This window comes from Vibrio diazotrophicus (assembly GCF_038452265.1).
GTDB lineage: Bacteria > Pseudomonadota > Gammaproteobacteria > Enterobacterales > Vibrionaceae > Vibrio > Vibrio diazotrophicus.
In genome coordinates this window covers 978,907-1,209,592 of the sequence record NZ_CP151843.1, presented here as the reverse complement: position 1 = coordinate 1,209,592, position 230,686 = coordinate 978,907, and the positions used below count along the sequence as shown (strand labels likewise).

Here is a 230,686-nt window from a genome sequence, read left to right as displayed (position 1 = left end):
GCTAGTCATTGTTAATGCTGTAATAAAAAGGGCGGTTTTAATTGCTTTCATGTTGTTTACCTTTACGATTTGTTTTCAATGACTGCATTATTCTATATCGCCTCTGACTATCCCCTTTCAGGAATATGACAATTTTGTCATAAAGATCTATCCCCTCACGAGGCAGTTTTTTTGTCTTAAATGAAGAATGACTTTTCTCCCTGCTGATCAAGGAGAAAAGTCATGTGGAGAGGAGTTAGGGCTCTGAGTGATAACTAGTTCAGAGACACTTCAACATCGGAATGAATTTGGCAGGAGCAGGCGAGTACGAATCCTTCGGCTATTTCCTGTTCCGTTAAAGTTTCGCTGCTGGTGCGTGTGAAATCACCATTGGTGACTTTGCATTTGCAAGAACCACAAATACCGCTGCGACAAGCCGCAATGACAGGCACTTTGGCACTTTCTAACGCATCAATAAGCAGGCTTCCTGTAACGATTTTAGTCTCGGTACCAAACGACGGTACAAACACGGTGGCATGCGCCAATGCCGCAGCTTTACTCTTGGTGTCTTCAACCTCTGGTTGCGTTGATTCAGCAGGCGTAAAGCTTTCTTGATAGAACAACGTCATATCCATGCCCAACGCCGCTAAGTTCTCTTTCATCGCTTGCATGAAGCCCACTGGGCCACACAAAAACGCCGTGCGAGAAGCGATATCCGGGCAGTAATTGGCAAGCGCCGCTTGGGTTAGACGTCCTTCCAAGTAATCCGTGTTGGTTGCATCCTCCAGCATAATGTCGAGCTTGAAACGAGGGTGCTGCTGCTCCATTTGCTGTAGTTCAGCATGATAAATTAACTGCTCTGCACAGGTTGCTGCATGAATGAAATGTATCTCTGTGCGATCTTGGCTGTCTGCTAACAGTGTTTTCGCCATCGACATAACTGGTGTTATGCCGCAACCCGCACTGAGCAACAAAATCTTATCGGTATGGGGCTGCTCAATGTGAAATTGTCCAGCGGGTGGCAGTACCTGTAATGATTGACCCACTTGTAAATAGTCATTGAGATAATTCGATACTTTACCGCCAGCAACTCTTTTCACGGTAAATTGCATTTCGGTCTGGTTTGACAGTGAGCTGAGAGAATACGCGCGGTACTCAGTGTTGCCATCAATCTCTACCCCTAAAGTCACAAATTGCCCTGCAATAAAACTAAAGGTTTTGTCTTGCTCTTCGCTGGTTAAGGTAAAACTGATGCAATCCGGCGTTTCCTGCCATCTGCTTTTACAGATTAAGCGTGCAGCGTCTTGGCTCGGCCATTGAAATTGTTCCATAGTCGTCTCTTCAATAAGCACAGGTGGGCGATACCCACCTGTCATTAAACACATTTACGCAGCGGCTTTTTCGCCAAGGATTTGCGCAAGATCTTGTTCAACAGTCGAGATGGCTCTTAGGTCGAATTTGTCCTGAATAATGGCCATTAAGTTGTCTGTAAGGAATGCTGGTTGAGTTGGGCCGGTGTAAATACCTTTCACACCCAAAGCGAGTAGGGTAAGTAAAACTACAATCGCCTTTTGTTCGAACCAAGATAATACCAGTGTCAGTGGTAGGTCATTGACACCACAGTCAAATTCTTCTGCCAACGCTAATGCTAACTGAATCGCTGAGTAGGAGTCGTTACATTGACCGACATCGAGAAGACGAGGAATACCGTTAATTTCACCGTGTTGCTCTTTGTTAAAACGGAACTTACCGCAAGCGAGAGTCAGGATCAGGCTGTCTTCTGGCGTTTGTTTGGTAAATTCGTTGTAGTAGTTGCGCTCTGCTTTGTCGCCATCACAACCGCCTACCAAGAAAAAGTGACTGATATTACCCTGCTTAACTTGATCAATCACAGCCGGTGCCGCTTCCATTAAGGCATTACGACCGAAGCCGACAGTGATCATCTGTTCAATTTCATCATGCTGGAATCCGTCCTGAGCTAATGCACATTCGATCACTGTTGAGAAATCATCACCTTCTAAATGAGATACGCCCGGCCAGCCGACAATGCTGCGAGTGAATAGGCGATCGGCGTATTGACCGACTTCTGGATTCAGTAAGCAGTTTGATGTCATCACAATTGCACCCGGGAAGTTAGCAAACTCTTTTTGCTGGTTCTGCCAAGCGCTACCGTAGTTACCCGCTAAATGAGGATACTTGTTTAATTCTGGGTAACCATGAGCAGGTAACATTTCACCATTGGTGTAGACGTTAATGCCTTTGCCTTCAGTTTGTTGCAGGATTTTTTCTAAGTCATGCAGATCATGTCCAGACACAAGAATGCACTTGCCTTTCTTTGTTTTTACGTTGACTTGCGTTGGCGCAGGGTGACCGAAAGTTTCCGTTTCGCCTTTATCTAATAGGGCCATGATCTTGTAGTTCATTAGGCCAATTTGCATTGAGCAGTTAAGCAGTGCATTGAGATCTTGTGGTTCTGTACCTAACCAAGACATGATTTGATGATATTCAGTGTGGATCTCTACATCACTTTGTCCTAAAACACGGGCGTGTTCTAAGTAGGCAGCTGCGCCTTTTAAGCCGTACAAGCAGAGTAAACGTAAACCCATCACATCAGGGTCAACAGTTTCATGGCCACGGTTTACTGCGGCTAAAGGTGCAAACTTTAACAGTGCTTCACGATCCGTTGGAAGTTCAAACTGAGCCGCTGGGGAAAGCTCAGGAATTGATTTGTCAGCTAACGTTGCGGCGGCTCTGACTCGCTGTTCTAAACTTTGTTTGTATTGATAAGCTTGGTTTGCGAACTCAACGATGCGCTTTTCATCAAAGTTTACGTTAGTCAGTGTTGCAAAGAAGGCTTTCGGTGCCCACTCGTCGATTTCAGTGTCGATAATTTGATATTCACGGCCAAGTTGAGCCCAGAATGAAACGCCTTGTAGCGTATAAACTAAAATATCTTGTAGATCAGAAACATCACTTGTTTTTCCACACATACCTTGCGAATACGCGCAACCTTTTGCGATAGGGGTTTGAATGGTTTGTTCACATTGAATACAGAACATAGTTGGGGCTCCAGTGATAAGTATTAAAATTGGCCGCTTAACGCGAAGGGTGCGCTAAGCGGCCTTTAAATTTCATCGCTGGTATTGCAGAGAGTATGCCAGTTTTTATCTTATTGATTTTATGAGAATTTTTATTTTGTGAACAAAATTGTTGTTGTTATAAATACATCGCATGTTGTTTTTAATACAACGAGTAACATTTATTTGGAAGATTCACAGGTTTGTACGCCCAGTTTTTTACCCATTTTGAACAAGTTACCTCGGTCCATCTGTAAAAAAGCCGCCGCCTGAGACCAAACACCGTTGTTCAGTTGTAGTGCATGTTCAATAAGCTGCTTTTGAAACGCTTCTACTGCTTCACGCATGGGTATTGAAGAGTTGGGAAGTTGAGGCGAAGTATTGCTCTTCGTCTTTCCATTTGCGGTTTGTTCAGACAAGTCAAAATCGTTCATAAAATGGAGGGGTTCAATCAACTCTGACTGCGTTCTCATAGCGTGTAAGCCAGCACGCATTAAGGTGTGTTCCAGCTCCCTGACGTTACCTAACCAAGACTGTTTTTCTAATAATTGCAGTGCTTTAGGGTGAATGTGCAGTGTTTTCAGGTGGAACTGGCGGCGAATGTTATCCAGTATGTATCCCACTAAAACCGGAATGTCTCCTTCACGAGAGCGTAAGGGAGGCACCTGAATAGGAAATACATTTAAACGGTGGAAAAGGTCGGAGCGGAAACGCCCTTCAGCCACTTCTTGAGCGAGGTCTCGATTGGTTGCCGCGATGACACGAACATCTACGATGTGGTTTTTATCTGCGCCCACTCGTTGTACTTCACCTTGCTGAATAACACGCAGCAGTTTGGCCTGTAATAGTAACGGCAGTTCACCGATTTCATCGAGGAAAATGGTGCCACCATCGGCCAGTTCAAATTTACCCGCACGCGAAGTATTGGCACCGGTAAACGCGCCTTTTACATGTCCGAATAGTTCACTTTCAGCAATGGATTCGGGTAACGCCGCGCAGTTTACATAAACCATAGGCTTGTCACTGCGTAGGCTCTGCGCGTGAACTTGGTGAGCAACCACTTCCTTGCCCGTACCCGTTTCGCCGCTAATCAAAACCGCGTAATTTGAGTGTGCGACCATCTCAATGTTGGCTCTGAGTCGCTTAATCTGGGGGCTAACGCCAACCAGTTTTCCGCCTTTGCTTCTCGCTTCGTCAATCAGCAATTGATTCACGGAATGTTGCTGACGATTGGCTTTATTCAATGCTTCAAACAGACTGATATTGCGAATGATCCCCGCAGCAAGCGCTGCAAAGGTCTCAATGGTTTTGTCTGGAATACTGTTGAAAGCACCGGGTTTTGCCGCATCCAGCGTTAGCGCGCCAACCAAAGTATCGCCCACGTATAAGCTGCAACCCATGCAAGAGTGAACATCAATACTGTGGTGGATATCTTCACTCAGTAAGCCGTCAAAAGGGTCTGGAAGGCTTGAATTCTCAGGGAAACGCACCGGCTTACGGTTGGCTAAGATCATAGCCAAACGCGGATGGACATCAGGCAGAAATCGGCGTCCGAATACCTCAGATGACAAACCGCTGATGGCAATCGGTACTAAGTGCTTTTCGTTGTCGAGTGTAAATAGAGCGCTGGCATCACAGGGAAGTAGTTGTTGCAGGGCATCAATCAATTTTTGGTAGTGCTGAGTGGAAGGCTCTCCCATATTCAGCTCTACCGCAATGTTCAACAGTACTTGTTCTATGGATGGTTTGATGACATGTGTGTCCATTTGGGCTTCTACGTTAAGACAAAAATGAACTGATGATGTATTTATTACAACGCAGTTGTCAAGCGCTTAAAATGTAAGTTATTAAAAATCAATAAGTTAAAGTTGGCTTGATTCGTGCAATAGCTATTACTTCGTTATTTAGATGTATTGTTAGGAATCGCGCGTTTATGCTCAACATCACCGATAAGAGTGCAGAAGATAAAATCATCCCCGTTCTGCGCTTAGGCTTCAGACCTTTCTTTTTATTTGGCAGTGTATATTCAGTTATCGCGATTGGCATTTGGGTATATGCCTTTCAACACGGTCAACCCGCTCAGTTAAGAGTTCCCGCTTTGTGGTGGCACGTTCATGAAATGTTTTTTGGCTTTGCCATGGCGATTGTGGCTGGTTTCTTACTAACCGCCGTTCAGAACTGGACAGGTGTGAATGGCACCAAAGACAAATGGTTAGGCGTGCTTGTTACACTATGGATACTGCCGAGAGTGCTGCTTTGGACAGACGTTCCGCTTTGGCTAACCTCTTCCATTGAAGCGCTATTTCTCGCTTTAGTTGCGTATGAGATTTCATTTCGAGTGGTGAAAGCCAAAGGCTATCGCAATCTGATCTTCTTGCCATTTTTTGTTTTGGCCATTGTGGCGAACTACGCCAGTTACGCAACCATCAAGGGTATGCCTCCTTTCCCTTCAATTGCGGTCTGGCAGGCGATGCTGTGGTGGTTTGTACTGCTTATTTCAATTATGGGCGGGCGAGTGATTCCGTTTTTCACCGCACGTCGATTTAACTTCGAGAAAGCGAACACTTTGCTTTGGTTGGATGCTGCGGCCAATACGCCGTTGGTTATGCTGTTTGCTTTAAGCTTTTTCCCGTTAACCAGTGAACAAGTTAGCCCAGCTATCATGTTATTCGCAGCGGTGATGCAGTTGACTCGTTGGCTACGTTGGAAGCCATGGACAACGCTAAAAGAGCCGTTAGTGTGGTCGTTGCATTTGACTTATGCCTGTATTCCTTCAGGGCTGCTTATCAAAGCGTTAGCGGAATTAAATTGGATTCCTAACGGCCTGTTTGTATCCCACAATATGTTACACGTGATCGCTATCGGAGCGATTGGCGGGCTTATCTTATCGATGATCTCGCGTGTGACTATGGGACATACAGGGCGAATGATTTATCAAGGACCAAATATGTGGCTGGCGTTTGCAGCCATCGTGCTTGCTGCTTTTGTGCGAGGTTTTGGTGTCGCTTTCTGGCCGCAGTACATGTTGCTGATGGTGGATATCGCGGCAGCGCTTTGGATCATCGCATTCACTTTATTCATCCTGAAATTTGGCACCATGCTGTTACGCCCACGAGCTGACGGCCACCCAGGATAACCCCATCAACAGACAAACGTTCATAGCCATTAGTCTTGCTCAACTATTCTTATTTCAATACGACTAATGGCTTGATGCGTTTGTTATTCAACGTTGAGCCCTCAAGTTCTATAACTTGCTTATTATTAATAAATAGATAATTAAAAAGAAATTGCATAGGAAATTTCAAATGAAAGAAAGTCAAAAGTCATTAGTGTTAGCCACCGTTCCTGTTTTACGAGAGAGTGGTGTCGCACTGACTACCTATTTTTATCAACGGATGCTCAAACATAATCCAGAGCTGAAAAACGTCTTCAATCAATCGCATCAAAAAACTGGCAATCAGCCTCAAGCGTTAGCTATGGCTGTGCTCGCATATGCTGAAAACATTAATGATCCTTCCGTATTATTGTCGGTTGTTGAGCGTATCGCGCACAAACACACCAGTTTAGGCATTCGAGCTGAGCAGTATGGCATTGTCGGTAAACACCTTTTAGCTTCAATCAAAGAAGTGCTGGGTGATGCTGCAAGCGATGAATTGATCGATGCTTGGGCTGCGGCTTATCAACAGTTGGCCGATCTGTTTATTGATGTGGAATCTAAGCTCTATCAGGCGTCTGTAGAAAAGGCGCAAGGCTGGACAGGTTGGCGTCCGTTCCGTGTTCGCAGCAAAGTAGCAGAAAGTGAAGAAATCACCTCTTTCTATCTTGAGCCGACAGATGGCGGAACACTACCGGTATTCAAACCGGGGCAGTACATCAGCGTTCGCGTGTTCGTCAAAGAAACGGGGCTGTATCAGCCTCGTCAGTACAGTTTGTCTCAAGCTCCCAATGAGGAGACATTGCGAATCTCAATCAAAAAAGAGTCTGCGGCAGACCACAAACCTGCTGGGCTTGTGTCTAACCATATGCACGGTGAAATCCAACAGGGTGATGTGATTGAAGTCTCTGCGCCGTATGGCGAATTTGTACTGAATGAACAGAGCGAGCGTCCAATCGTGCTGCTAAGTGGCGGTGTGGGTATTACGCCTATGATGGCAATGAGCAGCTATCTGAATAAGAAAGATGCTTTAGGCTCAGTGCATTTCATTCACAGTGCTCGCAACCCTCAAGTTCATGCATTTAAGTCGGTCACTGATGAGTTTGCTGAAAAAGGGATGAAGGTGAACTATTTCTATGATCACGGAGCCAATCAGGACAACGGCGTACAACAAGCTCCGGTTGAGTTAGCACAAGTTCTGCCTCAAGACGTTACTCAAGCAGATTACTATTTGTGTGGGCCAATGGCATTCATGTCTCATTACATGACGCAGCTTCGTCAACTCGGTGTACCAGAGACTCAAATATACGCAGAAGCGTTTGGCTCTGGTGGCGTAGCCTAAAATAAAAAATCCCCTAAGCTGTTGAGCTTGGGGGATTTCCAACCGATGACAATACAGAATGTAAACGTGTCTATTTAAGTTCTTCCTCAATGTCGGCGTTGACAATCACGATGTCATCATGGTCGCCGTCAATTTCATCGTCTTGGTAATTGCTGTCGTCCTCTTCGCTCTCTTCTTCTGCTTCAAACGAAGGTGTCATTTCTTCCTGAACGCTTTCCACATCAACACGAGGGTCAAGTGCTACCGCAAGAGGGGAAGACACTAAGTCACCTGTTGCCATAATGTAGTCTTCCGATACGTATACTTCGGCCTTTTTCTGACGAGAGTTAATGTATTGCAAACGGAAAAACATCACCAAGGTACACACAGCCATGAAACCATAAAGCATGTTATTGCCAAACCACTGCATGATGGTGGAAGCAATTAATGGCCCGATAGAGGCACCAAGACCGAATGTCAGCAAAATAGTGGCGGACAACCCCACTCGCTCACCTTGTTCAACACGCGAGTTTGCTAGAGCGGTTGCCAGAGGATACAAGGTGAACCCCAAAATACCGAATAGGAAAGCCATCACCAGAGATAAATGATCCTGATGTGGCAGAACCGCGATAGCCGCAGTTAAGCCGCCGAGCAATACACAGTTAATTCGGATTAGGCTGCTACGGGAAATCATGTCTGAGAGCTTACCCATAGGCCATTGAGCCAACAAACCCGCCATGATGGTGGTGGTCATGTAGGTGGCGACTTGATCTGGATGCATACCAAGGTTACTTGCGTAAGCAGGAGCAAGACCATAGAAAGAACCGACAATCATGCCGCCAATCGCTACTGTGGTCAGTGCCTGAGGCGCTTTTTTCCAGTAGTAAGTAATTTGCAGCGGCGCAGGAACCAATGGATCGGGGTGAATTCGTTTGGTCAACGCAATTGGCACAATACACAACGCAAAACAAATGGCGATAAGCAGCAAAGGCTCTAAGCCTAGATCTGGGTAGAAGCTTATCGCGCCTTGGCCGAGAATCAAACCCAAGTAAGAAACAATCATATAGCTCGCAAATACTGCGCCACGTTGATTGTTATCTGCCTGTTCATTGAGCCAGCTTTCCAACACCATGTACTGACACATCATCCCGACACCGACGATCAGTCTGAGGATAATCCAGATTGATAAGTCGTCCACCAATGCGTGACCAAGTGCGGACGCCGTGACTATGCCTGCACTCGCGACAAAGGCTCGAATGTGGCCGACCTGAGCAACCAATCGGTGCCCGATTTTAGAACCTGCAACTAGCCCTGCGTAATACGCAGACATCATGGCCCCAATCCATAATTCAGGGACCTGCATTGCTGAAAGTCTGAGACCTAAATAGGTTGTGAGTAAGCCACTCGCCAAAACGGTGAGAAGTGTTGTGCCATATAGTGCTGTGAAAGTACGTAGCGGGTTTGTCATTAAAAATCCCTAAGGTGCCTACCTGCGTTGAGTTGAGTCGATTATTAGAATTTATGGAGGAAAAAGAGCATCTAGTTCTAAAGAGTCTAACGGTTATCCAACTGTTATTAAATAAGCAATTTTCTGATTTTATTTTCCTGAGTAATTAAATTGTCAGTAAAAAGTCATTGAATTTCTGCCCATTTCTCAATGTTGGAAATCAGTATTTATTTAAGTTCAAACTTTGCTATGAGCGGTAGATGATGCTGACGTTGCAAGAGTTGGAGATCAAGATGATTACTGCGCGTAGTTTCAACATTAATAGCACCACGCTTAAATTTAATAACGACGAATATCCGCTGGCACAAATAAAACGTTCCAGAGTGAAAACGAATACGCTAAAAGATCATGCTGTCAGACTGATTATATTTGGCTTGATTGCTTCCAGTGTGGTTTGGATTGTAACTCCCAATTACTTCGGTATTTACGCAGGGCCGTTTTCGATTTTTGCGGGAATGGTTTTGGCTCTGTTATCGGTGAGGAAATACGAACTGCAAGTGGAGTTTGAGCATTCTGATGAAACAGGTTTGCAGTGGATTTCGATTGCCAAAACCAACAAACAAAGCGTCAAACTGATCTTCGAAGCACAAGCAGAAAAGATTCAACAAACCGTTCGTTAGCGACTGGAGCATTAGTTATAGAATTATTCCTGACAGTTTAAGAGCTTGGCGTTTGTATTCTATGCACAGTTCCAAGCTTACTCATCTTATAGGTACAAGGGCTTACCTGTTGTTCCCCCCAATTTAATAGCATTCATTAATCAGTTGATGTAACAACTGAATCAACGGGCTATGCCGTTTAGTCTGCAAGCAGTAGAACGAGTAAGCCACGTCAAAACTCACACCTTTGGGATAAGGGATAACAGAGAAGTTATCATCCAGATAGCGAGTGGGGCACTGTATTGCAGTACGCGAATTTGCAGCGATACTCAGCGCTGAAGCCAGTTTGTCTACCCGCACGCAATAAGTGATGTCCTGTTTGTGCTCTTTCGGCAGTATGTCTTCAAATCGATAGCTGAATTCATTCCAGCCCGGAACATCAATAAACACAAAAGGAAGCTGTTTGGTTTCTTGCCATTGCGTTATGCCAAATTGTTTGTGAACGGCGGTAACAATTTGGTCCACTTTTAACGTCTTCTGATAGAAGTCTTTGGAATAGCTGTCGTTTTGTAAGTGCACACCACAATCAATATTTCCTTGAAGCAAATTCTCTAGGCTTTCCTGTTTCCAAGTAACAAAGTTGAATTTTGCTTTGGGGAAATGCTTCATTAATTTGGGGTAGAGGTGAGAAACAATATGGTCATATTCCGCATCGGCAATCGCGATAGTAATTAAGTCCTGATAAAGATGTGGCTGAAACTCAATCGGTTTATTGACCACGTTCACTAGCTGAAAATACGCTGATTCCAAATCGTCGTAGATTTCATCTAAATAATGAGTCGCTTCGAAGCCATTTTGCGTCTTAATAAATAGACTATCTGAAAATTCGCTTCGCAGTTTGGACAGATCTTTGCTCACTGCGCTTTCAGACTTACCCAAAACTTTTGCGACTGTCCGCATGCTTCGATGTTTCTTTAATAATATCAGCGTATTAATTAGGTTGAGGTTTACCTTGTTTTCCATTTTGTCACACCAAGTATTCCATGCATGATTAATTTTCACAGTCTACACTAATTTCATAATTTTTATGTAGATGAGTACGGCTATGGCAACGGAATCGGCTAATTTTAGTTATATAGAATCTCCAAAGTTACAACTCCCAAAGCTAGATAATGATGTCTACCGCTTTCATGCGGTTTCTAAACCTTCGGCGTCTCGCTGCAACTTAGACTGCAGCTATTGCTTTTACTTACATAAAGAATCGCTTTTAGAGCAACCGTCGCATGCTGGTATGAGTGATGAGGCTTTGGCGTTATACATTAAGCAGTATATTGAAGCGCAAACTGGTGATGAGGTTGTGTTTACTTGGCAAGGTGGTGAACCCACTCTAATGGGGTTGCCATTTTTTGAAAAAGTGATTGCGCTTCAAAATCAGTTTAAAAAGCCTGATCAAACCATACTCAATGATCTGCAAACCAATGGCATTTTGCTCAATGACACTTGGTGTCAATTTCTCAAACAGCATCAATTTTTAGTGGGTATCTCTATTGATGGTCCAAAACATCTGCACGATATCCACCGAGTCAATAGAGCTGGAAAATCGTCATTTGATAAGGTTATGGCGGCGATCGAACTAATTAAAAAATACCAAATTCCTTTCAATGCTCTGTGTGTTGTTAACCAAGATAACGGAGCTTTTCCTCTGGAAGTTTATCGTTTTCTGCGTGATGAAGTGCAGCCGCAAGTTATTCAGTTTATTCCCTGTGTTGAACCCAAAGATTTCACCGTTACTGCTCCCAATAAATGGCAGTCAAAAGATCTCATCCAAATTGGTAATAAGAGCCTTGCACCACAGGATGAAACTAGCTACCTCACGGCATGGTCAGTCGGTGCGAGTCAATGGGGCGTATTCTTGACCACGATTTGGGACGAATGGTTCAAGCAAGATTTCGGACGAGTGTTCGTTGACCAATTTGAAAATGTTATCTCACAAATGTTCGGCTTTGGTGCACAGAAATGTGTGTCAGCTGAGTTCTGCGGAAAGGCGGTAGCCATTGAACACAATGGTGACGTCTACTCCTGTGACCATTTTGTCTATCCCGAATATAAGCTCGGCAACATCGCTGAGACTCATATTGGCGATCTTGTGTTTTCAAACAAACAGCAAGCTTTTGGTAAATCGAAAACATCGGATTTGCCTTCGGATTGTCGCCAGTGTTTCTTCCTCTCTTTGTGTTTTGGTGAATGTCCCAAAAATCGTTTTACCAAGACAGCGCAAGGAGAATCTGGACTCAATTATTTATGCCCTGGTCTAAAAAAATTCTACGCCAAAGTAGTGAATAGCCAGATTTCTCTCCAACAACGTCTAAGTGCCTAAGGAAACTTAATGAAAACAAAAATAAAGCCGATAGTGGCGATAACGAGTTTGTTGATTTCATCAGCAAGCTACGCTGCGCCTGCACATACTATCGATAGAACCGTCTTACCTATTCAGCAAACCGCGGAGTTTAACGGCAAGATAGGCAAAACGTACGATCAATCTAAGTCTGATTATCCTCAACCGATCAAAGCTCCGGAAGGTGCGCCGAACGTAGTGGTCATCATGTTGGATGATTTAGGTTTTGGACAAGCCGGACGCTTTGGTGGCTTAATTCCAACACCTAACATCGACAAATTAGCTGCACGCGGTGTGACCTATAATAACTTCCACACAACGGGGATCAGTTCTCCAACTCGTGCCGCGTTGCTGACGGGACGTAACCATCACCAAGTCGGTTTCGGAACCATCACTGAGCTTTCAACAGGTTTCCCTGCATACAGCACAATTTGGCCTAAGTCAGTAGCCAGCATTGCAGAAGTTTTAAAAGACAATGGCTATAGCACCAGTGCATACGGTAAGTGGCACAACACGCCTGACTGGGAAACTTCACCCGCAGGTCCATTTGAGCAGTGGCCAACGGGGTTGGGATTCCAGCACTTCTATGGTTTCCATGGCGGTGAGACCAGTCAGTGGGAGCCGCAACTATTTAACGATACAACGCCAGTTGAACTAACAAAGAAACCGTCTGATGGCTATCAGTTGAATGAAGATTTAGTCGATAACGCTATTCACTGGATTGACCAACAGAAATCGATCAACCCAGACAAACCTTATTTCACCTATTTCGCTCCGGGTGCAGTTCATGCTCCGTTACACGCGCCTAAAGAGTGGATAGCGAAGTTCAAAGGCAAGTTTGATATGGGCTGGGATAAATACCGTGAAGAGGTATTTGCTCGTCAGAAAAAAATGGGAATCATCCCTAAAGACACTAAGCTGACACCACGACCAAAAGAGATCGAGTCATGGGATAGCTTGAGTGCAGATCAGAAACGACTTTATGCTCGCCATATGGAAGTGTTCGCAGGCTTCCTTGCATACACTGATTATGAAGTTGGTCGCTTGATCGACAAAATCGAAAGTATGCCAGATGCTGATAACACCATGATTATGTACATTGTGGGCGACAACGGTGCGAGTGCCGAAGGTACGCCAACGGGTACAACTAACAACGTAATGACACAAAATGGTGTGCCAGATACTGTCGAATCTCAGCTTAAATATATTGACGAGTTGGGTAACGAGAAGCATGAAAACCACTACCCTGTGGGTTGGGCATGGGCTGGTTCAACACCTTTCCAATGGATGAAACGCGTACCTTCTCATTTCGGTGGTACACGTAACGGTTTAATCGTTTCTTGGCCTGCAAAAATCAAGAACACTGGCGCGATTCAAAGTCAGTTCCACCATGTGGTGGACATCACGCCAACAATTCTTGAAGCTGCAAAAATCCCAGCGCCGAAATCAGTAAATGGTGTAGAGCAAAAACCAATGGCTGGTACCAGCATGGTTTATTCGTTCAACAATCCACAAGAGAAGTCACATCGTACGGTTCAGTATTTTGAAACTGGTGGCCACCGCGCTATCTATAAAGATGGTTGGATTGCTGCATCATTCCACGGTGTGCCTTGGCAGCTAAGTGGTTCGGTCGGATTTAAAAACTCGACCAGGGAGCTTTACAATGTCGCGGAAGATTTCTCTGAGGCGAATGACCTAGCGAAACAGATGCCTAACAAGTTGAAACAGATGATCAAAGAGTTCGACCATCAAGCTGAGATCAATGAAGTGTATCCTTTGGATGACCGATTTGCAGAACGTGTGTCTAACTCTGAACGCCCTTCTTTGACTAAGGGTAAAACAAAGTTCAGCTATACAGCGAGTGCAAATCGTATTCCTGAAGGTTCTGCTCCGGATGTATACCAACGCGATCACCGCATTGATGCCTACGTAAATGTAGCAAAAGGTCAGAAAGCGGATGGTGTATTACTGGCTATGGGCGGAAGCTCTGCGGGTCTGTCATTCTATACTGACAATGGCAAGCTAGTGTACGGCTATAACTTCTTTGGTAAAGGTTACTACACCATCGAGTCTAGCTCTTCGATTCCTACTGGCGATGTAAAACTTTCTGCAGTTTACAAACAAGAGCCGTTCCGCTTCCTGAAAGACTTCAATGGTGGCACAGTCGAACTGTACATCAATGATAAGAAAGTGGGTGAAGGCAAAGTAGAAAAAGTGGTTCCAGCTCGTTTTTCTGCTACTGAAACACTGGATATCGGTGTTGATTTAGGTGCTCCTGTTATGCCTGTTTACACTGAAAAAGCACCGTTCAAGTTTAGCGGTACTATCAAGAAAGTGGATATGGAAATTGCTCCTACGCAGCCCATAATCCAATAAATACAGAAACCAAAATGCCAACCTTAACCGTTGGCATTTTTTTTATAAAAACGTTGAGACTCCACTTTATAAACTTGCCTTACATGCCAGTAAGTGCCATTTTTAGATATGCATTTTTTTGCATTCATTGTGTGTGTTTTCATTGATTAACAAATAATCGGGGGATTATTGAATGAACACCCGGAAGTTAACCCAAATTGCAGTTGCCATGGCGGCTGGCTGCATTACTCCTTTATTTCTCGTTTCAACCGCTGCAGCTCAAATATCTGAAAAAGACGTTCCTAAGAATCCATTAAAAGAAGCTTATTTTGGTGAACAACATGTCCACACAGGTGTTTCTATGGATGCTTTTATTGCGGGAAACAGACTCACACCTGATGACGCTTATCGCTTTGCTCAAGGCGAAGAGATCATGGTTAACGGTAGCATGCATAAAATTAAGCGCCCGTTGGACTTTGTTGCGGTGACTGACCACTCCGAATTTATGGGTGAAGCTTTCAGCCTCATGAACAAAGGTGCTCCGGGTTATGACAACAAGGTCGCTGTCGCTTTTCGTGAAGCGCCTGATCTTGAAACCGCATTACAACTTTACGGCAAATATGTTCTCGCTCCTTTAGCTGGCGGTGGAGACCCTCACCCTGAGTTCTTCCAAGGTATTGAAGCGATCAAATCCACATGGAAGAAAAACTTCGAAGCGACAGAGAAGAATTATAAGCCGGGCAAATTTACCACTATTCATGCTTATGAGTGGACTTCTGCTCCCGGCGGTTCAAACCAGCACCGAAATGTGTTTTTCCGTGATACCAATGTACCGGACATGCCCTTCTCCTCAAACGATGGTGCCGATCCGGAAATGCTTTGGGCGTGGATGCAAACCCAGCGAGATGAAGGTAAAAAAGTATTTGCTATTCCTCATAACTCCAATGAATCAAAAGGGTTATTGTTCGCAGAAGCAAGTCTAACTGGCGTACCGATTAACAAAGAATATGCGAAAACGCGCGCCAGCATGGAACCTCTAATCGAAATGATGCAGGTGAAAGGCAACTCCGAAGTGGTGCCGAATTTCTGGCCGAACGATGAGTTTGCGGACTTTGAAAATGCGACTTCAATCCAAAAATTCAATGGCCGTGGCTATGTGAAAGAAAACTTTGTTCGTTATGGGTTAGGGCGAGGCATTAAGTACAATTCTGAGCTGGGAATCAACCCATTCAAATACGGCTTTGTTGGTGGTACAGACAGCCATAACGGTACACCAAGTAATGTTGAGGAAGACAACTACACCGTGGGTAGCCATGGTTATGCAGATCGAAACGCTGAAGTTCGTTCGAAATCGATGCTCGAAGGGGAGATGTTGATTGCGGACTCTAATCCGGGTTCGTTAACCGCCGTTTGGGCGGAATCGAATACCCGAAGCGCTATCTGGGATTCAATGTTAGCCAAAGAAACCTACGCCACAAGTGGCCCAAGAATGAAGGTGCGTTTCTTTGCCGGTCAAGGTTTTGCCAGCAAATATGACAGCTATGAGACGATGGTTGCTGATGGCTACAAAAAAGGTGTGCCTATGGGTGGTGATTACAAAGGCAAAAAAGCACCGCAGTTTCTTGTTTGGGCGATGAAAGACCCAATTGGACCTAACCTAGATCGCATTCAGATTATCAAGGGTTGGTATGAAAATGGTGAAATGAAAGACACCATTTATAACGTGGCTGCTTCTGGCAAACGTTTGAAAAAAGATGGTTCGGTAACGCCAATTGACGCTCCAATTAACCTCAAAACTGGTGAATTCAACGCCAAAAAAGGTGATCCGGAGCTGATGACTGTATGGACTGACCCGAACTGGGATCCTAAACAGGAAGCATTTTACTACGTACGGGTGTTGCAACTGCCAACTGCACGCTGGACTTTATATGATGAGCTACGTTCAGGTGTGAAATATCCTGACGATGTTAAACGAGAGATTGTTGAACGCGCGTGGGCTTCACCAATTTGGTATGAGGCAAAGTAACAGCAGTATGATTAAAAAAATGATTAGAGAGCCGCTGGTTCACTTTGTTGTATTGGGTGGATTACTGTTCTCAGCTTGGTCTTGGGTTAATCCTTCTGATTCAGCAGAGAACGATCAGAACACCATTGTTATTGATCAAAGCCGTCTCGACCACTTAGAGACACTTTGGAAGGCACAGTGGAAGCGAGATCCCGCGCCAGAAGATGTGGCGGCGATTATTGATCGCCATTTGCGCCAAGAAGTCTTTTATCGTGAAGCATTACGTATGGGGCTAGATCAAGACGATGACATTATTCGCACTCGTTTAGCTCAGAAAATGGAGGCCGTTGCGAGTGATTTAAGCACTTTGATGAAGCCGCCGACTGAGGATGATCTCAAAGCGTTTTATAAGCAACGTTCAGATCTTTTTACTTTGCCTTCAGCGTTAGCGTTTGAACAAGTGCTGTATCTACCTTCTGAAGCGAATAAACAGCAGATGGACAGTACGTTGGTCAAACTGAATGCTGGTGGTGAAATACCACAAGATAGGTTGAGAAAACTGGGTGTTCCCGCTGAATGGCAGCTTACTTCTGTGCGGGCGTTAGATAACGCATTTGGTGGTGAATTCTCTGCATCTCTAATGGAGCAGCCTGTCGGTGAATGGGTGGGTCCTATCCATTCTAGGCTAGGATTTCATTTAGTGAAAGTGAATGAGAATGAGCCTTCACATGTCGCGCCCTATGAGGAGATAAAAGAATATGTAGCGCAGCAATATCAATACTACGCCGTAATTGATGCTCAAAAAAATATGTTTCAGGAGTTGTTGAATAAGTATCAGGTTCAAATCAGCGCTAACAATGTTCCTGAGCAAGTAATGCAGGAGTATGGCCAGCCATGATTTTACGCATGATGCTTAAATTTTTGGTTTGCTTTGCCTTGTATATTCCATTTGCACACGCGCATGAGATTCGCCCTGCTTATTTGCAAATTGATGAACAGAGCGCAAACCAATATGAGCTACTTTGGAAGGTTCCAACCAACAATGGTATGGTACAGAACATACGTCCGGTTTTTGATGCGGGATTTACGTTGACACCGATGCCCGGCGAAAACGTCATTAATGGTTTTGTTCTGTTTCGCTATCGTTTAACAGGGGAGACAAGCCTTGCTGGTTCTACGATTAGCATCGAAAACCTTAACCGCACTGCGATGGACGCGCTGGTTAACATCTCATTACTTGACGGTTCGCACTACAGTTTGTTGTTAAAGCCTCGCGAGAACTCAGCAGAAATACCAAAAGCAGAGACAGGTTGGCAGTTGGTTTTCTCTTACACTCGTTTAGGTGTGGAGCACATACTTGCAGGCTGGGATCATTTAGCATTTGTTGCGGCATTAATGTTGATTGTCAGTGGTTGGCCGATGTTGTTTAAAACCATTACGGCTTTTACTGTTGCACATTCGATTACTCTGGGACTTGCCACATTAAACTATGTATCTCTCCCGCCTCCACCTGTTGAAGCTTTGATCGCGTTGAGTATTGTTTTAATTGCTGCGGAAGCTATTCATCTCCGTAAGGGGAAACAGACACTGGCGAGTCGTTGGCCGTGGATTCTGGCTTTTACTTTTGGCTTGTTGCATGGCTTTGGTTTTGCTGGTGCGCTGAAAGAGATCGGCCTGCCACAGAGCGATATTCCATTAGCATTACTGTTTTTCAATGTTGGTGTTGAGATGGGACAGTTGTTGTTTATTGGAGCGTTGTTGTCTTTGATTGCGATTTATCGACGATTCCGAGACTTGCCACAAAGAGCGCCTGTGTTTACCGCTTATTGCATCGGAACACTAGCAACATTTTGGCTAATTGAACGTCTGGATATCATGTTTATCAGTGGGTAATCGGCTGAACAAGCAACTTATATAAACGTATTAAAAAACATAGGGCTGCATGATGCAGCCCTTCTTTTGTTCACAAGATCAATCGCTTATAAGATGTATAACTCAGAAGACGAAGCTAAACACCTTCTTTCACTATCAATCTGTTCTTATTGTCTCGGTTTGCCAACACTTGCTGGTAGTGATCGATGTTACCCATGGTTTTTGCCATACGGTCATACAGCACAACATTGACCGTCGCAGCAAGGTTCATGCAGCCCGTAGTCGGAACATAGACCACATGATGGGCTTTATCGACCACCTCTTGCGGCAACGAGCCGTCTTCTGGACCGAACACGTATATCGCTTTATCTGGGTGAGTGAAGTGAGGGAGTGGGACGGCGCCAAGCGCCAGCTCAACACATACGATCTCGACATCATCAGCAAGCGCTGAAGTGAGATCTTCCATCTCCACCAATCCAATTCGCTCATGGGCATGTTTGGTATCGGTTTGGAACTTTGCAGCTCGGTTATAGCGTGTTCCGTTGTAACGAACTTGAGTTGCGTTGTAGCAACCTGCTGCGCGCAATACCGCGCCTACATTGGTTGGGTTCTTAGGATTATGCAGTCCAATAATGGCTGTCGACTCTGTTGTCATTACTGTCTTTCTACTTCTGATTTCTTAAGGTGAGAGTTTACAACTCACGAGTTGGTCGAATTATGGCTCTAAATGGTCAGAAGTACTATTGCTGGTTGATGGTTTTCTTATAAATAAAATTGATTGCTTTCAGAGAAAGTGCGATGGTCGGTTTCATTGATTAGTGATGAGTTGCATATTAAATTTTTACTATTAAAAGGGAAAATGAGAAATGAACAAAGTAATCGTACTGGTGTTGTCTTTTATGTTTGTAGGTTTTGCGCATGCGTATACTGATTCACAAATAGAAACAGCAGAAAAATTGTTAGTCACGATGAAAGTAGATGAACAAATGTTGGGTGGATTTGAAAGCATGCTTCCTATCGTCAATCAACTGGCTGACAATCTACGACTCAATGACGAAGAAACGGTTGAATTGAAGAACATTTATCGCGATTGGTTTAATAATGATTTAGACAGAGAAGGTCTCAAAAGACAGATTGCCGTTGTATATGCACAAACGTTTACTGTCGATGAAATGGAAGATGTTATTCGTTTCTTTGAAAGCCCAACAGGAAAAAAACTGGTGGAGAAATCGCCATCGTTGACGCAGAAAGGCGCTCAGTTGGGTATGAACGAAGCGCAAAATAAACAGCACTTATTGCTGGAAAAGCTGACGCCTTTCATTGAAAAACATCAAGCGAAATAGTCTAGTTAGTCATCAACAGAACGACATGGAGACAATATGAAGTCATTAGGAAAACTGTTCTTTTTCTGCGGAAAAATGGGTGCAGGTAAATCAACCTATTCCAAAGTTGTCGCTGCTGAAAACAGTGCGGTACTTGTCTCCGAGGACGAATGGTTATCTGCTCATTATCCTAATCAAATTCAAACCTTTGATGACTACATTCAGTTTTCCACGTCAATTAAACCCTTCATTAAGAGCCATATTCAAAGCATTTTGAAAGCAGGGACGAACGTGGTGATGGATTTTCCAGCCAACACAGCCCGACAACGACAATGGTTGAGTTCTATGTGCTCAGAATTAGGATGTGAGCATGAACTGGTTTACTTGGATCTCTCTGACAGTCAGTGTTTGTCTCAAATAGCAAAGCGACGAATAGAGCAACCAGAGAGAGCACAGTTCGATACAGAGGCGGTATTTCATCATGTGACTCAGTATTTCGAACCCCCAACCAGCGATGAGAATTTGAATATCGTGCGAGTGGAAAGAAGCTAATTTAATCGCGTTTTTAATGGACTATTACGGGAGCAAAAATGCAGCTAGCAAAAGCATTTCAATACAAACAATGGGCAAACGCTGAGTTACTAGCGTTAGGTGAGCAGCAGTTTGACAAACTACCGCAAGATGACGCGATTTTCTTTGTCCGAATTCTCAACCATACCACTGTGGTCGATAGCCTTTTTATCAGTCGGATTCTGGGGGAGCCAGAGAAATACAGTGCTGATAATACCGTTGAAACACCTACGATCGCAGAACTTCGTCAGACAATGGAGCAGAATGATTCATGGCTAGTGAATTTCGCTCAGTCGCTGACGCCTGAAGAGCTTGAGAGAAGTGTCGTATTTAAATTTGTTGATGGTGACTTAGGAACACTGACGGTGGAAGAAATTCTTTTGCACTTGCTAACACACGGCAGTAATCACAGAGGTATGGCTTCCAGAACATTGGCAGCGAACGGTCTTGAGCGTCCGAAAGATACCTTCACTCGTTACCTGCATCAGGCCGAACCTTCACGCAGACAAAGCGAGTTTCAGTTCTAACTATCACACATCTAAAGGTTGAAGATGGTTCTGTCTTCAGCCGATAGAGAATCGAAACGGCACCGAGTCGGAAAGCTGATCTACTTTGCGGACAAATCATAACACTCTGAGTAACTGGCGCACTCTTCGCAACTTGGTGAGCGGCACACATAGTCGCCTCCGTTTTCACACAATTGGCGATACAAGAAGCGTTTCCAGCGCATGTTGTTGACGTTTTTGGCATGAAGTGACGGGAAGTAGTCTCGAAACAGAGCCGTTAGGCGAGGACGTTCCGGCATGCCTAAATCTCGCCATAAATGTTGGCTGCCCAAACAAGCACTGGCTAAGACGGTGACCATTTCGCTGCCAAAAGTAACGTCTGGATTAATCGACTCAACCAACAGCCTTTCAAGTTCTTCCAACTCACCGATCCGCATATTCATCAGCTCTAATCGTAGCCGGAGTTTCTCTTCCGCCTCTCGTGAAAGAGGAAGGGATTCTAAGCCCATGGCTAACAATAGAGCGTCGTATCCGTTCTGGTTTAAACCCATGTAGAGAGGCAGGGCGGTTTCACCCCGTTTATAGCTCTCTAGTATTGGCTGCCAATAGTCTTGAATGACGTTATCCATCATGCGTTGCCTCTCTAGTCTCTTAGATAGACTGACTACGTTAGCTATCAGCGATACTTTGCTGCTGTGACAGTTGACTTGCAACGATAGCAGGCATCAAGCTGCCTATCGGATTCAGCGGATTTCTAGATCTATCAAGAATCGCTTCCTCCACAGGGCAGATGCTTGCGCATTGGGGATTGTCGTAATGCGCAGAGCATTCATCACAGCGTTTAGGATGGATATGGAACTGATTGGCGAGCTCCGCATCTGGGTAGACGGCTTGATTTGGACACACCACCATACATGCATGGCAACCGACACATTTATTGCTGATGACAAAGCTCATAGTCCACCTCCTTGCTTTGGTTCGCGATAAGATCTTTCGCAATACTGTCCAGGCTTGCTGCGACAGACTGAAAAGCAAAATCGACATTGGGTTGAACGCCGAGTTTTTCTAACTCTCGCCATGGAGTGATCCCCATTCTGGCACTCAGTACCATTTGGCTGTCAGCGATGGACTGAATCAGAGCTTGTTTATCGATATCACCACCATCATCGCAGTCATCTTTGCCATTACAGTACAACTCAACATGACGCGTTTCCTGATAGAGAAACTGCTGTGATTCCTCACTGAACAGGTAAATTTCAAAACGTGTCGCATGACCAAAATGAAGTTGAATGTGCTCACTGCCGCTACCATCACTGGCAATTGCGACACGGAATGTATTCTTGGTTGAATGTTTGCTTGTACTCGCCTGAACGTTCTCATTCGATTGTGAAGCGCTAGAGCATGGTGATTCACCGTTGCCTAACATGCCGACGGCATCCGCTCGGCACTGTTGGCAGTGAGTCATTTGTGGCATGTGCCCGCCGCATTGCTCTCGGGCAAGTGCGACTTCTTCTTCGGTTGGCCCCCGTTGACCACTCAGACCAAAATAGGTGCCGTGACTTGGGTCTGAAATCAAAGGCATGATGTTGTGCAGCAGCGCGCCACGTTTTTTGACTTCTTCAGAGACCTCCGCCACATGTTGGTCATTGATACCGGGTATCAGTACCGTATTCACTTTCACTAACATGCCCGCTAGAGCAGCCATCTCAAGACCAAGCAGCTGCCTTTCGATTAAGGTTTGCGCTGCTTCTTTGCCGCGTAAGCGTTGATGATTGAAATAGATCCAAGGGTAGATTTTCTCACCCACTTCAGGGTCGACGGTGTTTATGGTGATAGTGAGATGGTGAACGCCCACTTCTGCCAGTTGCTCAACATGATCGGCCAATGCCAAACCATTGGTTGAAATACACAACTGAACATCAGGCTGAGCTTGTTTCAATAAACGAAGCGTAGCGAAGGTCGCTTTGGGGTTGGCTAATGCATCACCCGGCCCCGCAATTCCCGCCACGGTTAAATTTGGCGCACGCTTTTTAATTGCGTTGAATTGTCGTAGCGCACTACTGCTGTCCATCACTCTTGAAACGACTCCGGGACGGGACTCGTTGCTACAGTCGTATTTGCGGTTGCAGTAGTTACATTGAATATTGCAGGCAGGCGCGACAGGCAGATGCATCCGAGCATACTGGTGCGCTTCTTTGGAGTAACAAGGGTGCTGCTGAATTTTTTCTTGTACCTGTTTGGTGAAGAAATGGTGCACCTTATCTTGGGTTGAATGTTGCGGCCCGACAGCGCGAGAATGACTTTCCATGTCTACCTCTTGTTTACTGCTGAAATCAAACGATAGGGTTGTTCTGCAAGCTTCGTTCCGGTGTAAAAATTCAATTATTCAATAGGTTAGAAGATTGTTAGTTAAGGTTTGTCTGCCACAATGTCTGAAAGCAGACAAACCTTCCCAGTTGTTGTTTGCTCTGCTCGCTAAATTTGCTTCATTTCGATGTTCATAATCTGAATGCGATAGGCGATTTGACGCGGAGTCATATTCAGCAGCCTTGCAGCCTTTGCTTTTACCCATCCTGAGCGCTCAAGTGCATCAATCACCATGTCTCTCTCATCTCCCGTTGGCACCTCTTGGGATGAATGAGGATAGTCCGGCATGGATGCTCCGTTCATCGGCGAGGAATGTGCAGCCGTATGATGAGTGGATGGATTATGGTTATGAACGGGATGGTGAAGCGTTGGCTGAGCAGGCGCTTGGAAAACTGGCTGAGACTTGTTGAGAGAAATCAATTCTGGGCCAATAACCCCTGATTCACACAGCACCGACGCTCGCTCTAATGTATTTTCCAGCTCACGCACGTTACCCGGCCAATGATGAGACATCATCAGACGAATCGCTTCATCGCTCAGTGTCAGCTTACGTTGCTGAGCTTTACTCAGGTTTTGCATCATGTGCTCGGCCAATTCTGGGATGTCTTGCAAACGCTCTCGTAGTGGTGGCAAATACATAGGCATAACGTTAAGGCGATAGTAGAGATCCTCACGGAAATTGCCTTGCGCCACCTCCTGTTCAAGGTAGCGGTTGGTTGCCGCTATGATTCGAACGTTAACCGAAATGGTTGATGTTCCACCTACGCGTTCAAACTCTTTCTCCTGCAACACTCGTAACAATTTCGCCTGAAAAGCCGGACTGGTTTCGCCAATTTCATCAAGAAAAATGGTGCCGCTGTCCGCCATTTCAAAGCGTCCTTTGCGTTGTTTCACCGCGCCGGTAAATGCGCCTTTTTCGTGTCCAAACAGCTCAGATTCAAGCAAGTTATCTGGCAAAGCTGCACAGTTCAGTTTCACAAACGGTAAGTTGGCTCTTGGCGAGTTGTAGTGAATGGCATTGGCAACTAGCTCTTTACCTGTGCCGGATTCACCACGAATAAGTACGGTAGAATCCCAGCGCGAGACCAGCCTGATCTGTTCAAAGATCTGACGCATGGATTTGGTGTGCCCAACCAGATTGCGGAAGCTGTAGTTGTTGCGAACCTTGCGTCGTAAGTTGTCGCGCTCATCCACCAATTGTTGTTGGTGAGTTTCTACCTTGTATGCCAGTTGAACGTTCTTGGCGATCAAGTTGGCAATCATGTTTAGGAAGTTGGTTTGTAAGGTAATCACGCCTTCAATAAACTTTAACGGTTGGGCTGACAATGCACCGATTACTTTGCCATTGGCGTCTTTCAAAGGGACGCAGATAAACGGTTTTTCGTAGTCATACAGTGCCAGCTTGTCCGCAAAGCGTTGGTCGCTACCAAGATTATGCAGCACGATAGAGCTGCCTTGGCGCAGAACTTCGCCCACCAATCCTTCGCCGATTTTATAAGACACCTGCTTGTGCTGCGCTGCCGAATTCGGTTGCGGAGAGTGAACCGATTTAATCAGCAGTATGTCTCGTGTACTGTCGAGAATGGTCAGCATACCGCACTGCAAAGCGCACTCATCGTGAAGCACTTGCAGGATTTTATCGGAAGATTCCACATAGTTGAGGCTGGTATTCAGCACACTGGATATCTTGTACATGGCCGCCAGTAACTGACGCTCCAAGTTCAATAAAGTCATTTCGTCTGTCATAGTCGATCACCATTGGCTGATGGGAAAAGTAAGACAGATGTGTGCGCCACGTAAGCGCTCACTATTGCTGACATTAATTGTGGCTGAGTGTTCATTGAGAACCTGCTGCACAATGGAAAGCCCGATACCTCGGCAGCCAGTTTGGTGTTTTGGTTTGGTGCTGAAGAACGGTTGGAAAATTTTGAGTCGTTGCGACTCTTCAATACCAATACCGCTGTCTTCGACAATCACCTTAATTTCACCGTCACTTTCGTAAGTGCAGATGATGATGGTTCGGTCGCTAGTTTTCGCCGCCTGAATCGCATCAATTGAATTATCAATCAACTGTTTCAATGCCAGAATCAAGCGATGTGACATACCGTTAATGGTTGAAAGACGAGGCGCCAGTATCAGTTCCAAATTAGACGATGACTTGAGCAGTTCATCGGTGCTGATATCACTGACATCACGAATTACCTGATTGAGATTAACCGGCTGAAACGCTTCGCTGGTTCGTTCAGGAATCGCCAGTTTGATGTCTTGCATTGCATCTAATGCGGTATCCATCGCCTCATCCATTGCCACTAAGCCTGGGCAGGCGGGGTTGGTGCGTTTAAGAATACGCACCGCAGATTCAATCATATTGAATGGACCTTGCAATTGATGCAGCGTACCCATCAGAGCTTCTTGCATGGCATGCACGTATTTGTTATCGCGCGCCATCAGTTTCATGGCGTTAATGCGGCGCTCTTCCACCAGTTGTTTTTCACGGGTTCTTTCTGAAATTGCGATAACGGTATAGTCGTCATCTTCAGGTAGGAAGTAGGAATCCACACTGCTGGCTGCTACTGGTGTTTTCACCAAAGCGTACTCAAACCAACGTTCACGAACTGGTTCATTGGATTCGATATAAACCCCTTTATAGCGGTTGTCTTTTTTACCAAGGAAATCTGCGACTGAGTCATGCCCGTAATCGTTGAGCAAACTGTTGAGCAGTGCATCAATCGGAGACTGCCCAATGCTCTTTTCAATATTACTGAACTTCTGATTACTAAACAGAACACGGTGTGAGCTATCAACAAGTGCGATGGCGATAGGTGCAGCGTTAAGCACTGCCTGAAACATCGCAAACTGGTTTTTTTGCTCGGTTATAAGTTGGTGACGTTCGGTAATGTCTTTATGAATCGCGTAGTAACAGACTTCACCTTGGGGATGCGACAGACGCGAGATTGAGATTTCTGCTATATACGCTTCACCGCTTTTCTTACGGTTAACCAACTGTCCTTGCCAGTGATTCCCTTCCGATATGGTTTTCCATAAGTTTTCGTACACGCTTCTTGGTGTGGCTTTGTAAGACAGAAGAGAAGAGTTTCTGCCGATGAGCTCACTAAAACTGTAGCCTGTGATGTCTGAGAATGTTTGGTTCACAAAAAGAATAGTGCCTTTGTGGTCGGTGATGCTAATCGCGACTGGCGCATGCGAGACGATTTGTTCAAATGCCTGATAATCGAAAATAGGCGGAGTTGCGCCTTCTAAGAGTGTGTCTACTTGTCCCATAAGTGCCATCCTTTGCTCTGTTTGGTCCTTCGTCATAGGCAACAATGCATTTCTTATTCCATATAAAAAGCATGGGAATGGTTGGGGTCAGCTAACATCTCCTTGTTTGATTTAAGACAAACGAAAGAGAAATTTTGAACTTTGTCATCTTCCTGACAAAGCAAAAATTGGCTTAAAAAGAGCGCTTAATCGCGCGTTAACATCTGTATTTTCAGGGCTATGCGAATCAATTTAGTGCAAAAAAGACGGCTGGCATAACGTATGCACCAAGCTAGGGAAAGGCCAATTGACCCTAGTAGAAAAGGAATGAAGTTATGTCTGAAGGATTGATTATTTTGCTCAGTGCCGCGTTCGTGAACAACGTGGTATTGGCTAAGTTTCTCGGTCTGTGTCCGTTCATGGGGGTATCGAGCAAGATCAGTAGCGCTGTGGGAATGGGGGTAGCGACCACATTCGTACTCACCATCGCGACTGTCTCAACTTGGCTGCTGGAGTTCTATATTTTGCGCCCTCTAGGGCTCGAATTCATGCGTATTATCGCGTTCATTCTTGTCATCGCTGCTGTGGTTCAGTTTACCGAGTTGTACGTAAAGAAAAGTTTCCCCGCGCTGTATCAGGCTTTGGGGGTTTATCTTCCGCTAATCACCACTAACTGCGCTGTATTCGGTGTTGCGCTGCTCGCAGTTCAGGATGATCTCTCTTTTATCGATACCTTGATGTTCAGTGTCGGTTCGGCAGCGGGTTTCTTAATTGTGATTACTTTGTTCGCAGGGTTACGTAGCCAACTGGTACTCAGCCGTGTTCCCGCTGCATTCAAGGGTACACCCATCGCATTTATTACCGCAGGGTTTCTATCGATGGCTTTTATGGGCTTTTCAGGAATGGCTTAGGTCTGACCCAAGCTTAAGTAGCTGTTGAGCGAGGTAAAGGTCAAAGAAGGTAGCGGTCAAGGAGGACTGTCGATGTTAATCATAGCTTTAGTGTTTTTTGTCTGTCTGGGGGCTTTACTGGGTATCGCACTCGGTTATGCAGCCATTTTGTTTCGAGTAGAGAGCAATCCACTGGTTGACCAAATTGAAGCTATTTTACCCGGAGGTCAATGTGGGCAATGTGGTGAAGCGGGTTGCCGACAAGCGGCTGAAAAAATGGTGGCAGGTGAACTCAATCCGAATGCGTGTCCTCCGGGTGGATCGAATTTGGCAGTGTCAGTTGCTGAAATGTTGGGTGTATCTATTGATGTCGCTGATCAAGACAAGCCGCTAGTGGCGTACATCGCAGAAAGCCAGTGCACTGGGTGTAACCGCTGCTATAAAGCATGCCCATTTGATGCCATTGTCGGTGCTCCAAAGCAACTGCATACCGTTATCAAGGATGTGTGTACCGGATGTCAGTTATGTCAGAAAGCCTGTTCTCAAGGCTGCTTATCTATGGTTGAAGTTCAGCCAGATGCAGCGAGTTGGTATTGGCCAAAACCAACATTACCGGTCGCGGTGTAGGAGTAGATTATGTTGAGTTTAAGCGGCCATCCGTTTCGTGGTGGGATTCATCCAAAAGCTTATAAAGAGTTAACCAGTGATAAGAAAATTGATACTGGCTTCTGGCCTCGTAATGTTTTCTTGCCTTTACAATTACGCAATGGCGCACGTTTAAAATCGCTGGTGGCTGCGGGTGAACACGTCTATCGCGGTCAGAAAATTGCAGTCGGGCATACCGATATGGTGGCTCCGGTTCATTCGCCAGTGAATGGTATTGTGACAGCGATTACTGAGCATTTGACTACCCATCCTGCCAAAGTGAAGTGCGATACCATCATCATTCGTGCAAATGAAGATCGCCAATGGGGAAAACCCGCATCCAGTGGCAGTATCACTAACCTCGACCCCGAAACAATTATCGAGCGAGTAAAAGAAGCGGGGATTGTTGGTTTGGGTGGTGCAGGTTTCCCAACCGCCGCCAAATTGATGTTTGCACACAAAGCGAATGTGGAGACGCTCATTATTAACGGTGGCGAGTGCGAGCCCTATCTTACTTGTGATGATCTCACTATGCAGTCGTATCCAGCTGAGATCATTGCTGGCATAAAGTTAATGATGACCGCAAGCGGTGCGAAAAAAGCCATCGTTGGTATTGAAGACAACAAGCGCGATGCTTTTGATGAGATGTTCCATGCGGCGAATGCCGAACCGGATGTCGAGATCCGTCTGGTGCCAAGTGTTTACCCAATGGGTTCAGAAAAGCACATGATCAAAACCCTTACTGGTCATGAAGTGCCAGCGGGTGGATTATCGACTCAAATCGGCATTCTGGTTAACAACATTGCGACCGCTCGTGCTGTGTATCATGCGGTGCGTTTTGAACGACCTTTGGTTTCGCGCATCGTGACGGTCTCGGGCAAAGGAATTGGTCAGCCATGCAACATAGATATACCTATCGGCACACCCGTCAATGATGTGATCAACTATTGTGGCGGGTTAAGTGACAGTACCGAACGCTTGATCTTTGGTGGACCGATGATGGGGCAAGTGATCCCGTCACTTCAGGCCGCAATAGATAAAACAGTCGGCGGCATTCTCGCTCTAACAGAAGATGAAGTGATCGATGAATACAAACATCAGGAGTGTATTCGTTGTGGTCAATGTGTTCGTGCATGTCCGATGAATCTAATGCCGTTTCAGATGGCCGCGTACACACGAGTCTCTGATTTCAAACGCACTCAAGAACTTGGTGTACAAAACTGTTTGTCTTGTGGTGCGTGCAGCTATGTTTGCCCATCTTCCATTCCTTTAGTGCAGTATTTTATGCACGCCAAAGGAGTGATTAATTCTAACGCTCAGCAAGAGAGAAAATCAGCGCAAGTGAAAGCGCTCAATGAAGCTCGTAAGCAACGCTTAGAGCAAGAGGCGCTCGTTGTTGTTGCTGCGAAATCGGCACCACGTCCGTCACGGCCAGCACGCACGGTTGCATCTTGTGAAAGCTCAAACACAGCAAAAGCTGATAAACCCTCAAGACCAGTGAGACCAACCAGAGTGGCTCGTAATCAAGTGGCTGACACGGTTAAAGATACTGTACAGACAACTTCAGAGAAGCCCGTTCGCCCAGCACGACCAACCAGACCTCAACGACAAGCGAAGGAGGAGCAAGCATGATTAAGTATGACGCTGCGATAGGGCCATTTGCCCACAATGCGAACTCCAGCTCTCGCATCATGTACACCGTGATTTTGACCTTGCTGCCAGCCTGCATTTTTGGCTTCTTTCAGTTTGGTTTAAACAGCGTAGTGCTAATGCTGGCAACTTGTTTAGCTGCTGTAGTTGCTGAGTGGCTATGCTTGATGGCGATGAAAAAGAACCCAATTGCATGTATGGACGGGTCGGCGTTACTTACGGGCATGTTATTGACGATGAGTTTGCCACCCACTTTTCCGGTCATGCTTGGGGTATTTGGTGCTGTTTTTGCTATCGCTTTGGGTAAACATATCTATGGTGGATTAGGGCAAAACCTTTTCAATCCAGCGATGTTAGCCCGCGTGATGTTGTTGGTCTGTTTCCCTGTGGAAATGACGCTTTGGGCAGACCCAACTCCCATTGATTTAAGCCATAACTTGGTTTCAGTACCCGATGCTTGGTTTCATTTTGATGGTGTCACTTCCGCGACCGCTCTGAGTACCGAGCGTACCGAACCGATTGTATTTATTGATCTATTGCTGGGTAAGCAATCAGGCAGCTTCGGTGAAACTAACGCACTGTTTATCTTGCTTGGCGGTTTGTATCTGCTCTATCGCCGCATTATTCATTGGGCAATTCCAACCAGTTTTATGCTAGGGCTGGGCGCACCTGCACTGGTGGCGCATTTTATCTCTCCAGAGAGCTACCTTCCGTTTTGGATTCAATGGACCAGTGGTGGCGCTATGCTCGGCGCGTTCTATATCGCGACCGATCTCGTTACATCACCAACCAGTGTTCGAGGTCAGATGCTGTATGGATTGGGTTGCGGATTCTTAGTCTGGTTAATTCGAACATTTGGTAGCTATCCCGAGGGTGTGGCGTTTGCAGTATTGATGATGAATGCTGCCAGTCCGCTCATTGATTACTACATGCGTCCGAATGTGTTTGGTCGTCGTCCTGCGGTGGAGAAATCGTCATGATGGAGCAGATTGAAAAATGGAAAGAACAGGTTGGCTACCAAGCAGGTTTGCTTGCGGTGACATGCGGTCTGGCTGCCATATTTTTGGTGCTGACTCAGTGGATTACCCAGCCTTTGATTGAACAGCGTATCGCAGAAGATCAGAATGCGCTTCTGAGCGAAGTACTGGCGGGTCAGGATTATAGCAACGATGTGTTTGCCAGCGGAAAAGTCATTGAGTATCAAGGTTCACAGTTTGATTTATTTGCGGTTGAGAACAGCCAACACGAAGTGATCAGTTGGGTTATTCGTGGCGTGCAAGATGGTTACAGCGGTCCTATTAGTTATTTGGTAGGGACTACACCACAAGGCGAAATTCTCGGAGTTCGGATTATCAGCCACAGTGAAACGCCGGGGTTGGGTGACAAAATCGAATTAGCGAAAAGCTCATGGATTTTGAGTTTTGCAAAACGTTCACTAGAAAGCACTCCGCTTTGGGCCGTGAAAAAAGATGGAGGTGACTTTGATCAGTTCAGTGGCGCGACTATTACTCCACGCAGTGTAGTGGAGGGTGTCCATAAAGCGCTACTCGCGTTAGCACAAGAGCAGGAGGCAAACCATGAGTGATTGTTCTTCAAGCAATAAGTCAAATGGTGAGTACAAAAATATCATTCAGCAAGGGCTTTGGAGTAACAACATTATCCTCAGTCAGTCGTTAGCTTTATGTCCACTGCTGGCGGTTACCAGCAGTGCAACCAACGGTTTAGGTTTGGGGCTGGCGACTATGGTGGTGATGGTGCTCTCGAATGCTCTCAATTCCCTAGCAAAAGGTGTGATAAGTAAAGCGGTTCGGATCCCCGTGAACGTTATCATCATCGCGACTCTTGTGACTGTTATCGATGCTTTACTTAACGCCTATCTGCATCCACTGCATAAAGTGCTGGGGCTTTTTATTCCACTCATCGTAACCAACTGCGCAATTTTAGGACGGGTTGAGTCCTATGCCAGCCGTTCTCCCTTAGTGCCTTCCATTATTGACGGCGTGTTCATGGGTTTAGGTTTTACTTGGGTGCTGACCGTACTTGGCGGTATTCGGGAAGTAGTTGGTAGCGGCACTTTGTTTAGTAATGCGAGCTTGTTACTCGGCAAGAGTTTTTCGTTTTTGGAAACCACTGTGATTGCTGATTATCACGGCTTGTTGCTGGTCATCCTGCCACCCGGAGGCTTTCTCGCACTGGGCTTGGTTCTGGCTTTGAAGCAGAAACTGCTTGCGGTTTTAGAAAGCAATCGCCTTGAGAAACTGGATATGCAAGGAGAGCAAGGATGAAAGTAAGCGTTGTGTATGCCTTGCCAACCGAGCAAGTGTGGCTTCCCGTGACTGTGGATGAACAGGCGACCGTTTTAACTGCCATTCATGGTTCGAAGATTTTAGAAATGTATCCGACCATTGAACTCGACAGCCAGAAGGTTGGCATATTTGGCAAGATCACCACTCTCGATGCACCGTTGAAAAATGGTGATCGAGTAGAAATTTATCGTCCTCTGATATGGAAACCCGAGGACGACGATGACGACGACGATTGATGTCGGCTTTGTGACAATTTGTCGTTTGTACGTTTCACGATGTTTATAACCTATTGAATTTAATAGACCCAACTTAGGAACGGCGATTGCACTACAGATAAAGGTCAATCGATGTCACTGAAACGATGTAGGAATGGTCAGGACATATTTTTCAAAGGAGTGATGTATGGCTAAAGTAGGCATTTTTTTTGGTACCGATACAGGTAGCACTCGCAAAATGGCGAAGCTGATTCAAAAGCAACTGGGTGATGAAATTGCGGATAAACCAAAGAACATCAACCGAGTCGATGTGGAAGAGTTCACTAGCTACGAATGTTTGATTCTCGGTACGCCGACATTAGGGCAGGGGCAGCTTCCTGGCTTGTCAGTGGATTGCCAAGAGGAGAGCTGGGAAGAATTTCTTCCTAACTTTTCCGATATGGATCTAACAGGCAAGAAAGTTGCGTTATATGGCTTAGGTGATCAAGTGAGCTACAGCAATGAGTTCGTCGATGCTCTTGGTGAGCTTTATGATTATGTGGCGAACTGCGGCGCAGAGATGGTTGGATTCTGGCCAACGGAAGGTTACGAGTTCAATGCGTCAAATGCTGTGGATGGTGATGACTTTGTGGGCTTGGTGCTGGACAAAGACAACCAAGCGAGCCTAACAGAGCAGCGTATCGCAGGCTGGGTAGAGCAAATTAGTGCCGAAATGAACCTCTGATACTTTTGGGTAGCAATGAAAATGACCGATATTGAACACAAACACGCATAAACCCATCCTTGGGGCTCCAATTTGCCTTCCATGGCAAATAGGGTTTGTTTATCAATATCGGTCAAATCTCTAATTCAACGATAAATGTAATAAGTAATACCAGTTTCTTAACGGTGGCTGGTGCGTTCCCACATTACGCAGACTTACAGGCAGTCAGGATGTTTAGCTCTTAGTCTTTGATTGAGCATTTAAACAAGAAAGCAGCCACCGTTAAGTTTTTTTATTGTCTCTTCGTGTTAGAATCCGCGGCTCAATTTAGAGTGGCTTAGAGCAGAGGTTCAAAAGCTGTTCTATCTTTTTCGTAAATTAATCTTTTCAGAGTCGATTCATGTCATTTGCAAAACTAGGATTGAGTGAAGCACTGTCAAAAGCAGTGACGGATCTTGGTTATCAGAAACCTACATCTATTCAAACCAAAGCCATTCCAGTGATTTTGCAAGGGCAGGATTTGATCGCCGCTGCACAAACGGGTACGGGTAAAACCGCCAGTTTTGTGCTGCCAATATTGGAAAAGTTACAACGCGGAAAAACACAGAAGAAAAAACGTGTTCGTGCACTGATTCTTGTACCGACTCGTGAGTTGGCAATTCAGGTTGCAGACAAGGTAAAAGAATACGGTCAGTTTACTGAGCTCACTTCGCTTGCGATGTACGGAGGCGTAGACGAAAAGGCGCAAAAGCAGGCGTTGATTGATGGCGTAGATGTGCTGGTGGCGACACCGGGACGTCTGCTCGATATGTATGGTCAACGCGCAGTGTATTTCGAAGAGATCGAAATGCTGGTGCTGGATGAAGCTGACCGTATGTTAGACATGGGCTTTATCGAGTCTATTAACAAGATCATTGACCGTGTGCCAAGAGATGCACAAAGTTTACTCTTTTCGGCCACGCTGTCTCATAAGGTTCGTGATTTAGCGAAAACGGTGGTTAACGATCCGTATGAAATTTCAATTGCGGCGAATCAGGCTTCGAAGTCGAACATTGAACAGTGGTTGATTACCGTCGATAAAGACATGAAATCAGCACTACTCAGCCATCTGATTAAAGAAAATCAGTGGGATCAGGCTTTGATCTTCATCGAGACAAAACACGGTGCGGCGAAGCTAGTATCACAGCTAGAAAAGCGTGAAATTGCCGCTGAAGCGTTCCACAGTGGTCGTAGTCAGGAAGTGCGTACGCGCTTACTGGAAGATTTCAAAAACGGCAAGATTAAGTACCTCGTAGCGACGGGTGTGGCTGCGCGCGGTATCGATATTGAAGAGCTTTCTCGCGTGGTGAACTATGACTTACCATTCCCAGCAGACGAGTACGTTCACCGCATTGGTCGTACTGGTCGTGCAAACGCAAGTGGTGAAGCGATTTCCTTTGTATCGAAAGATAACTTCAAGAACCTTTGCATGATTGAGAGCCGTTTAGGTCACTTGATTGAGCGTCGTGAAGTGGAGGGATTCCAACCTCGTAAACCTGTCCCTATTTCTATTCTGAACTATGTGCCAAAGCACAAGCGCCAGAAGGAAGAGCAAGAGAACCAAGATCAGTAATCTTGTTGACGAAAAATGAAAAATGAAAAACGAAAAAGCGAGCTTGTTAGCTCGCTTTTGTGTTTCTTGGACTTGAGTTTATCAACTCAGAAGTTCGCTTACTAGCAAGCTTCCAGCTCACCGTTGCGCCACGGTTCAATAACGACTTTGATGTGGTCGTTTGGTTGGAGTAACGAATCAAACGCCGCTGGTGTGCCGTCTAAACCGACTTTGCCCGTCAGCATTAAGCGCCAGTCAATTTTCTCATCAACAATGTTTTGCAGAGACTGTGCAAACTCTTCTGGTGAGTAGTAGTAAGAGCACTTGATGTCCATCTCTTTCACGGTAGCGTAAGCAAAATTCACTTCTGTCGGTGTGGTGTGAATACCTGTGATGATGAGCTGCGCTTTTGCGGGAGCACGCATAATGAAGTTGTTGATGAGCTTATGTACGCCAACACATTCAATGATGATGACCTTGTTGTTACCTGCCAGTTCAGCAGCGACTGCCACTTCATCTTCTTTCGCTGGGTTTGCAAAAACGGTAGCACCAAATTTGAGTGCGATCTCTTTCTTGCTCTCTTGCAGATCAGAAGCGACGATGTGTTTCACGCCCTTCAGTTTTAAAGCAGCAATCGCGGCTAAACCGATAGGACCACAGCCTGCAACTAAAGCCACATCGTTTTCACCTATGTCTGCGCGGTTTACCGCATGAAGACCAACAGCTAAAGGTTCGCTGATAGCGGCGGCTTCTGAAGGTAGCTGCTCAGGAATTGGCAGCAGAAGCATTTCGTCAACAATGAAGTACTCAGAGTAAGCACCATGAACCCCCGGTGTTACACCTACGCCCACACCGCCTTGGCTTAATAGAACAGGAACACTGGTGACACGAGTGCCTACTTCAAGAGTTTTGTTGGTTTCAGGGCCGAAAGCGACGATTTCAGCTGCGAATTCGTGACCAAGCAATACTTCAGATTCGTCGTTTGCCTGCTCATCTAGAATTCCCAGTTTTTTATAAATATTCATCACGTCTTTAGTGTGGCGTGCAATGTGCAAATCTGACCCACAGATACCGCATGCCAAGCTTTTTACAAGCACTTGTCCAGGACCAGGAACAGGCATGTCGATCTCTTTTACAGTGAGCTTGCCGTTGAGCATAGCGATTGACTTCATTTGGCTCATGTTCTTCTCTTCCTCGTGAGTTAACTTTAAATACCCGCCCTACTCGGAGTTGCAGGAGACCGCGTCTAATCTCGTGACAGACTCCGAGTAGATAGGGTGAGTCAGCTTTAAATAATGGTTATATGCTGATTGTTTGTTGTGGAGTCTTTAAAATTATGTTGCAGAGGTTAATTGAAGGTATTTTTGTCGTCATGACGATTTGCGATGAAGGCATGATGGAATGCGACATCATTTGATAGCTATCACCAGTATGACAGTGACGAAAGACCAAACAAAAAGCCAGCGGTAAACTACGGCTGGCTATAGAGGAAGATTTGGTGTGTGAAAAATAAAAGGTTTTTGAATCAGCTATTTTCTGCCGCGACAGACGCCGGTTTGGATTTCACTCTGAACAATTTTGACCACTTCACTGGCATCATCGGAACCACAATCAGTAAGATGCCAACGGCAGTCAGCCAGTCTGGCACTTCGTCAAACCACATCATTCCAAACCAAGTGACGAACACTAAGCCAGAATATTCCGCCAGTGCAATACGGTTTGCTTCAACCTTCCTATAAGCAATCACAACTAAGGCATGATACGCCAGAACCAATAGGTTAATGATTACTATCCAGCCTAAGTGGGTCCAAGAAATAGCCGACCAACCCGGAATCGCAAGTATTAATGCCAGTGGCAGCGTCATAACGTTTGTCCAGAACAAAGTGCTGACCAAAGGTTGATCCGCTGGCAGACGACGAATCAGGATGTTGCCTAATCCCATTGATAACGCACAGCCCAAACCCGCAATACCTGCCCAGTGAAACTGCTCAGGACGCAGTACCACTAATACGCCGATAAACCCAATAATGGTCGCGATGATCTGCTTTAGTGCGGGTTGTTCACCCAATAGAAACACAGACAGCGGCAGCATCAGTATTGGGCCGACATAGAAAATCGCATTGGCAGTGGCTAGCGGAATGTAGGTAATGGTGATCATCGCACAAGCACTGCCGAGCAGGATGAGCTGTGCACGAGTAAAGGCCACTTTGCAGCGACCTTGCTGGCGTTGTTCTTTGGGCAGCTTCCACCACAACGGTAGTAGAATAATCGTACCAATGAATTGACGAATAAATACGTATTGGAAAGTAGGCACTTCGCCGTTAAGTATTTTTAGTGATACATCGGAAAACGATGCCACCAAGTTTGCGAGAACCAACAATATGATGGATCTCGTAATGGTATTCGACATGAAAGAATTGCCTGCTTATTTAAGGCCACTAGACCTAGGTTTGGAATGCGCTCGGAAGTGTCGCTATTGTAGAGTAATTTTGATAATTGAAAAGCTGTTTTAGAACGAGAAAGATAGAGAACTTCATCGTGTTGAATCGAACCATCCAACACGATGAAAATAGGCTTATTGAAACTATTTAAATTAGAAGCTGTGGCTGAATTGCATCGCAAGCAACAGCGCATCAGAACGCGTGGTTGCTTCGATGCGGGGAACAGAAACGTGTTCTTCCAAATATTCTGTGATTGCTACATCTTCACCTATTAGATAAGTCATACCGAAATCAATGCTGGTATTGGCTGACCAATGATAAGTCGCACCTGTTGATAACCATTGACGGTTTGAATCGGGAATTGAAATCGATGCCAGTTGGTCGACCGGTGTTTTGTCGAACATATATCCGGTGCGTAGTGCCCATTTGTCGGTAGCATACCAAGTTGCACCCAGTGAGTAGTGATAAGAGTCCTGCCATTGGAACTCTTTTAGTGCCACATCATCTGCTTTGAGTGAATCAAATTTAGACCAACTGATCCATTGTACCGAGTAGTGCAGGGCAACTTCTGGCAGTACACGGTGATAGCCGGAAAATTCAGCAATATCAGGCAGCGCTAAATAGAGGTTATCGAATGTCTGGCCGACGTAGTGAATGTCGCCTTGTGCTTGGATTTCAGGGCTGTATTTGTAGCTCAGACCAAAACGGTTGTTGTCATTCACTTCATACATCATGCCGATGTTCGCACCCACACCCACGCCTGATGCTTCAACACTTAATGCGTTGCCTTGCACGCCACTGCATCGTTCGGAGGTGCCTGAGCCGGGCACGGTTGCGCTCAAACACAACTCTAAACCCATGTCTCTATACAGCGTACCGATACCGTAAATCACATCGATACCACCACCAAAACTCAGGTGGTCATTCATTTTGTAAGCCAAGCTGATACCCGCATTCATGCTGGTGACCTTAGTTGTGCCACCAAACACAGCCGCAGCGTAATCCGGTTCAAATTCGATATCTGTACCGAAGTTTGAATAAGCCGAAAGGCCGAGATACCAGTCGTCGCTCAGGCGATGAATGTAATAAATATTAGGTACCGCAGCTTGTTTACCGATACCTTCAACATCATCGACATCGGTGACGGTTGAGGTCGCGTAAGGTGTGACCTCAAGAGATAGACTTGGATTGAGGAAAGTGCCGTTATTAACGGCATGTATATTTCCACCAACTTGCGCTGAATGGTATTGCGCATCTTTGATGGTTGAATCTGGACGAACATAGGTCAAACCCATAGACATAGCGTCGCGTTTAAACAGCGTCATTGCAGCTGCGTTACGACTGAGCACCGAAGCGTTATCACCAATAACGGCATCACCAGCAAAAGCACGGCCAAGACCTGTCGCTGAATGTTCATTGATCTGGAATCCAGCTGCGCCAGCGCTAGCAGAGATCAAGCTGCAGAAGCAAGAGCAGATAGCGATGTTATCAGTGGTGTTTTTTTCATTGGTGTAATACCTCGATAAATTGGAGGCTGGATTTAAGCCAATGAGAGTACAGAAACAGATCAGTCCAGTGGAGTCCTGACACCCTTCTGACGGGGTCTGACTTTGTTTTTACACAAACAGGGTTTTTGCGTAGGAATGGACTGACTTTCGCTAGCCAGCTTTGTTTACCAATGAAATCAAAGAGTGACTCTACAAATTCGACGGATTGTGTAAGAATGCTCCATCGATAGGATCGTCCGATCTTGGCAAAACGTCTCACAATTAGGGTCTTTTAAGGCAGCATGATGGAATATTTAAGTAGTACCACTCTTATTGCTATGTTTTTGATATTTGTTGGTTCGTATGTTCAAACGGCAATAGGATTTGGTTTAGCCATCGTGGCTGCGCCACTTTTATTTTCGGTTTCTCCTGACTACGTGCCTGCACCCATCGTTATTTGTGCGCTGTTTATCTCATTGCTGAATGCCATTAAGTTACGTTCGGACATTTCGATTGGTGGATTGAAAATGGCACTGATTGGCCGTGTGCCGGGTTCTATTGCTGGTGGTATTTTGCTGGTGATGGTATCAAGCGATGTTCTGGCTTTGTGGCTGGGTCTATTGGTGTGGTTTGCGGTATTAGTGAGTTTGCTGCCGTACCGTATTGAACCAACTCCGGGGCGAATGGTTGTTGCTGGTTTCTTCTCTGGCTTCTTTGGTACCAGCAGCTCTATTGGCGGTCCACCAATGGCGTTACTGCTACAACACCAAGAAGCGAATCAGTTACGCGGGAACCTCTCGGCTTTCTTTTTATTTAGTTCAATCATCTCATTGGTTATTCAAGTGCCGGCGGGATACCTCAACATGCATCATGTCATGTTAAGCATTCCTTTGTTACCTGCCGCTTGGCTAGGTTATGCGCTGGCGCGTAAGACAACCCATGCGTTGCCTAAAGAGAAAATTCGTATCGGTGCATTAGCACTTTGTGTGATCAGCGGTACTACCGCAATTTGGCGCAGCTTCATGTAAATGCTTTTGCAGTTCTGTATCTTTCAGGGGAATTCATCTCCTGTTAAGAAAGGTTCGACAATACTCTTTTCAGTAAATCTTATGGGAAAACGCTGATTCATGCGCCAACCGCAAGTCTTTTCTTGCTGGCTCTAGTAGCATTAGCGGTCAGCCTTTAAGGTCTGAGGTTTCTTTTTTATATGGGGCGCTTATTAACGTGTTGCTTCTTCAAGCTGAGTGGTGAAATCGCCCTTAGTCATTATTGGACACAGAAGCTTAGCGAGTAGCGTCTCAAGTCAGAGGTTTTAATGAGAACGATCGGCAATATTATTTGGTTTTTATGTGGCGGTGTCGTGATGGGACTGGCGTGGTGGCTGGTTGGCCTGATTGCGTTTGTCAGTCTGATTGGTATTCCATGGGGACGCGCATGTTTTGTTATCGGCACTTTCTCATTCTTCCCGTTTGGTAAAGAAGCGGTTTATCGCAACGAACTGACGTTCCGAGAAGATGTTGGTACTGGCATCTTAGGCAAGATAGGTAATGTTATTTGGTTCTTTCTTGCAGGTATCTGGTTGGCTATCGGTCACGTACTGTCAGCGGTGGCGTGTTTTGTCACCATCATTGGGATTCCGTTCGCGTTGCAACATCTGAAACTGGCGGTAATTTCACTGGCTCCTATTGGCCAAACGATTGTGCCAAAAGAAGTGGCTTACGGTGCAAGATACGGCGGCCGCCGTTAGTCAGTTCTAGTTTGTTATAGTCAGTTTGGTATCCGATCCGGTCAGTTAATACGCTTTGATACCAAACTGGCGCAATTTCTCAGGCAATACATCATCCAACTGATGGACTTCATCTGCCGAAATTTCAATTAAATTGAATTCATGAGCAGCGTAAAGCTGACGTGTTTTTTCCTGCTGTTTTAAAGAAATCTCTCCGCTATCAGTTCCCCAGTATTGTATGTAGACCTTACCTAAGGGCAGGTAAAAGTCACTCATGACAAGCTCTTCAATAGGCAGAGGACGTTGATATGCGTGCATTACGCCTGCCAGATAAAGCCAGTTATCGATAAGCAGTTCGCCGGTAGAACGTACGTAATGACCGTCTAATGTTCGGTGTTTAGCTTCGAATTTTTGGCGGAAACTGGAATAGGATTTATCCGTTGCATGTGTTTGTGCATCTTGCCCCAGAAACTCGACCACGGACTGACGCAGGTGAGGGTTGTGACGAATAGAGTCATGCCACACCACAAATTTTTGCTGAGACGATTTATCTTCACGCTGTTTCGCGCCAACACGAATGCCTGATGGGGTGGCGATCCAGCCTTCATCTTCTTTTTTTATCCAACCCAGTTCGCTGAATAATTGATTGACCTTCTTAGGATTGAGTTTGAAATACTCACCCACTTGGGTTGCCGTTAAGGTGTTGCCGCCAGTGGCCATTAGGTCGATAAGTAAGTTTTCCGGCCAAACGACAAATTTACCGAATTTTGGATGTTCAACGTATTCTCCACCAAATTTTGCGCCGAGATCGGTAAGCAGCCATTGACCTTCATGGCGACTGAGATAGCCTGACTTGGATAGGTCAGAAAATAGCTGTTTCGCATCGACATTACGCAGTTTCGCTAACGCAGAAGTGGAGAGTTTGTCGGACATAGCAATTCCTTTCAGTAATTTATGCCCATTCAATCAGCTTCAAAGCAAATGCTCAACACCGTTATTCGCTGCTTAGTTGAAACTGTGATTTACAATGTAAATGAGCGAGTTAGCAAGGGAGCGAACAGTGCGGCTAGGATTAACGGCGCTGACAAGAAGTACAGCCTCGGCATGCAGAGCGGGTATGGGGATCTAACCTTCCTCGCTGAACTTTGCAGTAAGCATTTTTCAAAGCACGCCTTGCCGCAAACCAGTCTTCGGGCTTTTGCATGATCAAATAGCCATTAAATATCTTGGTCACCTGTAAGCGGTATTCATCGATAAAACGGCTGTCAAACTCAATCTCAAAATGGTCGAGAGCCTGCTCGATAGAGGTAAAACTCGCGATGGTTTTAAGGATGTCTGGCTGGCTCATAGGTGTAGTCGAGAGGTGAATGTTGAGTCATGGTAAAAGAGTTTGCGTGAACATGCTTTGATATAAGCTAAAACGAATGGCATCAAACTTTTATCTTCCGTATGTTGTTAATCATTCATTTAATCGCTACATAATCTTCAAAATATTCTAAGTTAAGATGAAGAAGTCAGTTCAGCTTTAAGGGTTAAAAATGTCTAAACAAGTAGTAATTCTGCTCCACGGGGTAGGAAGTAATGGTGAAGACTTAAGTACATTAGGGGATTTTTGGCATCCATTGCTGCCAAATACTTTGTTCTTATCACCTAACGCGCCATTCGCTTTTGATCAAGCCAATGTCGGTTATCAATGGTTCAGTCTGATTGGCGTGACAGCGGAAAATCGCCCGCAGCGCATTGTCGAGGCGAGAAGAGCATTTGATAAGACTATTAAAGCTCTGCTTGCTGAAAATAACGTAGATTTCGCCACAGACAAAGTGGTGTTTGTTGGCTTTTCACAAGGCTCAATTATGTCGTTAGATGCGTTGGTGAGTGCGCGATACCCGTTAGCCGGAGTGGTGGCTTTTTCAGGTCGGCTTTCTTCGCCACAACCTTATGCAAAGAATTCGGACACTCCAGTGTTATTGATTCACGGTCAGAGTGACCCTGTCATTCCTTGGACTGAAAGTCAGAACGCGGCAAAGCTGCTTAGCCAGTCAAACTTCAATGTTGAAGAGAGTTATGAGCCAGAGACCGAGCATACGATTTCTTCCGAAGGCGCAATACTCGCAGCTCAGTTCATTCAAAGGTGCTTTGCGTAGTTGCTTTGTTCTTAGCAATACGGTTCTTAGCAATATTGTTCCAAGTAATAAAGCGAGTCAGTAGAAACAAATGCCCCTTATTGGGGGTGATGTCTATCACAAAAGCTGCTACTATTGCCCCAGTTTGAAAAGTTGGCTAATTGCCAACTTTTTTCTTGTTTACTACTTAGGAATTTTACGTGCTAACAACTGCAAACATCACCATGCAATTTGGCGATAAGCCATTATTTGAAAATATCTCGATCAAATTCGGTAATGGCAACCGTTACGGCCTTATTGGGGCGAATGGTTGTGGTAAATCTACATTCATGAAGATCTTAGGTGGTGAACTTGAACCATCTGCAGGCAACGTTTCTGTCGATCCTAACGAGCGTATGGCGAAACTGGGTCAGGATCAGTTCGCGTTCGAAAAATACACCGTTGTTGATACCGTTATCATGGGTCACAAAGAGCTTTGGGCAGTGAAAGAAGAGCGTGACCGCATTTACGCACTTCCTGAAATGACTGATGAAGACGGTATGCGTGTAGGCGACCTAGAAACTGAATTTGCTGAGATGGACGGTTACTCTGCAGAAGCTCGCGCAGGTGAGTTGCTGTTAGGTCTGGGTATTCCAGAAGAGCAACATTTCGGTTTAATGAGTGAGATTGCACCGGGCTTAAAACTTCGTGTGTTATTGGCTCAGGTTCTATTTGCTGAACCAGAAATCATGCTACTAGACGAACCAACCAACAACTTGGACATGCACACTATCGCATGGTTGGAGCAGGTTCTGTTATCACGTAACTGCACAATGATCATCATTTCGCACGACCGTCACTTCCTGAATACTGTGTGTACTCACATGGCGGACTTAGATTACGGTGAACTGCGTCTATTCCACGGTAACTACGACGAATACATGATCGCCGCTGAACAAGCGCGTGATCGTCTGCATGCAGATAACGCGAAGAAGAAAGCTCAAATGGCTGAACTTCAAACCTTCGTAAGCCGCTTCTCTGCAAACGCATCGAAAGCAAAACAAGCGACTTCTCGTCAGAAGCAGTTAGACAAGATCCAACTTGAAGATGTGAAGCCTTCAAGCCGTCAAAACCCGTTTATCCGTTTTGAACAGGAAAAAGAGCTGTTCCGTAACGCGTTAGAAGTGACTGACCTAAAACAAGGCTATGGCGAAAACATCCTGTTCAACGGCGTTAACCTGATGGTTGAAGTGGGTGAGCGCATTGCGATCATCGGTGAGAACGGTATCGGTAAGTCGACACTGCTTAACACGCTAGCGGGCGCTATGGCTCCGATGGATGGTGTGATTAAGTGGTCTGAAAACAACAACATCGGTTTCTATGCTCAGGATCATGCGCACGATTTTGAACAGGATATGAGCCTGCTTGACTGGATGGGTCAATGGAAAAAAGATGGCGACGATGAGCAAACTGTTCGCGGTATCCTAGGTCGTATGCTGTTCTCACAAAATGACATAAAGAAATCGGTAAAAGTGATTTCGGGTGGTGAGCAAGGTCGTATGTTGTTTGGTAAGTTAATCATGCAAAGACCAAACATCATGCTAATGGACGAACCGACCAACCACATGGATATGGAATCGATCGAGTCTTTGAACTTAGCGTTAGAGAACTACAAAGGTACGCTACTGTTCGTTTCCCATGACCGTCAATTCGTATCGTCTATTGCTACGCGTATCATCGAAATTACTAAAGATGGCGTGAACGACTTCCACGGTACTTACGATGAGTACTTGGCGAAGCAAGGCTTAACGGGCTAATTCCTTAAGAATTAGACAGACACAAGCATTATCGAAAGGGGACAGAGGCTTATCTGTCCCCTTTTTTGTCTCTTTTCATCGTTGAGACTGTTTTTACATCGCCGTTTGCGGTAGCATCTCCGGCCTTTTTCAAGTTGGAGGCTTAAGATGTATATCGGTTTTGACTACGGTACCGCGAACTGCTCTGTGGCAAGTATGGATGGCAACGACCCGAAGTTGCACCTATTAGAGAAAGACAGTTTCTACATCCCTTCAACATTAGCCGCTCCTACGCGTGATTCGGTTGCAGAGCATCTGTTTCGTCATCGTGATCTTGCGCCTTTAGATGCGGCAGGGGAGCAACGTCTTCGTCGTGCCATTGCGGCAAACCGCGAAGAAGATATTGATCTTCAGTTTGATGATGTGATGTTTGGCCAGGCTGCGCTTGATCTGTATCTGTCAGATCCACACGAAGTCTATTATGTTAAATCACCAAAATCTTTCCTTGGCGCGATGGGGTTGCGTGAAGCTCAATTGGGTTTCTTCGAAGACTTAGTCTGCGCCATGATGGCGAATATCAAATCACAAGCAGAAAATAGTGCACAGCAAGTGATTACCGATGCGGTAATTGGTCGCCCTGTAAACTTCCAAGGTAGAGGCGGTGAGGCTTCTAACTTACAAGCGGAAACTATTTTGCGTCGCGCTGCTACCCGAGCAGGTTTCCGCAATATTGAATTTCAGTTTGAGCCTGTTGCAGCTGGCTTAGAATATGAAGCGTCACTAACCGAAGACAAAACCGTGTTAGTGGTGGATATCGGTGGTGGTACTACCGACTGTTCGCTGATTAAAATGGGACCGTCTTGGGCTGGCAAAGCTGATCGTACTGATAGCCTGATTGCACATACTGGTCAGCGTATTGGTGGTAACGATCTTGATATTCATATGACGTTTAAGCAACTGATGCATCCTTTCGGTTTTGGCAGCAGAACGCTTTCAGGGCTCGATATGCCACTGACCCAGTTCTGGAATCCGATTGCGATTAACGATGTTAGCGCTCAAGCCAAGTTCTTTGCCAAAGAGAATCTAAAAGATCTCAAGCATCTGCATAAAGAAGCGGCCGAACCTGAAAAGCTGGCGCGGTTACTGTCGGTCTACCACGATACTTTGGGCTACAGCCTAGTGAAGAAAGCAGAAGAAGCGAAAATCGCGCTTTCCGATTCACAGGTGTTCACGGCGCAGCTCAAGGTCTTGTCAGAACTGATTGATGTTGATATTCGCTTAGAAGAAATGATTGAAGCGATTGAAGTGCCAAAAAGCAAAATGGTGGAACTGGTGTCTGAAGCGGTAACACTTGGCGGGACTAAGCCGGATGTGATCTTTATGACTGGTGGTTCAGCTCGTTCACCAATCCTACGTAGCGCAGTAGAACAAGTGCTGCCGAATATACCTGTGGTCAGCGGTAACTACTTTGGTTCGGTTACGGCTGGTCTCGCTCGTTGGGCGAAGGTCTGTTTCGAGTAACAAGTTACTAGGTTTTCTGAGAAATATTGTCATGTTTAGCAGCCTCTATTCGAGGCTGTTTTGTTATTTAATCTTCATGATTGTAATGAGTTACCAATCAGAGCAATCGAAATTCTCTGCTCGTGTTTATGCTATCTGGTTAGTATCATAGCGAAGTCTTATCCCCTAGAAGGAACAGAACTTGATGAGCAAAACCCGCATTCTAATCTCAGACTCCACTAACCCTTGGTTTAATTTAGCCGTCGAAGATACCATTTTTCGGTCTATGCCTTCTGACCAAAGGGTGCTGTTCCTATGGCGCAATGCCGATACTGTGGTAATTGGCCGCGCACAGAACCCGTGGAGGGAGTGTAAGACAGACAGAATGGAGCAAGACGGTGTAAAGCTCGCTCGTCGTCAGACAGGCGGAGGTGCGGTATTTCATGACCTAGGTAATACCAACTTTACTTTTATGGCTGCAAAGCCTGAGTATGACAAAGAAATTTCGACCAATATTGTACTGGCTGCTTTAGCGAAGCTGGGCATTAACGGTGTGGCAAATGGTCGTAACGATTTGGTGATAGAAGACGAAGCTGGAATTAAGAAGTTCTCGGGGTCGGCGTACCGTGAAACCTTAGACAGAGGTTTTCATCACGGCACTTTATTGCTCAGTGCAGATTTAAATCGCCTTGCTGATTACCTCAATCCAGATGAGAAAAAGCTGCAAGCGAAGGGCATTACCTCAGTAAAATCTCGTGTAATAAACCTCAATACGGTTAAGCCAGATATCAATCATGAGCAAGTGTGTGAAGCGATTATCGAAGCGTATTTAGAACATTATGACGAGTCAGTCACCGCTGAATGGATCACGCCAGAAAACTTCCACGATTTACCAACATTCAGTGATAAGTTCGCGGTACAACAAAGCTGGGATTGGAACTTCGGACAAACGCCACCGTTTACTCATCGCTTGGATGAACGTTTTACATGGGGTGGGGTAGATGTGTACTTAGATGTAGAGAAGGGCACTATTCTCGAAGCGAAGATCTTCAGCGATATGCTAGACCCACTGCCGATGGAGCTATTAGCGCAGAAACTGGCGAATTTGAGCTATAACAAAGCAAGCATTGAGCCGTTCATTACCACACTGGCTTTGCAAATGCCTCAATACTCAGAAGTGCTGGATGAGTTTAAACCGTGGTTTATCAATCAGATTGATTAGCGTGTGTGGTTTTAATTCTGAGCAATAAAGATGAAAACCGAGCCTAGCAGCTCGGTTTTTCGTTACTCTTCAGGATAATCTCGGCGTTGGTTGCGTTTATCTTGCTGAACCTGCCAGTGTTCGTTTGGGTCGTAGGCTTCATCACATAAGTCGATGGTGAATCCCATATCCTGAACTTCTTTTAAAGTGAGGTTGTCAGCCAGTTGAGTGACTTGCCCAGCTTTATTTCTTAATTCCATATACCCTCCCGTTGTGCAGTCTAGGAATAGAGTGGCAACGAGTTAAGTATAGGCGATACAGATCTTTTTAGAGCGAACTGTGAATTTTATTATAAAGAGCTTCTGCTAGCTGGTGGCTGGCAAGATTACGCTCGATGACGGATGTTGAAATTGAGCCTTTCTCCACAACGCTTATCCAGTCTTTAATCATGTGTGCAAAGCCTTTGCTTTCTAACATGGGTGTCCAGTCTTTGAGTGACAGTGAGGTTTGTTGGTTGTTCGCCCAGCGAGTACCTGAAACGAAGGAGTCAAACTCATACGCTTCATTGACCAAATGAGCCTGTATACGTTCTCCTGTGATGCCATACTGACGATTCATTGAAGCATGCAATAGTGTTTCGCCATGCTGCCATTGCACATCAATACGGGCCAGTTTATTACCAGACATTTGATGCGTGACATACACATCTTGCAGATCGGCTTTTGCGAACAGGTTTACGCTGTCTAGAGAGTGGATAAAGTCATCGAAAATAAAGGTTCGAATATCGCCCGTTAAGTTGTAGCGATGTTTTTCCCAACGAAGGGCGCGCAAGTTGTCGAGAGTACCCTGATGCAAGCCTGACAAATGTTGATTGAACAGCGGTATATGGCGGCGGTTAAAACCGACATACAGAGGCTGATTGTGCTTTTCTGCTAACTGGTAAAGTGTTTCGCATGCTTGAGCGCTGTCAGCCAATGGTTTATCTACAAATGTCGGGATTCCGTGGCTGAGAAAGAAACTGGCGATTTCAGGATGAATGGCCGTTGCAGCATGGATCATTACGGCATCAACATTAAAGCCAAGTAGCTCTTTGTAATCACGACAGTACGATGAAACGCGGTATTGATTTGCGAGTGTCTTAAGCGCCTGTTCGTTACGAGTACAGAATACGAGTTCGATGTCAGGAATGGATGTGATTACAGGGAGATAGGCCTTTTGCGCGATATCACCTAGGCCAATAATACCGATTTTCATTGCACGTTCTCATTTAACGAATAATGGCCAGAAGGCTAACATGCTGATGAAAAAACGGTAGTGTCATGATTTAAAAGTGGGAATGTGAGGGCATTAACTGTAGACAGTTGTTTAAAAAGGGCTCTCTTTGTTGAGGTCATTGCATATTTCAATGATCGCTAGAGATAAGCCGGATTTAATCATCTGTTGCTGGCGTTGAAGCTGCAGATGGTAAAAGTCTAAGTCGATGTCTAGGTCTGGATCCATTGCGTCAAAAGGAACCATGCCCGACTTTTTCACGAGGTTCAGTTCTTTGATTTGAGCAACGATGTTTGGATCGGTAAAGGTATACTCTGAACCGTCTTTATTCAGTTGGTTACGAATTTTGATAAAGCACTCAATATCATGGTACACATCATCCGCAACAACGCCCAAACCATAAAGCAGTTTGAGTCTGACAGAACGATTTCCTAATGGACCTGTATCGTGCAGTAGTGGGCCTACTACAGATTGAACAGCGAAATTATCTTTACGAAAAATCCTTTCCATCAGATCGTTTATGGCATCACTGAATATCTCTACGGCAGCAATGAAATAACCACGAACGGAAGGAGCATCATTCAATCGTTCTAATATTTCAGTTTCGTTAATTGTGTTTACCATATAATGTTCTAATCGAATTTTGGGCTAGAGGGCTGAACGCCAGCCCTCTAAAGTTGTCGCTTTATATAACGTTCACTCTTTCTTTTAAAGTTGAGCGTATAAAGCTTCAATTTGTTGTATTTCTTTGCTGTTCTCATTCAAACCCGTGTAATGCGCTAGAGTCTTTTTCACGCCCACGTCTTGAAGAGATGCTTGCAGTTCTACTGCTTGCGGGTCACTGTCATTAGTGTATTTCAGTGCAGCCGCTACGCCTTTTAGTAGAGTGCCATTTGCTACGTTGTACTCAATGGTACCGAGCAAAGGTTTAATGAGTCGATCATTTGGCCCCAATTTTCTGATTGGTTGGCGACCAACGCGATCCACTTCGTCAACAAGGTAAGGATTCGCAAAACGTCCTAGAATCTTTTCGATATAGGCTGCGTGTTTTTCTCTTTCAAACCCGTAACGATTAATCAGTACTTCACCGCTCTCTTCCATCGCTTGTTTCACTTCGCTACGAATAGCAGGATCTTCGATGGCTTCACGGATGGTTTTGTGGCCGGCAATGTTACCTAAATAAGCCGTCACACAGTGACCTGTATTCAGGGTAAACAGCTTACGCTCTACAAATGCCATTAGGTTGTCTGTGCATTCCATACCAGGAATGTTAGGGATGTCGCCTTTAAACTGAGTCTCGTCGACAATCCACTCGCTGAATGTTTCTACCGTTACTGCCAGAGGATCGGTTTCTCCGTCTTCTGCTGGCGGAACGATACGGTCTACAGCTGAGTCAACAAAACCAACAAACTGTTCTACTTGTGGCTTCACATCATCTGCTAGAAGCTCAAATACGGCTTCTTTTAGCTGAGTGGTGCCACGTACCATGTTTTCACAGGCAATAATATTTAGAGGCGAAGTCTTACCGCTCTTGACTCTTTTTTCAAGCCCCTGAGCTAATGTTTTTGCAATGATTCTTAAAACTGTAGGTCCAACCGCAGTAGTAATAATATCTGCTTCTTCAATACAGTCGACTACCGCTGGGTCATTAGAATTAATAGCAGTGACACCGGTTACAATCTCTGTAACGCAATCAGCGCCTACTACTTTTACAGGATATTCCTTTCGTTCAATCAGTGCATTTACAACCACCTGATTGACGTCTGTGAATGTAACGTGAATGTTTGCGTCTGCGAGTAACTTACCAATAAAACCGCGGCCAATGTTGCCGGCACCAAAATGCAACGCTTTCATAACATACCTTCCAAAAATTCAAATTTAAAAGAAGGCCAGTCGGGGGGAGACCGGCCTTAAGTTCATCGTGTAGGAGCATGGCTCAAATCGCTAATTAGCCATTTAATATACGAAGAACATCACCAGGGTTAGTTGTGGTCTTCAAACACTCGATGGCTTCTTCGTCATCAAGTGAGTTGGTGATAGCAGTGATAACTTGAATATGTTCATCACCTTGCGCAGCAATACCGATAACCAATTTCGCTACATCATCTTCGTCTTCACCCCACTGAATACCTTCAGGGAATTGGCAAAAGACGATGCCGGTTTTCTTAACGTATTGCTTAGCTTCGATAGTTCCGTGAGGAACGGCGATGGACTCACCCAGATATGTAGACACCAGTTGCTCTCGAGCTAGCATGCCTTCGACATACTCAGGTGCTACATTGCCCAGTCTTACAAGTTGTTCACCAGCAAACTTGATCACTTCTTCTTTGCTCTTCGGAGTTAAGCCCAAGAAGATGTTTTCATTGGATAGCTTTAGTGTTTTGTCTTCACTAGAGTTAGTGTTTGCTGGTGTTTCAGGCTTTTTTAGAGCGCCCTCTTTAGCCGTGGTAAGTTCTGCAACCAAGTTGTCGTACAAAGCGTTATCAAGGAAGTTTGATAGCGAAATGTGCTTAGCATTAGCCGCATGTTTACGTGCACGGTCTGTAAGATCACGGTGAGTGACAACGATATCTACATCGTTTGGAAGGTTGTTAATTGCTAGGTTTGTTACTTCGATATCTAGTTTTGCAGCATCAACTTTCTTACGTAGCAGGCTCGCACCCATCGCACTTGAACCCATACCGGCGTCACAAGCTACGATGATTTTACGAACTGCACTCATGTCGATGTTTGCAGCAACTGGGTTTTGACCTTTAGAAGACGCTTTCATGCCTTGCATTTGGCTAGTTGCTTGCTCTAGAGAATCGTCATCTTCAGTTGTTTGCTTCTGAGTTTTCATCAGTAGTGATGCAACAAAGAATGAAACAGCTGCTGAACAGATTACTGATAGGATAACGCCAGTGAATGCAGATTTTGGTGTCATCAGTAGAACTGCGAAGATAGAACCAGGAGATGCTGGAGATACAAGACCAGAATCGAACAATACGTTAGTGAATACACCAGTCATACCACCAGCAATTACAGCGATGATTAGACGTGGGTTCATAAGTACGTATGGGAAGTAGATCTCGTGAATACCACCTAGGAAGTGGATGATTGAAGCACCAGCCGCTGATTGTTTAGCACTACCTTTACCGAATACCATGTAAGCGATAAGTAGACCAAGACCTGGGCCTGGGTTAGCTTCGATTAAGAAGAAGATTGACTTACCTAGTTCCTCAGACTGCTGAATACCAAGTGGTGAGAAGATACCGTGGTTAATCGCATTGTTCAGGAATAGGATTTTAGCAGGCTCAACAAAAAGTGAAGTAAGAGGTAGTAAACCTGATTCAACTAGAGTGTTTACGCCAGCAGCAAGGCCAGTAGAAAGTACTTTCACTGCAGGACCGATAACCAAGTACGCAATGATTGCGCAGATCATACCGATGATACCAGCAGAGAAGTTGTTCACTAGCATTTCGAAGCCGCTTTTCACTTTACCGTGAACAGCTTGGTCGAATTTCTTGATAGCAACAGCGCCCAGAGGACCTGCAATCATTGCACCCATGAACATTGGAATGTCAGTACCAACGATGACACCCATAGTGGTTACTGCACCAACAACTGCACCACGATCGCCTGCAACCATTTTACCACCGGTATAACCGATAAGTAGCGGTAGCAAGTAAGTGATCATAGGACCGACCATGCTGGATAGTGTTTCATTTGGAATCCAGCCAGTAGGAATGAATAGTGCTGTAATAAAGCCCCAAGCGATAAATGCGCCGATGTTCGGCATTACCATATTAGAAAGGAATCGGCCAAAATTTTGTACCTTGACCTTTGCTTCTGGTGATAACATAAGTTTACCCCGTTCGATGTTCTGATTAGTTTTGTTGTAGTAACGGTTCGCCAAAACCGCTGATTGAATAACACTCAATAAATTTACCACACAATTTCTAGTTGGCTCTGAGAACGGGTTTTTTGTGATCAACCAATCATAATTGATGCCCTTCAAATAAATTCTTTGTGATCTTCTTCATTTTTCTACTATGTAATTTTGCTACAAATTGTTCATTTAATAAATGTCAATAAATATTAAATGATCAACATCTCGTTGTGGGTAAAAAATCATTTTTAAATAAGTAGACTTGTATCACATATTTGCCAAATTAAGGACTTGGTAAGATTTTTAGAGTGATATTAGTCACGCTTGTGTATTTATTTCACACTTTGAAATAAATTGGAAAAATAATTAATGAGATATTTGTAATTTAGATACAGGAATTATGATGTACAAAAAGCAGCCAGATTTGGTTTTTGGGTATTCTCAAGTTGGCAATGAAGCGGATAAGTTTCATGCGGTATTTATGTGCTTTGTTGTATATTTGTGCCCTCATGTTTTTGTTTAAATAGAAAGCAATCAGTTGTAGGTTTGCAGGGGTAACTTAACGCCATGCTCTGATTCGTTTGTGGGTAGAATCTTAATCTTGGGTTTCTCTTATTAGCATAAATGTGCACTAATATGAGTAAACACTAAAGTAAATCAGTCACTTAGTTTCATATCTATTTGCATTTCATGAATGATTAATAACAAGAAAAAGTCGCTAAGAAGTGTGAATTGGAAGCAACTACGGCAACCAAGTGGTTTAGCCAGTTGCATTTCCTTGCTAGAATTCCGCCACTTTCAATATGGACACTAGAATTTGTGAATGAAAGAGAACGTAATAGTTTCCGTTTCGTCTATTAACGGAACACGGCATTTCCATCTCGGGAAGCTCTATCGGTACTGCTTGAAAGGTGTTGGTTATTTGCTTATTGCCAGTGTGCTTGCCACAGGAGCATTTATTTATAAGCTGGTAAACGATGCATATTTTGCGCGCTTAAAGCAGATTGAGTTGGAAAATAAATCATTAACACTGTCTGAGGAAGTTTCTTCCCTTAAAAGTTTGAAAGCCAGTTTAGAGGGAGACTTGCTGGAGCGCGAAGAAAAAATACAGCTTGTTTCAGATAAGCTAGGTGACCTTGAGAAAGTGCTCGGAATGGGAGAGACATCTTCCGAATTGGAGTCTCGTTTAGATACGGCTGCAATTACATCATCGGTCAGGATGGTGATGTTGACTCAAATTCCAAGCGGTTCTCCTGTACAAAAAGGACGAATTTCGTCTAGTTATGGTAAAAGGGTTCATCCAGTTACGGGTAAAACAGCATTCCACAGAGGCCAAGATTTCGCGGTAAATACTGGGACTCCAATTTATGCACCAGCAGATGGTGTTGTGGAAATCACCCGTAGGAGTAATCAAGGCTCGGGTAATTTTCTGCGCTTATTGCATATGCACGGATTCAGCAGTTCATTCTCACATCTACAAAAGTTCGCAGTTAAAAGTGGCGACTTTGTACAAAAGGGTGACTTGATAGCATATTCGGGCAACAGCGGTCTTTCTTCTGGACCACATTTACATTATGAAATTCGATTCGTCGGCCGTTCATTAGATCCCAAGCCTTTTGTTCATTGGGGGATAAATAACTTTGAGACGATATTTAGTGAGGTTAAAGGTATTCGATGGGAATCTTTGGTAAATCAAGTCGAGCTAAGAGTCAGCACTCAGCTACCACTCTCATTGCAAAGGGCTGTTCAATCAACGGAAAATTCCGGGTAGAAAGCAATATGCAAGTGGATGGCACGGTTGAAGGTGAAATTCACGTAGATAAAACTTTAATCATTAGCGAATCAGGTCGTGCTGTTGGTGAAATTTTCGCTAAACACCTTGTGATTAACGGCGAGTTTGAAGGAACTTGCCACGCAGCTAAAATAGAAATCCTTAGACGCGGTAAGGTCACAGGTACCATCTACAGTGACGATTTAAGTATCGAACAGGGTGGCCGCTTCAATGGTGTTACTCATCCTGCAGAAAACAACACTGATAACAAATCAGTGGTTGAACTTGCAGACAAGGTGAAAGAAGTGAAAGCTCAAGAGACTAAAGTTCAAGAGATGAAAGATCACGAACCTAAAGTCGCTGCGAAGAAGTAATGATTTAAAGTCATAAAAAAATCCGCCCAATGAGGCGGATTTTTTTTACAACGGCGAGTAACTATAGTTACTGCTTATTTTTGAGATTTCTTGTGCTCTGCTTTACATACAGCAGCTGTGAACACAACGTCCGTTGAACTGTTTAGCGCAGTTTCAGCAGAATCTTGAATCACACCGATAATGAAGCCAACAGCAACAACTTGCATCGCAACGTCATTTGAAATTCCGAACAGGCCACATGCTAGAGGGATCAGAAGCAGTGAACCACCAGCAACGCCTGATGCACCACAAGCTGATACCGCAGCAACGACACTTAGCAGTACAGCAGTCAATAGATCAACTTCAATGCCTAGCGTGTTTACAGCAGCAAGTGTAAGAACAGTAATCGTGATCGCTGCTCCCGCCATGTTGATGGTTGCACCTAGAGGAATCGATACTGAGTAAGTATCTTCATCCAGATCTAACTTCTCACAAAGAGCCATGTTAACAGGGATGTTTGCTGCGCTTGAACGAGTGAAGAACGCAGTTACACCACTTTCACGCAAACATTGTAGAACTAGTGGGTATGGGTTTTCGCCTGTCTTAACGTATACGATCAATGGGTTAACGATCAGAGCAATAATTGCCATTGCACCTAGTAGAACCGCAAGAAGCTGAGCATAGCCCGCCAATGCGCCGAAACCTGTTGTCGCAAATGTAGACGCCACAAGGCCGAAGATACCGAATGGTGCTAGGCGAATGATGAAGCGAACGATTTGAGAAACACCGTGGCTCAGATCTTCAAACACTGCTTTTGTTGTTGCTGATGCATGATGCAACGCTAAACCTAAACCAACACCCCAAGCCAAAATACCGATGTAGTTCGCTGTCATCAGCGCATTCACAGGGTTATCAACCAGTTTAAATAGAAGGGTGTTCAGTACTTCTGCAATACCTTGTGGAGGGTTTGCACCTTCAGCGCCCGCAACAAGTGTCAAAGTTGTTGGGAAAAGGAAGCTAAGTACAACGGCTGTTAAAGCAGCGGTAAATGTGCCTAGTAGGTATAAAACTACGATAGGACGCATGTATGTGTGTTGGTTTTTCTTTTGATTTGCAATCGACGCGGCTACCAAGATGAAAACAAGTACTGGCGCTACGGCTTTTAGAGCACCGACAAAAAGGTTACCAAGTAAGCCAACACTTTGCGCAGAATCTGGAGAAACAGTCGCCACGATAGCACCTAAAACGATACCAACGAGGATCTGAAGCACCAGATTGCCACGAGCGAAGCGGGCAAAAATATTGTTGCTTTGCATAATTATCCCTGCAATGAATAAATAGTTTGAATTGTAATGTTTACAGCAGTACTTGCTGTAGGGGGGTAATATTAACGTTGCAGGACAATGTGTCTAGGATTTATTTATAGATAGAATAATATTTAACAGAGATGTTGAATTTCGACACATTTTTGATGAAATGTTGCGTATTTGTAGCGCATATATTTTACAAAAATAAAGGGTGAAATATCACCCTTTGCTAATATTCTGGATTAATATCCTTTTTCCCTAGATTGTTTTTCCTTCATCACGCTTTTGACGTGTTTGTGAAAATCTTTCTCTTTGGAACGCCTTTCCGCAATCGATTCACTATTGCGTGCTTGCTCAGCAAGAAGTTTGCGATAGTTACGCAGTCTTCTTTCATCAAGCTCTTCACTTTCTATCGCTTTTAGAACGGCACAACCCGGCTCGCTAATGTGTTTGCAATCGCTAAAGCGGCACTTGTCCGCCAAATTGGCAACGTCTGCAAATACTTCTTCGATGCCTTGTTCACAATCAGAGATTTGAAGCTCTCTCATTCCTGGCGTATCAAGTAACAATGCACCTGAAGGCATAGAAAGCAGTGAACGTGATGTGGTTGTGTGGCGGCCTTTACTATCGTGTTCACGAATACCACTGGTTTCTTGTATGTCACTACCCATCAGCGTATTGACTAAGGTAGATTTACCCACACCAGAAGAACCCATAACGGCTATCGTTTTTCCAACTTTGCACCATGCTTTCAAACTCTGACAGCTTTCGCTGGACAGTGCGTTGATAGATTCCACGTACAGCATTGGATTCAGTGCCTGAACCTGCTGTTTTTTGTCATCCGCATCGTCACATAGATCGGCTTTAGTCAGCACAATAACAGGCTCTACTTGAGCTTCTTTCGCAAGAGCCAGATAGCGTTCTATTCGACTGAGATTAAAGTCTTGATTGAGCGATGAGACGATAAACACGGTATCAACATTAGAAGCGATAAGTTGTTCGTAAGACTTAATACCTGCGGCTTTTCTACTAAAAAGCGACTGGCGGTCTAGCAACTTAACAAACTGGTTCGTTTCGCGGTCGAGCAGTACCCAGTCTCCAACGGTCATTGGAGGCAGTTTTGCGTGAATATCTAAGTGAATTTCGCCGTTCTCTGTCCAACAAATGTAGCCAGTCCGGTGATGTTCACTAATACGCGCGGGAATTGCCGTTTCTAATTCATCCCAGCTTAATTGTTGCTGGTAAACAGGTCGCCATCCTAATTGTGGCAAAGAAAGTGATAAAGTTTCGTTTAAACTCATTTGGTTACCCCAGACACGCGTAGGTACGCTGTCTTATAACGCAATTAAATATGACTAGGGCCGAATAAAGGTGTGACCCCGGTTTAGTTGAACACCGGGCAATTCGAGGGAAAGAAAGAGTTGAAGATTAAGCTTTCTTCTCTGAAGTTGCGCGGTGGGTTTTAAGTACAATCATCAAAATCTCCTAAATATTTCTGGTTTAAATCTATGCAAATAATAGCAGAAGAGGCGGGAATGCCCACCTCTTTTTTATGGTCTTATCAATACAAAAGTTGGACCGCAGCTGCAGTCGCTTTGGTATTAATTATGTTCCATTTTCATGCCACTCATGACCTTTTTAACTGGTGCTTTAAAAGTGAGTTGCTCACCATTTTTGAAGGTGAGTTGAATATCGATTTCTTCATTTTCAGCCAATGGTTTTGGCAGTTTAAATAACATGATGTGGAAGCTACCCGGCTTCAATTCCAGTTTGCCTTTGGCCGGGACTTTTAACTCTGAAACCTGACGCATTTTCATCACATCACCTTCATTGATGACGTCATGCAATTCTACTTTTCCGGCTGCTTGTGTGGTTGCTGAAACAATGTATCGGTCAGTGTCGCTTCGGTTAACAATGTCACCAAATACTGCGCTGGTTACTGCGGTAGGAGGTGTCGCTCTCGCGTAGGGGTTATGAACCATGATGTCCATTTTTGCGTAGGCTAAAGGGCTTGCTAATAAGCTGATGAGTAACAGGGCTTTACCTTTCATTGTTTCATCCTTTTGTTGGTTGAGTGACTTCTTTTATCGCTTCCACTATTGGCGCAGGGTTCTGCGTATGTGGAACTTTTGTTATTAGAGTGCCATCGGGTTTTAAGAAATAAAAATAGGAGCTGTGGTCGAGCGTGTACTTGAGCTCCGAGTTAGGTAATTCGGTTTTACGAAAAATCACGCCGTATCGATTCGCCAACGATGCTGTAATATCCAGAGAGCCAGATAGGCCCTCTATCATTGCATGGAAGTAGTGAGCATAGGTCGCAGAAGACTCTGCATCATCACGCTCTGGATCTAACGAAACAAACATGGGTCTTAGCTGTTTTTTTGTTTCATCATCAATCTGATTTAATGCCCCTGCCAGCATGGCAAGCGAAGTTGGGCAAACGTCCGGACAACGAGTAAAGCCAAAATAGACAATACGGATACGCTTGTCCGACGTATCAAAGATATTCACCGCTTGGTTTTTTTCACCGTACAGTGTTACGTCAGACGCGGATTGCATCTCTTCTTGTTCTAGCGTTTTCTGAGAATCAAAATAGCTTTTGGTACCAAAACCAAGTACGAATGCCATGATTAAAACTAAAGACCAATTTTTACTCATCGTTCCATCCTTAATGCTGGTAGAACCGTTGTTTTACCGTCAGTGAGTTGTCCTACCCATGTCATTGAGTCACTGGTACATACGGGCAATATGATGTCAGATTCAAATTTGCCAGACTCTGTTTTCTTAAGTACGTATTTTACGGTTCCCATGTCCATTTCGACACCTTGTAGTCGCAGCTCAAGCTGCTCAGAATCGCTGTTAGGCCATGAAACCGAGAGACGATTTGCCACCAGAGGATGTACTTTGTCCTGAGCAAGAGTCATTGAGATATTCTGCTGCGAGCAAGGGGTCGTTGACAATACGCAGTATTGAGACAGATCAGTGCTCTTTGTTTCAGATGAGAAGAGCTTAATGATGTCGCTTGCAAAGAAACCAGCAAGAAGTGCGGCAATAATGAAGAGTAGTTTTAACGCTGAACGCATTTTCTTACACATGGTTAGGAAAGGTGTGCGCATCCTAGCATAAACGGAGATTAAGTTTAGGAAAAGTAGGGCAAAATGTGGAAGGGTTCAAGCAAACATTGAGGAGATGAATAGGCGACTGAAGCCGCCTATTAAGGGAATCTGAAACGATTAAACGTCGTGTTTCTCTGCGTATTTTTCTAGTCCCCAAACTAAAGCGATTGCACAGCACATAAAGACAACAGCAATCACTAGCTGCGAAGACTGAGAGGTGATCGCTTCAAACTCAAATGGCGACAAGTTGTGCTGAACCAGTGGCACTTGTTCACCATGAGAGTTAGTGCGCCATGAAATCGTCTCTTTCCACGGCCAGATTTTCGGCAAAGTGCCCAGCATTAAACCCGTGAGGAACATTAAGGTGACTTCACGGAATCGTTTAAGCAGCCAAGAAAGCACGTGAGAGAAACTCAGTAAGCCAATCACACAGCCAGATAAAAACAATAGTAAGACGTCGATTTGTGCGTTTTTCACCGCACCCAATACCGTTGCATACATGCCAATTAGCAGCAAAATGAAACTGCCTGAAATACCCGGCAAGATCATCGCGCAAATAGCGATTGCACCTGCAAAGATGATGTTGATGTTGCTAAGTTCGAGGCTAAGTGGTTTCAAAATCGTAATGCTATAAGCAAAGGCGACACCTAGAGCCAAACATACCCAACGCGATGCGGTTTTGTGCTCCACTTGTTTGAGCATGTGGTATACCGAAACAAGGATTAAACCAAAGAAGAAAGACCAAGTTGGGATAGGGTGAGTGACCAGTGCCCAAGAGATGAGTTTTGCAAAAGTAGCAATACTGGTGAATATTCCTGCAAACAGCGAAATGAGGAAAAAGCCATTAATATACTGGAATGCAGCGGAAAAACCTTCGCGCTTGCAAATGCCGAGTAAGCTTGGATTTATGCGTCGAATACTTTCCAGCAAAGTGTCGTAAATGCCGGTAATGAATGCGATGGTACCACCTGAAACGCCGGGAACAACATCCGCTGCGCCCATCGCCATTCCTTTAATGAAAGTACTAAAGTAGTTCATTTCAAACCTTTAAATGAGAATAGTGACGAGGAGTATAACGAAAAAGGAACGTCCATACTCCTAGGTTTTGGTGAGAACTTGATAAATTTAGGCGTTATGCAATGCGCTCGATGTTCAATGTTAGCTTGGTTCCGTTGAACTTTAACTGACTAAGTAGATTCTTAGCGTTCTTTTGCCCTGCTTCGTCAAACTCCATTCCGTAACGTGCATAGTGGGTGGAACGTTGTAGGTTACAAACTTTACCCGTTAATGGCGCGAAAACTTTGGTGCCACGCTGATCTGCAAATATTTCTATCGAGACCATTTCGCCAACTTGATAAGTTTTGCCTACTGGTGGGGCGATAAATCGACAGCCACACTTTGATAAATCACGGACTTCGCCACTGGCTTTGTGTTCACCACAAATTACTCTTCCTGGCAGATTGACGTCAAAGCGAGGTTCTTTTCTCAGTTGAGTTACTTGCATTGAGCTTGGTATTGACAGCATGGCCAGCGGGATTGGCTCTTGAACGACATGCAATAACTGACTGCGAAAGTGGATCATTGCGCCTTCGCCACGCGAAGATATTGCACGGATATTGATCCAAAAACCTTCTTGAAAATAAAAGCTCATATCACTGGCTGAGATATTTGGAATTTCAGCGAGAAGATAAGTATCAGAGTGAGTACCGATAAATGGTGTTCTACAGATAAACTTTGTGCCGACGGGAGTGGTAATGTTCAGCTTCAATTCGCTACCGTGTTCGACCATTGCAAGAGCATCGGTACTATTGAGGGTGATAACGGATTTAGTCGCTTTCGCGACATTTGTTTTAGTACTTTTAGTCGCTGTTTGCGGCGAGCTCATCCATAATCTCCAACAAGATAATTTATAATTTTTTTTAAGAGTTGAGATTTTATGGTGATGCATTCAGACTTTCAATTCACCAAGCTTATAAATTAAGAATTAATTATCATTTTGGATATAAAAATGGAACATACCGTTATTTACGACAGAGAGAACGAGTGCTTTCGTGTCCACCTTGAAGGTGACCATTACGCGGTTGTGCGCTATCAGTTCTTCGATAAGGCTATGCATATAACGTCAACCAAAGTCCCGCAAGAATTACAGGGAAAAGGCTACGGAAAAATTATGATGGAAAGCGTTTTACCACTGATTGAAACGCAAGGGTTTAAGATTGTGCCCGTTTGCAGTTACGTAAAACACTATTTAGACCGTCATCCGCAATGGCAACATTTACGAGCGTAATTCTAGCGTGACGCTCACAAATGCATGGTCACTGGCGAATTTATCCTGCTCGAAACTTGGGTTGACCAAATGCTGATCCTCAACATGAAAATCAATGACTCGGGCGATATTGCGGTCTGTCTCTAAGCCGAATTCGCTCGACATCAGTATGTAATCCAAAACTTGCCCTGAAGCTCCGGTGTAATGAGTTGGCTGACGCTGAACCTTTCCCGTATGGCAATACAGCTCCCAGCTATCGATAAGATGGTAGGGAAGGAGCGGCAGGTAAGAATCCGGCTGGCGAAAACGGTGAGTCGAACGTAAACAGGCGAACTCTTGGCAATCAAGTCGTTGGTTAAAGTCCCCCATAAGCACCACCGGATGCCCAGTGGTTCGTTTTCTCTCCATAATAGCGTGATGCAATAGTGTTGCCTCGAATCCGCGTTGCACAGTAGAAAGCCAGTTGCCATAGTTTTCTTGTTGCCATGTTTCAAACACGCTCGAACCCTCTTCCTTGTCTTCTAATGTCGGGCGCTGTGATTTAAAGTGAACGATATAGACATCCACTTTCCCTAGCACAGGATGGTTCAACGTAGCTCGAAGCGGTTTACGATAGAAGGTAAAAGCATCATCAGAATTTGGTTTCTTGGCCTCAACGGCCTCTATTTCTGTCAGCTCATAACGTGAAGCAATACCGACTACTGGGTGAGTGTAGATGTAGTCTTGAGAGACCTTTGGCTGGTCTACAACAGCGAAATATGAATAGCCTAGCGGCTTTAACTGAGCCTCCAGCGCCTCTGCACTGAAGATCTCCTGAAACCCGATCACATCCGCATCTAAGGTTAATAATTTCCGTTCTAACCACTGTTGTTTTTTATGCCATTGGTTGAGCTCGTAAATATTATTGAACTCGTAAAATGCGTTAGGGGGAGCGAGATAGTTGAATAAGTTTGCGGTAGCAAAACGGATTTGCATCGATTGCTCCTATTTTTATCAGGATCTGGAGACCCTAGTATTAATAGTTAGGTTACAGCTAAAGCGGTATTGGTTAGACTGATAATATGATAACAAGGATGATAATACTTTTAATGAACACTAAAACTTGGCGTACCCCACAAAACTTCTTAATGGTTATTTCAGCGATTGTTCCGATTGCGTTTGCTAGTTGGATGGCACTGCTCAATAACTTTGTGATTGAAAAAGCGAACTTTGATGGAGCCGATATCGGTTTGTTGCAAAGTGTTCGTGAAGTACCGGGGTTTCTCGCTTTCACTGCTGTTTTTGTGCTGCTTTTTATCCGAGAGCAACGCTTTCTGTTGATCTCCCTTATGATGCTGACGTTAGGTACAGCAATCACGGGGTTGTTTCCTTCTTTGACCGGCTTGTTGCTAACCACTTTGTTGATGTCTACGGGTTTCCATTATTTCGAAACATTAAAGCAGTCATTATCACTGCAGTGGCTCAGTAAAGATGAAGCACCAGAAATGCTCGGTAAGATGATCTCTATAGGCGCACTGGCGTCGCTGCTGACTTACAGCGCATTGTGGATCATGCTTGAGCAATTGCATTTAAGTTATGAATGGGTGTATGGCATTACTGGCGGACTTGCTTTGGCCCTAGTTATTGTCGCTGCCGTTGCATTTCCAGAGTTCAAATCGGCTACACCGCAAAACAAGAAATTGGTTTTACGTAAGCGTTACTGGCTTTACTACGCTTTGACCTTTATGAGTGGGGCTCGCCGCCAGATCTTCACTGTGTTTGCTGGCTTCTTAATGGTTGAGAAGTTCGGTTATACAGCAGCAGACATCACGTTACTTTTCTTGATCAACTACGGTTTTAACTTCTTATTTGCCAAAAAAATTGGTCGTTTTATCGGTGTGGTTGGCGAACGCAAAGCGTTAATTGTTGAGTATGTTGGGTTGATTGGTGTCTTTGTTGGCTATGCTGTGGTGACAGATGCGCACTGGGCTGCGGGACTTTATGTCATAGACCATCTTTTCTTCGCCTTGGCTCTGGCTGTGAAAACCTACTTTCAAAAAATCGCCGATCCAGCCGATATGGCGTCGACAGCCGGTGTGGCATTTACCATCAACCATATTGCAGCCGTCATTATTCCAGTAAGCTTCGGTATGCTATGGCTCATATCGCCAGCGGCGGTGTTCTATATCGGTGCAGGCATGGCGTGTGTATCACTGCTGCTCTCTCTGAATATTCCTAAACAGCCAGAAGAAGGAAATGAAGTACGTCTATTCCGTTGGGCTTGATGTAGTTAAAAACGATACGATGCAAAAATGTTCATTTGTCTCAGTTATGATAAGCATCTTATTGATAAGTTTCTGAATTGATTAGGGTCAAAGTCGCGACGGCTATCCCATGTTAAAAAAGCTGCAAAATATATCGTAATTTTTGAAATTACATTTCAACATGAACGTTAGTGGGCGCTATTTGCATGGAAGTTACTGAAAACAAAGATTACCCAGATCACGTCAGTTTTATTTCTACAACTGATCGTTCTAGTCACATCACTTATGCAAACCAAGTGTTTTGTGACATTGCTGAGTACTCGCAGGAAGAGTTGCTGGGTAATCCTCATAACCTAGTTCGTCATGGAGATATGCCCAAAGCGGCGTTCGGACAACTATGGAGCTACATCCAGGAAGGCAAAAGCTGGATGGGGATAGTTAAAAACAAATGTAAAAGCTCTAAGCATTACTGGGTTTCTGCATTCGTCACACCGATAAAAAACGATAAGGGCGAGATCATTGAGTATCAATCGGTTCGCTCTAAACCCACGGCTGAACAGGTGAAGCGCGCTGATGCGCTTTACAAAGCAATTAACGCGGGCAAAAAAATCTCCCTCACACGTTCTCCTTTAACCAAACTTCTGATGCTGATAAGTGTTCTCGGATTGGCAACCAATCTATATTGGATGTTGCAGCAGCAGACTTGGCTATTGGGTGCGCTTTCCAGTGCATTTCTGTTAGCGCTAATGATCGGAATCGCCCATGTACAGCGCCGATTAAGTCATATGCAGGCATTGGCTAGCGAAGCCTATTCCAATCCTCTGTTAGAAAAGGTGTATACCGGCCGTCGCGACGAGTTTTCCCAAGTGGAACTCGCTCTTATGATGCGCAAGGCTGAGTTAAGAGCTGTTACAGCGCGAAGCGGTGATACTTCTGGTCGTATTTTGAAAGATGCCCAACATGAGTTTGAAACGGCCAAATCGATAGAGCAAAGCTTAACCGCGCAACATGCTGAAACGGAACAAGTCGCATCAGCAGTAGAGGAACTTACATACTCTATTCACGATATCGCCAGTGCGGCTTCGCTGACTTCTCAACTCACTCAGGAAGCTCGTTCTGAATCCATTACTGGCTTAAAGAGCATTAAAGCAACCGTGAGCAAAGTTAATGAGTTGGATAAAGAGCTGCTCAACAGCCAGACTATTTTGAAAACATTGTCTGCCCATACCAAGCAGGTTGAATCGATCCTAGATGTGATCTGTGCGATTTCAGAGCAAACCAATTTACTTGCGTTAAACGCGGCGATTGAAGCTGCACGAGCTGGAGAGTCTGGTCGGGGATTTGCTGTGGTGGCAGACGAAGTTCGTCATTTAGCGATTAAAACCAATGACTCGACAACCGAAATTCATAGCATGATTACAGAACTGCAAGATCTTGCGGCTCAAGGTGTAAACGCCATTCAGCGTGGTTCAGATTTGTCTCAGCAGTGTATTGTAAGCGCAGACGAAACTGGCGGGATGATCAACGATATCACGTCAAAACTGGAGCAGGTATCTGACCGAAGTCAGCAGATAGCGGTTGCAGTAGAGCAGCAGGCGATTGCGACCAAAGAGATCACCGCGAATGCGGTCAATATTAAGACGTTAACGGAAAAAACCGCTCAGTCTTCGGCTGACTCGGTGAACCGTACCAGAGTGTTGGTAGCAAATCTTAAAGAGTTGCAGAGACTCATCAGTCAGTTTGAACGTAACTGATAGATCACCTGTTAGTTTGGTAAGCAGCAAATTGATGACACTCCGTTGTCATCAATTTAGCGTGACTAACTTATATAGGGGTAAGAAGTCGAGGCTAGTTGTTATGATCTTTGATGTCGTATTGGTAATCAACATTGACTAAACCGCGATAAGACGTTTTGTCCGGTTCAACCATAATTGATTCAACTTTCAGTTCGCTGTTGTTGATTTTAACGCTGTCTGGAACAACCAGAGGTTCAACAACACCTAGCTTGAAAGTGAGCTCTTCCGAAGATAACTCTCTCAAATCGTGAATAATTTTGAATCCTGCTTGCTGCGCTTTTTGTTCAGAATTGAACACTTCTGTTTGCAGTGTGGTTTCTGATTGTTTGGTTTGGGTAGCAGCCAATACACTACCGCTTACGACCATCATAGTGATTAATGCGAGCGCTTTTTTCATGTGAATACTCCTTTAACTGTCGTTGTTATGCCCTTCCGACAAAAAGCGACACGGTGTTGATGCTATTCATCTGCCCGTGACAACTTGTTGTTTGGGTATCATGTGCATGTTGAGCACGAAATTATCCTAACAACAGACATGTAAGGAGTCCGTCAACCAATGTCAAACGATAGAAATCTTATCTTCAACTTTCTGACAATCCTGATTTAGTTGCGGTTTTTTCTAACACTGTAAAACTATTGACCAAATTTTGTTCGCATTATTACGTACACAGTAAGGTTTAGTGCGTTATATCTGAGTCGAATACCACCAGAGCACAGAGCAGCAAACCAGATACATGATGGTGATGTAGCGCCAGTTGGCCTTAAGCAAGGCTTTCGCACTGATATCATAGCGAGACTGAATACTGAGTTGGACACCAGAAAAAGGTGAGGCGGTAATGCCTAATGACCAGCCCATCAGCAGAGTCAGCCCAAGCATATTAGGGTCTGCCATAGAAGGCGCAAGTACACTGCCCGCCAGTACCACACTGGTCACTGGGTGCATTCCTGTCATCGCCAAAGCAATCAGTACGGCGACAGTCACACTAGCTTCAATCGGGCCAAAATGTTGCGGTGCTAATTGAATGTTCTTTGCATCTAAAGAGGCAGCAACTCCGGAGGCGAGCATTGCAGCGGCAGCAAACAAAACCACTTCGCCGCTGGAATTGGCAATCCCAGACTCAATATGGTTACGTGCCGCGACAATTGCGTGATAGCCCTTATTAATCAGAAGCCACAAAGCGATAAAGCACAAAGAGGTTAAAGTCACCAGAGAGAGCACGCTAATGTGCGGATAGAACTTATGAGCGGCGATCACAACGGATGCAAGTAAAGCGGGCATCCACAAAGAGTAGATAGAAATTGGGTAGCCCGAAACAGAGTTTGCATCTGCGCGGCGAACAAGTTGCCAGCCGCTTATGGCTAATGCCACTGCGCATACCGGAATACCGTAGCTTACCAAGGTACCAAGTTCTGAGCCGGGAGCACTGGTCAACGCTAAACCCATAGAAGCAAAAAACGGTGACCAGAACGCACAGGCAGCGAAGCCTCGAAGTAACACTAAACCTTGAGTTGTGCTGAGTTTGCTTTGTGTTGCCAGCTTATCGCCGATAATCATAACGGAAGAGATGTTGAGCACAGTGCCAAATAGATGAGCGCCAAGCAGAGTCCGAATCACAGCGCTTTTGCCTTGAGGAAGCGTTTCTCCTGTTTTGACGCTATTGACTGCGAAAATACGAAGAAACCCAACACCGACGATCATCGCCACCACGTTTTGGTTGGCATCTAAGGCTTTTAACAGATAACGTCCATCAAGCCCTTTGAACACTCCGTAGAGCAAGCCAATTGAGCCTACTGCGATGAGCAGGATAATTTGTTTTCTCTGTGTTGGTTTGACGTAGGGCACGAACAGCATGACGACTAGCCAGATAGGAATTCCCGCCCAGTAGCCGCTGAATAGACCTGTGATCTGAGCGACGAGCGAAAGTAATACGCTAAGCATTAACAACCAGCCGCCAGTAGCAGCAACAGAGGGTTTCATAGTTTTAAGTACGCCAAACAAAAAGTGAATGAAATGTAGGGAAGTGGCGATATTTGTTGGAATTATTTTTGTTTATACACAAAACGCTTGAACAAAAAGCTTCAAGCCGTAACGGTATGATTGTTTACATATTACTCATCAATGTTGCGGGTGCAATAGAGATTGTGAATAAAATTTAGGCGCACTAAAAATGGGCGGTTTAACCACGCAGGCAAGTTTGGAAATAGCTCACTTCGTTGGTCGCTAACTTGTACACATTTGCAGGTTTGCCGCCTTTACCTTTGCTCGACGCTGCAATTTTGTTGGCACTGACAATGATGCCAGTATCAATCAAGCGTCGCTTGATGGTCATACGGTTTACTTCAACACCAAACTTGCTGTAGGCATCAATAATGTCTGCTACTAGGAATTCTTTTTCCAATAGGAACAGAACCACAGAGGTATATTCCACCGCCGCTCTAAGCTTTTTCCATGCGTGCTGAATTTGTGCGACGTGGTCAAAAGCCAGTTCCATTTTTTCATCAAGCAAAGGTGGCAAGTCAAACCAATCTGCGCGGCTTTTGTCTGTTCCTGCATTCTCGATTTGCTGAACGTTGGATGGATTGAGAAGCGCATAGTGAGAAATGCTGATACTCCAGCCTTCCGGATCTCGTTTAGGGTTGCCATCTACCAGAGGATCGCTGATGTAATTTGGATAGGTGTGTATCTTTTGGCGACAGATTCTTCGGTGTGCAGAATTGAAATCTTCATCTGCGGGCTCACCACCTTGATTAGTCATATCTTCGTCGTAAACAAACCCGCCCGGCAGCGCCCATTTACCGCAGTCAGGGCGGTTTGGGTTAGAGCGTTTTACGAGTAGGGTCTGAATCCCCGATGGTGCGAGACGAAGGCAAACCATATCAATGGTAACAATCATAATAAGAATCCTGACATTTGGTAGCACCATTCTAGGCAAGTGAATATTGAGGGTCAATGTAAATAACATATCGTGACAAACTAGATTAGAAATTTGAGAAAAGACGGAGGTAATTGCAATAAGTCTCTGTAATTAAAATGAATCAATGCAGACGAGTTCCAGAGCTATAAAACGCTACTTTTTGTGTGGTTTGTAACAAAGTTTGACAAACTAAAAGGGTTGAATTATTGTTCATGGCAAAGTTAGGAACAAAATGTTACTAACGCGAACCACTCCTTGCAGTAAACAGAAGGAAGGCATCATGAGCAATCGCCTATTCTCTCCTCAAATCATCCGCAGCCTATTGGATTTAGATGCCTATAAAATCAATATGATGCAGGCGATTCATTCCAATTATCCTGATGCACAAGTGCGTTATGAACTGATTGTTCGTAGCGATGAAGATGTCAGTGACTTACTGGAAGAAGTTGGTGAAGAAATTGCTCTTCTGTCTTCTTTAAGATTCTCGGATGCCGATATTGCGTATTTAGGCGCTCATTTCCCGCATTTGAAACCGTCGTTCATTCAGTCTTTACGCTATTTCCACTTCCAGCCTGAACGTCAGGTTGAGTTAGACGTGGTTAAACAGGACGGTAAACATCAGCTGCGAATCAGCATTCAAGGTTCTTGGCGTGACACCATCTTGTACGAAACCATAGTGATGGCGATTGTGTCTGAAGTTCGCAACCGTCGCCGTTGGGCGGATGTGCCTGCTGAACTGCCAATGCAAGTGTTTGCCGAGAAAATAGCGTTGCTGAAAGCAGAAATCGCTAAACGCGGCATTACCAATTTCTCACTAACCGAAATGGGGACGCGTCGCCGCTTCTCCGGTCAGGTACAAAGAGATGTGATGGCACATCTGAAAAAAGAAATACCAGAATTGTTATTGGGTACCAGTAACTGCCATTTTGCCCGTGAGTTTCATTTAAAACCGATTGGCACTATCGCCCACGAGTGGTTCATGGGGCATCAAGCATTGGTGAATGTGCGTGATTCTCAGCGCGTGGCTCTTGAGCAATGGCTAAACGCATTTGAAGGCCAGATCGCTATTGCACCAACAGATACACTCACGATTGATGCTTTCATCAGTGACTTCAATATGCATCTAGCCAAAGCCTACAGTGGCGTTAGACACGATTCCGGTTGCCCGTTTAAGTGGGGCGACCGAATGATTGCTCACTATGAGAGCCTTGGTATTGACCCGAAAACGAAGATCTTCATTTTCTCCAATGGATTGAACTTCAATGAAGCGTTGGATCTGTGCGAATATTTTGCAGGTCGAGTTCAGATTTCCTTCGGTATCGGTACGTTTTTGACTAACGATCTCGCAGGTTGGCAAAATGAACAGGGCAAGAGCTACAAGCCGCTTTCTATCGTGATTAAGTTGACAGAGTGCAATGGCAGACCTGTGGCGAAGATCAGTGATGAGCCGGAAAAAGCCATGTGTGAAGACCCGCTGTTTCTCGCCAACCTTAAGCGCAGATTCGATATTGAAGTCGATATCGATGCCTTGATTAAATCGCTCAAGAAACAAAAGCAGACTAAGCATAAGTACATCGTCGCTGCTTAATCCGTCAGTCATACTATTAAATGAGCCTTCTCTGGTTTTTTCACTAGAGAGGGCTTTATTTTTATGTCACGATACCGGTTTCATTCCGCCTCTAAAAAGGATTGCTTTGATATGAATTTCACTCCAGTAAAAACAGCCGTTATTGGTTACGGCTTTTCCGCAAAAACCTTCCATCTTCCATTTATCAAAGCGTTACCAGAATTAGAGTTATCCGCTATCAGCTCCAGTCAACAAGCGAGTGTGGAAGCTGACTGGCCGCAAGCGAAGTGGTTTGCTAATGCGAATGAATTACTAGATAACAGTGATGCTGAGCTGGTGATCATCACCGCGCCAAACGATGTGCATTACTCACTGACAAAACGCGCTCTGGAAAATGGCAAACACGTTATCGTTGAAAAGCCGTTTGTTACTCGAGTGGAAGAGGGTGAAGAGCTGATTGCTCTGGCTGAAGAGAAAGGACTTGTGCTGAGTGTGTTCCACAATCGCCGCTGGGATGGTGATCTTCTTACAGTGAAAAAACTCATTGACGAGGGCCGCCTTGGTGAAGTGAAACTGTTTGAATCTCACTTCGATCGCTACCGTCCGGAAGTTCGTCAACGCTGGAGAGAAATGTCCGCTGACGGCGGCGGTATTCTGTTTGATCTAGCGCCTCATTTGCTGGATCAGGCGCTTATGTTGTTCGGGATGCCACAAGCCATCAATGCACAATGCAGAAACATGCGCCCGGGTTCGACCACTAACGACTACTTTAATCTTATTTTGCATTATCCAGAACGTCTGGTTCACCTGCACGGTAACATGTATAGCCCAGAGCCGAACTTACGATACAAGGTATTAGGCACCTTGGGTAAATATGAAAAATATGGATTAGACCCGCAAGAGCAGTGCCTAAAAGATGGCGTGGAACCCAACGCATCAGGCTGGGCGAAAGAAGAGGAATCTTCGTACGGCAAACTGTATCTGGAAAATGAATCTCACACGATTACAACCGAACACGGCTGCTACGAAATGTACTTTAAGGCTGTTGCATCGGCTATTCGTCTTGGAACAGAAAACCCTGTACCAGCGACGGAAGCACTGAAAAATATCACCTTAATTCAGATGGCGATGGAAAGCAGCGAAACGGGTCAAACGCTAACGGTGAACCTATGAGTTACACCCTAGACAGCTTGATTGAACAGGAACAGCAGCTTGAGTTGGAATATTTCAACCAAGATGTTGCTTGGCAGTTGGGCTCCTGTATTAAAACGCTTGCCGAGAAAAAAGGCGCATCAATATCGATAGAAGTGTTTGGTTTCGGCCAAACCTTATTTCAATATTGCATGATGGGTTCGAGTGCCGATCAGCTGGATTGGATTCGTCGCAAGCGTAATTCAGTGCTGTGTTATGGCAAAAGTACTTACTACTTGTCACTCTACAATGAGGGGAAGAAGCGAGTATTTGAAACTCAGCCACACATTGACCCGAATGAATACTGTGCTCACGGCGGCTCATTCCCAATCCGAATCAAAGGTTCTGGTTTAGTGGGGGCGGTAAAGGCATCTGGGTTGGCTTCGTTGGAAGATCACGAGCTGGTAACCGAAGCAATGAAGCAAGCGCTGGAATCTCAAAAAGCACAATAAATAATGAGAACGACAAGGAGGTCGTGAATTATGTCTCAAACAACGTGGAGTGATTTTAGACGCACGCTGCACCAGTATCCTGAACTCTCAAACCATGAGCATCAAACCGCTCATCGTGTCAAAGATGTGTTTAAGCGTTTCCAGCCGGATGAAACGGTTTCTTCTCTTGGCGGCCATGGGGTTGCTTTCGTCTTTAACGGTTTCAAAAAAGGGCCCACAACCTTAATTCGTTGTGAGTTGGATGCATTACCTATCGAAGAGTGTAATGACTTCGCTCATCGCTCGGTTCATCAGGGCGTGTCGCACAAGTGTGGTCATGATGGACATATGGCAATTGTGACGGCATTAGGTGAAATGCTCTCCGAAAACAAACCGAAATCTGGTCGCGTTATTCTCGCTTTTCAACCAGCAGAAGAGACGGGAGAAGGGGCTATCAATATGGTGAATGACCCTTCGTTTTCCAATTATCTACCGGACTTCGCTTTTGCTTTGCATAATTATCCGGGTCTGGAGTTAGGGCATGTAGCGGTAAAATCCGGTTCTTTTAATTGCGCTTCTCGCGGGATGCTCATTCGCCTCAAAGGGAAAACCTCTCATGCAGCTCATCCTGAGAATGGAGTCAGCCCTGCTTTGGCGATGTGCAGCATTATTGAATCCTTGGCTGCCTTACCTGAAACCCTTACTCAAAGAAGTTGGGTGACCGTTATTCATGCATCTCTTGGCGAAATTGCTTTTGGTACATCACCGGGTGATGCCGTGGTTATGGCGACCCTACGCAGCGAAACCAACGAAGCAATGGAGAGTTTGGTTCATGCCGCAACAGAAATAGCGCAGGAACTGGCCCAGCAACATGGGCTGACGTGGTCGCTGGAATGGCAGGATGTTTTTCAGGCCAGTGTGAACTCGCAACTTGGTGCCGAGCTGGTGGTGAAAGCGTGTCAAAGCACTCAGACACCTTGCCATATTCTTAAGGAACCAATGCGCTGGTCGGAAGATTTCGGACAGTTTACAGCGGTTGCAAAAGAGGGCGCGATGTTTGTGCTCGGCTCAGGCAGTAAAAGCCCACAACTTCATAACCCCGATTACGATTTCCCAGATGAGTTAATACCAGTTGGTAAAGCGGTATTTGCAGATCTTATCGAACAGATTAATGGTTTAAATAGAGCTTAAACCTAAACAATAACGGCATATTAAGATGCCGTTATTGAATTAAACTTATGTAAATTAAGTGTGTTTGTTATTTGATGCCCACTTAATGAGCTCAACGACGAACCGACCACATCCCCAAATGAACCTTTCGTTTCCACTTAACCTATAGAACTAAGTTCTGGCGCGTAGATCTAGTTCGCACTCACCTTTCCTCCACGCCAAAATTCTGCACGTTTACAAAGGCGTGTAGAACCTTAAATGGTAAGGGGTGGAGGGCATTTGAGGAGGTATAGTTTATGGGCACAACTTTGTCTGAAATTAGTATTTCATGCATTACTTAAAGTATAGCAAAGTGCTCATCAGTGACATTTGTTAGCGACTGATGATTAATTTCAACCCTAACCCTCCTATCACTGACCCAGACAAATAATCAATAAATTTTTTAAATCTTAAGTACGCTTGACGAGGACGTGAAGCAGATAAGACTAATGCAACGATTAGATACCATCCTGCATTACTCAAAAATGTGCAGATTGGTACTGCAATATAGAAATACGTAGGTATGTTTTGTGGAAGGAATGTTGTAAATACGCTGGCAAATACGATGGCTGTTTTAGGGTTGCTGAGTTGGATTCCTAAACCTAATAAGTACGAACGAAATAAGGGGATGTCTTGGCATCTTGTGGCATCTATAGTCTGTAACGGAACTCGATCTGATCTCACGATTCCAAATGCCAAAAACAGGAGGTAGTATCCTCCTGCAATTTTAAATATTAAATAGCTTACCGGCATCAGGCTAAAAATCGTTTGTAATCCAAGTAAGGCAGCAACCGATAGAACTAAAGCTCCCGTCCCCATACCTAATGCGGTACAAATTCCATGCCGCCTTGAAAGTGAAATTGCTCGTCTGGCAACAAAAATAAAGCTGGGACCCGGACTCATAGCGCCGAGAGTAATCGCTCCAGTAATTGCCAATATTGGTATGTATGTTTGAAAATCAATATTCATGAGTTTCCTCAATAACTATCTATCAAATAAACCAGAAAATTGGTTCAATGAGCCGCTGATAAAATCAGAAACAACCAGAAACTTAACTTTATGCTTGATACGATTTCGCTAGTTTATCCAAAAATTCGTGTAGCTTTTGGTTCATCTCGTCATAGTCATGATTCATTAGTACTTCAGGTTCATCAACAAAACGATAGTTTGCGGCCTCGCTGAGATCATCATTTTCGATGAGCAACGCTACAACATCTTTAGTCAATTCCATATGACACTGAAAACCAAACACTAAATCGCTATAAGCAACGATTTGTCGAGGACAGCCTTCACTGTACGCAATGATTTTTGCGTCTGGAGTCAGTCCCGGCATATCGTTGTGCCAATGGCCCACTTCCAGAACGGTGCCAAAATGGTCAAACAGTGGATGGGTAACACCGTCTTTAGTTAGCGTGATAGGGAACTTACCGATTTCCCGTTCAGGGCTATGCTCATATTGAGCACCTAATGCTTCACCAATGAGTTGAGATCCCAAACAAATACCAAGTACGACTTTTCCTGCATCAATCGCTTTTGTAATTACCGCCTGTTCACCTTTAGCATCGAAGTGAGCACATTGCTCGATAGTGGTTACGGGATCTTGTGGGCCACCCATGACAATCAGAAAATCGATATCATCTACTTTTTCCGGAAGAGAGTCACCATCATAAACCCGAGAATAAGTCGTGGTGTAACCGCGAGCTTTAGCCCAGGACTCATAAGCGCCCGGAGCTTCAAAATTTTCATGGATGATAAAGTGAATACGCATCTTTTGGCCTTTTACCTTTTTGCTTCTTCTAAAGATTGGCCTACGATGTTATACCAAATCCAAGTGGCGTAATTTATAATAACTGACAATTAATATATATAAGCCGCCAATTATGCAAGCTAACGACTTAATCAGAGATTTTCCGGATAAACAATTTATAACCAAAACAACTACCATGACCTCTGGTTATATTGATGATTTCCATTCACATCCATGGCACCAAATAATCTTTCCACGTCAAGGGTTGTTACAATCAGATATTAGTGATAAAAGTGGAATAGTCCCTCACAATGGTATGCTCTTTATCCCCGCCAATACCATTCATAAATCTGTTGCAATTACCGACACACAATTTTTAGCGATTTACCTCAACCCTAACAAACATGTTCAGTATGGAAGGGAGCCTAAATCCTGTCAGGTAAGCGCCTTCCTCAAAGAGTTGATACTGTTTTTGTTTGAAAGCGATACGCTCTTACAGTCGGAATACAATTTGGCACATTTGTTAACGGTCTTACGAGATCAAATCGAGGCAGCAAACAGTTATGAAATACCACTTCTCATCCCAACGGACAAACGCCTTTTATCTATTTTTCTACAGCTTAAACAGCAACCTGACTTACCGTTTACGTTAAAAGAATGGGCAAAAAAAGTCGGAGCATCTGAGCGCACATTATCCAGATTATGTGCGAAAGAGTTCTCTCAATCATTTTCTCTGTGGCGACAAAATATAAGGCTGGTTTTATCTCTGCCATTATTAAGCTCGAAAATGAGCATACAGGAAATTGCAATGGAGTTGGGGTATGCATCTGATTCATCCTATGTACAGGCTTTTAAAAAGCTGTTTAATCAGACACCAAGAAAATACCGCACTGCAAACCTATAAACGAGTACAGACTCTCTAATACATTGGATTACACTACTACTTTTGGGATTATTTTTAGTAAGTCAGACTCACGCAAATAAGCAATGTTCACCTTGGGCTAGAAATGATAAAGAGGCAAATACTTCTTAAGATTAATTCACCTTATTTGCCAATGTCTTTGTCTTCTTTTTGTCTCGAACCCACAGCACAGAACCATTCGTCTTTTTCATTTCAAAAAGGTCTATTGCTTGAAAAAGGTCACTTAGCTTTTTAAATCCGTAGTTTCTTTGATCAAATGAAGCGTGATTAGATATATGCGTACCTATAGGCCCAAGCATCGCCCACCCGTCATCGTCTCCCACAGCTTCTATGGCTTGTCTTAAGAGATTAATTAGGCGCGTATCGCCTTTGATACTTCTAGTTTGTTTCTGTACTGGTTGTTCTTCCTTTTCATCGTCTAGATATAAGAAACGTGAACAACTATTTACAAATGGTAAAGCGGCTTTACGCTCACCAAAACCGATCACAAATTTTCCATCCGCAAGTGCTCTTGTAACTAATGGAGTAAAATCACAATCAGACGAAACTAAGCATATAACATCAATATCTTTGGTATACAGTATGTCCATCACGTCTATGACTAATGCCATATCTGTTGCGTTTTTTCCTTTTGTAAGATCAAATTGCTGAATGGGCTGAATTGCAAATTCGTGGAGAACTTCTTGCCAAGACTTTAGAGTGGGATTCGTCCAGTTTCCGTATGCTTTCCTTATATTAACTACACCGTATCGCGCTAACTCTGATAGGACCTTATCTATTTTGGGGGCGGGTGCATTATCCGCATCTATAAACAATGCGATTTTCTCTTTTTCTTGCATACAGTTCTCGTACTAAATCGGTGGCATATTCTAGGTTTATAGCATTACAAAAATTTAGGCAATGACGAAGCATGAAAAGTGATACGAGAAACAATGCCAAATTGAAAAGGGGCAGAGACGAGTCAGGACAGAACGCACTGATTCATTACTGGACACCCTTGTACTATGTAGTGCTGCAATATCTATCAAACGAGCATTCTTATAAACTATTTACTGGAAACGATAAGTGTCAATAAATTATCATTCCAAGCTTCTCGTGATACTTATTGAACAACCGACTCTTGGTAAGAGGCATATAATTAGCCCCGAACTCAAGAAAAGGAACACTTCAATGAAAGTAATCAGTACGTCTATATTGGCACTAAGTTTGACAACTTTGGGCTCAGCTCAAGCCTTTGAATTAAATAGTAGTGATATTCAAGAAGGTTATCCTATGGCTAAGACCTTTGAATATAATAGCTGGGGTTGTAGCGGTAATAACCAGTCACCTCAACTAACCTGGAAAGACGCTCCATCAGGTACTAAGAGCTTTGCAATCACAGTTTATGACCCCGATGCACCCACAGGCAGCGGATTTTGGCACTGGGTCGCATTCAACATTCCAACTTCAGTCAACGAACTACCACGAGGCGTAAACATTAAACATCTGGGTGGCATCGAGTCTCGTATAGATTATGGTACCGCTGGCTTTGGTGGTGCCTGTCCTCCTCAAGGGCATGGTATGCACCGTTACCAATTTACTGTGTGGGCATTGCCTACAGAAAAACTAGAACTTAACGAAAACACTCCAGCGGCTGTGGTCGGCTTTACGTTGAACAGTATCGCTTTAGACAAAGCCAAGTTAACCGCTACTTATACACGTTAAACCAAGATAACAATGAGGGGAATGATGAACCAACAATATCAAGTTACGATATTCCGAGCAGAGCAACTTCAAAAGCTCAGGAACGTACGGCTTCATTCCCCAAGCATTATTCAAATTATGACTGGCAGTAAACGTCTATTTTGGAGGGAATCTACTATAGATGTTTCCCATTCTGAATTGTTGTTATGCGAGGCTTCCGAGTCATTGAGTTTTGAGAACCTACCACAAAAGGGAAATTTTCGTTCCAGAGTGTTCAGTTTCTATGGCTTACCGAATGACTCAATAATTGAACTAAGTTGTATTAGTTCCGACTAGATCTGACACTTCAATTTGAAAAGAAGAGAGTTACCCACTTTGATTAAAGGTGCTTAATCACTAATCAAAGACAAAAAGAGGTAACTCTCATGCTTCATACTAGCAATCCAATTATCAAACACAAAGCGGGCCTTCTCAATCTTGCAGAAGAACTCGGTAATGTATCTAGAGCCTGTAAGGTTATGGGGGTATCAAGAGATACTTTCTACCGTTATCAAGAGTTGGTTGAGACGGGGGGTATTGATGCTCTGATTAACCGTAGCCGAAGAGCACCGAATTTGAAGAACCGTGTTGATAGTGAAACTGAGCAAGCCGTTATCAAATACGCCATCGACTTCCCAGCTCATGGACAAGTTAGAACGAGTAATGAATTACGTAAATTGGGAGTGTTTATCTCTCCAAGTGGCGTACGCTCAATCTGGCTTCGCAATGACCTAGAGAACTTCAAGAAACGTCTTATCGCACTGGAGAAACAGGTCGCAGAGAACGGTATTATCCTAACAGACGAGCAAGTTGCGGCTCTTGAGCGTAAGAAGCACGATGATGAGGCTTGTGGTGAGATAGAAACAGCGCATCCAGGTTATCTCGGCTCTCAAGACACATTCTATGTTGGCAACTTGAAAGGTGTTGGTCGCATCTATCAACAAACCTTCGTTGATACCTACAGTAAAGTCGCCTTTGCCAAGCTCTACACAACGAAAACACCAATCACCGCAGCGGATATATTGAATGATAAGGTTCTACCGTTCTTTGAGGCGCATGAACTGCCAATGCTGCGAATCTTGACTGACCGAGGCACTGAATACTGTGGTCGTGTTGAGCAGCACGATTACCAGCTCTACCTAGCCATTAATGATATCGACCACACGAAAACTAAAGCGATGTCACCACAAACAAATGGTATCTGCGAGCGCTTCCACAAGACCATATTGAATGAGTTCTACCAAGTGACATTCAGAAAGAAACTGTATGGTTCTATCGAAGAGTTGCAGAAAGATCTGGACGAATGGATGGACTACTACAACAATCACCGTACTCATCAAGGAAAAATGTGCTGTGGCAGAACGCCGATAGAAACATTAGAGGATGGGAAATCAATCTGGGCTGAAAAGAATCTAGCCCAGATATAATCTGACAGGCACCAAGTCGAAAAGTGGGTAACTGTCAGATCAGGTCTGAATTAGTACAACTAAGTAAAAGTAACGGTGGTACAGAACAGACTCCCATACTAGAAGTTAGTGACGCATTACAAGTTACCCTTAACGCACTTTTCTCATTCAACCAACAAAGTATGAGTCAGGAGACCCAATATTATTGGGTACAGGGGCTTTATCAACAGCTGGCAGAACGTGGCGTATTACATTGTCTGTTTACTGATAACAATACTAAATTTAGTCAGAAATTAAGCCGCTATCTGGCGAAAAATCCAAGTGAGGAGCACTCTTTAGACTCGGTTGCGCAGCACTTTGCTATAAGCCGTTCAACAATGATTAGAAAACTTAAGAAAGAAGACACGCAATATAGAGAAGTGCTAGCAGAAGTCCGATTAAATCATGCATTAAACTTAATGCAAAAAGGTCACAATAACGTCGCAATGCTGGCTCTTTCATGTGGCTATCAATCCGAAGGACGATTTAGCCAACGCTTTAAAGGCAAATTTGGACTAACACCAAGTGACTACATCAAAACCGTCGCTGTTCAATGATTTATTCATGCAGAATGATACATACAGGTCTCATTATCTGACAATCGAAATGCACCTGAAAAATAACTTATTGTGTTTATAACTACTACGGATTATCAGTTTCATATACTTTGTCGCATTACAAAAAATAGGTCAACTGGTACCTACCTCGAAGAAAGGATTAGTCGTAGTCCTATTGCTGTGTTTCCTGCTAGGAATTGATATCCAGCCTCCAAGCTTTTAAGTGCTAGAACATCTACTCTTCTATTTCAGATGAATATTTTAATCCGATAATGTTCATACCATTTTGAGCTAACTGCAACATTGACTCGTTTCGGGGAAGTATTTAGTTAGAACAGAACGGAAAACTGAAAACGCAAACATATCCATTTGGTTTAGCTTACTCACCAATGTATGCGTAGCAAACGCAGTTCCACAAAGTGAATTCTTAGTTGCTGGTGTGTTCAGTTTGTCTTTGTTTTCACTGCACACACAAATGGCCATTTCTCGATAAGGTTTTATGGCCTTCTTTGACGGTGCAGTGATTCAGTTTGCTAGAGGGATAATCAGTTCAATGGTGCTTGGTTCAATTGTGCTTCCTGCATTTCTGATAAGCCACCACCGTTGTGAACATTGATGAAGCCCTGTTTCACAAGAGATTCCATCGCCATGCCCGAGCGGTTTCCACTGCGGCAGTAAACGACAATTGAACGATCTTTGGCGATATCTGCAAAACCAGTTTCAACCGTGTTGAGTGGAATATTAATCGCGTTGTCGAGGTGACCTTGAGCGAACTCTTCAGGGGTTCTAACATCGACAACCAGTGCGCCACTCTCAATCAGTTCCCATGCGGCATCAGCTCGCTGTGATGCCAAAGCTGAACCTGCTGGTAACGCCATTGCGCCGCCTAAAAGTAAACTTAATAGCTTTTTCCACATAACCTTACATCTCCTTGGTGGATATCCTACTGAACTCATTATGAACGCAATTTTCCAAGTTCGACAATAAAAAAGCTGAAGTGTTCATTTCGTTGCTCTGTTACAGATTAGCAATAGATATCTTTGTAAGAATTATCAGAAATAAACTCATTTTTGATGGCTTAACATTAACCTGATTGTGAAGAATGCTAGAGTGTCATTCTTTCGATGCTAGCGTTGACTAAGCCTAATAATTCAATGGGTTTCAACGACGTTTAGCATTAAATCATTCTTACTAATGTTATGAAGTAAAAGCACATGGCTGACGTTGTAAAAAGAAGAGTACATAGTGGTTTTACCTTAATAGAACTTATCGTCGTTATTGTCATTCTAGGACTATTAGCAGTTACCGCCGCTCCTAAATACTTTGGGCTAAGTTCATCTGCTAAAACAAAAGTGTTGCAGGATGCCGAAGGTAGAATCCACTCGTTAAATGAAATGGTTCATGCAAAAGCAATTATCGAAAATGTTGGAGATCTGTCTGGGAATATTTTGATTGAAACTAATCTAGGGCAAATCAATTTATATAATGGTTATCTTGAATCCCACCAATATGATAATGAGAGCGGAAGCCGTATCGACATTTTTAATATGATAGGTCTGGAAGAAGGAGGCTTGCTTCATATTGGCGACGAAGCAGGGGAAGATGGCGTGGAATGGGGATGTACTCGTCGCAGAGCAGGCTTTGGTTTGTTGGGAACCGCAGGCTCGAATAGCGAAACTGGAGACGCTTGTTATGTTGAATATGGAGAAGCCTGTAGCCTTGAAGAGTCCTATTCAGTAGTAGTCAACAGCCTTGGGTGTTGATGCTTAAATATCGACTTGAGTTGTGAGTGGAGAATGCCAACATAACGGCTTAGCCGCTTTATCGGTTCTCCACCAATAAATATTTAACTTGCCGCTTTCAATTCGCTTAATACATCGTGCATTGAGTTGCGAATATATGGGCCGAGTGCCAGTACATCGTCACAAGGTTTAACTAAATCAGGAATTTGATAAGTGATCATGTTCGCAGCCATCGCAGATTTCACACCGTTGTTCGAATCTTCAAAGGCAAGACAATGCTCTGGGGCGATATTTAAGCGCTCAGCCGCGAGCAGATAAATCTCTGGGTCTGGTTTACCGTTCTTCACTTCACAGCCTGTCGCGTAGGTATCGAAGTACTGATCAAGCTCAGCCAAACGCAGTTTTACAGTTGCAACGTCGCGTTGAGTGGAGGTAGCGACAGCGGTAGGAATATTGTTTTCTTTCAGCCATTGCAAAAGTTCAACAACCCCTTCTTTGACAGGAATAGCTTGGTGCTTCACAACTGCGTCATAGCGCTTACGCCATTCTTGATGCAGTACTGGGTAGTCTAAATCAGGGCCGTAACCTTCACGTAAGGTTTGTTCTATTCCCGCCGCGTTTTTGCCAATCACAGACAGGTAAATCTCTCGGTGGAAAGGTACGCCTACTGCGTAGCAGGCTTGTTCGAAGATTTCTAAACAGACTTGCTCGGTATTCAGCAATAGTCCGTCCATATCAAAAATAGCAGCTTTGAATTTCATTATTACAACTTTGAGCTGGTGTGCGGAAGCTCGTTATTCTCCCATATTCTGACTTTGAAGTGAGATTTTTTTTATCGCCTTGAAAGTGTCTGCTTATCTTTTCTTACGTAACGCATTAGGCCGAGAGAGATTTTTTGCGTTGGGTTATCCTTACGCCCCCGTTTTTGGGATCAGCTTCAAACAACATACCGGCTTAAGCCGTCTTGGAAGGTAAAATCGTTGAAATCTGCATCAATTCAGCAATGGGTGCCAGGGTTGCACCAGCTCAAAAATTATGACCGTTCGTGGCTAAAGGATGATGTTCGCGCGGCTGTCTCTGTTGTTGCTGTTGCGTTACCGGTGGCGATTGCCTATGCCCAGTTAACGGGTGTGTCAGCTATTGTGGGCTTGTATTCCTGCATCCTGCCAATGATCGTTTACGCTCTGTTCGGCACATCTCGCCAATTGATCGTTGGGCCTGATGCTGCAACTTGTGCGGTAGTTGCTGCGGTTGTTACGCCATTAGCTGGTGGTGATCCTATTCGTCATATGGAACTGGTCACGGTGATGACGTTAATGACAGGGGGATGGTGTATTTTAGCCAGCCGCTTCAAGTTAGGCATTCTGGCGGATTTCTTATCTCGTCCAATATTGATTGGTCTATTAAATGGTGTGGCGTTGACCATTATCTTTGGTCAGTTGGTGAAGTTTATCGGGATTAAAAATTCTGAGGAATTCTTACTTCAGAATGTGATTGATACGCCTTGGATTATCTTCGATGTGCATTGGCAGACCGTTGCAATAAGTGTTGTGACGGCGGTGATTTATTTTGGCTTTAAGAAGTTTCAGCCTAGCTCTCCTGCCGCAATGATCTCAATTTGTGTTGCGAGTTTATTGGTGTGGTTTTTCCAACTTGATGAACAGGGTGTCAAGGTGATTGGTTCTATCCAAGGCGGATTGCCAACGCTCCACGTTCCAAATATTGAAGTGACAACGTTACGTGAACTGGTGATGCCTGCGCTGAACTTAGCTATGGTGAGTTTTGTGAGTATGATGCTCACCGCCCGTAGCTTTGCGGCCAAGAATGGTTACGAAATCGATGCGGATAAAGAGTTTCAGGCATTGGGTTTGGCGAACTTGGCTTCTGCGTTCTCGCAAGGCTTTGCGATCAGTGGTGCTGATTCTCGTACCGCAGTGAATGATGCCAACGGCGGTAAAAGCCAAATGGTTTCCATTATTGCTGCGCTGTTAGTGGCTGTTATTGCTATCTTCGTTTACGAGCCTTTACGTTATATTCCAATTGCGGCGTTGGGTGTGGTGTTAATCATTGCTGCCACATCATTGGTCGATTTATCGGGGATTTGGCAAATGAGGGTCCGCAATAAAGACGCCTTTTATTTAGCAACGATTACTTTCGTCGGCGTATTGGTGATTGGTGTGATACCGGGAATTACCATGGCGGTGTTGCTGGGTTTAGTGCAGTTCCTGCGAGTGATCATGCGTCCAACCGATGAACTGCTGGGTTTGGATAAAGAAGGAACCGTGCGTGCTTTAGATAGCTCAGACAAAGCTTCGCCGATTCCGGGTTTAACGATCTATCGTTTTAACTCTCCACTCACTTACTTCAACTCGCCTTACTTTAAGCGTCGAGTGCTGGATCATTCGGAAGCGGCAGCCCCAGAAGAGAAGTGTTTTATTATCGACGCGGTGTCTTGTTTTACTCACTTCGATTTAAGCGTTATGGCGACGCTTGCCGATGTGCACAAAATTCTAAAAGGCCGCGGTATCCGATTGGTTGTCGCTGGGCGCAAACCAAGTATGCGTAAGTGGTGTGAGTTAAGTGGTATTCCCGTCGGCGACGGTGGCCTAGTATTACGCGCAGATATGTTCGTGGCGATCAAACTCAGTGGCTGTTATTTCAATGCTGTTGGGGAAGGGCACATCCCTGAAATTCAGAAAGAAGCCGATAGCTCAGTCGAAGATATTCGTGTTGCTCCGAGTGTTGCTTAAAGAAGTTCCAAGTAAAGCTAACCTACCACTTTAGTTTCTCAGTTTTAATGGTCTTCATTCGAGTAAGTTTTTGCCTGAACAGGTTAAAAGTTACTCGAATGAAGGCCATTTTTTTGGCGATAATTTTAATGTATTGAAAGTATTAAACAAAATTCTTGGTACGGACTTTGGTTGTCGTATAGCAAAGCCAATAATAAACAACGTAGTCAATGAGTGATTATTGGTTAGTTTCGCTACTCAATTAAGGTAATCATTGGATGATCAATCGAATTAAATTCGCAGTGTTTTTTTGTTCATTAGTCTTTTTATCGGGATGTGTGAAAGATGATTTCGTCACATATAAACCGAAACTGGGCGATGAAAAAACGTATCAAATAGAGTTAACAAAGCGCCTTGTCTATGAAGGCCGCGATCTAGAGGAAAATCCTGTTTTATTTGAACAACTTAACCAAACTCGGTTTAAGGTTGACGGGATTCGTCCTGAAGCTATAAGTCTTGAGCAGCGTTACGATTATTTTTCTCTCGAAGGGATAGGTGGTTCTTTTAATAGTGTGATTGATGACACTTCGAATCGATATAAAGATATTCGCCAGCTGCTGTTAGAAGGCTTTAATTTGTCATTGGATAGGTCATCTACGGAACGCCCTATTTATTCAGCAAACAATCAAGATCTATGGAATAAGCTGAAAGATGCTGATAAGGAAGATCGAGTACAAGAGTTAGATGTGATGAAGTTTGTACCCATGATAGCGAAAAGCATCCCTGCGAAAGTAGGGGCTCAGGTACCGCTAAACGATTTTTGGGGACAGCCCGCGACATTAAAAGTAGAACTGATTGATGAACACGTGATAACGGCAACCATTGACGCTTTTTCTGACGACAAACAAACGGGTGTGGTGGCTAAGGTCACCATTGATCGCCAAAATGGTTGGGTTCGGAGCTTATCAATGATATCAAAGCAACCTGCACATCTGCCTGACTTGTACAATCCAACTTATGTTTTAACACATGCGCAAATAGCGGTTTCAGAATTATCTCTACAGGACATTCCTTATGCAGATGATGTTTTTCAGGACTCATCTCAGAATGTGGTGTCGGAACCTAAATTTTACGACTATGAAATTTTTGATATAGAGCCAACGGGCAAGTTGGTGGGAAATACCAAAGGTGCCTTTTATTTTGATAAAGATAGGTTGAGGTTGGTTTACCCATCAGTCGTTGAAGGTGGTGAGAATTATTACAGTTATAGTCTGGATAAACTTTATGCGCTGGATAAAAACGGCCAGCGAGACAAGCAAAAGTTTTGGTTAGAGGGCTATTACAGAGAGTGGAAGTCTTGGGAATCTGATGGAATTGTTTCTCTGGATTTTCCCGCCTTGCCTTTAGGTTGGGATGCAGAGAAAAAATTAGATGATTTTCATGCGTTTGAAGGGGAAGTATCTATTCAACACCACCAAAGAGTTAAAGAGGAGGTGGAGTGGGTTTCTGGTCAGAACCGAGTATTGAATGTACAGGGGATTGATGTTCGGATTCTTCCTGTGTCAGATACCTCTGAACACTACTTGATAGTCGCCAAACACAGCGGAGACAGCTGGCTTGCTCCATATGTTGTTGAAACTGGAGGGACGACGAAAAATGCTTATGTGACTTCATTAGATCGAGTACGTTCATTAATCTCAAATGAACTGTATTAGTTCCGACTAGATCTGACACTTCAATTTGAAAAGAAGAGAGTTACCCACTTTGATTAAAGGTGCTTAATCACTAATCAAAGACAAAAAGAGGTAACTCTCATGCTTCATACTAGCAATCCAATTATCAAACACAAAGCGGGCCTTCTCAATCTTGCAGAAGAACTCGGTAATGTATCTAGAGCCTGTAAGGTTATGGGGGTATCAAGAGATACTTTCTACCGTTATCAAGAGTTGGTTGAGACGGGGGGTATTGATGCTCTGATTAACCGTAGCCGAAGAGCACCGAATTTGAAGAACCGTGTTGATAGTGAAACTGAGCAAGCCGTTATCAAATACGCCATCGACTTCCCAGCTCATGGACAAGTTAGAACGAGTAATGAATTACGTAAATTGGGAGTGTTTATCTCTCCAAGTGGCGTACGCTCAATCTGGCTTCGCAATGACCTAGAGAACTTCAAGAAACGTCTTATCGCACTGGAGAAACAGGTCGCAGAGAACGGTATTATCCTAACAGACGAGCAAGTTGCGGCTCTTGAGCGTAAGAAGCACGATGATGAGGCTTGTGGTGAGATAGAAACAGCGCATCCAGGTTATCTCGGCTCTCAAGACACATTCTATGTTGGCAACTTGAAAGGTGTTGGTCGCATCTATCAACAAACCTTCGTTGATACCTACAGTAAAGTCGCCTTTGCCAAGCTCTACACAACGAAAACACCAATCACCGCAGCGGATATATTGAATGATAAGGTTCTACCGTTCTTTGAGGCGCATGAACTGCCAATGCTGCGAATCTTGACTGACCGAGGCACTGAATACTGTGGTCGTGTTGAGCAGCACGATTACCAGCTCTACCTAGCCATTAATGATATCGACCACACGAAAACTAAAGCGATGTCACCACAAACAAATGGTATCTGCGAGCGCTTCCACAAGACCATATTGAATGAGTTCTACCAAGTGACATTCAGAAAGAAACTGTATGGTTCTATCGAAGAGTTGCAGAAAGATCTGGACGAATGGATGGACTACTACAACAATCACCGTACTCATCAAGGAAAAATGTGCTGTGGCAGAACGCCGATAGAAACATTAGAGGATGGGAAATCAATCTGGGCTGAAAAGAATCTAGCCCAGATATAATCTGACAGGCACCAAGTCGAAAAGTGGGTAACTGTCAGATCAGGTCTGAATTAGTACAAATGAACAGTTTGACTCTTTAGATTTCAGTGAAGATTGGAATCATGATTATTCTATCTTCGAAGTGATATTTTCTCAGAAACCCAACAACGTACAGTTTTATATTGACTATACCGACCCAACCAAGAGCATCACGCAGCTAGTCCAATTTGTGGATTATTTTTCTTATCTTGAAGATACAAACAATCCATCATTTGTGGAAACCATCAACGATGCCAATGAACTACCTAAGAGCGAAGAGCCATTCTCTATTGAATCTGCCTTCCCAGTCGTGTCGGATATATATGGGTTAAAGTTTACCCTTCCTCAAGACTGGCAACAAAGCTGTGAGTTAAGGGTCGCAAAAGGGTTTTCAGTTAATAATCATTCAGTCTTGTGGCTTCGCAACGGCAGTCAAAGATCCGAATTTTTCTTGTCAACAGAAGATGGTATACGCCGAAATTTCTATAACAAAGAAGTAACTACAGAACTGATTTGCAACTCTCGACCAGAAGAAACGTATTTCACTCCTCAAACCGTATCTAACAAACCTTGGTTGATTAACGTTGATTCTTTAAATGAGTTGGACCCCAACGTCGATGTTCTCTCTATGACGATTGAAACGTTTGTACAACGTTTCAAGTTCTACAATCGTGACCAAAATTCTTTAGTTGTGTTAAATGCTCAGAAGGAGCTTACAGGTTTTGAAAGCTTCAGTAACAGTGGTGCGCCAGATAGATATAGGGTAAATCCATTTCGTCAGGAGTTACTGAGCAGTATTTTAAGCGATGAGGGATACCTTGTGGTATCAGGTGTTGTTACTTCAGGAAAATTGACTTCTCTGCAACCATTTCAGTACCAGCGGCAGTGGCAGCACTCTTTCCCTGCTTTCCCTTCGGAGCAATAAGCTATGCGTTTAATAACTCTAATTATTATTGCTCTTAGTTTTAGTCCTTTTGCCTACAGCAAGGTTGTCTGGCTTGATGAACAATGGAAGGAAACAAGTAAAGAAACGGCTTCATTTTATATTGAAGTTCCCTTAGAGAGAGATGGTAAGGCTTGGATCGCGGAGATTTACTACAAGGAAAATGATCAACTGCGTTTTAAAACGAAGATTACACAAGATTCCATTTTTCATCCGGAGGCAAATCTAATAGGTGACCACTATTACTATTTTAAAAATGGGGATATTCAGTCGAAAGGTTCTCTTGATGAGAATGGACAGGGGAATGGCAAGGTCGTTGGTTATTTTGAGAATGCTCCTGAGAAAATATGCTCTATCGCATATTTTATAAATGGTGTGAAACATGGCCCAGAACTAAGTTTTTATAGTAAAGGCGGGCTTTCCACAGAAAGCGAATATCGAAACGGAAAGCTTCATGGTTTACAAAAGTTTTATTCCCAACAAGGTGTGCTATCTGAGCAAAGAAGCTATGAAGATGGTCAATTACATGGGCCACAAAAAATCTGGGGTGAAGAAAGTGCCATTCTGGTTTTAGTGGAGCATTACCAATCTGGTAAAAAGCATGGTCAACAAACACGCTATTTCGCCGACGGGACGCTTGCAGAGAGCAAGTTCTATTCACAGGATACCCTTATAGGAAATCGAGAATTATTCTATTCAGACGGCAGACTGAAAGAGCGTGAACGCTATGATGAAAACGGTCGCCGAATGGAAAGAAATTATTTTTATGATCACAATGCTCAAAGAGTCGAACAGATATGGAGTTATACGGATAGAGGGGTTACTGAAGATAAGAGGCGCTACCAAGATGAGCAACTTATACAGCACGAACGCATATTTACGGGAGAAAACACTCTTGCAGGGCAAGTAATCGAAGAAGAGTTTGATCCCCAAGGTACGCTAATTGCTCGCAAAGAAACTCGTAATGGGAAGTTATATGGGGAGCATATCTGGCATGAGAAGATCGACCGTTCTGAGTACCGAATTTCGAATACTGGCTACTATGTCGATGGTTTACAGCATGGAAGGTATCTAAGTAAGGCTCAAGATGGAAGTACCTTGGAACAGGGACAATATTTTATGGGCGAAAAGATTGGACCTTGGCTTTATAGAGCTCCCAATAGTGAACGCACAGTTATCTATGATGAATATGGTAAGAAGCACGGAGAAGAACGAGAGCTGGCTTCGAATGGTACAGTCATCAGTCATGCAACTTATCATCACGGACAGTTAGATGGGTTATATGAGCGGTATGATGATGATCGAACACTGCTTGAATCGGGTATATATAAACTGGGTGTCAAAAATGGAGCATGGTTAGAGCTAGAGACCACGGGGTACAGTAATAATTACGTATCTAAAGGGGAATATCGGCAAGGTAATCGAGTAGGTTTGTGGGTTTCAACAACTAAGAGTGGATATGAAATTGGCCGTAGTAACTATAATGATGAAGGTCAATTACATGGAATTCGTTACCACATGGATCCCAATGGTAGTGGTGCATTAACGAAAGTAGAGCACTATGTGAGTGGCCTAATAGTGGGGAAGCAGTTCCAATATCGTGATGGTAAACTCGCAAAAGTGACGCTCTATGATGAAAATGGACAGAAGCAGAAAGTAATATTTCAGGATCCTGAAGTGAAGGAAGTTTTTGATCTCGAATCGCTACTATTTAATTGTACTAATTCAGACCTGATCTGACAGTTACCCACTTTTCGACTTGGTGCCTGTCAGATTATATCTGGGCTAGATTCTTTTCAGCCCAGATTGATTTCCCATCCTCTAATGTTTCTATCGGCGTTCTGCCACAGCACATTTTTCCTTGATGAGTACGGTGATTGTTGTAGTAGTCCATCCATTCGTCCAGATCTTTCTGCAACTCTTCGATAGAACCATACAGTTTCTTTCTGAATGTCACTTGGTAGAACTCATTCAATATGGTCTTGTGGAAGCGCTCGCAGATACCATTTGTTTGTGGTGACATCGCTTTAGTTTTCGTGTGGTCGATATCATTAATGGCTAGGTAGAGCTGGTAATCGTGCTGCTCAACACGACCACAGTATTCAGTGCCTCGGTCAGTCAAGATTCGCAGCATTGGCAGTTCATGCGCCTCAAAGAACGGTAGAACCTTATCATTCAATATATCCGCTGCGGTGATTGGTGTTTTCGTTGTGTAGAGCTTGGCAAAGGCGACTTTACTGTAGGTATCAACGAAGGTTTGTTGATAGATGCGACCAACACCTTTCAAGTTGCCAACATAGAATGTGTCTTGAGAGCCGAGATAACCTGGATGCGCTGTTTCTATCTCACCACAAGCCTCATCATCGTGCTTCTTACGCTCAAGAGCCGCAACTTGCTCGTCTGTTAGGATAATACCGTTCTCTGCGACCTGTTTCTCCAGTGCGATAAGACGTTTCTTGAAGTTCTCTAGGTCATTGCGAAGCCAGATTGAGCGTACGCCACTTGGAGAGATAAACACTCCCAATTTACGTAATTCATTACTCGTTCTAACTTGTCCATGAGCTGGGAAGTCGATGGCGTATTTGATAACGGCTTGCTCAGTTTCACTATCAACACGGTTCTTCAAATTCGGTGCTCTTCGGCTACGGTTAATCAGAGCATCAATACCCCCCGTCTCAACCAACTCTTGATAACGGTAGAAAGTATCTCTTGATACCCCCATAACCTTACAGGCTCTAGATACATTACCGAGTTCTTCTGCAAGATTGAGAAGGCCCGCTTTGTGTTTGATAATTGGATTGCTAGTATGAAGCATGAGAGTTACCTCTTTTTGTCTTTGATTAGTGATTAAGCACCTTTAATCAAAGTGGGTAACTCTCTTCTTTTCAAATTGAAGTGTCAGATCTAGTCGGAACTAATACAATTTAATTAATACAAGGTTTGCCTATAGAGGTCGCTGACTTACTTCTGTGCTGTCTATGATTACCAGTTTGCAGCGATCGTTATAAGAGAGTTCAAGTTTCGATACAAAAGTAATATTACTTTTTAAGCCTGTCTCAATGACAGGCTTTTTTATTGCATTTTTATTTCAATGTTTATGTGAAGGGTTTGAACAACTTAGGTTATGCTTAATGGAGAAATTAAGTATGTGATGTAAGGAACACAGCAATTGAAACACGTTTCGATCGAACAATGGATGCCCGGTTTTAATCAACTGAAACACTATGAACGTTCATGGTTTAAAGATGACCTCCGAGCCGCATTATCTGTGGTAGCTGTCGCCTTGCCAGTTGCTATTGCTTATGCGCAGTTAACTGGAGTGTCTGCGATTGTTGGTCTGTATTCGTGTGTGCTTCCTATGCTGGTTTATGCCTTGTTCGGAACCTCTCGGCAGTTAATCATTGGTCCTGATGCCGCAACTTGTGCGGTTATTGCTGCGGTGGTTACGCCTTTAGCCGCAGGCGACCCGACTAAACACTGGCAGCTTGTTATGACCATGACGGCGATGACTGGTATCTGGTGTATTTTAGCCAGCCGTTTCAAGCTGGGTGTTCTGGCGGATTTCCTATCAAGACCTATTTTGCTTGGCCTGCTTAACGGTGTGGCGTTGACCATTATTGTCGGTCAGTTTGCGAAGATATTCGGTTTGAAGTTCGAGCAGCGTTATCTGTTGGAACGATTGTATGAAACTCCTTCACTGTTGATGAGTCCTCATTGGCAAACCTTGATGATCAGTACCACGACTGTGGTTGTGTACTTGGCTTCAAAACGCTTTCGACCTCAGTGGCCAGCGGCAATGTTTGCGATTTTCATTACGGGTGTGATGGTTTGGTTGATGAAGTTAGACACCGTTGGTGTACAAGTGGTGGGCGTTATTCAAGGTGGGTTGCCAGCGTTTCAGGCTCCAACATTTGATATTGGTGTTTCCCGTGAACTCGTGGTTCCAGCACTTAACTTAGCGGTAGTAAGCTTCGTGAGTATGATGCTGACCGCACGTAGTTTTGCAGCGAAAAACGGCTATGACATTGATGCAGACAAAGAATTTCAGGCATTGGGACTTGCGAATCTCGCGTCTGCATTTTCACAAGGTTTTGCGATTAGTGGCGCAGATTCTCGCACCGCAGTGAATGATGCAAACGGCGGCAAATCACAACTGGTTTCAGTGATTGCAGCGGCGGTGATTGGCGCAATAGCGATATTCGCGTATCAGCCATTACAGTACATTCCGATTGCTGCACTAGGTGTTGTGCTGATTATTGCGTCAATGTCTTTACTGGATTTAAAAGGGGTTTGGCAACTTCGCAAACGCAATAAAGATGCGTTTTATCTTGCTTCCATTACGCTGGTGTCAGTGCTGGTTATTGGCGTTATTCCCGGTATCACTTTGGCGGTATTGTTGGGCTTGTTTCAGTTCCTTCGCGTGGTCATGCGTCCGAGAGACCAAGTATTAGGTTTGGATAAAAAAGGTACGGTACGTTCGATTGATCCTTCAGGCAAAGCGACAGCGATTCCGGGTTTGATCATTTATCGTTTTAACTCTCCGCTTACCTACTTTAACGCGCCGTACTTTAAGCGCCGATTATTGGAACTTTCAGAAGCTGGTGGCAGTGACGTTGTGTGTGTGGTGGTTGATGCGGTCTCAAGCTTTACTCACTTAGATCTTAGCGTGATGGCGATGCTGGGCGATGTTCAGACGATTCTGAAAAAACGAGGCATTCGCTTAGTGATCGCAGGGCGAAAACGTAGCCTACGTAAATGGTGTGAGTTAACAGGCGTGCCTGTTGGTGACGGTGGGGTAGTGCTTCGTGCCGATCTCTATTTAGCGATTAAGCTTAGCGGCTGTTATCAAGAAGCGGTTCAGGAAGGTCAGGTACCACCGGTGCAGAAAGAAGACGATCCAAACGAGAATACAACCAATGCAACTCCCGAAGTTGCTTAAAGTACAAACCAAAAAAAGAGCCTGTATCTACAGGCTCTTTTCGTATCCGGATGTTGAGATTAAAGCGGTTTAGCAACTTCAATCACTAGCTTGCCGAAGTTCTTACCTTCTAGCAGGCCAATTAGCTGTTCTGGAGCATTTTCCAAACCAACTTCAACTTGTTCACGGTATTTGATCTTACCTTCTGCTACCCATTTATTCATGTCTGCAGCAAACTCGCCGTAACGGTGACCGTAATCATCAAAGATAATAAAGCCTTGAACTTTTAGACGTTTAGTCAGGATCAGACCAGTTAGTTGAGACAAACGGTCTGGACCTTCAGGTAGAGATGTTGCGTTGTATTGAGCAATCAAACCACACACTGGCATACGAGCTTTGGTGTTCAACAGAGGCATAACGGCGTCGAATACTTTACCGCCCACGTTTTCGAAGTACACATCGATACCTTGTGGACAAGCTGCCTTAAGCTGCTCTGCAAAATCTTCCGCTTTATGGTCGATACAAGCGTCCATACCCAGTACTTCAACTGCATAACGACATTTCTCTTCACCACCAGCAATACCAACAACGCGGCAGCCTTTGATTTTACCAATCTGACCAACTGTTGAACCTACTGGACCTGTTGCTGAAGCAACAACAATGGTTTCACCCGCTTGTGGTGCACCGATATCCAAAAGACCCATGTAGGCGGTAAAGCCTGGCATACCAAGAATACCTAACGCCCATGAAGGGTTTGTTGGGTTCGCACCTAGTTTCAATAGGCCTGCGCCATTGGATAGTGAGTATTTCTGCCAACCGGTCGTGTATGAAAGAACCCATTCACCAACCTGGAAATCTGGGTTGTTTGATGCTTCAACCTGACACACAGTGCCACCAATCATGACGTCATTGATTGCTAAAGGTTCAGCATAAGATTCAGCATCACTCATGCGGCCGCGCATGTATGGATCGAGTGATAAGTAGATAGTACGCAGTAGAACTTCGCCTTCTTTTGGTTCTGGTTTAGCAACGGTTTCTAAGCGAAAGTTTTCTGGTGTTGGTGCGCCTACAGGGCGTGATGCCAACACGATACGTTGGTTTGTTGAGTCAGTCATTGAACTTTCCTTTTATATTTCTAGAATAATTAGACCAGTCGTCTAGTGTTCGTTTCAAAAAAACCGCTACGGAAATAGCGGATGAATCTGTTAAATCGGCACAGGTTAGCCGTTGTCGATATCGCTTAGTTGAGCTGTTCACCTTTTAAAACTTGTTCGGTTACTTTTAGTGCCTGAACTAAGCTCGCGTCATCGAGACGAATTTTGTTTATTAAGCTCGCACCAATCCAAAGGTTGTACAGCAACTCTGAAGTTTGGCGGCTATCTTTCACGTTTATTTCTCCGGACTGAATACCTTTTTCAATGTATTCTGCCACGGTACTAATCACGCGGTCTGTGCCTTTATGCAGCGCCAAGCGCATCGGCTCAGATAAATCAGAGACTTCACCTGCGAGTTTCACCACTAAGCATTTACCAGTTTGGCACGCACTGCTGTTTTGTTCCATCCAGTAACGCCAATATTGCATGAGCTTTTCATACTCACTCATATCACTGTTGGCGAACAGGTTTTCGAGCTTCTGCTGGTAATGATTGAAGTAATCTTGCAGCAGCGCTTCTCCAAACTGTTCTTTGGATTTGAAGTAGTGGTAGAAAGAACCTTTCGGTACTTCAGCATTTTTCAATAGCTCAGACAGGCCAACACCGGTAAACCCTTTGCTGGCAACCAGTTCATAGCCAATGTCTAAAATATGCTGTTTGGTGTCGTGTGATTTTTCGTTCATGGGCGGCAATATAATTTAAATTAGACCAGTCGTCTAGTGATTTTTTAAATGAACCTTAAAGTACAAATTTGGCTTACTTGCTCAATGAAATTGAACTTAAAAATCAGGATCGACTTGGAAGTGCATACGCTCTTTTGTGTAGGGATGATCAAAGCTCAGCCTTTCTGCGTGCAGATGAAGGCGCTTATTTTTTCGTCCGTATAGGTCATCGCCGACAATCGCCATATTCAAGCCGTCGGCGTGAGCACAATGCACACGAAGCTGGTGTGTTCGCCCTGTTTTCGGATACAAATAAACCCTGCTTTTGCCTTCATCGCTGCTGATTTTTTGCCAAAAGGTTTCTGCTGGTTTGCCGTGTTCGTAGCAAACCATTTGGCGAGGTCGGTCATCTAAATCACCACGCAGAGGAAGGGTGATTTCACCAGAATCCGCTGTCAGTTCGCCACTTAATATTGCTACGTAGCGCTTTTCAACGCCGCGAGTAATGAACTGCTTTTGCAAACTCTTGTTCGCGCGGCGAGTGAGTGCAAACACCAGTATTCCGGAAGTCGACATATCTAACCGATGCAGTACAAAAGGGCCTTCTACGTCGGTAAACATTGCCTCTAAGCGGGTTAGAACCGAATCTTTGATATTCACTCCGGGTACAGACAAAAACTCAGCGGGTTTGTTGACGACGACAATCGCTTCATCTTGATAGAGGATTTCGATCTCTTTGCCGTCAGCGGGGTTTTCAAGCAACGGATTGTCATCCAGTTCAATACCTTCAAGCATGTGGCCTAATATCGGATGGCACTTGTTGTTACATGCCGGATAATATTTCTTATGTTGGCGAATTTCGGATTTTGGTGAACGACCCCACCAGAATTCCGCCAATGCAATCGGCTTTAGTTGGTGTGCAAAAGCATATTGCAACAGTTTAGGGGCAGCACATTCGCCAGAACCGGCTGGTGGAATAGGGTTCGCCGTGCCTTCAAAGATGTCGACCAGCGATTTTTCATCACCCTGCTGATTTAAAAACTGATATTGCGAGAACAGCTTTTTCTGCAAAGCAGCAGAAAGCTGCTTACGCTTTTCTTTGAGTTCATCGAGCTGATTTTGGTGTTGTTCAAGTTCCGCTTGAAGCTGTGCTAACTCGTTATCCCACTTTTGTTTGAGATGCTTGAGCTGATTCTTTTCAGTGACGCTTTGTTGTGCAAGTTGTTCAAAAATCTCAGTTATCTCATCGTTCGACATGTTTTCAGGCGGTGTTTGACGCAGTAATTTGCGCTGCTTGCGTCCTTCAATCATCACTTGACGATGGGCTTCAATTTCTTGCTCTGCTTGCTTTTGACAAGCTTGAATCGCCTCAGTTAACTGCGCAGATATTGGCGACTCATTCAGCTCTCGAACTTGGCGGTTAATCTCTGCAATTTGATTGGCTTCCAAGCGGAAGAATGTCTCGTCTTCAAAACGATCAAATACTGGCGGCACGAAGTGAGGCTGTTGTAACTTTTCCGCCAGCAGACCAGAAAAAGCGGAGAGGTAACCTAGTTCGCCTTTTTGATTTTGTACCACTAACACGCCAAACATTTTGCCGTGAGAATCGGGTTCATTTTCAGTGAGCCCGAAAGGGTGTGTCCAATCGGTCTGAGTTTCAATATGTTGCTGGAGCTCTTTGGCGGCGATTTCGCTTAGCGGATGAGGTTCATAGCAAAACGGAAAAGTAAAACGCTCCGGTAATGTGTATTCAGAAATGTCAGTCTGAAATGGGGTAAAACAATGATCGGAGTGCTTCATAACGCTGGAACCTCTTTTAGGTCAACAAAACCTAGATAGATATAAGCGCGGAATTTTACTGGGCGCAGAGGGAAAATCCATCATTTTGTTTGTTTACCCATAATCACCAGAACGATGCCACCGAGAATCAGTGCGCTGACAGGGGTCAGGTGCAGGGTAAATGCTTCTCCCACCAGTAGAGTTCCGCCTGCTATGGCAATCACAGGTACAGACAATTGAGCGACGGAAGCCTGCAACATGGACAGATGACTAATCACTCGATACCACAAAATGTAGCCAGCAGCAGAAGCAATACTGCCGGAAATCAAAGCGAGAACGATACCTTTGGAGGAGCTTGAATCTAGGTTCACCATCCACGGTGTCAGTAATACGCAAAGTAGCCCAGCGACCCAAAATCCTTGAGAAATGGCTGAAATAGGGTTGCCGCTGTTGCGGCCGACCAGAGTAAAGACAGCCCATGCTAACCCCGAAAGAATCATCAACAGAGCGGAGAGAATATCGGGTCTGGTGACGCTGGGTGCCATGAGATAAACAAAACCGGATATAGAAACAACTAAACCCACAAGTTCTAATGCGTTGATTCTGTTCCCTTGGAAAAAGTGCGCCGCAAGTAAGCTAAGTTGCACCGTACCAAACAGAAGCAGAGCGCCTGTTCCGGTTGATAGCTCCAAGTAGGCAATAGAAAAACACAATGCATAAGTAAACAGAGCCAATCCAGCTTTGATGGCGAACATCGGCTGGTAGCGCCTCTCTGTCTTTTTCACCATCACACTGTGTAAAACAATCAAAGTAATGGCCCCTGAAACCAGACGAAGGTAAGTAAAGGTGGTGGCATCAATTGTTTGGTCTTGCAACGCTAGGCGACACAAAATGGAGTTTGCTGCGAAAGCAAACATGGTAACGACAGTTAAGAAAACAGGTGACACTATGATTAACCTTCTTGTTATGTTCTGGATAATTTAAGGTTAAACACATGTATACAACAAACTTTAATTTACTTTGATAATCAAACTAACTACACTTTAGAAAATTTGATTATCAAAGTATTTATTATGCAAACTCCAAGTTGTCCTCAAACGCAGACGTTTTCATACACCAACGAAAAAGGTGAAAAACGTACCCTTTATGTTCTGCTACTTACCGTTGTCACCATGGCTGTCGAGATTGTTGCGGGTAGTTTTTATGGATCTATGGCCTTGCTTGCTGACGGCTGGCATATGGGTACACACGCCGCTGCATTTTGTATCACGTTGTTCACTTATCGCTATGCCCGTAAACATGAGAAAACCCGAGCGTACACCTTTGGTACTGGTAAAGTTGGTGTTTTGGGTGGATACACAAGTGCAATCGGCTTAGGTTTGGTGGCGTTAGTAATGGCTGGAGAATCCATTCATCGCTTGTTTAACCCGCTAAGTATTCAGTTTAATGAAGCGATTATTGTTGCTGTCGTAGGTCTTGTGGTAAACGTCGCCAGTATGTTTTTATTGCACGACCATCACGACCATCACGACCATCACGACCATCACGACCATCACGACCATCACGACCATCACGACCATCACGACCATCACGACCATCACGACCATGCTCATGAGCATCATCATGATCACAACCTTACGGCGGCTTACATGCATGTGCTGGCTGATGCGTTAACTTCGTTATTGGCTATCGCGGCTTTGATAGTAGGTAAATATTTAGGTTGGGTGTGGTTAGACCCAATCATGGGTATTGTTGGTGCTCTTGTGATTACTAAGTGGGCAGTAGGTTTAATGAAGCAAACAGCGCCTATTTTGCTTGATGCTCATATCAGCCATGACTATGAAACGAAAGTGCTCGCCAAACTTACTGAAGCAGGCGCAAAAGTAATTGATATTCACGTTTGGAAAGTGAGTGCGAATCATTATTCTGCGGCGATACGAATGTCTGCTGAGTCGAATAAAGATGCACTGTACTTTAGACAGGTGTTGAAAGAGTTTGATAGACTCCACCACCTTACGCTAGAAGTAAACCCGCTTTAAAGGCTATGACATATGCACCAGTTGACCGAGCTTAACAACCTGATTACTGAGTTCTACGACAAGATGTCCTCTTGGGAGATGTCCGTTGTTAAAGAAACAGGGTACTCATTGGCTCAAATTCATACTCTTGAGGTGTTAGGCTCTCACGGTGCAATGCGAATGAAAGAGTTAGCGAATCGACTGAGCATTACAACGGGAACACTAACCGTTCAAGTGGAAAAATTGGTTCAGGCGGGGCTAATAGAACGTCAATCCATCGAAGGGGATCGACGTTCTATTCAGGTTACTTTGACTGAAGAAGGGAAAGAGGTGTTTCAACAACACAACGCTTTGCACATGTCGCTCACTGAAGAGCTCACTCGTCGTTTTAGTGCTGAGCAGCAAAAGAATCTGGCTCAAATGCTGACGCTAATCAATCAAGAGTTCTAACTCTCTCTAACTTCCCGCTCTAAAGCATTGGGACTACGGAAAGCAAGAGTAGTCCTCCCATCGCTCCGTTAAACCAGCGCACATATTTCGGATGATGCATCCATTGACTAAGCTGTTTACCTGCCGCCGTCCAGACACTGACTGAAGGAACATTCACCATCGCAAATACAATTGCAATAATGGCTAAACCAACCCAGCTGGTGGTGTAGTTGTAAACACTCACTGCGGTCAAAGCCATTGACCAGCCTTTCGGATTCACCCACTGAAACATGGCTGCTGAGAGAAAAGTCATTGGTTTATAGGTCGTACTGCTTTGACTTGGCTTACTAAGCACAATTTTGACAGCCAGATAAACTAAATAGCCTAAACACAGCCAGTGCAGTACCTGTTGAATGATAGGGTATTGTTGGAACACGCCAATCAAACCTATACCAACCAAAATGATCATGATGCTAAAGCCAAAAGTGACACCAGCCATATGAGGGATGGTTTTTTTGAAGCCAACATTCGCTCCAGACGTCATCAACATAATGTTGTTGGGACCAGGGGAAAACGTGGATACAAACGCAAACATCACTAAAGGCCACCATTGATATAAATCCATTTTCTCTCCTGCAATTGTTATCAAATGATGGAAAAATTGTAATTGGATGCGAACGCAATTTTGTGCTTATATTTGTGTCTACTGCAATTTAAAAGCAATAAAATTTAGCTATGGATAGATTTGACGAAAGAATATTGTTTGAGCTTCAGGGCGACGGAAGAATCTCAAATGTCGAGCTGGCGGAAAGGGTGGGATTATCGCCTTCGGCTACGTTAAGGCGAGTGCAGGAACTGGAGAGAACCAAAGTGATCAAAGGTTATCGCGCTGTATTGGACAAAAATCAGCTTGAAGTCGGTTTTATTGCCTATGTCTCTATAGGTTTAAATAGCCACACTAAGCAGTCGCAACTCGCATTTGAAGATCATGTTCGTTATGCCAAGGAAGTGGTGGAATGCCATAACATTACAGGCATGAATGAGTATCTGCTGCGCGTGGAAACTAAGGATCTAAATTCGTATAAGCGCTTTCACTCAAATGTCTTGGGTGAAAGTCCACAAGTGAAATCCATCTCGACCATGGTGGTGATGGATTCGCCGAAAGATGAGCGGCAATAGAGATTCGAAAACGTACAATACAAAAAAGGCGACGGAATTTAACCATCGCCTTTGTGTTTATGTTAGAGCTACAAACGGTTTAAACGCGGAAGTGGCTAAGTTGTTCTTTCTGCTGCTCTGCAAGTGCAGACAGTTCTTGGCTTGCTGCCGCTGACTGGGTAATACCAGCAACGTTCTGGCTTACCAATTCATAGATAGTTGCCAAGTTGCGGTTAATATCCGAAGTCACATGGTTTTGTTCTTCAGAAGCTGAGGCAACTTGCGTGTTGATGCCATTCAGTTCCGAAATCGCCAGACTAATATTGTTGAGATATTCACTTACCTGATCGCCCAATGCTTGATTGGTTTCAATCATCTTCAAGCTCATATTCATACTGTCATTTGCAATGCCAGATTTGCTTTGCAGCTCTTCAATGATGAGCTGAATTTCCTGAGTAGATTGCTGAGTACGTGCCGCGAGCATACGGACTTCGTCGGCAACGACAGCAAAGCCACGACCGCTTTCTCCGGCACGCGCCGCTTCAATTGCCGCGTTCAAAGCCAGCAAGTTGGTTTGTTCAGAAATGCCTTCAATCACTTCGATGACCTGACCAATTTGCTCAGACTGTTCTTTCAAACCATTCACAACCAATGCTGCTTCATTAAGCTGGCGAGCCATATCGATACTTGCTTTGTGGCTTTGTTCGAATATCGCCAAGCTCTCTTTTGCTTGCTGATTTGCTTGTTGCGCAGCTTGTTCTGCTTGAGAAGCATTGTCGGTCACACTCTGAGCGGCACTTTCAAGCTGGTTTACCGCTGAAGCCACTTGTTCCACTTCTTGCTTTTCTTGGTCAGAGTTAACACTTGATTGTGTCATCACTGCCGCAAGTTCTGTTGAAGCTGAAGCGACTTCGACACTAATGCGGATTAATGTTTCAACTGTTTGGCGCAGCTGTTTGGTTGTGGCGTTGATGTCTCGAGTTAGCGCACTCACTTCGTTGTTGCCTTCAACTTCAGCTTCAACTAGCAAGTTACCTTTCGCAACTTCACGCATAATCGTTTGTAGACTCTGAATCGGCTTAACGATGATACCCGCTAAAAGCCAACTGCAAAGTGCCGCAAGAATCAACACGGTAACAAATCCAATCATGGAGTTTTGCATTACTGTACCGTGATGATTTTCGGAAGCTCTGACACTTTCCAGCGCAAGGACGTTGAGCCTGCTTGAAAGTGCTTCAATCGCTTTGACCATTTGCGCGCCAGCATCTCTGTACGCGGCAGAGGCCTGCTGATATTTACTGTCAAAGCTTGAATCAAGATTGGTTTGGTTATGCTTAGTTTTAAGCAATGGGATCATGGTGTTAAGAGAGTAATCTACATAGTACTTCATCGCTTTTTGCAGCGAGGTGACTTCTGGCTGTAGACCTTGAACTGTGTTTAGAGATTGAAGAAGCTGAAGGTTCTTTGCTTCGTTCTCTTTTAGTACGGATTGAAGACGTGCGACTTCGTCAGGAGTGAACAAGCTATAGATAGCACTGATGCGCATACTATAGGTGTTGTTAACAATATTAGTGACATCATCTTTGTGCTCAACAAGCTGCTCGGTGGATTGAGTAACATTTTTGAACGCAGTTTTAAGACTTGATGAGCTATATGTAATACCAACAGTCAGAAGAAGCATAGTAACAAGTACAGGCACGACAACCTGTAACTTGATAGACAACCCGGAGATCAGCTTTCGCATGATTTATCCTTATGTAAATAGTAGTAATTATTATTTGATATTTTTGTAACTTAGGGAGTTTATCGATTTAGAGTAATAATTCAATTATCTCTAACTTCAAAATAGTCAAGTTTTGCCTAGTATTTGAGCATTTGTGCTGCCTTTTTGAAGATTGTCTGATTTTTTACTCAGGTGATAACGTTCCCAATTGAAATTTTATTTGAAATGAGAAACTGGGTACATATGTTTTGAGGGCTTTATTTCAATTTGTCATGCAGTTTTCAACGAACTGAAACACAACTGTCACATTTGGATTCTAAAGTGAATCCCGTTCCAGTAAATCAACGGCAAATAAATTAGCCACTTAAGGAAAGAATGTGATGAAAAAGACAGTAATCGGTGCAATCGCTCTTCTAGGCGCCCTAGCAATTAGCCCTGTTTCAGCAAAAGAAACTATCTCAGCAGTGGGTTCTAGCAGCGTAACACCACTGATGGAAGTTTTCTCAGAAACATACATGAAAACAAACTCGGACGTTTTTATTGAAGTACAAGGCCCAGGCTCTTCTGCTGGTATCAAAGCAGCGAAGAATGGCAGTGCAGATATTGGTATGTCTTCTCGTGGACTGAAAGACTCTGAAAAAGAATCAAACCTAGTAGAAGAAGTGATTGCTCGCGATGGTATCGCGGTAGTTGTTCACCCAAGTAACAAAGTGAAAGGCCTAACAGCAGAGCAAGTTTCTGAAATCTACAAAGGCGAAATCACTAACTGGAAACAAGTTGGTGGTGAAGACAAGCCAATCGTAGCGATCACTCGTGATACAGCTTCTGGTACTCGTGGCGCGTTTGAAGAAATCATGGAACTTAAGAAAAAAGTTTCTGGTAAAGAAGTTTCAGCTATTTCTCAGCGTGCGCAAGTTGCGAACGGTAACGGTGGTCTGAAAACTATGGTTGCTTCTAACCCATACTCAATCGGCTACATCTCTCTAGGTACAGTAGACGGTTCTGTTCATGCTCTAGCAATCGACGGTACTCCAGCAACAGTTGAGAACGTTAAAGCTGGTAGCTACAAAGTTGCTCGTCCTTTCCTAGTGCTTTACAAGAAAGGTGCTCCATCTGCATCAACACAAAAGTTCCTAGACTGGATGCTATCGGATGAAGCTCAAAAAATCGTTGCTTCACACCACTACATCTCAGTGAACTAAGATTTAAATATTTAAGCTTTGCTCAGCCCGCCTTGGGCTGGGCTTTTGTATTACATATCGGCGAACTAATGAATGTTAGCTAGCTCGGTAGGTGAGATTGAGAACATCTATGACCATCGCAAATAGTGACAAGCTTATGGATATCGAAAAGACGCAAGCAAAGCGTAAATTGCGTGCACAAAAGCGCGTAGATTGGAAAGAGCGTTTCTTCCACGGTTTGTTTTTGACGAGTGCCGTTATCGGTATCGTTTCTCTAGCTGTTATTGCCTACTTCATCGTTAGAGAGAGTATTCCTGCATTCCAAGAAGTTGGCGTTTCTGGAATCGTTCTTGGCCAAGACTGGTTACCACCGGCGTTATACGGTGTGGCTACCATGATTGTGGCATCGGTTGTTTCTACTTTCGGAGCGGTAATTGTTGGTGTTCCTATCGGTGTGCTGACGGCAATTTTTATCGCAGAGATTGCTCCTAAAAGTGTTGCGGACATCATTCGCCCAGCGGTTGAATTATTGGCGGGTATCCCTTCGGTTGTTTATGGCTTCTTCGGCCTAGTCATTATCGTTCCACTAATCCAGAATATTTTCCAAGTACCGGCGGGTAACACAATCCTAGCTGGGATTATTGTTCTTGGTGTGATGATTCTGCCAACTGTAATCACTGTATCTGAAACGTCGATCCGAGCTGTCCCTCGTGCTTATAAAGAAGGTTCTCTGGCTCTTGGCGCTTCAAACATCTACACCATTTTCAAACTTCTCGTTCCGGCGGCACGTTCAGGCATTATGACTGGTGTGATTCTGGGCATTGGCCGCGCGCTTGGTGAAACCATGGCGATCATCATGGTGATGGGGAACGCGCCAGCAATGCCTGAAGGTATTCTTGACTCAGCGCGTACTTTGACGGCAAACATTGCTATTGAGATGTCTTATGCCAGTGGTGTTCACGCCAACGCGTTGTATGCAACAGGTGTTGTGTTACTTGTGTTTATCATGATGCTTAACGCGGCTCTTCTGTACCTAAACCGTGAGAAAGCGAGGTAACGACTATGAGTTTCGCAAATCAAAAAAGAGCGGATCGCGCAAAACTAAAACAAGCACGTGAATTTAAAGACAACGTTTTAAGAGCGTTTATCTGGCTTGCGGCGGCTTTAACGGTTGGTTTTCTATTCTGGATTATCTGGTACATCCTATCTAACGGTTTAAAACACGTGGATTGGACATTCGTCACGGACGACTACACTCGTACTGGTGATGAACACGGTATTTTCCCGATGATCATCTCAACCATTTATATGGTGGTAGCTTCAATCGCGGTTGCGGCACCGATGGGTATCATGACGGCGATCTATCTTACCGAATATGCCAAAGTCGGCAGTAAGCTGGTGAAGATAATCCGTTTCTGTACCGAATCATTAGCGGGTATTCCATCGATCATCTTTGGTCTGTTTGGTATGACGTTCTTTGTTGTGATTCTTGGTTTAGGATTCTCGATTCTTTCGGGCGCATTAACCCTAAGTATCCTGATTCTGCCAGTGATCATTCGTACCACAGAAGAAGCATTAATGGCGGTACCACAAACGTATCGCGAAGGCTCTTATGGTCTTGGCGCTTCAAAAATTTACACCATCTGGCGTCTCATTTTGCCAAGTGCGATCCCAGGTATTCTAACTTCTGTCATTTTGAGTATTGGCCGCGTTATCGGTGAGTCAGCACCGGTGTTTTTAACCGCAGGTATGGTAGCTCGTGTTCCTGATTCTCTTTTGGATTCAGGTCGAACATTGACGGTTCACCTTTACAAACTGACAACTGAACTATTCACGATTGAAGAGTGGAATCAAGCGTACGGAACAGCCACTGTGCTGATTGTTGTTGTGTTGCTCATCAACATGGTTACCAAGTTAATCGCTAAGCGATTCAACACGGCAACTTACTAATCCGATACGACTGACAGAATTTAAGAGACACGACAATGAACAAATTTAATATTGAAAATCTGGATTTATTCTACGGCGAAAACCAAGCACTGAAATCTATCAACCTGCCAATTCCTACTCGTCAAGTGACGGCGCTGATTGGTCCATCTGGTTGTGGTAAATCAACGCTATTACGCTGCTTGAACCGCATGAACGATCTTATCGAAGGCGTCACCATCAAAGGCAAGCTTGAGATGGATGGTCAGGATATTTATGGCAACGTTGATGTTGCAGATATCCGTATTCGTGTAGGTATGGTTTTCCAAAAGCCGAACCCATTCCCTATGAGCATCTACGAAAACGTGGCGTACGGTCTACGTGCTCAAGGTGTGAAAGATAAGAAACATATTGATGAAGTGGTAGAACGTTCACTGCGTGGTGCAGCGCTTTGGGATGAAGTGAAAGATCGTTTGAAGTCACACGCGTTTGGTTTATCGGGTGGTCAGCAGCAACGTCTATGTATTGCTCGTACTATCGCAATGGAACCGGATGTGATCCTAATGGACGAACCGACGTCAGCTCTTGACCCAATTGCAACACACAAAATTGAAGAGTTGATGGAAGAGTTGAAGAAAAACTACACCATCGTTATCGTTACTCACTCAATGCAGCAAGCGCGTCGTATTTCTGATCGCACCGCATTCTTCCTGATGGGGGAGTTAGTTGAGCATGACGACACGCAGGTGATTTTCAGTCAACCAAAAGATGACAGAACAAAAGGCTACGTGAACGGTGATTTCGGCTAATCGCAACGCATTCACCAAAGAGATGTCTTCACTGACAATACTTACTGGCTAACACTATATAACTATAAAGCGATGGTAACCTTGCCCCTCATAATGAGGGGCCTTTTTTTTGATGCTTCATTACATACATTTTTTGGTCGGCAATGTGAATTAATTGGTTGATGTCGGTAGCATCATTTGGATAGGAGCTGATGCCAATACTGGTATTTAAAGCGCGATATTGATTGTCACCGACAACAAATTTGTGTTCAAAACACTGCTCAATAAGACTTTTCATCCCTTCTAGTTCCAGCGGCTCTACACTGTTAATAATGAGTGCAAACTCATCACCACCCATACGGAAAAGTTCATAATCGAAGGTCGGAATATGAGACAAACGTTTGGTTACTTGTTGTAAAACAGAATCACCAGCCAAATGCCCAAAGTCATCATTGATGGCTTTAAAACCGTTGAGATCCAACAGGAACAGCGAGTAATGACTACTATTAGGTCGATGTGAAATGGAGCGAAACATCGACAATCGGTTGCCGATATCGGTCAGCGGGTCCGTTAACGCTAACAAACGATGGTATTGAGCCTCTTTGTACCAAATGAAACTCACCAACCCGATAGAGAAAAACAATAGCAGAATGAGTGCATATTGAATATTAGTCACATACTCAGCTTGCGCCTTCTGCTCTAAATACATAGGGCTTTGAATTTTGAAGTTATCGTTAATGTATTGAATCACGTCCTGATAAAGAGCTTCGGTTCTCGTTGTGAAGTTAGCGAGTGACTGCTCGTCGTTGACGCTCACCAATAAGGATTCAAGTAGCTTGAAATGGTCAAATGTATTTTTGAAGTAGTGCAGCGTGCCGTCTATTTCTAAGAATTCATCCGCTTCGCTGTTATGCAAAATTAGATCAAAACGGCTCCAAGTAAGCTCATATTTTAGCTTCACATTTACGAGATCTTCTGGGGTATCGAGAGCATGAGGCATGATAGATACCAGCTCTGTAAATTCTTTGGTTAGGTAGAACAAAAACCAAGTCGCTTTATGCTGCTTATAGGTGTAGGAACGAGCTAACTCCTTGGTTGAAGTTAGCGTATAGAGATTAGCGATCATTAAAACAACAGAGACGATCAGTAGCAGCGTCTTTGTACGTTGAATTAATGGATGTAACTGCTTACTTTGAGAGGCTGCAATCATTTGTATTTAATCGATATCTCTTTAAGTTGCCATACCATTTGAGTGTGGTACTCCGGGGTATCTGTCTGCGGATATTTCGACATATCGTAAATAAACCAGAATGGGCCTTTGTCGCGTACTCGCATGGGTTCGCCATTAATAGCGTAAGCCACAATTGGAGTGTAGCGCTTCAAATCATCAATAGAAGTGGTTGAGGAGTAGTCGTTCAAAGCGATAAAGGAAACACTGGCTACATCTTTGGTTTTTAAATAACTCAACAAATCGATCATGGTGAAACCAGTAAAGACTGCGGCGTCAGGGTTGTTTCCCCAAGGAGTGCTAGTGGTAAAACTCACAACAGGTAACTCGCTTTTTAGCTGATGCATCGACAGTACAACTGGTGCTTGATCTGGCAGTCTTACAGTTAAGTCATACGCAGACGCGAAAGTACTAATAAAGAGTAGAGAAGCAGCTAAAATCCGTTTCATTCCATTCATTCACTTTTATATGTTGAGCGCTATTTGTACATAAATCGTCTGCAAAACGATCTATTCAGAATTTTCCTACGAAATTATACGGTGCATATCTAGCCAGTTCTATTTTTTATTAAGACTTATAGTGCTTAAGCTAGGTTGTTTAGGACTAATAACTGGGGTTTTATGCAATGAGGTGAATGAAATTCTGGGGATAGATATGGAGGGAGTTTTATATCATTTCAGCACAAGGGAATAAAAAAGGCTTCAACGAGTGAAGCCTTTTGTTTGCGAGTCTGAAATTAGAAAATCAAATGTGCAACACCAGCGATAACCGGTAGTGTGATTAATGTACGTAGAATGAAGATAACAAACAGTTCTACGAAGTTAACCGGAATACGGCTGCCTAGCATTAGCGCACCGACTTCAGACATGTAAATAAGCTGAGTAACAGACATTGCTGCGATAACAAAGCGAGTCATCTCATTATCAATTGAAGCTGCAAGGATTGCAGGAATGAACATGTCTGCAAAGCCAACCACAATTGTTTGAGATGCTTGAACCGCTTCTGGTACGCCTAATAGCTCTAGGTAAGGAATAAATGGTTGACCCAGAATCGAGAACACAGAGGTGTATTCAGCAATAACAAGAGCAACAGTACCTAGACCCATAACAACTGGAAGTACACCGAATACCATGTCGATAGCGTTACGAATACCTTCGCCAAACACCGACTTGAATGATTTCACTTGGCCAGCTTTCGTTAGTGCAAGCTCCATACCCCAAGAAAAAGACGAGTGACCTGCTGGAATCGCATCTGCATCCGCATCAGGTTTTGAACCATCAATGAAAGTGTTCTTCTTCAAGCTTAATGGTGGCAGGCGAGGAATAATGATCGCCGCAACAAAACCAGCTAAACAGATAGCGCCGTAAAATGGCAGGAATAAATGTTCCAATTCTACCTGAGCAATAACCACTAGACTGAACGTGATAGATACTGCTGAGAAGGTTGTACCGACAACAGCGGCTTCACGTTGAGTGTAGAATTTGTCTTCATATTGCTTACTTGTCAGTAGGATACCTACGCTGCCGTCACCTAACCAAGAAGCCACACAGTCAATTGCACTGCGGCCCGGTAGGTTAAACAGAGGACGCATGATTTTGCTTAGTAGCGCGCCCATCAGTTCTAACAAACCAAAGTTAAGCAGTAGTGGCAGTAGCAGACCGGCAAAAATGAACACAGAGAATAGCGTTGGTAATAAGCTTTCCAGAACTAAACCACCTGTGTCTCCTTCCCAGATAGCTTCAGGACCAACTTTGAAGAAAGTCATGATTACCGCTGCACCGCCAATGACTCGTACAGCTAACCATAACCAAGAAGGGTTAAATAGGTTGTTTAAGAATGGCTTCTCAACAATGAATGCCGGTTTGAAAAGTTTCGTCGCAAAAGAAGCAACCGACATAAATGCAATAATAGTGGTAATAATTGCAACTAAAGAGTCACCAAACAAAGCTTGTACTGATTTTGCTAATACAGCGACAGGAATGGTGAATGAACCGTCATAACTGATCGGTGCCATAAATAGGAACACCCCGATCAGAGAAGGGATCAGGAACATCCATAAACTTCCAGAAGATTTCTGTTCTACTGGAGTATCTAGTGTTTGAGCGTTATCTTGCATTATTTTTCTCGTGTTACTACTAGTCAATTAACACCATGTCCTTGGTATATTAATTCACTAAACATCCGTATTTACTCATTGGCGCGAGAATATCTATTTTTTGAAGCCTAAGCAATACTATTCATCAAAAAAGAGTAAATATTCATTCCTTTGCACTCTGAGAATGGCAAATCATGGTGATTTGTTTCGTTATTGTTACACTGGTGAAGGATTTGTATAAAATCATTTGTGTGCTTAATGTGAAGTTGGGCACAGACTTGTAGATCGAAATGCGGGTCGAAAGAGGTTTGCTTTCTATAAGTTACAGAATTATAAAGAAAAGCTCTTGGTTATTCGACCAAGAGCTAGAATCTAAGGATTGACAAGGGGAGATGTTTGCTTTTTCGCGTTAGGTTGGGTCTGAATTTGTTAATGAATTTTTATCGATGGTATTTAAGCTGATACGTAACGCGTCATCGAATTCTTTATACACATTCTCTTCACCCACAAGTTGAATAATTCCCGCCCTGTCGAGCTTTTGGGTGACACGCGGATTTGCACCTGATATGAGTACCGTGACATTTTTATGATGGAAGTTTTCGATGATTTCTTCGAGAGCTTGCAGTCCGGTAATGTCCATAAACGGTACCCATCTTAAACGGATGATAAGAATCTTCGGAGTTTCCTGAATGCTGGTCATCACACGTTCAAACGTTTCCGCTGCGGCAAAAAAGAACGGTCCATCGAGTGCATAAATAGCCAATTCTCGTGGTAATGCGCTCTTTCCATGACGCTGTAAATCAGGGGTTAATTCTTCAGGTGTTGATGCTTTCACTTCAACGCTTGAAGCCATGCGTTTAACAAAGTGAAGAATAGCAATAATCACACCTATGTTTACAGCCACTACAAGGTCTGCAAAAACAGTCAAGCTAAAGGTAATAAGCAGAATAACCACATCCGCCTTGGGAGCGCGTTTAACCAGTTTAACGAAGTGTGGAATTTCACTCATATTCCAAGCAACGACGAATAAAATCGCGCTAAGTGTTGCCAATGGAATGTTAACTGCCAGTGGCGCTAAAACGAGTAAGATGACAACAAGTGTTAAGGCGTGAATAATGCCGGCTAGTGGGCTATTACCCCCATTGCGAATATTGGTTGCGGTACGGGCAATAGCGCCTGTTGCTGCAATACCACCAAAAATAGGTGCGATGATATTGGCAATGCCTTGGCCCACTAACTCTTGGTTTGAATTGTGTTTAGTGCCCGCCATACCATCGGCAACAACCGCAGAAAGCAAAGATTCAATCGCGCCAAGCATAGCGATAGCAAAGGCAGGACCGATCAACTGAATAATCTGAGAAAAAGAGATATCTGGGACAGAAAGCTCTGGTAAACCTTGAGGAATACCGCCAAAAGCTGAGCCTATGGTACGCACGCCATCAAAGCCGATGACATACTGCAATGTGGTCACCACTACCAGTGCCAGTAAAGGTCCCGGAATGCGTGACAACTTTGGAATTTTAGGCGCTGCAATGACCAATACCAAAGATAATAAGGCTAATAAGGTGGTTGTTAAGTGAAATTGTGGGAACGCGTGGAAAATAGAAATCAGTTTTTGATGAAAATGCGCACCGCTGATCTGAGGCAGACCAAAGAAATCTTGCCATTGACCGACCCAAATGATGACGCCAATACCACTGGTAAAGCCGACGATAACAGGATCTGGGATATAGCGAATGATACTGCCGAGTTTGGTTACACCAAGAACAAGCAGAATGACACCCGCCATCATGGTCGCGATTTGTAATCCACCAACGCCATGCTGAGCAACAATCCCCGCCAAAATAACGATAAATGCGCCAGTAGGACCTGCGATTTGAACTCGCGAGCCGCCAAATATAGAAACAATTAAGCCAGCAATAATTGCGGTATAAATACCTTGTTCAGGTTTCACCCCTGATGCAATCGCGAATGCCATCGCTAAAGGAAGAGCAACCACCCCGACAATCAATCCCGCACTTAAATTGTTTAACCAATGCTTACTTTTGAACAGACCTGCTTTATGGGATTCATAGATGGCAAACATATCAATAGCCTTAAATATGGTGTGGTAATCGAACGGCGTCTGATTCTACGCTCATTTCCTATCCTGTAAAGGTAGGATTCAGATAGATTTTTAGCTGCAAAGTTTCCCTAGATTACAGTCCCTCGCGGGTAAAAATGACACTATAGCAAAGCGATCGTAATGAATTTTTACTAATTGTCTGTTGGCTTAGTACTCTCAAAGTCGGAAGGCTTGAGTTATAGTGTCCGCGCCTTATAAAACATCAAACTATAAACATTATGAAAAAACGTCTTTTACCTATTCCTCTGATTTTGCTCACTCCTATTGTTTTACTCGTTATCGTTGTGGTGGCGGGGGTCTATCGCTTCTCACTTTCTGATCAAGAGATCATGGCGAAATTTCCCACCACAACAATAAAGCAAGACCCGATCGCTCAAGCTGTTTTTGGATTGGACGTACCCAACCCAATCACCGTCCCGGTTCCTGAAACCCCAAGCTTTGCATTTATAGAGTCTTGGGATGAGCAGCAGCGCTGGGTGGTTGGCACTTATGATTCAGGAAGTGAGCGTGGCTCTGTCGCATTGGATACTCAACTAATGCTTAAGTTGGAAGGCTTTGAAGAGCAACATGGTTATCTTTCGGTGATTCGTGTTTCGAATCAGGGCTCAGGCGTATTCAACTATTTAGCCTTATTTAAATATGACTCACTCAGATCTCGAATGGTGATGGTCAGCAGCCAGCTTTTAGGGGATCGTGTCGATGTACAATCGTTGGTACAAAATGGTGGCAACGTAACCGTGACACTTTTAAGCCATGCAAATAATGTGGCTTTTTCTGAGGCAGCAACGGAATCTGTGTCTATACTGTTTTCGATATCGGAGAAATATCAGCTATCTCTATCCAATTAGGAACGCAGTTTCAGCAGGGTAGGTGCATAGTAGGATAATGGCTTAGTGATACTCAGTTGTTTGAGGAAACTTCTTGGCTGAAGTTGAAAGTTTATTTTTGAGTTTCTATCATTTGCCTAGCAGAACACTTTTTGAGCAAAAAATGGAGTTTGACATGATTAATAAGCGTTTCTTTAAGACAAAAGATGAAGTAGAAGTGACATTTGAGCTGGATGCACCTGATGTCGCATCGAATGTCGCTATTGTTGCTGATTTTCTTGATTGGCAGCCACAGCCGATGAAGAAAGTTGCAAAATCCAGTGTGTTTAAGTTTAAAACCCGCCTACCAAAAGATTCTAATTACCAGTTCCGTTATCTTTTAGACGAAGAACTTTGGGTGAATGATCCACAGGCTGATCAATATATTCCCAATGGCTATGGCGAAGATAACTGCATGGTATCCACACACCAATAAATTCGTTTAGATACCATATAGTTAAAAGTAATGTTGATTGGCTACTGAAGGCTAAACTTGCGCTATAAACAGTACTTCTAAAAAGGCACTTTTGTGCCTTTTTACTATTCTTTACTCGCTCAATAATGACTTTTTGTTAAGAAAGCCGTAATCTGTGCCTCTTTTTAAATGATTTACACAGGTAAGGTTGTGCTTTCAAAATCTGTTATTTTGCGATTTTCAGAGCTTTCAAAAAGAAAGAAAGCCTTTGCATTAGGGTTACCTATTGTAGCTGCTGCAGCCATCTTGTTATCGTCAAATCCTGAGTCAAATCAGCGACGTATTGCTTTATCTATCCAAGAATCAGACGTAGTAGAATCGATTTTTGGCGAGTCAAAGCAAGAGAGTTTGCCACTTCCTGATTACGAATATGTAATCAAATCCGGTGATAATTTAAGTAGCATCTTTAATCAGCTTGGTTTTTCCTACCAAGAACTGATGAAGATAATGGAAACCGACTTAAACTATCTGGCACTGGATACATTGAAGCCTGGCAACATACTGCGTTTCTGGTCAGGCGATAACAAACGAACTCTGGCTAAGATGGAGTTAGAGTTTAGTTTGGTTGAGCGAGCGGTTTATTCGCGTGTTGAAGATGGAAGTTTTGAATATAAGGACGTAACTTTACCTAGCCGATGGAAAGAGTTTGCTCTTGTCGGTGAAATTCAGGGTAGTTTTTCACAATCTGCGAACAAGATTGGTTTAGGCAGCGCTGAGATCGACCAAATTGTTGCTTTGTTGAAGGATAAAGTGAATTTTGGCCGAGATTTACGAGCCGGTGACCAGTTTGAAGTGGTGCAATCTCGTCAGTATGTCGGTGAAAAACTGACAGGCAACCGAGAAATTCAAGCGATTAAAATTTACAGCCGTAATAGCGAAGTGTCTGCGTATTTATACAAAGATGGTCAGTATTACGATAAAGATGGCAACAGTCTTCAACGTGCTTTTCAACGTTATCCGACAAAAACACATTGGAGAATGTCATCGGGCTTCGATCCTAATCGTCATCACCCTGTTACTGGACAGTATGCTCCGCACAATGGTACGGATTTCGCGACTCCGATAGGTACACCAATCTTGTCAACCGGTGACGGTGAAGTGATCATGACTCGTAACCACCCGTATGCGGGTAACTATGTTGTGATTAAGCATGACAACACCTATAGCACTCGTTACTTGCATTTAAGCAAGATACTGGTGCGTAAAGGGCAAAAAGTTACTCGCGGTCAACGCATTGGTTTGTCGGGTAAATCAGGGCGTGTAACTGGTCCGCATTTGCACTATGAATTGATCGTTCGTGGTCGTCCGGTTGATGCAATGAAAGCGAATATCCCAATGGCAACTTCGGTGCCGAAAAAAGAGATGTCCGTATTCCTTGCTCGACGTGATCAGCTCGATAAAATTCTCGACTCGAAAGAGAGCATGCTTGCTTCAAATACCAAAGACGTTCCTCAAGAAGGTTAGTCGTTGGTTCATTAATGTTTCAAGAGCCCTATCGTTTGATGGGGCTTTTTTATGTTTTAACTATCTATGTTTTAAAGATGTACGTGAAGATGCTTTGTCTGCCGCTTTACGTATATAATCCGCCGCGTACTTTATTGAGGAGAGATTTTATGCAGCAAAACGAATTTGAAGCTTTAGTAAAAAGCTTATGTGAGAAAGAGAACCTGCCTCAGGCTCTGGAGCTGCTAAAAGCGAGCGAAGATAAAGAGGTTGCGGAAGCGGCTCAGTCGTTAACAGGTCAGTTTGCATTAGCAGAAGTTGATGGTGAACAACGCATCTATCACGTCTTTTTGCAGCAGGATGAACAAGGCGAAGAGCAAGAGTTTGTCGAGCATATTATGAATGAAGGTGACGATGTGATTAAGTTTGTCGCTTGGTTCTTTGATATCCATTTTGATGTTAAACATAAAGATACTTACCAAGCAGCAGGCAAAACCTATCAGCAGCCGAAAAGAAGCTAACTGAGTTTTCGGAGACAGCTATGAATTTCCAATTAGCTTCAGCCTATATGGTGACGGGTGAAATGGTTGTAAAGCAAGTGATGAAAGACACGCTTTACGGAAAAGCTAAAGCGAAGAAGTCATCACGTATAAAGATGTTTGTTAAGAAAATCTGTCAGTAATTAAAAAGCCCTGAGGTTAATAGTCTCAGGGCTTTTGCTTAATCGATTGGAGATGGTTTTAGCCAATCTCTTTGCGATGAATCGGATGAACATTTTCTCCGTTCGATAGGCTTTCTTGATTCAAATCTCGTTGCGCTAACCATGTTTCTAAATCGCTGCATCCACCAATGTAGTTGCCTTCAATCCAAATTTGCGGAACCGTCACGGGCGTTTTTTCTCCGATAATGGCTTTCACCTCGGGAATCATTCTGTACAGCGCCGCACTGTCTTTTACCACATCATGGTACTGGTAATTGATGCCAGATTTGTCCAGCAACTGTTTTGCTTTGGCGCAGTAAGGGCAGGTTTCTTTACCAAACACGATATTGCCCTTCAACGAGTCACGCTTTGTCCATTCTTTAATCGCAGCTTGTACCAGCAGACCTCGGTTTAGGGCTTCTCCTTGGCTCACGACTTGTCCTTCAAGGATAACAATTGGCGCATGCCAAGCTCCGTGCTTCAAAGGTTCCCACCAATGCGATAGCCAGTCTTTCACTTCTAATTCAACAGGAACGTCTGCGAGTTCGTTTTTAAACGTATCGAGAAGTATGTCTTTTGTCAGTGTGCATTCACCGCACGGAATGTTCACTTTAAATGGGCCGAAGCTGCCTGCCCATCGATATAAAGTTATTTTAATTGGCTTTGTCATGGCTGATAGATACCCAGTTAACTTTCGCTTGATCACTTACAACATAAGAACGAACTCAGGCGGTTTTTATTTCAACGTGGCTCTTTTTTGCTTCCCACTGAGTAATGAAGGCGACAGACAAGATGATAATGATTGCCCCAAGCCATAGTCTACCTGGTGGAACCCAACCGAAAACCATCCAACCAGCAAGAACATTCAACGGCAGTTTTGCATGGTCGAAAGGCTGTACGAAGGACGCATCCGATACAGAGTATGCTTTAACTATCGACCACTGAGCTAAGGCTGTCATCGCGCCAGCAGCAATAAGTAATACCCATAACGTACCGCCGACAGGTGTTTGCCATTCAGGAATAGCCAAAAGCAGGTTAAACGGTGTAATCAGCAGCAACAGGTAAACAACCATAGTGGACGGGTTATCGACGGAAGAAAGTTTCTTTACCATCAGTGAATAACATGCCCAGAAAAACGCCGCGCCAACAGGAAGCAGTGTTGCCCAGCTAAAGTCTTCAGCCCACGGTTCAAGAATGATCATTGCGCCGATAAAGCCAGTCAGCGTTGCACCCCAGCGAGCGATTCCTACTTTTTCTTTCAGAATTAAGCCAGAGCCGACGGTGGCAAATAGTGGAGATGTCATCAGCAAAGCAATGCCTTGCCAGATAGGCACAGGGTAGGCGAGTGCCCATAACCATAATTGAATACCGATTACGGCTAGGAAAACACGAAATACGTGCCAACCAAAATGTTGGGTACGTAAAGATCGGCGAATGCCCAGCGTTTTGAGATAGGGAAGGATAACCACAATAGCGACTGCGTATTGAATCAAAGCCACCGTAGTTGAAGTAAGTCCGAACTTGATGGTCGCAATTTGCGTCACGCTGTTCACAACAGCAAAAGCTAACCCCGCTGTTAACATCCAAAAAGCGCCATGGATCGGCTGGTGTTTTCCGTTCATTTGAAATGCTTATACAAAGTAGATAATAGGGTGAATCATACGTTCTATTTACAGTGAAACCAATGTCGATTATCTGTTGAAGCTGTTCAGAATCTTTGAGGTAAGTTACAGATAAAAAAAGACCTCCCAGAAGGAGGTCGAAAGAACATGAAGTGACCAGTGATTTCTGCCTTATCACTGAAAAGAAGCACAAACGCTGCCTGCATTTGTATTTTCTATATAGCATTTACTGTGCCAATAATTATTTTTCTTTATTTACAGCAAGTTATGAAAATGTTGCGTGTTTGTACAATAACGTCATGTGCATCTTCATGGCGCACAACGCTGTGATGTGGTGCAAAAAAAAAAAGACCAAACGAATGTTTGGTCAAAAGGATTTATCTTGGGAGTATTTAAACCAAGCAAACATTGTGAGTGACAAATACATAGAGTATCTGACCCAATTTCTTTGCTGCGTCTAAAGGTAGACGGATTACGTGACGGTTTGATTTCAACTTGTTGTCATTATTGTGACTTGCAAAAAAAAGCTCGCACTTGGCGAGCTTGTTGAATACACATGCAAAAAATTAAGCGATTTTTACGCCATTCGCTGTCAGACCAACTGCGATATTGCCACGAGTTGCGTTTGAGTAAGGACATACTTGGTGAGCCGTTTTCACTAGTTCAACCGCTTGCGCTTCTTCAAGATCTAACTGAACATCTAGGCTAACAGTTAGAGCGAAACCACCCGTTTCGTTAGGACCAATACCCACTTCAGCGGTTACAGGAGCGGATTTAAGCGCTACTTTTGCTTCGCGAGCAACATGAAGAATCGCGTTTGAGAAACATGCTGAGTAGCCTGCTGCAAATAGTTGCTCTGGGTTTGTCGCTGTACCGTTACCGCCCATTTCTTTTGGGTAGCTCAAGTCTACAGACAGTAAACCGTCATCTGTTGAAACTTTACCGTTACGGCCTGCTAGTGCTGTTGCTTTAGTTGTGTAGATAGTCGCCATGTTTATCACCTTAATATATGTTGTGTGCAATCTAATTGTTTGCAATATTAAATCGATCTTTAGGTAGAATGCAAGTATATTGTGCACAATTTATTTTTGAGAGAGAGAAACATGAGTCATTGTGGAACAGGCAAGAATACGGATTCACTTGCTACAGAAGAGCTACTACTGCTTGATAAACAGGTGTGTTTTCCTTTGTATAGCGCAGCCAACGCCGTGATTCGTGCGTATCGACCATTGCTTGATGCTCTCGATCTTACCTATGCGCAATACTTAGTGATGATGGTACTGTGGGAGACAAACGGTATTAACGTAAAAATTCTTGGCGAGCGATTGCACCTCGATTCAGGCACATTGACTCCGCTGTTAAAGCGTCTCGAAAACAAAGGTATTGTGCTGCGCAAACGTGGTCAGTCTGACGAACGTGTGCGAGAGCTTTTCCTAACGGATGAAGGTTTTGCACTAAAGCAAAAAGCATTATCAGTACCCAACGCTATGCTATGTAAGTTTGACCTTGAATTGGATGATCTGATTTCGTTAAAAACACTTTGCGAAAAGGTCATTGCGAAGTTGTCCTGAACTTGGAAAATCGGGTCAAAGATCTTACTTCTAGTAACAGATCCATCAATTTAGTTGTTGAATTGTATGGATAAGATAAAATTTGTGCTCATTCAATGTTCAAGGAAGAAAAATGAACTCGGTTCGATTAGATGAGCAACTGATTTACCCGTCAAAAGTGGTGTGCGTTGGACGTAATTATGTTGAGCATATTAAAGAGTTAAATAATACCATTCCTGATCAAATGGTGGTGTTTAACAAGCCCAACAGCAGCGTAACTTCGATACTGAATTCTTTCCATCAGGAGACTCTGCATTACGAAACAGAGATCTGTTTCATGATTAAAGATGGTCAGTATGCCGCGGTTGGTTTGGGTTTGGACCTCACCAAGCGTGAACAGCAATCTGTATTGAAAAAACAAGGTCTACCTTGGGAACGAGCAAAGGCTTTTGATGGATCAGCAGTGTTCAGCCGTTTTATACCGCTAGAAGGGATTGATATCGCTTCTCTGCATCTGGAGTTGCTGATTAACTGCGTTCGAGTACAGGCGGGTGGTGTTGAACAAATGATGTTCAAACCCGATGTCATTTTGCAGGAATTAAAGTCTTACACCACTTTATTTGATGGTGACATCATCATGACAGGCACTCCACAAGGTGTGGGAGAAGTTCATCGCGGCGATGTTTTCCTAGGTCGTCTAAAAAGCGGTGATACCACACTTATCGAGATTGAATGGCCAGCTGAATAATAGGCAATTTATTCCCTTCTTACCTCTTATCCATATTGGCGATGTGAGAAGGGAAAACAGATTTCGTTTTCCCATTTCTTGTTTATCCCCAAACAACCAAGTTAAGCACCAGAAATACCGCCATACTCACCACTGTAGTGAGCAGTACGTTGTTCGTTTTCCAAGCAATAATGCCAGCTAGAACCGCAGCCCAAAGATAGGGGTTGCTGACGGAGATATTAAGCTGACTGTCGTGCGTAAAAACGATCGGTGCCCAAATTGCCGTTAATACCGCAGGGCTGGAATAGCTGAGCAGTTTCTGTACGCCCGGGCTAAGTCTTAGTGGCAGTCTGGGTTCAAGAAACAAATATCGACTGAGAAACACCAAACAGGTCATGGCTAAGATGGAGAGAATAATCATGCTTTATCTCCCTTTTCTTTGTTACTTGGCGTCTTTTTCGTTAAGGCTAGTTCGCTGAAATATCCCGCTAACATAGCGCCAACGCTGGCATACATTAAGCTGCCGTTTACATTAAAGATTGTCAGACTAACAGACAGTATTAACGCGGTAATCACGGAAATAAGAATCGGAATGCTCTTAACGTTTGGGATAACAATTGCAATAAAAGTCGCTGCAACTGCAAACTCTAAACCAATAGAATTGAGCGACGGAATGTAACTTCCCGCTACAATGCCGACCAAAGTGGCTAAGTTCCAGATTAAATAGAAACTAAAACCAGCCCCCAATGCATACCAGCGGTTAAACTGTTTTTCACTTTGTTGACCGCATAATGCAAAGAGTTCATCAGTAAGCAGAAATCCGAGAATCACACGCCAACGGGTAGGTAGTGGGCTGATTTTCCCTCTCATCGAGACGCTATAAAGAAAGTGCCGCGAAGTGATGAAGAAGGTGGTGATCAGCATGGTCATTAAGCCTGCGCCCGCTTTTATCATCCCTGTTGCGACTAATTGAGCGGAACCCGCAAATAAGATTGCCGACAAAGCTTGGCTTTCAAAGGGGTTAAGCCCAGCTTCAATTGCAAAGGAACCTGCGAGTAAGCCCCAAGGCAGAACCGCGACACTAAGAGGCAGCATGGCAACTGTGCCTTGCCAAAAAAGCCGTGGTTTGGAGTCTACAGTGTGGTGCGGCATCGCCGTACTATTCATAAATCGTCCTTAATATCATGGTTCCCCTTATTTATTTGAGTAAGTTGGGGAACCGTTACAATCCATCTTATTGGTTAATGATCATTCGTCGAACAGAGGTGCTTCTTTTGGCTCAATCATGAGTGTGCGAGTCGGGTAAGCGATATCCGCACCATTTTGATGAATGATATCCATCACTTTCAGCATCACGTCCTGTTTCACTTCGTGATAGCGAACCCAGTTAATGGTTTCTGTGAAGGTATAGATAAAGAAATCGAGGGATGAAGCACCAAATGCGTTGAAATTAACAATCAAGGTTTGTTGCGCATCGATATCTTCGTGGTTTTCTAACATTTCACGAACTTGAGCCACAATCGTTGCCATCTTATCGGCATCTTGATAACGCAAACCTATGGTTTCATAGATGCGGCGGTTCTTCATGCGTGACGGGTTTTCAACAATGATGTTGCTGAATACAGAGTTCGGTACATACAGTGGTCGTTTGTCGAATGTGCGTATGATGGTCATACGCCAACCAATACGCTCAACAGTGCCTTCAATTTCGCGGTCTGGAGAGCGAATCCATTCTCCTACTTTGAAAGGGCGATCGAAGTAAATCATCAACCCGCCAAAGAAATTCGAAAGCAGATCTTTGGCCGCAAGACCGACGATCAAACCACCGACACCACCAAAGGTCAGCAAGCCTCGTAAGCTCACACCCAGCGTTTGCATCACCGTGAGTAAACCTATCGTCAAGATGATGAGACGAGCCACTTTACTCGCGGCTTGTATGGTTGTTTCATCACGACTCTTGTCTTGAAGGAGGTATTGCTCGATATTGATGGCTAAGCGAATCAGAACCCAAATGAAAACAGCTGCCAGCATGAGCTTTTTACTTGTGGCTAACCAACTGAATTTACTTTGAATGTTATCATCCAGCAGCAATCCGAGAGATATGGTTGCAGGCCAGCACCAAATCAAAGTACTGATTGGGGTTTTTAAGGCATGTAGTATTAAGTCGTCCCAGTGAAACTTGGTTTTTTCACTGATATTGGATAGATGGTTATAAACGAATCGCCAAATCACCCAAGCAATTAAACTTGCTAACGTGATGAAAATTACGCTGTTATCCCAGCCTTTGAGGTATTGTGAAGTTTGAAGCTGTGTTAATAAATCGTTCATAACCATCCAAATTTGATGTCATTTTTCTCATCTAAATTAACAGAAAGTGGGTTTGTTCTCTAGATTATGTGAGTTAAGTGGCGAATTATTAAAGGCATTCTATGCTATCTAAAATGTCGTCCAATAGTATTCAACAAGTTTGGTAACGGTTTAATTTGTTTGGTTAGCGCCAATAGCGCAGAGTAACCCTTTGAGTCAGTAAGGCCATAAAATGAAAATTCGTGATAAGCAATTTGCCGTCATCGGCTTAGGGCGTTTTGGTTTATCGGTTTGCCAAGAGTTGGCAGACGCTGGTGCACAAGTGCTGGCTGTTGATGTAAATGAAGACAAAGTCAAAGCTGCAACGCAGTTTGTCACTCAAGCGGTTGTCGCTAACTGTACGCTTGAAGATACCGCGGAAGAGTTAAAGCTCAGTGACTACGACATGGTGATGATTTCAATAGGTGAGGATGTGAATGCATCGATTCTTACCACGCTTGTGATGAAAGAGTCGGGTGTGAAGTCTGTTTGGGTAAAAGCGAACGACAAGTTTCACGCCAAGATTCTGCAAAAAATTGGCGCTGACCACATCATCATGCCCGAGCGCGATATGGGTGTTCGTGTAGCTCGTAAGATGCTGGATAAGCGAGTCTTGGAATTTCAGGAGTTAGGCAGCAATCTTGCCATGACCGAAGTGGTGATTGGTTCTCGCTTGATGGGCAAAACTCTTGGGCAACTGAGTTTATGTCAGAATGATGAGATTCAGGTTCTAGGCTTTAAACGTGGCCCAGAAATCATCAAAAATCCCGACCTTGATAAAGTGATGGAAATAGGGGACATGCTAATTGTCGCTGGCCCTAAAGATGTATTAATGGCTAAGTTGAAATCTTTATGAGTCTATTTCGCAGCGGTGTTTTCTATCCTCTAGATAAAAAACATAATGAAAAGAAAAGTTCTGAGCCAAAGATTATCTTGCTCAGCTTCCTTTGGGTTCTGATACCTTCTGCTATTTTGCTGACTCTCCCTGTTTTTTCTGTTTCCGGTTTAAGCTTTGCCGATGCGCTGTTCACTGCAACTTCGGCGATCAGTGTGACCGGGCTTGGCGTGGTTGATACAGGGCAACACTTTAGCTTAGCGGGCAAAATTCTGTTGATGGCGTTAATGCAAGTTGGTGGGCTGGGGCAGATGACTCTGTCTGCGGTACTTCTGTATCTATTCGGTGTGCGCCTGAGCTTGTATCAACAAGCGCTTGCGAAAGATGCGCTAGGACAAGACCGAGCTATCAACCTACGCAGACTTGTGACCAGAATCATCACATTTGCTTTAATCGCAGAATTTATCGGGTTTGTGATTCTATCGTTTCGCTGGGTTCCCGAGTTAGGGTGGTCAACGGGGCTGTTTTACGCGCTTTTTCATGCTATCTCAGCGTTTAATAACGCCGGTTTCTCATTGTTTTCGGACAGCATGATGGGTTATGTGGGCGATCCTTTAGTGATTATTACTCTTGCCAGTTTATTTATATTTGGCGGGTTGGGATTCACCGTTGTTGGTGATGTCTGGACGAATTGGCGCAAAGGCTTACATAGACTGAGTTTGCATACCAAAATAATGCTCACCGCAACGCCGACCTTGTTGTTTATAGGCACCGTGTTGTTCTGGTTGTTAGAACGGCACAATCCAAACACCATGCAAAATCTGGATTTAGAATCGCAATGGTTAGCGGCTTTTTTCCAGTCTGCAACCGCTCGAACCGCAGGTTTTAACAGTGTCGATTTAGCTCAGTATACGCGCCCGGCTTTGCTGGTGATGATCATTTTGATGCTTATTGGTGCGGGTTCCACATCAACGGGAGGCGGGATTAAAGTCTCGACTTTTGCTGTAGCGTTTGTCGCTACGTGGTCGTTTTTACGTCAGAAGAGACATGTAGTGATGTTCCGACGTACAGTTAATTGGCCAACGGTAACTAAGGCATTAGCGATTATTGTTGTCAGTGGTGCACTACTGACCATTGCTATGTTTCTATTAATGATTACTGAAAAAAATGTCAGCTTTGATCATATCTTGTTTGAAACGATTTCAGCTTTTGCCACCGTTGGGCTTTCAACAGGGTTAACGGCTGAACTTTCTGAAGCAGGTAAATACATTATGGTGGTAGTGATGATCATTGGTCGTATCGGGCCGCTAACATTGGCGTATATGCTTGCGACACCACAGCCAACGCTCTTGAAATATCCGGAAGATACAGTGTTGACTGGTTAGTTCTGATCGAAGTGACTGGTGATTGCGCTGCGTCGCGTTTCCGCTGCACTTTCTGAATCAACGGTATCTTCAAAGCCTTGTTTAATAAAACGTTGGATTGGAGATGCCGGCTGAATTCGCTTTAATTGCGGCGAGTTCTCTGTTCCGGCCAACGCATAAACAGAACGGCCTTTCCCCGTTTCTATCTTGATGTTTTTACCATCATATTCAAAACTTGTGCTGATTAAGCGGTGATTGCGGAACACACCTTGGTCACTCAATGTGAGTACTTCAGTACGATAGCCTGGTGCGTTAATTTCAATCCAAGAGCCATATACTTGGGATGGATTGGTATAAGCTTGGTAGCCAAAGTAAATGAGTGCCCCACACAGCAAAGCTGCGACGCCTAAGGTAGTGGCAAATACTGACTTAAATAATGCTTCTTTTGACATATGATTCTTAGGATCAACCGATCCTTACGACTCCGACTGCTTGTTCATTTTGTAAGTTCATTCTTACGGCTTGCTAAAAGTACCATCAAATAGCATGAGTTTGAAAGTGTGTGAACGGATTTCGCTTTTTCACTATTGTGGTTGGCGTGTATTACAGCACAGACAATAACCAAAAGTCACAACGTGGGTGACCAAGTGTGACACGTGAATGCGAGCTGGGTGACGCGCTTATTTATAATTCAATAAAAATAATCTGGGTATTTTGCGTCTTGAATCAAAACAGGTAATGCGTTAAAACAATACGCTGTCGCTGGATCAAGCATCAATTGATAATTTACAAGGAAGAACGATGATTAAGGAAAACACTTATTTTGAAGGCTCTGTTAAGTCTTTAGGTTTTACGCACGCAGATAAAGATGTCACTGTCGGAGTTATGTTGCCGGGAAGTTACACGTTTAGTACGGGTAACCCAGAATGTATGACAGTGGTAAAAGGCGCTCTCACAATTAAGCGAATTGGTGACAAAGACTGGACCACTTTTGAAAGTGGTGACGCATTTGAAGTGGCGGGCAATGCTTCATTTGAAGTCAAAGTTGACACTGATACTGCTTATCTGTGCGAATACTTATAATCAGAAAAAGCCACACTAGTTAAATCACTAGTGTGGCAAAGCAAAAAGGAATGGGCAGTGGATTATTCTCTTTTTGTTTGGGCGCTCGTTGCTTACAACACAAATTGCGGTAACCAACGAGCCATCGAAAAACCAAAGCAGTCTTTCAAATTGAATCATTAATAGGTTTGGAATAAGCCTGAGTTGTAATCATTAATCGCTTGTTCAATTTCTTGAATTGAGTTCATTACAAATGGGCCATAGTGAACCACAGGTTCATTGATTGGTTCGCCGCTGAAAATCAACACACCACTCGTATCGTTCGCCGTCATAGAAAATGATTCCCCGCTAGACAGTAACGCAAACTCGCCTTGCATTAGAACTCGTTCACCGACTTTAATACTGCCTTTGTAGGCGTAAAGCATAACATTGTGATGCTTAGGTGTTTGCAGTGTAACTGCACTGCCAGCATTTGTTTGCCAATCAGCAACCGTAGCTGGTACACCCGTTCTGGTCAGTGGGCCTTGCAAATCGGTACCATTAGCGGTGATATCACCTGCTAATACTCGCAATAAACCTAATTCTTCATCTCTGAATTCTGTAATGGTTTCAGGTTGGAAATCATGGTATTGCGCTGGTTTCATTTTGTCGCGCGCTGGCTGATTAATCCAAATTTGGAAACCGTGTAAATCGCCATCTTGCATAATAGGCATTTCACTATGGATCACACCTTGTCCTGCTGCCATCCATTGAGCGCCACCCGAGCGAAGCGAACCTACATTACCCATATGATCTTTATGCTCAAAATGGCCTTTTAGCATATAGGTAAGTGTTTCAATTCCGCGATGTGGGTGTGGAGGAAAGCCTCCGACATAATCTTTACGTTGGTCTGATTTAAGCTCATCCACCATTAAAAACGGAGAAAAAGAGGCGTTGTTGAAACCAGCTACGCGTTTGATTTTTACGCCATCACCGTCTGAAGTTGGTTGCGCTGGAATGATTTGGCGGATTTCACGTTGTGTACTCATAATTTTTATACCGTAACTTTATAGGGTAGATGAGGTCGGTCGACCTTTTGTTTCTATGCACGAATTGTAGTAGAGGATTAAACAAAGGATGAGAGGTGTTAGTCGAGGATGTCATTCAATAATTTCGAATGAGTGTTATATGGCCTCGCACTTTTCTAGTCGGTTTCACGTTTGGTCTATACTTTGATTGTAAGTGAAATGAACGAGGAGGTTGCAATGGCAGTTCTTCCTAAACATAACGACCAGAACCCTCGCTACGACCCTGATGACGACCTTACCGTCGATCAGTTACACAGATACACTCGTGCAGCAAATAAAGCACAGAAAAAGCGAGAGGCTATAGAGGAAAGCGAAGCGCCTTCTGTAATTGAAGTCGCTCGCAGAGCGCGTTTTGCTGAACAGAGAAAAGAAGCCAAACCGAAAACGGGTAAAAGAAGCTCGCATCAATATGCGATGTTTATGGTTCTTGTTGCGCTATTGGCGCTGGGGGTTATGTATTTAACTCAGTAGCTCTGTGTATCGGAGTGACTTTTCCATCTGGGTAGTTCAACAGCTGTGTTTGATAGTTACCGACATTTTGGTAGTAGCAATATTGGTTTTTGCCATTGTGTTTGGCGGCATACATTGCTTTGTCAGCACAGCGGGTTAATTCTGAAAGGTTGTCTGCGTCTTGAGGGTAGAGTGCGGCACCCACGCTAATGGTTACATTACTAAGTAATTGTTTATCTTTGTATTTGCTATCAAAAAGATGGCATATCCGATACAGAATGTTATCGAGATCTTTTAGCGATTTCACATCATAAAGCAGTAATACAAACTCATCGCCAGCAAACCTCGCTATGGAGTAATCGACTTTGTGGGTTTCCCTGTCACGTGTACGGACGTTATTCTTGATTCGGTGTGCAAAGTTCTTAAGAATTTTGTCTCCCATTTCATGTCCATAACTGTCATTGATGTGTTTGAAATTATCAATATCCAGAAAAACTAATGCTGTAACTCTCCCGTCTTTGGGGATTTCTGATAGCTTCATTGTTGCCCAATTTTCAAAGCTCCAGCGATTAGCTAGACCTGTTAAATGATCTCGATAGGCGAGTTTTTCAATCCCTTCTAAGTAGAGTGAGGTGATGTAGTTTATGGCTTTGGAATAGAAGTAGGATGAAGTGTTACATACTGCGCACATGGCAATAAGGCTGATGAAAAAACGTTCAGCAGCTAGCATGTCACTGCTTACTAAGACAAGATGGCCGTAAATGGCGATGCCTGCCAATGTGCAGCAGGTACAACTAATGATCAATCCCACTACAAAGGTATTGATGAAGATAATCGCCGCAAGTATCGGATATACCCACAGTAGACGATTTTCTAGTTCTGCCCCATAGACAAAAACCATAAATGCCTGCGTCAACAACACTGAAGTGAGGATAACGTCGGTATATTTAGCGTCCTTTGCAATTAGCAGATAAATCAGATTAGTTGTTGTGACCAATAGACTAGCTACACACAGAAAACCAAAGATAAAGTTATTGTTCGTTAGATGGTGATAACCGTAAAGAGTAAAAACAATCATTGATAAGAGCGAACTTAATAATATTACTTTGTGTTTTCTGACTGAACTTATCTCCGCCATCTCCTTTAACTGATTTCCCATCAGTTTATTCATTATTAGAATCGTCCTAGATGCAAACCAACTCGGTTAAAGTCTAGGAGAAATAAATGGAAGCAAGGCCAAAAGAGTGAAAAATCTTGTGATGGCTTTCACTTTTCTAGCTAAACTTGGTTGTTTTAGCTCATCCTAAAGTTTGGGAAGGTCGCTACTCGCTGTCCAAATCTGTTTTATACATACATGAAATGGACAATAAAAAGTGCTTTGTTGAGCGGCTGAGTATGTGAAAAAAGGCGCAATAACTTGCGCCTTGGGTTGCCAGCTCTAAACCACTGCCTTGGGCGGTGGTGATTTTTATTTTGATACCAACCCGTATGGTAGGCTGGCAAATATTTGCGGCTGTTTTTCGATTGTTGGAATGGCGTTCACCTGTTGCCAGTCAAGTAACATAATAGCCAGCACATTGCGGTGTTCTCCGTAACTCAAATCGAAATCACCGGAAGTGGAAGGAATCATGCCTTGATCGCGATTGATGGCATCTCTGATGTGCTGCCTAGTTTTTTCTACCACTGGGTCATTGTTTAGCCCTGCGAGAAGAAAAGATATCCCAACTTCCGCGATGATATCTTCTTTGGCTTTCAACAAAATCGTATCGATGTTGTTGCGAAAATAATCGTAGATCCATTGATACTCTGCTTCGGGGACAGCATGCTGATAGTACTGTGAATCAGCAAAAATAATGTGTGTCATGCCGTAAAGCTTATTGCCGAACTGTTGATTGGTGAGGTGTTCATCTTCACTGTCCGGGTAGGTATTGCGGAAAGCTTCAATAAACGGCGCTACAACATCCTGCTCACCCAGTTGCTTCAGCCAGTACACCTGATTGGCGAGTTGCGCTGCCCATGCTTTGATCATGCCTTGGTCTGTCGCATACTTGGTAAAGTCGTAACGACGAATAATTTCACGCAGTTTCGCATCTTGTTTGTGTTTTAAGCCATACTCATCAGCGCGAGCCATAGAGCCTAGAAGACCGACACCTAAATAGAGGTATTCAGGATTGTGCTTGGTGACGGTATAGCGCAGTTTTGAGCGTTCATCTGTTTCGTCTAAGTAGCCGGTAAGCTTCTTTTGACTATGCATATAGATCTGTTCCGGAGTGTGAATTTCTTCCGCATAGCGGTTTAACCGACTTGCCACTCTAGCCAGATCACTCCATATCGCCGCTTGGTATTTTTCGTTGGAAGTTTGGCGATACATTCGCAGTGCATAGTGACCTTCCTTAAAAGCGGGCAATGTATAAAGCTGAGTTTCGTAAGTATCTCGAATAACGTCGGCGAAATACTGATAGCTTTTTTCTTCTTGCTGAGTTTGAAGCTGTTTGGTTTCTGTGCAATTGGACAGAGCAGAAAGTAGAAGTAGTGAAGCACCGATACTAAACGCTATGTATTTCTTCCGTAATAACATGATGATTATGAAGTTGAAAAAATGATTGTCGCTAGTATCAATGGTGGCTAACCAATTTGTGTGAGCAATGAGTCAGTTGTATGTGAATTCCTAACGCAGTTTAACGGATATGACGAAAAGTGAGATTAATACGTTCTTCTTTGGGCTTTGCTGTTTTAGGAACGCTGTGCTGCCAGTAGTGTTGAGTTTCACCTGCCATAATCAATAAAGAACCGTGTCCAAGTTCGACTTCGTATTTCTCTTTGGTGGAGAGGTGACGCAAAACAAATCGGCGAGATTCACCCAGGGTAAGTGAGGCAATAACTGGATTGGTGCCCAACTCAGTTTCATTATCCTGATGCCAACCCATAGAGTCTTGTCCATCGCGATATAAATTGGCCAGCACAGAGTTGAAGGTATGTTTAGCGACGGCTTCACAACGAGATTTCAGTTCCAGCAGGGTAGGTGTCCATGGTTGAGGCTGCATAGATAATCCAGAGTAGGTGTAGGATTTGTCTCCGTGCCAAGCCTGTAATCTAGGTTGCAGAACGTGTTTACCGAACAATTGGATCTTCTCCTGCTGCCAATCCAGTTCATTTCTGAGGTTGAGAAAACTTTGGTCTGCCTGTTGTTCCGATAGAAAATTGGGTGCATAAAATAGGCGCGCATTTTGCGGCTCTATCCAATTGTTGTCACTTTCGTTTAAGGGAAACAACGCAAATTCCATAAGTTATATCCATAATATTATTATTAAGATGTACGATTATTTGGCTTGGGATTGGTCAAACAGTATTACATTTAAAAAGCTCGTCGTCGTATCTACGTGCGACATAATAATACTGTAGTTTTAATCACTGCACAGTTGAGGGAACGTTGCATGGGAGCTATCTCAGGCAAGCTATGGATAGTTAGAACGCTACTACTGACTTTTCTTTTGATTTTTGCTGGTTTGATTGAATCTTTCAATGTTAGCCAACGAAATTTCATGAGAGAAGGGCTGTACACTCGAGCTAAAGAAGAGCTGTTGTCGATTCGATTTCGTCTCGAGGCTTCTATTTTGTCCGACATATACGCTACCAATGGCCTACAGGCATTGGTCACATTGCGTCCAGATGCTGATATTGTTGATTGGCCTCAGGTCGCTGCGAGTGTGCTGCGTAAAGGGAAACACGTTCAAGTTGTGGGTTTGGCGCCCAACGATGTCATTAAGTACATTTATCCGTTAGAAGGCAATCAAGCGGCTCTTGGCTTGGATTACAGAACGGTACCGCAACAGTGGGAATCCATAAATAAAGCCAGAGAAATCCAAGATATCTTTATTTCCGGACCGGTGAATCTAGTACAAGGTGGCAAAGCCATCGTAGCTCGCGTTCCAATCTTTACCGACCCGCCAATCAATAGCGAATATTGGGGGGTATGCAGCATTGTTATTAACTGGGATTCACTTTTTTCTGAATCAGGTGTTGAGACTTTCGGCTATTCCTACAATTTTGCTATTCGTGGCATTGATAGTTCTGGAGATCAAGGTGACGTATTCTTTGGTGAATTGAGTACTTTTGATAATGCGTTTGCAACAGAAGTCGTGAACTTTCCCTACGGAAGTTGGGTGATCGCAGCTTCAGAAAAGAGAGATTTCCTTGATCAGCTCCCTTGGTATCAAAGCAATATCATTCGTTTACAAGGTTACCCTTTCTTGCTGATATTGATCATTCTGGCATTCATCATTTATCGCCTTTACACAATTGCAAATGAACGCGCCATGTTTGACGAGCTGACCAAGTTACCAAACCGCCGTTATTTTATGTTCACACTACAACACTTTTTTGAGTTGGCAGAAAAATCGAAAGGGAAGAACAGCTTTGCCATTTTGAACATTGATTTGGATAAATTTAAATCCATCAATGATAAATACGGCCACGATGCGGGAGATAAAGTGCTTATTGCTTGTTCTGAGCGAATACTATCGGCGCTTCGCGCTTCGGATATTGTATCGAGAATGGGGGGAGATGAGTTCTTAATACTCCTACCGCGCATTAATCGGGTTTCAGATTTGGAGCACATCAGCAAGAGCATAGAAAAGGCGATATCTGATTCTCCAGTTATTTACGATAAAACGCTTCTAAACATTCATGCCAGCGTTGGCTATACCCTCTATCAATCCAAATTTGTTGATATTGATGACATGCTCAAAGCGGCCGATGAAGCTATGTATGTTGTCAAGAATAGATTGGTTTAATCATTCGATTCTTACATCAATTTGCGTAACGACTTACATTGCAAATTGCAAATATTCGCATTATGCAATTTCGTTATGATATTGGTTGTAATGAAACGGCGTGTTTTATGTACTAAATGGGTTATTTTTGGTCAAAATAAAGTTGGCACACTATCTGCATTATGTAGTGTGATCCTTTTAAGCCAAGGATCACCTAGCCAACTGACGTTGTTAGTGAATTTATTTTGTTCACACATATCTATAGCCAATCACGGGCATTGTGATTGGCTTTTTTTTATCTGTTTTTTCATGTCGGAAGAAGAGATTTCATATCAAGTCTTCGTCTGAATCAGCGCATTTGGCATAACAGCTGGGTTTTCTAGGACACACAGCACCTCGTGAACAGATTAGCCTCGCATCTCCTTCAATACCTCTCTCAATCCAGTTTATATTGAGGATACGAGCGATAGTTCTTAAATCCTTTTTAATATGTGTTGGAATAATGGTTGTACCGCCTTGGCTGACACAAGAAGACTTCAACTCTTCAGCAATGGAGTTTGCGTCACCGCCCTGTGCCGCGATTGCTGGGTTTAAATCTACTCCGGCACAGAGCACGCGTGTATTTCCTGCGGCGTCTAACACGTTGATTGACTCACAGCAGTAGATTCTTGGTTCGTCACCCACATTGAGGATAGAGATCTGCGCGGAACTCCCTTCTTGAGGCTCGGCTAGACGTCTGAATACTGCCCAGTGCTGACAAGGGTCGTGAACCTTACGCATGTTTCCCCAAGGCAGTGGAATACCATTACCGCGATAAACCGCTTTGAGTTTACCCGGACCATAAGCATCAAAGTAATGCCAGTGTGGGTAGGGAGAAACCACCGTCATGCGGCGCATCGCTACAGAAGGCGACACTCCCGCTTTCTTGTGCACATCGATTTCATAACCATTTCTATCCAGTAGCTGACGAAAAGGGACTTTCGGGCAAAGCAGTGCGCCAGCGAAAAAGCTGGATTCAAAATCACGCCATGCCTGAAGGATATCTTGAGAGTTAAGTTCAGAGCTGGACTGAGAATTAGGCTGCTCTTCCCAACGGTTTGAATGTCCGACCGACAAGACGTTTTTCAGCCCATCTTTGCTGTGCAGCACGTTATGACCGATATACACCGCTAAGTCGTATTTGAGGCGAGTCGGGTATTGTCGCAAGACTTCGTTGAGGTAAATGGTATCTGGTGGCTCAAAAAAAGAGGTAACGAGTTGCTTTGCGCTCACTCCAAGTTCATCAACAACGTCATGAGGTGTTCTCTTCACCCAGCGAATGTTGAGTCCTAAACTTTTGGCGATGTCAAACAGGTCTTCAACCGCTAGATTAAGACGTTTCTGGCCTATCTCTTCTGCGGCTCTTTCTAAATCAGGGAAGTGGTTTTGTAGACTTTCCTGATGAGCTCGAATAAGCAAATGGGCGAACTGTTTGCCAGTTATCCCGGTTTGAGAAAGCATCTCTGGAATCGCAATTTGTAAAATATCGTTGGAAAACAAGAAGCTGGGCTCCAGAGCCATACCACTGATTCCACCTCGATTGCCTTTTTCTGGGGTGATGTCGGTTTGCTCGGGCTCATCATCAAGAAACCAAGCGGGATCTTTTTGGAAAACTTCCGCGATGACTTTCAACATTTCTACACTCGGAACACGCTTTCCCCTTTCAATCATTGAAAGGTAGGAAACCGAAGGCGCGTATTCTGAATTGATGCGAATACAGCGTGCAGAAAGATCTTCCATGGTTAAGTGGTTGCGTTTTCTCAGGTTTCTCACCTTGGTACCCAAAAAGTGAGATTGTCTAACTAAGCTTTTTGACACGGCCATTTTGTAAAATTCACATTGTAAAATTTTTGTTGTGAAATTGTATGTAAAATTGCGCTAGTCTACAAATTAACCCAGTCACAAACTTGAATAAAAATTAAACACAAGTTTGAGAAATATGAACTGGGACTATTTTTGAACAAAGACACCCAGTCGATTGGTTATCGCTAGCGAAAATAGGTAATAGCGTTGCCAAACAGGAAGGGCTTAATCCAATAAGGAAAAGACGATGAATATGCTGACATTTGATAAAACTGAAATTCAAAAACAACATAAACCATTTATCGCTGAAGCAGTGTTCGCCGTCGAAACCGTCAGTGCGCACCAATCACGAGAGAAACAAGTGAAAGCGAAACAGTTGCTTGACCGTTTATTCCCTCTGGAAAGTGGTTCTCACCAAGACGTGACCAGCTACATGATCGATTACAACCATGTACTCGCGTACTTTAAAGATGGCCGCCATAGTGGCTTGAAGCACCCTAAACATTTTGTTGCTTATATCGGCAACAAAGAAAAACCGTGCTCAATATTGTTCCGTGATGGCAGCGGTAGCCATGTAGAAGTGACGCTAGGTTGTCATCGAGGTACGGGTTGTATTGAGCTTGTGGAGATTGAAGATATCCAATTAGAAACATGTACAACGTTTATGCAAACCGACGAGACTTCTATTCCAACTGTAGCGATGCGCCACTGGATTAGTTTGGTAAAAGGTGATGAGCGTGGTAAACCTCAAGCGTGCAGTGAGGATAAAGAATACGTTTCGAAGTGTGGTGAAGAGTACGTATTGAGTTATAGCTTCAGTCTTTAACTCACCCAATCTCACTGTACTCTATCCAACCTGTCTTAAGCTCTGCGAGCACCTCCCGCTGTAACTCGGGAGGTTTTTTTTTGACTTAATGAATGGTTGCCTTTTTAGAAAGGCATGACTCGGTTTCTACCCATTTTTTTCGCTTCATAAAGCTTTCTGTCTGCACGCTCAACCAGTGTTTCAGGCGTGTCCTTGGGCATTTTTTCTGCAACACCAAAAGAGGCGGTAATACTACTTACTTGCTCGCTTGTGCGGCGATCTTTCACGTTGAGCCTTTCAATCGATGTTCGAAGCATTTCAGCGAACTGACGCGCTACGCGCAAAGATTTGTGTGGAACCAGTAACGCGAACTCTTCGCCACCGTAACGATAGGCCGTAATACCACCCTGACAACTGGTTTGCAGCCGTTTTGCAATTGCGCGAATCACAGTATCGCCGAATAGATGACCATATTCATCGTTGAATACTTTGAAATGATCAATATCCAAAAAGATAAGACTGAGTGCCTGCTCAGACTGCATCAATGACGCCAAATCATCATCGAATGCTCGGCGGTTATATAAACCGGAAAGGCTATCAAACAAAGCCGCTTTGTGTACTTGAGCCAACTGTGATTTCAAACGAGAAATCTCTTGGCTAGCGCTGTTTAGCTGTTTATTGAGGAAGCGTGTCGAATGACGAATATCTTCTGATTCATTGACCAATTGACGAATAACGCCCATGACTTCATCAATGGAAAGGTTCTCGTTTTGCATTTTTTCTAAGTTAGAAAAACTTTTATCGATGACTTGCGAAAAAGCGCTCGCATCGGACAAGGTATCATCCATTGAGCTAGAAATTTCATGTACCAGCAATTCGACGTTTTGTCTTAGCTCGTGGATACTCGTTTCTGCTTTTGAAGCGATATAATCTTTATACAGCTGATCACCTGTGGCGGCTGGGCAAAACCCAAAACTCTCCAGAATATAATCCATTTCTTGGTTCAACTCTGGAATCGTATTATCCGCGTAGGTATACCACAAGGCGTAGTTCGATGGCGTCGCAGCGATGCGATGCTTCATCATAAGTGGTACTGCCTTTTTAAGATTAGAAGTGGCTCTTTTAAACTCGTCTTCGTTCATTTCTTAATATAAATAAATGTGTCGAAAGTAATACGCTAAGAGTAGCGGAATTCAACGCTTTGCGCTCCAAAAATAACGCCTATTTGAGCCTTTCCGCATAGAATACTTTAAGTATTTATTACTGAGGCAATGCACTTGTGTGATTGTTCATCAAATAGTTATCAAACAAGATGCAAGGCTCTGTGAATGTTTCTTAACGATTTATTTTTGTAACGCGAGTTGTGTGGCGTGACGTTTTTTCAGTAACACCACGAGTTGAGGCAGCAAAGATACGATAATCATTCCGCCCATAAGACCGTATTGATGAATTGAATACAGTTCATTCATCAGCAATCCACCACAGACAATCCCTGCAATTGGGTTAGCAATACCACCAAAGGTAAAATCGACAATCGACATACGCTGCAACAGCCACACGTACAAACTATAACTAAATGCGGTGTTAAGTAACGTTATCCAGACTAACCCACCAAGATTGGTTGTGGAGAAGGACTGTATTGCATCAACATATGGCTGTGGATGCACGCTCGCGTGAATCAAGGCCACAATCGAGAGTGCTATGCCGCCTATGACGAGTTGCCATGTCAGTACTGTCCACCAGTCAATTTTCCCGCCCAAGGTTTTTGTCAGAGAGGAACCGTAAATAATACATGAGATAGCCGCCAACATGGCGATCAAACCAATGGGGCTTAATGTAATGGATTTCGGGTCAAACAGCAGCCATGCGAGAAACACCAACAATGCGCCGCTAGTTAACTGAATTTTCGATGGCGCACTGCGGTTAAACATCCAATGAAATGCCATAGCAAATACCGGTACTGAGATCATTCCGACACCAGCAATAGCAGAAGGTAGCGTCAATGCCATAACAAATATCAGGCTAAAGAAAGCCGCGATATTTACAAGGCCGATGGTAATCAAAGGCTTCCAGCTTGTTTTAGCTGGAAAAGTTGGGTTTAAGGCAAGCAAAATTAGCCCTGCAGGCAAAGCTCGCAGAGCACCGAGCAGCAGCGGAGGCCAACCTGCTAGGGTGTATTGTGTGACAGCGTATGTGGTTCCCCAAAAGAAAGCGGGAATCATGGCAAATAAAATGTTCATATTAAGTATCTTTATATCAAGATATCAGTGGGAGGAAATCTAAAACAAAAATTAGTTATTGTAAAGTATCTTTACATTGAAGTATTTTAAGGTAATGAAAAAGAGAGAGTTATAAACAATGGATGCAATTGATAGAGCCGTATCCCAGTGGGGTAAAGAGAGGCCGGATCTCAACACGACGCCAATGGCTATGATAGGACGCCTGATGCGCCTGTCTAAGATTCTTGAAGGCCGGATAGCGGAAGTTCACAAGAAATATGATCTGAAAATGGGTGAGTTTGATGTTCTTGCAACTTTACGCAGAGCTGGTGCTCCTTATCGGCTAACACCTTCTGAGTTGCTTAGTTCTATGCTTTTAACATCGGGAGCTATGACAAACCGATTGGATAAGTTGGAAAGTAAAAACCTTATACTTCGCCAGCACAGCCAAGCCGATCGACGTAGCATCGAAGTTGAGCTGACGGAAGATGGTTTGGCTTTGGTTGAAGCGTTGGTCACAGAACATGTAAAGGCTCAGGAAGAACTTGTTGTTGGTCTATCAAAGGCAGAGCAACAACAAATAGGTCAATGTTTGAAGCTGTGGCTTAAAATATTCGAAGATTAAGAAGGAAGGCGAAACCGATGGATGTGCAGCGTTTAGAAGAGTATTTAAACAACCTACCGCAGGCTGAAGCGAGTAATCCTTTCGGGCCGGATCCTTTAGTTTTTAAGATACGCGATAAAATGTTTGCGTATCTTGCCTTCGATACTGAAAAACCGTTCGTTACCTTAAAATGCGAACCTCAAGACGGTGCGTTTCTTACCGACCAGTTTGATGCGATTAAACCGGGTTATCACATGAATAAACGACACTGGATTTCTGTCATTTTGGACGGAGATGTTGAACCTGAAATGATAGAAGATCTGTGTTTGAGATCATTCCGATTGGTCGTGAGTAAGCTGAAAAAATCAGATAGGGAAGCGCTTCAATTATTGATGCCTTAATGTTTCCCGCTTTCTCTTTGACAGATAAAAAATGCAACTCACAGGTTGCATTTTTTATCTGTCTTTAGCATATCGGCGTATTAAGCAGCATATCGGCGTATTAAGCCATTTGAGATTCTAACCGCTTTGCGCCTCGCAACATCGCCTCAATCAGTTCTGTTGCATTAAACTTCTCAAGTGCTTCATGTGCGCCAACCTGATGAGCTCTGTCGACACAAATTTCACTTGATAGTGAAGTGTGCAGAATGATGTAGGCATGGCTTAGTGATTTATCATTTTGTACTTCAAACGCAAGCTCATAGCCATCAAGGCCTGGCATTTCAATATCACTGACGAGTAGGTCGATAGCGTTGTTTTCGTTCGCCATCTTCTTCATAAACTCAGCCGCTTCATTTCCGTTTTTGCACACGTAGTATGGGATGTTAATTCGGTCTAACGCATCCGATAACTGTTTGCGGGCAATCGATGAATCGTCTACAAGTAAAATATTTAGTGCTTTAAGACGTTCACGTTCTACGTCTGTCAGCATTGGTACCTTGGTCGATTCATATTGCGGGTAAATTTTTGAAAGCAGTAATTCGACATCGAGCAACTGAACAATTTTGTCTTCGTAACGTGTAATCCCAGTAACAAAAACATTTTTACCAGCGGTGCTTGGCGCTGACTCAATAGCGCGCCAGTTACAGTCAATGATTTTTTCAATGCTGCGAACCATAAACGCCACGACGGTACGCAAACAATCAGTAACGATTAAATAACTTTTTTCGTACTCGTTTGGGGCAATAGGTCGAAAACCAATCGCAGCAGCCATGTCGATCACTGGTATCGTTAAATTACGAAACGTGACCGTACCTATCACATGGTGATGTGAATAAGGGATCTGAGTCATCGGCATATAGGGCACAATTTCGCGAACTTTTAATGTTCCAATAGCGAACAGCTGCTTTTGCAGGTTCAAAGTGAACATTAACATCCCTTGTGACTGATTTGCCTTACTTATTGTCTTAGCCATAGTGGTACTACTTCAATAACTTTACTGGTAACTATACTAACGCATATTGCCATATCATCAACGGCTGGCATTGATTTAGACGCTTATTTTCTATTTTAGTTTTCAAAAAGTGGGGTGCGTGTCCTATTAGCTTAGGGTAGACTTCGCGCTTTAGAAATGAGGAGAGAATGAAATGGCAAGAACCGCAGCAGCCCTTCACATTTTGGTTAAGCATAAAGAGCAAGCGGAAGATATCATTCAGCAGCTTAAAAAGGGCGCCAAATTTCAGGTGCTGGCAAAGAAGCACTCGTTATGCCCATCAGGTAAAAAAGGTGGAGACCTAGGTGAGTTTCGTCAGGGGCAAATGGTGCCACAGTTTGATAAAGCTTGCTTTCAAGGTGAAATTCTCACCCCTCAGCTAGTAAAAACGAAGTTCGGTTGGCATGTCTTAAAGGTGCTATATCGTACTTAAACAAGCATATGCCATGCATTATCGAGTGAACGAGCCCAGAATATTTTGTGTGATATTCTGGGCTCGTTTTTTTCAGTTGCCGCTTCTAAAGCTAACCTGTTTGCACGCTTAATCCATGTTGGAAAATTTTATTAATAACTAACGGCTTGGATTAAAACTGGTAGTTATATTCAATACGATGATCGCCATCGCCAAAGTTAACCTTCTCATTCCAGTTTGCAAAGTAGCGAATATTAGAACGAGGTGTTAGCTGATAAGAAATGGCAAATTCGTGGGTCAGGATATTGTTGTCTCCAGCAAAGTTACCATTCTTGTAGGTATCCGAACCCGACAGTGTGTGCATATACATTGGGTTGTAGTTGATCCAAATTTTATCGGTTAATGCCACTTTAGAGTACATACCGACGACAGTAAAAGTCCCAGGGATTTCATAACCGTCATCTTCGGTGTTTTGAACCGTCACACCCGCACCTGCAAGAGGGTATAGGTTCAAAAAACCACCAATTTGAGGAAGTGCTTGAAGAATACTGTATGAGGCATTTAACGTTTCACTATCAACGTCATATGTCATGTCTAACTGACGACCTTGACCATTTTTGATGTTTGCTTGGAAGTTGCGTAGGCGGAAAGAGTCAATGCTGTCGTCAACAGCACCATACATAGGTTTGTTGTTATCTCGAAACCTAACATCTCGTCCCCGATGCCTTTAAGCTCAAACACATTCATTGCGGCAACGTTTTCTTTACCAGAATCGTAGGTTTGACCCACTTTAAGGTTTAAACCTTTATCAGTAATACCAACACCACCTTGGGTAAACACCGCGAGTGGGTCTGACATATCTTGGACTTCACTAGCTTGCTCTTCTGCGATAGAGCTGAATGAGGTCATGGTGACAACTAAACTGAGAAGAGAAAGAGGTAGCGCTTTGTTCATAGTTAATGTACTCGATAAATTGGTTTTCAGATAACTAGTAAGCATTGTTTTTGTATAAAGATATAACAACTCGCTTATAGGTTGGATTGGATTTATTAGAACATCATGTTTTATATATTAGCTTAAACGTGGGAGTATTAGATTAGGGATGTTGGGAAAGTTGCTCTTTCCTAATCGGAAAGACTAAAGAAGTAACTTTCTATTAAATGATATTTTGAATTTTCCAATTTGGAATACCTTTTTATATTTAAGCGTACATCGCTCTTTAAACTACTCAAATGCATTCTTAAAAATAAGACAGATAATTAACCTTATGAATTTATTAAATTAATTGTCAGATTCTTATGATTATTAATTTAGGCGGATTTTGTCCCATTGACTTATTCTCTATCAACGTTAGTTTTACATAAGTCAGGGCTATGGTTAGGAGTTTTTATAATGACAGAAAGCAAAAAACTAAACGTACGATTACTTTCTGATGTCTGCATGCAATCACGTTTACTTAAAGATGCGCTGGAATCCAAGCTTCCAATAAAGATAGAAATTTCTCCTTTTTGCGATATGTGGATGCAGGAAAACAATCCTTCATGTCAAGATACTCAGTTAGTCCTTATCGATTATGCTCGACTCGATGATCACGCTCTTTCTGACTATGCTTCTTTCAAGCACTTATGTTGTACGGAAGCTCGAGAAGTTGTACTAAATTGTCCTAGTGAGATTGAAGCCAAAGATTTATTTAAGTGGCAGTGTTTGGCGGGGGTGTTCTACGCTGATGACGACATTGATGTATTAGTTAAGGGAATGGGGAAAATTATAAAAGGCGAAATGTGGTTAACTCGTCGTTTAGCACAAGAATATATTCTGCACTATCGTTCTGGAAACTCAGTTGTTACTTCACAAATGTTTTCAAAATTAACCAAGCGTGAACAGCAAATAATTAAGTTACTTGGTAGTGGAGCATCAAATATTGAGATAGCGGAACAGTTATTTGTTAGTGAAAATACAGTAAAAACACACCTTCACAACGTATTTAAGAAAATTAATGCCAAGAATCGTCTTCAAGCGTTAATTTGGGCAAAAAACAACATTGGAATTGAAGAAGTTAGTCAATAATAAAAACGTTTAATGAATTAAAAATAATCTAATAAAAAAGTTTATATTTTAGAAGGCAGCTAAGCTGCCTTCCATTTCTTAAACCACCATCTATGAAAATGGATTTTTACACTACAGATATCTTATTCTACAAACACTGCCGTTCCGCTCACGGAAACCATTAACATTCCGTTAGTTTTACCAAAGGTTTCATAATCTAAGTCAATTCCGACAACAGCGTTTGCACCAAGCTCTTTTGCGCGAGCTTCAAGTTCGGCTAACGCTATAGTTCGTGCTTTTTGCAATTCGTGTTCGTAGGTCGCAGAGCGCCCACCAACGATATCTCGAATGCCAGCGAACAGGTCTTTAAATATGTTAGCACCAAGAATGGCTTCACCAGCAATAACGCCGCAATAACGAACGATACGCTTGCCTTCTACATTAGGCGTAGTAGTTACGATCATAGGAAGCTCCCAATGAATAATCTTGTGATCTGTTTTTGTTATACCACCTTCAACGTATTAATGCTTAACTATTTGGATTTATCACTTAATAACTTGATTTATAAGTAATAAGTTTAATAATTAATTTTGTTCCTTAAGATTAAGATGTTGATTTGCTGTTGTGGCAAAGGCTGGTTATAACGCTTTCTTTTTCCTCGTAGTGAAAAACTTATGGCGCTAGAACAGTTGTTAGACTCCATTGCCGAAAAAGGTTGGTACGTCTGGGATGATTTTCTACCCCTTGAACAAGTTAAGTTGCTCAAGAACTGTGCTTCAGATGATTGGCAGCGTGCGCGTATTGGTAGAAATGAAGATACTCAAAGAGCCAGTGACATTCGTCGCGACAAAATTCAGTGGCTAGATTCCGACATGGGACAACCCGTACAGGATTACCTAGAGCGAATGGAGTTTATTCGTCGAGAGGTTAATCGGTCTCTATTCCTAGGGCTGTTTGAATATGAGGCTCATTTTGCACAGTATGAAGTTGGCGATTTTTACAAGAAGCATTTGGATGCTTTCCGGGGAAATGAAAGTCGTAAGCTGACAACTGTTTTCTATATGAACGAAGATTGGCGTGATACCAACGGTGGTGAACTGAAAGTTTATGACCTGAACGATCAACCAATTCAAACCATTGCTCCAATCGCTGGTCGGTTAGTTGTGTTTCTTTCAGAGCAATTCCCACATGAAGTACTTCCTGCTCATGCGAAACGTTACAGTATTGCAGGCTGGTTTCGAACTAATGGTGTCAGCGAAAGTCGGTTTGATATTCTCTCCTAAATAAAAAACAGGCATTTGCCTGTTTTTTATTGTCATCCCTAAATCACCGCCTTAGCGGTGGTGATTGTTTTATACAAGCGCCAATTAACTTCGAGTTTGTTTTAGGTACTGAGGTTGCAGTATATACATGCGTTTTACATCTCGGTATTGTCCGTTGATAAAAAATTCTTCGACCAAGTGTCCTTCTTCAATAAAGCCGCACTGTTGATAGAGGTGAAGCGCTTTTTCATTCTCAATCGCCACATGCAAGTAAATTTTGTGAAGATTAAGGATAGTGAATGAGTAATCTAACGCTTTGTTAATTAGCGTATTTGCGTACCCTTTTCCTTGGTGTTCAGGTGTAATAATGATCTGAAATTCAGCACTACGGTGAATGTAGTCAATTTCAATAATTTCAACCAAACCAATCAGGGATTTATTCTCATCTTCAACGACAAAGCGTCTTTCCGCGTTATCGTGAATGTGCTTGTTGTAAAGTTCTTCTAGCTCATCAAAAGACTCATATGGCTCTTCGAACCAATAAGACATGATGTTTCTGTTGTTATTTAAATTATGGATAAATCTAAGATCGCCACGTTCTAGCGCTCGAAGTGATAAATTCTGTTTCATGTTGATGTCTCGTACAGGTGATACGGATTTATATCATTGTTTTATTACAGTTTAATCTTCTACTCTTTGTCAAAACTATCTACCACAATCGCGCCCATGGAGGCGGGCATAGTGATAACGATGATGCGCTTGAACGCTAATATGGGGTTATCGATGATGGGCAATTTGTTCAAGGCAAATAACACCAAACCGACCACTAAAGCAGCAAGCAAATAAGCGATAGCAATGCGAAAAATAAATACAGAGATTCGATGTTTAATATCTCGTTGAAACACGCTTTGATATGCGAATACGCCCAGAAAACACAAAGAAAGGCTCATTAGAAACAGCAAATTGGTCGTTGGCAATGTCGTACCCAGTTGCCAGGCTTCTTCTGAGAAGGAAATGGGAACGGCCAATGCGAAAGCTCCCACACACACTTGACTGGCATCTTCCATATTGAAGCTAAAATTCTTCATTCAAACTCCTTCTGTTTTAATTAACTGTACGCTTTGCCTAGCGTTTGTCCACGGGGATTTTATACAACACTAGGAAATTGCGTAACTTTTGTCATTGTTCTGCCCTGAAAACGTAACGGGTCTGACATATGCACATTAAATACTGTTGTAAATGAATAGCAATAGCGGGCAGTTGAATGAAAGTAACCATATTTGGCACTGGATACGTGGGGTTGGTTCAGGCCGCAGTACTGAGTGGTGCTGGACATAATGTGTGTTGTGTGGATGTTGACGCTGAAAAAATAGACAAACTGCAAAGAGGTGAAATCACCATCTATGAACCAGGCCTAGAGCAACTCGTTAACAACAACATTGCTGGTGGACATCTATGTTTTACCTCTTCTGCAAAAGAAGGCGTTGAGTTTGCGGATGTAATATTTATCGCTGTTGGAACGCCGCAAGACGAAGATGGTTCAGCAGATCTAAGCTATGTATTGGACGTGGCGAAAACAATCGCGACATTTTCTTGCCATAGGAAAATCGTCATCAACAAATCCACTGTCCCCGTTGGTACAGCACAACAAGTGAGCGAAGTATTGAGGGTGACTCGAGGGAATTTAAGTTTACCGCCAATACATTTCTCAGTCGTATCCAATCCTGAATTCCTCAAAGAGGGAAGCGCCGTAACTGACTGTATGCGTCCAGATAGGATTGTGATTGGGCTCGATGAAACGGACAGACATTTCGCAGAAGTGAAAGATCTGATGCGAGAGCTGTATGCACCTTTCAATCGTAACCACGAGAAAATTCTGTTTATGACCGTGAAATCGGCGGAGCTCACCAAGTATGCAGCTAACTGTATGTTAGCGACCAAAATCAGTTTCATGAATGAAATTGCCAACATTGCTGATAAGCTTGGTGCGGACATTGAACAGATACGCAAAGGAATAGGCAGCGATGAAAGAATTGGTTATCACTTCATTTATCCCGGTTGCGGTTATGGTGGTTCTTGCTTTCCCAAAGATGTTCAAGCCCTGATCCGCTCGTCTGAGAAAATAGGTTATGAAAGTGAAATTCTCAAGGCAGTTGAAAACACCAACTATCATCAAAAAAGAAAACTCTTTGAGAAAATCTGTGCCCATTGGGAAGGGGAGGCCAACCTAAAGGGCAAAACGTTTGCACTATGGGGACTGGCTTTTAAGCCTAAAACCGATGATATGCGAGAAGCGCCTAGCCGTGTACTAATGGAAGCTTTGTGGTCTGCTGGAGCGACTGTACAAGCCTATGACCCCAAAGCGATGGAGGAAACTCAGAGGCTTTATTCTTTACGTAACGACCTTCTATTGATGGGAACCAAAGAAGCGACATTAAAAGGTGCAGATGCTTTGATTATTTGTACAGAGTGGCAGAATTTTAAAGCGCCCGACTTCAATTTAATTTATTCAGAGTTGAGTGAGCCTGTAATATTTGATGGGCGAAATCTGTTCGAACCGAGAAGGATGTCGGCGAGGGGATTCACTTATTGGTCTATTGGTAGAGAAGTTGCCCGCCCAGACTAACAAAGGCGGGCATAGATCTGGCTGGTTTAGAGAATCGTTGTGCTCTCTTGCATATAGCGCTTCATTACTGGGCTCTCCATCTGTTTTTTATCGGCTGGTTCCCACAGACCTTTCTGTATGCCGTCAATAATCATATGTATTACAGCGGAGTCGATGGCTGACATTACGGCGATATTGACGGGTTCGTTATTGGTATAACCCGATTCCATTTCGAGTAAGTCTTGGTAAGCGATGTAACGGAAAACACTACCACTTAAAGCGTGAGAAAAAATGGTTTTGCTGGTAGTGACACTAAGTAAGATTTGTCCCGTTCGAACATCGACTGCACGTAAGTTAACGGTCACTTGATCCATGCGATACTCGCCATAAGTAGCAAGTCCGAAATAGCCGATACCGTGACCACCACTTTTCAAGTCGGACTCGTATCCAATAATGCCACCCTCAATGACTAAGTTTGCCGATTTTAACGCAGGTAAGTCGTCTCCAATATTAACCGGGGCTTCATCTTTCTTTTGCGCGGCTCGAATGATTTTCCGTTCTGTAAGTAAGTTCTGTAATCCCTCTCGCTCTAACGGCAAAAACCACTTGGAGTCCAACAATGAAGAGGTCAGCATTGATGTGCCTCCCTGTGGTACCGCAGTTGCAAAGGTACTTGAAGGGTAGTCTTTGTATTGACCTGTTTGGTCGCGAAAATCATACACGGAGACCATAATCTTCCCTTTAGGGAGAGGGAGATTAATAAGGTCTTTGTATATAGCCCCTCTAGGCGCTAGTGTCGGATATTCCTCTGCATCGGGAGTATCCATAAAGTTTGAGCACCCTGTAAGTAAGAGCGCTAGAGTCACTGCTAGGTAAAGTCCTTTTTTCATTTTTTATCTTCCTGAACTACAAACCTGTAACTTCGATTGTGGTGGATTCACCCGTCGATTTATCTATAACGGTGATGGTTAAAAAACCGTCATTGTCGGTGATGGTTAGTGTGTAATCGTCCGTTTCTAGACTTCCCGGTTCTCCACTGGAAATTAATTCACTTAACAGCCGTGATTGTAATGAGGAAAGGAGGGAAGAGACCGATGACGTTCCGTTGCTTGTCCTATCAGGATCTTCGTAATCATTGATTGCTTCTGCTCTGGCAAACAAATGTGAAGTGTTGAGTGGGTTGCCACCAAATGTTGGGTTTATCGGCTTATAAGTCAGTTTGGATGCAAATACAGGTGCAGCCACTAAACTGCAACTGATTAAGCTAAGACTTATTATGAGTGCTTTTTTCAACCTGAAATTTGAATGTTCAGGCTGAGAGCGTTGCTTAGAAACAACCAGAGTTTTCATAATTTTCCCTTGTAAGCATTTATTATATTTCGTCATGTGCGAGATCGAATGTGTCGGAATACATCCGTTGTATTCTCCACTTGGTTAAATAATCCTGTACGGTTCTTACCGCTTTTGCTGCCTGCTCTTTCGACTCCTTCATTTTTGGCGAAAGACTGGTGCGAAAAACAACCTTTTGCGAATGCCAAATTGTCATGATGGTGCCGAACTTGGCTGTCGTTTTTTCGGTTATGGTTAAATTCTCTTTTAGGTTTTCTTCACTCTCGTTGAGCTGTTGTGCGAACTCTGAATAAAACATGCTTCCAATGCGAGTCATTGTTCTGTCTATGATGAGGCCATTGACTTCATCTAAAGAGTCATGATCTCCATCTTCTAATTGTTGCGAGTCTTCTATCGGAGATTGGTCGCCAGCACTTTCCTTTGCATGCAAATAGGAAGCATGCAATGAGAAATACACAAAAAAAATAATCAGAAACGTATTAATTTTAAGCGTCATAGATGACTCTTATAAAAGTGATTAAGACGAATTAATAATAAGAGTTAATTGTCAGTAATTGTATAAACCAAAGTATTAGAATTGCACAAATAAATTAGTATTTTTGTATTTGGTTTTACATAAATATAACAACCAAAAAATTAAAAAATAAATATCAATTTTAATTTAAAGTTGATGGTTTAAAATCATAGGCAGCTCTAACCTAATTAACGAGAACACGGTGTTCTCTAATGAAGGAGGAGTTATGTCCATCCGGAATAATGCCTGCTTCAGTATGCTAGTGATGGGTATCGCTTTGTATTTGGCAATGTCGAACCTAGCTTGGGCGAACAAGGATCTTGGTGGTCAAGCTTATTATCAGTCAGAGAGTAATCATGGAGGCGATGATCGTCACCATGAGAACTTTAACAATAGAAGACATACTCAAGTAGGTAAGTTCGGCTACGGCTTGGACTTAAGTAATTTCAACGAGTTAGATTCTATGCCAACTGACGATAATTATGCTGAAGTCGTCTTGGAAGACTCGATATTAGGAAATGTCTATATCGAGCAGGGTAGTTCTATTGCAGGTAATAAAGCGAAAGTAGTCCAGTCAGACAGCGTAGGGAGTGAGGCTGGGATTTGGCAATATGGTGGGGATAATACTGCTTTAATAACTCAAACGGGTAAGTTTAATAAAGCTTACATTGCTCAGTATGGTTATGGAAATAAAGCTTTGATTAATCAAGCTGGAAATAATAATACTGCAGCAATTATCCAATATGGATATGGAAGTTCTTTGAGTATTAATCAAACGGGTAGTAATAACAAAGCCATTATTGTCGACAACGGAGGTTCTGATTATGGCATTAGTCAAAATGGTAATGACTATGTGGCCATAGTTGGGGGCTATGGTATCAATGTGTATGTTACTCAAAATTAATCGACAACACATTTAGATACTTGTCTATTCAAATGTAACAATATGATATAAAGGAAATTGTCATGAAAACTAAATTGGCATTAATAATTGCAGCAACGTTGGCTTCAGGTAGTGTTCTTGCAAACAACACAGCAGACTTAGATTTATTTATGACTTCAGATTCTGAAGTCACTGTATTCCAAGAGTCTCCTAATGAGGGTAACAAGGCAGACATTAAATCTTACTTTGTAGATGATTCTACTCTGTCTATCTCTCAAGTTGGTGGTGAAAACAAAGCGAGAATTTTAGCTGTAGGTGTAGATTCAGGTAATTTTAGCATCGACCAAACTGGCAACAGCAACAAAGCTCGTATTATGACTGATAACAGTCCATGGGATCATTATTCTTATGATAACGACAACGTTTCTATCGTTCAAAACGGTGATAGTAACAAATCTCAAGTATTGCTTCAGGGTGGTACAGATGACTCAAATGTTGAACTTAGCGTCGAAGGTACACTAAACGAAACTAGTGTTGTTCTGAACAGAGGTGACGGAAGTTCTGTTACAGGTACTGTTGATGGAACAGGCAACATGGCTGACGTATATGTTGAAAATAGTTTCGGCAACAGTGTCGATTTCACACAGACAGGTGACTACAACACTATCGACGTTGATGTTACAGGTTGGAGCCATGGCAACGATATTACTATCGACCAACAAAACGCACATGCAGCCGCTAATGTATCTGTTTACTGGGGTAGCTCAGAAAACACTATCAACATTACTCAAACATATGGCGATGTTGCGAATGTTAATGTAGGTGCTAGCACAAATAACACTGTTACCGTTATTCAATACTAATCGTTGGTTATGTTAGTACGTTATTTAGCGGCGCTTTGCGCCGCTTTTCTAGTCTCATTAAGTGCAATAGCAATGGATAGTTCATCATTGAGTCTTTATGGTGGAGCGCTTCAGTTCGAATGTACTCAGGACGCGCAACGAGTCAAACTTACCGCGAAAACGGGCAAGCAGTTTGCTGCAAAAATTGTAGCGAGTGCGGCTTCGGGCAACAAAATGAGTTATGGATTCTCTAATCGCAGTTCCTTGAATTTAGGCTTTGGCGTTAATGATTTACCCATTCGTTTTGAAGTGATTAGTGAAAGTGAAGGAACTGAATCTTTTACGCTTGAAGCTGGATGCCAACTGAAATCAAATACGTCCTCTTAAGATCTAATCGGCATAATTGAGTTTGCTCACTCGACATGCGTTGTGACCAAGTTGTTCAGATCTTCATTTGTGGATATCCAAATAGCACTATTACATTGGAGAGTCGAGATGAACACACTCGAACAAACATTACAGGGTGTTGGGGCTGGCTTGATAACACTTTCAGTGTTTCTTGAATTCAACGTGTCAGCTCATGCTTTGCAATTAGTCGAACTAATAAAGTCAGTACTGTAATCGTTGCATCTAACCTTACTAGATAATTGTCGGCTGATGATAAGACTGATGATGGGGAAGATTACGCGTTAAGCTTTGTCTATTAATAGGCTTGTTGTTTTAAATATTCGTTAACCAATTCACTCTACATGCCAAATAAAAGCGTCCTCTTAATGAGTAATTAAGAGGACGCTTAATAAGTATGTCTTCAATGCATTTTATGCTTCTGGAAGCTCAACGCCTTTTTCTTTAAACAGACGGCGGCATGCGCGGCCATCACTGTGGAACAGGTGACAACGGTGCGCTGGAATACCAATCGACAGCACATCATCTGTTTCAACATCTAGCGTATCTGGCTGACGATAGATCACATCTGAGTCAGAGCCTTTGAGGTTCATGTAAACCTGAGTTTCATTACCCAGTTTCTCAACCATCATCACTTTACCTTCAATGATAGCGTCACCTTCACTTGCAGTGAGCAAATGTTCTGGGCGAACACCTAAAGACATGCGCTCACCACGGTTTACGGTTGTTCCATCGACAGGAATCCAGAATGTCGTGCCATTAGAAAGTTGCACCATTACTCGGTCTTTCTCTACCGCTTCAATAAATACGCTCATAAAGTTCATTTTTGGTGAGCCGATGAAGCCTGCGACAAAACGGTTTCTAGGGTAGTGGTAGAGCTCAAGAGGTTGACCGACTTGCGATACATATCCCGCATCAAGCACAACAATTTTGTCAGCCATTGTCATTGCTTCTACTTGGTCATGGGTAACATAAATCATGGTGCAACCCAGTTTGCGTTGCAGCTTAGTGATTTCTGAACGCATTTGCACTCGAAGTGCCGCATCTAGGTTTGATAAAGGTTCATCAAGCAGGAATACGTTAGGTTGAGACACCAAAGTACGACCGATGGCAACACGCTGACGTTGACCACCTGACAATGCTTTTGGTTGGCGGTCAAGCAAATGCGTCAACTGTAGAATGTCTGCAGCATGATCGACACGCTTATGAATTTCTTCTTTATCAGCTTTTGCCAGTTTCAAACCAAAAGACATGTTGTCATAAAGGTTTAGGTGAGGGTAAAGAGCGTATGACTGGAACACCATACCCACCCCACGTTTAGAAGGTTCAACATCGTTCATGCGTTGGTCGCCGATGTACAAGTCACCGGATGTGATGTCTTCTAAGCCTGCAATGCAGCGAAGTAACGTCGATTTACCACAACCAGATGGACCTACGAATACAACGAATTCGCCTTCTTGAATGTCCAAATCAACATTCTTAGAAATCACTACATCGCCATAAGCTTTACAAACATTTTTTAACGTGACATTCGACATCTAGCTCGTCCTCGATCAACACTTTTTAATTACTATTGCTCATCATTGTACGACATTGTTTTGTGCAATGAACTACTAGCAATAATAGTAGGAATACATTTAAGTTTATGATTTCTCGACTTTGAGAAGAATCATTTAAGTGGCTAATAATTTGGTGTAATCCCAATTCGCTTTTAGCCTTTATCGGTAAGAAAAGAAAGGGTGATGTATTTTAGTAATATTTGGGTAAACGCTGCTCGAAATCATACATCACCCCTCATAGCCAAAATTAGATACTTATTAATGCAAATATGTGTTCCCCCCGGAACGACGAACTTGCGTCGTATGCACATTTGCTTAAGCAATCTAACCGGCAATGTAAACACCTAATGTTCGGTGCTAATAAAAGACTCTTACCATCCACTTTGGACGTAGTTAGTCTCTAAGATGTGAACCAAGATGACATCCTCCTAATCCATTTTTTTGTGGGGGTAGTAGACAGGGATGAGTAGGAGGAGGGGGAATAGGGCGTAGTTAGATCAAGCTCAAATAATTGATGCTTTTGAAGTTGAGCTCGCTCACAACAAAATACCTTTTTGTGACTTTCGTCTACCACTTGTGACGATGCAGATCACGAAAATAGTCCATAATAGCTAGGGCGTAGTGCGCAGGAGGATGAGTCGTAGTCTGTTTTTTCTGATGATATGTGACGAAATACGGCAAAACCTCTTGGTTAGCTCTACAACATAAATATTAAAAGGATATGAACATGAAAAACGCCCTAAGTACCGTAGCGCTTAGCACATTAGTAGCTCTTGGTTCATTTGGAGCTCACGCTGCAATCGAAGAAGGCCAATTGACTATCTGGATCAACGGAGACAAAGGCTACAATGGATTGGCTGAAGTTGGTAAGAAGTTTGAAGAAGACACGGGTATTAAAGTAACTGTTGCACACCCAGATGCGCTTCAAGATAAGTTCCCTCAAACCGCTTCAACTGGTGACGGTCCTGATATTGTATTTTGGGCGCACGACCGTTTTGGTGGCTATGCTGAAGCAGGTTTGCTAGCAGAAGTGAAACCATCTCAACAAGTTAAAGAAGGCATTATCGATTTCGCTTGGGATGCGGTTAACTACAACGGCAAGCTTATTGGTTACCCAATCGCAGTTGAATCACTATCTCTTATCTACAACAAAGATCTTGTTCCAAATCCACCAAAATCTTGGGAAGAAGTTGCAGAGCTAAATGCTGAGCTTAAGAAACAAGGCAAATCTGCAATCATGTGGAACCTAAAAGAACCGTACTTCACTTGGCCTCTAATGGCAGCTGACGGTGGTTACGCGTTTAAATACACAGCTCAAGGTTACGATGTTAAAGATGCTGGTATCGCAAACAAAGGCGTTTCGGATGCGATGAACTTTGTGAAAGGTCTTGTTGATAAAGGCGTTATTTCTTCTGATATGGATTACTCAGTTTCTGAAGCTGAATTCAACAAAGGCAATACAGCAATGACAATCAATGGTCCTTGGTCATGGGGCAACATTGAGAAATCAGGAATCAACTACGGTGTGACTACTCTGCCTAAATTTAATGGTCACTCATCTAAACCGTTCGTTGGTGTACTAACTGCAGGTATCAGCACTGCATCTCCTAACAAAGACCTAGCAGTAGAATTCCTAGAGAACTACCTACTAACCAACGACGGTCTACGTAAGATGAATGATGACAAGCCACTAGGTGCGGTTGCTTTGAACTCTTTCCAACAAGAATTGGGTAATGACCCTCGCATTGCGGCAACAATGGATAACGCAATGAACGGTGAAATTATGCCAAACATCCCTCAGATGAATGCTTTCTGGGGCGCAGCTAAGAACGCAATCGTCAACATCGTTGATGGTCGTCAAACTGTAGATGCAGCACTTGCAGATGCAGAAAAGCAAATGGTTAAGTAATTTTTTAGCTCTACTTTTGGGGAGGGGGTAACTCCTCCCTACTTTCTCAGTTTATTTCGCTAGCAGGTTGTACTATGCAGTCAGTTCAAGGTTCAGAAGCGATGCCAACACCATCAACACCGTCATCTTCTAATAAGCGTGCACTACTTAAGTGGGCTGCGTTAGGGACTGTTGGTGTGGTCAATGGTTATGCATCCATTCTTATGTATTCGCGCGGTGAGTCTGCCTTTGCGTTACTTACTCTCTTTCTTACCGCATTAGCACTCTATATTTTTGGCAGTAAGAAAACTTACGCCCATCGCTATATCTACCCAGGTGTCGCGGGGATGATTCTGTTCATCCTTTTCCCTTTGGCGTACACCGTTAACTTGGCTTTCACCAACTATAGCGCTAAGAACCAACTCTCTTTAGAACGTGCTCAATCTGTATTGATGGATAGAACGTTCCAGAGCGGTCAAAGCTACTCATTTGACCTATATGAGACCGGCTCAGGTTTTCAAATTACGATTCAAGATGGTGATACTCAATATGTGACGGAAGCATTTTCGTTGAATGCTGCAAGTCGAGAGTTAAACCTTACGCCTGCTGAACAGCCTGTATCAGGTAAAAAAGCACCAATTAAAACCATTATTAGCAATCGCTCTACTTTGAGTGAATTCGACCTCCATTTCCCTGATGGTAATGACATTCGCATGAGCGGCTTACGTAAGTTCGCTGCGGTATTACCGCTTTACAAAATGCACGAAGACGGCGTTACTCTGACTAACCAAGAAACTGGTGAAGTACTGCGTCCAAACATGGATGTCGGTTTCTACCAACCTGTAGATGAGAGTGGCCAGTTTGTTGGCTCAACGGTATCACCAGGTTTTGTTGTCTCTATCGGTACTCATAACTTTGAACGTGTATGGAAAGATGACGGTATTAAAGAACCCTTTATCAGCATCTTTATTTGGACGGTGATTTTCTCTCTATTGACTGTCGTGTTCACTCTGCTTATCGGCCTAGTGCTTGCGAGCGTTGTACAGTGGGAAGCGTTGAAAGGTCGAGCGATTTACCGAGTTCTATTAATTCTTCCATACGCGGTACCTGCTTTCATTTCGATTCTGATTTTTAAAGGTTTGTTTAACCAAAGCTTCGGTGAAATCAATATGGTACTCGAAGCGATGTTTGGTATCAGCCCGTCTTGGTTCTCTGAGCCGTTACTTGCTAAAACCATGGTGTTGATTGTTAACACATGGCTAGGTTTCCCTTACATGATGATCTTATGTATGGGGCTTCTAAAAGCAATACCAGATGATTTATACGAAGCATCGGCAATTGATGGTTCAAACTTTATGAGCAACTTTACTCGTATCACATTGCCTTTGATGATAAAGCCAATGACGCCGCTTCTAATTGCGAGTTTTGCATTCAACTTCAATAACTTTGTGATGATTCAACTGTTAACGCAAGGTGGTCCGAATATGATTGGTACTTCTGAGCCTGCGGGTTATACCGACCTATTGGTAAGTTATACCTACCGTATCGCGTTTGAAGGTGGCGGCGGTCAAGATTTCGGTCTGGCGAGTGCAATCGCAACATTGATCTTCTTGTTAGTAGGTGGTTTAGCACTACTCAACCTTCGTTTCACTAAGCTTGAGCAAGATTAAGGAGTCGCACAATGGCTATGGTTCAAGGTAAAACCTTAAAATACAGAGTGTTGGCGACGCATATTGCGCTGTGTACATTCTTAGCGTTAATCATTTTCCCACTGCTGATGATCGTGGCGATTTCTTTCCGTGAGGGTAACTTTGCAACAGGTAGTTTAATTCCTGAGAATCCGTCTCTTGAGCACTGGAAACTGGCGCTCGGTATCGCGGTAGAAAATGCGGATGGAACAGTAACACCGCCTCCATTCCCTGTTCTAACGTGGTTATGGAACTCAGTTAAAGTTGCAGCAATCAGTTCAGTGTTGATCGTCGCGCTATCTACAACTTCTGCTTATGCATTTGCTCGTATGAAGTTCAAAGGTAAGAGCACTATCTTGAAAGCAATGATGATTTTCCAGATGTTCCCTGCAGTATTGGCGCTGGTGGCTCTATACGCATTGTTTGATAAGTTGGGTCAATACATTCCATTCCTTGGTTTGAACACTCACGGCGGTTTGATTTTCTCTTACTTGGGCGGTATCGCGCTGCATGTTTGGACTATCAAAGGCTACTTTGAAACGATTGACCTTTCATTGGAAGAAGCGGCAGCACTTGACGGCGCAACACCATGGCAAGCATTCCGCCTAGTACTTTTACCGCTTTCCGTACCGATTCTGGCAGTTGTGTTTATTCTCTCATTTATCGGTGTTGTGGGTGAGGTTCCAGTGGCATCTTTGCTACTTTCTGATGTAAACTCATACACACTTGCGGTTGGTATGCAGCAGTATTTGTACCCTCAAAACTACTTATGGGGAGACTTTGCGGCAGCGGCAGTTTTATCTGCTTTACCAATTACTATCGTATTCTTGCTTGCGCAGCGTTGGCTAGTCGGAGGACTAACGGCCGGCGGTGTGAAAGGATAACAACGATAAGGGCGACTGTAAGGTCGCCCATTTTGTGTCTGCTTAACAACTTGGTTTGGCCGCTGATCAGTTAAGTTAGATACATAACTTCTGGCGTTACGCATAGCTGGCTGTTAGCTCAATTCCTTACTGTAAATGACTAACGGTTTTTGTAACCATGACCTGAGCTCTGCTCAGGTTTTTTTATATCTGTGAATGTCAGATCACGATGCGCCTGTTAGGGCGCTGCTGGTAAGAAAGCCTTATAGGCGCATATGAAAAACCTCCGGCTATGCCGGAGGATATTAGTGGTACGAGAACGGGTATCGAGGGACTTATTTGGCAATACTACGCCAGTCGACGATTTTGAAGTTCTGATTCACAGAGTGATATTCCTTATCAACGTTGAAGCCGTCTTGCGCGATAAAAATGCCGTTCGGGTATTGGCTACCGAGTGGCGTCGCGACAGCATGAATACCATCTGTTTCGCTAGCACCATCAACACCGATACTGTCATCACCGATCACAGCAAAGGAATACGCAAATTTACCATTTTGATTGAGGTCAAAGACCGCATAAGAGTGACTGCCTTGGCTTGACGCAATCAAAAGGTTGTCTTGACCGTTTTGGTACAGGCTTAACCCTTCTACATCATCTGTGATTTGCTTACCGTCTATTTTTGCGAGAAGCTTCGCTTCTGTTGAACCGTTTTCTCGTGCATCAAACTGCCATATCGCGTTGTCTTCTTCACCGACATAAAGGGTTTGAGTTTTATCATCAACCACACAACCTTCGGGCTGCGTTGGTACTGATACCCTACGAACCATTTCTCCAGTCGCATAACCGTTGTTCAGAGTGATTTTCCACTGTTCTACGATGCCATTCTTACCGTTAACGTAAACATAAGGTGTGCCTTCTGTGCTTTGCCCCATACATAGGCCATAAACCTCATCGACTTGAGAAACCAGTTCTGGTTCTTCCTGATGTACGTTTTTACCTTTAGCTGGAAGTACTTTAATTGGTTCGTCACCCTCAGTGATCGTGTATAGCGCGATGGTATTGAGTTCTCGGTTCGATGCAGCGGCTAAATCTACGTTATTGCCTTTGCTATCAATCAGATTCTGACGAATATCGATGTTGTTTGGTTTACCAGCTTTCAAGAACTGTACTTCTTCGCCGTTGAGACGATAAGCCATTAAGCCTTTTTTCTTGTTGGTTGCAATAATGAGGCTCTGATCGGGGTTGTTCACGTTGAGCCAAAACGCTGGATCGTCTGCCGCATCACCACTTTTGTTGACAGGTTGAGTTTCAGCGCTCGCTTTAACAATTCGGATCCCCTCAACCTTCATTTCTTTGGGTGGGACTGTGTTTGCAACTTTGTAACCTACAATTTTTGAGAGTTCATCAAAGTTTACAGATTGATACACAGGCTCATCGGCTTCAGTGTTGCCAATCCAAAGCTCGTTTTTACCTACACTGACCAACTTCGCTTCCTCAACACCTTCGATATTGAATGAAGCTAACTGCTTATGAGTTTGTGAATCGAAGAGGAAGAAACCATTACCTTCATCCGCAACAACCAGAGTAGCTTTGCCACCAGCGTGATTGATGATGTCTATGTTTTCGATCTCTTTTAAAGAACCTAGCGGTTCAACAACATTGACCAACTGACGCTCTGTAACGTTTTCAGGGTCGTTGCCATAAGACCAGATACCTAGATCCTGCTCCAAAACGTATAGCTTGCCATTAACATCATCAGATACACAGCCACTTAATTCTCCACCAATTTGCAGTTCACGGACTGGAGAAGCTTTGCCTTCGATATTAAATAGGCTAGTCACCCGATTATCGTCGTACATCAGTTTAAACTGAGCCACTAATCCACTTTCTGAGTAACCAATCACGCTCACCGTGCCCGTGGTTACATTCTTAATTAAACACACACCTTCCGGTTTAAAGCTAAGTGGAATTCGACCGACTTCTTTAAGAGGTTGTGCGCTATTAGCATCGATAGCGTAAAGCGCAATAGCATCACTATCAGGAAGGCCAATAGCAGCGATATCAATACTTTTGCCTGAATCTGATTGCAACTCGTAACGAACATCTACCCCTAATGCGGGTTCAGAATCAATACGCTGAATTTCCATTCCTTTGTCATTATAAACGGCCACACCATCATCTTCTAAGCTCGCAATAAGCAGCGAAGCTGACTTCGACTGCCATACTGCGCTGTCAGCAATATCCTCGTAACTCGTTTGTGTTGAGTTAGCAGCATAGCTGCTGGTTGCTAGTGTCAGCGCTGTTGCGATAACCGAATATTTAAAAACAGACATTACTAATCCTCAATATGAATGAACGTCAGCGAAGTTAAGCGCGAAATATAAAGATTTTGTGACGGGAAACTTTAATCAAATTGAAAATCAATAAGTTACCTTTTGGTTTGAGTGGCTGTGAGCTCATTGGCTGAGACGGAATTTAAGCTTTATCAAGGCATGAAAGCAGTTGAGTTTTGTTATTTCACGAATTTTGGGCTGAAAACAAGAGAATAGGTGAGCTAATTGGACTTTTAATGTCACAAATTCGTCATACATGCTGGGTAAAACTGACGAGGTAAACTAGGGAGAAACTATGAATCGTTGGTTCCAACAACAACTGTGGAAAATTGGTCAATTTACTTATTGTCTTATTCCTCATCGTCACTGGTTATATTTATGGGCTATTGCAACTATCAGCTTATGGTATTTTAACTTTAGCCAGGGTGAGATTAAGGGTTCACAACAGTGGATGTGGCTCGACATTCTCGGTGAAGGTTCAATGACGTTGTTTATCAGCATCTGGCTGGTGGTCATTTTGGCTTGTCGAGAGGCTGGTAGAGTGACACAGTTTTTGGCATTAGGTCTTCTTGGCGTGTACATATCTTGTTTGCAGGATTTGTTAGACGAGTTTTATGAGCTTGGCGATGCAGCGTATTATTGGGATAGCTTGGTTGAATCTCTTCCTATCGGGGTTATCTTTTTAACTATCGGTTGGATGGGCTGGTATCGTGAGCAGAGCCAATTAAGACAATACCTACTGCAACGCAGACACCAGTTTCAGAACAGTTCCAAGCTGCATATGGATAGTTTTCTTCCCCGATTTGATCAATTACAAGCATTTATGAACTCACAGCCGGACGAATTTTTGTCAGGTGAGATTATGGGTTTTATTCTCGATGAGAGTGAAGTGAAGGATGCCGCTCAGCTTAAAGTACTGCGCCGACGTTTTGCCGATTTAATGATGCTCAATTTGCCTGAATCTACCCAGCTTTATCATTTGTCCGGTGAGCATTATGTTTTATTCATGCCTCACCGTGATAGCTTCTCAATCAAATGTGAACGCTTGCTCATGCAACATCTGCGCAGCGCTCAAATTTATTCTGATTCGGGTCTGTTACCCATAACATTCGGTGTGACTTTGACGCGACGCGAGCTTTGTAAAAGCTGTAACAGCAATAATCTCTCTAGCTACATACGTGATCTATTCAATGCTCATCAAAGGACAGAGCGTGCTGCTGAATTGAAGACTCAAAATCAAGAATTACCACTGGGTTGATGGATATGGATGCTCCCAAATGGAAGACTCTGAACTCACCCTTTGTTTCTCCTTGTTCTGGGGCTGCACAATTACACGACTTACAGTGTGCCAATGGAGAACATACAGACATAGTGTTGCGAAAAACTAAGCTGTTTCATTCCGATCTTCTGAAGTTGGATAAACAGATTTCTCCCAAGCAGTATGCCCAATTGTGCTTTAATGCAACCTTAAGCAGTGGTTGTGCTGAGTTAGCGATAAAGCTTGGTCGACAAGTGTTACCCAGTGCGCTCGGACCTTGGGCAAGCGGCCTTATTCACGCACCGGATTTGGGTCGAGCGCTCGATTTTCTTATATCGACAACCTATCGTTGGTCGCCGCTTATTGATATACAGCGGCGCATTGAGAATGGGAAAGCGCATTACTTGGTATACGATGCGTACGGACTTCTAGATGATCCTCTGCTTAAACAGTTTGTTATGTTGTCTACATTTGAGGCTGTTCGTCAAAGTTGCGAATGGTTGGCGGGGAAAAATGTTTGTGCTCACTGGCAGTATACGTTTGAAGGCAGTGGAGAAAAACTGCAATGGGAGGCCTTTTCTTCGTTGGGTGAACTTGCTTTGTTTAATCAACCTTATTCCGCGTTCTCAATCTCTGAAATGTTGTTAGCAACACCACTAAATCAGTCATGCAGTTCTATCTACCACGCTACTCAGAAAAAGGTATTGCACGAAAAATCCAACTCCACAGGTATTGTTGAAATTGTTCGAGTCAAAGTAAACGACTCGATTCAGAATATACCCAGTATGGAAGACATTGCTCGTAGCATGAGTATCAGTACAGCAACATTAAAACGTAACTTAAAGCAGCATAACACCAGCTATCAGAGTATCGTCGATGATTGCAGATCTAAGACAACATACTTCTTACTCAACAACAAAAACATGAGTGAGAAAGAGGTGGCTCAACACCTTAATTTTTATGATGTGAGCAACCTAAGACGAGCCATGAAAAAATGGCTCGTCTTAGGCTAACCACTGGAAGCTGAGTTCTAAACGCGATTATCGCCTGTACTGTATGCAATGATCTGACTTATCTCGCTTAGGCTACGTCCTGACTCTTCACTCCATTGACAGAATGCTTGATTGGAAGCGGTCATTGCACGTTTAGTTGTCTTAGCGCTATCAATGATGCCGGTGTTACGAAGGTACGCTTCAACATCGGTAGACAAGATAAAAGTATCGGCTCCCATCGTACGCAGTGTGTATGGCCCTGTATTGCCACCTAAGCGGTCACCGTGTTTTTTCATGTGCTCCCAAAGACCGGTAATGTTGTCTAGCGGCCAGTTTGCCACCATCTCACTGAAAGAACCGTGTTCGGCTCTAGCTTCATAAATCATACGGGCATTGCGCGGAATCGACATGACTTTGATTAAATGTCGGATGATGCGCGGATCTTGCGCTTTTTCTTCCCACACTTCGTCAGATAGCATCAGCAAAGGCTCAATTTTGAAGCCGAAGAAAAGCTCTTCGAAGTTTGGCCATTTCTTTCTCACTACATCCCAAGAGATGCCAGATTGAAACACTTTCATGCTGAACGCAGATAACCAACGGTCTTCAGGTACTGCTGCAAGTTCTGTTTTACTTAATGGCGTACTAAGCAGTTTTTCTAATTGGTCTTCGCCACCTTTACGATCGACCGCTCGTTGATAAATGGATGAAAATTTCTCGATTGTCATGTTTGAAGACTCTTGTTTAGTTTTAGAAATAAATACTAGCAAAGGGATAACCGTTCGGCACGCGAAAGAAGGATTGGACGTGTTGCGAGTCATTTTTAAAATTTTGAAATCAGACCATAGTTTTGACTATCGATTGGAATACTATCTATGGTAAGCTGGCGCTAAATTGGTATAACAAGTGGTTTAAGAGATTAATATGGAACCGAATATTAAGCTTTATCAAAAAATCGCCAATCACTTTAAAACGGAAATCTTTAATGGCGTTTACAAAGTTGGGGATATGCTTCCTGCTGAACGAGTGATCGCTGAGCAGATGGAAGTGAGTAGAACTGTGATTCGTGAAGCAATGATAATGCTTGAAGTTGAAGGCTACGTTGAGGTGCGTAAAGGCTCGGGTATCCGAGTAATTAACACGCAGGTTGACAACGTAGTACCGGACATCGCGCAGGCGGTGGGCGATTTCGGTTTCATGCTCACTTGTGGTCCGTTTGAACTGCTACAGGCTCGTCAGTTATTTGAAAGCAATATCGCTGAATTTGCCGCGACTCAAGCGACCAAACAAGATCTGGTTGCTCTGATGAAGATTCAAGAACAAGCGAAGCAAGACGATTACTCGCGTGATTCCTACTGGGATATTGAATTTCATATTCAGATGGCCCGCTGTACACAAAACTCAGTCGTGGTACATATTGCGGAGATGTTGTCGAAACATCGTGAAAACAACCCATATTGGAAGAAGCTTCACGAGCACATTGAAGACAATAAGATTCGCAGCTGGTGCAGCGATCACGATGAAATTGTAAAAGCGTTAATCAAGCGAGATGCGGTAGCTGCACGTCAGGCAGCTTGGCAGCACATTGAAAATACTAAGATTATGCTGTTTGATGCTTCCAATGATGATTATGATCGTTTCTTGTTCTCAGAAAGCCCGATTACGACGTCATAGAAGTCGCGTTATTCGACTGTAAACGCAATAAAAGAACTGAAAAACAAAGGCTACCCGAAGGTAGCCTTTGTTTTTCAACACATCTTATTAAAGCGTTACGCCGCTTTTGAATACGGCGATTTCTCGGAACTCATTGATTTCATTGCGCGTCGGCTCACCATTTACGAAGCTGGTGACCTTATTGACAAACTCTTCAAGCAAGGTATCCATTGATGTGCCTTCTACTAGCGTACCGGCATTAAAGTCAATCCAGTGTGGCTTGCGGCGTGCTAAGTCACTATTGGTGGCTAATTTCAATGTAGGTACAGGGCCACCATAAGGTGTACCACGACCAGTACTGAACAGCACCATATGACAACCAGCCATCGCAAGAGCCGAGGTCGCGATAGCATCGTTACCCGGCGCACTCAGTAGGTTTAGACCTGGTTTGGTCAAGCGTTCACCGTATTTCAAGACATCCATTACCTGACTTGAGCCAGCCTTTTGCGTACAACCCAAAGATTTCTCTTCTAAAGTTGAAATGCCACCGGCCTTGTTACCCGGAGATGGATTTTCATAAATAGGCTGTTTGTGATCGATAAAATACTGCTTGAAGTTATTGATCATGGATACCGTCTCGTCGAACACACTCTCGTCGGCGCAGCGGCTCATCAGAATATGCTCTGCACCAAACATCTCTGGTACTTCGGTCAGTACTGTGGTGCCGCCATGGGTGACAAGGTAATCCGAGAAACGGCCAAGCAGAGGGTTAGCAGTGATGCCAGAGAAGCCATCAGATCCGCCACACTCTAAACCAAAACGAACTTCGCTCAGGTTGCCGGCAACTCGCTGGTCTTTAGACATCACTTCATACAGCTTTTTCATCAGCTCAACGCCGTATTCCACTTCATCATCTTGCTTTTGGCAGATCATAAATTGAACACGTTGTTCGTCGTATTCACCGAGTGTATCTTTAAACGCGTTCACTTGGTTGTTTTCACACCCTAATCCCACCACTAAAACACCGCCAGAGTTAGAGTGTTTCACCAAGTTCTGCAGCAGAATCTTAGTGTTGTTGTGGTCGTCCCCAAGTTGTGAGCAGCCATATTGGTGAGTGAACACTTGCACGCCATCGATAGCTGACATGTCGACTTCAGACTCAAACTGCTTTTTCATCATGTTAGCCATAGCGTTTACACAGCCAACGGTTGGGATGATCCAAAGCTCGTTACGAATTCCGACATCACCGTTTGAGCGACGGTAGATATTTACTGGCTTATTTTCCAATGCGCTATGTACGTTTTGGAATTCAGGTTGGTATTGGTATTCGTTTAAATCGCTCAAGTTGGTGCGAATGTTATCCTGATAAACACGGTGGCCTAGCTCTATGGTTTGCAACGCATGTCCGATAGGGCAACCATATTTAATTATCTGGTCATTTTGAGCAAAAGTTTGCAGCGCCACTTTGTGTGCTTGAGGAATATCCTCTTGCAACGTTATTTCCTGCTCATCCACAACTAATGTTGTGCCAGCACTTAAGTCTTTTAGTGCAACGGCAACATTGTCGGCTGGATGTATTTTGATAAGAGAGTTCATGCTATTTCCTTAGCAGCGATTTAACGCTCGTCGCATGCCCACTAGGCAAATTTGTTCGACGTACGCGGTTACGCATTCAGTCAGTCCCGGCACTTGATTGAGGTCTTGTCCCCAGTGCGCAGTGTTACCCAACACGGCTTCAACTAACGCGCCATAGCTTTGCTCACCTGATGACACCTTAGGCCACTCGGAAGCAAAGAAATCTAGCCATGGTTGGTCGTCATTAAGAGGGTAATTTCCGTCCTCACGTTCGCCGCGATAGAAGGTAATTAACGCTGCGAGTGCAAAGCTCATGTGACGAGGTAAATGCTCGGTCTTTTGTTGATACGCGAGTAACTGCGGCAAAATTCGGGTTTTGAATTTTGTCATACCATTAAGCGAAATAGATAACAGCAGGTGCTTGATGTAAGGGTTCTTAAAGCGATACTCCACATCTTGAGCAAAAGTTTGCAGTTCATCTTTTGGCAATGAAAGAGTAGGGATGATCTCAGAGAACATCAGTTCTTTGAGATAAGCTGCCATCTGCTCGTCAGCCATGCTTTCGCCAACCGTATCAATACCAGATTGGAATGCCACTGGTACTAGCGCGGTATGTGCACCGTTAAGAATCGCGACTTTACGCTCTTTATATGGCTTGATGTCATCAACAATCTTAATGTTGAGCGAGTGTTCTGTACTGAGCTGATCCAGACACAGTGCTTGGTTTAACCACTGTGGGCCTTGAATAACAAACAGATAGAAGTTCTCGGCACTGACCATAAAGGTATCTTTGTAGCCTAGCTCCGCTTCCAGCGTGCTCACTTCATCTTTTGGATAGCCAGTAACGATACGGTCTACCAAGGTTGAGCAGAATGTATTTGCGGCTTCTACCCAATGTTTAAATTCAACAGGAAGAGCCCAAGCCTCAATGTAGCGCCCGATAATCTCTTTCAAGCATTCGCCGTTGTAATCGATGAGTTCACAAGGAACAATGATCCAACCTTTGTCTTCATCGGCTTCAAAGTGGTTGTAGCGTTCCCATAGCATACGCGTCAGCTTGGCTGGGTAGCTGCTTGGTGGCAAATCATCAAGCTGATCGCTTTCCACAAATGCAATCCCCGCTTCCGTTGTGTTTGAGAACACAAACTGAATGTCTGGGTTACGAGCAAGTTCAAGAATGGTTTGAAAATCTTGGTAAGCAGACAGCTCTTCGTTCACAGAGTAGATAACACGGGATTGTGAGATCGCTTGGCCTGTTTCATCCAGACCACGAATCAAAGTGGTATACACACCCTGTTGAGTGTTGAGACTTGGCGGAAAATCGGTATCGATTGGACGAATAATGCTAACACCAGCATTGAGATCCGTGTGTTCGTTGAGTTGGTCAATTTGCCAGTCTAAAAATGCGCGTAAAAAATTACCTTCGCCAAATTGAATGATCTTGGTTGGGTAAGAAGGGCCGGGAAAGGTATCTCGGTTTAGCTGTTTCATAAAAGTTACCTATCGATAGGCTGCGGCTGAAACTCGGTGAAGAACATCTTTGTCAGTAGATCTTCACCAATAAGCAACGGCCGCAGAGCGTCAGATTATTTAGCTGTGATACCGAAATAGTTTTTCGCGTTGTAATAACAGATATCGCGAACCATACGGCTAAGTAGTTCGAAGTCCGCAGGTGCTTCACCATCTTCAACCCATTTGCCAATCATTTGGCAAAGGATGCGGCGGAAGTACTCGTGTCGGGTATATGACAAGAAGCTGCGGCTATCGGTTAACATACCCACGAAGCGGCTTAGAAGACCTAATTGTGCAAGCTGGGTCATCTGACGTTCCATACCGTCTTTTTGGTCGTTGAACCACCAACCAGAACCAAATTGGATTTTGCCGGCGATACTGCCGTCCTGGAAGTTGCCACACATGGTTGCCAGAACTTCGTTGTCACGTGGGTTTAGACCGTAAAGAATGGTTTTCGGTAATGCATTGTCACGGTCAAGCGCATCAAGCAGACGTGATAAAGGCAAGGCAACTAAACCATCATGGATAGAGTCAAAACCTACGTCTGGACCAAGAAGCTTGAACATACGCTGATTGTTATTACGCAGAGCGCCAATATGGTATTGCTGAACCCAGCCGCGTTTCGCGTACTGTTCACCTAGGTATACCAATACTGCCGTTTTGAACTGTGCAGTTTCAAATTCGGAAACTGTTCCGCCGCTTAAACGTTTGCTGAGGATCGCATCAAGTTCTTGCTCGGTTGAATCTTCATAGCAGACCGTATCTAGAGCGTGGTCTGATATACAACAGCCGTGGTCTGCAAAGTGTTGTAAACGTTTATCTAAAGCGCAGCACAAATCTGTAAAGCGAGAGATTTCAACATCCGCAGCTTTTGATAATGCCTCTATATAAGCAGGGAAGGTGTCCTGATGAATGTTGAATGCTTTATCTGGACGCCAGCTTGGAAGCATTTGTACTGGGAAGTCTTTGTCGTCTGCCACTTTTTTATGTGCGGCGAGGTCATCGATTGGGTCATCGGTTGTACCCACCATTTCTACATTCATCTTCTGCATGATCGAACGAGCAGAAAACTCAGGTGTTGCTAGCATCTCATTGGTTTCGTTCCACACACGCTCAGCGGTGTCTTCATTTAATACGATGTCTGAGATACCAAACGGACGGCGTAACTCTAGATGAGCCCAGTGATAAATTGGGTTACCAATTGTATAGGGAACTGTACGTGCGAATGCCAAGAACTTCTCTTTATCTGTTGCATCACCCGTACAGAAGCGCTCATCCACACCGTTAATACGCATAGCACGCCATTTATAGTGGTCACCGCGAAGCCAGATATCGGTTAAATTTTGAAATTTGTAATCCTCAGAAACCTGATGTGGCAGCAGGTGGCAGTGGTAGTCGATGATAGGTAAATCGGCTGCTACTTCGTGATATAGGCGTTTAGCGAAATCGCTACGGAGTAAGAAATCCTCCGAAAGAAAAGATGTCATACAAGTTGTCCTTATGTGTTCTACCATTTGTGTGTGATATTAAACTCATAAAAGCCAAATAAACACGATTTAAGTAGAGTTTTGATTGATTTTTGAGCTGAATTAGAGTGATTTTTGTCAAAAGTTTAAAGGTGATCATACTTTAAGTAAAAAAATGAAAGCCCGTTTCGTTTTATGATCTAGACCAATTTTTTATTGTTATACCAAATGTAGGATTACTTCGTTATCGGAACAACCGATGATTAAGTTTACGAATAACGAACTGTGATGATTGCAAGCGACACACGTTGTTCAGGGAAACGTCACCAACGGAATGGGAATGTAATGGATTATTTGTTCTGTCTGGTGGCACAAAAAACTAATTAGAGATTAATTACTATGATAATTAAGTCTATCAACTCATATATTAATAGCTTATTGCGTGTTGTTTTGAGCATGTTTATGACCGTAATGATTGTTGCGGTTGTGTGGCAAGTATTTACTCGCTTTGTCTTACAAGATCCTTCTGCCTTTACAGATGAACTTTCACGCTACTTATTAATTTGGATTGGTGTGTTAGGTGGAGCTTACACCTTCGCAATCAAACGTCATTTAGCGTTGGAACTTTTAGCGCCAAGATTGAGCCACAACGGGCAATTGGTGTTAGGTATCATCATTAACCTAATCATCATTGCTTTCGCTGCTGTCACCTTTATTTATGGCGGAACAGCGCTAGTCACAAACACACTTAAACATGGTCAGATTTCTCCTGGGATCGTGATTGGTGGTCACCACCTGTTGATTGGTTATGTTTATGTTGTTGTACCACTTGCGGGCTACATTATTTCTTACTTCGGTACTGTCGACGTTATTTCTTCAGTTCTTTCGCTTGTTAATAAAGAAGATCGAGTGGCAGCAGAAGGATATTCAAAATGACTCTGATTGATTTACTGTTTTCACAAGACTTTCTAGCGAATGCTCCTGATGCATTTTACGATTTCTTTCCTGCGGTTGTGTTGTTCGGCGTATTAGGCGTTTTACTGATTATTGGTGTGCCTATTGCCTTTGCTATCGGTATTGCAGCACTACTGACCGTTTTCATCGATTTCCCAATTGAACAGGTGACCATTCTTGTTTCGCAGAAGTTAGCCAACGGGTTAGACAACTTCGGTCTGTTAGCACTGCCATTCTTCATAGTGGCTGGTAACTTAATGAACCGAGGTGGTCTTGCTTCTCGTTTGATTAACTTTGCAATGATCTTCGGTGGCCGCTTGCCGGGTTCGTTATCGCATGTAAACGTTATGGCGAACATGTTGTTCGGTTCATTGTCAGGCTCTGCGGCTGCGTCTGCTGCTGCGGTTGGCGGCATCATGAAACCGCTACAAGAGAAACACAAATACCCAATGGATTTCTCAACTGCGGTTAACGTGGCATCTTGTCCGTCTGGCCTACTTATTCCGCCGTCAAACATTCTTATACTGTTTGCGTTGGTAAGTAGCACTTCAGTTCAGTACCTTTTTATTGCTGGTTATATCCCGGGCATCTTAATGGGCCTAAGCGTGATGTTGGGTATCTTCTTACTTGGAAAACGTTACAACATTCCTCGCGAGAAAATTATTTCAACAGAGAAGAAACGCAAAGTTATCTGGGACGCTATCCCAAGCTTAACGCTGGTTATCATCATCATGGGTGGTATCTTGGGCGGTATCTTCACGGCAACTGAAGCATCTGCAATTGCAGTTGTCTACGCTCTAATCCTTGGTTTTGCTTACCGCGAACTGAAAATGAGCGATATGTTCCCAGTGCTTGTGGACAGTGTGATCACCACTTCAATCGTATTGCTGATGGTAGCGACTTCTTCTGCAATGTCATGGGCAATGGCGAACGCCGATATTCCTACTTACATTGCTGAGTTTGTACTTGAAACCTCAACCAATCCAATCATGGTTATTCTTTTGATGAACTTGATTCTGTTGGTGGTAGGCACCTTCATGGACATGACGCCAGCAGTACTGATTTTTACCCCTATTTTCTTACCTATTGCTATCACGCTTGGTATTGACCCTATTCACTTTGGGATCATCTTAGTATTCAACTTATGTATCGGTATCTGTACACCACCAGTCGGCACTGCCTTGTTTGTTGGTTGTAGTGTTACAGGCTCGAAGTTGGGTGCTGTTGTTCCTAAATTGGCACCGCTATTCGTCCTCATGGTTATCACGTTGACGATAGTGACCTTGTTCCCTTCACTTTCATTATGGCTACCGGAACTAGCTGGTTATAAACCTCAATAATTGATAGGACTATAAAATGAAAACAACAAATAAACTTTTACTTGCTTGTACTCTTTCTACACTGATGGCAGGCAACGTTTATGCAGCTACTGTTAAGCTAGCTCATGCGTTACCAACAGAGCACCCAGTTCACGCATCCTTGGATTGGTTTGCAGCTAAAGTGACAAAAGAAACTAAGATGCGTGTAAAAGTGTATCCAAACGGTACTTTAGGTAATGAAACTGAACTACTGCAAATGGTACAAGGTGGCACGATCGGCTTCACTAAAGTGAGTGCGGCGCCACTGACTGCATTCGCGTCAGATTACAAACTACTTTCTCTACCTTACCTATATCGTGATCGCGCACAATATGATGCTGTACTTCAAGGTCCAATTGGTGAGCAAATCCTGATGTCTTCTAAAGACTCTGGCTTTATCGGTCTTGCATTCCTAGATGCAGGTGCGCGTAGCTTCTACACCGACAAACCAATTCGTACTCCAGAAGATTTGAAAGGTCTGAAAATCCGTGTACAAAACTCAGCACTTTCTATTGATACTATCAAAGCGCTAGGCGGTACTCCGGTTCCACTACCATACGGTGAGCTTTATTCTGCATTGCAACAAGGTGTTGTTGATGGTGCGGAGAACAACATTCCGTCTTACTACTCTTCTCGTCACTACGAAGTGAAGAAAACATTCTCTTACGACAAGCACACTATGGTTCCTGACGTACTAGTAGTGTCAACAGGCGTATGGGATAGCCTATCTGCAGAAGACCAAGCGAAAATTCGTGAAATCGCGAAAGAGACAGTTAAGCAGCAAGACACTAACTGGGCAAACTACGTAGAAAAAGCGAAAGCGGAACTGGTTAATCAAAACGTAACGTTTGTTGAAAGTGATATTCCTAAGTTCCAAGAAGCGGTTAAGCCTGTGTATGAAAAATTCCGTAAGGAAAACCCAGACCTAGTACCTCTTCTAGACAAGATTCAATCTATGTAATTAGAGATGTCTCTATAGCGCGGGGAATTCTCCCTGCGCTATGAGTCACTTTCTCACGCAAAATTTCCTACGCAACGAGTTCGTTTTGCGTCTACTAACATCATTTGGTTCGAATAATTATGAGATTAAGTCAAGCTCACTTATCTGCGGCTAATGCCCTAGTTCAGCCCAACGAAAATAACAAGAATGCAAAAGTTGGGATTGTACATTTGGGCTTTGGCGCTTTTCACCGCGCTCATCAGGCACTCATTACAGATGCTGTGATAAAAGAAATTGGCGGTAACTGGAAAATTGTTGGTGTTACTTGGAGCGACGCTGGTTTACAGAAAGAGTTGATCGCACAAGACAGCCTCTATTCGGTCGGTGTCGGATATAACGATCAATTAGATATCAATATTGTTGGCTCTATTGAAACTGTGTTGATGTCAGCTCAGACAGAGCAAGTATTAAGTTATATGTGTGACCCAGAGGTGAAAATTGTCTCGCTGACTGTCACAGAAAAGGGCTATTGCCACAACCCAGCGACGGGTGATTTAGACCTTTCACATCCTCTGATTCAGCATGATTTAGAAAATATTGATACACCAAAATCTGCGATCGGATTTTTGGTCTCAGCTATGCGTTGCCGTTACCTAAAAGGTGTTCAACCGTTTACACCGTTGACCTGTGACAACTTGCCAGAAAACGGTCATGTATTAGAAAAAGTGGTGTTGCAGTTTGCTAAGCAGCTGGATGCAGAGCTGCACCAATGGATTAAAGAGCACATTACTTTCCCTTGTACCATGGTCGACCGCATTGTTCCTCGTACCACAGAAAACGATATTGCTCGTGTTGAGAAAGTTTTAGGTTTAGAAGACAAAGCCAGCGTGATTACCGAACCTTTTTTACAGTGGGTAATTGAAGATAAATTTGTCAATGAACGCCCTGCGTGGGAAAAGACGTCGATCGCCAATGTTCAGGTAACGGACAACGTTGTGCCGTTTGAAGAAATGAAACTGCGTCTGCTTAACGGTACCCATTCAACGATGGCTTATCTTGGTTATTTGTCTGGTTATGAAACCATTGCGGAAACCATTCAAGACCCGAATTTTAAAACCTTTGTTCGCTATCTGATGGACGAAGAAATTACGCCATCGCTAAGCATTGAAGGCATTGACCTCGATAAGTACAAAGACCAATTGATTGAGCGTTACGAGAACAAAGGGCTGCAACACCGAACATGGCAGATTGCAATGGACGGAACGCAGAAGATCCCACAACGTTTCTTACAAACCATTCGCTATTCACTAAACAACGGCATTTCAATCAAAGGCTTATGTCTAGCGTTGGCGGGCTGGATTCGTTATGTCAGCGGTGTGAATGAACAAGGGCAGGAGATTGATGTTCAAGATCCGCTCAAACAGCAGCTTGCTCAAGTTTGGCAGCAAGCTGGCTCAGATTTAGAAAAAGCCTTAGATGGCTTCTTATCTCTTCGCAGTGTCTTTGAACAAGATCTAGCGACTAATCAAACATTTAGAGTAGAGCTGCAATCCGCGTTAGAAACACTGTTTGCAAACGGTGCTAAAGCATCGGTAGCCAGCTTCGTAGCACAGAGGAAATAATAGATGAAAATGACATTCCGTTGGTACGGAGAAGGTAACGATAAAGTTACTCTCGGCAACATTAAACAGATCCCTGGTGTAGAAGGTATCGTCTGGTCACTGCATGATATGGCGGCGGGTGAGCTATGGAGCGAAGAGCGTATCGCGAAAGAAAAAGCGATCATCGAAGCTGCGGGTTTTCATATTGATGTCGTTGAGAGTGTCAACGTTCACGAAGATATCAAACTTGGTTTGCCAACTCGTGACAAATACATTGAGAACTATAAAGAAACACTGCGTCGCCTTGCGAAAGTGGGCGTAAAAGTGGTGTGTTACAACTTTATGCCAGTGTTTGACTGGACTCGTACTGAGCTCTACAAAGAGATGGAAGACGGTTCGAATGCACTTTTCTTCGAGAAGAGCAAAATCGAAAATATCGATCCAATCGAGTTGATTGAAAAACTGTCGACCAACGTTGACGTGACTATGCCGGGTTGGGAGCCAGAGCGCTTAGCTCGTTTGAAGGAAACCTTTAAGCTGTACGAGAACTTCACGGCTGAAGATTTGTGGCGCAACCTACAATACTTCCTTGAACAAGTGATACCAGTGTGTGAAGAAGTGGGGATTAAGATGGGTATTCACCCTGACGATCCTGCATTCCCAATTTTTGGTCTGCCTCGCCTGATCATCAATAAAGAAAACATTGGCCGTTTCCTTAACCTAGTCGATAGCCCTTACAACGGTTTGAGCTTGTGTACTGGTTCATTAGGTTCTGCAAATAACGATATTCCAGACATTATTGATGCCTACCACGATCGCATTCATTTTATGCACATTCGTAACGTTAAACGTTATGACAATGGTGACTTTATTGAAGCGTCGCACCGTGCTTGTGATGGTTCTGTGGATACCGTAAAAGTCGTGCAGACTTTGCATAAATACGGTTACGATGGCTACGTGCGTCCGGATCATGGTCGTCATATTTGGGGCGAAGAAAAATGGGCGCGTCCGGGATACGGGCTTTACGACCGTGCGCTAGGTATTATGTATATTCTTGGTGTGTGGGACAGCGTAGAAAAGAACACGAAACAATCTTAAGAAAAGGAACAGACAGTTATTGAAGTGATGAAATGATTGTCTGTTGTGTAAGTGTGTCATTTCACTCATCGTGAAACACTAGCGGTGAAATGACACCTTGTTTGGGTTATCTGAACTCAAGCAAACCATCAAAACTCTCCATTAGAACCAGCATTTGTATATCAGCGAAGGTTCGTTCTCTCGATTTTTCTCTGTGTCGCTGGGATTAATTCAGAATTAAAAATTTACCCAAGTTTGGCTTAGCAGTAGCACGGTCAGTGATGATACTGAGAATAGTGCAAGGATGCCGCCTAGTTCGCGAATGTTGCTTAGTAACGTTTTTTTGCTATCAAACATGATCTCACCTTTTAAATTGTCAAGTTAACGAGATATTGGTCACACTTTACTCTTCAATATGACATAGATCAATATTGTTTGTGGTTATTTTTAGTCATTTTTGGCGTATCTAGGATTTGTCTTAGTTTTGGTGTAATTAAATTACAATTATAGGTGTGAGCTATGCTAAACAAACAGAAAGCAGCCTGACAGTTTAACTAGCAGGCTGCTTTAAATATCTAACTAAATAAATTGGTTAGCGAGAGTGTCGAGAAAATAACATGCTTTTCACGTAGGCGCGTTTCGTCCAGTGAGTCATAAATATGACCGCACTAATATGAATCGCTACAGCGAACATGGTGAGATTGGCAAATAGCTCGTGAACTTCTTCCACCCATTCTTCTCCCCAAAACATATCCAGTTGAGTTGACCACCCAGATAAGCCTGTAATGATGAGAAGTATCCACATTGTCCATATCATCACTGCGCCAGCAGGATTGTGCCCTTGATGATCATCGGACTTGGTGTGTAAAACCTGTTGTAAATGTGCTACAGCTTGAGACACTGAAGGTTTGAATGCAGATAAACGTGCAGGAGAGCGAGTGAGAAAACCCCATAAGAGCCGAACTGCTACCGCTGCCAGAACGATGTATCCCACCCATTCGTGAGTTTCACTGCCCTCTTCTGTGACAAAGTAGTTGGCGAGAAACATCGCGGCTACCGTCCAGTGTGTGAGACGAACGACAATGTCCCAAACGTAAGGTTTAGTCATCTTGTTCCTCTTTCACTTTACTCATATCCACTGGGTTGAAATAGATTTCAGTTTTTTTGCCTTCAGCGTTATATCCATAAAGCTCGTAACAGCCAGTACTGGTTTTTTTGAACTTCTTAATCTTGTAGCCCATGTCTTGAACTTGTTGTTTAGCTTGGTCAAACGACATCCATTTGGACTCAGGTTCTTTGGTACATACTGGGTCAGAAGCCATTGCCAATGAAGACACTGCCATCAATGTTGCGAGTAAGCCAGAACGGATCATTGTGTTAGTAGTCATGTTCTCTCCTTGAGAATCTCGGTTAACGATCAAAACTAAGTTTGGAGAAGATTTCTTAAGGAATGCTTAAGAATAAATTCGCTCGTATTAACCATGCGCCAAAGGTCGGTTAGATCTCATATCGTTAGAATTTTTATCGCAAATTTTTGTATCAGCTATTCTTAATTTGTTTGCTAACAATGAAGAGGCGTCTATGAGTTGGCTTAGAAACCTAACAATTACAAAAAAACTGATCGGGTTAATCGTCACTTTACTTACTTTGACCTTAATTGTTTCTTCTTATGCAGTAATAAAGATGGAGCGTGTTGCCAAAGAGATAAATGGTATTGCCCATGAAAATTTACCTTTGGTAAAGCTGGCAAGTAATATCACCATTAAACAGTTGGAAGGAGCCGTGTTGTTAGAAAAAGCCTTTCGCTTAGCGGAGATCCCTTCGGGAGAAAACCAGCAATCGATGGCTAAGTTTATCTCCCAAGTCAGGCAATCATCATTGTATTTTGACGAGGAAATCGTCGGTGCTAAGTCACTGCTTATGGAAGCAAAAAACCACGCCATTACCCCCAAGCAGTTAAACCATCTTACTCAATTAACGAGTGATTTGGCCCAGCTCGAAGAACATCATAAAAGCTATGAGAAAACCTTATTTTCTATTTTGGATGCATTGTTAGAGAAACAAGACGATGCGGCAATGGCTTCTACCGTCCATCAATTTGAGCAGACTCAACAATTACTCAACAAAGAATTGGCCGATTTTTTAGTCGGTTTAGAAAATGCGACAGAGAACGCTGTATTAATAACGGAAGAAGAAGAACACGAAGCGTTGATTGGTATGGCGACGCTTTCTGTCGCTTCGATTATTTTTGGCTTAACTGTCGGCATACTATTTAGTCGCAGAATTGTCAGTTCCATGAGTCGGGCGCGAAATGTTGCAGCGAGTATGGCGCAAGGTAACTTTGATCAAGTAATCGAAGTGAAATCGAATGATGAAATTGGTCAACTGATGTCGAGTATGAATGTGATGGCCAATTCATTAAGCAAAATGATTGGGGAAGTAATGAGCCGAACCGATGCAATTGCCGCTACCGTGACACAGCTATCTGCTGTGGCAGAGAGTAATCGGCAGGCAATGCAAGTTCAGCAAGAAAACACCGAACAAGTCGCTTCGGCCATGACTGAAATGGCCGCAACCATCACTGAGGTGGCGAGTAACGCTGACAGTGCTGCATTTGCTACTTCTCGTGCTGAAACTAATGTGAAAGAAGGCTGTTCAACTATTGATATGACACAAGAGCTGTCCGTAATGCTGGTGGAGCAAGCAAGCCAATCGCAGAACATGATTCTTGATTTAAAAAACAGCACGCAAAAGATACAAGAATTTGTGAAAGTCGTAGACGGAATATCGGAGCAGACTAACCTATTAGCTTTGAATGCCGCCATCGAATCTGCGCGAGCAGGGGAGCAAGGACGTGGGTTTGCCGTTGTCGCTGATGAAGTTCGAGCACTTGCATCTCGCAGTCAACAAGCCACGAATGAAATAGGCAACTTGATCGACATGTTAGTTAAGAGCTCAGAACACGCCCACAATGCGATGAATCAAAGTAATGAGAAAGTGCATCAAACTTCCGACTGTATTCAAGAAGCAAGGGATCAACTGAATCATATTGCCACGGCTTTGGCTGAACTTGCTGAATCCAATACTCAAGTCGCTGCTGCGAGTGAAGAACAAGCTGTTACTGCGGATGAAATAAGTCAGAATCTGATTGGAATTAAAGATTCCGGCGATAGGGTACTAGAAAGCACTGAAGAAACGGCAATGGCTAGCGAAGGATTAGCCGTACAGGCTAATGCCTTGCGTACTCTAATGTCTTCCTTCCAAGTAAGAGCGGAGTACGTTTCATAGCAGGCAAATGGGCGTGTATTTAATTCTCATGAATATATGCCTGACTTCGAAGCAGTCGTGTCAGTTATATAGAGGCTGCTTCGAGTCTTATCTATTAGTGGCGATGGTTTATGACTGAATTACATCTGCTCAAACCGAATCAATATGGTTATAGCGCAGGAGAGGAGGAGATTCTTGAACAGATATCATTGCCTCTGAACCATTGCAATGTTCCGTCTAAGTTATTGGCGAGTTTAGGCTATCAGCAAAATCCTATTTTGTTGGAAATTGATGGTTTACATCTCTGGTACCCCGCACTGCATGAGTTGCTTCAAAAGGCTGGTAATTATGAACAAAGAGCCAAGAACTTCATAAACTTCATGTCTCAACACTTTCATCTCTCATGTGTGGATGAAAGTGTGAACGAAAAGACAGCCCCTCCACCAAGGCCAAAACTCAACTATCGCCGGCTAGTTTTAGGCTGGTTGTTTGACTCTGACAATGAACAGGGAGCAGCTTGGCGAAGTTGGGTAGAGTCCAGATTTGGCTTGCTCACCTGTTTTCATAAAGTTTCATTACACGGACCTGATACATCTGAGTATTTAGATTTCAGGAAGGCGTGTTCTCGCGCCACTTATAACACCAATGAGCTCTATGCCCAGCTCGATCTGTTGTATTTCTTTTGCCAGCAAGAACTGCGCTTACGTTATCTAGGAACTGAACACTTAACTTTGTTCCGAGGTTGTCGCGAACAGGCAGAGTACAGAATTAATGGCGAAAATGTGAAACTGTTTAATAACCTGAGTTCGTTCACTACGGACCCTGAAAGTGCCTTGCGTTTCGGTTCAAAAGTGTTTGCTGTGTCTGTTCCTCTCTACAAAATTGTTTACTTCGATTCCGTCCTGCCTTGCAGCCTGCAAGGGGAGCAGGAGTTTATGGTTTTAGGGGGGCTTTACAGAGTGGATAGTCATACTCTCTAGAAGAGGCACGTAATGTGTGAGCTGCTATACAGAATTCCGATCATACTTGGTTAATATATGTACGGTTATCTAAAGTAATATTACTGATTGAAAAATAAAGGATTTGAGTTTCTGATATTTTTGTTAACTGGAGTAATTGTTCTAATGATACAAACCCTAATAAAATAATGTTTTATTAGGTAACGCGTTGTATTTTAAGTAATATACTCCATTCAGAATACGCATGTACGCTCGAAAGTTATTGCGGATTATTGTGAAGTGCTTCAAAATTAACGAATTAGTATTTCTTCTTAGTTAAGAATGAGGTTTTGATGAAAGTTGCGGATATTTTTAAACATCATGCTGAGAACTTAGTTAAGCATAATGAGTTTAAACAATTGATGCCTCCTACAGTGCGTGAGTACTGGGGAGAGTTATTGGATAAAACCAATAGCCGCCAGCTTTTTTCATGGGTGAAGGATTTTCACCAGCCAGCAAATGAAGATGTTCCTGTTGTTGAACCTATCGTATTAAAGCCAGAAGCTCAGGCGGTATATAACCAACTTGAGTCAAAGTTAGGTGAAGTTATTCATACAGGGGATTGGTTATTGGTTGATCAGAACAGAATCAACCAGTTTGGCGCAATTACGGAAGATATGCAGTGGATTCATACGGATCCTGAAAGAGCTGAAGCAGAGTCACCATTTAAAACCACGATCGCACACGGTTTTCTTACATTAGCACTATTGCCTAAATTGACCGATAGCGTTGATGAAGACAAGTTGTTATTTCCGACCGCGAAAATGATGGTGAACATTGGCCTAAACTCAGTGCGTTTCCCTTATCCCATTAAAGTGGATAGCCGTGTAAGAGCGGTAAGCACACTGTCAAAAGTGACGCCAATTAAGAAAGGTTTGGAAATTGAACGTGAAATAAAAGTTGAAATTGAAGGTGTTCGCCGCCCGGGGTGTGTCGTTACATCTGTTATTCAACTCCACTTTTAACGTATTGATTGATATAAAAAAGGAGAGCTACGGCTCTCCTTTTTTGTCATGCTTATTTGTATTTGGCTGTCGGAATATAACCATACTCTTCAATCAGTTTTTTCACTTTGTTTGACTGAATAAATTTGAATAGTTCTTTAGTTTCTTGCTTATCTTTCTCTGGGTAGTGAAGTAGCAAGAATGGACGTGATAACTGGTATTCATGGTTAGCGATGTTTTCTGCGGTTGCTTCTACACCTTCAAACTTAATTGCTTTTATAGAGCGATCAACCGAGCCTGTTGAAATAAAACCAATTGCTTGTGAATTATGGTTTACCAGTGTTTTCACCATACTGTTGCTATTGACCACTAGGTTGTTTGGACTGATGTCTGAAACCAATCTGTCTTTAATCACTTTAGTTAACCCAAGTAGACTTTCGAAACTAAAGCGTGAACCAGAAGATGCTTCGCGCGTTACTACTGCGATTTTTTGATCGTGACCACCCACTTGTTTCCAGTTAGTGATTTTACCTTTGTAGATGTCGTAAAGTTGTTCTCGAGTTAAGTTACCTACTGGGTTTGACTGGTTGACGACAACTGCGAGACCATCAAATGCGATGATGAATGTCTGCAATGACTCTTCTACTTCATCGTTCGTCAAGTAGCGAGAGCTCATTGCTACGTCAGCAACACCTTTCTTTAGCAAAGTAATACCAGCGGTAGAACCCACTCCTTGAACCGCAATATAGGTATCTTTATGGCTAGCATTATATTCTTCTGCAATCACATCCATGATGCGTGCAACAGAAGTCGATCCAGACACGTTGATTTCGCTAGCGTGCGCGAAAGGTGTCACTAAAAAAAGCGAGCAAAGAGTGGCTAGCGCAACTCGAAACATAATGGAACTCCAAGCAAAAATAAGGACAGAACTGTGGAATATCATATTGCGAATAAATGACAGTTTTATGAAAGTGTTTGATAGTACGCATAGAAATGTGGGGGGAATAGCTTTAGTGTGTTGTTGAGTCTGTTTATCTTTTTAAGTTTAGTTGTGTTCGCATTATAAATGTTCTCTTCACAGCAAAAAGTCGCAAAAGGATAAACAGACTCTATTGAGTTATACTGAGTTAACTTTAAGAGACTTGGATTGATTTGCTCTTAATGCTGTATTCGGTCACAAGATAATGGGGTATCCAAGGTCATGACGGTCGTAAACTTGTTACAGCGTCAAATTGAACGCAGGGCAGAACTTGTGTGCCATAGCCGCAATCGCAGTCTTCCTGTGGATTTAGGAAAGTCGAGTTTTGAACCGATAGATAATGGTGTGCAATTCATACAGCAGCACTACAAGCTGGACTCTGTACATAGTGAGTATTCAAGTCCGGTTGCTCGTATCGTTTGGGATGCGGATGCACGCCACTGGGAACTTTATATTCCAACCCGCGAGGATAATAGTGAAATGTGGGTTCCTTACCCGTTTCTCTCCAAAAGCTCTGATTTAACGGCAGTGATGCGTGAAATTGAGAAAGATCCGAAATCCTACTTCTGGTCGTGAGTCGAGCAAATTTTATAAATGAAAAAGGCATTCCAATGGAATGCCTTTTCTGTTTGAAACGAATGCGTTGTCGAAACTGATTATTCTGCTTTCTCTTCCTGGCTTATTTCAGCCTGTTGAGTGTTTTCAGTTTGCGCTTCAGCTTCTTGTTTCGGTTCATCTGCAAATACTTGAGTCGGTTTGGCTACAATACTGCGGTTTTCCTGACTGACTTCTGCCAATACCACTTCAAGCACATCACCAAGACGGTATACCATTTCTTTATCGATAGTGATAATGCCTTGTTCGGCGTTGCATTCTAAACGTTCTTTGTTTGCAAGGATCAATGAAGCGGGAATAAACGCCGCAGCACCGTTTTCAAGTAAACGAACGCGAGCACCTGCGCGGTTAATGTCAAAGATCTCAGCGTTAAACAGGGTTTGCTTACTTGGCTCTTCTGCTAGTGTTCTTGCGTACAGCCAATCAGCAACGTTGCGTTCAGCAATCTTGTGATGTTTGCGGTGCAGTGCAAGTTCTTCACCCACAGTTTCATCCGGCTGCTGTACAGGCTCTTTGTTTAAGATATGAGCCTTCAACATACGGTGGTTAATCATGTCGCCGTACTTACGAATTGGAGAAGTCCAAGTCGCGTAAACCTCTAAGCCCATAGCGTAATGAGGAAGTGGCTGGTTACCAATTTCACTGTAGCTTTGACATTTACGGATGCGGTTATCCAAGTAAGATGTTTCCTGATCGCACAACCAACGACGAAGCGCAGCAAAGCCTTCAAGTGTTGCTAGGCTCTCTGCATCGCACTGAGCACCGTTCGAAGTCATCAGTTCAACTACATCCGCCATCTTGTCGGCTTTAAAGCCTGCGTGGGTGTTAAATACGCCAGTATTAAAGGTCGACTGAAGAATTTTACCTGCACAGATGTTGGCAGTAATCATGGCTTCTTCAACAAGGCGGTTTGCTGTGCGGCGCATATCAGCATGAATAGCTATAACGTCGTTGTCTTCGCTCAGTTCGAAACGGTAATCTGGGCGATCTGGAAATACTACCGCATTATTTTCGCGCCAGTTTGCGCGTGCTTGAGAGAATTCATACAGAGTACGCACAACGTCGGCGATAACATCCGTTGGTTGCCAATCTTGTGATGAGCCGTTTTCCAACCAGTCGGATACGTGATCGTAAACGAGGCGAGCATGAGACTGGATGTTCGCAGCAAAGAAACGAATGTCGTCAGCAATAACGCCATCTTCACTGACTGTTACAGTACAGCAAAGGGCAGGGCGCACTTGATTCTCAATCAGAGAGCATAAATCGTCAGCTAAATCTCGTGGCAACATTGGAATGTTGCGACCTGGCAGGTAAATAGTGAAACCACGCTCACGTGCCACTTTATCCATCTCATCATCTGGAGTTATATAGGCGGTAGGGTCGGCAATCGCAATCGTTAGCTCAAAGTTACCGTTATCCAGTTTTCTTGCGTGTAGCGCATCGTCCATATCTTTGGTTGATGCGCCATCGATGGTCACAAACGGGATATGGGTTAAGTCACAACGCTCAAGTTCAGCATCGTCTTTAAGTTGCCAGTTCTCGATACCTTCAGGTTCACTGTTAGGCAGATCATTCTCTGCCAACGTGACCCACCAAGGTGCGATTTTATCGTTAGAATCTGTAATTTTTTCTGAGATTTCTGCGAGGAAGTTGTCTTCGCCTTTTAAAGGATGGCGAACGAGATGTGCAACAACCCAATCACCTTCTTGGAAGTGTTCCGGATTCAAACCTTTCTTAACTTTTGCTTTTAGCGGCAGTTTTTTCAGTTGTGGATGATCAGGTGCAACGTTGAGTTTGCCTTTGAATAACTTCACTCGGCCAATAAAGCGTGTCAGAGATTGTTCAACAAGTTCTTGTGGTTCTGCAACTTCCCGCTCTTTTTCGGTGCGGATAATGGCAATCACTTTGTCTCCGTGCATACATTTCTTCATGTACGGAGGCGGAATAAAGAAACTGTTTTTACTATCGACTTCTAAGAATCCAAAACCTTTATCGGTGGCTTTAATTACCCCTTCTTTCTTTGGCAGGTTTTCTTGAATTTGTTGCTTTAGTTGAGCAAGTAACGGGTTATCTTGGAACATGTCTTCTATTTCTAGCTTAGTGAATTGCGCACACTATAATCATTACAGGCAATTATTACTACCCAGCGAAGACCTTTCTCAAGCAATTTGATGAATGCTATTTGAGCGTTTGTAGGTGCAAATTGCTTACGAATAAAAGGGTTGGAATCGGGTTTTGATGATTTTTTATCCTTTAAGAGAATAAATTGTGATGAATTTCAATTTTTTCTGGCTTTTTTTATGCTTTTAAGGAATAATCCGCCTCCCTTATATGTCCCTAGTGGCTTGATGCGTTACAAAACTTATCCGTATCTGAACGGAATCAGACAATCGCAGGATTGGTTGGAAATGGTGGAGCACATGGGACCTTGGTTATTTATTATTTTAGTGGGATCCCCATGTCTGAAACTGTGATTCAATTCAGTGACTTAGCACTTAATAGTGCTGTTCTTTCTGCCCTTAACTCAATGGGCTTCGTTTCTCCAACTCCAATCCAAGCTGCTGCTATTCCTTTCCTTTTGGAAGGTCGTGACGCACTAGGTAAAGCGCAAACGGGTACAGGTAAAACTGCTGCATTCTCGTTACCGCTATTAAACAAAATCGATTTATCTCAGCATAAACCTCAAGCAATCATCATGGCTCCAACTCGTGAGCTGGCGATTCAGGTTGCTGCTGAAATTAAAAACTTAGGTCAAAATATCACTGGCCTTAAAGTTCTAGAGATCTACGGTGGTGCATCTATCGTTGATCAAATGCGTTCTCTACGTTCAGGTGCTCACGTTGTTGTTGGTACTCCTGGTCGTGTGAAAGATTTGATCACTCGTGAGCGCCTACACCTAGACGAATGTCATACTTTCGTTCTTGATGAAGCTGACGAAATGTTGAAGATGGGCTTCGTTGACGACGTTACCTGGATCATGGAGCAAGCTCCTGAGTCAGCGCAACGCGTACTGTTCTCTGCAACTATGCCTCCAATGGTTAAAACCATTGTTGACCGCTTCCTACGTGATCCTGCTCGTGTAGACGTTGCTGGTTCAAACCAAACTGTTGCAAAAGTAGAACAACAATTCTGGGTTGTGAAAGGCGTAGAAAAAGACGAAGCAATGGCTCGTCTTCTAGAAACTGAAGAAACTGATGCTTCAATAGTGTTCGTTCGTACTCGTCAAGATACTGAGCGTCTTGCAGACTGGTTAAGCTCTCGTGGCTTCAAGGCAGCTGCACTGCACGGTGATATTCCTCAGTCTCTACGTGAGCGTACTGTAGACCATATCAAACAAGGTGTAATTGACATCCTTGTTGCTACTGACGTGGTTGCACGTGGTCTTGATGTGCCACGAATCACTCACGTATTTAACTACGATATTCCATTCGATGTTGAGTCGTACATTCACCGTATCGGTCGTACAGGTCGTGCTGGCCGTAAAGGTAAAGCAATCCTGTTAGTACGTACTAACCAACTTCGTATGCTTCGCACTATTGAGCGCGTTACTCGTTCATCGATGGAAGAAATTCAACTTCCACACCGTGACAAAGTAGCTGAAGCTCGTCTATCTCTACTTGCTACAGAACTAGAAGCAGAGAAAGAAAGCACGGTACTGGATAAGTTTTCAGAGCTAGTTGAAAAGCTACAAACTTCTCTTGAAATCGACGCGGCAACACTATGTGCAATCTTGTTGAAGCGTCAACAAGGTAAGCGTCCACTGTTCTACACTGGTGAAGATCCAATGATCGCAGCAGTAGAGCGTGATAAGCAACGTCGTCGTGACCGTCGTGATGATCGCGGTGAGCGCGGTGAGCGTAGCGAAGGTGGTCGTCGTGAATTCGGTAGCCGTGACAAAGCTGATTGGGAAACTTACCAACTTCAGGTTGGTCGTGACCAAGGCGTACAAGTTAAAGACATCGTTGGTGCTCTTGCAAACGAATTAGGCCTAACTAAAGGTTCTATCGGTGCGATTAAACTGGCTCAAGGTCATACATTTGTTCAGCTTCCTAAGACTATGTCTTCTGAAGTAACTGGCAAACTACGTAAACTGCGTATCCGTCAAAAAGAAGTGGGCGCTGTAGTGTGTGATTTCGATGATTTCCGCGAATCTCGTGGCCGTCGTGAAGGTGGTAACCGTGATGGCTTCCGTGGCAATCGTGATGGCGCACCTCGCCGTGAAGGTGGTGGTTTCCGTGGTAACCGCGAAGGTGGTAGTCGTGAAGGCGGTGAGCGTCGTTTTGACCGCAACCGTGGTGGCGACAACCGTGGAAACTTCCGTGGTGAACGTGGCCACAGCCGTCGTAGCCAAGAAGCTTAATTGACTGCTGCTAAAGCTTGATTGAGTAAACCCATGGTGAACGCCATGGGTTTCTTTTTTTGGATTGAGTTAAAAAACACAGTCTAATCAGGCTTGAACGCAATGATTGCTTGAGATTTCACCCATATCCGTTAGAATGCTCAGCTCGTGTTAACGATAGTGCATCCGTATTTGCGCTTTGAGTTAATACAGTAAGAAAAAATTTATCGAGTGCTTGTTTTCTATCATTCTGATTTTTAAGCACAATATTTAAACAAGTGTTGCTTGGTGTGCAACACCACTGTAAGGACAATTCATGCCTATTATTACTCTTCCTGACGGTAGCCAACGTCAATTTGATAACCCAATTTCTACAATGGATGTCGCTCTATCTATCGGTCCTGGTCTTGCTAAAGCAACGATTGCAGGTCGCGTTGATGGCGTTCGTGTTGATGCTTGTGATTTGATCGAAAACGATGCAAGTCTTGAAATCATCACGGTTAAAGACGAAGTTGATGGCTTAGAAATTGTTCGTCACTCTTGTGCGCACTTGCTTGGTCATGCTCTTAAGCAGCTATACCCAGAAGCAAAAATGGCCATTGGTCCTACGATCGACAGCGGCTTCTATTACGACATCGATGTAGAACAACCTCTATCTCAAGAAGATTTAGAGAAGATCGAAGCTCGTATGCAAGATTTGGCGAAAACCAAATATCAAGTTGTGAAAAAGAACGTTAGCTGGCAGGAAGCTCGCGATACATTTGAATCTCGTCAAGAACCATACAAGATGGAAATCTTAGATGAGAACGTATCTCGCGATGATCGTCCAGGTCTTTATCACCATGAAGAATACATCGACATGTGTCGTGGTCCACACGTACCGCACATGGGCTTCTGTCAACACTTCAAACTGTTGAACGTTGCAGGCGCATACTGGCGCGGTAACAGCGACAACAAGATGCTACAACGTATCTACGGTACTGCTTTCCACGATAAGAAAGCACTTAAGGCTCACCTAACTCGCCTTGAAGAAGCAGCGAAGCGTGACCACCGTAAATTGGGTAAGCAGCTTGACCTGTTCCACATGCAGCAAGAAGCACCGGGTATGGTGTTCTGGCACCACAATGGTTGGTCAGTATTCCGTGATTTAGAAGTATTCATTCGTCAAAAACTGACTGAATACGGCTATCAAGAAGTGAAAGGTCCACTAATGATGGATCGCGTTCTATGGGAACGTTCTGGTCACTGGGACAAATATGCAGATGCAATGTTCACAACGTCTTCTGAGAACCGTGAATACGCTATTAAACCAATGAACTGTCCTGGTCACGTTCAAATCTTTAACCAAGGTTTGAAATCGTACCGTGATTTGCCATTACGTATGGCTGAGTTCGGTTCATGTCACCGTAACGAACCATCAGGTTCTCTACACGGCATCATGCGTGTTCGTGGCTTCACTCAGGATGATGCTCACATCTTCTGTACTGAAGACCAAATTCAGCAAGAAGTAACATCGTGCATTAAGATGGTATATGACACATACACCACTTTTGGCTTCGATAACATTGCAGTAAAACTTTCTACACGTCCTGAACAGCGTGTAGGTAGCGATGAAATCTGGGATCGCTCTGAAGAAGCACTAAAACTTTCACTTGAAGCTATGGGCATTGCTTATGAGATTCAAGAAGGTGAAGGCGCATTCTACGGTCCGAAAATTGAGTTCACGCTACACGACTGTCTAGATCGCGCGTGGCAGTGTGGTACTGTTCAGCTTGATTTCAACCTACCTTCTCGCCTTGGTGCGACATATGTAGGTGAAAATAATGAGCGTTTAGTACCAGTAATGATTCACCGCGCTATTTTAGGCTCTCTTGAGCGCTTCATCGGTATTCTGATTGAAGAGTATGCTGGTTTCTTCCCAACTTGGTTGGCGCCAGAACAGGCTGTTGTCATGAATATTACTGACAAACAAGCTGATTACGCTCAAGAAGTAGCACAAAAGCTACAAAAAAGTGGCATTAGAGCAAAAGCGGACTTGAGAAATGAGAAGATAGGCTTTAAAATCCGCGAACATACTTTGAAGCGTGTACCGTATATGCTTGTTTGTGGCGACCAGGAAATGGAAGCTGGCGAAATTGCAGTACGTACTCGTAAGGGCAAAGACCTAGGCAAATTTAAGTTGGATGACTTTATTTCATACATCCACGCCGAAGTTGAAAGCCGTAAGCTTAATCTGGAGGAATAAACTATTAAAGGCGGAAGACGTGGCCAAGTTCCGGCCAAGCAGAACCAGCACCGTTTAAACGGTGAAATTCGTGGCGTTCGTGAAGTTCGTTTAACAGGCGCTGATGGTGAATCAGTTGGCGTTGTGTCAATCCAAGAAGCACTAGCTGCTGCCGAAGAAGCTGGTATGGATCTCGTAGAGATCAGCCCTAACGCCGAGCCACCAGTTTGTCGTGTGATGGACTATGGCAAGTTCCTCTTCGAGAAGAGTAAAGCTGCGAAAGAGCAGAAGAAGAAGCAAAAACAGATCCAGATTAAGGAAGTAAAATTCCGTCCTGGGACTGATATCGGAGACTATCAGGTAAAACTACGCAACCTGACCGGTTTCCTTGAAGAAGGCAACAAAGTGAAGGTAACAATTCGCTTCCGTGGCCGAGAAATGGCTCACCAAGAGATCGGTGTTGACGTTCTAAATCGTTTGAAAGAAGACACTGCAGAAATTGCTGTGGTTGAATCTTTCCCAACGAGAATTGAAGGTCGCCAAATGATCATGGTGCTTGCCCCTAAGAAGAAGTAATTAACGGCTTACAAGTAATGAACTTAGCCGCGTCCCTTTCAAGTAAAGGCACATGGCTGGGTTTTATTCGCCCTAATTACGTTGTTTATTAAACTACTACAATGCGGAGTTATTCATCATGCCTAAGATGAAAAACAACAAAGGTGCTGCTAAGCGTTTCAAGAAAACTGCTGGTGGTATTAAATACAAGCACGCGACTAAACGTCACATTCTGACTAAGCGTACTACTAAGAACAAGCGTCAACTACGTCCAAATGCAATCCTTCCTAAATGTGAAGTGGCTGCAGTACTACGTATGTTGCCATACGCTTAATTCTTTTTAGTTTATTTATCGTTTAGTTTAGGAGAAGCATAATGCCTCGCGTAAAACGTGGTGTACAAGCTCGTGCACGTCATAAGAAAGTTCTAAAACAAGCTAAAGGTTACTACGGAGCACGTTCACGTGTTTACCGCGTAGCTTTCCAAGCTGTTACAAAAGCTGGTCAATACGCATACCGTGACCGTCGTACTAAGAAACGTCAATTCCGTCAACTATGGATTGCACGTATCAATGCGGCATCTCGTCAAAATGGTCTATCTTACAGCCGTTTCATCAACGGTCTTAAGAAAGCATCTATCGAGATCGATCGTAAGATCCTTGCGGACATCGCAGTATTCGACAAAGCAGCATTTACTGTTTTAGTTGAAAAAGCGAAAGCTGCTCTTTAATTAGCAGTCAAGTTTTGAAAAAGGAGAGCATTAGCTCTCCTTTTTTTATGCCTGAAATTTGTGCTTGTATAAAATTTTTGTCGTGTTATTAGTATGTTAAATACTAGGTATGGGTTGCTAGTACCTTTATAAAAATGTCGATGAGGAAGAATAATGGAATTTTCATTGAGAAAAGCAGTTGAAACGGATGTCGAATTCCTGCTCGAGCTACGTGAAACCACTATGGGCCAGTACTTAAGAGAAGTTGGTATGCCTGCCGGCAGAGAAGCTTATCTTGAAAGAGTTCATTACGCTTTTGACCAAGCTGAAATTATCGTTATCAATGATGCTCCTGCTGGCTTGTTTAAAGCCCAATTCAACCCAGAAATTAACGAGTGGTATCTGGTTCAGATCCAACTTCATCCCGATTACCAAGGCAAAGGGATTGCACATCGTCTTATTTCAACGCTGATAAATAAAGCCGACTCATCAGGCTCAACGGTTGGTCTAAGTGTCATTAAAACGAATCCGGCACAGCGACTCTATTCGAGACTTGGATTTGAGCGAGTAGGGGAAACGGATTTCGAGTACTTGATGCAATATACCCCCGCCAAAACAGCGTAAAGAATGACTCATATTGACTCTGTGATGCATTTGGCTCACACAAACTAACACTATGGAGAAATGTGTGATTACCATTCGAGACTACCGAGAAGAAGATGCTCCGACGCTTTGGGCTATCCATCACTACACGATCCGAAACATTAACGTCCGTGACTATTCTCAGGCGCAAATTGAAGCATGGGCTCCAGATAATTTTGACCTACATGTGTGGCAGAAGCGTGTGGATGCTTTGAACCCGTTTATTGCGACGATAGATGGTGTCATCGTGGGTTATACAGACTTGCAACTGGATGGATTAATTGACCATTTTTTCTGCCATCATGAGTTTCAGGGCAGAGGGGTTGGCAAGGCTCTGATGAATCATGTCTTTAACGTGGGAAAACAGAAAGATATCAAACGCTTCTATTCTCACGTCAGTATTACCGCTCGCCCATTTTACGAACGTATGGGATTTTCCGTTGCGAAAGAGCAACTGATGGAAGTGCGCGGTCAAAAACTCAAGAACTTCCTAATGATTAAAAACATCGATTAAGAATTAATCTTAGTTATTTCACCCTCTTTTTAGTTGAGTACAGTGAATTATGGAAAGCAGAAGCCAGTTGTTTCTGGAGCAGTACCTAAACTCCTTGCCTGTCGAATTAGCACAGCAATATACCTCTTTTAGTTGTGATTATTTTTGCGCGGATGAGTACAACGCGAATGTCTGTGCAGATTTGATTTTAAAGGGAGAGAAGACCGCATCGTGCAGTATGGATTATTGGTATAGCCACAAAGGTGAAACCAAGCCTGAAACAGGACATCTTCTGGTGGTGACAGACTGGGAAGGTGAGCCCAAATGTATTGTTGAAATAACTTCAGTTGAAAAATGTCGATATAAAGATGTTACTCAAGAATTCGCAGCAGCAGAAGGTGAAGGGGATAAAACTTTGGCTTGGTGGCGTGAAGCTCACTGGCATTTCTTCTCATTGGAATGTGAAGAGTTAGGCATTGAGCCAACTGAAGACATGCTTCTGGTCTTGGAGCGTTTTAAGGTGGTCTATCCTTAAGCTTATCAGGGGGGAGTCACCACCGATCTTGGATATGGGCTAAGTATCTCGTCTGAATAAATATTAAGGAAAGAGTAGTGAAAATAGCCATACTGGATGATTACCAAAATGTGGTTAAAGCTCTGAATTGCTTTACGTTGCTCGCTCATCACGAAGTGACGGTTTTTACGCAGACGTATTCAGAGTCGGAGCTTGCCGCGAAGTTGATCGATGTCGAGGCGATTGTTCTTATTCGTGAACGCACCGTAATCACAGCGTCTCTGCTCAGTCAGCTACCCAATTTGAAGCTGATTAGCCAGACGGGAAAGGTCAGCAATCATATTGACCCTAATATGTGCACCAAGTTCGGTGTTGAAGTCTTAGAAGGGAGAGGTTCTCCTATCGCACCCTCTGAGCTTTGCTGGGCGCTCATAATGGCCGCATCAAGGCACATACCGACCTATACACGCAACTTGCACAATAACGTGTGGCAAAGTTCAGACGGTCTGGGTTTAGGTCGAACTTTAAAAGGTTTGAAACTGGGTATCTGGGGGTATGGCAATATTGGGCAGCGCATTGCTCAGTATGCCAAGGCGTTTGAAATGTCTGTACTGGTATGGGGAAGCGAGAAGTCGCGCCTACTTGCCATTGAGCATGGCTTCGAAGCGGCAGAAACGAAACAAGCATTTTTTGCTGATTCGGATATCGTTTCTCTTCACTTACGACTTAATGATGTCACCCGATTTTGTGTTACCGAGGACGATCTTAAACGGATGAAGCCTGATTCGTTGTTTGTGAACATCAGCCGTGCCGAATTAGTAGTAGATTCAGCTTTGTATAACGAGTTACTAGCCGTTCCGACCAAGCGAGCTGCAGTCGATGTGTTTAATATCGAGCCTGCACTTCCTGACAATGAACCTCTGTTGACTCTGCCTAATGTCACCGCAACTCCGCATTTAGGCTATGTCGAGAAAAACAGCTATGAGCTCTACTTCCGTCTCGCTTTTGAAAACATCCTAAACTTTGTGAGAGATCGAGCTGAAATGAATTAACTAGCCATCGACGCATAGCTACGATCAACATTATTAAAAAGGAACATAATTTGCCTCATTGTATTATTGAGCATGCTGCAACTATTCCAAACGACGAACTGAATCAAAGAGTATTTGCTGGTGCGATGGCATCGAATCTTTTTGCTCCCGATGGCAGTGATATTAAAGTCCGCAGTATTGCGTATGAGCATTATCAAACGGGTTCAAAGCGTGAAGATTTTATTCACGTGACAATACGTATTCTCTCTGGACGAAGTGATGAGAGTAAGATGAAGCTCTCGCATTCTGTGTTAGAGCAGTTAAAGTCTTTATCTCTTTCTGAGGCATCTTTGACGGTAGAGATCGTTGATATAGACAGAGACAGTTATGCCAAGTGTTTAGTGTAACCAGTTATTGAGAACTATCAGGAGGTTTTATGACTGAAGCGAAGACAAAAACGTACAAAGGTTCATGCTTATGTTCGGCGGTGAAATTTGAACTCATCGGAGAGTTTCAGTCGTTTTTCCTCTGTCATTGTTCACGCTGCCAAAAAGATACAGGATCCGCACATGCTGCAAACTTGTTCGCGCCTTCAGCTAAGTTGGTTTGGACGCAGGGAGAAAACGATGTGAAAACGTATCTTCATCCCAACAGCAGACACGCCAAAAGTTTCTGCCGACACTGCGGTTCAGCATTACCTATGGTAGCGGACAGCATAAAGAGTGTCGTCGTTCCCGCTGGCAGTTTAGACGAGGCACCGTCCATATTGCCGACAGCAAAAATATTTGTAGGCAGTTGTGCAAGTTGGTCTAAAGACCTTTCAGACATTCCATCGTTTGAGACTTTCCCTAGTGCTTAATCACACAGAACACACAGTAGGATGTTTATGTCCTTCAATGTACCAGCAAGATCTTGGTTGTCACGAAATTGCCCCATTGTTCATTAAAGCGAAACCTCATTAGAAATTGATACCAGTGAGGTTTTATATATTTTCTTAAGACAATTTCTATAACGCTTCGGAAAACGTTACTAGATGTACGCGAGGTGATGCTGCATTCAAAGCCATTTTATGAATCATCGCATCTGTCGTTGTGCAACAATCTTCAATAATTGAAACTTTATATTTTTCTGCTTTCTTTGATATAGCGGTATGCGTAACGCAATTTTGTGTCATCATCCCGCATATCAGTAAGTCTTCAATATCAAACTTTTCCAGTAATTTATCTAAATGAGTTTGATAAAAGCTATCTGCATGCTGTTTCTGTATGACTTCTGCATTAGGGCACATCGCCATTATTTCTGGGTGGATATTCGCTCCTTCACTACCTTTTTCAAAGAAAGGTGCCATTCCTTTAGGGGCGGAAGATAAGTGTTGGATAAGAAAGACGGGAACATGCTTTTGGTTAGCTTTAGCAATTAATTCTTTAATATTTATCAGTATTTTATCTGTCTTCCATAATGGAAACTTACCTCCTGGGAAGTAATCATTTTGTATGTCAATTACAAGTAATGCAGTTTTGTTCATTTTTGATCTCCTGTTTCTTTAACTTTTGGTTGAAGAAAATTATGAGCGATTTGCTGTACTCTTTTTAGAGGCTAAAATGACATAAAAAAGGTTAAAAACGACAAGTTCGGAGGCAGTTATGACAAAAATATCCGTTGGAATTTGCGAGTATCCTTCAGCGTTGAAGTCTGCGGTTTATGGTCTTGAAGAAATGTTTTTACTTGCGAACCGAGTTTGTAGGGAACAAGGGATGGAGGTTTTATTTGAACCAGTCATTATTCCGCATGATGAGCTTATAGAGGATAGTTTTACAGTTGTTTTGCTACCGCCAGCTTCAATAGATGATTATTACTTAGTCCCTGAAGCCAAACTTATTGAATGGCTTAGAAAGCAGTATTCCCAAGGTGCAGTTCTATCATCTGCTTGCGCGGGGGGATTTATTTTGGCCGCAACTAACTTACTTGGTAAAAGAGAAGTGACAACTCATTGGGCGCTAGCAGAAACATTTACCCGAATGTTTACGGAGATTCCTCTTAACAGCAATAAGATATTGGTCGATCACGGTGACATAATTACGGCAGGCGGGATGATGTCGTGGCTGGATCTCGGGTTTGAGCTGGTCTCTAAATATGCGTCTCCTAGGGTTGTACGCCAACTTGGTAAAACACTTGTTGTCGACACCGCGCAGAGAGAACAGAGCTATTATCAACAGTTCAAACCATCGTTCGCTCATGGTGATTTGGTGATAGTTTCTGTTCAACAAATAATGCATCAGAGTTATACGGAACAGTTGTCGATACAGCAATTAGCAAAGCTGGCAAACCTTACTGAACGTACTATGCAAAGGCGATTCCTAAAGGCCACAGGTTACAACCCAAATCAGTATTTGCAGCGTCTCAGAGTACAGAATGCATGTGACTACCTGGAAAGTACAAAACGTTCATTTGAATGGATAGCTAACCAAGTCGGTTACGAAGATATCAGTGCATGTCGAAAGGTCTTTATCAATATTGTCGGATTAACTCCACGAGAGTTTCGAAAGAGATTTTCCTGATTCAGATTTTCAAGATTCAAACTCATCCTCTTATGGCTGAATTGATTTTGTTCAAATGCTTGCTGCGTGCCCGATTTGGGGTAGTAGCGCCTTAGTGTAATCACCCTAAAACGTTTCGTACCCCTTTTCTTGTTAGCTCTCATAAAAGAGCAATATTTAACTCATTGTTTTGCCGTACATGATCTAATGGATAGGCAAAAGACAAGACTTGCCCCCATCGTTGTAGACTAGCTCTTTGCAAGTCAGACTAAGATTACACCTTGTGAGGGCCGAAGGTTTAGTAAGGGCTCTCATTTCTTAACTCGTTGAGTTTAATTAAGACTTAGAAGTTGACTGTTCTAATCTATTGATGTGTATTTGGGTTATTTCTTCTAATTCGTCGTTAGTGGGGGAGCGGTTTTCAAACACAAATGGTTCTAAAGTTTCAATTGTGTGGACTACATACTTTGAGTTTTCAACGTTTGCGTGCATTAGGAACACTGAGCCCAATACATACTCACCAACTTGCACAACGAAAGGCATTACATTTTGTATGTCGTCAGATACGTCAATCACGTCGTCTGGATGCGGTTCGAGACAAACTCCGTCTGGCTCATTTCTCAAAAATTTAGCTAATACGTTAATGCGCTCTTCGTCTTGTGCTAACTGATCTAGCGATATTAATTTGCTAGGTTCTAAATTGTAGCTTTGGTATATCAGTATCAATGATTCAATTAAGTCATCTTTATTGTCTTGATGGCTAACAGTACAAGTTGCATTGAGTTTTCTATCATCTTCAAGAAAGTGCATTTCCCACAGTTGCTCATTGTCTCTCTGAGATGCGTGAAATACTCTTAAAAAATTAATAGCACCTTGGATTGAAGTTGTCTTATCAGTAGTCAGGTGAGGGGTTACATGAAATTCGCCTTCTTTAACGCTTATTTCTATTGAGAACAGATCTGAACGAAGGAACAAACCAGTATCGTGCGGAGTGATGCAAACCTTATGTACTATATCGGTTAAGAAAGTGATGGCCGGTGAGTATGGTGTAGTTCGGACTTTTAGGTTGCACTGGCCTGATACGTTGGGAGTGATCGTTACTTGTGCATTCTGACTTTCTTCAATGACTACAGCCCCCTCTGATAAATCAAATCGGTTATCTTTAGTTATGCTTTCACTGACATTTATTGGGACAGGTTGGTACCCAAGGTAACTATCTTTTAGATGGTTCTGAATTTCTGATGGCTCAGCCTTAAAAGAAAAGGAGAATCCGGATTCACCGTAACCTGTCGTTTTAATAATGGCTTTTTTATTTTCTTGATATTTGTCCATACCAGACGGGATATGTGTCAGAACTTTGTCCACAAATTCACTGGCATGGGGGCTTTTCAACTTTACGTTTTCATCATAATTGACAGTTATCACTAGCTTGTTTAGTTCTTTGGGAGCCTTTGATATATCATTTTTTCTGACTTTTTTAAGCACCCGATGGATCAGTGACTCATCAATATGAACGAGATAGGCTGATTCTAGATGCGGTAGGGAATCTTCACTGAACTCTAGGAAAAGGATGAAGGCCGGAGAGTTGTAATTAACGAGTCGCTTGAGTGCTGATAACTTGATATCACACTTGCCTCTTTTCCCCTGTGTGGACTTTACTTGTACTTTACATTCCATAGGAGTGCTTTGTAGATCTCTCGGTAAATCAGTCTTCAGGTAGGGGAATTCAAGAAAGCTATCCCATCCATTTACATCTTCATGTGCAGAAGAAGTTATGACAATCCCTACCTCGCGACACCATTTTGCTAACGTATCTTCCCCTAGAGCACCTAGATTGAAATATTTCTCAAATTCCATATAGCCTAAAAAATGATTAACCTTATCGATGACTATTAGTATGCCATGCATAAACCCCGTTTAAATATGTTCAATTTGAAAGAAAGTCCTAACTTACGACATGAGCTAGGGCTTCTTTGAGTACGCACACTACATCAAACTCCATTCGGTGATAGATACCTGTCTGGGTCTTTGCCCCATAGATAAAGCTTAAAGTGTAATGGCATAGTGAATTCGTCCAACTGACTGGAGATTTTGCAATACTCCAGGTAATCCCTAAAAAGCTAATTTAGTAAAGTCACTGACTCAGTTCTGTCCAGAAGTTTGTTCAGCGGATAGGCTTGCACGTGTGATCACCAAGCGATTCTGTCGTACCTTAATTACCAAGCGACTTTGTCATCTGTTTACTACCGATTGAATGCGCATATGGGGGGGAGAACCATTTTTCTGTAAGGTACTTTCCTACAAAAATTTTAGTCTTAATACAACACATCACAAAAATATCAACTTATGGTTGCATTAGGCGTATTAAGAGTGTTTGCTGACACAAAGTATCCCTGTTCTTATTAGGGCTATCACTCTTAGTAAACGAATGATGCCCTAATTGAGCGAATACCACCAACATGTAAATAAGCCTATTTGTTCAATTATTTATCAATCTCGGTTTTGACGTATTAAGGACGGTTTAATTTTGTTGGACAATTGAATTGAGCAAATCTATTACACGTTCAGGTACAAAGCTTCTTAGCTGTTGTTTACATCTTTCAAATGAAAAAGCGATGGCTCCAGCTTGGTAGTTTCTTGCTAGAAGTTCACACTGCACATATAGGTGATCTGGGTTTCTACTAATTTTGAATGCAGTATCTAACGCTTTACTAGCTTTTAATACATCAGTCTTCTCTAGTGAAAGACCATAAACATACCAATAGTTTGGGTTATTGGGAGCGTTTTCGGTTGCTTTTTTTAAGTATTCTAGCGCTGATTTTTCATTACCTTGGCGCAATAAAGACAAGCCAGCACTATATGGTATCATGCTGGATTTAGGTTGGGCTTTCAGTCCTTGTTCTAATATCGCAAACGCTCGACTTTCATTTTGAGTACTACGATAAAGATCAGCTAAATTAACATAGCTATTTTCGTAGTATGGCTCTATTTCAATCGCTTCGTTATACAGTTTTATTGCACGTTCATTTTCACCTAAGCTGCGGTATATGTTTGCCAAATTTGTTCGTCCAAACCCTCTGTCCAAGTTATATTCTTGAATTTTCATGTATTCTTCTAGCGGTTTGTTTAGCTTGCTACGTTGTTGAGAGTCCATTTCACTGTAGTCATGCACTAGAGCGGCTGCGGCTTCAGCACGAATAGAAAGCACTGAATCAACGAGTAAAGGCGATAGTATTCTCCATCTGTCTCTAAATGGGTATCCAGATGAGCCTGCTATTGTTCCCAAACGTATCATTTCATTGTCGCTTTTCACCGATCGGACTAGAGCAAGAGTGGTATTTTGTCCTGTGCTTCCAGCCATACGCTCTAGTGCTGAGCCACGAATAATGTCCTTTAGCGTTGTATCTTGTGCTAAGTATGCAAGAGCTTTATCTGCTCCTTGATGCCCTATCATGTCGGCATAAAATGCCACAGAAAAATGCTGACGATTTCGATATTTTGAGTTTGGAAACCATTTTGCTATTTGCTGATCTGCCCATAGGTTGTTTTTATCCTCATGACACGATGTACACGCATTAGGTGTTTCAATATGCTCACTTAAATCGGGGCGGGGCACATGCCAGCCATGATCTCTGCGCGAATCGACTTGCATATAGATTGTCTCTGGCATATGACAAGTTGTACATTGCGAAGCTTCTGAGCTTTCAGCATGAAAAGTGTGATTGTCTGAAGTGTATTGAGAGGAAATATGGCATTGTAGACAGACTGTCTCCTTAGGCATTTTCAAGTCGGCACTGTGAGGGTCATGACAATTAGTACAAGTTACCCCTTTCTCCGCCATTTCTGATTGCAGGAAAGAGCCATACACATAGTCTTCATCATATATTTGACCGTCTGGGTAATAAAGTTCTGGTGTAATTAAACTTAATCGATATTTATTAAAAAATGACCCTTTAACATGATCGCCAGTTTCATTGAGTTGAGTTCGACGACTGTGGCATTGCGCACAAGTTTTAATTTGATCTGTTTTCGAAATTTCTTTAGGTTGCAAGGTGGAGTGGCCTTGCTGGGTCACCCATTCTGATACGGCATTAGACAGGTCACGCTCAAACCCGTGAAGTTGAGTTCGTAGGTTTAAATCGCTGTTGGCGTTCTCAATAAGAGCAATATGCTTGCTCGCAGGTCCATGGCACGCTTCACAACCTACATTTATTTCCGCCCAGGTCGTCATATAGGTGTTTGTTATTGGGTTATAATTTTTTTTAAGATCGGTGGAATGGCAGTCGGCGCACATGTAGTTCCAATTTTGGCCAGTATTTGTCCAATAAAATTCGTCGCTGTTTGTAGTATCTGGATAGAGATGAAACCAACGCTGCCCGCCCTCGAGTTTAGATCTCGTATCCCAAGCGAATGGTATTAATTGTATTCGGCCATCATTAAACTCGACCATATACTGTTGAAGTGGCTCCCAGCCAAATGTGTAACTGATCTTAAAGTCGTGCCATTGATGATCGGGGCCCTGGATGTTAACCCAGTACTCTTCTCCTTTACGAAAAAAGCGATTTTGTTTTCCATTGTGATGGTAAATCTGATCGTCAAAATTCCCTCGAACAGATTTATCATTAGCATGTTTCATTGCCATGTCATGATGAGAACCTTTCCATGCGTTCGTTTCCTGAATATGGCAGTCGATACAGGCATCTGTACCTACATAGCTTGCAACCGAGATCGGTTTAATCTCTGTGTCAGTCGATGACGATTGGGCGAATGTTGGACAGCTGTTGAGTAATACGGAAATGATAATAAAGATAAAACGTGTCAAATTCGCCCACTGGCACATATATAGTCCTTTATTATTTTTGTTAAACCTAATCAATGTAGACGATAAATTCTATATTATACAAATAATTAGTCTCTTTGATTATTGCTTAGTTATTGTGCTTAACGATAAGCTCAACAGCTAACAGTAAAAAATATGCTGACGCTCACTGTTAGCTTGATTAGAAAAATGATGATTAAACAAGGCGCAAGGTTAGTTACCTAATTGCTGGAAAACTTGATTCCAGTCTTTTTCCATATCGACGAAAAGCCATCCTTTGCTTTTTCCAACTTCAATAGCTTTATCAAGTTTGCCTACAGGTGACTTCCGGTCATAAGCCCACTCTCTGATCTTATCCGTGTGATGAATGATTCCACCAAACCTTGGGCCAGTTCCCGCAGTAGTCCATTCCAGCATCTGTAAGTCACCATCAGAGTTTCCAAACGCCAAGGTAGGGCGCTTACCGATGAAGTTCTGAATTGAGATTGGCTTTACTGTTTTGTCATTAACAAAGTCAATTTCGGGTAGGCGTTGAATTGTTATTTCATTGCCTTCAACTTTATATTCCGCTTTAAGAGTTGTACCAATAATATTTTGCGTCGGAATACCGTAAACTTCAGGAGCCCAGACTCGCATGAACTCCACACCTCCTCCAGAAACAATAAAGATTTGGTATTGGTTGTCTCTCAGGTAATCTAATAATTCGAGCATTGGCTGATAAACCATTTGTGTATAAGGTTTGTTGGTAATAGGGTGCCTAGCCGTTTTCAACCAGTCTTTCACCTCTTGATGAAATTCCTCCGCAGACATTCCAGAATGGGTTTGCATGACGAGTTTCATCAGCCCTTCAAGACCTTGCTTACCTAAGGTTTCTAAGTCTCCTTTTATAGCGGAAGCGTATGGCTCTTCTGTACGCCACTCTGGGTGTTCTGACGACATATCTTTTACTTTATCTATAGCAAAAAATAGTTGTAAGTAGATGGGTTTTTCTGCCCATAAAGTTCCATCATTATCGAATGTCGCGATTCTTTGCTCTATTGGGACAAAGGTTTTAGACCCAGACATTGTTGTATTTGATACGAATTCAATGATAGATTTTTTAGTGTCGGTATCATTCCAAGAAGGGAGCGGGTCTGCTTGTTCTGCGGAGATTGCGTAAAAAGAAATAGCATAGCTTATCAGCAAAATAAGAGCTTTCGATTTTCTAGCCATATTTGTATTCCTATAATCGGTTTTGTAACAACCAAACGAAAGGGCACCAAGTAAGTTAGTGCCCTGTCGTATTGATAACCTTTAAGGTTAGTTTCGAGGAGGTTGTGACATTGACTGAACCACTTTTTCAATACTCAAAGAACTTCCTCGAGTTGCCGGGAACTCTTTAAATGTATCTAGGAACTTTCCTACTAACGCCTGAGCTGGTACAAACATCCACATTTGATCTGCATAAAAATCTTTGATGTACATTCCTGACTCGGGGCTAACTTCAAACGGATCCATTCTAAGATTGATGACTAAAGGCCAGCTTGGTGTTTTTCGGTAAGCTTCATTTATTGCACCTTCCATAATGCTAAAGTGTATTTTCCAATCGTTATAGCGGACTGCATTAAGGTTGCCCCCTGCATCGAAGTAAAATATTTCTTTTCTCGCCCCTTTGTCTGCTTTTCCGGTTAAAAGGTCGAGTTGGTTATAGCCATCCAAGTGAGCTTTGAATGTTTTATTCCCTGCTTTATAGCCAGTCAGTAGTTTCTCTTTAACTTCAGGTTCGCCAACTGCGGCAAGTAAAGTTGGCATCCAATCTTCCTGAGAGAAAATATCATTAATAACTGTTCCCGGTTTGATTTGACCAGGCCAGCGAACCATCATAGGCACTCGAAAGCCGCCTTCCCAGGTGGTGCCTTTTTCACCTTTGAATGGTGTTGTTCCGCCGTCAGGCCAAGTGATTTTCTCTGCACCATTATCAGTACTAAAGATGACAATGGTATTGTCAGCGATACCGAGTTCATCCAGCTTATCAAGCATGGTGCCCACCTGATCGTCTAAGTCCATCATGCCATCTGCGTATATGCCGTAGCCGGACTTACCTTTATATTTTTCGCTTAAGTGAGTCCAAATATGCATACGTGTCGAGTTATGCCAAATGAAAAACGGCTTGTCTTCTTTCACGGCTTTTTCCATGAATGCCAGACTTGCATCCATAAACTCTTCGTCGACATTCTCCATACGTTTGCGAGTCAGAGAACCTGTGTCTTCTATTTTCCCGTCAGCAGTTGATTTTAATACACCTCTTGGTCCAAATTTCTTGCGGAACTCTGGATCATCTGGATAAAACTCAGTTTCAGGCTCTTCTTCAGCGTTTAGGTGATAAAGGTTACCAAAGAACTCATCGAAACCATGATTTGTGGGAAGATGTTCGTCTCGATCGCCCAAGTGGTTTTTACCAAACTGGCCTGACATGTAGCCATAATTTTTCAATAGTTCTGCAATAGTAGGATCTTTAGATTGAATCCCTTCTTTTGCTCCTGGCATACCGATGGTGAGAAGCCCCGTTCGGAATGGATGTTGACCCAAAATAAAAGATGCCCGTCCTGCGGTACAGCTTTGTTGTGCGTAGGCATCTGTAAAAATCGCTCCTTCGTTAGCAATTTTATCGATATTAGGTGTTCTTCCTCCCATCAATCCGTTGTGATATGCGCTTATATTATAAACACCTACATCATCTCCCCAAAACACTAAAATATTTGGTTTATCTGCCGCGTATGTCTTTGAAAATATTAGTATACTAGCTAATACTAATATTTTAATTAAATGGTTTCGCATGAGTCCCTCCGCGAAATTTGAAATTTAATTAATATATAAACGAATTGCTAATCAAGAATAGTTATGGAACAGTATTGTATAGTCTATATCTATCGAACAACCTAGCATTTTTAGGTTAGTTGACTGAATGACAAATGCAATTTTTTATTTTTATTAACTAATAACATGGCTTATTTATGGTGTAGATTGTGTATAGTTTTTGAGAATTACATGAAATAAATATGACGATTTATATGGAGGTTAAATATTTATTGTTTATTTGCTTTGGTGTTTTTTATAACCAATTGTTTTTAAATGGTAAGTTGTTATTTTGGTGTCGATTTTTGTGTGTTTTTTTGAATTGCATTTTGAACGAGAATCACGTTTTGAATAAGGGTTTTATTTGTGATTAATGGTTATTAAGTAGTGAGATTTGATTTATATTTATGTTTTTATTGGGTTTTTGTCTTTCTTCAGTTTTTATTTGTGATATTTTAAGCTAGGATTTTTCCTCAACAAGTATATAGACTAGTGTTACTAATGAGATGTTACGTCTAAAATATCAATTAAATATTTTAAGTGAAAATATTATTCCACAAAATAATTGTGGTTTATTGGTAGGTTCATTATTATTTGTGGCTTTGTTGCTTAAATCGATGGAACTAAATCAAGAAGCGACGATCTGATCGGCTACACCCATCAAACGTCGTAGCCTCATGCCTAAACCTCGTTATAAAACAACTAACAGTACAAGCCTTAATTAACCGTGGTTCTCTGACCTTTTGGATTGATGAGGAAGCGATAGCCGAGTGGAAGTAAAAAAGACAAGGCAAGCGTGGTAGACCTCGCAGATTAAGCAACAAAGCCATTCCCGTATAGAAATGTGCTTGAAACAGTCTATTCATCGTTGTGTCAAAAGATAATGAGAAGATATGTCGCCTTTTAATTCAATGCTTTAGGTGTTTTTGATTAGATATTAGGCATTGTTGTCTATCTGTTATTGAAAATGCCATTCAGAAAAACATGTTCAAATCTTACGCTATTGTCACTGACCAGAGCAGTTGCCTACGGTCGCTAAAAATGGCTAGCAATATTAATAGCTAGGTGTTTGATTTTGAATATGAGGTTCCAACGTGAATAACGATGTAAACGTGAGCAAAGGCATTCTAAGCAGAGCAATCTATCACAACCAATTTATCAGTCATTATCAACCTAAACGTTGTTTCTCAAATGGCTCTATTATTGGATACGAGTCACTAATCCGATGGCATCATCCTGAACACGGTATAGTTAGTCCAGCACATTTCTTAAGCCAAATATATTGGTACAGTCTCCAGGAAAAATTATTTTTTATATCTCTAGAAAATTCTATTAGTGATTATGTGACATATGAATTTTCTGGGACTATGTCTGTTAATGTTGATTATTACTGTCTTCAACGAGAGGGCTTTCATTTAGATGTCGCACAAGTATGCAAAAAGTACGATTTTACGATGGGTAATCTGGTTTTAGAAATTACAGAAGTAGAAGATAGTAATTTATCAAACACAATTGTCAGCAATATAAATGAATTGATTGATTTGGGCGTGAAGTTTTCAATTGATGACTTCGGTATAGGGTATTCTTCTTTGTGGAAGTTGCTTGTAATCCCATTTTCAGAGCTGAAAATAGATCGCAGTTTCATTAGTCGATGTGTTAGCGATTATAGAGCAAATTGCATTGTGAATAATGCTGTTGAGTTGGGCTCAAAATTAAAAATGATTGTGGTGGCAGAAGGTGTTGAAGATAGTGATACATGGTCAACACTGAGAGATATTGGTGTTGATGTCTGCCAAGGTTATTTCACCGGTAAGCCTATGAGACCTAATGAAGTAAATAAACGAATTCATAATATTAACTAAGTAAGAATGTTAACATTACAACTGGAAAATTAATTGTTATCAACTATCGTTATATATTACTCTCGGGAGATATATAACATTGGATTTTTCAGAATACATAAGTTTAATACGCGAAGATATCGGTTGTACCCAGTCCGAGTTACTTGATTTATTACAAAATTATAGCTCTAGCTTTGAGAAGTTGGATTTGACGACGTTGAGCCGGTGGGAAAGAGGTGTGACGAAACCAAAAACCTCTAAACAGATTCTAGTTTGTAGAGCCTTAGGACAATCAATAATTCCATTAATACAACTAGATTCAATGTCAAAAGATAATTCATTTAACTCTTTGAATAAAATGACAAATAGGATTTTAAATCCCTATTCTCATCATGAAGGGCATTATCATATTGAACAATATGAGAGTTTTGATAGTGACAATCAATACTATGCAAGTCTTAATGCGTTTCATCAACTATTTTTAGGATTAGAGTGGTTTGATATCCAGGACTTGTTTATAAAATTTAAGCTGAATTTAAGTCTTGTAGTCGATCAAAGCGACTATTTGATGGGGCATATACTCTATGGGTTGAATGATTGTGGGCTAAGTAATGAAGAATACTCCATGAACAATATCTACAACATGGATTTCTATCCAAAGAGTGAGTTGACTAATAGTAAGAAGCTGTTAAATGTTATAACTATATTCAGTACACATCCTTTAACGAGAATATTAGTTATCCTTGAGTTAATAAAAATCATAGTTGAAAATCCAAACATTACTCACGTTGTTTTGACGATGCAAAATGAACCTATGTATGAATTCTTCTATAGACATATCGAACATGACGTTATTCATAAGAGCGAGTTGTCTCAATTTGACGGTGTTGAGTTGTTTGGTAAAAAATATAGATTTATTCAAATCATGATTTCCGCTGAGGAACTATTGTCTAACTCATTTATTTCTCAGTGGATATTGGATATTGGATATTGAAGATTCAAATGATAACTTGTAACAAAGGAATTAGCATTTTTGCTACAAGCTATCGCTTCTGTCTCATAGCCATTTAGGCCTGTAAAGCTAAGCCTAAATCTTTTGCCTGTAGAAAAGTAATTTTCTTATTGACTAAGTTATGCAAGGTCGTTTCGGTCATTTGTACAACAATAGCTTCATCGGACGGTGGCATAACATGGATATCTATACTGTTAGTAGACTTATATTGAGACCAAAGTTGGCTATCGACAAGATAAATGTAAGTTCCATTAGGGATATCGATAGGCATTTTGGCCATAAGTTGTAACCACCACGTAACTCTTCTTAATCCTTGTCCTCCAGACAAAGAAGGGGGAGAAGTAATGAGATTACTTTTTAATGCTTGCTGTGTTGCAATTGCAACATCTAATGCCCCAGGGTAGCTTTCGGTAAAGGGATTGCTAAACTGTCCATCGTATGAACAAGCCCAACTTAATGGGCTTGTAAATATTAGACTGGCAGCTAGCAGAACAGTCGTTTTCTGCTGCATATTAACCTCGAACTAAGGTGTTACGATATTAAACCAAAAGTTGAATGTATCCAGCATACCAACAAATTGTTTAAACACTTCTTTGTCTCCCGACAATTCAATGTCACCATCGGCAATAGCCTTTTCCAAAGTCACATTACCCAACTGGACATCGTCCAAGACCGATTTGGTTAGCTTCAAGGAAACGTCAGGAGAACCAGATTGCTTACGCGTGTGGTTGAGAACAGAGTGCTCAACATACAATGTGTATTTTTCATCTAAATCAGTGAAATCCAGATTAATTGCGAATTTTTTACCAGCGGCTTTATCCGGCAAAATTCGTACTGCTAAGTAATCGAATAGCATTTCTGGAGGCATATTTCTGATGATATCTGGTGACGCTGTATTTGTACCACCTGCTGATGGTGTGCCATTTCTTAGCTCGTAGGCCCCTTGAAGGTAAACAGAACGCCATGGACCAGATTCAGCTTGATAGCCAAGTTGCTCATAGGCATCCGCTAATAGCTCTTTACCTTTTATACTTTGAGGATTAGCAAAAACAACATGTTTTAGAACTTCAGCAACCCAGCGATATTTACCCGCATCGAAATCTTTCTGAGCCTTTTCAATGATTGCTTTTTCACCTCCCATGTACTCTACATATTCCACAGCTGCATTGGTTGGAGGAAGGTTATTTAGGTCAGAAGGGTTACCGTTATACCAGCCCATGTAGCGTTGGTAGACGGCTCGGCTGTTATGACGTAAGGTTCCATAGTATCCGCGTGAACTCCATGTGTTTTCTATTTCATCTGGGAATTTGATAATTTCAGAGATTTCTTCGCCAGTGTACCCTTGGTTCATTAAGCGAACTGATTGATCGTGGGTATATTTGTACATATCGCGTTGAGTTTTGAAGTAGTCGACAATCTCTTCATTACCCCATTTAGGCCAGTGGTGGCTTTGGAACTTGACTTGAACATCATCTCCCCACATTTCAATGGTTTCTTGTAAGTAGCTGGACCATTTCAATGCATCACGAACTTGCGCACCACGCAAAGTTAAAATGTTATGCATGGTATTCGTGGTGTTTTCAGCCATCCAAAGTGCTTTTTTGTCCGGAAACCAAGTGTTCATTTCGGTTGGTGCTTCTGTACCGGGTGTATACTGGAACACCATTCTGATGCCGTCTATGGTCAACTCGTCACCAGTTTTCTCAATATAGTCGGTTGGTTTTATCAAGGTCGCGACACCAGTAGATGTGGTTTGACCTAAACCGCCATTAACACCACCCATTTCGTTTCGTGGTAACAAAGCTCCATACATGTAGATAGCACGTCGGCCCATTGCATTACCTGCAATGACGTTTTCAGATACAGCATGCTCAGTGAAGCCGTGCGATGCGATAATTTTCACCTTGCCAGCTTTAACGTCTTCCTCGTTAACGATTCCGCGCACACCACCGAAATGGTCGAGATGACTGTGGCTATATACAACGGCAACCACTGGACGCTCGCCTAGCTCGCTATTTATGAATTTGAGAGCTGCGGCTGCGGTTTCTTGAGAGATTAGAGGGTCAAAGACAATCCAGCCAGTATTGCCTTTTATAAAAGTGATGTTACTTAAGTCATAACCACGGATTTGGTAGATACCGTCTGCAACTTCAAACAGTCCGTTTATCATGTTTAATTGAGCATTGCGCCATAAGCTTGGGTTTACACTGTCTGGGGCGTCTTTACCCAATGCAATATACTTTTTATATTGCTCCAGATCCCAAACAACATCACCGTTTTCGTTTTTGATGGTGACCGTATCTTGTTTAGCGATAAGACCACGTTGAGCCTCATCAAAATCTTTGGTGTCGCTGAAAGGAAGTGATTGTTTAACAGCTTTGTTTGCTTCTATGGTTGCTTTTGTCGCGGGCTTTGAATCCGTTGCATTCACACCAGTAGAAACTAACGTTGCTATAATTAACGCAGTAACTGACTTCATGGATATATCCTTAGTAATTATCTATAGATCAAACGTATAGCTATTTTAGTGTAGAACGATAATTTTAATTTTAAAAATATTTGGTGAATATTTTTAACTTGATTCCATAGAGGGTGTTTATTATTGTTTTTAATTGTTTATTAGAGAAGTCTTAACTAAATCATGATTTAATTAAACTAAAAACTAAACAAAGGTTTATATCTATAGAATTGTAGTTAAATTGGTTAAGCTTATGGTAAGTATGATTTTTTTGCCTATCCGTATTTTTTCTACTATTGTTTTATAGTGGTGTAATCTTCTAAAAATATAGTTACTTGAAAACCTTGTCTATCAAATGTCATTATTTTAATTGTGGTTATTTTAATATTGAAATATTGGTTTAATATTATTCTCATTATTTTTGTAAGTGTTTTGTATTTTAATGTCTTGTTTTTTGGATGATTTAGGAATGTCAGATGGAACCGATATTGTATATCCAAGTAGGAAACGTACTTTGGCAAGTGCTCAGCGATGGTTCTTGGAAGGAAGTCTCGACCACTGAGTTTTTGAATCCTAACATAGAAACAGTGGTCATTACCTCACAAGAAATAGGAGAAGGGAATGTCGCTCAAATTACTAGCGATACTATTGAAGTTGACGTTCAAGAAATTTTGTCTCGACTTTCTAGCTCTTCCCAACTCCCAGTAACAACTGATTCCACTCAAAACAATAGTGGCGATGATTCATCAGATAGCGCAAGTTTTTCCATATTTCTTGAAGCAATTCTGCCTGAAACATTGGTGTTTTCGGGTTACGAAACACGTCCTTTTGAAAATGACGTGAATGCCTCTTTTACTCAGCGTCCTTCTCCTCCTGAGCGTCTAAACGAATCTGCGACATTGACGGTAACTATCCTCGATGGTGGGGATGGGTATGAGAATCGGTTCGAAGTTCCCAGCGTAACGATTCGTGGCGACGCCATAGATATCCGAGATAACTGGATTGTTAATATTCAAGTCCTAGACCAAAAGGGTAATTTTGTTACAGCGACAGCAAAAGTACAAAATGAACGATACCAAGTATCTGGAGTGGATCTTTCTTCACTTGCAGAAGGTCCATTAGAGGTTCGAGCCCGAGTGAGTGATGTGTTCGAAACTAACCTATCTGCAACTGATACCACTGTTAAAGACACTTTGGCTGCGATTAGCGCGGGTTTTGATGGTAATGGTGATGAGTATCTCAATCAGTTTGAGATTGATGCCACGACTATAAGGGGTTTTATTGTTCAAGTCGAAGATGGGCAGCCAATAGCGATATCCGTTAAGGATGATGACGGTAATATTTTGAGGTTTAATTCCATTGTCTCTGGTGGGCGCTGGGAAATTGAGAACATTAACCTTGATGATTTTTCAGAAGGTATTCTTACAGTTACGGTAGAAACTGTCGATATAAGTGGTAACCCAGCTGTTGCAACTGGAACAATAGTGAAAGACACCGTTGCGGCTATCAATGCGGATGTTGATGATGGTGGTGACGGGTATCTCAATATAGAAGAAAGAGCTGCCGCTACTTTCTTTGGCTCTGTTGCGAATATTGAGGATGGTCAATCTGTAACCATTACTATCACTGATATTAACGGTGCATTTGTTACTTACTCCGCTGTAGTCAACAGTGGTAATTGGAGAATTGAAAATAAAGACCTCACGTCGTTGGACGACGGACCTATTACAGTCAGTGTTTCTTCAGGTGATATAGCGGGTAACCCTGCGTCAGCATCCGATAGTGCGACAACCATTGATGCTACCTTACCAACGATCGATATAAATACAGACATCTATATAGAAAGTGGTTTGGGTATTGCCAATTTCCGTCAAGGTTTGATTACGGAAATGAGAGGGACGACAAGTGGGGTAGCTGAAGGTCTGTCTGTTACCTTACGGGTTTCTGATGGTACCAATATCTTAACTTTTTCCGGAAATGTTGATGCCTCAGGAAACTGGGTAATAAACGATATCGATATTCAACAACTGAATCAAACCGCGACATGGTTTATTGAAGCGGAAGTTCAGGATGTCGCTGGTAATACGGTTCTTGACACGATGCCTACAATCATTCTGCCTGATTCCGAATCGTTTTCCGAAAATATCATTGGTTTTTACGGCCAACAATCCAGTACTTCAAATATCAATATCGAGAATGGTGAACTTAGCTTTAATGAAGATCAGTCGGTCATTGGATTGATGACGTCGCTCGGACAGACGATAGACCCTGTGGTATCGCCCGATGGACAAACTCTGGTAGGAATCTCATCAGATGGCCGGACAGTGTTTGATGCGAAAATTAACGGCGACGGCACGGTCACTATTACGTTTTACCAAGCCGTTGATCACGACATAAACGATGATGATTTGGTCACGGCTATCATTATTAAAAGTGTACAATCAGATTTAGATGGTACAGAAGAAACAGTTTTAGCACGGCTACCAATTACCATTTATGATTCAGACCCCATCATTCATGATGAGACTTATTCGGTAATTGAAGATCAAACATCGTCAGGCAATGTGCTGGTAAATGATATCGATTTTGATGGCGCGTTATATGTTCGAATTGTTGAGGCTGGCGGAGAACAAAAAACGGTGCCTCACGGAGGTTCAGTCACTTTCTCATTAAGTAAAGGTGAACTAACCGTTTACTCAAATGGCGATTGGGTTTTTGAAGCATCTCGAAATTTAGATAATTCTATTGAACAAGTCGTTACTTTTGACTATGTAGCCGCAGATACCTCTATCGATTATGGTACAGCGACAGCAACGATTACTATTGTTGATGGCCAACCAGGGTACGTGGAAAAAAGCACGGTCAGTGCTGTCGAAGTCAACTTATCTGATACCCACTTATCGGCTATAGGAACAACGAATATTGTTGGTGGCTCAGACAATCCAGATCCAGAATCACTGCAGTTTAATCAAGTATCCTTAGTTCGCCTTCAGGCGCTAGGTTTGACGAGTTCTTTATCCAATGAAGCTTTGAGTTATGAACTGAACGAAACGGGCACTGAAATCATAGCTTCAGTTAATGGTATGACAGTTTTCAGTTTGTCATTGAGTGGTGCTGTTTCTGGTAACAATGTTATTGCTTCGGTAGAGCTGAACCTTCAATACCCAATCGATCAATTTCAAAGTGGTGATCTGGTTGAGTTACCTTTAACTATTAATGCTCGCGACATCGATAACTCTACTTTAATCAGTAACCAGTTCACTTATGTCATTCAAGATGGTGCCAATCAGGCTTTAGTAAACGCGATCGTTGTAGAGGCTGATGAATCCGATTTGACGTCTGGTAGCGTTAGTCATGATGGTAGCTTCAATGTCACTATCGGAAGTGACTATGTTGATGGACTTTATTTTAGTGATGCAAATCAGCCGCAGTTAACAAGTGGTGGTAGTGAGATTTTGTATTCAGTCTCGTTAGATGGAGCTTCAATCATCGGATATATCCTCGATAGTGATGGTATCACTCACATCAACGTGTTTCAGGCTTCCTTATCATCAAGTTTGCCAATCACGAACGATAGTGATGTTACATACACTTTTGAGCTCTATAGGGCTCTGGATCAAAGTGATAGTAGTGCAGTCTCTATTCCACTTGTGGTCATCGCTGAAGATTCAGACTTGGATAAGACACAAATAGAACTGGATATTACCGTAAACGATAATGACAACGGTGATGCCGCTATTACCAATGGCACGGTGGAATTATCTGAAGCTCCTATTGATACCGCAATTACTCCCGCTGGAGTGAGTTCCACAGCAAATGTCTCTGTGACTGTGACTGCTTCATTTGATCCTATTATTTACTTAGGTTTGCTTGTCAGTGATGGCGAAACGGTAGTCGACAGCAATGGTAATGATGTTACTCATAATGGTGAAAATCTAATCTGGCGTGATAACGGTGATGGAACCTATGATGCAGTGCTAAATAGTGGTGTTAAAGTCTTTGAGATAACGCTGCCAAGCGACTTTTATCTTGGTTCTGAGCAGTCAGCACAAGTTGCTGTAACGATTGAGTTGTATCAGCCGATTGATCATCTAGATGGCGATGGAAATGAAATTCTAATTCCTGTCCCTGTATTGACGCGTGATTCCGATGGTACTGAAGTTTCATCTGTTTCTTACATTAATGTTTATGATGGAACCAATCCGCAGTTAAGCGTCAATGATGGACTTACCGTTAATGAGAACGGTTTAGTGGATGATGACCTAGATAGAGGAACTGAACAAAGTTCTCCATCTCTAAGCATCGTTAAAGGTTCAGATGATGTTGCGAATATTACTGTTGATGTTTCGCAATTTAACTCCCAGAACTATAGGACCAGCAGCGGTAGTTTAGTAACAATAGGCTCGGCAGATGCACAAGGTTGGTACTACGCTACGGATGACAGCGACCAAAACGTATTTCGCATTCGCTTCAATTTGGATGGCACGGTAGAGTTTGAACTCTATCAGGCTTTGATGCATCAGGCTCCAAGCGGTGTTTTGTCTGACGAGAATGAGTTACATCTTGATTTTTCTATTACAGCTGTTGACGCAGATGGAGACAGCTCATCCTCCCAAACTTATACGGTTACCGTTATTGATGATGTCCCAGGCTCTGTCGAACAAACCATTGAGTTAACTGAGGGGGATGAATATTCAGGGAATTGGTTTAGCGTTCATAAAAATATTGATGGCGCAGACGGCGCTGTGATTACTCAGCTGGAATATCAAGGTACGGTATATGATACTGGCAGCGCTGAATTTTCTGGCGGCACTTGGACTATTACACTGGTTAACACCAGTGATGGAAACGCTCAATATGCAACGTTAGAGATGTCCCAAGACGGCAGTTTCATTCTTAATACCGAATTGATAGTGAACACACCTATTGGAGGGTTACTTGACGAATTAGTCGTCACCATTGTTGATGCTGATGGTGACCAGTCAAACAGTACTGTTGAGCTTACACTTAAGGATTTTGAAGGTTTTATTCGCACGGTCGGCGTAAGCACCTTAGAGGATAACGGTGAAAATAATGGTGGTTTGCCTAATCCTCTGGAATTGCCGATCCGTGTCTTTGCTGGTGACAGTGATGATAACGAACACGTAGAAGAAATCCGTATTTCTGTTGATTCTTTACAAGGTGGCTCACTGTATCTGGATGGTGTTCTTCTGACCGATGATGATGACGATGGTTATATTAACTTGAGAGATTCAGATGGACAGTTAAAAGGTGTAAGCAATTTTTCGGTTGCCAACGGCATACTAACTTATCAGCCACTTGTGAATGCTTCTAACAACACAATTTCAGTTTCTCTGGCAATTTCTGCGGTAATTTCGTCAGACACCAATCCTCAAGGTGTCATTTTAGATACTGGTAGCACGGTAGACATAGACATTCTCCCTGTGGCTGATGCGCCAGAGTGGAGTGACCAATCAGAGTTTTCGTATGAGACTGTAGAAGATTCGGGAGATGCTACTTTACTTAATATTGTAGCGGATTTGTTTGATATCGATGGCTCTGAAACACTTCACTATGAATTATCCAATATTCCCGATGGCTTGATCATCACATTGAATGGTAGTGCCATCATTGAAGGAAAAAGTTATACACAAGCCCAGCTTAACCAGATGGAAATAACATCGGAGCAGAATGTAGCGGGGCAATTTACATTTGATATTAGAGCGGTATCGACTGAATCAGGAACGGTCTTCGACAGTGAGACAGACCAGACGGCTGACATCACTCATCAGGTTGTTGTTAACGTAAGTCCGGATGCTGACACACCAACTCTATCTGTAAGCAATATTAAGGGGTTAGAAGATCAAGTAATTGATCTTAATGGCTATATTGTCGGGAGTTTAACCGATATTGATGGCTCTGAAACCTTGTGTTTTAGAGTTGAAGTTCAGGATGGATGGACACTCCCTGTTGGGAACGGAATAACACTGGTTGCGACAAATACTTATCTTGTAACCGCGCAGGCGTTAGCAAATTCACAAGCCCTCCTACAACCGAAAGAAGATATCAGTTCGTATACAGAATCTTTGTCGATTACTGTAACGGCCATTTCAACGGAATCAATGATAGATGGTTTAGACCCAATTAATGAAACAGCGGAAAGTGCCCCACAAGTTATTGAGATTCATTTGAAAGGTGTTGTGGATGTCCCTGAAGTCGTCGATGGTGGGCAAGGACATTGGCAGTATGATAACAGCACGCAGATTATCAGTAACGCTTCACCGCTTAATGAAGACAACTTGATACAGCTCGACTTCATTATTAATACCTCCGACGATGACCAATCCGAAGAGATAAACATTCTGCTTTCAGGTATTCCTGAAGGGACTTCACTGGTCGATTCCAATGGCGCTCCTGTCTCGCTGGCTGTGGCGTATATCGATGCAACAAACGGTCCAACCTATCAGATATCTAACTCTCAATTGGCCAATACTTACCTTAAACCTGCGACAGATTTTAGTGGTGAATTGACGCTTAAAGTAACTGTTGTTTCGACTGAACCCGATGGTGATTCAGGCGAATTCTCACTGACTGTAGAAATGAACGTGTCACCTGTTGTGGACCAGCAAGACGGATTGGTAATTCATAGCCAAGGAGTCGAAGACAATGGGATTAAATTGAAGCTTGAACCTGTTGTCGATCAGGATAATGACGGTAGTGAATCATTGACAGGGTATACAATTGTCTCACTTCCCGATGAACTAACTCTTTATTTTGACGATGTAGAAATTAATGCTTCTTCGTTGCCATTTGACCTCTCCACACTTTTAGATGGCACGTCACAGGCGCTTAACGAGTTATTAAACAGCGGCAGATTAACGGTCATTGCTAGTGAAGATTTAAGTGGCGAATTTAACGTTGAAGTCAGCTATCAGGTTACGGATACGTCACCGACGGGAGACGTTGACGTTAAAGAATTATCCGCAACTTTAACCGTTACAGTTGAAGGTAAGGTTGATATCGGTAGTGAAGATGTCGACAAAACCCGCCTCGATGGTGCTGAAGATGTGTTTATTAGCAGTGACGGTTCGCCCGTAGACATCAGCGGTGGGGTCACTTTTACCGAGCTGGATTTGGATGGGTCTGAGTACATCGACTATATCGTTCTCCAATTCTCCGGCGACTACAATTTGGTAGTTTCGCATCCTAATGGCGTATCACAAGATGCGAATGGGAATTGGTTAATTCCAATGGGGGATATTACAAGTGATAGCATTGTGGAAACGGCACAGGATCTGTTGGCGGGTGCCACAATATCGAGCTCTGTTGATACGGAAGTGATAGATGTCACTGCTAAAGCTTATGTTAAAGATGGCAGCGATTCACAATACATTACTGATCAATTTCAGATACAAATAACGGGCAACTCTGGAGATGGAACCGGATGTGCAGACCCCGGTACACCGGGTTCCGTTCAGGGGCAGGATATTCTCGCTCGAGAAGGTGAAGATATTGCTGTCGGCCAGTATCTCAATTCTGATGTCGAGAGTTCACCTGACAATTTGGTTTCTTTCTTTATTCCAAGTGATTCATTACCGGATGGTGTTGAAATAGAGGGTGAGGGAGTAACGCCTGCTTATGATATCTCTGGTAACTTGCTAGGCTATTCAGTGACAGGCACAGGATTAGATTCTATCCGTATCACGGGCGTAGACGAAGACTTTAGTGGTTGTATCAATTTTACCATTGAAGTAACGGAAACTGCGCCGTGTGATGGTGACACCAAAACAACCGCACAAACAATCACAATACAAATCGCGCCTGTGGTTGATGACATCACGATTTCTCCTACAAACGTCGTGGTTCAGGAAGATACGGTATCAACACTTAATCTCGAGTTGATACTAGGCGATAGCATCGCTGATAGCCAAATTATTCGCGGTGAAGGTGAGTCTTCAACCGGTAAAGAAACGGTGAATTGGGTGACTTTATCGGTATCAAATGGGGCAAGTATTAGCGCAGTAGATAACGCGTTAATCACTGATAATGGTGATGGTACATGGACGATTACGGATGTCAGTCGCTTAAACGAAATACAAGTGCTCCCCGCTGAACATTACAGTGGAGAAATTGTGCTAACAGTTGAAGCTAATATCACTGATGAAGTTACAGGCAGCTGTTTAAGTGGTGAGAATGCTGTCGATACTCAGACTAAGGAGACAACGGTAACAATAGTTGTGGAGCCTGTTGTTGATAAAGCCAATCTAGTGTCCGAAGATGTGACGGGGAATGAAGACAACTATATTTATTTAGGAAACTTAAAAGCTTCACTCTTTGACCAAGATGGCTCCGAATCAATGTCACTCATTATCAAAGGTGTACCACAAGGTGCCGTATTGGTGTGGGATAACAATGGAACCTATGAGTTACTGCCGAATAATGGTTCAAATAGTGCCAATGAGACCGAGTGGCAAATCACCCAAGAACAACTCGACAATATTTACCTGCTACCACCATTAGATTTCAGTGGTGATGTAACCTTAACTTTGGAAGCGATTACTCAAGAGCTTGGGACGGATTTATATAACTACACGACCTCTGAATTTACCGTCGGCGTGTTGCCTGTTGGGGATTCAGTAGAGTTAAATCAGGTTTCTGAGTCTATTAGTGGCAGTGAATCTGAAGTTATTCACATTGATTTTGTTGCCTCAAGCTTTGAGACCAACAGCAATGAATATCTGGAAGTGTCGATGATAGTGAATGCGAGCTCCGACCCCTCGGCATTTGATGGGCTTGGTCGCATTAGGATCGGAAATCAGTTTGCACTGTTCAGTCTTGATGCCAACGGAAATGCCGTAGCGACTATTTTGGTCAGAGCAGATGAAGTCAATGGGTTAGATTTCATACCGGGCGACGCATTTGGGCAGATGGATGTCACACTCAGCGTTAGAACCTACGATCAGTCTGTCGTTCAGGGAAATAGTGAGCAAGCGTATGGTGAAGCAGAAACGTCAGACTTAACCATTACTATTACTCCAGAGCCGGATGAGCCAATTTTGACTGCTGAATATAATTCTATTGTGGCGGAAGCTTCAGGTGTTATTGGCTTGGGATTAGATATGAATTTGGTACACCCATCTGATCAGGAAACGGGACAAATCACGATTAGTGGGATACCTCAAGGTTTAGAACTGAGTCACGGCAGTTACCAAAATGGTGTTTACACGGTTGAGCTTAGCGATGTCTCCGATTTGTCTATCATCGGTGGTTATACCGGAGCGGACGATTTTTCTTTAACCGTTATACCCATGGCATCCATTGGTGAACAAACTGCCTCAGGACTTGCTCAAACAATTTTTGTTTCGTTAGTAGAAACAGGTGACTCTACAATATTAGCCAGTTCTGCTGACGATTTACTCATAGGAGGCAGCGGTAATGATAAATTCTATTTCGATACCGATGGGTTAGGTACTACCCTCAACCCTTCATTTGATGTGATCAGCGATTTTCAGATTTCACTGTCTGGTGGTGACAACGATACGATCGACCTTTCTGCGATTATTACCGCAACGGACATCATTCAACTTGATAATAAACTGGATCTCACACAAACCGCAGAAGGGACTATTGTCAATTTGAAACCTGATCAATCGGGCACTCAACAGCAGATCTTATTAGAAAATGTTACTTTTGATGACCTCTATCAAGCAGACGCCAGTGGAGCAAGTGAAGCAGATATATTGCAGAAAATGATAGATGACAATAACTTAATTGTCAGTGGGGTTTCATAATGCAAGTGGATTCCACAATTCAACAAGAGAAGCACACTCAGAATGATCCGTGGTTATCCGTGTTACTGTGGTTGGTTCAGCATTTTGAATTGCGTCATCATCCTTTAAAGTTGATATCCGGTATTCCATTAGAAGATGGAAAGCTTAACAGCGATTTGTTTATCCGTATGGCAGAACGGGCTGATTTAGAACTCACTCTTGTTGAACTTCACTCAGCTAGAAATGCCAGTTTTCCTCTAGTGGTTGCGACTAGGTCACAAGTACCTAGCATTGTTACTGGATACGATACGGAAGGGTTTCATGTCCAATCTTTTAATGATGACCAAATTTGTACGGAACTGCTTAGCGAGCGGGACCTACTTAATCAGTGTAATCAACAGGCATGGCAAGTAAGCGCAAATACGTATACAGATGAACGTGTAGACTCATTGCATCGGAAGAAGACTGAGCACTGGCTATTTTCCGTAGTAAAAGAGATGCGTCCTTGGTATCGGGATTTACTGATTGCTTCATTGATGATCAATGTTCTTGCATTGATCGTTCCTCTTTTTACAATGAATGTTTACGACAGAGTGGTGCCAAATCAGGCCTTTAACACACTATGGGTTCTGGTTGTCGGCATGTCCTTGGTGGTTGTTTTTGATTGGCTGTTACGTAAAGCCCGAGGTATTGTTACTGACAGTGCAGGCAAATACATAGACAACAAACTATCTGCACAACTGTTTTCTAAGGTCATGGGGATGAAACTTGAGCACCGTCCTCAATCAATAGGTGCTTTTGCGAGGCAACTGCAAGATTTTGACAGTGTTCGCGATTTCTTCACCTCCGCATCTCTGGTTGCAGTTGTAGATCTACCATTTACGGCGCTGTTCCTGCTTCTTATTGGTTGGTTAGGTGGAACGATGATGGCTATACCTATCGCTGTCATGTTTTTATTACTGCTATTAAGCAGTGCCATGAAATCCAAAATAGAAAAAACTCATACCGAAACCGCAACGCTATCAACACAAAGGCAGGCACATTTATTTGATTGTTTGTCTTCAATTACTGAACTAAAACAGAATAATGCCACAGGCAACGCACAAAAGCGTTGGGAAAACACTGTCTCAGCTTTGTCTGATTGGCAAAATCTATCGCGTCATTATTCAAATGTTGTGGCCTATTCAATCCAGTCCAGCCAACAGATCATTACTATCGCACTTATTGTTACAGGGGTTTATCGAATCGCGGAAGGTCAGCTTAGCATGGGAGGGTTGATTGCAATCGTGATGCTAAGTGGAAGGGCAGCAAGTGCTGTTAATCATATTGCTATACTGCTACTGCGTTATCAGCAAACGAAAACAGCTGTTGAAGGGCTGAATTCAATTATTGAGCTTCCCCAGGAAACCAATAGAAGTCAGGTTATTACCAATGGTGATTTTCAAGGGGCTTTTCGTCTTGAGGACGTCAGTTTTCAATACTCGAGTAGCCCTGTCGAGTCGGTGAAAAATATTTCCATTAATGTTACGAAAGGGGAAAGAATCGGCATTGTTGGCAATGCTGGTGCGGGTAAATCCACCTTACTTTCATTAATTACTCACCAGCTATCTCCCACACAGGGGACTATCTATTTCGATAATATTGATAGTCACTTGTGGCCTGTTGATCTATTGAGAAGTCATACGGGTTGGGTTGGGCAAAATCCGCAACTTGTTTACGGGTCTATTATTGAAAATATTGTGCTGGGATACAGTGTTGTTGACCAGACAAGATTGCAGAAGGTGATTGAACTTTCTGGATTAAATCATCATATGACTCGTTTGTCTCAGGGTATGGAGACTCAAGTTGGAGAGGGCGGAAGATTCTTGTCCGGTGGACAACGTCAGGCTGTCGCATTAGCTCGGGCATTGTATCGTCAGCCATCCATGTTAGTCATGGATGAACCCACAAATAACTTGGACCGAAATGCAGAAGCTGTACTCTTTAACTCCCTACAAAATATGCCTAAAGATATCACGTTGATCATCAGCTCACATAAGCATTCGTTCTTAGCTCTTTGTCATAGAATTATCGTATTGGATCAGGGGAAAGTGGTTTCAGACGGAACAGCGAAAGACATTTTATCCCAGCAATCAGTTGGCAATTCCTCAAATAGAATCCGAGCGGTATCCATTGTGCGTGAGGGAGGCAAGGGATGAGTAGCGTTCGTTGGAGTAATGCTCATTTAGCTTATCGTTCTAGGAAGTTGATTTGGTTATCAGCCGCATTGATTACAGGGGCTATTTTCTGGGCTGCCTGGGCACAATTGGACGAAGTCATTGTCGGTGAAGGTGAAGTGGTCCCTTCTCTTTCAGTTCAAACGATTCAAAGCCTCGAAGGCGGAATATTAAAACAATTACACGTTAACGCTGGTCAGATAGTAAGGAAAGGAGAAGTCATAGCGATACTTGATGATACTCGCTTCAAATCGTCCTTTTTAGAGTCCAACCAGCAGGTTGACTCATTACTGGCTCAGAAACAGCGATTACAAGTGGAATTAAAGACGGTAAAAGTAAACAACGCTAACTTAAATTGGCAAGAACAGGTTGTCATTGAACCTCAACCATTTGAAGTTGCCGAAACAAGTCACCCCGCTTATTGGAATGCCAAAGCAAATTATGTTGAGAGACTTGATCAGCTTAAATCTGAACTGGAAGAAGCGCAGTTAAGAATTGAGCAGCAGGCACAGGCATACAACGATACGCTCAATACTATCGACACATTACAGAGCAGTTTGAAGATTGTTACCAAAGAGCGAGATATGTTGAAAGACGTGGTCGAGAGCGGAGCGGTTGCAGAAGTTGAACTGTTCAAGCTCAATCGAGATGTCATCAAAGTCAGTGGCGATTTATCGAGTTCAAAAGCGGCAGCACAGAAACAGAAAGCGGCTTATTCTGAATCAGTCGCTGACCGAAGAGGGATCGCTCTGACATTTCGCACAGAAGTTCAGGGGCAACTGAATGAGGTTCTAACTAAGCTAGCGCAGCTTAATGAAAGTCAGCAAGCAATAGCCGATCAATTACAGCGCACTCAGATAATTTCTCCAGTAGATGGAACCGTAAAAGATATTTTTGTACGCACCATTGGGGGCGTTGTGAAGTCCGGCGAGCCCATTATGGAACTTGTTCCATTGAATAGTGAACTGATTGTGGAGGCCCGTATTTCGCCACAAAACATCGCTTTTATCCGGCCGGGGTTAGAAGCTACGGTGAAGCTGTCTGCTTACGATTTCGTTATTTACGGAGGACTTAAAGGAACAGTCAGCTATGTGAGTGCTGATGCTTTAAAAAACGACGAAGGTCATGCTTATTACCGAGCAAATATTACGTTAGAAAGTAATGAACAATTCACCATTATTCCTGGAATGCAAGTAGTGGTCGATATTATGACAGGGGAAAAATCGGTTCTCAGTTATTGGTTAAAACCAATATTGAGAGCGAAAGAGAACGCTTTACGAGAAAGATAATACCAATAAGGACATTTAATGCGTTTTAAAACAATAGTTTTGGGATGTTTGCTGGCTAGTCCCATTGTAAATGCAATGACGCTTGAAGAATCTGTAGCACTTGCTCTGGATAGCTCACCGGACTTACTTGCCAAATATTCCCGTTTCCAATCGATGCGTAAAGACAGCGATGCCGTGGGTGGGAGCTATTTACCTCAAGTAAATCTATATGCCGCTGCTGGTTATGAAGGAACTCGTTATAGCAATGGCAACTATATTGATAGCGAAGATCGGATTCTGGATAGAACCGAACTGGGTATAAAAATCTCACAACTGTTGTTTGATGGTTTTGCTACGACATCGGACATTGAAAGACTTGACTTAGAAGCTGAGGCCGCAAGGCTGAGTTTATTATCTTCTGCCGAAAATATCGCCTTGGAAACTGTGAAGGTTTACGTTGATGTTTTGCACGCCGAAGAACTTTTGGAACTGACAAAGAGAAACCTACGAGAGCATCAGGAAATATACCAGTTAATCTTGGACAAAAAAGAGAAAGGGTTGACCAGTAATTCTGATTTAGCACAGATTGCTTCTCGAGTCGCGACAGCTCAATCGTCACTCATCGCTTCTCAAAACAATCTTAATGATGCAAAGACCAAATACTTGCGTTTAGTTGGTAAAGCACCAAAAGATATCATTGAGCCCGTATTTGATGCCCGTCTAATCCCTCCAAATGTCGACATAGCGAAACAACAGGCGACAGATGGGCATCCGTCTATTAAGTCAGCTATCAATGATTTGAACGCTGCTCGAAAAGAAATTGACCGAGAAAAAGGTGGTTACTATCCCGAGCTAAAACTCGAACTATCCGCTAACAAAACGGACAATGTAGATAACATCGAAGGAATTAATGAAGATGCCAAGATAATGCTGACACTTAACTACGATATTTTTAGTGGATTTACGACTAATTCAAGAGTGGAATCTTCCGCTTGGCGTGCTGAAGAAGCTCGAGCTGTGCGTCTTCAGGCTCAGTTGGATGCAGAAGAAGGTACCCAACTGGCGTGGAATGCCTACGAATTGTTAGAACAGCAGAAAAACATCTTAAAAACTAACGTAGATGCAGCAAAAATTGCAGAGCTCGGTTACATCCAGCAATTTAATGTAGGTCGAAGAAGTCTGCTTGATGTACTGGATGCCAAAGTCGAAACATTCGCAGCTCGACGAAATTATGTGCGAACTAAATACGACCGATTAGTGGCGGCATATCGTTTATTTAACGCGATGGGTACATTGACTTACGCTCTAAGAGTTGAATATCCAGAGGAATGGCAGGAGAAAGGCAATGAGTAAATTCCATTATTTATTTCTGATGTCTCTCTTGCTTCTAGGTTGTGCACAACAACCAGATGTGCGAACCACCCGACATCAGTTGGATGATTTATCCGATCAAGATAAAGATGGCGTGATTAATCAAAGGGATTTGTGCGCGGATACCCCTGAAGGCGTCTTAGTTGATAGTCAGGGATGTGCAGATTGGCATACGACACAAAGTTTAAATGTGGTTAGTTTCTTCTTCGACATGGACAAGTCTGATATTAAGTCTGAGCATCAAACACCATTGAAAGAGTTATTGGAACTTTTGGCGTCCAATCCTGAATCTATAGCTATCCTAATCGGTGATACCAGTCCTGAAGCGACTTTGGACTACAATCGGGAACTTGCAAAGAGACGCACTCACGTAATCAGGGGGTTACTTGTTGAAAATGGAGTTGATCCCCAAAGAATTGAGGAGCAAGAATTTACTCAAATAACGTCGTTGACCTCACAGTTGAAAGAGCGGCATCGCCGAACGATCGCTGTGGTAGAGGTGAGTACTATGAGCGTTAAGCCTTCGTGGACAATCTTTAGCTCTGATACTGTTCTCAACCCAGGATCGGCAGTGGAGGTTCAAGATGAAAATTAAACGTATAAGTTTGTGTCTGTTTGCTTTGATACCCTTTTTTGTCTTCGCTGAAGAGTCGCCCTCCAACGATAAAGCTATTATCGGTGCTGAAAGCTATATCTCCGATTTAGCTAACCAACTGGTGAGTGAGCAGGGTATTGATGCAGAAATATATGGCAGTGAGGATATTCCGGGGGACATGCTTTTGGGGCGATACAAAATTGGCATCACCTCAAAAAAATGGACGGATTTAGAAGTCGCAAAGTTTTACAACCTGAAAGGATACCGTCCTACCCAGCTTTATCTAACTGCTGATGTTGTCGCCATCTTGATCAATCAGGATAACCCGAATACTTCAATGACAGTTGGTCAGATTGGTAAGGTTTTTGGCTGTAATGAAGATATAACTCCGGCTAAATGGCCTCGAGAAATCAAGAGTGCAAGTGAGCAGTATGTCCTTCCATTTGCAGTCTCTGATGAGTTTAACATTCATCAGAGGTTTAGTGATTGGGTGGAATGTTCAAAAGGGACTTACTCTTTAACTCAGTTTGTTGCTGATGAAGATGATTTGCTTGATAAGTTAGGCAGTGAAGCTGCATCCATGGTTTATGTAACCTATAACGATAAGTGGAAAGACAGTAAGATACTTTCTATCATCGACAGATTTGGTGATTTACAAGAGGCGAACATCGAAACCATTTATTCAGGAAGATATCCTCTATCAAGTGTCTACTACATGTACGTAGACTTACCTCCATACCGAAATGAGTTGAGTCAAAGCGAACAACGCGTCTTAGAATTTACGATTACCCCAAGTCATACTGAAACGCTGAATCAGTATGGATTTTTAAGGCTTCCTGAAGAAGCTATTCATCGAAACAAAATAGCATTGAAGTTGGATGAGCCATTAATATCAGGAGGGTACAAATGATAAAGTTCCCATATTTTAATTGATTTACAATTCTCTAAACTAGATAAAGTATTCGCAAGGTATTGCCCTGAGAAAACACATTCCTTAGAAGTGTAATAAAAGGTGAGAGTCCCCTATTTCCCCCTTTCGAGCACCATTTGGTAATGGCATGTTTAGGTGAAACACTATTCAACTGACATGATAAAACATTGTTTTTTTGTTAAATTGGCGACATTTCGAAACGTTCGCATTGTTGTCACATTCTTAGAATTCTTTTTGATGCATTTCTTTTATGTGGAAGTGTGTAAGTCTAACCTTCTTACCGAATGATGGGTTGGAGTCAATCGAGTTAAATGTTGAATAAATTAAATTTAAGAAAATTGATTTTGCTTTTATGCATGTTCAGTGTTGCCATCACGTTACTGAATGCTTTGTATTCGGTGTACCGAGTACAGAGAGCCTTAATACTTAACAATACGATGGAGTCGAACTGGGTCTACGCAGAAAAAATGGCAAGCATGACGGATACTTTCATTAATTCAGCAATGTCACAACTGAATTTCAGTGCTAATAATCTGAGAGATAAGATGGGCAATATTCAAGCATTAGACCGAGAAGTCGACCGTTTGAGATTGCAGACAAACTCTTTTAATTCAGTGGTTATTGTGGATACAGAAAGCACCATCATTGCGATATCGCCAGAGACATTAGCAATGAAAGGCGTGGTCTTAACGCAAGAGCCTGCTCGTCAATCTTTGAATGCCAGAGCGCCTCTCATCACAGACCCTTTTGTATCACCTTCGGGTAATTATATTACCAGCATTTCCCATCCAATTTACGCTGAAACCGGAGACTATCTGGGGTATATCAGTGGTACATTGTATCTTGATAAGGCAAACATCTTAAATACGATTTTAGGTAAACATAGCTATCGTGATGGCTCCTATATGTATGTGGTTGACCGGAACGGGACCATCATTTTCCACCCTGATGAAAGGCGAATTGGACAAGTTATCAAAAATAACGCGGCGATCACTGCCGTTATCAACGGTGAAGATGGGTACGCTGAAATTATCAACTCACAGGGAATTGATATGTTAGCGGGCTATGCCCCTGTTAACAATTCCAGATGGGGTGTGGTGGTACAGAAGCCGAAGAGTAACGCCCTAGAAAGCCTTGATAAACAAATGTATGACGTTATGTTGGAGGGACTACCACTTGGTTTAGTGACGTTGTTGTTGATTTGGGGTTTTTCTGTATTTATTACACGACCGCTAAGACAGCTAGCTAACGCCGTCACTCATGTTGAAAATTATCAATCCACGGTATCAAATTTAACACGAATCAACGCGTGGTATTTTGAAGTTAAGCATTTAAGACGGAGCTTTTTGAATGCCTTTAGTATCGTATCGAATACCATTGATAAGCTACATTCTGACACGTTGACCGATGCCATGACGGGATTACTCAATCGTAGAGGCCTTGATAAAGCGATTGAGCAATTTAGGGAGCAGAATAGGCCATTTTCGTTATTGGCCTTGGACATTGACCATTTTAAGAGGGTCAATGACACCTTCGGTCATGATGTTGGTGACGAGTTAATAATAAATGTGGGTAAAAAAATGACAGTTCAAGCAAGAACCCAAGACATCGTCTGCCGCTCTGGTGGGGAAGAGTTTGTTATTTTCCTTGCTAATACAGATTCCGTGCAAGCCTTTGATGTTGCAGAGCGGATACGTCGTTCTATCGAAGTTTTTGATTTTGAGACTGTTGGTCGTGTGACCATTTCAATTGGTGTTTCTTATTGGCAAGGACAAACGGAATCTGTTCACGAAGCGATAAAACATGCAGACAATGCGTTATATGAAGCTAAGCGTAAAGGCCGAAATCGTACAGAGATGCATGCCTCCCAATGAGAAATAGAGATGTCGTTATCTATAAGTGTTCTGATTCAGCGTGTAATACAGAAATGTTCAAAGTTTCTTAGTCGAAGAATTAAGTCATATTTCTTTTATCATCAATTGGTCTACTTTTGGTTATGTGAATCAGGATATGGTTGGGATACTGAGTTTGCTCATGGATAGGAATTTGCGCCAAGTACTATCTACACCAAGGTAATGGTTTTGTTATAGCATAAATTTCATATTACACTTTGCTATGAAGAAGGTAATTGATACTTTCAATGAGCTTTGTTAAGGAAGCGATACTTGTAAAATGTGTCTGATGAAAGAGTTCAGTATAAAACTTAAAGATTATGATGAGTTAGTAGACAAGTATTCAGAATTATTACTAAGGGAGCTAACAGACGAATTTGGAGATGAAAGCGTTGCGTTATATTTAACGACTTTGTCTTTTGATCATCTCTGGCTGCATTTGAAAAATAATCCAATGCCAAATGACATACTTATATGGTTACATGCAAACGCATAACACATCAATATGGTTAAAGAGTTTAAAGGCCAGTATCCATAAATGGTTATATATCTGCCCAAAAGCACTATGAGAAAAGATAGTATTGCCTTGTTTAGTGGCAGCAGAAGGTACTTTCCATCTATGAGAGTTTAGACTTGATTGTCAGAGATACTGATAAAAAGCTCTGAAACTTTCGAGAAGATATTCGTGGTATTTGATATGTGACGCTTCAATAAAATTTGCATGGGACAAGTTTTCTTTGTTTGCTCTCTCGAGTTCAATCCTAAGTAAATTTATAACCAAGTGGTCGTTTTAAATGCCTTCGTATGGTTGCGGTTTTTGGTACTAGATCGATGTAGGCTAAGAGATGTCATACTGTAACCAATGAAATGTTAAGCATCTTTAGTCGATACCTATCACGTACAAGTTATGTGAAATAGCTTTTCATCATGGTATTCAAAACTTCTAGTTGGTTTTTGTGTTTTCTTCGAGTTACATCTCATAAGTGATCAGCATCAGCGAGTGTAAGGTGTAGCGAACTATGTTCAGTTATGTAGCAAGGCAGCCCATTTTTGACAGAAATTTAGACATTTATGGTTATGAATTACTTTATCGTGATGGACCAAGTAATGCATTTCCGAATGGGATGACCTATGGCATCACCGAACGCCTATTTGTTGAACAGCATTTGACTTATCAAGGGGTATTACTCGATCAAAAATTGGGGTTTGTGAACTTTGATTACGATGATCTAATTAATGAACTGCCGTTAGAGTTCCCAAACGACCAGTATATCGTTGAGGTATTGGAAACCTGTCAGCCTGACGCAGATCTTTTGCATGCTTTACAATCTCTTAAAGCGAATGATTACATTGTTGCACTCGATGACTTCTGTTTTAGTGATAAACGTTGGAGTCCGTTTATTGACGTTGCAGATATCATAAAGTTCGATATACGAGCCTGCCCGTTAAACCAAATTAAACATTTTGCCATTGAGTTGAAACAGCGCAATAAAAAGTTATTAGCAGAAAAAGTTGAAACGTATGAAGAATATGAAGAAGCCAAGGGGTTAGGCTTTGATCTCTTTCAAGGCTATTTTTTCTCTAAACCGCAATTAATCAAACACAATAAACTCGATGAAGTGTTCAAAGCAAACATAGAGCTTCTGCAAGAAATCACTAAGACAGAGTTTTCTGTCGACACCATTGAAAAAATTATCGCTAAGAGTCCATCCCTAACAATTCGATTGTTCAACTATGTCAATAGTCAAGTTTCTGTACGTGCAGAAATCAGTTCAATTAATCAAGCAGTGAGTTATCTAGGTAAAGAAAGGCTCAAGCGATTTTCATCGCATCTGATTATATCTATGTGCCCGAAGAACAAGCCAAAATCATTGTTTCTTAGCTCATTATATCGTGCACATCTTCTTCAAACGTTAGCGTTGGAATTCCATGGAGGAGCTGAAACCGGAAAAGCATATATCACAGGTATGTTGTCGCTTATCGATGCGTTAATGGACATGCAGATGCCCGTGATTCTCTCCAGTTTAAACTTGAACCGAGACATCACTGACGCTATTTTGGAGTACAAAGGTGATCTCGGTGAATTGTTATTATTGGTTAAATCCTTAGAAGAAGGTAATTGGAGCTATGTAGACAAGTTTCAGTCGAACCACAACAAAATTTCGCCGTCAATGTCAAAACGATTTATCAATACGATTGCTTATGTAAATAAGAATTTGGATTGAAGAGGCTGGTATTCCAGTCATGTCAAATGTTCCCGTAACGGACTTGCTTTGCAGTTGTATAAAGATGCAACTACTTTAGAGTTTAAACCGAGTGCTTTTCGGAGCCATCCGAAGCCAAGTTCTCGTCAAATTCTTTGGTATCCCACAACATTTTGGTTTCCAATATTTTTTCAATTGAGTCCTCAAAGGCTTGAACCAATCTTGGGTCAAAATGACTACCAGAACCATCGATGATTTTTTGAATGGCATCTTCAGTTGTCCAAGGCGCTTTGTATACACGCTTCATGGTTAAAGCGTCAAAGACGTCAGCAATCGCGACAATTCTTGCGCATTCGGGAATATCCTCCCCAGCTAGTCCTCTTGGATAACCCGTACCGTCCCATCGTTCGTGATGGTACAACGCAATTTCTGAAGCCATTTGAAAGAGAGGATTTGGACTCATACTGAGTATCTGATGACCAATTTCGGTATGCGTTTTCATGATTACCCACTCTTCAGCGGAGAGTTGTCGCGGAGCTTTTAATATTTCATCGGGTATGCCTATCTTGCCGGTATCGTGCATTGGGGACGCGAGTTCAAGGCGTTGTACGAGTTCTGGATCCCAACCTATCTGCTGTGCAATGATTCGTGCGTAGGCCGACATTCTCCATACATGGACACCTGTATCGGTATCATTGAAATGCCCCGCTACGCCGAGCATGCAAGTCGTAGCATGTTGTGTCTGTTCAAGTTGCTGAAGTTTGACCAATGATAATTGATTTTTAATGCGTCTTTTTACAATAGGAGCCGATACTGGCTTCAATATATAATCAACTGCACCCACATCAAACCCTTTAGCCTCATCTTCAATGTCGCTCATTGCTGTGATGAAAATGACAGGTATGGATTTTGTTTTATCATTGAGATTAAGCAGTTGGCAGACCTGATATCCATCGACATTCGGCATCATGATATCTAAGAGTATTAGGTCAGGAAGATGGTTGATTGCAACGTCTAATGCCTTTTCTCCATTCGTAGCGAAAACGAGCGTGTATTCGTCGCAGAGAATCTGTTTCAGTACATCGAGATTGGTGGGTTCATCATCAACAATGAGTAATTTTTTCTTCATCTATCTATTCCAAGTCGTTGAGTAGATGAGCTTGTAGTTCCTGAACTTTTTCTAAAGCAGCATCAAAATCATATCTGAGAACTTCTTGTTTTATAGGGGACAACATTTTAGCACCCAAATATTGTTCCAGTTCTTTCAAAACAGGTTCAACATCGTCTGGATTGAGCAGTTCAAGAGATTGCTGGAACTGCTCCAAAAGGGCAAAAACGGCAGTTTGGTTATACGTTTTCAATTGCACATCTTGTGGAGATGCAATTTGCAATTTATTGATAGCATTGACTGCTTTTAGCAAAAAGACATCAAGACTCTTCAATTTGTCCGTTAGCTTTGAACGGTTATTGCCTTTGAGTTCGTGGTTGATATGAATACAGCTAGATGCCACATCAAGCAACATCAGATTTCCTGACACGCCTTTTAGTGCATGGGTGAGCAGGTAAGCATCCGTGTCGTTGTTGTCTTTAATCAATTGAGTTAATCGCTTTGTATCATCAGCATGTGTTGAAGCAAATGATTGGAGAGCTTGTGCGTAAGTAAGCGGGTCTCGCCAGTTTCTAAGTGCCGCACTGACATCGGCAACAGACCCGACCACAGAGAAATCGATGGTCGATTCTATCGTCGGTTCAATGGTCATTTTTGTATGACTTTTCCCTTTGTGTGCGGCAACACATTGTTCTATGGTCATCAAAAGATGATTGAAATCGATAGGTTTCGCTTCGATACAGTCCATGCCGGACGCCATGCATTTTTCGTATTCTTCATTAAAGACACTAGCGGTAAGCGCAATAATTGGGATTTTGTCTGATGAATTGATTTCGAGTTGTCGAATATGGCGAGTTGCATCCAGTCCATCCATTACGGGCATCATCACATCCATCAGTATGAGATCGAAAGAATTCTGTTTGAACAAATCGATAGCCTCAATGCCGTTTTTAGCCCAAACGACGGAATGTCCTTGTTGCTCAAGTCTTAACATAACTAAAGTGGCATTCTCTGGTATGTCCTCGGCGACAAGAATGCGAAATACTCTTGGAGAAATGTAATCTGAGAGCTTATCGGACGTAAGTTCGTCGTAGAGACACTCGATATTTTTTTCAGAGACGGGTAATCGGCAGGTAAAGGAAACTTTCGTACCTTTTCCCAATTCACTTCGAACCCAAATTTTTCCAGCCATCATCTCAACAAGTTGTTTACAGATGGTTGTTCCTAAACCTGTACCACCAAAACGCCGGCTAATTGAACTGTCAGCTTGAACAAAAGAGTCGAAGACAACGTTTATCTGCTCTTCTGTCATACCAATCCCCGTATCCGTAATCGAAAATAATAGCTCTTCCTGTTTATCTCCCTTCAAAATATTTATTGAGACAGTTCCTTTCTCTGTGAACTTAATGGCATTTCCGACTAAGTTAACTAGTATCTGTCGTAGGCGATTTGGGTCACCGATGAAGCGTTTAGGCAGTCTAGTGTCATAGTGAATACTGAAGGAGAGTCCTTTCTCTGAAGCTTTGTGATGCAACATCTTCATTGAGTCTGCGACAGCATTGGGTAAGTGGAAACAAACATTGTCTAAGGTGTAGTGCCCACTTTCTAACTTTGATACATCTAAAATATCGTCAATCAAAGAAAGTAACGATTTTGATGAAGAGACAATAATATCCATGTATTCAGAAAGCTGAGGGCTTAGTTCTTTGGACTGTTTAATGATGTCTGAAAAGCCGATAATGGCATTCATCGGCGTACGGATTTCATGGCTCATATTGGCGAGAAAGGCCGATTTTACTTTTGCTGCTTTTTCTGCTGATTCTTTGGCAAGTTTAAGTTCGGCTTCCTTACGCTTTTGCTCAGTAATGTCTCGAATGAATGCGACGAAGAGATGATGACCGTTTTTAAACTCTTGATGACCAATAGCAATAAACGCTGGGAATAGTCTTCCTTGTTTGTTTTTGGCTGTGACTTCTAATCCTTTTTGCCGATCGCTGATCGCTGCATTATTCAATGCGAGTAAACTGTCGGTCTCGCAGTCCCCAGCAAAAAGAGTACTGAAATGACGTCCAACAATATCGTGTTCTTGCCATCCAAAAAGTTCCTGAGCCAGTGGGTTGAAGACCATTATGATGCCATTCTTATCCATGGTAAAAATGCCATTTGCTGCAGTTTCAATGATCGCTTCCACTTCCTTGGTTGCTATGCTCACTAACTCCTCAAGCTTCTCTCTATGGTGGAGAAGTTCTTGCTCTACTGCTTTTTGTTCGGAAATGTCCGTCATGATCCCAACAAACATTTTCTCCTCTCCCATATTCATTTCCCCAACAGATAAATGAATAGGAACTTGTCTACCGTCTTTTCGTCTTGCTAGAACTTCACGTCCAGTACCAATGATTTTGGGTGACCCGCTGCTTAGATAGTTTGATAGGTAGCCATCATGCATAGAGTGATAGGGTTCTGGCATCAGAATATTCACATTCTTACCAACAACGTCTTGTTCTAAATAACCGAGAAAGGTTTCCGCTGACTTGTTGAATGACTTGATGTTCCCTTTAGCATCAATGGTAATGATAGGGTTTACTGCTGTATCTAATACTGCTCGCGAGAATTCTTCACTTCGACTCAGTTCACGTTCGGTTTCTTTCTGTGCACTTAAGTCAAAAATGGAACCAATAAAGAGGCTCGTGGTGTCAATCTTTACGTGATTAACGGTTAACCACATGGGAAATGTGCTCCCATCTTTTCTCATCGCGGGAAGTTCTCTGCCTTGTCCGATAATGTGAGCATTATTATCTACTAGATATCGGTGCAGATAATCGTTGTGATGAGAACGGTAAGGCTCTGGCATAAGAATTGATACATTTTGGTTCATGACTTCATGGAATTTATAACCAAAAATATCTTCCGCAATCGGGTCAAAAGATTTTATAAAGCCTTTTACATCAATTGTTATGCTGCCAACCGAGTTCTTTAGAACTTTACGATTCATAAGCTATTCACTTTCAAGTTCAGTTGCAGCAACTAAGGTTGTATCAAGAAAAAGCCCTAAACCTGTTTGCTGACAACGTATTAGTGATATTGGTTATTATTTACTTACAAGTATAGTGAACAGTAAAGCATGTGCTTGAAGTTTTATATGTGTTATTGAGTATCAGGGTAGGGCTAATGTTACAAATGAGACTAGAGCATGACAAACAAATATGCCCCTTTTTGAGTTTAAACGGATATAAGTACTTTTCTTGTTTTTGACTTTTCAATATAAAAAACTCATGCATAACTGTATTGAACTAAGCTGTGCTGGATTCAAAACATTAACCCTTAGATTTTTTTGTTAAATATTGTTAGCAATTTGTACGGCTTTATGATGTTAAGCTCTAAATAACACCAGATTTAGCAATAAAAATATCGCCATGCTAGCCACTGTTGTAAGCAATACATTTTTAGTTTTCCACGCAAGGATCCCTGCCAGTAAGGACGCCCAAATGTAAGGATTCGTGGTATCCAGCCACAACAATTTTTCATGGGTAAATACAATCGGTGCCCAGATTGCGGTAAGCACTGCTGGTCCAGAATAACTTAAAAAACGTTGTAGGTTAGGGCTTAGACGCAGTGGCAACAAAGGCTCTAGAAACACATAACGGCTCAAGAAAACTAATGCTGTCATTGCAAATATTGATAACATAATCATACACGTACCCCTTGCAACTGTTCTGTAGCATAACCCGCTAGCATCGCGCCGACACTAGCGACCATAAGGCTGCCATCTACATTGATTACTGTTAAGCTAACTGAAAGTAGTATTGCTACCAAGACAGACACAACCATTGGCAAACTCTTTATATTCGGTATCACGATTGCAATAAATGTCGCCGCGACAGCAAATTCCAGCCCTAGTTCGTTCAGTGAAGGGATGTGACTACCAGCAACAATACCAACGAGTGTCGCGAAGTTCCAAATCAGATAGAAACTTAATCCAGCACCGAGCGCGTACCATCGGTTGAAATGTTGCTCTTTCTGTTGGCCGCACAACGCAAACAACTCATCGGTCAACAAAAAACCGAGGATGAGTCGCCAACGAGTTGGCAGTGGACTGATTTTACTACGCATCGACACACTATAGAGAACATGACGAGAGGTAATAAATAGTGTGGTGAGCAACATAGCCATCAGGCCTGTACCTGCTTTAATCATCCCGGTTGCGACAAGTTGCGCTGAACCAGCAAATAAAATTGCTGATAGCGCCTGACTTTCAAACGGATTTAATCCAGCATCAATAGCGAACGAGCCTGCAAGTAGCCCCCAAGGCAAAACAGCCACGCTCAACGGTAGCATGGCAATGGTTCCTTGCCAGAAGGAACGGGATTTTGATTCAGTGTATGAATGCCGTGACAAAACTGTACTACTCATGAAGTCATCCTAGTTGTGAATATTAACGTTATACGAAACACGCTAAATTTAAGGTTTGAAGCTGAAATTAGCTGGAATCATGACATCACAGTGCTGAGGAAAATACTTGTACAAAGTTGCTGCTTAAAAATGGTAGTAGCGACTTAATGTTGAATGTATTGCTTGGGTGTAATTCCCATCGCTTTTTTAAAGTGGCGGTGGAGATGGCTTTGATCGTGAAAGCCGCATTCATGTGCGGTATCGGAAATTGAATGTCCAGCTTTGAGTAGCCTACGAGCATAACGTAGTCGAGCCTGAATTTGGTATGCGTGAGGTGGAAATCCAAATTGTTTCTGAAATGCCCGTACCAAATGAAACGGACTGATACCGGCCAATTTAGCAAGTTCCTCCAATGAGACATCGGCCTGTGGAAAGTCATCGAGAAACTCTTTTACCAAAGTTAACTGCTTCTGGGCTTTGGATATTTCAACTGGCTTAGGCGGAGTTTTACCATGACGTGCCATTAGCTTGACTAAACTAGCGTACACTAGAGTTTCGCGCAGTAGGCGGTTGTCGGATTTTTCTAGAGTAGAAAACACTAGGCGAAATTGATTGGCAAGCTCTGGGTCATTCACCACTGCGTCGGGAAAGTAAGGTGTGCCATAACTGCTATTGCCGAGTTCTCGGCTAATGGTCTGAAACTGATCGGGTAATGGATACATTGCTTTGTAGGCCCAACCGCCTTCTGCTGCTGAATGACCGGTATGCATTTCGTCAGCATTGACCAGAATAATAGTGTCTTGCGGGGCTATGTGATTTGCTCCCGTACGATAAAAACGCTGAGCACCGCGTTCAATTACACCTATAGTGTATCCTTCATGACTGTGACGGGAAAAATTCTGGGTCTCATATTTAGCATCTAGTAGCTCAATTCCACCAAGTTCATCTGCCACTTGAAATTTTGCACTTTCCTTTGATTTGAGGGAGCGTTGTTTGTCCATAATCCACTCTTTGTACGACGGCTGTTTAGTTTACACCTAAATCTGCTTTGTGTTTTGTACAAAATTGCTCACATGACGGAGGATAAATTAATAAACATAATTTGTTTTATTGTTTGGATTATAGTGATTCCTATTGTCGCTGATAAAAAACGAAATCCATTAAATTTGGAATGGACAGCTTACAGACTGGATACCCGTTTTCTTCGGAGGGGTGTTGCTCGGTATCTTTGTAATGCAGAACTGTCCACGGATGTTTCAGTTCACCCTGACCGAATCTCGTCGCGACTGGAACAGTTCTAGTTGATAGCCAGACTCTATGTTGACCAACAACATCGAAGAGGAGGTCAACATGAGAAAGTCATCTTCGGGAAAATGTAGCGGCATTAAAAGCCATTCAAGTTGGAAGAGATTTGGCGAATCAGAACTAGGCTAGAACTTGAAAACGACCTAATGCAGCTTGCACTACTGAACCTAGCCATTGATAGCAAGTTAAGGGCAAGTGTTCTATTAAAACTCCACTTTGAAATCTGTTTCTTTATTGGCATACACAAAGGCCGTTTCGGAAAACCCAACCTGTTGAGCAATGTGTTTTTTTTTTGCGCGACGCTAAGAGTGGGTGGTCCTAAAACAACTCCAGCAGGGTTTCCTCCTGAACCTTTCTTGGTAAAAGAATTAACAAGGTAGACATTTATGTCATGTTCAATCGCGTGTGTCATATCTATGGTCACTAATTTGCTCCCCCAAATTACCAAGTTTGATCTAAGTCTTGTGCGTAAAGCTTGATAGCATGTTTATAGGTTAAGATTTCCTCTGAGTTTGTGGTGTCAACCAGAAGGTTCAACAGCATCTCTCAATAGCTCTTTTATGCTCACCAAGGTTATATAAGCACATGCATAAAATGGCGTAACCTCAATTGCATTAGGCTACGACGATTAATGGATGTAGCCGATCAGATCGTTGCTTCTTGATTTAGTTCCATTGATTTAAGCAACAAAGCCATTTAGAAAAGTAATTGAGTTATTTTTGTCCATTTGTCAGTTAGAGGAAATGACTATTCCACGAAGTTAATGAAATCTAGACCAAAAGAACTTATCCGATGGGTTTTGGCATATTTATAGTTGTTGGCTTATTCGCAAAGCTAATGCCTGCTAGAGGTTTCTATTTCGTACAAACTGCTTTGGCGTTATTCGCGCAATCTGCTTACATTCTCTAGTCATGTGCGCTTGATCGGCAAAGCCCTGATCCAGCGCCAGATCCGACAAAGCAACATCTGGTTGCGCTCGAAGCTGTTCTAAAGTCTGTTTCACTCGTTTAATACGTTGGTAATGTTTAGGCGTAATACCTAACCATTTTTGAAAATGACGTTCTCTCTGCCGTTGGCTGATCGCCCCAAGTGGCTCGTCAATAATATGACCGACTTCCTGAGGCTCGCATTCTGAAATCAGAGTTTGTATCCAGCGATATAACGCAGAAATCCTCGCTGACGGCGAACGCATTTCTTGCAGAGATGCATATGTTGGCAGCGTCGAACAAGCGAGAGGGTGGTCGTCTCCAATCCGCAACGGCTGTTCTAAGCGTTGACCAAACAACTGATAACCTACAGCCGGATGGAAGCGTACTCCGGCCATCACTGTGCCTGGAGGAAGAGTAACCTGATGTGCGATTGTGCTGACTGGCAGAAGCAGAACCCCCGATTCTTGCCAATAGTTGTCGATCTGCACTTCATTTTGCAAAATGAACACCACGCCTGTGCCAGCGTCGCTAAGTAGTTGCTTACGCACGGTTTGTACAGTGTCAGGCTTTACGGAAACCGACCAGATTGCCTGAACATAACCAGCTAACATTCCTTGCGGTTTGAAAATCTCAAATTCTAAATTCAAACGGATTATCCTTCTTAACCTCAACTTAAATAAGAAAGTTGTATAAATTCACTTCCATAAAAATTAAGTTGAGGTGCAAGCTGTGGTGTACGGTTCAAAACAGCCGGAGTGGAATTACTTTGGCTGATACACTCCGACCTGCGGCTTAAATGCCTTCACTATTCTGTTCCAACTGTTGATGGCATTGACTGCAATAGTCAGATTGACCATAGCTGTTTCTCCAAAGGTATTCAAGGTAAGCTCATAAGCATCATCATCTACTGGCATACCCGCTGTCAGCAGTTCAGCCCAGCTCAGTGCAACGCGTTCTGCATCGCTATAAAGC

The 230,686-nt window shown here is 43.1% G+C and carries 205 protein-coding genes and 5 pseudogenes (2 of these 210 running past the window's edge); 115 read left to right on the top strand and 95 right to left on the bottom strand.

What is annotated here, in order from left to right:
• The 4 genes from AAGA51_RS20785 to norR form a co-directional block, all read right to left on the bottom strand.
• Positions 1 to 51 carry the beginning of a DUF3316 domain-containing protein gene (locus AAGA51_RS20785; RefSeq protein ID WP_042479384.1) on the bottom strand. 327 nt of this gene lie to the left of the window's left edge, so 51 of the gene's 378 nt are visible here — the first part of the coding sequence; its start codon is at positions 49 to 51; its stop codon lies beyond the left edge, outside the window.
• Between the two features lie 203 nt (positions 52 to 254).
• On the bottom strand, positions 255 to 1,310 hold the full coding sequence (locus tag AAGA51_RS20780) for a hybrid-cluster NAD(P)-dependent oxidoreductase (protein WP_042479382.1): 1,056 nt from the start codon (positions 1,308 to 1,310) through the stop codon (positions 255 to 257).
• Positions 1,311 to 1,364: 54 nt separating this feature from the next.
• Positions 1,365 to 3,038, bottom strand: a complete 1,674-nt coding sequence (hcp, locus tag AAGA51_RS20775; RefSeq protein ID WP_042479380.1) for a hydroxylamine reductase — start codon at positions 3,036 to 3,038, stop codon at positions 1,365 to 1,367.
• A 200-nt stretch (positions 3,039 to 3,238) separates the two neighbouring features.
• Positions 3,239 to 4,807 (bottom strand): nitric oxide reductase transcriptional regulator NorR, encoded by a 1,569-nt coding sequence (norR, locus tag AAGA51_RS20770; protein WP_042479871.1) that lies wholly within the window; start codon positions 4,805 to 4,807, stop codon positions 3,239 to 3,241.
• Positions 4,808 to 4,989: 182 nt separating this feature from the next.
• Between norR and AAGA51_RS20765 the strand changes: the two genes are divergently transcribed.
• Positions 4,990 to 6,192, top strand: a complete 1,203-nt coding sequence (locus AAGA51_RS20765; protein ID WP_042479378.1) for an NnrS family protein — start codon at positions 4,990 to 4,992, stop codon at positions 6,190 to 6,192.
• Positions 6,193 to 6,361: 169 nt separating this feature from the next.
• Positions 6,362 to 7,552 carry an NO-inducible flavohemoprotein gene (gene hmpA, locus AAGA51_RS20760; protein WP_042479375.1) on the top strand — a complete coding sequence of 397 codons (1,191 nt, stop codon included), beginning with the start codon at positions 6,362 to 6,364 and terminating at the stop codon, positions 7,550 to 7,552.
• A 70-nt stretch (positions 7,553 to 7,622) separates the two neighbouring features.
• Here the strand turns inward: hmpA and AAGA51_RS20755 are convergent, their stop codons facing one another.
• A complete protein-coding gene (locus AAGA51_RS20755) occupies positions 7,623 to 8,999 on the bottom strand; it encodes an MFS transporter (protein WP_042479373.1) in 1,377 nt (458 codons plus the stop codon).
• 239 nt (positions 9,000 to 9,238) lie between these two features.
• On the opposite strand from AAGA51_RS20755, the gene AAGA51_RS20750 reads away from it, so the two are divergent.
• Positions 9,239 to 9,658, top strand: coding sequence for a hypothetical protein (locus AAGA51_RS20750; protein WP_255209335.1), 420 nt, complete (start codon positions 9,239 to 9,241; stop codon positions 9,656 to 9,658).
• 123 nt (positions 9,659 to 9,781) lie between these two features.
• Here AAGA51_RS20750 and AAGA51_RS20745 read toward each other — a convergent pair whose 3' ends face one another.
• Positions 9,782 to 10,660 carry a LysR family transcriptional regulator gene (locus AAGA51_RS20745; protein ID WP_081878622.1) on the bottom strand — a complete coding sequence of 293 codons (879 nt, stop codon included), beginning with the start codon at positions 10,658 to 10,660 and terminating at the stop codon, positions 9,782 to 9,784.
• Positions 10,661 to 10,742: 82 nt separating this feature from the next.
• Here AAGA51_RS20745 and AAGA51_RS20740 point away from each other — a divergent pair, with 82 nt between their 5' ends.
• The 5 genes from AAGA51_RS20740 (at position 10,743) to AAGA51_RS20720 (ending at position 18,285) form a co-directional block, all read left to right on the top strand.
• Complete coding sequence (locus tag AAGA51_RS20740; RefSeq protein WP_042479369.1) at positions 10,743 to 12,014, top strand: anaerobic sulfatase maturase; 1,272 nt, start codon at positions 10,743 to 10,745, stop codon at positions 12,012 to 12,014.
• Between the two features lie 9 nt (positions 12,015 to 12,023).
• Entirely contained in the window at positions 12,024 to 14,408 is a 2,385-nt protein-coding gene (locus AAGA51_RS20735; protein ID WP_042479367.1) for an arylsulfatase, read from the top strand.
• A gap of 172 nt (positions 14,409 to 14,580) precedes the next feature.
• Complete coding sequence (locus tag AAGA51_RS20730; protein ID WP_052404523.1) at positions 14,581 to 16,413, top strand: DUF3604 domain-containing protein; 1,833 nt, start codon at positions 14,581 to 14,583, stop codon at positions 16,411 to 16,413.
• A 7-nt stretch (positions 16,414 to 16,420) separates the two neighbouring features.
• Complete coding sequence (locus tag AAGA51_RS20725) at positions 16,421 to 17,290, top strand: peptidyl-prolyl cis-trans isomerase (protein ID WP_042479363.1); 870 nt, start codon at positions 16,421 to 16,423, stop codon at positions 17,288 to 17,290.
• Positions 17,287 to 18,285: a HupE/UreJ family protein gene (locus AAGA51_RS20720; protein ID WP_217995489.1), complete on the top strand. Its 999-nt coding sequence runs from the start codon at positions 17,287 to 17,289 to the stop codon at positions 18,283 to 18,285. Before AAGA51_RS20725 ends, AAGA51_RS20720 begins: the two co-directional genes overlap by 4 nt.
• A 115-nt stretch (positions 18,286 to 18,400) precedes the next feature.
• On the opposite strand, the gene AAGA51_RS20715 is transcribed toward AAGA51_RS20720, so the two are convergent.
• Positions 18,401 to 18,919, bottom strand: a complete 519-nt coding sequence (locus AAGA51_RS20715) for an RNA methyltransferase (protein ID WP_042479361.1) — start codon at positions 18,917 to 18,919, stop codon at positions 18,401 to 18,403.
• Positions 18,920 to 19,130: 211 nt separating this feature from the next.
• Here AAGA51_RS20715 and AAGA51_RS20710 point away from each other — a divergent pair, with 211 nt between their 5' ends.
• Genes AAGA51_RS20710 through AAGA51_RS20700 form a run of 3 tightly spaced genes read left to right on the top strand, consistent with a single transcriptional unit; the run spans position 19,131 to position 20,683 of the window.
• A complete protein-coding gene (locus tag AAGA51_RS20710; protein WP_042479358.1) occupies positions 19,131 to 19,607 on the top strand; it encodes a DUF2059 domain-containing protein in 477 nt (158 codons plus the stop codon).
• A 36-nt stretch (positions 19,608 to 19,643) separates the two neighbouring features.
• Positions 19,644 to 20,138: an AAA family ATPase gene (locus tag AAGA51_RS20705; RefSeq protein ID WP_081878620.1), complete on the top strand. Its 495-nt coding sequence runs from the start codon at positions 19,644 to 19,646 to the stop codon at positions 20,136 to 20,138.
• A gap of 38 nt (positions 20,139 to 20,176) precedes the next feature.
• Positions 20,177 to 20,683: a DinB family protein gene (locus AAGA51_RS20700; protein ID WP_042479356.1), complete on the top strand. Its 507-nt coding sequence runs from the start codon at positions 20,177 to 20,179 to the stop codon at positions 20,681 to 20,683.
• An 80-nt stretch (positions 20,684 to 20,763) separates the two neighbouring features.
• On the opposite strand, the gene AAGA51_RS20695 is transcribed toward AAGA51_RS20700, so the two are convergent.
• The 5 genes from AAGA51_RS20695 to nifL all read right to left on the bottom strand — a co-directional run bounded on the left by AAGA51_RS20695 (position 20,764) and on the right by nifL (position 26,311).
• Positions 20,764 to 21,294, bottom strand: a complete 531-nt coding sequence (locus tag AAGA51_RS20695; RefSeq protein WP_042479354.1) for a nitrogen fixation protein NifQ — start codon at positions 21,292 to 21,294, stop codon at positions 20,764 to 20,766.
• A gap of 37 nt (positions 21,295 to 21,331) precedes the next feature.
• Positions 21,332 to 21,619, bottom strand: a complete 288-nt coding sequence (locus tag AAGA51_RS20690; protein ID WP_042479351.1) for a 4Fe-4S dicluster domain-containing protein — start codon at positions 21,617 to 21,619, stop codon at positions 21,332 to 21,334.
• Positions 21,597 to 22,970, bottom strand: a complete 1,374-nt coding sequence (gene nifB, locus AAGA51_RS20685; RefSeq protein WP_081878619.1) for a nitrogenase cofactor biosynthesis protein NifB — start codon at positions 22,968 to 22,970, stop codon at positions 21,597 to 21,599. Before nifB ends, AAGA51_RS20690 begins: the two co-directional genes overlap by 23 nt.
• Positions 22,971 to 23,137: 167 nt before the next feature.
• Positions 23,138 to 24,775, bottom strand: a complete 1,638-nt coding sequence (nifA, locus tag AAGA51_RS20680) for a nif-specific transcriptional activator NifA (RefSeq protein WP_042479348.1) — start codon at positions 24,773 to 24,775, stop codon at positions 23,138 to 23,140.
• 6 nt (positions 24,776 to 24,781) lie between these two features.
• On the bottom strand, positions 24,782 to 26,311 hold the full coding sequence (nifL, locus tag AAGA51_RS20675; protein ID WP_042479346.1) for a nitrogen fixation negative regulator NifL: 1,530 nt from the start codon (positions 26,309 to 26,311) through the stop codon (positions 24,782 to 24,784).
• Between the two features lie 314 nt (positions 26,312 to 26,625).
• Between nifL and rsxA the strand changes: the two genes are divergently transcribed.
• From rsxA to AAGA51_RS20630, 9 genes are all read left to right on the top strand, one after another.
• The gene (rsxA, locus tag AAGA51_RS20670) at positions 26,626 to 27,201 is read left to right on the top strand and encodes an electron transport complex subunit RsxA (RefSeq protein ID WP_042479343.1); all 576 of its coding nucleotides are present in this window, start codon (positions 26,626 to 26,628) and stop codon (positions 27,199 to 27,201) included.
• Between the two features lie 72 nt (positions 27,202 to 27,273).
• Positions 27,274 to 27,807, top strand: coding sequence for an RnfABCDGE type electron transport complex subunit B (locus tag AAGA51_RS20665; RefSeq protein ID WP_042479341.1), 534 nt, complete (start codon positions 27,274 to 27,276; stop codon positions 27,805 to 27,807).
• A 9-nt stretch (positions 27,808 to 27,816) separates the two neighbouring features.
• On the top strand, positions 27,817 to 29,457 hold the full coding sequence (gene rsxC, locus AAGA51_RS20660; protein WP_081878618.1) for an electron transport complex subunit RsxC: 1,641 nt from the start codon (positions 27,817 to 27,819) through the stop codon (positions 29,455 to 29,457).
• Positions 29,454 to 30,455, top strand: coding sequence for an RnfABCDGE type electron transport complex subunit D (locus AAGA51_RS20655; RefSeq protein ID WP_042479339.1), 1,002 nt, complete (start codon positions 29,454 to 29,456; stop codon positions 30,453 to 30,455). Before rsxC ends, AAGA51_RS20655 begins: the two co-directional genes overlap by 4 nt.
• On the top strand, positions 30,452 to 31,060 hold the full coding sequence (locus tag AAGA51_RS20650; RefSeq protein ID WP_042479337.1) for an RnfABCDGE type electron transport complex subunit G: 609 nt from the start codon (positions 30,452 to 30,454) through the stop codon (positions 31,058 to 31,060). The genes AAGA51_RS20655 and AAGA51_RS20650 overlap by 4 nt, the downstream gene beginning before the upstream one ends.
• Entirely contained in the window at positions 31,053 to 31,760 is a 708-nt protein-coding gene (locus AAGA51_RS20645; protein ID WP_042479334.1) for an electron transport complex subunit E, read from the top strand. The genes AAGA51_RS20650 and AAGA51_RS20645 overlap by 8 nt, the downstream gene beginning before the upstream one ends.
• A complete protein-coding gene (locus AAGA51_RS20640) occupies positions 31,757 to 32,017 on the top strand; it encodes an RnfH family protein (RefSeq protein WP_042479331.1) in 261 nt (86 codons plus the stop codon). Before AAGA51_RS20645 ends, AAGA51_RS20640 begins: the two co-directional genes overlap by 4 nt.
• Before the next feature lie 166 nt (positions 32,018 to 32,183).
• Positions 32,184 to 32,720 (top strand): flavodoxin, encoded by a 537-nt coding sequence (locus AAGA51_RS20635; RefSeq protein ID WP_042479329.1) that lies wholly within the window; start codon positions 32,184 to 32,186, stop codon positions 32,718 to 32,720.
• Positions 32,721 to 33,099: 379 nt separating this feature from the next.
• On the top strand, positions 33,100 to 34,311 hold the full coding sequence (locus AAGA51_RS20630) for a DEAD/DEAH box helicase (RefSeq protein ID WP_042479327.1): 1,212 nt from the start codon (positions 33,100 to 33,102) through the stop codon (positions 34,309 to 34,311).
• A 101-nt stretch (positions 34,312 to 34,412) separates the two neighbouring features.
• On the opposite strand, the gene AAGA51_RS20625 is transcribed toward AAGA51_RS20630, so the two are convergent.
• The 3 genes from AAGA51_RS20625 to AAGA51_RS20615 all read right to left on the bottom strand — a co-directional run bounded on the left by AAGA51_RS20625 (position 34,413) and on the right by AAGA51_RS20615 (position 38,188).
• Positions 34,413 to 35,471: a zinc-binding dehydrogenase gene (locus AAGA51_RS20625; protein ID WP_042479324.1), complete on the bottom strand. Its 1,059-nt coding sequence runs from the start codon at positions 35,469 to 35,471 to the stop codon at positions 34,413 to 34,415.
• 344 nt (positions 35,472 to 35,815) lie between these two features.
• Positions 35,816 to 36,700, bottom strand: coding sequence for a DMT family transporter (locus AAGA51_RS20620; RefSeq protein ID WP_042479321.1), 885 nt, complete (start codon positions 36,698 to 36,700; stop codon positions 35,816 to 35,818).
• Between the two features lie 183 nt (positions 36,701 to 36,883).
• Positions 36,884 to 38,188 carry an outer membrane protein transport protein gene (locus AAGA51_RS20615; protein ID WP_081878617.1) on the bottom strand — a complete coding sequence of 435 codons (1,305 nt, stop codon included), beginning with the start codon at positions 38,186 to 38,188 and terminating at the stop codon, positions 36,884 to 36,886.
• 335 nt (positions 38,189 to 38,523) lie between these two features.
• On the opposite strand from AAGA51_RS20615, the gene AAGA51_RS20610 reads away from it, so the two are divergent.
• The gene (locus tag AAGA51_RS20610) at positions 38,524 to 39,246 is read left to right on the top strand and encodes a sulfite exporter TauE/SafE family protein (protein ID WP_042479315.1); all 723 of its coding nucleotides are present in this window, start codon (positions 38,524 to 38,526) and stop codon (positions 39,244 to 39,246) included.
• Positions 39,247 to 39,533: 287 nt separating this feature from the next.
• Positions 39,534 to 39,965, top strand: a complete 432-nt coding sequence (locus AAGA51_RS20605; RefSeq protein ID WP_042479311.1) for a YccF domain-containing protein — start codon at positions 39,534 to 39,536, stop codon at positions 39,963 to 39,965.
• A gap of 45 nt (positions 39,966 to 40,010) precedes the next feature.
• On the opposite strand, the gene AAGA51_RS20600 is transcribed toward AAGA51_RS20605, so the two are convergent.
• Both AAGA51_RS20600 and AAGA51_RS20595 read right to left on the bottom strand, forming a co-directional pair.
• Positions 40,011 to 40,877, bottom strand: coding sequence for a hypothetical protein (locus tag AAGA51_RS20600; protein ID WP_042479308.1), 867 nt, complete (start codon positions 40,875 to 40,877; stop codon positions 40,011 to 40,013).
• A gap of 139 nt (positions 40,878 to 41,016) precedes the next feature.
• Positions 41,017 to 41,292 (bottom strand): nitrogenase-stabilizing/protective protein NifW, encoded by a 276-nt coding sequence (locus AAGA51_RS20595; protein WP_081878616.1) that lies wholly within the window; start codon positions 41,290 to 41,292, stop codon positions 41,017 to 41,019.
• Between the two features lie 190 nt (positions 41,293 to 41,482).
• Here AAGA51_RS20595 and AAGA51_RS20590 point away from each other — a divergent pair, with 190 nt between their 5' ends.
• The 4 genes from AAGA51_RS20590 (at position 41,483) to AAGA51_RS20575 (ending at position 46,564) form a co-directional block, all read left to right on the top strand.
• Complete coding sequence (locus tag AAGA51_RS20590) at positions 41,483 to 42,088, top strand: alpha/beta hydrolase (RefSeq protein WP_042479301.1); 606 nt, start codon at positions 41,483 to 41,485, stop codon at positions 42,086 to 42,088.
• Positions 42,089 to 42,267: 179 nt separating this feature from the next.
• The gene (locus AAGA51_RS20585) at positions 42,268 to 43,863 is read left to right on the top strand and encodes an ABC-F family ATPase (protein ID WP_042479300.1); all 1,596 of its coding nucleotides are present in this window, start codon (positions 42,268 to 42,270) and stop codon (positions 43,861 to 43,863) included.
• A gap of 147 nt (positions 43,864 to 44,010) precedes the next feature.
• A complete protein-coding gene (yegD, locus tag AAGA51_RS20580; RefSeq protein ID WP_042479296.1) occupies positions 44,011 to 45,363 on the top strand; it encodes a molecular chaperone in 1,353 nt (450 codons plus the stop codon).
• 184 nt (positions 45,364 to 45,547) lie between these two features.
• The gene (locus AAGA51_RS20575; protein WP_042479293.1) at positions 45,548 to 46,564 is read left to right on the top strand and encodes a lipoate--protein ligase; all 1,017 of its coding nucleotides are present in this window, start codon (positions 45,548 to 45,550) and stop codon (positions 46,562 to 46,564) included.
• Positions 46,565 to 46,626: 62 nt separating this feature from the next.
• On the opposite strand, the gene AAGA51_RS20570 is transcribed toward AAGA51_RS20575, so the two are convergent.
• The 5 genes from AAGA51_RS20570 to AAGA51_RS20550 form a co-directional block, all read right to left on the bottom strand.
• Positions 46,627 to 46,803 (bottom strand): hypothetical protein, encoded by a 177-nt coding sequence (locus tag AAGA51_RS20570; RefSeq protein WP_167828584.1) that lies wholly within the window; start codon positions 46,801 to 46,803, stop codon positions 46,627 to 46,629.
• A 67-nt stretch (positions 46,804 to 46,870) separates the two neighbouring features.
• Positions 46,871 to 47,797, bottom strand: coding sequence for a Gfo/Idh/MocA family protein (locus tag AAGA51_RS20565; protein WP_042479291.1), 927 nt, complete (start codon positions 47,795 to 47,797; stop codon positions 46,871 to 46,873).
• Between the two features lie 111 nt (positions 47,798 to 47,908).
• Positions 47,909 to 48,439, bottom strand: coding sequence for an MltR family transcriptional regulator (locus AAGA51_RS20560; protein WP_042479288.1), 531 nt, complete (start codon positions 48,437 to 48,439; stop codon positions 47,909 to 47,911).
• Between the two features lie 84 nt (positions 48,440 to 48,523).
• On the bottom strand, positions 48,524 to 49,669 hold the full coding sequence (locus AAGA51_RS20555; protein WP_042479285.1) for a mannitol-1-phosphate 5-dehydrogenase: 1,146 nt from the start codon (positions 49,667 to 49,669) through the stop codon (positions 48,524 to 48,526).
• A 94-nt stretch (positions 49,670 to 49,763) separates the two neighbouring features.
• Entirely contained in the window at positions 49,764 to 51,656 is a 1,893-nt protein-coding gene (locus AAGA51_RS20550; protein ID WP_042479852.1) for a PTS mannitol transporter subunit IICBA, read from the bottom strand.
• A gap of 850 nt (positions 51,657 to 52,506) precedes the next feature.
• Between AAGA51_RS20550 and AAGA51_RS20545 the strand changes: the two genes are divergently transcribed.
• Both AAGA51_RS20545 and AAGA51_RS20540 read left to right on the top strand, forming a co-directional pair.
• The gene (locus AAGA51_RS20545; RefSeq protein ID WP_042479282.1) at positions 52,507 to 53,454 is read left to right on the top strand and encodes a M23 family metallopeptidase; all 948 of its coding nucleotides are present in this window, start codon (positions 52,507 to 52,509) and stop codon (positions 53,452 to 53,454) included.
• Between the two features lie 8 nt (positions 53,455 to 53,462).
• Complete coding sequence (locus AAGA51_RS20540) at positions 53,463 to 53,828, top strand: bactofilin family protein (protein ID WP_042479278.1); 366 nt, start codon at positions 53,463 to 53,465, stop codon at positions 53,826 to 53,828.
• Between the two features lie 74 nt (positions 53,829 to 53,902).
• Here AAGA51_RS20540 and sstT read toward each other — a convergent pair whose 3' ends face one another.
• The 7 genes from sstT to AAGA51_RS20505 form a co-directional block, all read right to left on the bottom strand.
• Positions 53,903 to 55,123: a serine/threonine transporter SstT gene (gene sstT / locus AAGA51_RS20535; RefSeq protein ID WP_042479275.1), complete on the bottom strand. Its 1,221-nt coding sequence runs from the start codon at positions 55,121 to 55,123 to the stop codon at positions 53,903 to 53,905.
• Between the two features lie 233 nt (positions 55,124 to 55,356).
• Positions 55,357 to 56,415 (bottom strand): ribosome small subunit-dependent GTPase A, encoded by a 1,059-nt coding sequence (rsgA, locus tag AAGA51_RS20530; protein WP_042479271.1) that lies wholly within the window; start codon positions 56,413 to 56,415, stop codon positions 55,357 to 55,359.
• Positions 56,416 to 56,715: 300 nt separating this feature from the next.
• The gene (locus tag AAGA51_RS20525; RefSeq protein ID WP_042479261.1) at positions 56,716 to 57,165 is read right to left on the bottom strand and encodes a copper chaperone PCu(A)C; all 450 of its coding nucleotides are present in this window, start codon (positions 57,163 to 57,165) and stop codon (positions 56,716 to 56,718) included.
• Between the two features lie 4 nt (positions 57,166 to 57,169).
• The gene (locus tag AAGA51_RS20520; RefSeq protein WP_042479258.1) at positions 57,170 to 57,772 is read right to left on the bottom strand and encodes an SCO family protein; all 603 of its coding nucleotides are present in this window, start codon (positions 57,770 to 57,772) and stop codon (positions 57,170 to 57,172) included.
• Complete coding sequence (locus tag AAGA51_RS20515) at positions 57,769 to 58,197, bottom strand: hypothetical protein (protein ID WP_042479254.1); 429 nt, start codon at positions 58,195 to 58,197, stop codon at positions 57,769 to 57,771. The genes AAGA51_RS20520 and AAGA51_RS20515 overlap by 4 nt, the downstream gene beginning before the upstream one ends.
• Positions 58,198 to 58,347: 150 nt before the next feature.
• Entirely contained in the window at positions 58,348 to 59,268 is a 921-nt protein-coding gene (locus AAGA51_RS20510; RefSeq protein ID WP_042479249.1) for a DUF368 domain-containing protein, read from the bottom strand.
• A gap of 94 nt (positions 59,269 to 59,362) precedes the next feature.
• Positions 59,363 to 60,115, bottom strand: a complete 753-nt coding sequence (locus AAGA51_RS20505; RefSeq protein ID WP_042479247.1) for a flagellar brake protein — start codon at positions 60,113 to 60,115, stop codon at positions 59,363 to 59,365.
• A 123-nt stretch (positions 60,116 to 60,238) separates the two neighbouring features.
• Between AAGA51_RS20505 and AAGA51_RS20500 the strand changes: the two genes are divergently transcribed.
• Positions 60,239 to 60,517 (top strand): GNAT family N-acetyltransferase, encoded by a 279-nt coding sequence (locus tag AAGA51_RS20500; protein ID WP_042479243.1) that lies wholly within the window; start codon positions 60,239 to 60,241, stop codon positions 60,515 to 60,517.
• On the opposite strand, the gene AAGA51_RS20495 is transcribed toward AAGA51_RS20500, so the two are convergent.
• Complete coding sequence (locus tag AAGA51_RS20495) at positions 60,506 to 61,471, bottom strand: endonuclease/exonuclease/phosphatase family protein (RefSeq protein ID WP_042479241.1); 966 nt, start codon at positions 61,469 to 61,471, stop codon at positions 60,506 to 60,508. The two genes, AAGA51_RS20500 and AAGA51_RS20495, sit on opposite strands and share 12 nt — an antisense overlap.
• A gap of 113 nt (positions 61,472 to 61,584) precedes the next feature.
• Between AAGA51_RS20495 and AAGA51_RS20490 the strand changes: the two genes are divergently transcribed.
• Both AAGA51_RS20490 and AAGA51_RS20485 read left to right on the top strand, forming a co-directional pair.
• Entirely contained in the window at positions 61,585 to 62,760 is a 1,176-nt protein-coding gene (locus tag AAGA51_RS20490) for an MFS transporter (protein WP_042479239.1), read from the top strand.
• A gap of 185 nt (positions 62,761 to 62,945) precedes the next feature.
• Entirely contained in the window at positions 62,946 to 64,493 is a 1,548-nt protein-coding gene (locus AAGA51_RS20485) for a methyl-accepting chemotaxis protein (RefSeq protein ID WP_042479231.1), read from the top strand.
• Positions 64,494 to 64,587: 94 nt separating this feature from the next.
• On the opposite strand, the gene AAGA51_RS20480 is transcribed toward AAGA51_RS20485, so the two are convergent.
• The 3 genes from AAGA51_RS20480 to AAGA51_RS20470 all read right to left on the bottom strand — a co-directional run bounded on the left by AAGA51_RS20480 (position 64,588) and on the right by AAGA51_RS20470 (position 67,429).
• The gene (locus AAGA51_RS20480) at positions 64,588 to 64,932 is read right to left on the bottom strand and encodes a DUF3316 domain-containing protein (RefSeq protein ID WP_042479229.1); all 345 of its coding nucleotides are present in this window, start codon (positions 64,930 to 64,932) and stop codon (positions 64,588 to 64,590) included.
• 288 nt (positions 64,933 to 65,220) lie between these two features.
• The gene (locus AAGA51_RS20475) at positions 65,221 to 66,513 is read right to left on the bottom strand and encodes a hypothetical protein (protein WP_042479227.1); all 1,293 of its coding nucleotides are present in this window, start codon (positions 66,511 to 66,513) and stop codon (positions 65,221 to 65,223) included.
• Between the two features lie 199 nt (positions 66,514 to 66,712).
• Positions 66,713 to 67,429, bottom strand: a complete 717-nt coding sequence (locus AAGA51_RS20470; RefSeq protein WP_042479225.1) for an NUDIX hydrolase — start codon at positions 67,427 to 67,429, stop codon at positions 66,713 to 66,715.
• Between the two features lie 301 nt (positions 67,430 to 67,730).
• Between AAGA51_RS20470 and pncB the strand changes: the two genes are divergently transcribed.
• From pncB to AAGA51_RS20450, 4 genes are all read left to right on the top strand, one after another.
• Positions 67,731 to 69,038 (top strand): nicotinate phosphoribosyltransferase, encoded by a 1,308-nt coding sequence (gene pncB / locus AAGA51_RS20465; RefSeq protein ID WP_042479222.1) that lies wholly within the window; start codon positions 67,731 to 67,733, stop codon positions 69,036 to 69,038.
• Between the two features lie 111 nt (positions 69,039 to 69,149).
• Positions 69,150 to 70,190 carry an oxidoreductase gene (locus AAGA51_RS20460; RefSeq protein WP_042479219.1) on the top strand — a complete coding sequence of 347 codons (1,041 nt, stop codon included), beginning with the start codon at positions 69,150 to 69,152 and terminating at the stop codon, positions 70,188 to 70,190.
• Entirely contained in the window at positions 70,187 to 70,660 is a 474-nt protein-coding gene (locus tag AAGA51_RS20455; protein ID WP_042479214.1) for a heme-degrading domain-containing protein, read from the top strand. Before AAGA51_RS20460 ends, AAGA51_RS20455 begins: the two co-directional genes overlap by 4 nt.
• A 30-nt stretch (positions 70,661 to 70,690) precedes the next feature.
• A complete protein-coding gene (locus tag AAGA51_RS20450; protein ID WP_042479211.1) occupies positions 70,691 to 71,830 on the top strand; it encodes an amidohydrolase in 1,140 nt (379 codons plus the stop codon).
• Positions 71,831 to 72,181: 351 nt separating this feature from the next.
• On the opposite strand, the gene AAGA51_RS20445 is transcribed toward AAGA51_RS20450, so the two are convergent.
• Together AAGA51_RS20445 and AAGA51_RS20440 are read right to left on the bottom strand one after the other, a co-directional pair.
• Complete coding sequence (locus AAGA51_RS20445; RefSeq protein ID WP_042479208.1) at positions 72,182 to 72,817, bottom strand: LysE family translocator; 636 nt, start codon at positions 72,815 to 72,817, stop codon at positions 72,182 to 72,184.
• A gap of 88 nt (positions 72,818 to 72,905) precedes the next feature.
• A complete protein-coding gene (locus AAGA51_RS20440; protein WP_042479206.1) occupies positions 72,906 to 73,616 on the bottom strand; it encodes a type 1 glutamine amidotransferase in 711 nt (236 codons plus the stop codon).
• Between the two features lie 112 nt (positions 73,617 to 73,728).
• Between AAGA51_RS20440 and AAGA51_RS20435 the strand changes: the two genes are divergently transcribed.
• Complete coding sequence (locus tag AAGA51_RS20435) at positions 73,729 to 74,499, top strand: helix-turn-helix transcriptional regulator (RefSeq protein ID WP_042479203.1); 771 nt, start codon at positions 73,729 to 73,731, stop codon at positions 74,497 to 74,499.
• Between the two features lie 131 nt (positions 74,500 to 74,630).
• Here AAGA51_RS20435 and AAGA51_RS20430 read toward each other — a convergent pair whose 3' ends face one another.
• Positions 74,631 to 75,356, bottom strand: a complete 726-nt coding sequence (locus tag AAGA51_RS20430; RefSeq protein WP_042479201.1) for an NYN domain-containing protein — start codon at positions 75,354 to 75,356, stop codon at positions 74,631 to 74,633.
• Positions 75,357 to 75,687: 331 nt separating this feature from the next.
• Between AAGA51_RS20430 and AAGA51_RS20425 the strand changes: the two genes are divergently transcribed.
• From AAGA51_RS20425 to AAGA51_RS20410, 4 genes and pseudogenes are all read left to right on the top strand, one after another.
• The gene (locus AAGA51_RS20425) at positions 75,688 to 76,221 is read left to right on the top strand and encodes a YbhB/YbcL family Raf kinase inhibitor-like protein (protein WP_042479198.1); all 534 of its coding nucleotides are present in this window, start codon (positions 75,688 to 75,690) and stop codon (positions 76,219 to 76,221) included.
• Between the two features lie 24 nt (positions 76,222 to 76,245).
• Positions 76,246 to 76,518, top strand: a pseudogene (locus AAGA51_RS20420) (AraC family transcriptional regulator); the annotation flags it as partial.
• A gap of 107 nt (positions 76,519 to 76,625) precedes the next feature.
• On the top strand, positions 76,626 to 77,666 hold the full coding sequence (locus AAGA51_RS20415) for an IS481-like element ISVvu4 family transposase (RefSeq protein ID WP_000903432.1): 1,041 nt from the start codon (positions 76,626 to 76,628) through the stop codon (positions 77,664 to 77,666).
• Positions 77,667 to 77,779: 113 nt separating this feature from the next.
• Positions 77,780 to 78,241: pseudogene (locus tag AAGA51_RS20410) on the top strand (helix-turn-helix transcriptional regulator); the annotation flags it as partial.
• Positions 78,242 to 78,786: 545 nt separating this feature from the next.
• On the opposite strand, the gene AAGA51_RS20405 reads toward AAGA51_RS20410, so the two are convergent.
• Positions 78,787 to 79,158, bottom strand: coding sequence for a rhodanese-like domain-containing protein (locus tag AAGA51_RS20405; RefSeq protein ID WP_081878789.1), 372 nt, complete (start codon positions 79,156 to 79,158; stop codon positions 78,787 to 78,789).
• 297 nt (positions 79,159 to 79,455) lie between these two features.
• Between AAGA51_RS20405 and AAGA51_RS20400 the strand changes: the two genes are divergently transcribed.
• The gene (locus tag AAGA51_RS20400) at positions 79,456 to 80,004 is read left to right on the top strand and encodes a prepilin-type N-terminal cleavage/methylation domain-containing protein (protein ID WP_052404652.1); all 549 of its coding nucleotides are present in this window, start codon (positions 79,456 to 79,458) and stop codon (positions 80,002 to 80,004) included.
• Positions 80,005 to 80,087: 83 nt separating this feature from the next.
• Here the strand turns inward: AAGA51_RS20400 and AAGA51_RS20395 are convergent, their stop codons facing one another.
• Positions 80,088 to 80,744 (bottom strand): HAD family hydrolase, encoded by a 657-nt coding sequence (locus tag AAGA51_RS20395; protein WP_042490394.1) that lies wholly within the window; start codon positions 80,742 to 80,744, stop codon positions 80,088 to 80,090.
• A gap of 219 nt (positions 80,745 to 80,963) precedes the next feature.
• On the opposite strand from AAGA51_RS20395, the gene AAGA51_RS20390 reads away from it, so the two are divergent.
• The 5 genes from AAGA51_RS20390 (at position 80,964) to AAGA51_RS20370 (ending at position 88,268) form a co-directional block, all read left to right on the top strand.
• On the top strand, positions 80,964 to 82,733 hold the full coding sequence (locus AAGA51_RS20390) for a SulP family inorganic anion transporter (protein WP_042490392.1): 1,770 nt from the start codon (positions 80,964 to 80,966) through the stop codon (positions 82,731 to 82,733).
• 257 nt (positions 82,734 to 82,990) lie between these two features.
• A complete protein-coding gene (locus AAGA51_RS20385) occupies positions 82,991 to 84,427 on the top strand; it encodes a hypothetical protein (protein ID WP_342291581.1) in 1,437 nt (478 codons plus the stop codon).
• 99 nt (positions 84,428 to 84,526) lie between these two features.
• Entirely contained in the window at positions 84,527 to 85,567 is a 1,041-nt protein-coding gene (locus tag AAGA51_RS20380) for an IS481-like element ISVvu4 family transposase (protein WP_000903432.1), read from the top strand.
• Between the two features lie 208 nt (positions 85,568 to 85,775).
• Positions 85,776 to 86,510: a hypothetical protein gene (locus AAGA51_RS20375; RefSeq protein WP_342291580.1), complete on the top strand. Its 735-nt coding sequence runs from the start codon at positions 85,776 to 85,778 to the stop codon at positions 86,508 to 86,510.
• A gap of 3 nt (positions 86,511 to 86,513) precedes the next feature.
• On the top strand, positions 86,514 to 88,268 hold the full coding sequence (locus AAGA51_RS20370) for a toxin-antitoxin system YwqK family antitoxin (protein ID WP_342291579.1): 1,755 nt from the start codon (positions 86,514 to 86,516) through the stop codon (positions 88,266 to 88,268).
• A gap of 34 nt (positions 88,269 to 88,302) precedes the next feature.
• Here the strand turns inward: AAGA51_RS20370 and AAGA51_RS20365 are convergent, their stop codons facing one another.
• Positions 88,303 to 89,343 carry an IS481-like element ISVvu4 family transposase gene (locus tag AAGA51_RS20365; RefSeq protein ID WP_000903432.1) on the bottom strand — a complete coding sequence of 347 codons (1,041 nt, stop codon included), beginning with the start codon at positions 89,341 to 89,343 and terminating at the stop codon, positions 88,303 to 88,305.
• A 381-nt stretch (positions 89,344 to 89,724) separates the two neighbouring features.
• Here AAGA51_RS20365 and AAGA51_RS20360 point away from each other — a divergent pair, with 381 nt between their 5' ends.
• On the top strand, positions 89,725 to 91,467 hold the full coding sequence (locus AAGA51_RS20360; protein ID WP_042485937.1) for a SulP family inorganic anion transporter: 1,743 nt from the start codon (positions 89,725 to 89,727) through the stop codon (positions 91,465 to 91,467).
• Positions 91,468 to 91,526: 59 nt separating this feature from the next.
• Here the strand turns inward: AAGA51_RS20360 and AAGA51_RS20355 are convergent, their stop codons facing one another.
• The 4 genes from AAGA51_RS20355 to AAGA51_RS20340 form a co-directional block, all read right to left on the bottom strand.
• Positions 91,527 to 92,561, bottom strand: a complete 1,035-nt coding sequence (locus AAGA51_RS20355; RefSeq protein ID WP_042485456.1) for an NADP-dependent oxidoreductase — start codon at positions 92,559 to 92,561, stop codon at positions 91,527 to 91,529.
• Between the two features lie 125 nt (positions 92,562 to 92,686).
• Positions 92,687 to 93,283 carry a TetR/AcrR family transcriptional regulator gene (locus AAGA51_RS20350; RefSeq protein ID WP_042485459.1) on the bottom strand — a complete coding sequence of 199 codons (597 nt, stop codon included), beginning with the start codon at positions 93,281 to 93,283 and terminating at the stop codon, positions 92,687 to 92,689.
• A gap of 96 nt (positions 93,284 to 93,379) precedes the next feature.
• On the bottom strand, positions 93,380 to 95,062 hold the full coding sequence (locus tag AAGA51_RS20345) for an RluA family pseudouridine synthase (RefSeq protein ID WP_042485463.1): 1,683 nt from the start codon (positions 95,060 to 95,062) through the stop codon (positions 93,380 to 93,382).
• 80 nt (positions 95,063 to 95,142) lie between these two features.
• Positions 95,143 to 95,988: a DMT family transporter gene (locus AAGA51_RS20340; RefSeq protein WP_042485464.1), complete on the bottom strand. Its 846-nt coding sequence runs from the start codon at positions 95,986 to 95,988 to the stop codon at positions 95,143 to 95,145.
• Positions 95,989 to 96,114: 126 nt separating this feature from the next.
• Between AAGA51_RS20340 and dmeF the strand changes: the two genes are divergently transcribed.
• Positions 96,115 to 97,080, top strand: coding sequence for a CDF family Co(II)/Ni(II) efflux transporter DmeF (gene dmeF, locus AAGA51_RS20335; protein ID WP_042485467.1), 966 nt, complete (start codon positions 96,115 to 96,117; stop codon positions 97,078 to 97,080).
• Between the two features lie 12 nt (positions 97,081 to 97,092).
• Complete coding sequence (locus tag AAGA51_RS20330) at positions 97,093 to 97,509, top strand: MarR family winged helix-turn-helix transcriptional regulator (protein WP_042485470.1); 417 nt, start codon at positions 97,093 to 97,095, stop codon at positions 97,507 to 97,509.
• Positions 97,510 to 97,528: 19 nt separating this feature from the next.
• Here the strand turns inward: AAGA51_RS20330 and AAGA51_RS20325 are convergent, their stop codons facing one another.
• Positions 97,529 to 98,113: a LysE family translocator gene (locus AAGA51_RS20325; RefSeq protein WP_042485474.1), complete on the bottom strand. Its 585-nt coding sequence runs from the start codon at positions 98,111 to 98,113 to the stop codon at positions 97,529 to 97,531.
• 110 nt (positions 98,114 to 98,223) lie between these two features.
• Between AAGA51_RS20325 and AAGA51_RS20320 the strand changes: the two genes are divergently transcribed.
• Complete coding sequence (locus AAGA51_RS20320; RefSeq protein ID WP_042485477.1) at positions 98,224 to 98,667, top strand: Lrp/AsnC family transcriptional regulator; 444 nt, start codon at positions 98,224 to 98,226, stop codon at positions 98,665 to 98,667.
• A gap of 79 nt (positions 98,668 to 98,746) precedes the next feature.
• Here AAGA51_RS20320 and AAGA51_RS20315 read toward each other — a convergent pair whose 3' ends face one another.
• The gene (locus tag AAGA51_RS20315) at positions 98,747 to 100,390 is read right to left on the bottom strand and encodes a methyl-accepting chemotaxis protein (RefSeq protein ID WP_042485479.1); all 1,644 of its coding nucleotides are present in this window, start codon (positions 100,388 to 100,390) and stop codon (positions 98,747 to 98,749) included.
• A gap of 359 nt (positions 100,391 to 100,749) precedes the next feature.
• Between AAGA51_RS20315 and AAGA51_RS20310 the strand changes: the two genes are divergently transcribed.
• The 4 genes from AAGA51_RS20310 (at position 100,750) to pstB (ending at position 104,285) form a co-directional block, all read left to right on the top strand.
• A complete protein-coding gene (locus AAGA51_RS20310) occupies positions 100,750 to 101,571 on the top strand; it encodes a phosphate ABC transporter substrate-binding protein (RefSeq protein ID WP_042485481.1) in 822 nt (273 codons plus the stop codon).
• A 109-nt stretch (positions 101,572 to 101,680) separates the two neighbouring features.
• Positions 101,681 to 102,607 (top strand): phosphate ABC transporter permease subunit PstC, encoded by a 927-nt coding sequence (gene pstC, locus AAGA51_RS20305; protein ID WP_042485484.1) that lies wholly within the window; start codon positions 101,681 to 101,683, stop codon positions 102,605 to 102,607.
• A 5-nt stretch (positions 102,608 to 102,612) separates the two neighbouring features.
• On the top strand, positions 102,613 to 103,500 hold the full coding sequence (gene pstA, locus AAGA51_RS20300; RefSeq protein WP_042485486.1) for a phosphate ABC transporter permease PstA: 888 nt from the start codon (positions 102,613 to 102,615) through the stop codon (positions 103,498 to 103,500).
• 35 nt (positions 103,501 to 103,535) lie between these two features.
• Complete coding sequence (pstB, locus tag AAGA51_RS20295; protein WP_042485491.1) at positions 103,536 to 104,285, top strand: phosphate ABC transporter ATP-binding protein PstB; 750 nt, start codon at positions 103,536 to 103,538, stop codon at positions 104,283 to 104,285.
• A gap of 88 nt (positions 104,286 to 104,373) precedes the next feature.
• Here the strand turns inward: pstB and AAGA51_RS20290 are convergent, their stop codons facing one another.
• From AAGA51_RS20290 to AAGA51_RS20275, 4 genes are all read right to left on the bottom strand, one after another.
• Positions 104,374 to 105,474, bottom strand: a complete 1,101-nt coding sequence (locus AAGA51_RS20290) for a GGDEF domain-containing protein (protein ID WP_042485495.1) — start codon at positions 105,472 to 105,474, stop codon at positions 104,374 to 104,376.
• On the bottom strand, positions 105,471 to 105,941 hold the full coding sequence (locus AAGA51_RS20285; RefSeq protein WP_042485498.1) for a molybdopterin-dependent oxidoreductase: 471 nt from the start codon (positions 105,939 to 105,941) through the stop codon (positions 105,471 to 105,473). Before AAGA51_RS20285 ends, AAGA51_RS20290 begins: the two co-directional genes overlap by 4 nt.
• A gap of 287 nt (positions 105,942 to 106,228) precedes the next feature.
• A complete protein-coding gene (locus AAGA51_RS20280; protein ID WP_042485501.1) occupies positions 106,229 to 107,608 on the bottom strand; it encodes a YjiH family protein in 1,380 nt (459 codons plus the stop codon).
• 388 nt (positions 107,609 to 107,996) lie between these two features.
• Positions 107,997 to 109,673, bottom strand: coding sequence for a SulP family inorganic anion transporter (locus AAGA51_RS20275; protein WP_042485505.1), 1,677 nt, complete (start codon positions 109,671 to 109,673; stop codon positions 107,997 to 107,999).
• Between the two features lie 257 nt (positions 109,674 to 109,930).
• On the opposite strand from AAGA51_RS20275, the gene AAGA51_RS20270 reads away from it, so the two are divergent.
• From AAGA51_RS20270 to AAGA51_RS20250, 5 genes are all read left to right on the top strand, one after another.
• Positions 109,931 to 110,560, top strand: coding sequence for a hypothetical protein (locus AAGA51_RS20270; RefSeq protein ID WP_042485508.1), 630 nt, complete (start codon positions 109,931 to 109,933; stop codon positions 110,558 to 110,560).
• A 154-nt stretch (positions 110,561 to 110,714) separates the two neighbouring features.
• Positions 110,715 to 111,014 carry an isoamylase early set domain-containing protein gene (locus AAGA51_RS20265; protein ID WP_042485941.1) on the top strand — a complete coding sequence of 100 codons (300 nt, stop codon included), beginning with the start codon at positions 110,715 to 110,717 and terminating at the stop codon, positions 111,012 to 111,014.
• 189 nt (positions 111,015 to 111,203) lie between these two features.
• Positions 111,204 to 112,517, top strand: coding sequence for a peptidoglycan DD-metalloendopeptidase family protein (locus AAGA51_RS20260; protein ID WP_042485946.1), 1,314 nt, complete (start codon positions 111,204 to 111,206; stop codon positions 112,515 to 112,517).
• Positions 112,518 to 112,666: 149 nt separating this feature from the next.
• The gene (locus AAGA51_RS20255; RefSeq protein ID WP_042485511.1) at positions 112,667 to 113,017 is read left to right on the top strand and encodes a hypothetical protein; all 351 of its coding nucleotides are present in this window, start codon (positions 112,667 to 112,669) and stop codon (positions 113,015 to 113,017) included.
• A 20-nt stretch (positions 113,018 to 113,037) separates the two neighbouring features.
• The gene (locus AAGA51_RS20250; protein ID WP_167828604.1) at positions 113,038 to 113,178 is read left to right on the top strand and encodes a hypothetical protein; all 141 of its coding nucleotides are present in this window, start codon (positions 113,038 to 113,040) and stop codon (positions 113,176 to 113,178) included.
• Between the two features lie 58 nt (positions 113,179 to 113,236).
• Here AAGA51_RS20250 and AAGA51_RS20245 read toward each other — a convergent pair whose 3' ends face one another.
• The 3 genes from AAGA51_RS20245 to AAGA51_RS20235 form a co-directional block, all read right to left on the bottom strand.
• Positions 113,237 to 113,866, bottom strand: coding sequence for a glutaredoxin family protein (locus AAGA51_RS20245; RefSeq protein WP_042485514.1), 630 nt, complete (start codon positions 113,864 to 113,866; stop codon positions 113,237 to 113,239).
• 55 nt (positions 113,867 to 113,921) lie between these two features.
• Complete coding sequence (locus AAGA51_RS20240; protein ID WP_042485516.1) at positions 113,922 to 114,818, bottom strand: DMT family transporter; 897 nt, start codon at positions 114,816 to 114,818, stop codon at positions 113,922 to 113,924.
• A gap of 566 nt (positions 114,819 to 115,384) precedes the next feature.
• Complete coding sequence (locus AAGA51_RS20235) at positions 115,385 to 115,810, bottom strand: organic hydroperoxide resistance protein (protein ID WP_042485518.1); 426 nt, start codon at positions 115,808 to 115,810, stop codon at positions 115,385 to 115,387.
• Positions 115,811 to 115,921: 111 nt separating this feature from the next.
• Between AAGA51_RS20235 and AAGA51_RS20230 the strand changes: the two genes are divergently transcribed.
• Both AAGA51_RS20230 and AAGA51_RS20225 read left to right on the top strand, forming a co-directional pair.
• A complete protein-coding gene (locus tag AAGA51_RS20230) occupies positions 115,922 to 116,389 on the top strand; it encodes a MarR family winged helix-turn-helix transcriptional regulator (RefSeq protein WP_042485520.1) in 468 nt (155 codons plus the stop codon).
• A 112-nt stretch (positions 116,390 to 116,501) separates the two neighbouring features.
• Positions 116,502 to 117,116 (top strand): fumarylacetoacetate hydrolase family protein, encoded by a 615-nt coding sequence (locus tag AAGA51_RS20225; RefSeq protein WP_042485525.1) that lies wholly within the window; start codon positions 116,502 to 116,504, stop codon positions 117,114 to 117,116.
• Positions 117,117 to 117,198: 82 nt separating this feature from the next.
• Here the strand turns inward: AAGA51_RS20225 and AAGA51_RS20220 are convergent, their stop codons facing one another.
• The 3 genes from AAGA51_RS20220 to AAGA51_RS20210 form a co-directional block, all read right to left on the bottom strand.
• Positions 117,199 to 117,516 (bottom strand): AzlD domain-containing protein, encoded by a 318-nt coding sequence (locus tag AAGA51_RS20220; protein ID WP_042485527.1) that lies wholly within the window; start codon positions 117,514 to 117,516, stop codon positions 117,199 to 117,201.
• Positions 117,513 to 118,247, bottom strand: coding sequence for an AzlC family ABC transporter permease (locus AAGA51_RS20215; RefSeq protein WP_373279090.1), 735 nt, complete (start codon positions 118,245 to 118,247; stop codon positions 117,513 to 117,515). Before AAGA51_RS20215 ends, AAGA51_RS20220 begins: the two co-directional genes overlap by 4 nt.
• Before the next feature lie 96 nt (positions 118,248 to 118,343).
• The gene (locus AAGA51_RS20210; protein ID WP_174435417.1) at positions 118,344 to 119,423 is read right to left on the bottom strand and encodes a mechanosensitive ion channel family protein; all 1,080 of its coding nucleotides are present in this window, start codon (positions 119,421 to 119,423) and stop codon (positions 118,344 to 118,346) included.
• Between the two features lie 211 nt (positions 119,424 to 119,634).
• Between AAGA51_RS20210 and AAGA51_RS20205 the strand changes: the two genes are divergently transcribed.
• Complete coding sequence (locus tag AAGA51_RS20205) at positions 119,635 to 120,297, top strand: potassium channel family protein (protein ID WP_042485535.1); 663 nt, start codon at positions 119,635 to 119,637, stop codon at positions 120,295 to 120,297.
• Entirely contained in the window at positions 120,294 to 121,661 is a 1,368-nt protein-coding gene (locus tag AAGA51_RS20200; RefSeq protein WP_042485537.1) for a TrkH family potassium uptake protein, read from the top strand. Before AAGA51_RS20205 ends, AAGA51_RS20200 begins: the two co-directional genes overlap by 4 nt.
• Here the strand turns inward: AAGA51_RS20200 and AAGA51_RS20195 are convergent.
• Positions 121,658 to 122,092 carry a DUF2850 domain-containing protein gene (locus tag AAGA51_RS20195; RefSeq protein WP_042485539.1) on the bottom strand — a complete coding sequence of 145 codons (435 nt, stop codon included), beginning with the start codon at positions 122,090 to 122,092 and terminating at the stop codon, positions 121,658 to 121,660. The genes AAGA51_RS20200 and AAGA51_RS20195 overlap by 4 nt on opposite strands.
• A gap of 349 nt (positions 122,093 to 122,441) precedes the next feature.
• On the opposite strand from AAGA51_RS20195, the gene AAGA51_RS20190 reads away from it, so the two are divergent.
• The gene (locus tag AAGA51_RS20190) at positions 122,442 to 122,723 is read left to right on the top strand and encodes a pyrimidine/purine nucleoside phosphorylase (protein ID WP_042485543.1); all 282 of its coding nucleotides are present in this window, start codon (positions 122,442 to 122,444) and stop codon (positions 122,721 to 122,723) included.
• A gap of 158 nt (positions 122,724 to 122,881) precedes the next feature.
• On the opposite strand, the gene AAGA51_RS20185 is transcribed toward AAGA51_RS20190, so the two are convergent.
• A complete protein-coding gene (locus tag AAGA51_RS20185; protein ID WP_042485544.1) occupies positions 122,882 to 123,730 on the bottom strand; it encodes a pirin family protein in 849 nt (282 codons plus the stop codon).
• Positions 123,731 to 123,946: 216 nt separating this feature from the next.
• On the opposite strand from AAGA51_RS20185, the gene AAGA51_RS20180 reads away from it, so the two are divergent.
• The gene (locus tag AAGA51_RS20180; protein ID WP_042485547.1) at positions 123,947 to 124,240 is read left to right on the top strand and encodes a hypothetical protein; all 294 of its coding nucleotides are present in this window, start codon (positions 123,947 to 123,949) and stop codon (positions 124,238 to 124,240) included.
• Here AAGA51_RS20180 and AAGA51_RS20175 read toward each other — a convergent pair.
• The 3 genes from AAGA51_RS20175 to AAGA51_RS20165 all read right to left on the bottom strand — a co-directional run bounded on the left by AAGA51_RS20175 (position 124,221) and on the right by AAGA51_RS20165 (position 127,503).
• Positions 124,221 to 125,120 (bottom strand): GGDEF domain-containing protein, encoded by a 900-nt coding sequence (locus AAGA51_RS20175; protein WP_180980249.1) that lies wholly within the window; start codon positions 125,118 to 125,120, stop codon positions 124,221 to 124,223. The genes AAGA51_RS20180 and AAGA51_RS20175 overlap by 20 nt on opposite strands.
• A gap of 567 nt (positions 125,121 to 125,687) precedes the next feature.
• Positions 125,688 to 126,797: a DUF3541 domain-containing protein gene (locus AAGA51_RS20170; protein ID WP_081878704.1), complete on the bottom strand. Its 1,110-nt coding sequence runs from the start codon at positions 126,795 to 126,797 to the stop codon at positions 125,688 to 125,690.
• A 100-nt stretch (positions 126,798 to 126,897) separates the two neighbouring features.
• A complete protein-coding gene (locus AAGA51_RS20165; protein ID WP_042485553.1) occupies positions 126,898 to 127,503 on the bottom strand; it encodes an alpha-ketoglutarate-dependent dioxygenase AlkB family protein in 606 nt (201 codons plus the stop codon).
• A 150-nt stretch (positions 127,504 to 127,653) separates the two neighbouring features.
• Between AAGA51_RS20165 and AAGA51_RS20160 the strand changes: the two genes are divergently transcribed.
• Positions 127,654 to 129,012, top strand: coding sequence for a diguanylate cyclase (locus AAGA51_RS20160; protein WP_042485556.1), 1,359 nt, complete (start codon positions 127,654 to 127,656; stop codon positions 129,010 to 129,012).
• 306 nt (positions 129,013 to 129,318) lie between these two features.
• On the opposite strand, the gene AAGA51_RS20155 is transcribed toward AAGA51_RS20160, so the two are convergent.
• The gene (locus AAGA51_RS20155; protein WP_081878705.1) at positions 129,319 to 130,854 is read right to left on the bottom strand and encodes a DUF3612 domain-containing protein; all 1,536 of its coding nucleotides are present in this window, start codon (positions 130,852 to 130,854) and stop codon (positions 129,319 to 129,321) included.
• A gap of 226 nt (positions 130,855 to 131,080) precedes the next feature.
• Between AAGA51_RS20155 and AAGA51_RS20150 the strand changes: the two genes are divergently transcribed.
• Complete coding sequence (locus tag AAGA51_RS20150; RefSeq protein ID WP_042485562.1) at positions 131,081 to 131,659, top strand: malate synthase; 579 nt, start codon at positions 131,081 to 131,083, stop codon at positions 131,657 to 131,659.
• A 104-nt stretch (positions 131,660 to 131,763) separates the two neighbouring features.
• Here AAGA51_RS20150 and AAGA51_RS20145 read toward each other — a convergent pair whose 3' ends face one another.
• Positions 131,764 to 132,780, bottom strand: coding sequence for a GGDEF domain-containing protein (locus AAGA51_RS20145; RefSeq protein WP_042485567.1), 1,017 nt, complete (start codon positions 132,778 to 132,780; stop codon positions 131,764 to 131,766).
• Positions 132,781 to 132,981: 201 nt separating this feature from the next.
• Positions 132,982 to 133,878, bottom strand: a complete 897-nt coding sequence (locus tag AAGA51_RS20140) for a DMT family transporter (protein WP_042485572.1) — start codon at positions 133,876 to 133,878, stop codon at positions 132,982 to 132,984.
• A gap of 118 nt (positions 133,879 to 133,996) precedes the next feature.
• Between AAGA51_RS20140 and AAGA51_RS20135 the strand changes: the two genes are divergently transcribed.
• Positions 133,997 to 134,482, top strand: coding sequence for a MarR family winged helix-turn-helix transcriptional regulator (locus tag AAGA51_RS20135; RefSeq protein ID WP_042485574.1), 486 nt, complete (start codon positions 133,997 to 133,999; stop codon positions 134,480 to 134,482).
• A 17-nt stretch (positions 134,483 to 134,499) separates the two neighbouring features.
• On the top strand, positions 134,500 to 134,862 hold the full coding sequence (locus AAGA51_RS20130; RefSeq protein ID WP_042485577.1) for an MmcQ/YjbR family DNA-binding protein: 363 nt from the start codon (positions 134,500 to 134,502) through the stop codon (positions 134,860 to 134,862).
• A gap of 100 nt (positions 134,863 to 134,962) precedes the next feature.
• On the opposite strand, the gene AAGA51_RS20125 is transcribed toward AAGA51_RS20130, so the two are convergent.
• Entirely contained in the window at positions 134,963 to 135,874 is a 912-nt protein-coding gene (locus AAGA51_RS20125) for a chemotaxis protein (protein ID WP_042485579.1), read from the bottom strand.
• A gap of 172 nt (positions 135,875 to 136,046) precedes the next feature.
• Between AAGA51_RS20125 and ppiC the strand changes: the two genes are divergently transcribed.
• Positions 136,047 to 136,325: a peptidylprolyl isomerase PpiC gene (gene ppiC / locus AAGA51_RS20120; RefSeq protein ID WP_042485582.1), complete on the top strand. Its 279-nt coding sequence runs from the start codon at positions 136,047 to 136,049 to the stop codon at positions 136,323 to 136,325.
• A gap of 151 nt (positions 136,326 to 136,476) precedes the next feature.
• Here the strand turns inward: ppiC and AAGA51_RS20115 are convergent.
• Positions 136,477 to 137,258, bottom strand: a pseudogene (locus AAGA51_RS20115) (hypothetical protein).
• A gap of 438 nt (positions 137,259 to 137,696) precedes the next feature.
• On the opposite strand from AAGA51_RS20115, the gene AAGA51_RS20110 reads away from it, so the two are divergent.
• Positions 137,697 to 138,371, top strand: coding sequence for a LuxR C-terminal-related transcriptional regulator (locus AAGA51_RS20110; RefSeq protein ID WP_042485584.1), 675 nt, complete (start codon positions 137,697 to 137,699; stop codon positions 138,369 to 138,371).
• 122 nt (positions 138,372 to 138,493) lie between these two features.
• On the opposite strand, the gene AAGA51_RS20105 is transcribed toward AAGA51_RS20110, so the two are convergent.
• The gene (locus tag AAGA51_RS20105) at positions 138,494 to 138,814 is read right to left on the bottom strand and encodes a heavy metal-binding domain-containing protein (RefSeq protein WP_042485586.1); all 321 of its coding nucleotides are present in this window, start codon (positions 138,812 to 138,814) and stop codon (positions 138,494 to 138,496) included.
• 210 nt (positions 138,815 to 139,024) lie between these two features.
• Between AAGA51_RS20105 and AAGA51_RS20100 the strand changes: the two genes are divergently transcribed.
• A complete protein-coding gene (locus AAGA51_RS20100) occupies positions 139,025 to 139,633 on the top strand; it encodes a 2OG-Fe(II) oxygenase (RefSeq protein ID WP_042485588.1) in 609 nt (202 codons plus the stop codon).
• A gap of 84 nt (positions 139,634 to 139,717) precedes the next feature.
• Here the strand turns inward: AAGA51_RS20100 and speG are convergent, their stop codons facing one another.
• Complete coding sequence (speG, locus tag AAGA51_RS20095) at positions 139,718 to 140,242, bottom strand: spermidine N1-acetyltransferase (protein ID WP_042485590.1); 525 nt, start codon at positions 140,240 to 140,242, stop codon at positions 139,718 to 139,720.
• Between the two features lie 59 nt (positions 140,243 to 140,301).
• A complete protein-coding gene (locus AAGA51_RS20090; RefSeq protein WP_042485593.1) occupies positions 140,302 to 140,700 on the bottom strand; it encodes a DUF2391 family protein in 399 nt (132 codons plus the stop codon).
• Positions 140,701 to 140,876: 176 nt separating this feature from the next.
• On the opposite strand from AAGA51_RS20090, the gene AAGA51_RS20085 reads away from it, so the two are divergent.
• A complete protein-coding gene (locus AAGA51_RS20085; protein WP_042485596.1) occupies positions 140,877 to 142,238 on the top strand; it encodes a UDP-glucose dehydrogenase family protein in 1,362 nt (453 codons plus the stop codon).
• Between the two features lie 26 nt (positions 142,239 to 142,264).
• Here the strand turns inward: AAGA51_RS20085 and AAGA51_RS20080 are convergent, their stop codons facing one another.
• Genes AAGA51_RS20080 through AAGA51_RS20070 form a run of 3 tightly spaced genes read right to left on the bottom strand, consistent with a single transcriptional unit; the run spans position 142,265 to position 144,063 of the window.
• Positions 142,265 to 143,107 carry a CsgG/HfaB family protein gene (locus tag AAGA51_RS20080; protein ID WP_042485599.1) on the bottom strand — a complete coding sequence of 281 codons (843 nt, stop codon included), beginning with the start codon at positions 143,105 to 143,107 and terminating at the stop codon, positions 142,265 to 142,267.
• Positions 143,108 to 143,123: 16 nt separating this feature from the next.
• Positions 143,124 to 143,567 carry a curli assembly protein CsgF gene (locus tag AAGA51_RS20075; RefSeq protein ID WP_081878706.1) on the bottom strand — a complete coding sequence of 148 codons (444 nt, stop codon included), beginning with the start codon at positions 143,565 to 143,567 and terminating at the stop codon, positions 143,124 to 143,126.
• A gap of 22 nt (positions 143,568 to 143,589) precedes the next feature.
• Positions 143,590 to 144,063, bottom strand: coding sequence for a curli production assembly/transport protein CsgE (locus tag AAGA51_RS20070; protein ID WP_255209381.1), 474 nt, complete (start codon positions 144,061 to 144,063; stop codon positions 143,590 to 143,592).
• A 244-nt stretch (positions 144,064 to 144,307) separates the two neighbouring features.
• On the opposite strand from AAGA51_RS20070, the gene AAGA51_RS20065 reads away from it, so the two are divergent.
• The 3 genes from AAGA51_RS20065 (at position 144,308) to AAGA51_RS20055 (ending at position 146,193) form a co-directional block, all read left to right on the top strand.
• Positions 144,308 to 144,985 (top strand): hypothetical protein, encoded by a 678-nt coding sequence (locus tag AAGA51_RS20065; RefSeq protein ID WP_042485602.1) that lies wholly within the window; start codon positions 144,308 to 144,310, stop codon positions 144,983 to 144,985.
• Between the two features lie 62 nt (positions 144,986 to 145,047).
• Positions 145,048 to 145,827: a hypothetical protein gene (locus AAGA51_RS20060; protein ID WP_042485605.1), complete on the top strand. Its 780-nt coding sequence runs from the start codon at positions 145,048 to 145,050 to the stop codon at positions 145,825 to 145,827.
• Between the two features lie 72 nt (positions 145,828 to 145,899).
• Positions 145,900 to 146,193, top strand: a complete 294-nt coding sequence (locus AAGA51_RS20055) for a hypothetical protein (RefSeq protein ID WP_042485606.1) — start codon at positions 145,900 to 145,902, stop codon at positions 146,191 to 146,193.
• A 431-nt stretch (positions 146,194 to 146,624) separates the two neighbouring features.
• Here AAGA51_RS20055 and malK read toward each other — a convergent pair whose 3' ends face one another.
• Complete coding sequence (gene malK, locus AAGA51_RS20050) at positions 146,625 to 147,749, bottom strand: maltose/maltodextrin ABC transporter ATP-binding protein MalK (protein WP_042485609.1); 1,125 nt, start codon at positions 147,747 to 147,749, stop codon at positions 146,625 to 146,627.
• A 748-nt stretch (positions 147,750 to 148,497) separates the two neighbouring features.
• Here malK and malE point away from each other — a divergent pair.
• The 3 genes from malE to malG all read left to right on the top strand — a co-directional run bounded on the left by malE (position 148,498) and on the right by malG (position 152,230).
• Complete coding sequence (gene malE / locus AAGA51_RS20045) at positions 148,498 to 149,679, top strand: maltose/maltodextrin ABC transporter substrate-binding protein MalE (protein WP_042485612.1); 1,182 nt, start codon at positions 148,498 to 148,500, stop codon at positions 149,677 to 149,679.
• A gap of 74 nt (positions 149,680 to 149,753) precedes the next feature.
• Positions 149,754 to 151,328, top strand: coding sequence for a maltose ABC transporter permease MalF (gene malF, locus AAGA51_RS20040; RefSeq protein WP_042485615.1), 1,575 nt, complete (start codon positions 149,754 to 149,756; stop codon positions 151,326 to 151,328).
• An 11-nt stretch (positions 151,329 to 151,339) separates the two neighbouring features.
• Positions 151,340 to 152,230, top strand: coding sequence for a maltose ABC transporter permease MalG (gene malG, locus AAGA51_RS20035; RefSeq protein WP_042485617.1), 891 nt, complete (start codon positions 151,340 to 151,342; stop codon positions 152,228 to 152,230).
• A gap of 314 nt (positions 152,231 to 152,544) precedes the next feature.
• Here the strand turns inward: malG and AAGA51_RS20030 are convergent, their stop codons facing one another.
• A complete protein-coding gene (locus AAGA51_RS20030; RefSeq protein ID WP_042485620.1) occupies positions 152,545 to 154,542 on the bottom strand; it encodes a phytase in 1,998 nt (665 codons plus the stop codon).
• A gap of 295 nt (positions 154,543 to 154,837) precedes the next feature.
• Here AAGA51_RS20030 and AAGA51_RS20025 point away from each other — a divergent pair, with 295 nt between their 5' ends.
• Complete coding sequence (locus AAGA51_RS20025; protein WP_052404590.1) at positions 154,838 to 155,800, top strand: hypothetical protein; 963 nt, start codon at positions 154,838 to 154,840, stop codon at positions 155,798 to 155,800.
• A 5-nt stretch (positions 155,801 to 155,805) separates the two neighbouring features.
• Complete coding sequence (locus tag AAGA51_RS20020) at positions 155,806 to 156,813, top strand: AraC family transcriptional regulator (protein ID WP_167828605.1); 1,008 nt, start codon at positions 155,806 to 155,808, stop codon at positions 156,811 to 156,813.
• Positions 156,814 to 156,830: 17 nt separating this feature from the next.
• On the opposite strand, the gene AAGA51_RS20015 is transcribed toward AAGA51_RS20020, so the two are convergent.
• Positions 156,831 to 157,517, bottom strand: a complete 687-nt coding sequence (locus tag AAGA51_RS20015) for a DNA-3-methyladenine glycosylase I (protein WP_042485626.1) — start codon at positions 157,515 to 157,517, stop codon at positions 156,831 to 156,833.
• Positions 157,518 to 157,713: 196 nt separating this feature from the next.
• On the opposite strand from AAGA51_RS20015, the gene AAGA51_RS20010 reads away from it, so the two are divergent.
• Positions 157,714 to 158,463 carry a GntR family transcriptional regulator gene (locus AAGA51_RS20010; protein WP_042485629.1) on the top strand — a complete coding sequence of 250 codons (750 nt, stop codon included), beginning with the start codon at positions 157,714 to 157,716 and terminating at the stop codon, positions 158,461 to 158,463.
• 87 nt (positions 158,464 to 158,550) lie between these two features.
• Here the strand turns inward: AAGA51_RS20010 and AAGA51_RS20005 are convergent, their stop codons facing one another.
• The 3 genes from AAGA51_RS20005 to uxaC form a co-directional block, all read right to left on the bottom strand.
• A complete protein-coding gene (locus AAGA51_RS20005; protein WP_042485632.1) occupies positions 158,551 to 160,038 on the bottom strand; it encodes a UxaA family hydrolase in 1,488 nt (495 codons plus the stop codon).
• Positions 160,039 to 160,047: 9 nt separating this feature from the next.
• Positions 160,048 to 161,508, bottom strand: a complete 1,461-nt coding sequence (locus tag AAGA51_RS20000; RefSeq protein ID WP_042485637.1) for a tagaturonate reductase — start codon at positions 161,506 to 161,508, stop codon at positions 160,048 to 160,050.
• Between the two features lie 95 nt (positions 161,509 to 161,603).
• Positions 161,604 to 163,016, bottom strand: coding sequence for a glucuronate isomerase (gene uxaC / locus AAGA51_RS19995; protein WP_042485640.1), 1,413 nt, complete (start codon positions 163,014 to 163,016; stop codon positions 161,604 to 161,606).
• 441 nt (positions 163,017 to 163,457) lie between these two features.
• Here uxaC and AAGA51_RS19990 point away from each other — a divergent pair, with 441 nt between their 5' ends.
• The 5 genes from AAGA51_RS19990 (at position 163,458) to uxuA (ending at position 168,946) form a co-directional block, all read left to right on the top strand.
• Complete coding sequence (locus AAGA51_RS19990; RefSeq protein ID WP_156102036.1) at positions 163,458 to 163,931, top strand: TRAP transporter small permease; 474 nt, start codon at positions 163,458 to 163,460, stop codon at positions 163,929 to 163,931.
• A complete protein-coding gene (locus AAGA51_RS19985) occupies positions 163,928 to 165,289 on the top strand; it encodes a TRAP transporter large permease (protein WP_081878707.1) in 1,362 nt (453 codons plus the stop codon). Before AAGA51_RS19990 ends, AAGA51_RS19985 begins: the two co-directional genes overlap by 4 nt.
• Before the next feature lie 16 nt (positions 165,290 to 165,305).
• Positions 165,306 to 166,268 carry a TRAP transporter substrate-binding protein gene (locus AAGA51_RS19980; protein WP_042485647.1) on the top strand — a complete coding sequence of 321 codons (963 nt, stop codon included), beginning with the start codon at positions 165,306 to 165,308 and terminating at the stop codon, positions 166,266 to 166,268.
• A 119-nt stretch (positions 166,269 to 166,387) separates the two neighbouring features.
• The gene (locus tag AAGA51_RS19975; RefSeq protein WP_042485650.1) at positions 166,388 to 167,869 is read left to right on the top strand and encodes a mannitol dehydrogenase family protein; all 1,482 of its coding nucleotides are present in this window, start codon (positions 166,388 to 166,390) and stop codon (positions 167,867 to 167,869) included.
• A gap of 3 nt (positions 167,870 to 167,872) precedes the next feature.
• Positions 167,873 to 168,946: a mannonate dehydratase gene (uxuA, locus tag AAGA51_RS19970; protein WP_042485653.1), complete on the top strand. Its 1,074-nt coding sequence runs from the start codon at positions 167,873 to 167,875 to the stop codon at positions 168,944 to 168,946.
• A 571-nt stretch (positions 168,947 to 169,517) separates the two neighbouring features.
• On the opposite strand, the gene AAGA51_RS19965 is transcribed toward uxuA, so the two are convergent.
• Together AAGA51_RS19965 and AAGA51_RS19960 are read right to left on the bottom strand one after the other, a co-directional pair.
• Positions 169,518 to 170,033 carry a cytochrome b/b6 domain-containing protein gene (locus tag AAGA51_RS19965; protein WP_042485656.1) on the bottom strand — a complete coding sequence of 172 codons (516 nt, stop codon included), beginning with the start codon at positions 170,031 to 170,033 and terminating at the stop codon, positions 169,518 to 169,520.
• The gene (locus tag AAGA51_RS19960; RefSeq protein WP_167828607.1) at positions 170,026 to 170,298 is read right to left on the bottom strand and encodes a PepSY domain-containing protein; all 273 of its coding nucleotides are present in this window, start codon (positions 170,296 to 170,298) and stop codon (positions 170,026 to 170,028) included. Before AAGA51_RS19960 ends, AAGA51_RS19965 begins: the two co-directional genes overlap by 8 nt.
• Before the next feature lie 208 nt (positions 170,299 to 170,506).
• Between AAGA51_RS19960 and AAGA51_RS19955 the strand changes: the two genes are divergently transcribed.
• The 3 genes from AAGA51_RS19955 to AAGA51_RS19945 all read left to right on the top strand — a co-directional run bounded on the left by AAGA51_RS19955 (position 170,507) and on the right by AAGA51_RS19945 (position 174,155).
• The gene (locus AAGA51_RS19955) at positions 170,507 to 172,213 is read left to right on the top strand and encodes a methyl-accepting chemotaxis protein (RefSeq protein WP_042485660.1); all 1,707 of its coding nucleotides are present in this window, start codon (positions 170,507 to 170,509) and stop codon (positions 172,211 to 172,213) included.
• Positions 172,214 to 172,323: 110 nt separating this feature from the next.
• On the top strand, positions 172,324 to 173,172 hold the full coding sequence (locus AAGA51_RS19950; RefSeq protein ID WP_052404591.1) for an NAD(+)--dinitrogen-reductase ADP-D-ribosyltransferase: 849 nt from the start codon (positions 172,324 to 172,326) through the stop codon (positions 173,170 to 173,172).
• A gap of 311 nt (positions 173,173 to 173,483) precedes the next feature.
• Positions 173,484 to 174,155, top strand: coding sequence for a MaoC family dehydratase (locus AAGA51_RS19945; protein ID WP_042485663.1), 672 nt, complete (start codon positions 173,484 to 173,486; stop codon positions 174,153 to 174,155).
• Positions 174,156 to 174,207: 52 nt separating this feature from the next.
• On the opposite strand, the gene AAGA51_RS19940 is transcribed toward AAGA51_RS19945, so the two are convergent.
• Positions 174,208 to 175,032, bottom strand: a complete 825-nt coding sequence (locus AAGA51_RS19940) for a phosphate ABC transporter substrate-binding protein (protein ID WP_081878708.1) — start codon at positions 175,030 to 175,032, stop codon at positions 174,208 to 174,210.
• Between the two features lie 303 nt (positions 175,033 to 175,335).
• On the opposite strand from AAGA51_RS19940, the gene AAGA51_RS19935 reads away from it, so the two are divergent.
• Entirely contained in the window at positions 175,336 to 175,689 is a 354-nt protein-coding gene (locus AAGA51_RS19935; RefSeq protein WP_042485671.1) for a DUF3024 domain-containing protein, read from the top strand.
• A gap of 80 nt (positions 175,690 to 175,769) precedes the next feature.
• Here AAGA51_RS19935 and rnb read toward each other — a convergent pair whose 3' ends face one another.
• Positions 175,770 to 177,809, bottom strand: a complete 2,040-nt coding sequence (gene rnb, locus AAGA51_RS19930) for an exoribonuclease II (protein ID WP_042485674.1) — start codon at positions 177,807 to 177,809, stop codon at positions 175,770 to 175,772.
• A gap of 377 nt (positions 177,810 to 178,186) precedes the next feature.
• Between rnb and AAGA51_RS19925 the strand changes: the two genes are divergently transcribed.
• From AAGA51_RS19925 to AAGA51_RS19875, 11 genes are all read left to right on the top strand, one after another.
• Positions 178,187 to 180,088, top strand: coding sequence for a DEAD/DEAH box helicase (locus AAGA51_RS19925; protein ID WP_042485677.1), 1,902 nt, complete (start codon positions 178,187 to 178,189; stop codon positions 180,086 to 180,088).
• 295 nt (positions 180,089 to 180,383) lie between these two features.
• A complete protein-coding gene (thrS, locus tag AAGA51_RS19920; RefSeq protein WP_042485680.1) occupies positions 180,384 to 182,312 on the top strand; it encodes a threonine--tRNA ligase in 1,929 nt (642 codons plus the stop codon).
• Between the two features lie 3 nt (positions 182,313 to 182,315).
• A complete protein-coding gene (gene infC / locus AAGA51_RS19915; protein WP_081878709.1) occupies positions 182,316 to 182,867 on the top strand; it encodes a translation initiation factor IF-3 in 552 nt (183 codons plus the stop codon).
• A 118-nt stretch (positions 182,868 to 182,985) separates the two neighbouring features.
• A complete protein-coding gene (gene rpmI, locus AAGA51_RS19910; RefSeq protein WP_042485685.1) occupies positions 182,986 to 183,180 on the top strand; it encodes a 50S ribosomal protein L35 in 195 nt (64 codons plus the stop codon).
• 41 nt (positions 183,181 to 183,221) lie between these two features.
• The gene (gene rplT, locus AAGA51_RS19905) at positions 183,222 to 183,575 is read left to right on the top strand and encodes a 50S ribosomal protein L20 (protein ID WP_042485688.1); all 354 of its coding nucleotides are present in this window, start codon (positions 183,222 to 183,224) and stop codon (positions 183,573 to 183,575) included.
• A gap of 153 nt (positions 183,576 to 183,728) precedes the next feature.
• A complete protein-coding gene (locus tag AAGA51_RS19900) occupies positions 183,729 to 184,178 on the top strand; it encodes a GNAT family N-acetyltransferase (protein ID WP_042485691.1) in 450 nt (149 codons plus the stop codon).
• Between the two features lie 64 nt (positions 184,179 to 184,242).
• Positions 184,243 to 184,710: a GNAT family N-acetyltransferase gene (locus tag AAGA51_RS19895; RefSeq protein WP_042485694.1), complete on the top strand. Its 468-nt coding sequence runs from the start codon at positions 184,243 to 184,245 to the stop codon at positions 184,708 to 184,710.
• A gap of 49 nt (positions 184,711 to 184,759) precedes the next feature.
• Entirely contained in the window at positions 184,760 to 185,224 is a 465-nt protein-coding gene (locus AAGA51_RS19890; protein ID WP_042485697.1) for an ASCH domain-containing protein, read from the top strand.
• Between the two features lie 77 nt (positions 185,225 to 185,301).
• Positions 185,302 to 186,255: a D-2-hydroxyacid dehydrogenase family protein gene (locus AAGA51_RS19885; RefSeq protein ID WP_042485700.1), complete on the top strand. Its 954-nt coding sequence runs from the start codon at positions 185,302 to 185,304 to the stop codon at positions 186,253 to 186,255.
• A 50-nt stretch (positions 186,256 to 186,305) separates the two neighbouring features.
• The gene (locus tag AAGA51_RS19880) at positions 186,306 to 186,641 is read left to right on the top strand and encodes a 5-carboxymethyl-2-hydroxymuconate Delta-isomerase (RefSeq protein ID WP_042485704.1); all 336 of its coding nucleotides are present in this window, start codon (positions 186,306 to 186,308) and stop codon (positions 186,639 to 186,641) included.
• A 29-nt stretch (positions 186,642 to 186,670) separates the two neighbouring features.
• Positions 186,671 to 187,093 (top strand): GFA family protein, encoded by a 423-nt coding sequence (locus tag AAGA51_RS19875; protein WP_042485707.1) that lies wholly within the window; start codon positions 186,671 to 186,673, stop codon positions 187,091 to 187,093.
• A 147-nt stretch (positions 187,094 to 187,240) separates the two neighbouring features.
• On the opposite strand, the gene AAGA51_RS19870 is transcribed toward AAGA51_RS19875, so the two are convergent.
• Complete coding sequence (locus tag AAGA51_RS19870) at positions 187,241 to 187,759, bottom strand: cysteine hydrolase family protein (RefSeq protein WP_042485710.1); 519 nt, start codon at positions 187,757 to 187,759, stop codon at positions 187,241 to 187,243.
• 118 nt (positions 187,760 to 187,877) lie between these two features.
• On the opposite strand from AAGA51_RS19870, the gene AAGA51_RS19865 reads away from it, so the two are divergent.
• On the top strand, positions 187,878 to 188,792 hold the full coding sequence (locus AAGA51_RS19865; RefSeq protein ID WP_042485713.1) for a GlxA family transcriptional regulator: 915 nt from the start codon (positions 187,878 to 187,880) through the stop codon (positions 188,790 to 188,792).
• Positions 188,793 to 189,107: 315 nt separating this feature from the next.
• Here AAGA51_RS19865 and AAGA51_RS19860 read toward each other — a convergent pair whose 3' ends face one another.
• The 4 genes from AAGA51_RS19860 to AAGA51_RS19845 form a co-directional block, all read right to left on the bottom strand.
• Positions 189,108 to 190,679 carry a hypothetical protein gene (locus tag AAGA51_RS19860; RefSeq protein WP_042485716.1) on the bottom strand — a complete coding sequence of 524 codons (1,572 nt, stop codon included), beginning with the start codon at positions 190,677 to 190,679 and terminating at the stop codon, positions 189,108 to 189,110.
• Positions 190,680 to 191,292: 613 nt separating this feature from the next.
• Positions 191,293 to 193,611, bottom strand: coding sequence for a multiheme c-type cytochrome (locus AAGA51_RS19855; RefSeq protein ID WP_042485720.1), 2,319 nt, complete (start codon positions 193,609 to 193,611; stop codon positions 191,293 to 191,295).
• Between the two features lie 192 nt (positions 193,612 to 193,803).
• Positions 193,804 to 194,802: an HAD family hydrolase gene (locus tag AAGA51_RS19850; protein WP_042485723.1), complete on the bottom strand. Its 999-nt coding sequence runs from the start codon at positions 194,800 to 194,802 to the stop codon at positions 193,804 to 193,806.
• An 87-nt stretch (positions 194,803 to 194,889) separates the two neighbouring features.
• Positions 194,890 to 196,407, bottom strand: coding sequence for an arylsulfatase (locus tag AAGA51_RS19845; protein WP_042485726.1), 1,518 nt, complete (start codon positions 196,405 to 196,407; stop codon positions 194,890 to 194,892).
• 695 nt (positions 196,408 to 197,102) lie between these two features.
• Here AAGA51_RS19845 and AAGA51_RS19840 point away from each other — a divergent pair.
• The 3 genes and pseudogenes from AAGA51_RS19840 to AAGA51_RS19830 form a co-directional block, all read left to right on the top strand.
• Positions 197,103 to 197,202, top strand: a pseudogene (locus tag AAGA51_RS19840) (IS5/IS1182 family transposase); the annotation flags it as partial.
• A gap of 317 nt (positions 197,203 to 197,519) precedes the next feature.
• A complete protein-coding gene (locus AAGA51_RS19835) occupies positions 197,520 to 198,287 on the top strand; it encodes an EAL domain-containing protein (protein ID WP_081878710.1) in 768 nt (255 codons plus the stop codon).
• Positions 198,288 to 198,366: 79 nt separating this feature from the next.
• Positions 198,367 to 199,260 carry a helix-turn-helix domain-containing protein gene (locus AAGA51_RS19830; RefSeq protein WP_156102037.1) on the top strand — a complete coding sequence of 298 codons (894 nt, stop codon included), beginning with the start codon at positions 198,367 to 198,369 and terminating at the stop codon, positions 199,258 to 199,260.
• Positions 199,261 to 199,333: 73 nt separating this feature from the next.
• Here AAGA51_RS19830 and AAGA51_RS19825 read toward each other — a convergent pair whose 3' ends face one another.
• A complete protein-coding gene (locus AAGA51_RS19825) occupies positions 199,334 to 199,789 on the bottom strand; it encodes a hypothetical protein (protein WP_042485733.1) in 456 nt (151 codons plus the stop codon).
• 12 nt (positions 199,790 to 199,801) lie between these two features.
• Complete coding sequence (locus AAGA51_RS19820) at positions 199,802 to 201,757, bottom strand: alkyl/aryl-sulfatase (protein WP_042485736.1); 1,956 nt, start codon at positions 201,755 to 201,757, stop codon at positions 199,802 to 199,804.
• A gap of 455 nt (positions 201,758 to 202,212) precedes the next feature.
• On the opposite strand from AAGA51_RS19820, the gene AAGA51_RS19815 reads away from it, so the two are divergent.
• The 8 genes from AAGA51_RS19815 to AAGA51_RS19780 all read left to right on the top strand — a co-directional run bounded on the left by AAGA51_RS19815 (position 202,213) and on the right by AAGA51_RS19780 (position 222,004).
• Complete coding sequence (locus tag AAGA51_RS19815; RefSeq protein ID WP_042485739.1) at positions 202,213 to 211,527, top strand: Ig-like domain-containing protein; 9,315 nt, start codon at positions 202,213 to 202,215, stop codon at positions 211,525 to 211,527.
• Complete coding sequence (locus AAGA51_RS19810; protein WP_042485742.1) at positions 211,527 to 213,704, top strand: type I secretion system permease/ATPase; 2,178 nt, start codon at positions 211,527 to 211,529, stop codon at positions 213,702 to 213,704. Before AAGA51_RS19815 ends, AAGA51_RS19810 begins: the two co-directional genes overlap by 1 nt.
• Entirely contained in the window at positions 213,701 to 215,011 is a 1,311-nt protein-coding gene (locus tag AAGA51_RS19805; RefSeq protein ID WP_042485747.1) for an HlyD family type I secretion periplasmic adaptor subunit, read from the top strand. The genes AAGA51_RS19810 and AAGA51_RS19805 overlap by 4 nt, the downstream gene beginning before the upstream one ends.
• A gap of 18 nt (positions 215,012 to 215,029) precedes the next feature.
• Positions 215,030 to 216,343, top strand: coding sequence for a TolC family outer membrane protein (locus AAGA51_RS19800; RefSeq protein ID WP_042485751.1), 1,314 nt, complete (start codon positions 215,030 to 215,032; stop codon positions 216,341 to 216,343).
• Positions 216,336 to 216,956, top strand: a complete 621-nt coding sequence (locus tag AAGA51_RS19795; RefSeq protein WP_042485753.1) for an OmpA family protein — start codon at positions 216,336 to 216,338, stop codon at positions 216,954 to 216,956. Before AAGA51_RS19800 ends, AAGA51_RS19795 begins: the two co-directional genes overlap by 8 nt.
• Positions 216,946 to 217,866 (top strand): substrate-binding domain-containing protein, encoded by a 921-nt coding sequence (locus AAGA51_RS19790; RefSeq protein ID WP_052404593.1) that lies wholly within the window; start codon positions 216,946 to 216,948, stop codon positions 217,864 to 217,866. The genes AAGA51_RS19795 and AAGA51_RS19790 overlap by 11 nt, the downstream gene beginning before the upstream one ends.
• Positions 217,867 to 218,198: 332 nt before the next feature.
• A complete protein-coding gene (locus AAGA51_RS19785) occupies positions 218,199 to 219,761 on the top strand; it encodes a sensor domain-containing diguanylate cyclase (protein ID WP_042485756.1) in 1,563 nt (520 codons plus the stop codon).
• Between the two features lie 1,037 nt (positions 219,762 to 220,798).
• Positions 220,799 to 222,004 carry an EAL and HDOD domain-containing protein gene (locus AAGA51_RS19780; protein ID WP_042485762.1) on the top strand — a complete coding sequence of 402 codons (1,206 nt, stop codon included), beginning with the start codon at positions 220,799 to 220,801 and terminating at the stop codon, positions 222,002 to 222,004.
• An 82-nt stretch (positions 222,005 to 222,086) separates the two neighbouring features.
• Here AAGA51_RS19780 and AAGA51_RS19775 read toward each other — a convergent pair whose 3' ends face one another.
• From AAGA51_RS19775 to AAGA51_RS19755, 5 genes are all read right to left on the bottom strand, one after another.
• Positions 222,087 to 223,112: an HD domain-containing phosphohydrolase gene (locus AAGA51_RS19775; protein WP_042485765.1), complete on the bottom strand. Its 1,026-nt coding sequence runs from the start codon at positions 223,110 to 223,112 to the stop codon at positions 222,087 to 222,089.
• 4 nt (positions 223,113 to 223,116) lie between these two features.
• The gene (locus tag AAGA51_RS19770; protein WP_052404594.1) at positions 223,117 to 226,083 is read right to left on the bottom strand and encodes a PAS domain S-box protein; all 2,967 of its coding nucleotides are present in this window, start codon (positions 226,081 to 226,083) and stop codon (positions 223,117 to 223,119) included.
• Between the two features lie 378 nt (positions 226,084 to 226,461).
• Positions 226,462 to 226,782 (bottom strand): AzlD domain-containing protein, encoded by a 321-nt coding sequence (locus AAGA51_RS19765; protein ID WP_042485769.1) that lies wholly within the window; start codon positions 226,780 to 226,782, stop codon positions 226,462 to 226,464.
• Positions 226,779 to 227,501 carry an AzlC family ABC transporter permease gene (locus AAGA51_RS19760; RefSeq protein ID WP_042485771.1) on the bottom strand — a complete coding sequence of 241 codons (723 nt, stop codon included), beginning with the start codon at positions 227,499 to 227,501 and terminating at the stop codon, positions 226,779 to 226,781. Before AAGA51_RS19760 ends, AAGA51_RS19765 begins: the two co-directional genes overlap by 4 nt.
• 143 nt (positions 227,502 to 227,644) lie before the next feature.
• The gene (locus AAGA51_RS19755; RefSeq protein ID WP_042485774.1) at positions 227,645 to 228,481 is read right to left on the bottom strand and encodes an AraC family transcriptional regulator; all 837 of its coding nucleotides are present in this window, start codon (positions 228,479 to 228,481) and stop codon (positions 227,645 to 227,647) included.
• A gap of 399 nt (positions 228,482 to 228,880) precedes the next feature.
• On the opposite strand from AAGA51_RS19755, the pseudogene AAGA51_RS19750 reads away from it, so the two are divergent.
• Positions 228,881 to 228,997: pseudogene (locus tag AAGA51_RS19750) on the top strand (integrase); the annotation flags it as partial.
• Positions 228,998 to 229,629: 632 nt separating this feature from the next.
• On the opposite strand, the gene AAGA51_RS19745 reads toward AAGA51_RS19750, so the two are convergent.
• The gene (locus AAGA51_RS19745) at positions 229,630 to 230,361 is read right to left on the bottom strand and encodes a helix-turn-helix domain-containing protein (protein ID WP_042485782.1); all 732 of its coding nucleotides are present in this window, start codon (positions 230,359 to 230,361) and stop codon (positions 229,630 to 229,632) included.
• Positions 230,362 to 230,475: 114 nt separating this feature from the next.
• Positions 230,476 to 230,686, bottom strand: partial view of a carboxymuconolactone decarboxylase family protein gene (locus tag AAGA51_RS19740; RefSeq protein ID WP_042485784.1) — the 3' end only. The gene runs 251 nt beyond the window's last position; only the last 211 of its 462 coding nucleotides appear in the window; the start codon falls outside the window, past its right edge — the gene reads right to left on this strand; its stop codon occupies positions 230,476 to 230,478.

What these genes read in the sequence shown, in the direction of transcription:
- AAGA51_RS20065 (WP_042485602.1), top strand. Translation starts at nt 144,308, where the DNA reads ATGTCCATCCGGAATAATGCCTGCTTCAGTATGCTAGTGATGGGTATC.
- rsxA (WP_042479343.1), top strand. Translation starts at nt 26,626, where the DNA reads ATGTCTGAAGGATTGATTATTTTGCTCAGTGCCGCGTTCGTGAACAAC.
- AAGA51_RS20030 (WP_042485620.1), bottom strand. Translation starts at nt 154,542, where the DNA reads ATGTCTGTTTTTAAATATTCGGTTATCGCAACAGCGCTGACACTAGCA.
- AAGA51_RS20310 (WP_042485481.1), top strand. Translation starts at nt 100,750, where the DNA reads ATGAAAAAGACAGTAATCGGTGCAATCGCTCTTCTAGGCGCCCTAGCA.
- nifA (WP_042479348.1), bottom strand. Translation starts at nt 24,775, where the DNA reads ATGACAGACGAAATGACTTTATTGAACTTGGAGCGTCAGTTACTGGCG.
- AAGA51_RS20750 (WP_255209335.1), top strand. Translation starts at nt 9,239, where the DNA reads ATGATGCTGACGTTGCAAGAGTTGGAGATCAAGATGATTACTGCGCGT.
- AAGA51_RS19935 (WP_042485671.1), top strand. Translation starts at nt 175,336, where the DNA reads ATGACGGTCGTAAACTTGTTACAGCGTCAAATTGAACGCAGGGCAGAA.
- rpmI (WP_042485685.1), top strand. Translation starts at nt 182,986, where the DNA reads ATGCCTAAGATGAAAAACAACAAAGGTGCTGCTAAGCGTTTCAAGAAA.
- AAGA51_RS20590 (WP_042479301.1), top strand. Translation starts at nt 41,483, where the DNA reads ATGTCTAAACAAGTAGTAATTCTGCTCCACGGGGTAGGAAGTAATGGT.
- AAGA51_RS20650 (WP_042479337.1), top strand. Translation starts at nt 30,452, where the DNA reads ATGATGGAGCAGATTGAAAAATGGAAAGAACAGGTTGGCTACCAAGCA.
- AAGA51_RS20135 (WP_042485574.1), top strand. Translation starts at nt 133,997, where the DNA reads ATGGATGCAATTGATAGAGCCGTATCCCAGTGGGGTAAAGAGAGGCCG.
- AAGA51_RS20620 (WP_042479321.1), bottom strand. Translation starts at nt 36,700, where the DNA reads ATGTCGAATACCATTACGAGATCCATCATATTGTTGGTTCTCGCAAAC.
- pstA (WP_042485486.1), top strand. Translation starts at nt 102,613, where the DNA reads ATGAGTTTCGCAAATCAAAAAAGAGCGGATCGCGCAAAACTAAAACAA.
- AAGA51_RS20430 (WP_042479201.1), bottom strand. Translation starts at nt 75,356, where the DNA reads ATGCAAGAAAAAGAGAAAATCGCATTGTTTATAGATGCGGATAATGCA.
- AAGA51_RS20490 (WP_042479239.1), top strand. Translation starts at nt 61,585, where the DNA reads ATGAACACTAAAACTTGGCGTACCCCACAAAACTTCTTAATGGTTATT.
- AAGA51_RS20285 (WP_042485498.1), bottom strand. Translation starts at nt 105,941, where the DNA reads ATGAAACGGATTTTAGCTGCTTCTCTACTCTTTATTAGTACTTTCGCG.
- AAGA51_RS20515 (WP_042479254.1), bottom strand. Translation starts at nt 58,197, where the DNA reads ATGCGTTCAGCGTTAAAACTACTCTTCATTATTGCCGCACTTCTTGCT.
- AAGA51_RS20370 (WP_342291579.1), top strand. Translation starts at nt 86,514, where the DNA reads ATGCGTTTAATAACTCTAATTATTATTGCTCTTAGTTTTAGTCCTTTT.
- dmeF (WP_042485467.1), top strand. Translation starts at nt 96,115, where the DNA reads ATGCAAACTCCAAGTTGTCCTCAAACGCAGACGTTTTCATACACCAAC.
- malF (WP_042485615.1), top strand. Translation starts at nt 149,754, where the DNA reads ATGCAGTCAGTTCAAGGTTCAGAAGCGATGCCAACACCATCAACACCG.
- AAGA51_RS20130 (WP_042485577.1), top strand. Translation starts at nt 134,500, where the DNA reads ATGGATGTGCAGCGTTTAGAAGAGTATTTAAACAACCTACCGCAGGCT.
- AAGA51_RS20630 (WP_042479327.1), top strand. Translation starts at nt 33,100, where the DNA reads ATGTCATTTGCAAAACTAGGATTGAGTGAAGCACTGTCAAAAGCAGTG.
- AAGA51_RS20150 (WP_042485562.1), top strand. Translation starts at nt 131,081, where the DNA reads ATGAATATGCTGACATTTGATAAAACTGAAATTCAAAAACAACATAAA.
- AAGA51_RS20655 (WP_042479339.1), top strand. Translation starts at nt 29,454, where the DNA reads ATGATTAAGTATGACGCTGCGATAGGGCCATTTGCCCACAATGCGAAC.
- AAGA51_RS20455 (WP_042479214.1), top strand. Translation starts at nt 70,187, where the DNA reads ATGAGTTACACCCTAGACAGCTTGATTGAACAGGAACAGCAGCTTGAG.
- AAGA51_RS20025 (WP_052404590.1), top strand. Translation starts at nt 154,838, where the DNA reads ATGAATCGTTGGTTCCAACAACAACTGTGGAAAATTGGTCAATTTACT.
- AAGA51_RS20195 (WP_042485539.1), bottom strand. Translation starts at nt 122,092, where the DNA reads ATGTCAAAAGAAGCATTATTTAAGTCAGTATTTGCCACTACCTTAGGC.
- thrS (WP_042485680.1), top strand. Translation starts at nt 180,384, where the DNA reads ATGCCTATTATTACTCTTCCTGACGGTAGCCAACGTCAATTTGATAAC.
- malK (WP_042485609.1), bottom strand. Translation starts at nt 147,749, where the DNA reads ATGTCGAATGTCACGTTAAAAAATGTTTGTAAAGCTTATGGCGATGTA.
- AAGA51_RS19765 (WP_042485769.1), bottom strand. Translation starts at nt 226,782, where the DNA reads ATGATTATGTTATCAATATTTGCAATGACAGCATTAGTTTTCTTGAGC.
- AAGA51_RS19870 (WP_042485710.1), bottom strand. Translation starts at nt 187,759, where the DNA reads ATGAACAAAACTGCATTACTTGTAATTGACATACAAAATGATTACTTC.
- AAGA51_RS19960 (WP_167828607.1), bottom strand. Translation starts at nt 170,298, where the DNA reads ATGATCCGTTCTGGCTTACTCGCAACATTGATGGCAGTGTCTTCATTG.
- AAGA51_RS20280 (WP_042485501.1), bottom strand. Translation starts at nt 107,608, where the DNA reads ATGCAAGATAACGCTCAAACACTAGATACTCCAGTAGAACAGAAATCT.
- AAGA51_RS19860 (WP_042485716.1), bottom strand. Translation starts at nt 190,679, where the DNA reads ATGCATGGCATACTAATAGTCATCGATAAGGTTAATCATTTTTTAGGC.
- AAGA51_RS20090 (WP_042485593.1), bottom strand. Translation starts at nt 140,700, where the DNA reads ATGAAGAATTTTAGCTTCAATATGGAAGATGCCAGTCAAGTGTGTGTG.
- AAGA51_RS20485 (WP_042479231.1), top strand. Translation starts at nt 62,946, where the DNA reads ATGGAAGTTACTGAAAACAAAGATTACCCAGATCACGTCAGTTTTATT.
- AAGA51_RS19805 (WP_042485747.1), top strand. Translation starts at nt 213,701, where the DNA reads ATGAGTAGCGTTCGTTGGAGTAATGCTCATTTAGCTTATCGTTCTAGG.
- AAGA51_RS20190 (WP_042485543.1), top strand. Translation starts at nt 122,442, where the DNA reads ATGATTAAGGAAAACACTTATTTTGAAGGCTCTGTTAAGTCTTTAGGT.
- AAGA51_RS19790 (WP_052404593.1), top strand. Translation starts at nt 216,946, where the DNA reads ATGAAAATTAAACGTATAAGTTTGTGTCTGTTTGCTTTGATACCCTTT.
- AAGA51_RS19955 (WP_042485660.1), top strand. Translation starts at nt 170,507, where the DNA reads ATGAGTTGGCTTAGAAACCTAACAATTACAAAAAAACTGATCGGGTTA.
- AAGA51_RS20555 (WP_042479285.1), bottom strand. Translation starts at nt 49,669, where the DNA reads ATGAAAGCGTTGCATTTTGGTGCCGGCAACATTGGCCGCGGTTTTATT.
- AAGA51_RS20315 (WP_042485479.1), bottom strand. Translation starts at nt 100,390, where the DNA reads ATGCGAAAGCTGATCTCCGGGTTGTCTATCAAGTTACAGGTTGTCGTG.
- AAGA51_RS19950 (WP_052404591.1), top strand. Translation starts at nt 172,324, where the DNA reads ATGACTGAATTACATCTGCTCAAACCGAATCAATATGGTTATAGCGCA.
- AAGA51_RS20480 (WP_042479229.1), bottom strand. Translation starts at nt 64,932, where the DNA reads ATGAAAAAAGCGCTCGCATTAATCACTATGATGGTCGTAAGCGGTAGT.
- AAGA51_RS20085 (WP_042485596.1), top strand. Translation starts at nt 140,877, where the DNA reads ATGAAAGTAACCATATTTGGCACTGGATACGTGGGGTTGGTTCAGGCC.
- AAGA51_RS20635 (WP_042479329.1), top strand. Translation starts at nt 32,184, where the DNA reads ATGGCTAAAGTAGGCATTTTTTTTGGTACCGATACAGGTAGCACTCGC.
- AAGA51_RS20235 (WP_042485518.1), bottom strand. Translation starts at nt 115,810, where the DNA reads ATGGCGACTATCTACACAACTAAAGCAACAGCACTAGCAGGCCGTAAC.
- AAGA51_RS20125 (WP_042485579.1), bottom strand. Translation starts at nt 135,874, where the DNA reads ATGGCTAAGACAATAAGTAAGGCAAATCAGTCACAAGGGATGTTAATG.
- AAGA51_RS20745 (WP_081878622.1), bottom strand. Translation starts at nt 10,660, where the DNA reads ATGGAAAACAAGGTAAACCTCAACCTAATTAATACGCTGATATTATTA.
- AAGA51_RS19865 (WP_042485713.1), top strand. Translation starts at nt 187,878, where the DNA reads ATGACAAAAATATCCGTTGGAATTTGCGAGTATCCTTCAGCGTTGAAG.
- AAGA51_RS20395 (WP_042490394.1), bottom strand. Translation starts at nt 80,744, where the DNA reads ATGAAATTCAAAGCTGCTATTTTTGATATGGACGGACTATTGCTGAAT.
- AAGA51_RS20625 (WP_042479324.1), bottom strand. Translation starts at nt 35,471, where the DNA reads ATGAGCCAAATGAAGTCAATCGCTATGCTCAACGGCAAGCTCACTGTA.
- AAGA51_RS20000 (WP_042485637.1), bottom strand. Translation starts at nt 161,508, where the DNA reads ATGAAACAGCTAAACCGAGATACCTTTCCCGGCCCTTCTTACCCAACC.
- AAGA51_RS19875 (WP_042485707.1), top strand. Translation starts at nt 186,671, where the DNA reads ATGACTGAAGCGAAGACAAAAACGTACAAAGGTTCATGCTTATGTTCG.
- AAGA51_RS20720 (WP_217995489.1), top strand. Translation starts at nt 17,287, where the DNA reads ATGATTTTACGCATGATGCTTAAATTTTTGGTTTGCTTTGCCTTGTAT.
- AAGA51_RS20740 (WP_042479369.1), top strand. Translation starts at nt 10,743, where the DNA reads ATGGCAACGGAATCGGCTAATTTTAGTTATATAGAATCTCCAAAGTTA.
- AAGA51_RS20540 (WP_042479278.1), top strand. Translation starts at nt 53,463, where the DNA reads ATGCAAGTGGATGGCACGGTTGAAGGTGAAATTCACGTAGATAAAACT.
- AAGA51_RS20595 (WP_081878616.1), bottom strand. Translation starts at nt 41,292, where the DNA reads ATGAGCCAGCCAGACATCCTTAAAACCATCGCGAGTTTTACCTCTATC.
- malE (WP_042485612.1), top strand. Translation starts at nt 148,498, where the DNA reads ATGAAAAACGCCCTAAGTACCGTAGCGCTTAGCACATTAGTAGCTCTT.
- AAGA51_RS20010 (WP_042485629.1), top strand. Translation starts at nt 157,714, where the DNA reads ATGGAACCGAATATTAAGCTTTATCAAAAAATCGCCAATCACTTTAAA.
- AAGA51_RS20270 (WP_042485508.1), top strand. Translation starts at nt 109,931, where the DNA reads ATGAAAAAACGTCTTTTACCTATTCCTCTGATTTTGCTCACTCCTATT.
- uxaC (WP_042485640.1), bottom strand. Translation starts at nt 163,016, where the DNA reads ATGACATCTTTTCTTTCGGAGGATTTCTTACTCCGTAGCGATTTCGCT.
- AAGA51_RS20640 (WP_042479331.1), top strand. Translation starts at nt 31,757, where the DNA reads ATGAAAGTAAGCGTTGTGTATGCCTTGCCAACCGAGCAAGTGTGGCTT.
- AAGA51_RS19985 (WP_081878707.1), top strand. Translation starts at nt 163,928, where the DNA reads ATGACTCTGATTGATTTACTGTTTTCACAAGACTTTCTAGCGAATGCT.
- AAGA51_RS19975 (WP_042485650.1), top strand. Translation starts at nt 166,388, where the DNA reads ATGAGATTAAGTCAAGCTCACTTATCTGCGGCTAATGCCCTAGTTCAG.
- hcp (WP_042479380.1), bottom strand. Translation starts at nt 3,038, where the DNA reads ATGTTCTGTATTCAATGTGAACAAACCATTCAAACCCCTATCGCAAAA.
- AAGA51_RS20405 (WP_081878789.1), bottom strand. Translation starts at nt 79,158, where the DNA reads ATGTGGAAAAAGCTATTAAGTTTACTTTTAGGCGGCGCAATGGCGTTA.
- AAGA51_RS20100 (WP_042485588.1), top strand. Translation starts at nt 139,025, where the DNA reads ATGGCGCTAGAACAGTTGTTAGACTCCATTGCCGAAAAAGGTTGGTAC.
- AAGA51_RS20325 (WP_042485474.1), bottom strand. Translation starts at nt 98,113, where the DNA reads ATGGATTTATATCAATGGTGGCCTTTAGTGATGTTTGCGTTTGTATCC.
- AAGA51_RS20500 (WP_042479243.1), top strand. Translation starts at nt 60,239, where the DNA reads ATGGAACATACCGTTATTTACGACAGAGAGAACGAGTGCTTTCGTGTC.
- nifB (WP_081878619.1), bottom strand. Translation starts at nt 22,970, where the DNA reads ATGGAAAGTCATTCTCGCGCTGTCGGGCCGCAACATTCAACCCAAGAT.
- AAGA51_RS19825 (WP_042485733.1), bottom strand. Translation starts at nt 199,789, where the DNA reads ATGCAGCAGAAAACGACTGTTCTGCTAGCTGCCAGTCTAATATTTACA.
- AAGA51_RS19965 (WP_042485656.1), bottom strand. Translation starts at nt 170,033, where the DNA reads ATGACTAAACCTTACGTTTGGGACATTGTCGTTCGTCTCACACACTGG.
- AAGA51_RS20055 (WP_042485606.1), top strand. Translation starts at nt 145,900, where the DNA reads ATGGATAGTTCATCATTGAGTCTTTATGGTGGAGCGCTTCAGTTCGAA.
- AAGA51_RS20175 (WP_180980249.1), bottom strand. Translation starts at nt 125,120, where the DNA reads ATGGTTTTTGTCTATGGGGCAGAACTAGAAAATCGTCTACTGTGGGTA.
- AAGA51_RS20345 (WP_042485463.1), bottom strand. Translation starts at nt 95,062, where the DNA reads ATGAAGCACTCCGATCATTGTTTTACCCCATTTCAGACTGACATTTCT.
- AAGA51_RS20735 (WP_042479367.1), top strand. Translation starts at nt 12,024, where the DNA reads ATGAAAACAAAAATAAAGCCGATAGTGGCGATAACGAGTTTGTTGATT.
- AAGA51_RS19785 (WP_042485756.1), top strand. Translation starts at nt 218,199, where the DNA reads ATGTTGAATAAATTAAATTTAAGAAAATTGATTTTGCTTTTATGCATG.
- AAGA51_RS19800 (WP_042485751.1), top strand. Translation starts at nt 215,030, where the DNA reads ATGCGTTTTAAAACAATAGTTTTGGGATGTTTGCTGGCTAGTCCCATT.
- AAGA51_RS20180 (WP_042485547.1), top strand. Translation starts at nt 123,947, where the DNA reads ATGGCAGTTCTTCCTAAACATAACGACCAGAACCCTCGCTACGACCCT.
- AAGA51_RS20715 (WP_042479361.1), bottom strand. Translation starts at nt 18,919, where the DNA reads ATGACAACAGAGTCGACAGCCATTATTGGACTGCATAATCCTAAGAAC.
- pstC (WP_042485484.1), top strand. Translation starts at nt 101,681, where the DNA reads ATGACCATCGCAAATAGTGACAAGCTTATGGATATCGAAAAGACGCAA.
- AAGA51_RS20570 (WP_167828584.1), bottom strand. Translation starts at nt 46,803, where the DNA reads ATGGAATTAAGAAATAAAGCTGGGCAAGTCACTCAACTGGCTGACAAC.
- AAGA51_RS20275 (WP_042485505.1), bottom strand. Translation starts at nt 109,673, where the DNA reads ATGTTTGCCATCTATGAATCCCATAAAGCAGGTCTGTTCAAAAGTAAG.
- AAGA51_RS20080 (WP_042485599.1), bottom strand. Translation starts at nt 143,107, where the DNA reads ATGAAAAAAGGACTTTACCTAGCAGTGACTCTAGCGCTCTTACTTACA.
- AAGA51_RS20140 (WP_042485572.1), bottom strand. Translation starts at nt 133,878, where the DNA reads ATGAACATTTTATTTGCCATGATTCCCGCTTTCTTTTGGGGAACCACA.
- AAGA51_RS20565 (WP_042479291.1), bottom strand. Translation starts at nt 47,797, where the DNA reads ATGAAAATCGGTATTATTGGCCTAGGTGATATCGCGCAAAAGGCCTAT.
- AAGA51_RS20710 (WP_042479358.1), top strand. Translation starts at nt 19,131, where the DNA reads ATGAACAAAGTAATCGTACTGGTGTTGTCTTTTATGTTTGTAGGTTTT.
- AAGA51_RS20075 (WP_081878706.1), bottom strand. Translation starts at nt 143,567, where the DNA reads ATGAAAACTCTGGTTGTTTCTAAGCAACGCTCTCAGCCTGAACATTCA.
- rnb (WP_042485674.1), bottom strand. Translation starts at nt 177,809, where the DNA reads ATGTTCCAAGATAACCCGTTACTTGCTCAACTAAAGCAACAAATTCAA.
- AAGA51_RS19990 (WP_156102036.1), top strand. Translation starts at nt 163,458, where the DNA reads ATGACCGTAATGATTGTTGCGGTTGTGTGGCAAGTATTTACTCGCTTT.
- AAGA51_RS20185 (WP_042485544.1), bottom strand. Translation starts at nt 123,730, where the DNA reads ATGAGTACACAACGTGAAATCCGCCAAATCATTCCAGCGCAACCAACT.
- AAGA51_RS20400 (WP_052404652.1), top strand. Translation starts at nt 79,456, where the DNA reads ATGGCTGACGTTGTAAAAAGAAGAGTACATAGTGGTTTTACCTTAATA.
- AAGA51_RS20780 (WP_042479382.1), bottom strand. Translation starts at nt 1,310, where the DNA reads ATGGAACAATTTCAATGGCCGAGCCAAGACGCTGCACGCTTAATCTGT.
- AAGA51_RS20210 (WP_174435417.1), bottom strand. Translation starts at nt 119,423, where the DNA reads ATGAACGATTTATTAACACAGCTTCAAACTTCACAATACCTCAAAGGC.
- AAGA51_RS20160 (WP_042485556.1), top strand. Translation starts at nt 127,654, where the DNA reads ATGGGAGCTATCTCAGGCAAGCTATGGATAGTTAGAACGCTACTACTG.
- speG (WP_042485590.1), bottom strand. Translation starts at nt 140,242, where the DNA reads ATGAAACAGAATTTATCACTTCGAGCGCTAGAACGTGGCGATCTTAGA.
- AAGA51_RS20225 (WP_042485525.1), top strand. Translation starts at nt 116,502, where the DNA reads ATGAACTCGGTTCGATTAGATGAGCAACTGATTTACCCGTCAAAAGTG.
- AAGA51_RS20560 (WP_042479288.1), bottom strand. Translation starts at nt 48,439, where the DNA reads ATGGTAAACACAATTAACGAAACTGAAATATTAGAACGATTGAATGAT.
- AAGA51_RS19795 (WP_042485753.1), top strand. Translation starts at nt 216,336, where the DNA reads ATGAGTAAATTCCATTATTTATTTCTGATGTCTCTCTTGCTTCTAGGT.
- AAGA51_RS20725 (WP_042479363.1), top strand. Translation starts at nt 16,421, where the DNA reads ATGATTAAAAAAATGATTAGAGAGCCGCTGGTTCACTTTGTTGTATTG.
- AAGA51_RS20265 (WP_042485941.1), top strand. Translation starts at nt 110,715, where the DNA reads ATGATTAATAAGCGTTTCTTTAAGACAAAAGATGAAGTAGAAGTGACA.
- rsgA (WP_042479271.1), bottom strand. Translation starts at nt 56,415, where the DNA reads ATGAGTTTAAACGAAACTTTATCACTTTCTTTGCCACAATTAGGATGG.
- AAGA51_RS20525 (WP_042479261.1), bottom strand. Translation starts at nt 57,165, where the DNA reads ATGAAAGGTAAAGCCCTGTTACTCATCAGCTTATTAGCAAGCCCTTTA.
- AAGA51_RS20470 (WP_042479225.1), bottom strand. Translation starts at nt 67,429, where the DNA reads ATGATTGTTACCATTGATATGGTTTGCCTTCGTCTCGCACCATCGGGG.
- AAGA51_RS19760 (WP_042485771.1), bottom strand. Translation starts at nt 227,501, where the DNA reads ATGAGTAGTACAGTTTTGTCACGGCATTCATACACTGAATCAAAATCC.
- AAGA51_RS20240 (WP_042485516.1), bottom strand. Translation starts at nt 114,818, where the DNA reads ATGAACGGAAAACACCAGCCGATCCATGGCGCTTTTTGGATGTTAACA.
- hmpA (WP_042479375.1), top strand. Translation starts at nt 6,362, where the DNA reads ATGAAAGAAAGTCAAAAGTCATTAGTGTTAGCCACCGTTCCTGTTTTA.
- AAGA51_RS20330 (WP_042485470.1), top strand. Translation starts at nt 97,093, where the DNA reads ATGCACCAGTTGACCGAGCTTAACAACCTGATTACTGAGTTCTACGAC.
- AAGA51_RS20705 (WP_081878620.1), top strand. Translation starts at nt 19,644, where the DNA reads ATGAAGTCATTAGGAAAACTGTTCTTTTTCTGCGGAAAAATGGGTGCA.
- AAGA51_RS19900 (WP_042485691.1), top strand. Translation starts at nt 183,729, where the DNA reads ATGGAATTTTCATTGAGAAAAGCAGTTGAAACGGATGTCGAATTCCTG.
- AAGA51_RS20015 (WP_042485626.1), bottom strand. Translation starts at nt 157,517, where the DNA reads ATGACAATCGAGAAATTTTCATCCATTTATCAACGAGCGGTCGATCGT.
- AAGA51_RS20060 (WP_042485605.1), top strand. Translation starts at nt 145,048, where the DNA reads ATGAAAACTAAATTGGCATTAATAATTGCAGCAACGTTGGCTTCAGGT.
- AAGA51_RS20365 (WP_000903432.1), bottom strand. Translation starts at nt 89,343, where the DNA reads ATGCTTCATACTAGCAATCCAATTATCAAACACAAAGCGGGCCTTCTC.
- AAGA51_RS20250 (WP_167828604.1), top strand. Translation starts at nt 113,038, where the DNA reads ATGAATTTCCAATTAGCTTCAGCCTATATGGTGACGGGTGAAATGGTT.
- AAGA51_RS20545 (WP_042479282.1), top strand. Translation starts at nt 52,507, where the DNA reads ATGAAAGAGAACGTAATAGTTTCCGTTTCGTCTATTAACGGAACACGG.
- AAGA51_RS20355 (WP_042485456.1), bottom strand. Translation starts at nt 92,561, where the DNA reads ATGACTGACTCAACAAACCAACGTATCGTGTTGGCATCACGCCCTGTA.
- AAGA51_RS20320 (WP_042485477.1), top strand. Translation starts at nt 98,224, where the DNA reads ATGGATAGATTTGACGAAAGAATATTGTTTGAGCTTCAGGGCGACGGA.
- AAGA51_RS20215 (WP_373279090.1), bottom strand. Translation starts at nt 118,247, where the DNA reads ATGCCGCACCACACTGTAGACTCCAAACCACGGCTTTTTTGGCAAGGC.
- AAGA51_RS20425 (WP_042479198.1), top strand. Translation starts at nt 75,688, where the DNA reads ATGAAAGTAATCAGTACGTCTATATTGGCACTAAGTTTGACAACTTTG.
- pncB (WP_042479222.1), top strand. Translation starts at nt 67,731, where the DNA reads ATGAGCAATCGCCTATTCTCTCCTCAAATCATCCGCAGCCTATTGGAT.
- AAGA51_RS19810 (WP_042485742.1), top strand. Translation starts at nt 211,527, where the DNA reads ATGCAAGTGGATTCCACAATTCAACAAGAGAAGCACACTCAGAATGAT.
- AAGA51_RS20070 (WP_255209381.1), bottom strand. Translation starts at nt 144,063, where the DNA reads ATGACGCTTAAAATTAATACGTTTCTGATTATTTTTTTTGTGTATTTC.
- AAGA51_RS20550 (WP_042479852.1), bottom strand. Translation starts at nt 51,656, where the DNA reads ATGTTATCACCAGAAGCAAAGGTCAAGGTACAAAATTTTGGCCGATTC.
- AAGA51_RS20200 (WP_042485537.1), top strand. Translation starts at nt 120,294, where the DNA reads ATGAGTCTATTTCGCAGCGGTGTTTTCTATCCTCTAGATAAAAAACAT.
- AAGA51_RS20165 (WP_042485553.1), bottom strand. Translation starts at nt 127,503, where the DNA reads ATGGAATTTGCGTTGTTTCCCTTAAACGAAAGTGACAACAATTGGATA.
- AAGA51_RS20645 (WP_042479334.1), top strand. Translation starts at nt 31,053, where the DNA reads ATGAGTGATTGTTCTTCAAGCAATAAGTCAAATGGTGAGTACAAAAAT.
- AAGA51_RS19855 (WP_042485720.1), bottom strand. Translation starts at nt 193,611, where the DNA reads ATGTGCCAGTGGGCGAATTTGACACGTTTTATCTTTATTATCATTTCC.
- AAGA51_RS20460 (WP_042479219.1), top strand. Translation starts at nt 69,150, where the DNA reads ATGAATTTCACTCCAGTAAAAACAGCCGTTATTGGTTACGGCTTTTCC.
- AAGA51_RS20700 (WP_042479356.1), top strand. Translation starts at nt 20,177, where the DNA reads ATGCAGCTAGCAAAAGCATTTCAATACAAACAATGGGCAAACGCTGAG.
- AAGA51_RS20505 (WP_042479247.1), bottom strand. Translation starts at nt 60,115, where the DNA reads ATGAGCTCGCCGCAAACAGCGACTAAAAGTACTAAAACAAATGTCGCG.
- AAGA51_RS20290 (WP_042485495.1), bottom strand. Translation starts at nt 105,474, where the DNA reads ATGATTGCAGCCTCTCAAAGTAAGCAGTTACATCCATTAATTCAACGT.
- AAGA51_RS20495 (WP_042479241.1), bottom strand. Translation starts at nt 61,471, where the DNA reads ATGCAAATCCGTTTTGCTACCGCAAACTTATTCAACTATCTCGCTCCC.
- ppiC (WP_042485582.1), top strand. Translation starts at nt 136,047, where the DNA reads ATGGCAAGAACCGCAGCAGCCCTTCACATTTTGGTTAAGCATAAAGAG.
- AAGA51_RS19945 (WP_042485663.1), top strand. Translation starts at nt 173,484, where the DNA reads ATGAAAGTTGCGGATATTTTTAAACATCATGCTGAGAACTTAGTTAAG.
- AAGA51_RS20110 (WP_042485584.1), top strand. Translation starts at nt 137,697, where the DNA reads ATGACAGAAAGCAAAAAACTAAACGTACGATTACTTTCTGATGTCTGC.
- uxuA (WP_042485653.1), top strand. Translation starts at nt 167,873, where the DNA reads ATGAAAATGACATTCCGTTGGTACGGAGAAGGTAACGATAAAGTTACT.
- AAGA51_RS20445 (WP_042479208.1), bottom strand. Translation starts at nt 72,817, where the DNA reads ATGAATATTGATTTTCAAACATACATACCAATATTGGCAATTACTGGA.
- AAGA51_RS20155 (WP_081878705.1), bottom strand. Translation starts at nt 130,854, where the DNA reads ATGGCCGTGTCAAAAAGCTTAGTTAGACAATCTCACTTTTTGGGTACC.
- AAGA51_RS20170 (WP_081878704.1), bottom strand. Translation starts at nt 126,797, where the DNA reads ATGTTATTACGGAAGAAATACATAGCGTTTAGTATCGGTGCTTCACTA.
- AAGA51_RS19845 (WP_042485726.1), bottom strand. Translation starts at nt 196,407, where the DNA reads ATGCGAAACCATTTAATTAAAATATTAGTATTAGCTAGTATACTAATA.
- AAGA51_RS20350 (WP_042485459.1), bottom strand. Translation starts at nt 93,283, where the DNA reads ATGAACGAAAAATCACACGACACCAAACAGCATATTTTAGACATTGGC.
- AAGA51_RS20695 (WP_042479354.1), bottom strand. Translation starts at nt 21,294, where the DNA reads ATGATGGATAACGTCATTCAAGACTATTGGCAGCCAATACTAGAGAGC.
- AAGA51_RS19850 (WP_042485723.1), bottom strand. Translation starts at nt 194,802, where the DNA reads ATGGCTAGAAAATCGAAAGCTCTTATTTTGCTGATAAGCTATGCTATT.
- AAGA51_RS20520 (WP_042479258.1), bottom strand. Translation starts at nt 57,772, where the DNA reads ATGAGTAAAAATTGGTCTTTAGTTTTAATCATGGCATTCGTACTTGGT.
- AAGA51_RS20380 (WP_000903432.1), top strand. Translation starts at nt 84,527, where the DNA reads ATGCTTCATACTAGCAATCCAATTATCAAACACAAAGCGGGCCTTCTC.
- AAGA51_RS20105 (WP_042485586.1), bottom strand. Translation starts at nt 138,814, where the DNA reads ATGATCGTAACTACTACGCCTAATGTAGAAGGCAAGCGTATCGTTCGT.
- AAGA51_RS19890 (WP_042485697.1), top strand. Translation starts at nt 184,760, where the DNA reads ATGGAAAGCAGAAGCCAGTTGTTTCTGGAGCAGTACCTAAACTCCTTG.
- AAGA51_RS20510 (WP_042479249.1), bottom strand. Translation starts at nt 59,268, where the DNA reads ATGAACTACTTTAGTACTTTCATTAAAGGAATGGCGATGGGCGCAGCG.
- AAGA51_RS19770 (WP_052404594.1), bottom strand. Translation starts at nt 226,083, where the DNA reads ATGAATCGTAAAGTTCTAAAGAACTCGGTTGGCAGCATAACAATTGAT.
- AAGA51_RS20600 (WP_042479308.1), bottom strand. Translation starts at nt 40,877, where the DNA reads ATGTCCGACAAACTCTCCACTTCTGCGTTAGCGAAACTGCGTAATGTC.
- AAGA51_RS20415 (WP_000903432.1), top strand. Translation starts at nt 76,626, where the DNA reads ATGCTTCATACTAGCAATCCAATTATCAAACACAAAGCGGGCCTTCTC.
- yegD (WP_042479296.1), top strand. Translation starts at nt 44,011, where the DNA reads ATGTATATCGGTTTTGACTACGGTACCGCGAACTGCTCTGTGGCAAGT.
- AAGA51_RS20435 (WP_042479203.1), top strand. Translation starts at nt 73,729, where the DNA reads ATGCAAGCTAACGACTTAATCAGAGATTTTCCGGATAAACAATTTATA.
- AAGA51_RS19815 (WP_042485739.1), top strand. Translation starts at nt 202,213, where the DNA reads ATGGAACCGATATTGTATATCCAAGTAGGAAACGTACTTTGGCAAGTG.
- AAGA51_RS20755 (WP_042479373.1), bottom strand. Translation starts at nt 8,999, where the DNA reads ATGACAAACCCGCTACGTACTTTCACAGCACTATATGGCACAACACTT.
- AAGA51_RS20220 (WP_042485527.1), bottom strand. Translation starts at nt 117,516, where the DNA reads ATGATTATTCTCTCCATCTTAGCCATGACCTGTTTGGTGTTTCTCAGT.
- AAGA51_RS19980 (WP_042485647.1), top strand. Translation starts at nt 165,306, where the DNA reads ATGAAAACAACAAATAAACTTTTACTTGCTTGTACTCTTTCTACACTG.
- AAGA51_RS20665 (WP_042479341.1), top strand. Translation starts at nt 27,274, where the DNA reads ATGTTAATCATAGCTTTAGTGTTTTTTGTCTGTCTGGGGGCTTTACTG.
- AAGA51_RS19940 (WP_081878708.1), bottom strand. Translation starts at nt 175,032, where the DNA reads ATGTTTCGAGTTGCGCTAGCCACTCTTTGCTCGCTTTTTTTAGTGACA.
- AAGA51_RS20475 (WP_042479227.1), bottom strand. Translation starts at nt 66,513, where the DNA reads ATGAAACCCTCTGTTGCTGCTACTGGCGGCTGGTTGTTAATGCTTAGC.
- AAGA51_RS20005 (WP_042485632.1), bottom strand. Translation starts at nt 160,038, where the DNA reads ATGAACTCTCTTATCAAAATACATCCAGCCGACAATGTTGCCGTTGCA.
- AAGA51_RS20690 (WP_042479351.1), bottom strand. Translation starts at nt 21,619, where the DNA reads ATGAGCTTTGTCATCAGCAATAAATGTGTCGGTTGCCATGCATGTATG.
- AAGA51_RS20145 (WP_042485567.1), bottom strand. Translation starts at nt 132,780, where the DNA reads ATGAACGAAGACGAGTTTAAAAGAGCCACTTCTAATCTTAAAAAGGCA.
- AAGA51_RS19755 (WP_042485774.1), bottom strand. Translation starts at nt 228,481, where the DNA reads ATGGACAAACAACGCTCCCTCAAATCAAAGGAAAGTGCAAAATTTCAA.
- rplT (WP_042485688.1), top strand. Translation starts at nt 183,222, where the DNA reads ATGCCTCGCGTAAAACGTGGTGTACAAGCTCGTGCACGTCATAAGAAA.
- AAGA51_RS20450 (WP_042479211.1), top strand. Translation starts at nt 70,691, where the DNA reads ATGTCTCAAACAACGTGGAGTGATTTTAGACGCACGCTGCACCAGTAT.
- AAGA51_RS20245 (WP_042485514.1), bottom strand. Translation starts at nt 113,866, where the DNA reads ATGACAAAGCCAATTAAAATAACTTTATATCGATGGGCAGGCAGCTTC.
- AAGA51_RS20360 (WP_042485937.1), top strand. Translation starts at nt 89,725, where the DNA reads ATGCCCGGTTTTAATCAACTGAAACACTATGAACGTTCATGGTTTAAA.
- AAGA51_RS20440 (WP_042479206.1), bottom strand. Translation starts at nt 73,616, where the DNA reads ATGCGTATTCACTTTATCATCCATGAAAATTTTGAAGCTCCGGGCGCT.
- AAGA51_RS19780 (WP_042485762.1), top strand. Translation starts at nt 220,799, where the DNA reads ATGTTCAGTTATGTAGCAAGGCAGCCCATTTTTGACAGAAATTTAGAC.
- AAGA51_RS19820 (WP_042485736.1), bottom strand. Translation starts at nt 201,757, where the DNA reads ATGAAGTCAGTTACTGCGTTAATTATAGCAACGTTAGTTTCTACTGGT.
- sstT (WP_042479275.1), bottom strand. Translation starts at nt 55,123, where the DNA reads ATGCAAAGCAACAATATTTTTGCCCGCTTCGCTCGTGGCAATCTGGTG.
- AAGA51_RS20385 (WP_342291581.1), top strand. Translation starts at nt 82,991, where the DNA reads ATGATCAATCGAATTAAATTCGCAGTGTTTTTTTGTTCATTAGTCTTT.
- AAGA51_RS20205 (WP_042485535.1), top strand. Translation starts at nt 119,635, where the DNA reads ATGAAAATTCGTGATAAGCAATTTGCCGTCATCGGCTTAGGGCGTTTT.
- nifL (WP_042479346.1), bottom strand. Translation starts at nt 26,311, where the DNA reads ATGGGACAAGTAGACACACTCTTAGAAGGCGCAACTCCGCCTATTTTC.
- rsxC (WP_081878618.1), top strand. Translation starts at nt 27,817, where the DNA reads ATGTTGAGTTTAAGCGGCCATCCGTTTCGTGGTGGGATTCATCCAAAA.
- AAGA51_RS20230 (WP_042485520.1), top strand. Translation starts at nt 115,922, where the DNA reads ATGAGTCATTGTGGAACAGGCAAGAATACGGATTCACTTGCTACAGAA.
- AAGA51_RS20610 (WP_042479315.1), top strand. Translation starts at nt 38,524, where the DNA reads ATGGAATATTTAAGTAGTACCACTCTTATTGCTATGTTTTTGATATTT.
- AAGA51_RS19775 (WP_042485765.1), bottom strand. Translation starts at nt 223,112, where the DNA reads ATGAAGAAAAAATTACTCATTGTTGATGATGAACCCACCAATCTCGAT.
- AAGA51_RS20730 (WP_052404523.1), top strand. Translation starts at nt 14,581, where the DNA reads ATGAACACCCGGAAGTTAACCCAAATTGCAGTTGCCATGGCGGCTGGC.
- AAGA51_RS20765 (WP_042479378.1), top strand. Translation starts at nt 4,990, where the DNA reads ATGCTCAACATCACCGATAAGAGTGCAGAAGATAAAATCATCCCCGTT.
- AAGA51_RS19925 (WP_042485677.1), top strand. Translation starts at nt 178,187, where the DNA reads ATGTCTGAAACTGTGATTCAATTCAGTGACTTAGCACTTAATAGTGCT.
- AAGA51_RS20020 (WP_167828605.1), top strand. Translation starts at nt 155,806, where the DNA reads ATGGATGCTCCCAAATGGAAGACTCTGAACTCACCCTTTGTTTCTCCT.
- malG (WP_042485617.1), top strand. Translation starts at nt 151,340, where the DNA reads ATGGCTATGGTTCAAGGTAAAACCTTAAAATACAGAGTGTTGGCGACG.
- AAGA51_RS20255 (WP_042485511.1), top strand. Translation starts at nt 112,667, where the DNA reads ATGCAGCAAAACGAATTTGAAGCTTTAGTAAAAAGCTTATGTGAGAAA.
- AAGA51_RS20605 (WP_042479311.1), top strand. Translation starts at nt 39,534, where the DNA reads ATGAGAACGATCGGCAATATTATTTGGTTTTTATGTGGCGGTGTCGTG.
- pstB (WP_042485491.1), top strand. Translation starts at nt 103,536, where the DNA reads ATGAACAAATTTAATATTGAAAATCTGGATTTATTCTACGGCGAAAAC.
- AAGA51_RS20575 (WP_042479293.1), top strand. Translation starts at nt 45,548, where the DNA reads ATGAGCAAAACCCGCATTCTAATCTCAGACTCCACTAACCCTTGGTTT.